This is a genomic window from Lutaonella thermophila, from assembly GCF_055387725.1.
The window spans coordinates 172,861-403,546 of the sequence record NZ_AP043783.1; the positions used below are offsets into that span (position 1 = coordinate 172,861).

199 protein-coding genes and 7 tRNA genes (2 of these 206 running past the window's edge) are annotated in these 230,686 nt (G+C 34.4%); 90 read left to right on the plus strand and 116 right to left on the minus strand.

Features of this window, described 5'->3' with window-relative positions:
• Positions 1-382, plus strand: partial view of a DUF2797 domain-containing protein gene (locus ACZ5CF_RS00880; protein WP_464579745.1) — the 3' end only. It extends 413 nt beyond the left edge of the window; only the last 382 of its 795 coding nucleotides appear in the window; the start codon falls outside the window, past its left edge; the stop codon is at positions 380-382.
• A gap of 6 nt (positions 383-388) precedes the next feature.
• Here the strand turns inward: ACZ5CF_RS00880 and rpsU are convergent, their stop codons facing one another.
• A complete protein-coding gene (gene rpsU / locus ACZ5CF_RS00885; protein ID WP_464579747.1) occupies positions 389-583 on the minus strand; it encodes a 30S ribosomal protein S21 in 195 nt (64 codons plus the stop codon).
• Between the two features lie 72 nt (positions 584-655).
• A complete protein-coding gene (locus tag ACZ5CF_RS00890; protein WP_464579748.1) occupies positions 656-850 on the minus strand; it encodes a cold-shock protein in 195 nt (64 codons plus the stop codon).
• Between the two features lie 302 nt (positions 851-1,152).
• Between ACZ5CF_RS00890 and ACZ5CF_RS00895 the strand changes: the two genes are divergently transcribed.
• Positions 1,153-2,358: a hypothetical protein gene (locus ACZ5CF_RS00895; protein ID WP_464579750.1), complete on the plus strand. Its 1,206-nt coding sequence runs from the start codon at positions 1,153-1,155 to the stop codon at positions 2,356-2,358.
• On the opposite strand, the gene ACZ5CF_RS00900 is transcribed toward ACZ5CF_RS00895, so the two are convergent.
• The 3 genes from ACZ5CF_RS00900 to sppA form a co-directional block, all read right to left on the minus strand.
• Positions 2,351-4,969: a hypothetical protein gene (locus tag ACZ5CF_RS00900; protein ID WP_464579751.1), complete on the minus strand. Its 2,619-nt coding sequence runs from the start codon at positions 4,967-4,969 to the stop codon at positions 2,351-2,353. The two genes, ACZ5CF_RS00895 and ACZ5CF_RS00900, sit on opposite strands and share 8 nt — an antisense overlap.
• An 83-nt stretch (positions 4,970-5,052) precedes the next feature.
• Positions 5,053-5,760 carry a queuosine precursor transporter gene (locus ACZ5CF_RS00905; RefSeq protein WP_464579752.1) on the minus strand — a complete coding sequence of 236 codons (708 nt, stop codon included), beginning with the start codon at positions 5,758-5,760 and terminating at the stop codon, positions 5,053-5,055.
• Between the two features lie 6 nt (positions 5,761-5,766).
• A complete protein-coding gene (gene sppA / locus ACZ5CF_RS00910) occupies positions 5,767-7,530 on the minus strand; it encodes a signal peptide peptidase SppA (RefSeq protein ID WP_464579753.1) in 1,764 nt (587 codons plus the stop codon).
• A 74-nt stretch (positions 7,531-7,604) separates the two neighbouring features.
• Between sppA and folK the strand changes: the two genes are divergently transcribed.
• Positions 7,605-8,750, plus strand: coding sequence for a 2-amino-4-hydroxy-6-hydroxymethyldihydropteridine diphosphokinase (folK, locus tag ACZ5CF_RS00915; RefSeq protein WP_464579754.1), 1,146 nt, complete (start codon positions 7,605-7,607; stop codon positions 8,748-8,750).
• A gap of 143 nt (positions 8,751-8,893) precedes the next feature.
• Here the strand turns inward: folK and ACZ5CF_RS00920 are convergent, their stop codons facing one another.
• Positions 8,894-9,427 (minus strand): RNA methyltransferase, encoded by a 534-nt coding sequence (locus tag ACZ5CF_RS00920; protein ID WP_464579756.1) that lies wholly within the window; start codon positions 9,425-9,427, stop codon positions 8,894-8,896.
• A gap of 180 nt (positions 9,428-9,607) precedes the next feature.
• Between ACZ5CF_RS00920 and mutS the strand changes: the two genes are divergently transcribed.
• From mutS to ACZ5CF_RS00955, 7 genes are all read left to right on the plus strand, one after another.
• The gene (mutS, locus tag ACZ5CF_RS00925; protein WP_464579757.1) at positions 9,608-12,184 is read left to right on the plus strand and encodes a DNA mismatch repair protein MutS; all 2,577 of its coding nucleotides are present in this window, start codon (positions 9,608-9,610) and stop codon (positions 12,182-12,184) included.
• 114 nt (positions 12,185-12,298) lie between these two features.
• Positions 12,299-12,371, plus strand: a tRNA-Gly gene (locus ACZ5CF_RS00930).
• A gap of 12 nt (positions 12,372-12,383) precedes the next feature.
• Positions 12,384-12,469: transfer RNA gene (locus ACZ5CF_RS00935), tRNA-Leu, on the plus strand.
• A 224-nt stretch (positions 12,470-12,693) separates the two neighbouring features.
• The gene (locus ACZ5CF_RS00940; protein ID WP_464579758.1) at positions 12,694-13,992 is read left to right on the plus strand and encodes an MgtC/SapB family protein; all 1,299 of its coding nucleotides are present in this window, start codon (positions 12,694-12,696) and stop codon (positions 13,990-13,992) included.
• A 1-nt stretch (position 13,993) separates the two neighbouring features.
• Complete coding sequence (locus ACZ5CF_RS00945) at positions 13,994-14,758, plus strand: patatin-like phospholipase family protein (protein ID WP_464579759.1); 765 nt, start codon at positions 13,994-13,996, stop codon at positions 14,756-14,758.
• A gap of 133 nt (positions 14,759-14,891) precedes the next feature.
• A complete protein-coding gene (locus tag ACZ5CF_RS00950; RefSeq protein ID WP_464579761.1) occupies positions 14,892-15,065 on the plus strand; it encodes a hypothetical protein in 174 nt (57 codons plus the stop codon).
• A gap of 39 nt (positions 15,066-15,104) precedes the next feature.
• On the plus strand, positions 15,105-15,374 hold the full coding sequence (locus ACZ5CF_RS00955; protein WP_464579762.1) for a heavy-metal-associated domain-containing protein: 270 nt from the start codon (positions 15,105-15,107) through the stop codon (positions 15,372-15,374).
• A gap of 80 nt (positions 15,375-15,454) precedes the next feature.
• Here ACZ5CF_RS00955 and ACZ5CF_RS00960 read toward each other — a convergent pair whose 3' ends face one another.
• Positions 15,455-16,087, minus strand: coding sequence for a hypothetical protein (locus ACZ5CF_RS00960; protein WP_464579764.1), 633 nt, complete (start codon positions 16,085-16,087; stop codon positions 15,455-15,457).
• 508 nt (positions 16,088-16,595) lie between these two features.
• On the opposite strand from ACZ5CF_RS00960, the gene ACZ5CF_RS00965 reads away from it, so the two are divergent.
• The 3 genes from ACZ5CF_RS00965 (at position 16,596) to ACZ5CF_RS00975 (ending at position 22,743) form a co-directional block, all read left to right on the plus strand.
• Positions 16,596-18,125, plus strand: coding sequence for a helix-turn-helix domain-containing protein (locus ACZ5CF_RS00965; protein WP_464579766.1), 1,530 nt, complete (start codon positions 16,596-16,598; stop codon positions 18,123-18,125).
• A 242-nt stretch (positions 18,126-18,367) separates the two neighbouring features.
• The gene (locus ACZ5CF_RS00970; protein WP_464579767.1) at positions 18,368-21,340 is read left to right on the plus strand and encodes a SusC/RagA family TonB-linked outer membrane protein; all 2,973 of its coding nucleotides are present in this window, start codon (positions 18,368-18,370) and stop codon (positions 21,338-21,340) included.
• A gap of 17 nt (positions 21,341-21,357) precedes the next feature.
• On the plus strand, positions 21,358-22,743 hold the full coding sequence (locus ACZ5CF_RS00975) for a RagB/SusD family nutrient uptake outer membrane protein (RefSeq protein WP_464579768.1): 1,386 nt from the start codon (positions 21,358-21,360) through the stop codon (positions 22,741-22,743).
• Between the two features lie 72 nt (positions 22,744-22,815).
• Here ACZ5CF_RS00975 and ACZ5CF_RS00980 read toward each other — a convergent pair whose 3' ends face one another.
• The 4 genes from ACZ5CF_RS00980 to ACZ5CF_RS00995 all read right to left on the minus strand — a co-directional run bounded on the left by ACZ5CF_RS00980 (position 22,816) and on the right by ACZ5CF_RS00995 (position 31,279).
• Positions 22,816-24,078 (minus strand): outer membrane protein assembly factor BamD, encoded by a 1,263-nt coding sequence (locus tag ACZ5CF_RS00980; RefSeq protein ID WP_464579769.1) that lies wholly within the window; start codon positions 24,076-24,078, stop codon positions 22,816-22,818.
• A 9-nt stretch (positions 24,079-24,087) separates the two neighbouring features.
• Positions 24,088-25,065, minus strand: coding sequence for a PorP/SprF family type IX secretion system membrane protein (locus tag ACZ5CF_RS00985; RefSeq protein ID WP_464579771.1), 978 nt, complete (start codon positions 25,063-25,065; stop codon positions 24,088-24,090).
• Between the two features lie 6 nt (positions 25,066-25,071).
• Positions 25,072-25,944 carry a T9SS type B sorting domain-containing protein gene (locus tag ACZ5CF_RS00990; protein WP_464579772.1) on the minus strand — a complete coding sequence of 291 codons (873 nt, stop codon included), beginning with the start codon at positions 25,942-25,944 and terminating at the stop codon, positions 25,072-25,074.
• 121 nt (positions 25,945-26,065) lie between these two features.
• Positions 26,066-31,279, minus strand: a complete 5,214-nt coding sequence (locus ACZ5CF_RS00995; protein WP_464579773.1) for a beta strand repeat-containing protein — start codon at positions 31,277-31,279, stop codon at positions 26,066-26,068.
• 310 nt (positions 31,280-31,589) lie between these two features.
• Between ACZ5CF_RS00995 and ACZ5CF_RS01000 the strand changes: the two genes are divergently transcribed.
• On the plus strand, positions 31,590-31,781 hold the full coding sequence (locus tag ACZ5CF_RS01000; RefSeq protein WP_464579774.1) for a hypothetical protein: 192 nt from the start codon (positions 31,590-31,592) through the stop codon (positions 31,779-31,781).
• 46 nt (positions 31,782-31,827) lie between these two features.
• On the opposite strand, the gene ACZ5CF_RS01005 is transcribed toward ACZ5CF_RS01000, so the two are convergent.
• The 5 genes from ACZ5CF_RS01005 to ACZ5CF_RS01025 form a co-directional block, all read right to left on the minus strand.
• Positions 31,828-32,007, minus strand: coding sequence for a hypothetical protein (locus tag ACZ5CF_RS01005; RefSeq protein WP_464579776.1), 180 nt, complete (start codon positions 32,005-32,007; stop codon positions 31,828-31,830).
• Positions 32,008-32,147: 140 nt separating this feature from the next.
• Positions 32,148-33,029: an ACP S-malonyltransferase gene (gene fabD, locus ACZ5CF_RS01010; RefSeq protein ID WP_464579777.1), complete on the minus strand. Its 882-nt coding sequence runs from the start codon at positions 33,027-33,029 to the stop codon at positions 32,148-32,150.
• A gap of 120 nt (positions 33,030-33,149) precedes the next feature.
• Entirely contained in the window at positions 33,150-33,662 is a 513-nt protein-coding gene (locus tag ACZ5CF_RS01015) for a gamma carbonic anhydrase family protein (RefSeq protein WP_464579778.1), read from the minus strand.
• Positions 33,663-33,733: 71 nt separating this feature from the next.
• Complete coding sequence (locus ACZ5CF_RS01020; RefSeq protein ID WP_464579780.1) at positions 33,734-34,702, minus strand: PorP/SprF family type IX secretion system membrane protein; 969 nt, start codon at positions 34,700-34,702, stop codon at positions 33,734-33,736.
• A 3-nt stretch (positions 34,703-34,705) separates the two neighbouring features.
• The gene (locus ACZ5CF_RS01025) at positions 34,706-37,072 is read right to left on the minus strand and encodes a choice-of-anchor L domain-containing protein (protein WP_464579781.1); all 2,367 of its coding nucleotides are present in this window, start codon (positions 37,070-37,072) and stop codon (positions 34,706-34,708) included.
• Positions 37,073-37,147: 75 nt separating this feature from the next.
• Here ACZ5CF_RS01025 and ACZ5CF_RS01030 point away from each other — a divergent pair, with 75 nt between their 5' ends.
• The 5 genes from ACZ5CF_RS01030 to ACZ5CF_RS01050 all read left to right on the plus strand — a co-directional run bounded on the left by ACZ5CF_RS01030 (position 37,148) and on the right by ACZ5CF_RS01050 (position 41,669).
• Positions 37,148-38,044 (plus strand): NifU family protein, encoded by an 897-nt coding sequence (locus ACZ5CF_RS01030; protein ID WP_464579783.1) that lies wholly within the window; start codon positions 37,148-37,150, stop codon positions 38,042-38,044.
• A gap of 81 nt (positions 38,045-38,125) precedes the next feature.
• Positions 38,126-38,326, plus strand: a complete 201-nt coding sequence (locus ACZ5CF_RS01035; protein WP_464579784.1) for a dodecin family protein — start codon at positions 38,126-38,128, stop codon at positions 38,324-38,326.
• Between the two features lie 122 nt (positions 38,327-38,448).
• Complete coding sequence (locus ACZ5CF_RS01040; RefSeq protein WP_464579785.1) at positions 38,449-40,491, plus strand: thioredoxin domain-containing protein; 2,043 nt, start codon at positions 38,449-38,451, stop codon at positions 40,489-40,491.
• The gene (locus ACZ5CF_RS01045) at positions 40,488-40,853 is read left to right on the plus strand and encodes a DUF1304 domain-containing protein (protein WP_464579787.1); all 366 of its coding nucleotides are present in this window, start codon (positions 40,488-40,490) and stop codon (positions 40,851-40,853) included. Before ACZ5CF_RS01040 ends, ACZ5CF_RS01045 begins: the two co-directional genes overlap by 4 nt.
• A gap of 15 nt (positions 40,854-40,868) precedes the next feature.
• A complete protein-coding gene (locus tag ACZ5CF_RS01050) occupies positions 40,869-41,669 on the plus strand; it encodes a mechanosensitive ion channel family protein (protein ID WP_464579788.1) in 801 nt (266 codons plus the stop codon).
• A gap of 39 nt (positions 41,670-41,708) precedes the next feature.
• Here ACZ5CF_RS01050 and tsaB read toward each other — a convergent pair whose 3' ends face one another.
• The 30 genes from tsaB to ACZ5CF_RS01200 form a co-directional block, all read right to left on the minus strand.
• Positions 41,709-42,383 (minus strand): tRNA (adenosine(37)-N6)-threonylcarbamoyltransferase complex dimerization subunit type 1 TsaB, encoded by a 675-nt coding sequence (gene tsaB / locus ACZ5CF_RS01055; protein ID WP_464579789.1) that lies wholly within the window; start codon positions 42,381-42,383, stop codon positions 41,709-41,711.
• A gap of 9 nt (positions 42,384-42,392) precedes the next feature.
• Positions 42,393-43,712 (minus strand): TolC family protein, encoded by a 1,320-nt coding sequence (locus tag ACZ5CF_RS01060; RefSeq protein WP_464579791.1) that lies wholly within the window; start codon positions 43,710-43,712, stop codon positions 42,393-42,395.
• A 30-nt stretch (positions 43,713-43,742) separates the two neighbouring features.
• Positions 43,743-44,858, minus strand: a complete 1,116-nt coding sequence (locus tag ACZ5CF_RS01065; RefSeq protein ID WP_464579792.1) for an efflux RND transporter periplasmic adaptor subunit — start codon at positions 44,856-44,858, stop codon at positions 43,743-43,745.
• A 47-nt stretch (positions 44,859-44,905) separates the two neighbouring features.
• Entirely contained in the window at positions 44,906-46,171 is a 1,266-nt protein-coding gene (locus ACZ5CF_RS01070) for an ABC transporter permease (protein ID WP_464579793.1), read from the minus strand.
• A gap of 1 nt (position 46,172) precedes the next feature.
• Complete coding sequence (locus tag ACZ5CF_RS01075; protein WP_464579794.1) at positions 46,173-47,405, minus strand: ABC transporter permease; 1,233 nt, start codon at positions 47,403-47,405, stop codon at positions 46,173-46,175.
• Complete coding sequence (locus ACZ5CF_RS01080; RefSeq protein ID WP_464579795.1) at positions 47,398-48,099, minus strand: ABC transporter ATP-binding protein; 702 nt, start codon at positions 48,097-48,099, stop codon at positions 47,398-47,400. The genes ACZ5CF_RS01075 and ACZ5CF_RS01080 overlap by 8 nt, the downstream gene beginning before the upstream one ends.
• A gap of 164 nt (positions 48,100-48,263) precedes the next feature.
• The gene (locus ACZ5CF_RS01085) at positions 48,264-48,473 is read right to left on the minus strand and encodes a hypothetical protein (RefSeq protein WP_464579797.1); all 210 of its coding nucleotides are present in this window, start codon (positions 48,471-48,473) and stop codon (positions 48,264-48,266) included.
• A gap of 2 nt (positions 48,474-48,475) precedes the next feature.
• Entirely contained in the window at positions 48,476-49,015 is a 540-nt protein-coding gene (locus ACZ5CF_RS01090) for a DUF420 domain-containing protein (RefSeq protein ID WP_464579798.1), read from the minus strand.
• Positions 49,008-49,634 carry an SCO family protein gene (locus ACZ5CF_RS01095; RefSeq protein WP_464579799.1) on the minus strand — a complete coding sequence of 209 codons (627 nt, stop codon included), beginning with the start codon at positions 49,632-49,634 and terminating at the stop codon, positions 49,008-49,010. Before ACZ5CF_RS01095 ends, ACZ5CF_RS01090 begins: the two co-directional genes overlap by 8 nt.
• Before the next feature lies 1 nt (position 49,635).
• Complete coding sequence (locus ACZ5CF_RS01100) at positions 49,636-50,280, minus strand: hypothetical protein (protein WP_464579801.1); 645 nt, start codon at positions 50,278-50,280, stop codon at positions 49,636-49,638.
• Between the two features lie 69 nt (positions 50,281-50,349).
• On the minus strand, positions 50,350-50,733 hold the full coding sequence (locus ACZ5CF_RS01105; RefSeq protein WP_464579802.1) for a cytochrome C oxidase subunit IV family protein: 384 nt from the start codon (positions 50,731-50,733) through the stop codon (positions 50,350-50,352).
• A gap of 18 nt (positions 50,734-50,751) precedes the next feature.
• Positions 50,752-51,732, minus strand: coding sequence for a cytochrome c oxidase subunit 3 (locus ACZ5CF_RS01110; RefSeq protein WP_464579804.1), 981 nt, complete (start codon positions 51,730-51,732; stop codon positions 50,752-50,754).
• A 47-nt stretch (positions 51,733-51,779) separates the two neighbouring features.
• Positions 51,780-52,361, minus strand: coding sequence for a cytochrome c oxidase subunit 3 (locus ACZ5CF_RS01115; RefSeq protein ID WP_464579805.1), 582 nt, complete (start codon positions 52,359-52,361; stop codon positions 51,780-51,782).
• A gap of 2 nt (positions 52,362-52,363) precedes the next feature.
• A complete protein-coding gene (cyoE, locus tag ACZ5CF_RS01120; protein WP_464579807.1) occupies positions 52,364-53,263 on the minus strand; it encodes a heme o synthase in 900 nt (299 codons plus the stop codon).
• Positions 53,264-53,448: 185 nt separating this feature from the next.
• Complete coding sequence (locus ACZ5CF_RS01125) at positions 53,449-54,159, minus strand: energy transducer TonB (protein ID WP_464579809.1); 711 nt, start codon at positions 54,157-54,159, stop codon at positions 53,449-53,451.
• A gap of 66 nt (positions 54,160-54,225) precedes the next feature.
• Positions 54,226-54,609, minus strand: a complete 384-nt coding sequence (locus ACZ5CF_RS01130; RefSeq protein ID WP_464579811.1) for a VanZ family protein — start codon at positions 54,607-54,609, stop codon at positions 54,226-54,228.
• Complete coding sequence (gene gcvH, locus ACZ5CF_RS01135) at positions 54,602-54,982, minus strand: glycine cleavage system protein GcvH (RefSeq protein WP_464579813.1); 381 nt, start codon at positions 54,980-54,982, stop codon at positions 54,602-54,604. Before gcvH ends, ACZ5CF_RS01130 begins: the two co-directional genes overlap by 8 nt.
• A 90-nt stretch (positions 54,983-55,072) precedes the next feature.
• On the minus strand, positions 55,073-62,182 hold the full coding sequence (gene sov / locus ACZ5CF_RS01140; RefSeq protein ID WP_464580856.1) for a T9SS outer membrane translocon Sov/SprA: 7,110 nt from the start codon (positions 62,180-62,182) through the stop codon (positions 55,073-55,075).
• A gap of 71 nt (positions 62,183-62,253) precedes the next feature.
• Positions 62,254-62,835 carry a Holliday junction branch migration protein RuvA gene (gene ruvA, locus ACZ5CF_RS01145; protein ID WP_464579814.1) on the minus strand — a complete coding sequence of 194 codons (582 nt, stop codon included), beginning with the start codon at positions 62,833-62,835 and terminating at the stop codon, positions 62,254-62,256.
• A gap of 69 nt (positions 62,836-62,904) precedes the next feature.
• Positions 62,905-65,199 (minus strand): NADP-dependent malic enzyme, encoded by a 2,295-nt coding sequence (locus ACZ5CF_RS01150; RefSeq protein ID WP_464579816.1) that lies wholly within the window; start codon positions 65,197-65,199, stop codon positions 62,905-62,907.
• Positions 65,200-65,260: 61 nt separating this feature from the next.
• A complete protein-coding gene (queG, locus tag ACZ5CF_RS01155; RefSeq protein ID WP_464579817.1) occupies positions 65,261-66,190 on the minus strand; it encodes a tRNA epoxyqueuosine(34) reductase QueG in 930 nt (309 codons plus the stop codon).
• 3 nt (positions 66,191-66,193) lie between these two features.
• Entirely contained in the window at positions 66,194-67,216 is a 1,023-nt protein-coding gene (ruvB, locus tag ACZ5CF_RS01160; RefSeq protein WP_464579819.1) for a Holliday junction branch migration DNA helicase RuvB, read from the minus strand.
• Positions 67,217-67,293: 77 nt separating this feature from the next.
• A complete protein-coding gene (locus ACZ5CF_RS01165) occupies positions 67,294-69,114 on the minus strand; it encodes a cytochrome c oxidase subunit I (RefSeq protein WP_464579821.1) in 1,821 nt (606 codons plus the stop codon).
• 46 nt (positions 69,115-69,160) lie between these two features.
• Complete coding sequence (locus ACZ5CF_RS01170) at positions 69,161-70,228, minus strand: cytochrome c oxidase subunit II (RefSeq protein ID WP_464579823.1); 1,068 nt, start codon at positions 70,226-70,228, stop codon at positions 69,161-69,163.
• A gap of 31 nt (positions 70,229-70,259) precedes the next feature.
• A complete protein-coding gene (locus ACZ5CF_RS01175; protein ID WP_464579825.1) occupies positions 70,260-71,561 on the minus strand; it encodes a quinol:cytochrome C oxidoreductase in 1,302 nt (433 codons plus the stop codon).
• 23 nt (positions 71,562-71,584) lie between these two features.
• Positions 71,585-72,148: a c-type cytochrome gene (locus ACZ5CF_RS01180; RefSeq protein WP_464579826.1), complete on the minus strand. Its 564-nt coding sequence runs from the start codon at positions 72,146-72,148 to the stop codon at positions 71,585-71,587.
• Positions 72,149-72,157: 9 nt separating this feature from the next.
• The gene (locus ACZ5CF_RS01185; protein WP_464579828.1) at positions 72,158-72,682 is read right to left on the minus strand and encodes a DUF3341 domain-containing protein; all 525 of its coding nucleotides are present in this window, start codon (positions 72,680-72,682) and stop codon (positions 72,158-72,160) included.
• A gap of 12 nt (positions 72,683-72,694) precedes the next feature.
• A complete protein-coding gene (gene nrfD / locus ACZ5CF_RS01190) occupies positions 72,695-74,422 on the minus strand; it encodes an NrfD/PsrC family molybdoenzyme membrane anchor subunit (protein WP_464579829.1) in 1,728 nt (575 codons plus the stop codon).
• Between the two features lie 32 nt (positions 74,423-74,454).
• Complete coding sequence (locus tag ACZ5CF_RS01195; RefSeq protein ID WP_464579831.1) at positions 74,455-77,553, minus strand: TAT-variant-translocated molybdopterin oxidoreductase; 3,099 nt, start codon at positions 77,551-77,553, stop codon at positions 74,455-74,457.
• A 32-nt stretch (positions 77,554-77,585) separates the two neighbouring features.
• The gene (locus ACZ5CF_RS01200) at positions 77,586-78,866 is read right to left on the minus strand and encodes a c-type cytochrome (RefSeq protein WP_464579832.1); all 1,281 of its coding nucleotides are present in this window, start codon (positions 78,864-78,866) and stop codon (positions 77,586-77,588) included.
• A gap of 218 nt (positions 78,867-79,084) precedes the next feature.
• Here ACZ5CF_RS01200 and ACZ5CF_RS01205 point away from each other — a divergent pair, with 218 nt between their 5' ends.
• Complete coding sequence (locus ACZ5CF_RS01205) at positions 79,085-79,480, plus strand: SPOR domain-containing protein (protein ID WP_464579834.1); 396 nt, start codon at positions 79,085-79,087, stop codon at positions 79,478-79,480.
• A gap of 36 nt (positions 79,481-79,516) precedes the next feature.
• On the opposite strand, the gene infB is transcribed toward ACZ5CF_RS01205, so the two are convergent.
• From infB to rimP, 3 genes are read right to left on the minus strand one after another with little or no spacing between them, the layout of a single operon-like run.
• Positions 79,517-82,189 (minus strand): translation initiation factor IF-2, encoded by a 2,673-nt coding sequence (infB, locus tag ACZ5CF_RS01210; protein WP_464579835.1) that lies wholly within the window; start codon positions 82,187-82,189, stop codon positions 79,517-79,519.
• 36 nt (positions 82,190-82,225) lie between these two features.
• Complete coding sequence (gene nusA, locus ACZ5CF_RS01215) at positions 82,226-83,458, minus strand: transcription termination factor NusA (protein ID WP_464579836.1); 1,233 nt, start codon at positions 83,456-83,458, stop codon at positions 82,226-82,228.
• Between the two features lie 12 nt (positions 83,459-83,470).
• On the minus strand, positions 83,471-83,935 hold the full coding sequence (gene rimP, locus ACZ5CF_RS01220) for a ribosome assembly cofactor RimP (RefSeq protein WP_464580857.1): 465 nt from the start codon (positions 83,933-83,935) through the stop codon (positions 83,471-83,473).
• A gap of 166 nt (positions 83,936-84,101) precedes the next feature.
• Here rimP and ACZ5CF_RS01225 point away from each other — a divergent pair, with 166 nt between their 5' ends.
• Positions 84,102-84,938 (plus strand): universal stress protein, encoded by an 837-nt coding sequence (locus ACZ5CF_RS01225; RefSeq protein WP_464579838.1) that lies wholly within the window; start codon positions 84,102-84,104, stop codon positions 84,936-84,938.
• 47 nt (positions 84,939-84,985) lie between these two features.
• Here the strand turns inward: ACZ5CF_RS01225 and ACZ5CF_RS01230 are convergent.
• Positions 84,986-85,057, minus strand: a tRNA-Gln gene (locus ACZ5CF_RS01230).
• 171 nt (positions 85,058-85,228) lie between these two features.
• Here ACZ5CF_RS01230 and ACZ5CF_RS01235 point away from each other — a divergent pair.
• Positions 85,229-88,567, plus strand: coding sequence for a glycosyltransferase family 117 protein (locus tag ACZ5CF_RS01235; RefSeq protein WP_464579840.1), 3,339 nt, complete (start codon positions 85,229-85,231; stop codon positions 88,565-88,567).
• A 10-nt stretch (positions 88,568-88,577) separates the two neighbouring features.
• Here ACZ5CF_RS01235 and ACZ5CF_RS01240 read toward each other — a convergent pair whose 3' ends face one another.
• The 4 genes from ACZ5CF_RS01240 to ACZ5CF_RS01255 all read right to left on the minus strand — a co-directional run bounded on the left by ACZ5CF_RS01240 (position 88,578) and on the right by ACZ5CF_RS01255 (position 93,276).
• Positions 88,578-88,874, minus strand: coding sequence for a thioredoxin family protein (locus ACZ5CF_RS01240; protein ID WP_464579842.1), 297 nt, complete (start codon positions 88,872-88,874; stop codon positions 88,578-88,580).
• An 83-nt stretch (positions 88,875-88,957) separates the two neighbouring features.
• Positions 88,958-90,199 carry a metallophosphoesterase gene (locus ACZ5CF_RS01245; protein WP_464579843.1) on the minus strand — a complete coding sequence of 414 codons (1,242 nt, stop codon included), beginning with the start codon at positions 90,197-90,199 and terminating at the stop codon, positions 88,958-88,960.
• 57 nt (positions 90,200-90,256) lie between these two features.
• Positions 90,257-90,982: a copper homeostasis protein CutC gene (locus ACZ5CF_RS01250; RefSeq protein WP_464579844.1), complete on the minus strand. Its 726-nt coding sequence runs from the start codon at positions 90,980-90,982 to the stop codon at positions 90,257-90,259.
• Positions 90,976-93,276 (minus strand): beta-N-acetylhexosaminidase, encoded by a 2,301-nt coding sequence (locus tag ACZ5CF_RS01255; protein WP_464580858.1) that lies wholly within the window; start codon positions 93,274-93,276, stop codon positions 90,976-90,978. The genes ACZ5CF_RS01250 and ACZ5CF_RS01255 overlap by 7 nt, the downstream gene beginning before the upstream one ends.
• A 62-nt stretch (positions 93,277-93,338) precedes the next feature.
• On the opposite strand from ACZ5CF_RS01255, the gene ACZ5CF_RS01260 reads away from it, so the two are divergent.
• The 3 genes from ACZ5CF_RS01260 to ACZ5CF_RS01270 are packed head-to-tail and all read left to right on the plus strand — an operon-like array spanning position 93,339 to position 98,596.
• Positions 93,339-96,275 carry a GH92 family glycosyl hydrolase gene (locus ACZ5CF_RS01260; RefSeq protein WP_464579846.1) on the plus strand — a complete coding sequence of 979 codons (2,937 nt, stop codon included), beginning with the start codon at positions 93,339-93,341 and terminating at the stop codon, positions 96,273-96,275.
• A 16-nt stretch (positions 96,276-96,291) separates the two neighbouring features.
• On the plus strand, positions 96,292-97,605 hold the full coding sequence (locus tag ACZ5CF_RS01265) for a sugar MFS transporter (protein ID WP_464579847.1): 1,314 nt from the start codon (positions 96,292-96,294) through the stop codon (positions 97,603-97,605).
• On the plus strand, positions 97,595-98,596 hold the full coding sequence (locus tag ACZ5CF_RS01270; RefSeq protein ID WP_464579849.1) for an isoaspartyl peptidase/L-asparaginase family protein: 1,002 nt from the start codon (positions 97,595-97,597) through the stop codon (positions 98,594-98,596). Before ACZ5CF_RS01265 ends, ACZ5CF_RS01270 begins: the two co-directional genes overlap by 11 nt.
• Here the strand turns inward: ACZ5CF_RS01270 and ACZ5CF_RS01275 are convergent.
• Positions 98,575-101,076 carry a beta-mannosidase gene (locus ACZ5CF_RS01275; protein ID WP_464579850.1) on the minus strand — a complete coding sequence of 834 codons (2,502 nt, stop codon included), beginning with the start codon at positions 101,074-101,076 and terminating at the stop codon, positions 98,575-98,577. The genes ACZ5CF_RS01270 and ACZ5CF_RS01275 overlap by 22 nt on opposite strands.
• A 99-nt stretch (positions 101,077-101,175) precedes the next feature.
• On the opposite strand from ACZ5CF_RS01275, the gene polA reads away from it, so the two are divergent.
• Positions 101,176-104,010, plus strand: a complete 2,835-nt coding sequence (gene polA, locus ACZ5CF_RS01280; protein WP_464579851.1) for a DNA polymerase I — start codon at positions 101,176-101,178, stop codon at positions 104,008-104,010.
• 2 nt (positions 104,011-104,012) lie between these two features.
• Here the strand turns inward: polA and ACZ5CF_RS01285 are convergent, their stop codons facing one another.
• Positions 104,013-106,655: a DUF5916 domain-containing protein gene (locus ACZ5CF_RS01285; protein WP_464579852.1), complete on the minus strand. Its 2,643-nt coding sequence runs from the start codon at positions 106,653-106,655 to the stop codon at positions 104,013-104,015.
• A gap of 271 nt (positions 106,656-106,926) precedes the next feature.
• On the opposite strand from ACZ5CF_RS01285, the gene rplM reads away from it, so the two are divergent.
• The 9 genes from rplM (at position 106,927) to asnS (ending at position 117,768) form a co-directional block, all read left to right on the plus strand.
• Complete coding sequence (gene rplM / locus ACZ5CF_RS01290; RefSeq protein ID WP_464579854.1) at positions 106,927-107,382, plus strand: 50S ribosomal protein L13; 456 nt, start codon at positions 106,927-106,929, stop codon at positions 107,380-107,382.
• Positions 107,382-107,768: a 30S ribosomal protein S9 gene (gene rpsI, locus ACZ5CF_RS01295; protein ID WP_464579855.1), complete on the plus strand. Its 387-nt coding sequence runs from the start codon at positions 107,382-107,384 to the stop codon at positions 107,766-107,768. The genes rplM and rpsI overlap by 1 nt, the downstream gene beginning before the upstream one ends.
• A 161-nt stretch (positions 107,769-107,929) precedes the next feature.
• Positions 107,930-108,724, plus strand: a complete 795-nt coding sequence (gene rpsB / locus ACZ5CF_RS01300; RefSeq protein WP_464579856.1) for a 30S ribosomal protein S2 — start codon at positions 107,930-107,932, stop codon at positions 108,722-108,724.
• Positions 108,725-108,753: 29 nt separating this feature from the next.
• A complete protein-coding gene (gene tsf, locus ACZ5CF_RS01305) occupies positions 108,754-109,578 on the plus strand; it encodes a translation elongation factor Ts (protein WP_464579857.1) in 825 nt (274 codons plus the stop codon).
• Positions 109,579-109,726: 148 nt separating this feature from the next.
• Entirely contained in the window at positions 109,727-110,434 is a 708-nt protein-coding gene (gene pyrH, locus ACZ5CF_RS01310; RefSeq protein ID WP_464579858.1) for a UMP kinase, read from the plus strand.
• A 41-nt stretch (positions 110,435-110,475) separates the two neighbouring features.
• Positions 110,476-111,030: a ribosome recycling factor gene (frr, locus tag ACZ5CF_RS01315; protein ID WP_464579860.1), complete on the plus strand. Its 555-nt coding sequence runs from the start codon at positions 110,476-110,478 to the stop codon at positions 111,028-111,030.
• 88 nt (positions 111,031-111,118) lie between these two features.
• A complete protein-coding gene (locus tag ACZ5CF_RS01320) occupies positions 111,119-113,632 on the plus strand; it encodes a DUF5686 and carboxypeptidase-like regulatory domain-containing protein (protein ID WP_464579861.1) in 2,514 nt (837 codons plus the stop codon).
• Positions 113,633-113,678: 46 nt separating this feature from the next.
• The gene (locus tag ACZ5CF_RS01325; RefSeq protein WP_464579863.1) at positions 113,679-116,069 is read left to right on the plus strand and encodes an efflux RND transporter permease subunit; all 2,391 of its coding nucleotides are present in this window, start codon (positions 113,679-113,681) and stop codon (positions 116,067-116,069) included.
• A gap of 262 nt (positions 116,070-116,331) precedes the next feature.
• Positions 116,332-117,768: an asparagine--tRNA ligase gene (gene asnS, locus ACZ5CF_RS01330; protein ID WP_464579864.1), complete on the plus strand. Its 1,437-nt coding sequence runs from the start codon at positions 116,332-116,334 to the stop codon at positions 117,766-117,768.
• Between the two features lie 18 nt (positions 117,769-117,786).
• On the opposite strand, the gene ACZ5CF_RS01335 is transcribed toward asnS, so the two are convergent.
• Positions 117,787-119,490, minus strand: coding sequence for a helix-turn-helix domain-containing protein (locus ACZ5CF_RS01335; protein ID WP_464579866.1), 1,704 nt, complete (start codon positions 119,488-119,490; stop codon positions 117,787-117,789).
• Positions 119,491-119,573: 83 nt separating this feature from the next.
• A complete protein-coding gene (locus ACZ5CF_RS01340; RefSeq protein WP_464579867.1) occupies positions 119,574-121,265 on the minus strand; it encodes a helix-turn-helix domain-containing protein in 1,692 nt (563 codons plus the stop codon).
• 152 nt (positions 121,266-121,417) lie between these two features.
• Between ACZ5CF_RS01340 and ACZ5CF_RS01345 the strand changes: the two genes are divergently transcribed.
• The 3 genes from ACZ5CF_RS01345 to ACZ5CF_RS01355 all read left to right on the plus strand — a co-directional run bounded on the left by ACZ5CF_RS01345 (position 121,418) and on the right by ACZ5CF_RS01355 (position 123,896).
• A complete protein-coding gene (locus tag ACZ5CF_RS01345; RefSeq protein WP_464579868.1) occupies positions 121,418-121,744 on the plus strand; it encodes a hypothetical protein in 327 nt (108 codons plus the stop codon).
• A gap of 83 nt (positions 121,745-121,827) precedes the next feature.
• On the plus strand, positions 121,828-123,288 hold the full coding sequence (rpoN, locus tag ACZ5CF_RS01350) for an RNA polymerase factor sigma-54 (protein ID WP_464579869.1): 1,461 nt from the start codon (positions 121,828-121,830) through the stop codon (positions 123,286-123,288).
• A 2-nt stretch (positions 123,289-123,290) separates the two neighbouring features.
• Entirely contained in the window at positions 123,291-123,896 is a 606-nt protein-coding gene (locus ACZ5CF_RS01355) for a hypothetical protein (protein ID WP_464579870.1), read from the plus strand.
• Here the strand turns inward: ACZ5CF_RS01355 and ACZ5CF_RS01360 are convergent.
• From ACZ5CF_RS01360 to ACZ5CF_RS01400, 9 genes are all read right to left on the minus strand, one after another.
• Positions 123,891-124,586 carry a porin family protein gene (locus tag ACZ5CF_RS01360; protein ID WP_464579871.1) on the minus strand — a complete coding sequence of 232 codons (696 nt, stop codon included), beginning with the start codon at positions 124,584-124,586 and terminating at the stop codon, positions 123,891-123,893. The two genes, ACZ5CF_RS01355 and ACZ5CF_RS01360, sit on opposite strands and share 6 nt — an antisense overlap.
• 81 nt (positions 124,587-124,667) lie before the next feature.
• On the minus strand, positions 124,668-125,156 hold the full coding sequence (locus ACZ5CF_RS01365) for an ExbD/TolR family protein (RefSeq protein ID WP_464579872.1): 489 nt from the start codon (positions 125,154-125,156) through the stop codon (positions 124,668-124,670).
• Positions 125,157-125,177: 21 nt separating this feature from the next.
• Entirely contained in the window at positions 125,178-125,789 is a 612-nt protein-coding gene (locus ACZ5CF_RS01370; RefSeq protein WP_464579874.1) for an ExbD/TolR family protein, read from the minus strand.
• Positions 125,790-125,791: 2 nt separating this feature from the next.
• Complete coding sequence (locus tag ACZ5CF_RS01375) at positions 125,792-126,181, minus strand: hypothetical protein (protein WP_464579875.1); 390 nt, start codon at positions 126,179-126,181, stop codon at positions 125,792-125,794.
• A 25-nt stretch (positions 126,182-126,206) separates the two neighbouring features.
• Complete coding sequence (locus ACZ5CF_RS01380; RefSeq protein WP_464579876.1) at positions 126,207-127,001, minus strand: MotA/TolQ/ExbB proton channel family protein; 795 nt, start codon at positions 126,999-127,001, stop codon at positions 126,207-126,209.
• A 78-nt stretch (positions 127,002-127,079) separates the two neighbouring features.
• Positions 127,080-127,167: transfer RNA gene (locus ACZ5CF_RS01385), tRNA-Ser, on the minus strand.
• A gap of 70 nt (positions 127,168-127,237) precedes the next feature.
• On the minus strand, positions 127,238-128,266 hold the full coding sequence (locus ACZ5CF_RS01390) for an asparaginase (RefSeq protein ID WP_464579877.1): 1,029 nt from the start codon (positions 128,264-128,266) through the stop codon (positions 127,238-127,240).
• A complete protein-coding gene (locus ACZ5CF_RS01395; protein WP_464579879.1) occupies positions 128,266-129,393 on the minus strand; it encodes a 1-acyl-sn-glycerol-3-phosphate acyltransferase in 1,128 nt (375 codons plus the stop codon). Before ACZ5CF_RS01395 ends, ACZ5CF_RS01390 begins: the two co-directional genes overlap by 1 nt.
• 57 nt (positions 129,394-129,450) lie before the next feature.
• Complete coding sequence (locus tag ACZ5CF_RS01400; RefSeq protein ID WP_464580859.1) at positions 129,451-130,218, minus strand: TatD family hydrolase; 768 nt, start codon at positions 130,216-130,218, stop codon at positions 129,451-129,453.
• 56 nt (positions 130,219-130,274) lie between these two features.
• On the opposite strand from ACZ5CF_RS01400, the gene ACZ5CF_RS01405 reads away from it, so the two are divergent.
• Entirely contained in the window at positions 130,275-130,742 is a 468-nt protein-coding gene (locus ACZ5CF_RS01405; RefSeq protein ID WP_464579880.1) for a retropepsin-like aspartic protease, read from the plus strand.
• A 33-nt stretch (positions 130,743-130,775) separates the two neighbouring features.
• On the opposite strand, the gene odhB is transcribed toward ACZ5CF_RS01405, so the two are convergent.
• The 3 genes from odhB to ACZ5CF_RS01420 form a co-directional block, all read right to left on the minus strand.
• Positions 130,776-131,996, minus strand: a complete 1,221-nt coding sequence (gene odhB, locus ACZ5CF_RS01410) for a 2-oxoglutarate dehydrogenase complex dihydrolipoyllysine-residue succinyltransferase (protein ID WP_464579881.1) — start codon at positions 131,994-131,996, stop codon at positions 130,776-130,778.
• Between the two features lie 27 nt (positions 131,997-132,023).
• On the minus strand, positions 132,024-134,786 hold the full coding sequence (locus ACZ5CF_RS01415; RefSeq protein ID WP_464579882.1) for a 2-oxoglutarate dehydrogenase E1 component: 2,763 nt from the start codon (positions 134,784-134,786) through the stop codon (positions 132,024-132,026).
• A 165-nt stretch (positions 134,787-134,951) separates the two neighbouring features.
• The gene (locus ACZ5CF_RS01420) at positions 134,952-135,383 is read right to left on the minus strand and encodes an RrF2 family transcriptional regulator (RefSeq protein WP_464579883.1); all 432 of its coding nucleotides are present in this window, start codon (positions 135,381-135,383) and stop codon (positions 134,952-134,954) included.
• A 122-nt stretch (positions 135,384-135,505) separates the two neighbouring features.
• Between ACZ5CF_RS01420 and ACZ5CF_RS01425 the strand changes: the two genes are divergently transcribed.
• The 13 genes from ACZ5CF_RS01425 to ACZ5CF_RS01485 all read left to right on the plus strand — a co-directional run bounded on the left by ACZ5CF_RS01425 (position 135,506) and on the right by ACZ5CF_RS01485 (position 147,640).
• Positions 135,506-136,018 (plus strand): c-type cytochrome, encoded by a 513-nt coding sequence (locus ACZ5CF_RS01425; protein ID WP_464579885.1) that lies wholly within the window; start codon positions 135,506-135,508, stop codon positions 136,016-136,018.
• 6 nt (positions 136,019-136,024) lie between these two features.
• A complete protein-coding gene (locus ACZ5CF_RS01430; RefSeq protein ID WP_464579886.1) occupies positions 136,025-136,603 on the plus strand; it encodes a fasciclin domain-containing protein in 579 nt (192 codons plus the stop codon).
• A 27-nt stretch (positions 136,604-136,630) separates the two neighbouring features.
• Positions 136,631-138,601, plus strand: a complete 1,971-nt coding sequence (nosZ, locus tag ACZ5CF_RS01435) for a Sec-dependent nitrous-oxide reductase (protein WP_464579888.1) — start codon at positions 136,631-136,633, stop codon at positions 138,599-138,601.
• Positions 138,602-138,699: 98 nt separating this feature from the next.
• Positions 138,700-139,287 carry a hypothetical protein gene (locus ACZ5CF_RS01440; protein ID WP_464579889.1) on the plus strand — a complete coding sequence of 196 codons (588 nt, stop codon included), beginning with the start codon at positions 138,700-138,702 and terminating at the stop codon, positions 139,285-139,287.
• A 21-nt stretch (positions 139,288-139,308) separates the two neighbouring features.
• Complete coding sequence (locus ACZ5CF_RS01445; protein WP_464579891.1) at positions 139,309-139,764, plus strand: nitrous oxide reductase accessory protein NosL; 456 nt, start codon at positions 139,309-139,311, stop codon at positions 139,762-139,764.
• Positions 139,751-140,044, plus strand: coding sequence for a cupin domain-containing protein (locus tag ACZ5CF_RS01450; protein WP_464579892.1), 294 nt, complete (start codon positions 139,751-139,753; stop codon positions 140,042-140,044). Before ACZ5CF_RS01445 ends, ACZ5CF_RS01450 begins: the two co-directional genes overlap by 14 nt.
• Before the next feature lie 11 nt (positions 140,045-140,055).
• Positions 140,056-141,447: a nitrous oxide reductase accessory protein NosL gene (locus ACZ5CF_RS01455; protein ID WP_464579893.1), complete on the plus strand. Its 1,392-nt coding sequence runs from the start codon at positions 140,056-140,058 to the stop codon at positions 141,445-141,447.
• A gap of 3 nt (positions 141,448-141,450) precedes the next feature.
• On the plus strand, positions 141,451-142,692 hold the full coding sequence (locus ACZ5CF_RS01460; protein WP_464579894.1) for a nitrous oxide reductase family maturation protein NosD: 1,242 nt from the start codon (positions 141,451-141,453) through the stop codon (positions 142,690-142,692).
• Entirely contained in the window at positions 142,686-143,396 is a 711-nt protein-coding gene (locus ACZ5CF_RS01465) for an ABC transporter ATP-binding protein (RefSeq protein ID WP_464579896.1), read from the plus strand. The genes ACZ5CF_RS01460 and ACZ5CF_RS01465 overlap by 7 nt, the downstream gene beginning before the upstream one ends.
• Positions 143,389-144,171 carry an ABC transporter permease gene (locus tag ACZ5CF_RS01470; protein WP_464579897.1) on the plus strand — a complete coding sequence of 261 codons (783 nt, stop codon included), beginning with the start codon at positions 143,389-143,391 and terminating at the stop codon, positions 144,169-144,171. Before ACZ5CF_RS01465 ends, ACZ5CF_RS01470 begins: the two co-directional genes overlap by 8 nt.
• Before the next feature lie 100 nt (positions 144,172-144,271).
• Positions 144,272-144,622, plus strand: coding sequence for a hypothetical protein (locus tag ACZ5CF_RS01475; RefSeq protein ID WP_464579898.1), 351 nt, complete (start codon positions 144,272-144,274; stop codon positions 144,620-144,622).
• A gap of 96 nt (positions 144,623-144,718) precedes the next feature.
• Entirely contained in the window at positions 144,719-145,567 is an 849-nt protein-coding gene (locus tag ACZ5CF_RS01480; RefSeq protein WP_464579900.1) for a hypothetical protein, read from the plus strand.
• Between the two features lie 69 nt (positions 145,568-145,636).
• Positions 145,637-147,640: a TonB-dependent receptor plug domain-containing protein gene (locus tag ACZ5CF_RS01485; protein ID WP_464579901.1), complete on the plus strand. Its 2,004-nt coding sequence runs from the start codon at positions 145,637-145,639 to the stop codon at positions 147,638-147,640.
• On the opposite strand, the gene ACZ5CF_RS01490 is transcribed toward ACZ5CF_RS01485, so the two are convergent.
• From ACZ5CF_RS01490 to ACZ5CF_RS01510, 5 genes are read right to left on the minus strand one after another with little or no spacing between them, the layout of a single operon-like run.
• Positions 147,633-147,983, minus strand: a complete 351-nt coding sequence (locus tag ACZ5CF_RS01490; protein ID WP_464579903.1) for a hypothetical protein — start codon at positions 147,981-147,983, stop codon at positions 147,633-147,635. The two genes, ACZ5CF_RS01485 and ACZ5CF_RS01490, sit on opposite strands and share 8 nt — an antisense overlap.
• A gap of 6 nt (positions 147,984-147,989) precedes the next feature.
• Positions 147,990-149,117, minus strand: a complete 1,128-nt coding sequence (chrA, locus tag ACZ5CF_RS01495; RefSeq protein WP_464579904.1) for a chromate efflux transporter — start codon at positions 149,115-149,117, stop codon at positions 147,990-147,992.
• Between the two features lie 9 nt (positions 149,118-149,126).
• Complete coding sequence (locus tag ACZ5CF_RS01500; RefSeq protein ID WP_464579906.1) at positions 149,127-150,407, minus strand: metal-dependent hydrolase family protein; 1,281 nt, start codon at positions 150,405-150,407, stop codon at positions 149,127-149,129.
• 15 nt (positions 150,408-150,422) lie between these two features.
• The gene (gene galE / locus ACZ5CF_RS01505; protein WP_464579907.1) at positions 150,423-151,442 is read right to left on the minus strand and encodes a UDP-glucose 4-epimerase GalE; all 1,020 of its coding nucleotides are present in this window, start codon (positions 151,440-151,442) and stop codon (positions 150,423-150,425) included.
• On the minus strand, positions 151,442-152,575 hold the full coding sequence (locus tag ACZ5CF_RS01510) for a DegT/DnrJ/EryC1/StrS family aminotransferase (protein ID WP_464579908.1): 1,134 nt from the start codon (positions 152,573-152,575) through the stop codon (positions 151,442-151,444). Before ACZ5CF_RS01510 ends, galE begins: the two co-directional genes overlap by 1 nt.
• 98 nt (positions 152,576-152,673) lie before the next feature.
• Between ACZ5CF_RS01510 and ACZ5CF_RS01515 the strand changes: the two genes are divergently transcribed.
• Positions 152,674-153,942, plus strand: coding sequence for a 3-deoxy-D-manno-octulosonic acid transferase (locus tag ACZ5CF_RS01515; RefSeq protein ID WP_464579909.1), 1,269 nt, complete (start codon positions 152,674-152,676; stop codon positions 153,940-153,942).
• Between the two features lie 3 nt (positions 153,943-153,945).
• Entirely contained in the window at positions 153,946-154,239 is a 294-nt protein-coding gene (locus ACZ5CF_RS01520) for a hypothetical protein (RefSeq protein ID WP_464579910.1), read from the plus strand.
• Between the two features lie 111 nt (positions 154,240-154,350).
• Here the strand turns inward: ACZ5CF_RS01520 and ACZ5CF_RS01525 are convergent.
• Positions 154,351-154,432 (minus strand) — tRNA-Leu (locus ACZ5CF_RS01525).
• A gap of 102 nt (positions 154,433-154,534) precedes the next feature.
• Here ACZ5CF_RS01525 and ACZ5CF_RS01530 point away from each other — a divergent pair.
• Positions 154,535-155,923, plus strand: coding sequence for a dipeptidase (locus tag ACZ5CF_RS01530; protein WP_464579911.1), 1,389 nt, complete (start codon positions 154,535-154,537; stop codon positions 155,921-155,923).
• A gap of 99 nt (positions 155,924-156,022) precedes the next feature.
• On the plus strand, positions 156,023-157,123 hold the full coding sequence (locus ACZ5CF_RS01535; protein WP_464579913.1) for a DUF4407 domain-containing protein: 1,101 nt from the start codon (positions 156,023-156,025) through the stop codon (positions 157,121-157,123).
• A 47-nt stretch (positions 157,124-157,170) separates the two neighbouring features.
• Here ACZ5CF_RS01535 and ACZ5CF_RS01540 read toward each other — a convergent pair whose 3' ends face one another.
• From ACZ5CF_RS01540 to ACZ5CF_RS01560, 5 genes are all read right to left on the minus strand, one after another.
• The gene (locus ACZ5CF_RS01540; protein ID WP_464579914.1) at positions 157,171-157,992 is read right to left on the minus strand and encodes a hypothetical protein; all 822 of its coding nucleotides are present in this window, start codon (positions 157,990-157,992) and stop codon (positions 157,171-157,173) included.
• A gap of 170 nt (positions 157,993-158,162) precedes the next feature.
• Positions 158,163-159,410 (minus strand): NAD(P)/FAD-dependent oxidoreductase, encoded by a 1,248-nt coding sequence (locus ACZ5CF_RS01545; RefSeq protein ID WP_464579916.1) that lies wholly within the window; start codon positions 159,408-159,410, stop codon positions 158,163-158,165.
• A gap of 25 nt (positions 159,411-159,435) precedes the next feature.
• A complete protein-coding gene (locus tag ACZ5CF_RS01550) occupies positions 159,436-160,446 on the minus strand; it encodes a 4-hydroxyproline epimerase (protein WP_464579917.1) in 1,011 nt (336 codons plus the stop codon).
• Positions 160,447-160,449: 3 nt separating this feature from the next.
• Complete coding sequence (locus ACZ5CF_RS01555; RefSeq protein WP_464579918.1) at positions 160,450-162,033, minus strand: aldehyde dehydrogenase (NADP(+)); 1,584 nt, start codon at positions 162,031-162,033, stop codon at positions 160,450-160,452.
• 11 nt (positions 162,034-162,044) lie between these two features.
• Entirely contained in the window at positions 162,045-162,959 is a 915-nt protein-coding gene (locus ACZ5CF_RS01560; protein WP_464579919.1) for a dihydrodipicolinate synthase family protein, read from the minus strand.
• Between the two features lie 142 nt (positions 162,960-163,101).
• Here ACZ5CF_RS01560 and ACZ5CF_RS01565 point away from each other — a divergent pair, with 142 nt between their 5' ends.
• On the plus strand, positions 163,102-163,956 hold the full coding sequence (locus ACZ5CF_RS01565) for an AraC family transcriptional regulator (RefSeq protein WP_464579920.1): 855 nt from the start codon (positions 163,102-163,104) through the stop codon (positions 163,954-163,956).
• On the opposite strand, the gene ACZ5CF_RS01570 is transcribed toward ACZ5CF_RS01565, so the two are convergent.
• The 7 genes from ACZ5CF_RS01570 to ACZ5CF_RS01600 all read right to left on the minus strand — a co-directional run bounded on the left by ACZ5CF_RS01570 (position 163,942) and on the right by ACZ5CF_RS01600 (position 168,381).
• Complete coding sequence (locus ACZ5CF_RS01570) at positions 163,942-164,310, minus strand: MmcQ/YjbR family DNA-binding protein (RefSeq protein WP_464579921.1); 369 nt, start codon at positions 164,308-164,310, stop codon at positions 163,942-163,944. The genes ACZ5CF_RS01565 and ACZ5CF_RS01570 overlap by 15 nt on opposite strands.
• Positions 164,311-164,361: 51 nt before the next feature.
• On the minus strand, positions 164,362-164,637 hold the full coding sequence (locus tag ACZ5CF_RS01575) for an STAS domain-containing protein (protein ID WP_464579922.1): 276 nt from the start codon (positions 164,635-164,637) through the stop codon (positions 164,362-164,364).
• A 144-nt stretch (positions 164,638-164,781) separates the two neighbouring features.
• Positions 164,782-165,405: a DUF4230 domain-containing protein gene (locus tag ACZ5CF_RS01580; RefSeq protein WP_464579923.1), complete on the minus strand. Its 624-nt coding sequence runs from the start codon at positions 165,403-165,405 to the stop codon at positions 164,782-164,784.
• A 2-nt stretch (positions 165,406-165,407) separates the two neighbouring features.
• Entirely contained in the window at positions 165,408-166,160 is a 753-nt protein-coding gene (locus ACZ5CF_RS01585; protein ID WP_464579924.1) for a cyclase family protein, read from the minus strand.
• A gap of 12 nt (positions 166,161-166,172) precedes the next feature.
• Complete coding sequence (hemW, locus tag ACZ5CF_RS01590) at positions 166,173-167,297, minus strand: radical SAM family heme chaperone HemW (RefSeq protein WP_464579925.1); 1,125 nt, start codon at positions 167,295-167,297, stop codon at positions 166,173-166,175.
• A gap of 9 nt (positions 167,298-167,306) precedes the next feature.
• Positions 167,307-167,858, minus strand: a complete 552-nt coding sequence (gene ruvC, locus ACZ5CF_RS01595) for a crossover junction endodeoxyribonuclease RuvC (RefSeq protein WP_464579926.1) — start codon at positions 167,856-167,858, stop codon at positions 167,307-167,309.
• 34 nt (positions 167,859-167,892) lie between these two features.
• Positions 167,893-168,381, minus strand: coding sequence for a hypothetical protein (locus ACZ5CF_RS01600; RefSeq protein ID WP_464579928.1), 489 nt, complete (start codon positions 168,379-168,381; stop codon positions 167,893-167,895).
• A gap of 211 nt (positions 168,382-168,592) precedes the next feature.
• Here ACZ5CF_RS01600 and ACZ5CF_RS01605 point away from each other — a divergent pair, with 211 nt between their 5' ends.
• Positions 168,593-169,105 carry a DUF456 domain-containing protein gene (locus ACZ5CF_RS01605; RefSeq protein WP_464579929.1) on the plus strand — a complete coding sequence of 171 codons (513 nt, stop codon included), beginning with the start codon at positions 168,593-168,595 and terminating at the stop codon, positions 169,103-169,105.
• A 168-nt stretch (positions 169,106-169,273) separates the two neighbouring features.
• On the opposite strand, the gene ACZ5CF_RS01610 is transcribed toward ACZ5CF_RS01605, so the two are convergent.
• From ACZ5CF_RS01610 to dnaE, 4 genes are all read right to left on the minus strand, one after another.
• Positions 169,274-169,347: transfer RNA gene (locus ACZ5CF_RS01610), tRNA-Asp, on the minus strand.
• Positions 169,348-169,434: 87 nt separating this feature from the next.
• Entirely contained in the window at positions 169,435-170,364 is a 930-nt protein-coding gene (locus tag ACZ5CF_RS01615) for a DUF58 domain-containing protein (protein WP_464579930.1), read from the minus strand.
• Positions 170,365-170,531: 167 nt separating this feature from the next.
• Positions 170,532-170,849, minus strand: a complete 318-nt coding sequence (trxA, locus tag ACZ5CF_RS01620; RefSeq protein WP_464579931.1) for a thioredoxin — start codon at positions 170,847-170,849, stop codon at positions 170,532-170,534.
• Positions 170,850-170,973: 124 nt separating this feature from the next.
• Positions 170,974-175,359 (minus strand): DNA polymerase III subunit alpha, encoded by a 4,386-nt coding sequence (gene dnaE, locus ACZ5CF_RS01625; RefSeq protein ID WP_464579932.1) that lies wholly within the window; start codon positions 175,357-175,359, stop codon positions 170,974-170,976.
• 232 nt (positions 175,360-175,591) lie between these two features.
• Here dnaE and ACZ5CF_RS01630 point away from each other — a divergent pair, with 232 nt between their 5' ends.
• Genes ACZ5CF_RS01630 through ACZ5CF_RS01640 form a run of 3 tightly spaced genes read left to right on the plus strand, consistent with a single transcriptional unit; the run spans position 175,592 to position 177,400 of the window.
• The gene (locus ACZ5CF_RS01630; RefSeq protein ID WP_464579933.1) at positions 175,592-176,137 is read left to right on the plus strand and encodes a 30S ribosomal protein S16; all 546 of its coding nucleotides are present in this window, start codon (positions 175,592-175,594) and stop codon (positions 176,135-176,137) included.
• Between the two features lie 9 nt (positions 176,138-176,146).
• Positions 176,147-176,671, plus strand: coding sequence for a ribosome maturation factor RimM (gene rimM / locus ACZ5CF_RS01635; RefSeq protein WP_464579935.1), 525 nt, complete (start codon positions 176,147-176,149; stop codon positions 176,669-176,671).
• A 15-nt stretch (positions 176,672-176,686) separates the two neighbouring features.
• A complete protein-coding gene (locus ACZ5CF_RS01640; protein ID WP_464579937.1) occupies positions 176,687-177,400 on the plus strand; it encodes a tRNA1(Val) (adenine(37)-N6)-methyltransferase in 714 nt (237 codons plus the stop codon).
• Positions 177,401-177,456: 56 nt separating this feature from the next.
• Here the strand turns inward: ACZ5CF_RS01640 and ACZ5CF_RS01645 are convergent, their stop codons facing one another.
• The gene (locus tag ACZ5CF_RS01645) at positions 177,457-177,909 is read right to left on the minus strand and encodes a ferritin-like domain-containing protein (protein ID WP_464579938.1); all 453 of its coding nucleotides are present in this window, start codon (positions 177,907-177,909) and stop codon (positions 177,457-177,459) included.
• Between the two features lie 258 nt (positions 177,910-178,167).
• On the opposite strand from ACZ5CF_RS01645, the gene ACZ5CF_RS01650 reads away from it, so the two are divergent.
• Positions 178,168-179,346 (plus strand): acyl-CoA dehydrogenase family protein, encoded by a 1,179-nt coding sequence (locus tag ACZ5CF_RS01650; RefSeq protein WP_464579940.1) that lies wholly within the window; start codon positions 178,168-178,170, stop codon positions 179,344-179,346.
• Between the two features lie 8 nt (positions 179,347-179,354).
• On the opposite strand, the gene ACZ5CF_RS01655 is transcribed toward ACZ5CF_RS01650, so the two are convergent.
• Positions 179,355-181,415 carry a response regulator gene (locus ACZ5CF_RS01655; protein WP_464579941.1) on the minus strand — a complete coding sequence of 687 codons (2,061 nt, stop codon included), beginning with the start codon at positions 181,413-181,415 and terminating at the stop codon, positions 179,355-179,357.
• A gap of 142 nt (positions 181,416-181,557) precedes the next feature.
• Between ACZ5CF_RS01655 and ACZ5CF_RS01660 the strand changes: the two genes are divergently transcribed.
• Both ACZ5CF_RS01660 and ACZ5CF_RS01665 read left to right on the plus strand, forming a co-directional pair.
• The gene (locus tag ACZ5CF_RS01660; protein ID WP_464580860.1) at positions 181,558-182,814 is read left to right on the plus strand and encodes a Y-family DNA polymerase; all 1,257 of its coding nucleotides are present in this window, start codon (positions 181,558-181,560) and stop codon (positions 182,812-182,814) included.
• Positions 182,811-183,236: a LexA family protein gene (locus tag ACZ5CF_RS01665; protein ID WP_464579942.1), complete on the plus strand. Its 426-nt coding sequence runs from the start codon at positions 182,811-182,813 to the stop codon at positions 183,234-183,236. The genes ACZ5CF_RS01660 and ACZ5CF_RS01665 overlap by 4 nt, the downstream gene beginning before the upstream one ends.
• Positions 183,237-183,267: 31 nt before the next feature.
• Here the strand turns inward: ACZ5CF_RS01665 and ACZ5CF_RS01670 are convergent.
• Positions 183,268-183,349: transfer RNA gene (locus ACZ5CF_RS01670), tRNA-Leu, on the minus strand.
• A 144-nt stretch (positions 183,350-183,493) separates the two neighbouring features.
• On the opposite strand from ACZ5CF_RS01670, the gene ACZ5CF_RS01675 reads away from it, so the two are divergent.
• The 3 genes from ACZ5CF_RS01675 (at position 183,494) to pth (ending at position 185,795) form a co-directional block, all read left to right on the plus strand.
• The gene (locus tag ACZ5CF_RS01675; protein WP_464579944.1) at positions 183,494-184,435 is read left to right on the plus strand and encodes a ribose-phosphate pyrophosphokinase; all 942 of its coding nucleotides are present in this window, start codon (positions 183,494-183,496) and stop codon (positions 184,433-184,435) included.
• 19 nt (positions 184,436-184,454) lie between these two features.
• Positions 184,455-185,090 carry a 50S ribosomal protein L25/general stress protein Ctc gene (locus tag ACZ5CF_RS01680; RefSeq protein WP_464579945.1) on the plus strand — a complete coding sequence of 212 codons (636 nt, stop codon included), beginning with the start codon at positions 184,455-184,457 and terminating at the stop codon, positions 185,088-185,090.
• A 75-nt stretch (positions 185,091-185,165) separates the two neighbouring features.
• Entirely contained in the window at positions 185,166-185,795 is a 630-nt protein-coding gene (pth, locus tag ACZ5CF_RS01685; RefSeq protein WP_464579946.1) for an aminoacyl-tRNA hydrolase, read from the plus strand.
• A gap of 9 nt (positions 185,796-185,804) precedes the next feature.
• On the opposite strand, the gene ACZ5CF_RS01690 is transcribed toward pth, so the two are convergent.
• Positions 185,805-186,701, minus strand: a complete 897-nt coding sequence (locus tag ACZ5CF_RS01690) for a PorP/SprF family type IX secretion system membrane protein (RefSeq protein ID WP_464579948.1) — start codon at positions 186,699-186,701, stop codon at positions 185,805-185,807.
• Positions 186,702-186,721: 20 nt separating this feature from the next.
• The gene (locus ACZ5CF_RS01695) at positions 186,722-190,198 is read right to left on the minus strand and encodes a reprolysin-like metallopeptidase (protein WP_464579950.1); all 3,477 of its coding nucleotides are present in this window, start codon (positions 190,196-190,198) and stop codon (positions 186,722-186,724) included.
• A 70-nt stretch (positions 190,199-190,268) separates the two neighbouring features.
• Between ACZ5CF_RS01695 and ACZ5CF_RS01700 the strand changes: the two genes are divergently transcribed.
• From ACZ5CF_RS01700 to serS, 3 genes are read left to right on the plus strand one after another with little or no spacing between them, the layout of a single operon-like run.
• On the plus strand, positions 190,269-191,204 hold the full coding sequence (locus ACZ5CF_RS01700) for a bifunctional riboflavin kinase/FAD synthetase (RefSeq protein WP_464579951.1): 936 nt from the start codon (positions 190,269-190,271) through the stop codon (positions 191,202-191,204).
• The gene (locus ACZ5CF_RS01705; RefSeq protein WP_464579952.1) at positions 191,197-192,513 is read left to right on the plus strand and encodes an HTTM domain-containing protein; all 1,317 of its coding nucleotides are present in this window, start codon (positions 191,197-191,199) and stop codon (positions 192,511-192,513) included. The genes ACZ5CF_RS01700 and ACZ5CF_RS01705 overlap by 8 nt, the downstream gene beginning before the upstream one ends.
• A gap of 50 nt (positions 192,514-192,563) precedes the next feature.
• A complete protein-coding gene (gene serS / locus ACZ5CF_RS01710; protein ID WP_464579954.1) occupies positions 192,564-193,835 on the plus strand; it encodes a serine--tRNA ligase in 1,272 nt (423 codons plus the stop codon).
• 18 nt (positions 193,836-193,853) lie between these two features.
• Here the strand turns inward: serS and ACZ5CF_RS01715 are convergent, their stop codons facing one another.
• The 10 genes from ACZ5CF_RS01715 to ACZ5CF_RS01760 all read right to left on the minus strand — a co-directional run bounded on the left by ACZ5CF_RS01715 (position 193,854) and on the right by ACZ5CF_RS01760 (position 204,912).
• The gene (locus tag ACZ5CF_RS01715) at positions 193,854-196,553 is read right to left on the minus strand and encodes a carboxypeptidase-like regulatory domain-containing protein (protein WP_464579955.1); all 2,700 of its coding nucleotides are present in this window, start codon (positions 196,551-196,553) and stop codon (positions 193,854-193,856) included.
• Between the two features lie 10 nt (positions 196,554-196,563).
• Positions 196,564-197,283, minus strand: coding sequence for a GLPGLI family protein (locus ACZ5CF_RS01720; protein WP_464579956.1), 720 nt, complete (start codon positions 197,281-197,283; stop codon positions 196,564-196,566).
• Position 197,284: 1 nt separating this feature from the next.
• Positions 197,285-198,013 carry a GLPGLI family protein gene (locus ACZ5CF_RS01725; RefSeq protein ID WP_464579958.1) on the minus strand — a complete coding sequence of 243 codons (729 nt, stop codon included), beginning with the start codon at positions 198,011-198,013 and terminating at the stop codon, positions 197,285-197,287.
• A gap of 112 nt (positions 198,014-198,125) precedes the next feature.
• Positions 198,126-200,771, minus strand: coding sequence for a carboxypeptidase-like regulatory domain-containing protein (locus ACZ5CF_RS01730; protein ID WP_464579959.1), 2,646 nt, complete (start codon positions 200,769-200,771; stop codon positions 198,126-198,128).
• Positions 200,759-201,496, minus strand: coding sequence for a GLPGLI family protein (locus ACZ5CF_RS01735; protein ID WP_464579960.1), 738 nt, complete (start codon positions 201,494-201,496; stop codon positions 200,759-200,761). Before ACZ5CF_RS01735 ends, ACZ5CF_RS01730 begins: the two co-directional genes overlap by 13 nt.
• An 87-nt stretch (positions 201,497-201,583) precedes the next feature.
• Positions 201,584-202,372 (minus strand): GLPGLI family protein, encoded by a 789-nt coding sequence (locus tag ACZ5CF_RS01740; RefSeq protein ID WP_464579962.1) that lies wholly within the window; start codon positions 202,370-202,372, stop codon positions 201,584-201,586.
• A gap of 174 nt (positions 202,373-202,546) precedes the next feature.
• A complete protein-coding gene (locus ACZ5CF_RS01745) occupies positions 202,547-203,305 on the minus strand; it encodes a GLPGLI family protein (protein ID WP_464579963.1) in 759 nt (252 codons plus the stop codon).
• 56 nt (positions 203,306-203,361) lie between these two features.
• Entirely contained in the window at positions 203,362-203,607 is a 246-nt protein-coding gene (locus ACZ5CF_RS01750; protein WP_464579965.1) for a hypothetical protein, read from the minus strand.
• Entirely contained in the window at positions 203,591-204,367 is a 777-nt protein-coding gene (locus tag ACZ5CF_RS01755; RefSeq protein WP_464579967.1) for a GLPGLI family protein, read from the minus strand. Before ACZ5CF_RS01755 ends, ACZ5CF_RS01750 begins: the two co-directional genes overlap by 17 nt.
• A gap of 281 nt (positions 204,368-204,648) precedes the next feature.
• On the minus strand, positions 204,649-204,912 hold the full coding sequence (locus ACZ5CF_RS01760) for a hypothetical protein (protein ID WP_464579968.1): 264 nt from the start codon (positions 204,910-204,912) through the stop codon (positions 204,649-204,651).
• 254 nt (positions 204,913-205,166) lie between these two features.
• Here ACZ5CF_RS01760 and ACZ5CF_RS01765 point away from each other — a divergent pair, with 254 nt between their 5' ends.
• From ACZ5CF_RS01765 to ACZ5CF_RS01830, 14 genes are all read left to right on the plus strand, one after another.
• The gene (locus ACZ5CF_RS01765; RefSeq protein WP_464579970.1) at positions 205,167-206,954 is read left to right on the plus strand and encodes a tetratricopeptide repeat protein; all 1,788 of its coding nucleotides are present in this window, start codon (positions 205,167-205,169) and stop codon (positions 206,952-206,954) included.
• Between the two features lie 52 nt (positions 206,955-207,006).
• Positions 207,007-207,318: a DUF4286 family protein gene (locus ACZ5CF_RS01770; protein ID WP_464579971.1), complete on the plus strand. Its 312-nt coding sequence runs from the start codon at positions 207,007-207,009 to the stop codon at positions 207,316-207,318.
• Positions 207,318-208,094: a 16S rRNA (adenine(1518)-N(6)/adenine(1519)-N(6))-dimethyltransferase RsmA gene (rsmA, locus tag ACZ5CF_RS01775; protein WP_464579972.1), complete on the plus strand. Its 777-nt coding sequence runs from the start codon at positions 207,318-207,320 to the stop codon at positions 208,092-208,094. The genes ACZ5CF_RS01770 and rsmA overlap by 1 nt, the downstream gene beginning before the upstream one ends.
• Complete coding sequence (gene mgtE / locus ACZ5CF_RS01780) at positions 208,081-209,433, plus strand: magnesium transporter (RefSeq protein ID WP_464579974.1); 1,353 nt, start codon at positions 208,081-208,083, stop codon at positions 209,431-209,433. The genes rsmA and mgtE overlap by 14 nt, the downstream gene beginning before the upstream one ends.
• Before the next feature lie 13 nt (positions 209,434-209,446).
• Positions 209,447-209,812 carry a cupin domain-containing protein gene (locus ACZ5CF_RS01785; RefSeq protein WP_464579975.1) on the plus strand — a complete coding sequence of 122 codons (366 nt, stop codon included), beginning with the start codon at positions 209,447-209,449 and terminating at the stop codon, positions 209,810-209,812.
• Between the two features lie 2 nt (positions 209,813-209,814).
• Positions 209,815-210,753 carry a 2-hydroxyacid dehydrogenase gene (locus ACZ5CF_RS01790; RefSeq protein ID WP_464579976.1) on the plus strand — a complete coding sequence of 313 codons (939 nt, stop codon included), beginning with the start codon at positions 209,815-209,817 and terminating at the stop codon, positions 210,751-210,753.
• 11 nt (positions 210,754-210,764) lie between these two features.
• Complete coding sequence (locus ACZ5CF_RS01795; protein WP_464579977.1) at positions 210,765-211,178, plus strand: response regulator transcription factor; 414 nt, start codon at positions 210,765-210,767, stop codon at positions 211,176-211,178.
• A gap of 100 nt (positions 211,179-211,278) precedes the next feature.
• The gene (locus ACZ5CF_RS01800) at positions 211,279-211,785 is read left to right on the plus strand and encodes a DUF4199 domain-containing protein (RefSeq protein ID WP_464579978.1); all 507 of its coding nucleotides are present in this window, start codon (positions 211,279-211,281) and stop codon (positions 211,783-211,785) included.
• Positions 211,786-211,791: 6 nt separating this feature from the next.
• A complete protein-coding gene (locus tag ACZ5CF_RS01805) occupies positions 211,792-212,253 on the plus strand; it encodes a DUF1801 domain-containing protein (RefSeq protein ID WP_464579980.1) in 462 nt (153 codons plus the stop codon).
• Between the two features lies 1 nt (position 212,254).
• A complete protein-coding gene (locus tag ACZ5CF_RS01810) occupies positions 212,255-212,641 on the plus strand; it encodes a VOC family protein (RefSeq protein ID WP_464579981.1) in 387 nt (128 codons plus the stop codon).
• 55 nt (positions 212,642-212,696) lie between these two features.
• Positions 212,697-213,068, plus strand: a complete 372-nt coding sequence (locus ACZ5CF_RS01815; protein WP_464579982.1) for a TM2 domain-containing protein — start codon at positions 212,697-212,699, stop codon at positions 213,066-213,068.
• Positions 213,069-213,148: 80 nt separating this feature from the next.
• Positions 213,149-213,472 carry an ArsR/SmtB family transcription factor gene (locus ACZ5CF_RS01820; RefSeq protein ID WP_464579983.1) on the plus strand — a complete coding sequence of 108 codons (324 nt, stop codon included), beginning with the start codon at positions 213,149-213,151 and terminating at the stop codon, positions 213,470-213,472.
• Positions 213,473-213,484: 12 nt separating this feature from the next.
• Positions 213,485-213,985 (plus strand): DUF6428 family protein, encoded by a 501-nt coding sequence (locus ACZ5CF_RS01825; protein WP_464579984.1) that lies wholly within the window; start codon positions 213,485-213,487, stop codon positions 213,983-213,985.
• Between the two features lie 46 nt (positions 213,986-214,031).
• Positions 214,032-214,451, plus strand: coding sequence for an arsenate reductase ArsC (locus tag ACZ5CF_RS01830; RefSeq protein ID WP_464579986.1), 420 nt, complete (start codon positions 214,032-214,034; stop codon positions 214,449-214,451).
• Here the strand turns inward: ACZ5CF_RS01830 and ACZ5CF_RS01835 are convergent.
• The 4 genes from ACZ5CF_RS01835 to ACZ5CF_RS01850 all read right to left on the minus strand — a co-directional run bounded on the left by ACZ5CF_RS01835 (position 214,439) and on the right by ACZ5CF_RS01850 (position 218,593).
• A complete protein-coding gene (locus ACZ5CF_RS01835; protein ID WP_464579988.1) occupies positions 214,439-214,897 on the minus strand; it encodes an SRPBCC family protein in 459 nt (152 codons plus the stop codon). The two genes, ACZ5CF_RS01830 and ACZ5CF_RS01835, sit on opposite strands and share 13 nt — an antisense overlap.
• An 88-nt stretch (positions 214,898-214,985) precedes the next feature.
• Positions 214,986-216,797: a GNAT family N-acyltransferase gene (locus ACZ5CF_RS01840; protein WP_464579989.1), complete on the minus strand. Its 1,812-nt coding sequence runs from the start codon at positions 216,795-216,797 to the stop codon at positions 214,986-214,988.
• Between the two features lie 64 nt (positions 216,798-216,861).
• A complete protein-coding gene (locus tag ACZ5CF_RS01845) occupies positions 216,862-218,115 on the minus strand; it encodes an aspartate kinase (protein WP_464579991.1) in 1,254 nt (417 codons plus the stop codon).
• Positions 218,102-218,593, minus strand: a complete 492-nt coding sequence (locus tag ACZ5CF_RS01850) for an N-acetyltransferase family protein (RefSeq protein ID WP_464579992.1) — start codon at positions 218,591-218,593, stop codon at positions 218,102-218,104. The genes ACZ5CF_RS01845 and ACZ5CF_RS01850 overlap by 14 nt, the downstream gene beginning before the upstream one ends.
• Before the next feature lie 111 nt (positions 218,594-218,704).
• On the opposite strand from ACZ5CF_RS01850, the gene fbp reads away from it, so the two are divergent.
• From fbp to ACZ5CF_RS01875, 5 genes are read left to right on the plus strand one after another with little or no spacing between them, the layout of a single operon-like run.
• The gene (fbp, locus tag ACZ5CF_RS01855; RefSeq protein ID WP_464579994.1) at positions 218,705-219,715 is read left to right on the plus strand and encodes a class 1 fructose-bisphosphatase; all 1,011 of its coding nucleotides are present in this window, start codon (positions 218,705-218,707) and stop codon (positions 219,713-219,715) included.
• 44 nt (positions 219,716-219,759) lie between these two features.
• The gene (locus ACZ5CF_RS01860) at positions 219,760-220,122 is read left to right on the plus strand and encodes a fructose 1,6-bisphosphatase (RefSeq protein ID WP_464579996.1); all 363 of its coding nucleotides are present in this window, start codon (positions 219,760-219,762) and stop codon (positions 220,120-220,122) included.
• 20 nt (positions 220,123-220,142) lie between these two features.
• Complete coding sequence (locus ACZ5CF_RS01865) at positions 220,143-220,970, plus strand: cell envelope biogenesis protein OmpA (protein ID WP_464579997.1); 828 nt, start codon at positions 220,143-220,145, stop codon at positions 220,968-220,970.
• Positions 220,957-221,463: a Rab family GTPase gene (locus ACZ5CF_RS01870; protein ID WP_464579998.1), complete on the plus strand. Its 507-nt coding sequence runs from the start codon at positions 220,957-220,959 to the stop codon at positions 221,461-221,463. Before ACZ5CF_RS01865 ends, ACZ5CF_RS01870 begins: the two co-directional genes overlap by 14 nt.
• A complete protein-coding gene (locus ACZ5CF_RS01875; protein WP_464580000.1) occupies positions 221,447-222,991 on the plus strand; it encodes an ATP-binding response regulator in 1,545 nt (514 codons plus the stop codon). Before ACZ5CF_RS01870 ends, ACZ5CF_RS01875 begins: the two co-directional genes overlap by 17 nt.
• Positions 222,992-223,040: 49 nt before the next feature.
• On the opposite strand, the gene ACZ5CF_RS01880 is transcribed toward ACZ5CF_RS01875, so the two are convergent.
• Positions 223,041-223,472: a TerB family tellurite resistance protein gene (locus ACZ5CF_RS01880; protein WP_464580001.1), complete on the minus strand. Its 432-nt coding sequence runs from the start codon at positions 223,470-223,472 to the stop codon at positions 223,041-223,043.
• Positions 223,473-223,607: 135 nt separating this feature from the next.
• Here ACZ5CF_RS01880 and mfd point away from each other — a divergent pair, with 135 nt between their 5' ends.
• Positions 223,608-226,958, plus strand: coding sequence for a transcription-repair coupling factor (mfd, locus tag ACZ5CF_RS01885; protein WP_464580002.1), 3,351 nt, complete (start codon positions 223,608-223,610; stop codon positions 226,956-226,958).
• Positions 226,959-227,003: 45 nt separating this feature from the next.
• Here mfd and ACZ5CF_RS01890 read toward each other — a convergent pair whose 3' ends face one another.
• From ACZ5CF_RS01890 to ACZ5CF_RS01905, 4 genes are all read right to left on the minus strand, one after another.
• On the minus strand, positions 227,004-227,672 hold the full coding sequence (locus ACZ5CF_RS01890; protein WP_464580003.1) for a hypothetical protein: 669 nt from the start codon (positions 227,670-227,672) through the stop codon (positions 227,004-227,006).
• 113 nt (positions 227,673-227,785) lie between these two features.
• Positions 227,786-229,078: an OmpA family protein gene (locus ACZ5CF_RS01895; RefSeq protein ID WP_464580004.1), complete on the minus strand. Its 1,293-nt coding sequence runs from the start codon at positions 229,076-229,078 to the stop codon at positions 227,786-227,788.
• Positions 229,079-229,095: 17 nt separating this feature from the next.
• Complete coding sequence (locus ACZ5CF_RS01900; protein ID WP_464580005.1) at positions 229,096-229,818, minus strand: hypothetical protein; 723 nt, start codon at positions 229,816-229,818, stop codon at positions 229,096-229,098.
• A gap of 328 nt (positions 229,819-230,146) precedes the next feature.
• Positions 230,147-230,686 carry the 3' portion of a response regulator gene (locus tag ACZ5CF_RS01905; protein WP_464580007.1) on the minus strand. 2,400 nt of this gene lie beyond the right edge of the window, so the window shows 540 of its 2,940 coding nt (coding positions 2,401-2,940); its start codon lies beyond the right edge, outside the window — the gene reads right to left on this strand; its stop codon occupies positions 230,147-230,149.

Genomic DNA, 230,686 nt, shown 5'->3' on the forward strand with positions numbered 1-230,686 from the left:
AATTGTTGAAGTTCCTAACAGATATTTAGCCGGAATTACCGAAGTTGCTTTAAAAGATCATATGACCGATAAAACCAATTGGCGAAAAATGCTAACCAACAACATAATTGATGTTGATTTAGTAGCCGAAAAAGACCGATTAGATGATTTTTTACCCGATGAAGTTAAGCCTTACTATTTAGAGAATAACCAAAAAATATATACTATTAACTATCCGGTTAATTTGTATCCTAAAAAAGTAAAAAGCTTAAATTTAGATAAAACTCCCAGCTACTCAGGGGTTTTAAAAGGTATTAAAGGACAGTACTTAATTTTTGAAGATAGTACTGTGTTTAATGTTAGGGGCTCTGAAGGCTATGTTGTAAATATAAATATAGAATAAAGCCTACTATTGCTCTTGCTTTCTTTCAAACTCTTCTTTGTAAGCAGCCTTAGCAATTTCTTCTCTTCTAAGCTGAGATTTCTTGGTAAAAAACTGCTTTTCTCTAAGATTTCTTAACTGCTTAGTTTTTTTTACTTTTTGCTTGTAGCGTTTAAGTGCTCTTTCTATATTTTCTCCTTGCTTTACGTTTATTATTAGCATTTAAAATGTGTTTAAATTAAAAAAATAAACCGTTAGCCTGAATAGACTAACGGTTTTATTAAACTGTATAAATTAGTCTATAATTTCTACGTTAATAGCATTTAAGCCTTTTCTTCCTCTTTCTGTTTCAAAAGACACCTTATCGTTTTCAGTGATATCATCAATTAAACCACTTTCATGAACAAAAATGTCTTCACTTGATCCTTCTACTGTAATAAAACCAAATCCTTTGGTTCTGTTAAAGAACTTAACCGTTCCTTCTTTCATAATATAATAATTTAAAAATGTTACTGATGTTCGAATTACATATACATCTCTTTAATTAGAGAAACATAAAGCAAAAAATAAAACAGGAATAAATTTAACCGGGAAAGATATAAATGTATTGCAAGTGGTTTTTGCTAATTCTTTGCAAAGAAATGTCTTTATTTTCACATTACAACTATAATTTGTCAATTATTTTTTTAAATACAATTAAATTTACATGATACGGCATTGTAAATAATTAATTTTCACCACAGTATAATAACTATAAATGCTTGGTTTATATTTGATGCCAAAAAATTGTAATGGTAACTTTTAAAAAGCATGCTAAAATTGCTCTGGTTTATTTTTTAATAGCTGCATTATTGGGAATATTGCTAAGAGCTTTATTTGTAACCACTATTCCTGTTACCTATAAATTTATACTTCACACCCACTCTCACATTGCATTATCAGGATGGGTTTACTTAGCACTAACAATTTTGCTCTGTTATTGTTTTATACCAATACAACAGCATACAAAAAAATACAATCTTGTTTTTTGGTTTACACAAGTAACATTGGTTGGTATGCTTGTTAGTTTTCCGATACAGGGCTATGCTCTTTATTCTATAATTTTCTCTACATTATTTTTAATTGCTTCCTATTTATTTGCCTGGTTTTTTATAAAAAGTACTCCCAAAACTGTAAAAACCAATCCATCATATAAATGCATAAAAGCTGCTTTGTTTTACATGGTATTTTCTAGCTTAGGACCTTGGGTTTTAGGGTATATAATGAACACCTCCGGGAGTGAATCTATTTGGTATAAGAATGCCATTTATTTTTACTTGCATTTTCAATACAACGGTTGGTTTATGCTTGCTTTAGCTGGAATTTTATTGTCATGGCTAGAAAAAAACAACATCTATATCAAGCAAAAAGCTTTTAAACCATTTTATTACAGTATTAATGCCGGAATTATACTAAGCTTCTTCCTATCGGTTTTATGGGTTAATGTGCCAAACATTTTTAATTTACTAGGTGGCTTGGGCGCTTTTTTACAAATAATAGCTTTTTGGTACTTATTAATGTACTTAATTAACAAAACCACTGCTGTTAGCTTTTTAAAAAGTAATAACCATTATAAAGTATTACAATTAGTACTTGTTTTATTATGCATAAAGCTTTTATTACAACTACTAACTGCTTTTAATTACTTTTCTGAGCTTGCCACCCGAATTGTAGATTTTATAATTGCATATTTACACCTGACTTTTTTAGGAATTGTTAGCTTGCTGTTGTTTTATTTTTTACATCAATTTAAACTCTTAAAACTGTCGCAAAACGCTTTAGCAATCTACATTACAGGTTTTTTACTTTCTGAATTTTTAATTTTTTACAAAGGGCTTGCTGTTTGGTTAAACTTTTATTTGTTTGATAGTTATTTAATGGCATTACTTTTGGTTAGCAACTTATTACCTATTGGTATTTTTATGCTCCTAGTCTTTACTATTAAAGCAGCTAATTAACTGTATCTGTTTTCTTTTTAAATAAGTTTTTAAGCACTTTTTTGGCTGCTTCTTTTACAGGTTTGTTCTGCTTTAAAGAATCTGCTTTTGTGCTATCTGTTTTGGTATTTTTATCTAAAATTGAAGAGAGCACGTCTTTTGCTTTTGTTTTTGTTTTTTCTTTTAGTGCTTCTTTTTTCTGATTAATCACTTTTTGTGTAACCATTGCTATGGCTTGTTTTGCATTGGTTGACACTTTTGGGTTAGTTAATAAACCTGAAACAGATGCCTCTATTGGTACTGTAGCAGTTTCTGCTTCGTCCGGAGTAAGTTGCTCCATTAGTTTAACAGCCTCTTTCCCTAAATATTTTACAGGAACATCAAATACAAGTGTATATTCTAAAGATTTATCTAACCCATGCTCTCCCATTACTTGTATGTTTATGTCTTTATAATTTATAGTAAAAGGAGATACTGAGACTTTGCCATTATTAACATGTAAACTAGCCTGAACATCTTTTAGTGAAAGGTTAGAAAAATCGGCAAACGGCAAAGCTTTATCTAATTGTTGTATTATTTTATGCTCATTATTATTTAATGCTAAAGCAGAAAGTTCTGCTAATAAATTACCGGAAATAGTTTTAAGATTAGGTGTTAAGTTTTGGTTTAACTCTCCCGATATAGCAAAAGCTGTATTTATTTTACCATTAAAGGCCTCTGCAATTGGCGCTACATACTGAAAAAATGATACTTGTTTAACCGATTCGGCTATATTAAAATTATCTGTCTTAACATTTACAGTGAATTCCGGTGCTAATAACGTAGGCTTTAGCATTCCGCTTAAAGTTAATTCTCCATCAAACATTTCGGCAGACAAACTATTTAGTACAGCTTCTTTGTCGTTAATTTTAACCTGTCCGGCAACATTGTTTAAGGTTAAATTATCATAATTAACAGTTTTTGCATACACTTTGAGCGTTGCATTTACATTTTTAGGCAACGTAAACCATTCTTTCTCTGTAGATTTTATTTCGTTACGCTGACTATTATCTTGCTCACTGATTGAATTAGGACTTACAAAATCATATACCGAAAACGTGTCTGCATTTACAGATAAAGTAGCATCTAGATTGTCTTTACCAAACATATAGCCCAACCAATTAGTAAAAGTTCCTGAAGCTGTAAAAGCACTATTTCCGGTTTTAGCTTGTAACTTATTAAGAGATACTAACTTGGGTGTAAAGACAAGCTTTGCGTTTGCTATTTGTAATTTATCGGGAAGTTGCTGTCCTGAATATTCAAAATTAGTTAGCAGTAAACTACCGCTTGTTTTAATGTCTTCATATCTGTTTTGGCTTACCATACTTTTGGTAAAAACAGCATTCAAATCTGCATCTACAATTCCTTTTAAAGTATATGATTCCGGCACCGGATATACTTGTGCTAAATGCTCTAAGTTTAGTGTTCCTTTTAAAGCTGTATTCACCCAAACATCATCTATTAAATTTTTAAAGGTTGCGTAGCCTCCAAAAGAGTTATTATCAATTTTAAAATTAAATTCAGGAATAGCTACGTAAGTATCTTTAGCCAGCCCTGTATTATTAACAAGTTTTGCTGTAAAGTTTATGTTTTTAACCGATTTTGGAAGTGCTGCATATTTAAACGACGCATCTTTAGCAATAAAATTTATATCTAAATTAGGAATAAGCGTATCGGTTACTTTTCCGGTTATTTTCCCGTTAACTTCACCAACCCCTGTAGTTGTAACCTCTTGTAAGTTTTTTGCATACTCTTTAGGTAATAGGGCTAAAAAGTTTTTAAAATCTGATGTTGGAGTTTTAAAATTTATAGCTATTTCTTGATGTTTATCTAACACCGTTACATAACCGTTAAAAACTAAAGGCAATCTATTTATATAACCTTTGTTTCTTAAAAAAGTATAAGTACTGTTTTTAAAATCTAATCCTAAATCGGCTACTAAACTTACTGGGTTTGCATCTATGTAATTTACACTATCTATTTGTAAAGAAAACAACCCTTCTGTGCTGGTGGCAAGTGTAATTAAATCTGAAGAACCTTTTGCGTTTCCGGTATGTTCTATACTATCTACTACAATAGTTATATTACTTTTTAAATCTTTATAAGAAAAAGATGAATTAACAAACTCATATTCATCTATAGAAAACAAAAAGGGATTGTCTTGTTCATTATTTTCTGTAATTGTAGGCTTAACTATCTTATAATTTTCATTGCCTAACTCATCAATTATAATAGCAACGTCAGCGTTACTTACAGTAAAAGCTTCTATTTGTAACGGATCGGTTTTTGCGTTAAACAAATTAGAAAAAGGTACAGCAATACTTACTTCTTTTGCATAAGCTAAAGTGTCTCCGGCAAATGGTTCTGCAGTAATTACGCTTAAATCTTTAACTGTTAAAGATACATTTGGAAAGCTTTTAATAAAGCTCAAGTCAGCATCATTATACAATACTTGTGCCGATAAATTTTGATTTACTTTTTTTGTTACTATCGCTAAAAGTTTATCTTCAAAAATGGCAGGAATTACAAATATTATTGTTGCCAGTAACACTACGGTTATGACTAAAATTTTCTTTAGTTTTTTACGCTTCATAAAGTTATACTTTATATATAGTATACGAATTTACAGACCTTTAAGACTGTTATAATAGTGTTAAAATCTGATGAAAAGAATGGTTAGTAAAGCTTAATTTCTTCGCCTACTTTAAGATTAAACGTTTTTCTGAAGATGTAAACAAACAGGTATAAAAAAGGAGTATCAAAAAGTGCAACCATTACCTTAAAAATAAATCCGCTAATAAGCAGCCCATAAAACATATCCCATGGCAATACTTTAAAAGCACACAATAAAAATACAACCGTAAATGTATCTATAAATTGTGATGTGAATGTAGAGAAGTTGTTTCGTAACCAAAGATATTTGCCTTTTGTGAGTGCTTTCCAGAAATGATAAATTCTAATATCTATATACTGTGCAAACAAATACGCTAACATAGAGGCTAATACAGCTATGGGCGATAAGGCAAAAACCTTAGAAAAAAGTTGATTGTTAACCGGTGAGTTATCGATTGCCGGAACCGCATCTGCCACAAAAATTATGAGCATAGAAAAAAACGAGGCAAAAATACCAGCCGTAACCACCAAATTTGCTTTCTTCTTACCGTAAATCTCAGAAATCAAATCGGTTATTAAAAAAGTAATCGGATAGGGTAAAATCCCAACAGAAATAACAAATAATGGAGCGCCAAATAATGTAATTTCACCAAAAGGATACCAGTAAAAAAACTTCTGAAATATTAGGTTAGATACTACTAACGAGGTTATAAACAACGCTCCTAAAAACAAATATACCTTATAAGCTAATTTGCGCTTTTTGCTATTCATGCTACCCTACTTTATGTTTAATGTATAGGGTAATCTGGCCTGCACCCCTTTTTGTTGTGTCATTAATTTTAATTGTTGTAATAGCATATATGCTTCATGCCCTATTTCATTTATCAACTTATCTTTTTTAGTTGAAATTAACGGAAATCCTGAAAGCCTTTCTAAAAACTCTTCTATACTGGTTTCGTATTCCGGGTAATTTACAATTGTAAAGTTCTCTACATTGGCCATGTTGGCCGCCTCTTGTATTGCATCTTCTAAGCCTCCAAGCTCATCTACCAACCCAATTTTTTTAGCATGTGCTCCGCTCCAAACCCTTCCTTGGGCAATAGTATGTACACTATCTACAGGAATATTTCTGCCAGAAGCTACTCGTTCTAAAAAAGTAGTATAAGTATCTTCGTTGCCTTCTTCAATGTAGTTTCTAAAGTCATCAGACATGGGTTCAAAAAGACTATATCCAACTGCTTGCTTATGCGTTGCCACTTGCTCTGCATTTATACCCAATTTGTTGGCTAACCCTTCTATATTAGGAATGGTGCTAAAAACACCAATAGAACCTGTAACCGTTGTAGGCTCTGCATATATTTTATGTGCTCCGGCAGCAATATAATACCCTCCCGAAGCTGCAACATTCCCCATAGAAACAACTACAGGTTTGCTTTGTTTGGCTATTTCTAATTCTCTCCAAATTATATCTGCAACGATTGCAGCACCACCCGGAGAATCTACGCGTAGAACAATTGCTTTTACATTATTATCGTTTCCGGCATCTCTGATGGCTTTTATCATTAAATCCTGACCAATAATTTGGTCGCCTCCCATGCCATACAAAATCTCTCCTTGGGCATAGAGTACAGCTATTTTATTTTTGCTTCTAAAACGTTTCTTTTTTGCAGCATACTCAGCATACTTTTCTATTCCGATGTAATTAAGATCTTTATTGGTTGATTGATGCAAAGCTTCTTTTAATCTATCCTCATATTCATCTAAGTAAGCAACAGCGTCTATTAATTGATTGTTTTTTGCTAAAACTGGTGTTCTTGCACCTAAGTTATCTGCAATTTCATTTAGTTTTTGAGTTGCTATATTCCTACTTTTAGCAATATCATTTGTTATGGCTTCCCAAATAGACAATAACAGCTCAGAGATTTGCTCTCTATTTTCGTCACTCATGGTGTTTTCTAAATAAGGTTCTACGGCACTTTTATATTTACCGTGCCTAACAACCTCCATTTTAACACCCGATTTCTCTTGAAAATCTTTAAAATAAAGCACCTCAGACGATAATCCTCTAAAATCTAATTGCCCTACCGGATTTAAAAAAACCGAATCTGCAACCGAAGCTAAGTAATAGTCTTTTTGTAATAATAAATCACCATACGCATATACAAATTTTCCGGAAGTTTTAAAGTCTTCTAAAGCCCGTCTAAGCGCCTGAATTTGTGCGTACCCTGCTATTATAAAATTAGTGTTTATGCTTATTCCTTTTATTTTATTGTCTGTTTTAGCATAAGCAATAGCGTCAATAATATTGTTAAGTCCGTTATACTTTTCAAACGAAAAATCTAAATCTCTAAAACTGTACTTTCCACCATAGTCTTTAATTGGTTCATTAAACCGCAATTCTAATACAGCATTATTAGGTACATAAATGCCTTTATCTTCTGTTCCGGCTAATGCAGCAAGCAGTAAAATCATAAAAAAGCAAATACCAAATGCTACTAAAGTACCTAAAATTGAAGCCAGTAGATTTCGTAGAAATTTCATAGCAAAAAACTTATTAACAATGCCAACAAAGATAACCTTTTGTGAATTTCTTTTGTTTACTTTGCCGGAAGATTATGAAGAATTTAAGACGGGTATATTTATCGTTAGGAAGTAATATTGGTGATAGAGTTGCCTACTTGAAAGAAGCTGTAAAAAAGCTAGAAGCTCTTATTGCCCCGATTGTTGTAAGTTCTCCTATTTACAAAACTGAGGCTTGGGGCTTTAATGGCGACTTTTTTTTAAATGTATGCGTTACAATAGATACCCATTTACAACCACAAGAGTTGTTAAAAATTATTTTACAGATTGAGCAAAATCTAGGAAGGGTTAGAGACAAACAGTTTGGATACACTTCTAGAACTATTGATATTGATGTGCTTTTTTATGAAAATGAAGTTATTAATACCCCTGAGCTAAAAATACCTCATCCGGAGATTACCAACAGAATTTTTGTTTTAAAACCATTAGCAGATATTGCTCCAAACACTATACATCCAACAGCTAAAAAAACTATAAAGCAACTATTAGATGCTTGTAATGACAACAGTTTAATAGAAACTACACATTATAATTTAAAAGATACCCAAACAATATCGTTTACCGATATAAATTTTATTGCCATAGAAGGTAATATTGGAGCCGGTAAAACAACATTAGCTACTAAAATTGCCAATGATTTTAACGGAAAACTAATTTTAGAGCAATTTGCAGATAACCCATTTTTACCTAAGTTTTACGAAGATCAACAACGGTATGCTTTTCCGCTAGAAATGTCATTTTTAGCAGAGCGCTATCAACAATTTACAGACGACACTACTCAGCCGGATTTATTTAATAGCTTTCTGGTAAGTGATTACGATATATTTAAATCGTTAATTTTTGCCAAAGTAACCTTGCCAAACGAAGAGTTTAAATTATACCGGAAGCTCTTTAATTTTATGTACAAAGAGGTTATAAAACCAGATGTTTATGTGTATTTATACCAAAGCACAGAGCGGTTATTAGAAAACATAAAAAAACGTGGCAGAAGTTATGAGCAACATATTCCGGCAGATTATTTAAATGCCATCAACAAAAGTTATTTTGAGTACATTAAAAGCTACAAAGAGCTAAATGCTTTGGTAATAGATATTACCGAAATGGATTTTGTAAAAAACGAATCAGACTACCGTTACATTATAAATAAGATTCTGGATTTCCATTCTAAAAAGAAAGAATAACACTACCGATTTAGGATTTTTTTAAGTTTTTTTGGTTTTGTAAAAAACGTTTCTTTAATTAGCACTGCTTAAAAGTTTTAGGCTAGCTAACTCAAACTTTATATTTCAGCCTTAAAGAGCCCGGTAAAACAATATCGGGCTTTTTATTTTTTAGGCAATAAATTAAACATATGCCATAACACTATTCCGGCACTTACAGATATATTTAGTGAATGTTTTGTACCATATTGCGGGATCTCTACAACTACATCAGACTCATTTACAACTTCCTGCAAAACTCCTTTTACTTCGTTACCAAAAACAACTGCATATTTTGTATTGGGTGTAATTGAAAATTCATTTAGCATTGTAGCATTTTCAGCCTGCTCTATTGATACAATTGTGTATCCCTGCTTTTTTAAACTATTAATAACATCAATAGTGTTTTTTGCATACTCCCAATTTACACTTTCTGTAGCTCCTAAAGCTGTTTTATGAATATCTTTATGAGGTGGTTTTGCAGTAATTCCGCATAAATAAATTTTTTCTATCAAAAATGCATCGGCTGTTCTAAAAACAGATCCGATATTATTTAAACTTCTAATATTATCTAATACAACAACTATCGGGCTTTTCTCTGCTTTTTTAAAAGCAGCTACATCTAATCGGTTTAATTCACTATTCTTTAATTTTCGCATTATAACACCTATATTTTGCCAGTAAAACTTATTTAAAATTATTAACAATCAAGCCTCGTTACTGTATTAAAGCGTGTAAAAAATGTAACTTCGCAATACAGCCTTTTCAAGGCAAAAATAACCCAAAAAATAGGTTTATAATTGGCAGCAAAAACAAAAAGCAAAAAAGAAACTCCCTTAATGAAACAGTACAACCAGATTAAGGCTAAGTATCCTGATGCGTTGTTGCTGTTTAGAGTTGGAGATTTTTACGAAACTTTTGGAGAAGATGCCGTAAAGGCAGCTAGAATTTTAGGAATTGTTTTAACGCACAGAAATAATGGTGGAGATCAAACAGAATTAGCCGGATTTCCGCACCATTCGTTACATACTTATTTACCTAAATTAGTTAAAGCAGGAGAGCGCGTTGCTATTTGCGATCAGCTTGAGGACCCAAAACAAACAAAAACTATTGTTAAAAGAGGGGTAACAGAATTGGTTACACCCGGTGTTGCTTTAAACGATGATATTTTATCTGCTAAAGAAAACAACTTTTTAGCAGCCATACATTTTGGTAACAAACATTACGGAATTGCTTTACTAGACATTTCTACCGGAGAGTATTTAACAGCTCAAGGAAATAAAGAATATATAGATAAGCTTTTACAAAACTTTGCCCCAAGTGAGCTACTTATCTCTAAAAAACAAAAAAGTACTTTTAATGCTAGCTTCGGAGGGGAATTTCATACCTTTTATTTAGAAGATTGGGTATATCAAGAAGATTATGCTTTTGAAACGCTAACACAACATTTTAAAACCAACTCTCTTAAAGGTTTTGGTATAGAAAGCCTGAAAGAAGGGATAATTGCTGCCGGTGCTGTTTTACATTACCTTTCAGAAACACAGCACAATAGAATAGACCATATAACTAAAATTAGTCGTATTGCCGAAGATGCTTTTGTTTGGATGGATAAATTTACCATCAGAAACTTAGAACTCTATCAAGCAAATACAACCAATGCGGTTACACTTTTAGATGTTATAGATAAAACAATTTCTCCGATGGGAGGAAGAATGCTTAAGCGATGGTTGGCATTACCCTTAAAAAATCTGGAGCAGATAAAAAAACGACATGAAATAGTAGATTATTTTTACAATGACTCTTCTCTTTTAGACACCCTAAAAACTCAATTAAAACAAGTTTACGATTTAGAAAGAATGGTGTCTAAAATTGCCACCGCAAAAATTACCCCTCGAGAAGTAGTACAATTAAAAAACTCGCTTAAAGCATTAGAGCCTATTACAGAAAACATTAACTCAAGTTCACTACCTGCTCTTAAAGAATTAGGTTCGCAAATTAACACTTGCAAAGCATTGCAAGAACGAGTAACTAAAATGCTTTTTGAAGATGCTCCGGTTAATGTTTTAAAAGGTAACGTTATTGCTTCCGGTTATCATGAAGAATTAGATGAGTTAAGAGCTTTATCTAAATCGGGCAAAACTTATTTAGACAACATGCTTGAGCGCGAAAGTAAACGTACCGGAATACCCTCTTTAAAAATTGCTTCGAATAATGTTTTTGGTTACTACATAGAGGTTAGGAACACTCATAAAGATAAAGTCCCTGAAGATTGGGTTAGAAAGCAAACTCTTGTAAATGCTGAACGTTACATTACTCAAGAGCTAAAAGAATACGAAACAAAAATTTTAACAGCCGAAGAACAAATCACACAACTTGAGCAACAACTCTTCAATCAACTTATTGTGTGGTTACAAGAGTTTATTAACCCAATTCAAAAAACAGCACATTACATTGCACAAATAGACTGTTTATGTGGATTTGCAACGTTAGCCAAAGACAACAACTATAACAAACCAGAAGTTACCGATAGCCTATCTATACAAATAAAAGAAGGAAGGCATCCGGTTATAGAAAAACAATTACCACTTGGTGAAAGCTACATAGCTAATGATGTTTATTTAGACACCAAAGAGCAACAAATTATAATGATTACAGGCCCTAACATGAGTGGTAAATCGGCTATTTTACGTCAAACAGCCCTGATTGTACTGCTTGCTCAAATGGGAAGTTTTGTTCCTGCTAAAGAAGCTACTATAGGGCTGGTCGATAAAATTTTTACCCGTGTTGGTGCTAGCGATAATATCTCTATGGGAGAATCTACCTTTATGGTAGAGATGAATGAAACTGCCTCAATATTAAACAATATTTCAGAAAGAAGCTTGGTGCTTTTAGACGAGATAGGAAGAGGAACAAGTACATATGATGGGATTTCTATAGCCTGGGCAATAACAGAATACCTACATGAGCATCCTTATAAACCAAAAACGTTATTTGCTACGCATTATCATGAATTAAACGAAATGTCTGAAACGTTTAACCGAATTAAAAACTATAACGTTGCTGTAAAAGAATTAAAAGACAATGTACTCTTTTTACGAAAATTAGTTCCGGGAGGTAGCGAACACAGTTTTGGGATTCATGTAGCTAAAATGGCAGGAATGCCACAACAGGTAATACAGCGCGCTAATAAAATTTTAAAAAAATTAGAAAAATCACATTCAAGCGAAGAATTAACAGACAATTTAAAAGCAGCACAAAACGATTTACAATTAAGTTTTATAACGCTCGATGATCCGCTACTGGAAGAAATTAAAGAGGAAATTGTTCATTTAGACATAGATACGCTCACACCGGTAGAAGCTCTAATGAAGTTAAACGAAATTAAAAGAATGTTGGTAAAGAAAAAACAAGCGTAATCAACCTAAAAAACTCAAAAAAATTTTAATCTTTTTTTTTGAAATGCTTTGCTTTTTATAGAATTGTTTTAAATTTGCATCCGCATTCAGAAACAGACGTTCTAAGACATAGTTGCGAAAATAGCTCAGTTGGTAGAGCGCAACCTTGCCAAGGTTGAGGTCGCGGGTTCGAATCCCGTTTTTCGCTCGACGATTATATGCTCGGGTGGTGGAATTGGTAGACACGTTGGACTTAAAATCCAATGGACAGAAATGTCCGTGCGGGTTCAAGTCCCGCCCCGAGTACTTTAAAAACCCTGTAAAGCTAGTCTTTATGGGGTTTTTTGTTTTGTCTTTCTTTTTTAAAGTTTAATCAAAAATACAATCAAATCAACTCATATTTTTTACTTAAAAAGTAAAAACTGGCACTACCATTTAATAATTATTTTTCCTACTCTTAGTTTTAATTATTACTTTTAATACACTATTTCTTAAAAAATTTACACACCTAAACTTAGCGCTATTTAACCATGAAAGATACTTTAATTGTTGCCACAGAAAATTTCTCATTAAGTGAGCTTGAGTTTCTTTCTCGTTTATTAGTAGCTATTGGTATTGGTTTTGTGTTAGGCTTAGAGCGTGAATTTTCAGGGTTTTCTATAAAAGAAGAGCTTTTTGCCGGTGTTCGTACTTTTATCCTTATCAGCTTAGTAGGTTTTATTGCTGCCTTACTAGGCTTTATATTTTCTCCCTATGTTTTTATTGCCTGTTTTGCCGGAGTTTTTGTTATGGTTACCACTTCTTACTGGATTAGTGCCAAAAAAGGAAGTTTAGGTGGTACATCAGAATTTGCAACAATACTTGCTTTCTTATTAGGAGCATTAACATTATTGGGGTATATAGAAATTGTTTTAGCTATTACTGTTGTGGCAACAGTTGTGCTTTCAATGAAATTTCAACTAAAAAACATTGTTGGCCAAATCACTAAAGAAGAGTTTTCTGCTTTTGTTCAATTTGTAGTTATTGCCTTATTAATCTTGCCTTTTTTACCAAATGCCAAAATGGGCCCTTTTGAGGTGTTAAATCCAAGAGAAATTGGTTGGGTTGTGGTACTTACTTCAGGAATTGGTTTTATTGGGTATATTTTAATGAAGTTTTTAGGGACCGATAGAGGAATACTACTTACCGGAATTGTTGGAGGATTGGTATCTAGTACCGTTGTAACCTGGACCTTCACTAAAAAAAGCAAAGAAACTCCTGCACTATCAAGAAATTATACAGTTGCTATTATGGCTGCAGCGGCTATAATGATTATTAGAGTGTTAATATGGGTTTTTATTTTTAATAAAAATTTACTGCCAAAGCTATTATTCCCTATTGGTTTGCTTTTTGTTGCTGCAATAGGAGTTACTTTATACTTTCAGAAATCTGGTAAAACCAGCGAAAAGTTTAAAGAAAAGCTACCTCTAGGCGAGCCGTTAAATATAAAAGACGCCCTGTTTTTTGGTTTTTTATATACCGGTATTTTACTCTTGGTTAGTTATGCCAGTAGTGAGTACGGGCATAAGGGAATTTATATATCTAGTGCAATAAGTGCGCTTACTGATATAGATGCCATAACAATATCTGTATCTAAATTAGCTGGTGATACCATTAATGTTTTATCGGCTCAAAACGCCATACTCTTAGCAACACTATCTAACACAATTGTTAAAATTGGCATTGCAGTTTGGGGCGGAAGCAAACAACTTAGAAAGCATGTTCTGTTTGGTTATGGCTTGGTTTTTATTGCCGGTTTAATAGGATTTTTAATTTTAAACTTAATTTAAAATGAAATTAGGTTTAGTTCTCTCTGGTGGTGGTGTTAAAGGTGCTGCACATATTGGAGTAATAAAAGCATTAGAAGAGTATAATATTTACCCCTCTGTAATTTCCGGTACCAGTGCCGGAGCTATTGTAGGAGCTCTCTATGCCGGTGGCTATAAATGGCAAGAAATTTTACATTTTTTTAAGGCTGTACCTATGTTTCAATTTAGCCGCTATGCACTTGGTAAGCCTGGTATTCTTGACAGTGAAAAGTATTACGTAGATTTTAAAAAATATTTTCCGGAAGATAATTTTGCTGCCTTAAAAAAGCCGTTATATGTAACAGCTACAGATATTATTAACGGCTCATTAACGTATTTTAATAAAGGAAATTTAATTAAACCCATTTTAGCTTCGGCTTCTTTTCCAGGAGTTTTTACACCGGTAGAAATTAATGGCAAGCATTATATTGATGGTGGTGTATTAAATAATTTTCCGGTAGAACCCTTAAAAGATAAATGCCATAAAATAATTGGGGTGTATGTTACGCCATTAAAAAAAGTAGCTATTTCAGATTTAAAACACTCGTACCAAGTGGTTGACAGAGCCTATAAAGTTAAATCTGCTAGTGATTGTATTGCAAAATTTTCTGATTGCGATGTTATTTTTTATCCAGAAGAATTAGCTAACTACAGCACTTTTAGTGTAGGCAACATAGATACCATTTTTAATATTGGGTATCTACATGCAAAACAACAATTAAAAACTAGAAATATAGTAATAGATTAAAAAGAAGAAAATTAAATCTACTAACTATCACCTAACTTCAGAAGGTAAGTTTTTACAAGACCCTAAAGACCGATTTAAAGAACTATGGTTTTCATTTAAAGTGCAGTATCAATTTATACGGGCATTCAGAAAAATGCACTTTATAGGACATTGTATTACAGTTTTTGGTTCTGCTCGTTTTACTAAAACAAACCCCTACTATAAAAAAGCAGAAAAAGTAGGTGCTGCACTTACTAAACTTGGTTTTACAGTCATAACAGGTGGTGGTTTGAGTTTAATGGACCAAAAGCCTGATATTTATCATTGACTACTTGTAATTTCACCTTTAAATTTATCCCTAAAAAAAATGGAAACAACAATTTTAGTTCAAAATTTAAAATGCGGTGGTTGTGCCAATACTATAAGTAAAAAATTGCAGCAGCTTGAAGGCATAAGCAATATAAACATAACACCAGAACAAAATTCTGTTACTTTTAATTATAGCACAACAGAGCAATTACAAGCTGTTAAGAACATGCTGGTTAAGCTTGGTTACCCGCCAGAAGGAGAAGCAAACTCAATTAGTAAAAAGGTAAAATCGTATACCAGTTGTATGGTTGGCAGATTAAATGGTTAATTCTATAAAAATTAAAAGCCGTTACTTTAAGTAGCGGCTTTTTTACTTCTAAAATAAATTTATTCTTTAAAGTGCTTTGTTTACTTTTTTAAAACTAATTCATTTTCTTCTAAATTCTTAACAATTGCTTTTACGTATACCTCAATAGTTTTGTGTATTTGGGTTGGGTCTACAATTTCGTATGACGCTCTCCAGACTAAAGCTCTTTCACTGTCTGGATCTAAATTATAAAGTGAAGCTTCTACATTATACACATTAAATCTATCGTAATAACCTGTATCAAAAAAAGCATCTTGGTTTAAAAAATAGTATCCTCTAAATTTATCAGACTGAGGGTTTATGTCATTAAATTCTCTGTTATAAGAAACCCGCTCATCAACTCCTTTAACTACCGAAATTAAAACTGCATCAAAATCTTGAAAAATTAATTCTTCTTCTAACATTTTAAGTTCTTGTTCGGTTTTTTTTGAGTCAGTAAAATTAGCTTCACAAACAACAAAACTCTCTTCTGCTTTTAAACCTCTTTTTTGTAGTGCTTCGTTTAAATGTACTTCAAATAACTTTCTACTGGTTTGATCTTGTGTCACTCCAACTACAAGAATTTTTTTAGGAACAAACGTTTTATATTGAGTACTCTTCCAACTTTCTGAAAGCTTTACAGACGAACATCCTGCTAAGAAAAAAACAAATAGAGCTAAACAAATATTTTTCATTACAACATTTTTATGAAACTCATTAACAAAATTTAAGGGGTTAATCGAGCACAAGATTTATATGAATAAAGGTAGGTGTAAAATAGAGTGCAAAAAATGATTTAAATCAGGTGTGTGAGTTATTCTATAAAAAATGAATAACTAGCTATTTTTTTAAAAAAGAGTATTTAATTGAACAAAATGACGGCTATTAAAGTGTACGTCTTGTTATAGTTTTTGAAATTAATTTTAAATAAAATCTTGGTTATTTTACAATAGTCGAGGTTTTTTATTTAGAGTATAAGTCTACTTTTCTTCAATGTCTAAACAAAATAACCACAAATTACACCATATATACCATAAGTTACTTGCTTTAAAAAAATAGAATACTATTTTGTAATAAAAAACTTATAAAAACAAGTAAATTATTATCGGGATATACTATTTTATGTAATTTTTAAGAATCGTTGGCGTCTATAAGTGGTAACTTGTATATTATTTCGCTTACGTAACTACTAATTAATTTAAGATGGCAGCCAAAACAATAAAGCACACTTTTGCTTTTGTAGCAATTATACTTGCTTCAGTTTTCTCTGCCTATAGCTATACCTATAAAACCAAGTTTAAAAAAGATAGTGTTCTTTATGCTCAAAATGACAAGCAGAAAAATATACTAACTTCTATAGAGCTTCTTAAAAAAAGGTTAGATGAGAAAGAGATAGACTCTATAGATGCCTATAAAAACTTAGCTTTTTTTTATGCGCATTTAAACGATGCAAATAAAGCCACTTACTATCTAGAAAAACATATAAAAAACACTGCAGAAATAAACATACTGCATGATCAGTTTTTTAAAAAAATAAAAACTACAGAAAATTTCAAAAAACTAGAGCATAAGTACTTATTAAAAGTTTCTTTTTGGTCTTCTTTTTACCTTTTTAGTGGTTGTATTGGAGTTTTTATAGCATTGCTCCTGCTTTTTAAAATAAACAACAATCATTCGTCTAACATTTTTATTGGATTATTTGTTTTATTACATTCTTTATTTATTTTACACATAAGCTTATTCATTTCAAATTACTTATACAAAACCCCTCACTTTTTATACATTACAACTACCTTTTCTTTATTGTATGGGCCGCTATTATATTTTTATTTCAAGAAAAGAGTCACAAATTATAACTTAACAGCAATAGATGCTTTACACTTTTTACCAACTTTAATATTGCTTGGTATTTTGGTTCCGTATTACACACTAGATGCAGAAAGTAAATTACTTTTAATGGTTAATAGAAGTAGCGATTTAAAAGTTACTACTACTTTAATTGTACTTGCAAAAATTATTTCTTTATCGGTATATGCCTATCTAATTCATAAATTATATTTAAAGTATAAGCATCAAAACACAGAAAGCACAGCTGCGAGTATAAAGTGGCAAAGTCAACTTAAAAATATATTTATTGCGTATGTGTTTGTATACTCACTTCATGGTTTAGGTATAATTTTTATTGGAAACAGTGAGGGCGTAGCATCGTTTCAACCACAAGTAATAGCAATGGCTCTCTTAATTTTTTACATAGCATCAACAGCCTATACTGTTCCGGAAGTTTTTGGTAAAAAAACCAACTCTGCAATAAAAACAAAAGTTAATAACAATAATCTTCCAGATAAAAAATACAAAAAATCTGCTTTAACGCCTGCTTACTCTATTGAGCTTAAACAAGAACTTATTAAACTGCTTAACGAGTATAAGGTATACAAAGAAAACAATCTAAATCTTGAAATGCTTGCAGCCAAACTTGGCACTACAAAACACAATACGTCTCAAGTTATTAATGAGCATTTTAATATGAATTTCTTTGAACTAATTAATAAGTACCGTATTCAAGAAGCTACAACTATACTTAAAAACAACTACCACATTACTCTAAACATTATTGATGTTGCTTATGAAGTAGGTTATAATAATAAAGTAACTTTTAATAAAGCTTTTAAAAAAGAAACATCGTTAACACCCACAGAATATCTAGATAAGCTTCACAAATTAAAATACGTTTAACCCTATTCTTAAAAAGGGTAAACTATTATAGGGGTTAACCTTTTCTACTCAAAATATCAGTCAATTTACTTTGCAATTACTGAAGGTTTGTGGTTTATATGAGTACTTCTATAAAAAATCCACTAAACTTTGATTTTATTTTTTGAAGACAAATTATTTGAGTTAGCCATCTTAATAATCTTTAATTCCACATTCCTTCCTTAGTTGCACTAATTCAAAACTAATCTTTAATATTTTAATCTATGAGAGTAAAAAATTACTGGATGCTGTTATTGCTATGTCTATTTAGTATAACAGTCACTCTAGCACAAGAAAAAAATGTCTCAGGTAGTGTTACAGACCAAAATGGTATGCCGTTACCCGGAGTAAACATTTTAGTAAAAGGTACTACAAATGGGACCCAAACTGATTTTGATGGTAACTATTCCATTAGAGTTAATGTAGGTCAGGTTTTGGTATTTACTTACATCGGCCAGAAAACAGTAGAAAGAACAGTTGGTGCTGCAAACACTATTAATGTTCAGATGGAAGAAGATGCTCAAACACTAGAAGAAGTAGTAGTAATTGCTTATGGGCAACAAAACAGACAAAAGCTGGTACAAAGTGTATCAACAGTAGACAATGAAAGTATAAAAGATATTCCAGCATTATCACCTCAAGAATTATTACAAGGGCAAGCATCAGGTGTTCAAGTAGTAAATTCTTCTGGAATTTTAGGAGCTGCACCAGTTATTAAAATTAGAGGTGTAGCATCTATTTCTTCTGGAGGTAGACCATTAATTGTTATAGATGGTGTTCCCCTTAATGACGCTATTGTAACCGGTGGACAAGGAGGACAAGGATTAAACCCTCTTGCAGATATTAATCCAAACGACATCGAATCTTTTTCAGTTTTAAAAGATGCTGCAGCAACTGCTGTATACGGGTCTCGAGGTGCAAACGGGGTAATTTTAATTACAACCAAATCTGGTAGAAAAAATCAAGATACCCGAGTAACATTAGATATGAGTACATCTTGGACAAAAAGTACCGATGTATTTGATATGATGAATGCCGATGAGTTTCGTGAATTTTTGGTAGAAGCTGGTTTTGCTGCTTCAACAGGCGACTTACCGCAAGGGTCATTCGATTGGCCTTCTAATGTAGTAAGAACGGGTATATCTAAAGACTTAAACATGAATATTACCGGAGGAAGCGAAAAAACCACCTTCTTTGTAGGTTTAACCTATAAAGATCAAGAAGGTTTTATAAAAGGCAATAATCTAGATAGATTAAGTGCCCGATTAAACCTTACACACGATGTAAACGACTGGTTAAAAGTTGGTGTTAATTTAAGTGTAACCGAAAATAAAAATGATAGAGTTGGCGCAGAAAACTCAACTTTTGCTCCATTAACTACATCTTTTTTACAGCAGCCTTGGGTTGAGCCAACAGACGAGAATGGTAACTTTGTAAATACCGGTTTCTTGGCAAATGTTATAGCCATTGAAGCATTAGATATTAATGATGCTAACAGCTTTAGAACAGTTGGTAATGTATTTGGAGAATTTAAGCTGTTAGATGGTTTAACTTACAGAAGTGATTTTGGTATAGACAGAGTTGCTCTAGAGCAATTTCAAAGATCGTTTGAAGTTAACTCTCCGGGAGGCTTTGCTTCAGATATTGTAAACTTGTTAAATAAGTTTGTATTTACAAACACATTAAACTACAATACAACTTTTGGAGAATTTCATGATCTATCGGTTGTTGCAGGTATGTCTTATGAAGAGGTAGAAAATAGAGCAACCACTGTTACTGCTACCGGGTTTCTTTCAGACGACCAAATAAACACCGTATCTGCATCAACTCCAGGAACCACTAATAACACTTCAACAGGAAGCAGATTAGTTGGTTATTTTGGTAGAGCAAATTATTCATACGATAACAAATATATTGTTGAAGGATCTATAAGACGTGATGGATCATCTCGTTTTGGTGAAAACAATAAGTATGGTACTTTCTGGGCTGCCGGTGCTGCTTGGTTAATTTCTTCTGAAAGCTTTATGGAAGATGTAGATTGGATAAACACCTTAAAATTAAGAGGAAACTTTGGTACTTCTGGTAACGACAGAATTGGAAACTTTGCCTCTTTAGAAAATTTTGGAGGTGGTATAGTTTCTAACTATAATGGTGCTTCAGGACTCCGTCAATTAGGAGCCGCTAACCCAGATTTACGCTGGGAAAAATCTGAATCTTATGATATTGGCTTTGAAGCTGCTTTCTTTAATAACAGATTTAGGTTAAACGTTGACTATTATAATAAAAAGACAACCGATTTAATTTTAAACGTTCCTATTCCTCAAACCAACGGAGGTATTAACTCTATTATTGATAATGTTGGTGAAATGGAAAATAGAGGTTGGGATATAGATTTGTCTGTTGATATCTTTGACGGCGAAAACTTTAGCTGGACTTCTTCATTAAACTTAGGTATTAATGAAAACGAAGTGCTATCATTACCGGGTGCTAACTTAGATGCACAAGGCAGAAGATTTGTATCGGCTACTACCGTACAAAGAGCTGTAGAAGGACACTCTGTAAACAGTTTTTATTTAATTAGATACAAAGGCGTAAACCCACAAACAGGTGATGCAGAATGGTTAGATATAAACGGTAACCCTACTACAACTCCAACCTCGGCAGATAGAGTTATTGCAGGAGATGCAAACCCTGATTTTGTTGGTGGTTTTAGAAATCAATTACGATATAAAGATTTTGATCTTAATTTCTTCTTCAACTTTAGTGTTGGAAATGATATTTATATTTCAGGACTTAGGTTTACAGATAACCCCGCAAGTACTTTTAACAATAGAAGAAATTTACTAGATGTTTGGAGAAATCCGGGAGACAATGCTTATGTACCTTCATTTAGCAGTCCTACATTTAATACTTTTTCTCAGCGTTCAACGCTACAGTTAAAAGATGGTACTTATGCAAGACTTAAAAACATAACATTAGGGTATACTTTGCCTGCAAAAATTGCCGACAAATTAGGTTTCCTTAAAGGTGTTAGATTGTATGCAACAGCAAACAATGTATTTACTTTAAAAGGAAGTGATTTAGATGGTATTGATCCTGAAGTAACAGATTCAACAGCAAATGGTAGACAAGGGGAAACCTTTTTTACACCACCGCAATCTAAAACTTATTTGATTGGAGCAAGATTAACATTTTAATAAAAACAAAAAGTAAGATGAAAAATAAATTTATATTAATACTATTAGCAACAGCTACATTCTTCTCTTGTGATGAAAAATTAGATTTGGCTCCGGAAGATCAATTAACACAAGATGTAGCGTTTTCTAACAAAGAATTAGCATTAGGCGTTTTAACCGGAGTATATAGTGCTGCTCAACAAGACGATGTGCTTAATGGTACATGGCAGTTAGCCGGTGACTGGCAAGCAGATAATATTGACTTTGTAGGGTCATTTCCAACCTATAACGAAGTTAAAAACTATACTACGCTGGCAACAAACGTCTCTATTGCAGGTATGTGGGATGACTCTTATGAAACCATTGGTACTGCCAATTTAGTAATTAAGAATATTCCTTTGGTTGATGATCCATCGTTTACAGATGCAGAGCGTAATAATGCTATTGCTCAAGCTAAATTTATGAGAGCTTTAGTATACTTTAACCTCTCTAACTGGTATTCACAACCTATTCAAGTATCTGGAGGAACATCTTTAGCTGTACCTTTAGTTCTAGAACCTTTTGAAGGCGAAGTACAGTTTCCTGCAAGAGCAACATTAAATGAAGTTCAAGCTCAAATAGAACAAGATCTATTAGAAGCATTACCTCATTTAACAGACGGAGATAACAGCATAGCTACATTAGGAGCTTGCCAAGCATTTTTAGCCAGATTATATCTGTACCAAGAAAAATGGGCTCAAGCTGCCGATTTTGCTAACCAAGCAATTCAAAATAGTAACTATGCACTTGCAAACAACTACACTTTTTATAATACACAAAGTAGTGAGTTTTACTTTACTTTAGTAAATACAGAAGCAGATGGGCAAGATAGTGGTCAAGGTTTTTCAGGATTATCAAACCCAACTCCAACCGGAAGAGGTGATGCCCCTTACTCAGACAATCTATTGGCTGCTTTTGCTGCAGAACCCGGAGACTTACGCTTTTCTGAATTAACTCAAACCGGAGCAGATGCTTTAGGTACTGTACGAGAATTTAGTAGTAAATTTCCAGAAGCAATTAACAATTCAGATAATGCTCCTGTGTTTAGAGTTACCGAAATGTACTTAACAAGAGCAGAAGCAAATTTAAGAGGAGGCACATCGGTTGGAGATACTCCATTAAATGACATCAATGCTTTACGTTCGCGAGCAGGTTTACCTGATTTACTAGCTGTAACTTTAGATGATATTTTAAATGAAAGAAGAAAAGAACTTTGTTTTGAAGGTCATAGAAGAATGGACCTTCTTAGAAACAACATGAATTTAAGAAGACCCGGCATGGCAAATGAAGCAGAATCTGCTCCTGGTCAGAACAAAGTTATTTTTCCTATTCCAGTAAATGAATTAGACCTTAATGAAAACCTTGAACAAAATCCTGGTTACTAACTAGGTAATGTGTTAATTATAATTGCAAAAAAAGGCTGCCTAAAAGGCAGCCTTTTTTATTATAATGAGTTGTTATTTTATTAAGGTAAACCCATAAATATCATCTTTTCCTAAACCTCCTTTTCTGTTTGAGGACAGAAAGCCAAAATATTTATTATCTGCTTGTTTTTTAATTATAAATCCAAATTCATCAAAAGCAGTGTTAATTGTCGGACCTAAATTTACTGGTGGCCCATACTTTAACTCTTCTAAAATAGGTGCTTTATAAACATCCATCCCTCCTAAACCATAAAAAATATCAGAAGAAAAATATAATTCATTATTAAACACATAAGGCGCAACTTCATTACCGGGAGTGTTTATATTAGGCCCCAAGTTTATGGGTTTAGACATTATTTGGTCTGAGTTTATAAATACATAATAAATATCCGTTCCTCCATACGAGTCAGGTAAGTTTGCGCAAAAATAAAGTATACTGTTTTCTGCATCGTAAAACGGATAATAAAAGGATACTCCTAAATCTTTTAAAAATGTTCTTGGGGCCGAATTGGGTTTGTTTACTTGCACAGCTTTAATGGACATTGCATTAATTCCTTCACTATTAAATTCAAGGTTTTTTCCATTTTTATTAGAAGCCGAATAGAAAACTTGTTGCAAACCAACAGCATAATGCGGTGTTGCTTCGTGAAAAGGAGAGTTGGGTATTAATGCAAACAACTTACTGTTTGATAGTTTTCCGTTTGCAGAAAGTTCTGCCTGATAAATATCTAAAAAAGGTTCATTAGCTGGTTCATACAATGTTTTATAACTTGTATTCTTACTGCTTGTGTAAAGTAAAAAATCATTATAAAAAGCAGGAGCAAAATCTAATCCTCTACTGTTTATCGTTGTTTTAGTTATAGTAAAAACAGGTAAACTATCAGGGTAGTTTTCTAATAAATCAAAATTACTGATTGCATTATTTAGTAGTGTTTCAGAAAAAAAGTCTTTTCGCTCTTGCATTAATTGTTTTACTGCGCTTACACCTTTAGTTTTAAGTAAACATTGTAACAGTTTATTATAATCTGAAGTAGATAAAGCATTATCATCTTGGTAAAGCCTATTATAAATCTCGTATGCTTTTTTGTAATTTTTTATTTTGTAGTAAGAATCGGCTAAATTAACCTGTTGCTCTTTAGTTAAAGGTTGTTTTGTAGCAATCTTGTTGTACTCAATTACAGCTTTTTCAAATTTTAGCTCAAAATAAAATCTATCTCCTTTATTAGAAAAAGAGCGTTGCGCTAGTACAACATTGGCAATTAAAACAAGTGTTATAAAAAGTATCGTTTTTTTCATTATATGGTCTTAAAAAAATCTTGGGGTTTGTATTTGTTTTGGTTTTCCTCTATCTCCTTTAGAAGACGGGGTGTTTGATGTGGCAGCACCAAAACCAATTTTTAAAATAATTTCGTGAGAACCAGAACTAAACTGATTTAATGCAGTGGTTGTATAATCGTAAGCATACCCTATAAATACACCGTCTGATACCTGAAATCCGGCAACTCCGCTAAAAGCGTTTTCTACTCTGTACGACGCCCCTAGCATAAATTTTTCGGCATATAAAAAATTAGCCGATAAATTAAATGAAACCGGAGAAGCTTTTAAAAAGTGTGCCATAACAGCAGGCTTAAATTTTAGTGAAGACGATAAATCGAAAACATATCCTGCAATTGCATTCACTTGAATGTTGTCATCTACAACCGTAGCTACTTCTTCATCAAAAGTTTCTGTGCTAAGAAAGTTAGGAGCCGAAAGCCCTAAATACCAATTATTAGCATACATAAAAATACCTGCTCCTACGGTTGGATAAAATGTATTTTGTGGGACCAAATTAGCGGCATTATCATTATCGTTTTCAAACTCACCTTTAGTTAAATCTATATCTAACATTGATCCTCCGGCATCTATTCCGAATGAAATTCTAACATCGTCTGAGGTTTGAATTATATAAGCATATGACGCGTTAAAAAATGTTTGAGTAGCAGGACCAATTGCGTCGCGCAAAACATGAAGCCCTAAGCCCATTTTTTTATTAGAAAAAGGAAAATTTAATGTAAAATTTTGTGTGTTTGGTGCTCCGTCTATACCTACCCATTGTGTTCTGTACAGCAACGTTGCTTCTGTTTTTGGTACTGTACCAACATATGCAGGATTAAAACTACCAATATTAAACATGTATTGCGTGTATTGAGGCTCGTTTTGTGCAAAACCAATATGCAACACAAAACAAAAAAATGTTGTGCTTACAACTTTTAGTAGCGTAGTTGTAGTTTGTTGTATCATAAACACTTATCTAATTATCTGAATCCATCCGTTTAGTGCCGGTGTGCCGTCTCCTAAATCAAGTACATAAAAATAGGTTCCTATAGGTAATGGATTTCCATTGTTGTTTAAAGAACCGTCCCAGTCGTTTTTATACCCCTGAGCACTATAAACTTTATTTCCGTATCTATTAAAAACCTCGAATGTGCTTTCCGGAAAATCAAGAATACATTCTATTGTAAGAGTATCGTTAGTGCCATCACCATTAGGTGAAAAAATATTATATACCTTACCACAATCTTCTCCTCTTGGAATAAGCGTTACAGTAGCGGTATCATTCTGTGGGTTTTCATCTAATGGTGTTACAGATGTAAGTTGTGCTGTGTTAGTGGAATTACCGGCTTCTAAAACTGTAACAGTTATAGTTAGCGAAGCTGTTTCACCACTTGCAAGGCTTGCAATATTCCACGTACCATCTACAGAATCATATACACCGGAGGTTTCTGTATGCGAAACATAAACAAAACCTGTTTCTATTACTTCGCTAATTACAATGTTATTGGCTATTCGGAGGGCTAAATTTTGGGCAGTAATAGTGAACGTAACCTGCTCATTAAATATTGGTGTTGTTGTACTGGCTTCTTTAGTAATTGCAATATCTACTTCTTGAGCACAATTAGGATGATTTACATCCGGATCGCAAGCATCTAATGGATTTGTATCGTTATTTACTTCATCGCCATCAGTTAAACCATCATCATCTGTATCGGGATCATTAGGGTCTGTTCCCAATGCTTCTTCTTCTTCATCAAACAATCCATCATTATCACTATCAACATCATCATTTATAAAAGTTACAGTTACTGTTTCAGAAATACCATTATAGGTGTCTTCAGACAATGGGTTATCTACCGCAATAATAATAGCTACCGAGTCACCGTCTCTGTCTATATTATCGTTAACACCGGTAACTGTTACTGTTTGAGGTGTATTCCATGTAGCTGCAGTAAACGTTAATACATTAGGGCTTGCTGTACCTTCTGCATTGTTTGTTGATGCAACATAAAACTACATTTTTAGAAATTTGGGTGTTTAAAACTACTGTGAATGTTCCGGTACCGCCATTTTCATTTATAGTTAAAGAAGTTGGAGTAACAGTAATTCCGGCAGAATCGTCATCTATAAATGTAACTTCAACCGTTTCCTGAAGCCCATCGTATGTATTATCTAATGTTTCTGTGTCGTTTACTTGAACAGTTATAACTGCTGTATCACCGTCTCTATCTAAGTTATCGTTTACTCCGGTAACTGTAACTGTTTGTGGTGTATTCCAATTACTTGGAGTAAATGTTAGTGATGAAATATTTACTGTGCCTTCTGATTCATTATTAGAAAAAACATCTACAACTACCAAATTAACCGGCTCAGTATCTAAAACTACATTAAATGTGCCGGTGCCCCCATTTTCATTTACAGATAATAAAGTAGGATCTACCGTAAGGCCCACTCCATCATCATCAGAAAAAGTTACCGTTACCGTTTTAGAAATACCCACAAAAGCACTACCGCTTGGTGCAGATGCTACAGAAACAGTTATAATTGTAGTATCTCCGTCTCTATCTATATTGTCGTTAACTCCTGTAACAGTAATTGTTTGTGGCGTGTTCCAATTACTTGGAGTAAACGTTATGTTTGAAGGTGAGACAGTCCCTTCTGATGGACTTCCTGATGAAACATTAACCACCACATTTCCGGTTGGTTGTGTATCTAAAACCACAGTAAATGTACCAGAACCACCATTTTCATTTAATGTAAAAGCTGTTCTGCTTAGCGTTATATCTGCCTCATCGTCATCTGTAAATGTGGCTGTAACCGATTCAGTAATATTGTCGTAGGCATTGTCTGTTGTTAAGGTGTTATTACTGTTTACTGTAATTATTGCAGTATCTCCTTCTCTATCTATACTGTCGTCTTGCCCTGTAACAGTTATGGTTTGAGGTGTGTTCCAATTAGCATTTGTAAAAGTAACCGACAAAGGTAATACGGTAGCTTCTGCAGTATTGCTAGATGCTATATCAAAAACCACATCGTTTAAAGGTTCCGTATTCAATAATATTGTAAAAGTGTCAGACCCTCCGTTTTCATCTATTGTAAGACTTAACGGATTAATAGTCACTCCGGCAACATCATTATCGTTAAAAGTAACTGTAACTGTTTGGTTAGCAAGCGAATCAAACTCATCATCCGAACTTGCATCTACAACTGCAATTGTAATTATTGTTGTGTCTCCAGCTCTTACAAAATTATCATCTACTCCTGTAACAGTTACAGATTGTGGAGTATCCCAGTTAGATGGAGTGAATGTTAATGTTGATGGTGATACCGTTCCTTCTGCTGTATCACTAGATTGTACTAAGAATACAACATTAGACACGGGTTGAGTATCTAAAACAACCGTGAATGAACCTGTACCATTGTTTTCATTAACAGTAAGACTGGTTGGTACAACTGTAAAACTTGCTTCATCATCATCTGTAAAAGTAACTGTTACATCTTCAGACTCCCCGTCAAAAGCATCATCTGATGTTGCATTCACCACAGAAACAGTTATGATTGCTGTATCATTTTCTCTGTCTATACTGTCATCTACTCCAGATACAATTACTGTTTGAGGGATGTTCCAATTACCCGAATTAAAACTCATAGTACTTACATCTACAGTACCTTCATTAGTGTCAGACGAAGTAATTGTTAGATTAACTGCAGAAAGGGGTTCGCTTGTTAAGGAAACCTGAAATGTATCACTTCCTCCATTTTCATTTATTGTTAATGTTGTTGGAACTAAATTTATTCCGGCATCATCATCATCGGTAAAGACAACGGCTACTGCAACCGATTGCCCATCAAAAGCGTCATCTGATGCAGCATCATCTACTGCTACTGTAATTGTAGCGCTGTCATCTTCACGATCAATATTGTCATTAACACCTGTTACTGTAACATCTTGAGGTGTATTCCAGTTACTCGGAGTAAATGTTATTGTTGATGGTGATACCGTACCTTCTGCCGTATCACTAGATTGTATAGTAAAGACAACATCAGAAATAGGCTGAGTATCTAAAACTACACTAAAAGTATCTGTCCCACCATTTTCTGCAATAGTAAGATTTGTAGGCGTTACTGTAATATCTGCTGCATCATCGTCTGCAAAAGTAACTGATACAACTTGGTTAGCAAGCGCATCAAAAGCATCATCTGAAGCCGCATCATTCACAGAAACAGTGATAGTTGTACTATCTCCGTCCCTATCTATATTATCATCAATCCCGGTAACAGTTACAGGCTGTGGTGCATTCCAATTAGCCGTTGTAAATGTTAATGTATTTGTAGAAATTGAACCTTCTGAGGGATTACTATTTGAAATTGAAAAAACAACATTAGTTTCCGGCTGTGCCGTTAATACTACCGTAAAAGTGCCTTGCCCGCCATTCTCACCAATTGTTAACGATGTTGGATTAACGGTATATCCGGCCGTATCGTTATCATTAAGCGTACCCGTGCCCTGTGGGGTGCTTATAGTTACGCCTACGCTTGCATTGCTTAAGTTGGTTACAAAAGTCTCTACACCTTCTACCAAACTATCATCGGTTGTAGTTATTGTAATGGTTTGCGTTTCTCCGCTGGTACCCGTAAAGGATAACTGTCCGCTATCCGAGGTGTAATCACTCCCTGCCGTGGCTGAACCATCGGCCGTTGCATAGTCTACCGTAAAACCACCCTGTACTGCTCCTGTTAAGGTTACCGTAAACACAACATTGCTGCCTTCGGTTACTGCCACAGGACTGTTTATCGCTATACTTGCCGTATCATTATCATTAAGCGTACCCGTGCCCTGTGGGGTGCTTATAGTTACGCCTACGCTTGCATTGCTTAAGTTGGTTACAAAAGTCTCTACACCTTCTACCAAACTATCATCGGTTGTAGTTATTGTAATGGTTTGCGTTTCTCCGCTGGTACCCGTAAAGGATAACTGTCCGCTATCCGAGGTGTAATCACTCCCTGCCGTGGCTGAACCATCGGCCGTTGCATAGTCTACCGTAAAACCACCCTGTACTGCTCCTGTTAAGGTTACCGTAAACACAACATTGCTGCCTTCGGTTACTGCCACAGGACTGTTTATCGCTATACTTGCCGTATCATTATCATTAAGCGTACCCGTGCCCTGTGGGGTGCTTATAGTTACGCCTACGCTTGCATTGCTTAAGTTGGTTACAAAAGTCTCTACACCTTCTACCAAACTATCATCGGTTGTAGTTATTGTAATGGTTTGCGTTTCTCCGCTGGTACCCGTAAAGGATAACTGTCCGCTATCCGAGGTGTAATCACTCCCTGCCGTGGCTGAACCATCGGCCGTTGCATAGTCTACCGTAAAACCACCCTGTACTGCTCCTGTTAAGGTTACCGTAAACACAACATTGCTGCCTTCGGTTACTGCCACAGGACTGTTTATCGCTATACTTGCCGTATCATTATCATTAAGCGTACCCGTGCCCTGTGGGGTGCTTATAGTTACGCCTACGCTTGCATTGCTTAAGTTGGTTACAAAAGTCTCTACACCTTCTACCAAACTATCATCGGTTGTAGTTATTGTAATGGTTTGCGTTTCTCCGCTGGTACCCGTAAAGGATAACTGTCCGCTATCCGAGGTGTAATCACTCCCTGCCGTGGCTGAACCATCGGCCGTTGCATAGTCTACCGTAAAACCACCCTGTACTGCTCCTGTTAAGGTTACCGTAAACACAACATTGCTGCCTTCGGTTACTGCCACAGGACTGTTTATCGCTATACTTGCCGTATCATTATCATTAAGCGTACCCGTGCCCTGTGGGGTGCTTATAGTTACGCCTACGCTTGCATTGCTTAAGTTGGTTACAAAAGTCTCTACACCTTCTACCAAACTATCATCGGTTGTAGTTATTGTAATGGTTTGCGTTTCTCCGCTGGTACCCGTAAAGGATAACTGTCCGCTATCCGAGGTGTAATCACTCCCTGCCGTGGCTGAACCATCGGCCGTTGCATAGTCTACCGTAAAACCACCCTGTACTGCTCCTGTTAAGGTTACCGTAAACACAACATTGCTGCCTTCGGTTACTGCCACAGGACTGTTTATCGCTATACTTGCCGTATCATTATCATTAAGCGTACCCGTGCCCTGTGGGGTGCTTATAGTTACGCCTACGCTTGCATTGCTTAAGTTGGTTACAAAAGTCTCTACACCTTCTACCAAACTATCATCGGTTGTAGTTATTGTAATGGTTTGCGTTTCTCCGCTGGTACCCGTAAAGGATAACTGTCCGCTATCCGAGGTGTAATCACTCCCTGCCGTGGCTGAACCATCGGCCGTTGCATAGTCTACCGTAAAACCACCCTGTACTGCTCCTGTTAAGGTTACCGTAAACACAACATTGCTGCCTTCGGTTACTGCCACAGGACTGTTTATCGCTATACTTGCCGTATCATTATCATTAAGCGTACCCGTGCCCTGTGGGGTGCTTATAGTTATACCTACGCTTGCATTGCTTAAGTTGGTTACAAAGGTCTCTACACCTTCTACCAAACTATCATCGGTTGTAGTTATTGTAATGGTTTGCGTTTCTCCGCTGGTACCCGTAAAGGATAACTGTCCGCTATCCGAGGTGTAATCACTCCCTGCCGTGGCTGAACCATCGGCCGTTGCATAGTCTACCGTAAAACCACCCTGTACTGCTCCTGCTAAGGTTACCGTAAACACAACATTGCTGCCTTCGGTTACTGCCACAGGACTGTTTATCGCTATACTTGCCGTATCGTCATTTGTTATGGTTCCTGTTCCGGAAGCATCAGATATGGTTACGGTTCCTGTTGGATTAGAAAGTGTAATGAGAAAGGTTTCGTTGGGTTCTAAAATTGTATCAACAGTTATAGGTACGTTAATAGTAAACGACTCATTAGCTATACCTGTGAAAGTTAGGGTTCCTGACACAGACGTATAGTCTGAACCAGCAATGGCTGTACCATCTGAAGAAGCATAATCTACGTCCCCAACAATAGCTAATACAGAACTAACTGTAAAAGTGATAGTTCCTGTGTCTTCGTTAACTTGGGGATCGTCTATAACTACTTGTGCTGAAATTTTAATTACTCCAATAAAAAGAATTAAAATTCCAAAAGTTAATTTCTTAAATATTTTATTCATCTATAAAAAATTATACCCGTAGGTAAAGTAGCTTTTGGGGTAAACAAAACGGCTATTAATTAGGGGGCTTAGAAATAGTTTGTTTTGAGATGGGAACATTTGGGTATTTAAAAATAGCAAAAACTTGATAATCAACTAATTTATTCTATGCGAATTTTATTCTCTTTACCGATTTTATACTTTATTTAAACGAAATGACTCTTGTTTAACCATTAAATAACAATAAGCTCAAAAGTGTTTTAACATTTTTTAACAGGCTATTTTTGGAGAGTTAACTCATTTTTTTATCATGTTATAAAAACAATTAAGTATGAAATTTATAACAGTATCTAGAACATCTAAGTTTGAAAAGTACTATCATAAAAAAATGGGAATGCTAAATGCCAGAGTGGTATATATAAAAAAGAAGTTTTTAAATATTCCTTTTAAAACTATACACAAATACAGAGAAACCTATTATGGCGAAATAAAATCAAGTGAAGAATGTATTTTAAGTAGGTAAGTTTGTTTAATGAAAAAAGGCTCAAGTTTTTGAGCCTTTTTTATTTTTAATTATCTATTGCATCTTCTACCTCTTCTTCTATTTCTTCTGTGCCGTCTTCTAATTCATCACCTACTTCCTCCACGGCCTCTTCTATTTTATCACTAGTATCTTTTTTTTCTCTACAACTAAAAGATACAACAGACAACGTGAAAAGTAATGCTAGTAATACTGGAATTCTTTTCATAATTAACTTTTTTGGTTAGTACTTTATTTTATGTACGATTTAAAATAAAATTCTGATTATGATTTAAAAAAAATTAACTTTTTTTAACAAATAAAGCCCTGAAAAATCAGGGCTTTAAAATATTGTAGCCTATTCTTTATTTAAACTTCGGCTGAACTTACTTGTGCTTCTCTGTGGATTTTTTTAACCAATCCTTGAAGCACTTTTCCAGGGCCTACTTCTATAAAGTTTGTAGCACCATCTGATACCATTTGCTGAACAGATTGAGTCCATTTAACCGGTGCAGTTAATTGCGCAATTAAGTTATTTTTAATTTCATCCGGATTGGTTACTGCCGTAGTAGTAACATTTTGGTATATTGGGCACGTAGGTGTGCTAAATTTAGTTTGCTCTATTGCTTGTGCTAACTCTTCGCGAGCAGGCTCCATAAGTGGAGAGTGGAAAGCTCCACCAACAGGTAAAACCAAAGCTCTTCTGGCACCTTTTTCTTTAAGTACTTCACAGGCTTTATTAATGGCTTCTACCTCTCCCGAAATAACCAGCTGCCCAGGGCAATTATAGTTAGCAGGTACTACTACCCCTTCTATACTGTTACAAACTTGCTCTACAACCTCATCGTCTAATCCTAAAACAGCAGCCATGGTGCTTGGTTTGATTTCGCAAGCTTTTTGCATGGCTAATGCTCTTTTATACACTAATTGTAGTCCGTCTTCAAAATTTAATGTTCCGTTAGCAACCAAGGCAGAGAATTCACCTAATGAATGACCGGCAACCATGTCTGGTTTAAAAGCCTTGCCCATTACTTTGCTTAAAATAACAGAATGTAAAAATATAGCCGGCTGGGTTACCTTTGTTTGCTTAAGATCTTCTGCAGAACCTTCAAACATAATGTCTGTAATGGCAAATCCTAAAATTTGGTTTGCGTTTTCAAACAGCTCTTGAGCTACCGGAAATTTTTCGTAAAGGTCTAAGCCCATTCCTGTATATTGAGCTCCTTGACCGGGAAAAACATATGCGTTCATATATTGCGTTTTGTTTGCGCAAAAATAACAATTATTAATTGCTTTTAGGAAAGTTTTGTGTTAGGGATTGAAGCAAGCTACCGTGTAGCGCGTAAAGCCCGACGGCTTTGCCGGAACACCCTAATCTTTAAACCAGCTTGAATACAACACGTAGTTGTTTGCGATACGGTTTATTTCTCCTTCGGTTAGTTCTTTACTTATATCTTTAAGTTTTTTTGCCGGAACTCCACCAAAAATAGTACCGGAAGGAATATGCGTATTTTGAGGTACAACAGCACCTGCAGCTATGATTGAGTTTGATTCTACTACACAATTATCCATAACGATTGCGCCCATACCTATTAACACATTATCATGAATGGTACACCCGTGCACTATTGCATTATGTCCTATAGAAACGTTGTTGCCTATGGTTGTAGGTGCTTTTTGGTATGTGCCATGTATAACTGCACCATCTTGCACGTTTACTTTGTTTCCCATTTTTATATAGTGTACATCTCCTCTCACTACGGCATTAAACCATATGCTGCACTGATTGCCCATTATAACATCTCCTACAACGGTTGCATTATCTGCAATAAAACAATCTTCACCAAATTGTGGTTCTTTACCATTTACTTTTTTAATAATCATCTGTATAAAGTATTAAAAAAAGTTGATGGTGCAATGTAGCAAAAAATAGGCTATACTTGTGGTAAGATAAATTAGTAATTAACAGCCGGGCATTTACAATCGTAACGTTTTTCCGGTTGAAGAAAATCGTACCCTATTGTTATTTGATGAAAGCCCCCGTCATCAAACCTTATATCTCCTGTTTGATATGAATAGGTGTAGGCAAACATGAAGTTTTTTACGTTTACGCCTAAAATGGGTGTAAATAATTGTAGTTCGTTTAATTCTGGTGGACCATCGAAGCTTCTTCTGTACGATAAACCACCCCAAACTTTACCAAAAGCTACGTCTCTGTAAACTTTAATATTGAAATCTGCTGCTTTTTCTTCGGTAAATTCTGTTAGCTGAAATAAAATTGAAGGCTCTATTTGCCATTCTTGCCTACCAAAAACGTATCCTACAGAAGCTAAATATCTTCTTAAATTATCAAATTCTTGTGCAGTGTATAAATCTCTACCACTACCTAATAGGTTTTTAACTGTAAGATGTGCGTAAAATTCTAAGAAATGGTACGATACTCCTAAATCTACATTGAAATAGCTAACGGTATTATCTGCCCCGGATATTGCTGCATCGGGTATGATAGAAATAAAATCTGATTCGTCTAAACTACTTTGTATCATTCCGGCGCTTAACCCAAAAGATAGTTGGTTTAAGGCACGTTCATCTGAAAACATTAAATGATGTGCATAGGTTAGTTTAAAGCCGGCTTGTGAGTGATACCCATTTCTGTCGTTAAACAGTATAATTCCTGCACCACTTCTATCGTTAATGCGCATGTGCCCGTTTAATGTTTGTAAACTGGGAGCTCTATCTACATCAAACCATTGTTTTCTGGCTGTAAGCCTAATTTTACCCCCTCTGCCGGCACCTGCCATTGCCGGATGTATTAGGTAATAATTATCAGACAGATAATCAAAATACACCGGAAGTCCTTCTTGCGAAAAACTAAAGTTGGAGACAAGTAGGGAGAACAGGGCTGCAATTTTAAACTTGGTCATAAATTATCGTTTAAGGGTAAAATGCCCCTTAATTTCTTTTTTAACATTATCTTCTGTATACACTATACTAAACCAGTAATCACTGGATGGTAAGCTTATACCATTAAACGTTCCATCCCAGCCTTTAGTATGCTTTGTTAGTTGTTTTAATAGTTTTCCAAACTTGTCAAATATATAAACAATAGCGTCGTCCGGAACATCTAACCCTTTAAAAATATCCCAATAATCATTTACACCGTCTCCATTTGGTGTAAAAAACCTCTGAAAATCTATTACCATTACAGTTATAGATTGGCTACTGCACCCTTGAGTATCTGATACAGTAACAACGTGCTCTCCCGGTGGAACATTAGTAAAAATTCCTGACTCTTGAGGAGCGCCTCCGTTTAAAGAAAACACATAAGACCCATTACCTGTAACTGTTGCTTCTATTACTTGACTACCTGAAAATGCTTTTGATGTAACGACTGCATTAAAATCTTGTGCCGGATATGCAGGTATAATTTCTGTAGTGAATGTTTTTTTGCATAAAGAAACATTATCTATTACCCTAACAGTGTAGTGACCGGTTATAGAAGTTTGATAGGTGCTTTCAGTAGCTCCAACAATTAAATTATTAGCATTTACTTGCGTTCCGTTATACCACTCAAAAGTATAATCTGCATTTTGTAAACCGGTATCTAAAACTGTATTCCCGGAAATTGGCATATTATATTCGTCTAAACACACAAAATATTGCTCTTGCAAAGTAGCTTTTGGAGGTAAGTTTACTTGCAATTGTAATGGCAAAATGTAAAAGCAATTTGTTGTCTGTGCTTCTGCTCTAACATAAATTGTTTCTGAAAATGCTGTTGTATTAGTATAACTTACAGAGTTAATTATTTGTTTAGAGCTGTCGTTTTCTGCTGCTCCATCTCTGGTTGTAAAGTATGATAGCGCAACATTGTTTTGTCCATTTATAATTTCATTTTCTTTGCTGGTTAAATCAAACATAGCGATACCATCAAAATCTGAATCACAAACTACAAGTGAACTTGGCGAAAAGTTTATTCTTGGGAATGTAGCCACTCGTAATGTAATATTGGTATAACTTTTACAACCATACTCAGAAGTTGCTTCTACAATTAGGGTTTGAGGGTTTGTTTTGTTCTGATAGTTGGTAGTGTTAGCTATTGGTGTTTGTGCAGTTACATCGGCTGCCGACTCGTAGAAAGCTATAGTAACCGAACTGTCTGAAGTGAGATCTGACGTTACATCAGATAAATCAAACCATTCTTTACCATCAGAATCTGCTTCACATTGCACAATTTCAGGTAATGTAGCAAGTGTGGGTCCTCCGGTATATTCTATAATTATTTCGTCTGATCCTTGACAACCATTACCCAGTGTAAAGTTTACCTGGTATATACCCGGTTGAGTAACTGTTAACGTGCTTGCTGTTTCGCTTGGTAGTACAATACCGTTTCTTTTCCATTCATATGTCCCTGAGCTATCTGTTCCGGTGTCTAAAACCAAGGTTTCACCGTTACACAATGGGTTCCCGTTAGCTATTGTTCTATCTTCTCCTAAGCTGCCTGTGATGTTAAAACTACCTGCAGCAAGAAAAACAGCAGAATCAAAATTCCAATCAATATCATCTGCTATAACTAATTTTATGGTATAAGTTTCTCCCGGGATTACCTCTGCACTTGCAGTTAACGGTACAGTTTGTCCGTTATAATTAGTTGCTGATAAAATAGGGTCGTTATACGTATCAAAATATTCTTCGTTTATAGGCTCTTGGCAATCTCCTTCTGTTAAAGCACCGTGAACTGTAGTTACTTTTATTGGTGTATTTGTTCCCGGAATTACGGCTAAATTTCTAGAAACCCCGTGAGAATCAGTCAATATAAATGCAAATACATCTGAAAATTTACATTGAAAATTGGGCATATACTCTTCTGAAGCAAAAATAAAATCAAAGCTCATTGTATTTGCCAACGGGACAAAGTCAAACTGTATGTACGAAGCATTAAAAGTGCTTGTTGTACCTGTAATAGTTTGCAAATCTGTATCGCCTGCCCAAGCAGCATTTCCTGAGCTTAAATCTGTTTCGTTAGGTCCTATAGCATCTATTGCTTTTCCGGTACTTAAAACAATACCACTCTCAAAGGGAAAATCGGCGCTATTTCTTTCAAAATAACCTATCCCGTTGAACCCTTGCGCTGTACCGGTAAAACTACTGTAATTAGATGTTTGTGCGCATGTAGAATTAACCAAAACCTGCTCTACCAACTGTTGTACAGAATGTGTATTGTCGGTTACAGTTATTTGCGCTTTGAGGTTAAAAAAAGCACATAGCAATATGAAGAGAAAGTAGTTTTTTCTCATGGTTTTGATTAAAGGGCATATCAAATATAGAAATTACATCGGTTTTGTTTCGTATTTTTGCGAAAAATTCGATAAATGGACACCCTTACAATTTCTATAAAAGCTACTCAAAACCCGACAATTATTAAGTTTGAAGCTAATAAATTTCTTACAAAACAAAGCTACGAATATAAAAATATTGACGAAGCTAAAAACTCTCCTTTAGCACAACAATTGTTTTATTTACCCTTTGTTAAAACCGTTTTTATTTCGGGAAATTTTATAGCCATAGAGCGCTATAATATTGTAGAGTGGCCAGATGTGCAAGATGAAGTAGCTCAACAAATACAAGCCTATTTAAATGCCGGAAAACCTATAATTTTAGAAGAAACTGCTAAAAAACAAACTCCTATAACTGTGTATGCAGAGAGTACACCTAACCCAACAGTTATGAAGTTTGTAGTGAACAAAAAGATTGTTCCGCAAGTTTTTGAATTTAAAAATATTGAAGAAGCCAAACATTCTCCTTTGGCGCAATCTCTTTTTCATTTTCCATTTGTAAAAGAGGTTTTTATAGACGAAAACTACTTGTCTATTACTAAATATGATATAGTTGAGTGGACCGATGTTACAATGGAGCTCAGAGAACATATTAGAGCCTTTTTAGCAGATGGAAAAGAAGTTGTAACAGAAGCTATCTACTCTAACCAGACTAAAACAGAGCAACTTAATTCATCTACAGAACCACAAGATGAAACCTCTAAAGAGATTATTGCTATTTTAGATGAGTATGTAAAACCGGCTGTTGCCAGCGATGGTGGTAACATTATGTTTAAATCGTACAATCAAGAAACTAAAACTGTAGAAGTAGTATTACAAGGGGCTTGTAGTGGTTGTCCATCATCTACCATTACATTAAAAAACGGTATAGAAACCATGCTTAAAAACATGATGGGAAATAAGATTTCTGAAGTAGTTGCTATTAACGGTTAAATAGCTATTAAGTTTACCGCGATATATTTTTAAAACTGCAATAAAAAAAGTAAATTTAACTGTAACCAAAAATATATCGTTATGGCCGTTTTAAAAGTAATAGAAATCTTAGCAAATTCTAAGGAAAGTTGGGAAGATGCTACAAAAAAAGCAGTAAAAGAAGCATCAAAGACCATAAAAAATATTCGTTCTGCTTATGTTAACGAACAAAGCGTTACCGTAAGCAATGGAGAAATAGACGAGTATAGAGTTAATGTAAAAATTACATTTGAAGTAGATTAATTTAACCCTTTAAAAATACTTAGCACCCTTTGTGAGGGTGCTTTTTTATTACAAATATGAACATCTTAAAAATTACTGCCTCTATTATCTTATTAATTTTATTTTTTAGTTGTAACACTGAAATGAAGCACAAATACACCAACAAACTGGTAAACGAAACCAGCCCATATTTACTTCAACATGCCCATAACCCTGTTAATTGGCAACCTTGGGGGAAAGATGCTTTAGAACAAGCAAAAAAAGAAAATAAACCCATTATAGTAAGTATTGGTTATGCTGCATGCCATTGGTGTCATGTAATGGAAAAAGAAAGTTTTGAAGATGAAGAAGTAGCTGCTTTTATGAACAAGCATTTTGTTTGCATAAAAGTAGATAGAGAAGAACGCCCGGACATTGACCAAGTTTATATGAATGCTGTACAGCTTATGACAGGTTCTGGAGGGTGGCCATTAAATGTTGTAACATTACCAGACGGAAGACCTTTTTGGGGCGGCACTTACTTTAAAAAAGAAGATTGGTTAAATGTATTAAAAGAGCTCCAAAAAGTTTATACAGAAAACCCCGAAAAAGTATTGGAATATGCAACTAATCTTGAAAAAGGAATTAAGCAGTTAGACATGGTTGCTGTAAACCCCAACAAACCCTCATTTACCAAACAAGAAATAGATAGTGCTCTTACAAAATGGCAATCTCGTTTAGATACCGTGTATGGTGGTACTAAAGGTGCTCCAAAATTTATGATGCCTTCTAACTATAGTTTTCTACTTCGTTATGCATACCAAACTCAAGATAGTGCTTTGTTAAATCATGTAAACCTAACGCTTACCAAAATGGCTAATGGCGGTATTTACGATCAGATAGGTGGTGGTTTTGCCAGATATTCTGTTGATAACCGATGGCACATTCCGCATTTTGAAAAAATGCTTTACGACAATGCATTATTGGTTTCATTGTATGCTAATGCCTACTCGTTAACCAAAAACACACTTTATAAACAAATAGTTACAGAAACACTTTCTTTTGTAGAAACCGAACTTACAAACCCAGACGGAGCATTCTATTCTTCTTTAGATGCCGATAGTGAGATTGCCAGTGGCGAACTTCATGAAGGGGCATATTATGTATGGAATCAAAATGAGCTAAAAACATTATTAAAAGATGATTTTCAGATTTTTATATCTTACTATAACATAAACGATTTCGGTATTTGGGAGCACGGTAATTATGTACTTATTAAAACTAAACCCGATACTGAAATTGCCTCAGAATTTAACATCACAGTAAATCAACTTAACAATAAAGTGGCTTCCTGGAAAAAAACTCTTTTGCAAGCCAGAGAGAAAAGAGCAAAACCCAGGTTAGACGATAAATCACTAACCTCATGGAATGCTCTAATGCTCAAGGCTTATACAGATGCCTACAAAGTATTTGAATCAAAAAAACACCTTGATATTGCATTAAAAAACGCAGAATTTATTGTTAAGCACCAATTAAAATCAGATGGCGGATTGTATCATTCCTATAAAAACGGTAAAAGTACCATTAACGGTTATTTAGAAGATTATGCTGCTGTTATAGATGCTTTTATTAGCTTATATGAAATAACATTAGACCCAAAATGGCTAAACCATGCAAGAGATTTAACAAACTATACTTTTGATCATTTTTTTGATGACAGAACACACCTTTTTTATTTTACTTCTGATGAAGATGATGCTTTAGTAAGCAGAAGCATAGAGAAGTTAGATAATGTTATTCCTTCATCAAACTCTATAATGGCAAACAATCTTTTTAAACTCAGTCATTTTTTTGGAAACGAATCATATTTAAAAACCTCCGAAAAAATGATTAACAATATGAAGAATGATATTTTATCATTCCCTTCAAGTCACAGTAACTGGTTATTTGCCATGAGTAATTTTATAGGTAGTTTCTATGAGATTGCTGTGGTGGGCTCAAATGCAAAAAAGTTAGTTAAAGAACTAAACAAAAAGTACATACCTAACAAACTAATTGTGGGTAGCACCACCCCATCTAAAATGTACTTACTAGACAACAAATACGTAGAAAACCAAACTCTAATTTATGTTTGTGTAAATAATACTTGTAAGCTTCCCGTAAGTACTGTACAAGAAGCTATAAAACAAATAAACACTAAGCTATGAGTACAATTATAACTGTTTTGATTATAATGATTGCTCTTTTGCACTTATATTTTTTAGTGCTCGAAATGTTTTTATGGAACACTCCAAAAGGTATTAAAACATTTAGCTTATCTTCTAAAGAATATGCTGATAGCACTAAGGTTTTAGCTGCAAATCAAGGGCTTTACAATGGTTTTTTAGCTGCTGGATTACTATGGAGTTTGTTTATTAAAAATCATGAGTGGTCTTTAAATATTTCACTTTTTTTCTTGTTATGCGTTAGCGTTGCCGGTATTTATGGAAGCATATCTACTAAAAAAAGTAAAATTTTTTATATTCAAGCGTTACCTGCTATTATAACCATAATACTAACCTTAATTTAAAAACAAAGATTATTTATGGATACTGTAATTGACAACATTACAAATGCTGTTAAACTTTACGGAACAAATGTACTTGCCGCAACCATAATTTTAGTATTAGGATTAATTATTATTGCTAACACTTTAAACGTAACCAAAAAGGTTTTAGAGAAAAAAAATATAGAACCTACCTTAAGTAAGTTTTTAATTAATCTACTTAACTGGTCATTAAAAATTTTACTCTTTATAATGGTTGCAGCCAAGTTAGGAATTGAAACTACTTCATTTGCAGCCATAATTGCTGCTGCCGGATTAGCTATAGGAATGGCCTTGCAAGGTTCTTTGTCTAATTTTGCCGGAGGGGTGCTTATTTTAGTTTTAAAACCCTTTAAGGTTGGCGATTTTATTGAAGCGCAAAGTAGTAGCGGTACCGTTAAAGAAATCGGAATTTTTAATACTGTACTCACAACGGCTTCTAATGAGTTAATTATTATACCAAACGGAAAACTATCTAATGATAGGGTTATAAACTACAGCTCTGAGCCTACCAGAAGAGACAATATTGTTATTGGTATTGGGTATGATTCTGACTTGAAAAAGGCTAAAGATATTTTAATACAACTTGCCACTTCTAACCCTAAAGTTTTAAAAGATCCCGCACCGCAAGTTGTAGTTAGTGAGTTAGCAGATAGTTCGGTTAATTTATCGTTGCGATTTTGGGCTAAAAATGAAGATTTTTGGAGTTGTCATTTTGAGATTTTAGAACAAATAAAAACCGAATTTGATGCAAATAACATAGAAATCCCGTACCCACATCAAGTTGCAATTAAAAAATAAAAAAGGCGAGCAATGCTCGCCTTTTTACTTTTATATCAATTATTTTTTGGATTTATTGGCAACAAAATCTTTTAAATAATACGGTTCAAAATAAGCCACATCTTCAAATTGTTGTGCTAAAAATTTAGCTTGTGCTAATTGCCCCATTTCTTGAGCAGACGGATAGCTATTACTTTCAAAAAAAATCGCGTTTTCATGCTGTATAACTGTTTGTGCTTTATCAATACAATTACCAATAAAATGCACTTTATCTTTGGTTAAATACTCATTGAAAGAGTTTTCGGTTAAGACTTCTGCCCAAGTATCTTTTATCATTTCTTTGTTGCTGCTAAAAACAGCTGTGTAAACTTCTAATCTTCTAGCATCAAGCATTGGTATTATATAACCACTTTCTGCTGTTAGCTTTTGAGCTAACAACGTTAAGGTTGGTATAGCTATTAAAGGTATTTCTAAACCATAACAGAGTCCTTTAGCTGCAGACACTCCTATACGTAAACCTGTGTAAGAGCCGGGGCCTTTACTTATAGCAACAGCATCTAAATCATTTAACGCTAAAGAAGCGCTATTGAGCGCTTCTTGTATAAATATGTGTAAGTTTTCTGAATGCGAATATCCTTTTTCGTTTTGCTCTACTAAAGCAATTATTTCTCCGTTTCTTGCAACACTAACAGAGCAGTTAGTTGTTGCTGTTTCTAGGCAAAGAATATGAGTCATACTGCAATTTTAAAGCTCATCAATCGGAATACCAAAATAAAATTCTAAAACTTTTAATTTAAATATATAATCGTATTTAGCTCTGATTACTTCTGCTTGAGCATTATCTAATCTTGCTTGAGCCTGGCTAAAATCAAAAGAATTCATTAACCCAACATCAAAACGATCTTTGGCATAATCATACGCCACTTTTCTGGCTTCGAGTGTTTTTACAGCAGCTTCGTATGCTTGCATAGCAGCACGAGTATCATTCCATGCTTGATTAATGGTGTTTTCTAAATCTAACTTATCTTGCTGAAATTGCAACTCGGCTCTTTGTAAAGCAACTTGGCTTCTTTTTACAGAGTTTTTAGCTGCAAACCCATTTAAAACCGGTATGTTTAATTGCAACCCGTAACTAATACCATCGTAGGTATAAAGCTGATCTATAAAATCTCTCGGATCGTTATCTACGTAACGCGTATTATAGTTAAAAAATGCCCCAAGTGTAGGCAGTAACCCTCCTTTAGCAATAGCTAAATCTTTTTTAGCCAATGCTACATTGGTTTCAGATAACTGAATATCGTTTCTAAAAGTAAGTGCTTTATTAAAAATGGCTTTCGGACTATTATTTAAAATATCTGATTCTGGCATTAAATAATCATAATCTGCAACATCAAAACTCTCATAATCTTCTAAAAGTAAAAGCTGTGCTAACGATATTTTAGCCAAACGTAAGCCATTTTCGGCATTAATAATTTGCTGCTGTTGCGTAGCGGCTGTAGCTTCAATCTCAAGCAAATCTCCTTTAGGAACAACACCGGCATCAACCAACTCTTTAGTACGCTTTAGGTCTTGTTCTGTTACGGCGTATTGCGCTTTGGCAACTTTTAAATTCTCTCTGTTAAATAATATTTGCAGGTATGAATTAGCAACAAACAACGCAATATCATCTTTCATATCGTCTAATTGATATTGTGCTGCCAATTTGGCCAATTTAGCACGCTGTAATTGCTTAAAGTTTCTAAGTCCGTCAAACAAAGTTAAATTTGCAGATATGCTTCCGGAAACTGATGTTTGAATTTGATTTTCTAACACTCCGGTGGTAGCATTAACGCTTAAACCGGTACTAGTTGTAACTCCTGATCTGGCATTTAGTGATGGAATAAAATTTCCAATTGCATCTAACTTATCTATATTGGCATTTTCTAGATTAAGATAAGACTGTTTTATAGATATGTTATTTTCTAGTGCATAATCTACACACTCTCTTAATGTCCATTTTTTTGTCTGAGAAAAACCAACAAAACAGATTGAAAGTGTAAGTATTGCAAAAATTTTATGTTTCATAATGAATACGCTTTTAGGCATTAGTTAGGTTTATTCGTCGTCTTCCTCACTCTTTTTTACTGGCTCTGTTTTGTTCCAAACTTTCACTTTATCTTCTTCTGTAAGTCCAGAGATAATTTCTACATTAATGCCATCAGATATTCCTATTTCTACATCTCTTCTTTCAAATTTTTGATCTCCAACTTGCACCTCTACATAAGGTTTATCTTCTTTATCGTATTGTAGTAATGCTTCTTTTATAGCCAACACACTATCTTTACGTTCTAAAACTAATGATGCGTTTGCACTATATCCGGCTCTAATAAATGCGTTTTCATCTAATTTTACATCACCTTCTATCTTAAACTGAACAGCACCTTGCTCTTCGTTTCCTTTAGGGGCAATAAATTTTAAGGTAGCTTCAAACTCTTTATCTTCTATAGCTCCTAAGCTAATTTTTAACGGCATTCCTACTTTTAATTTACCTACTTCTGCTTCGTCTACTTTACCTTCAAAAATCATTCTTCCCATGTCGGCAATTGTAGCAATAGTAGTACCATCGTTAAAGTTATTACTTTGTATTACCTGATCTCCTTCTTCTACCGGGATCTCTAAAATAGTACCAGACACTGTTGCACGAATGTTAGTGTTTGCACTTGCAGAACCTCCTGCAGATCCTTTTTTAATTATCTGATAATCTGCTTGTGCATTGGTTAGCTCTTGTTTAGCTTGTTCGTACTGCAATTTTAGATTATTAAAATCCTGGCTGGAAATTACTCCTTTATCAAACAGTTTTTTATTTCTTTCGTACTCAATAGTAATATTATTAAGGTTTATTTGAGCATTTTTAACACGTCCTAAAGCACTATTTAATGCTTGCTCGTTTGGTACAACCTTAATTTTAGCTATTAAGTCTCCTGCTTTAACTTTATCGCCTTCTTTTTGATAAATTTTTTCTATTATCCCAGAAATTTGAGGTTTGATAGCTACTTCTTCTTCAGGAACAACCTTTCCGGTTGCAACTGTTTTTTTCTCAATGCTAGTAATAAAAGGTGTTTCTGTTTCGAATGTTATTGCAGGCTTACTATTAGATTTAATAAAATAAGCTGCAGCCCATAAAGCAGCTAAAACAAAAAGCGCTATTACAATGTATTTTACAATTTTCATCTTTAATGGGTTTGATTATGGTTTTTTAGTTATTTAGTTATTTTTAATTATTCTTCTCTTAAGGCATCTATTGGTTTTATACTCACGGCCCGCTGTGCCGGTATTAACCCTATAAGTGTTCCCAACACAACCATTATTAATAATGAACCTATTACGTAAGGAATTGGAACAGTTGGGTTAGCATATGGAAAATCATCATTCCCTTCTGTGAGTCTATTTATTAACGCTAAAACTGCTGCTCCTAAAATTATTCCTGCTATCCCTGCTACTATAGTTAAAAAAACCGACTCTAATATTATTTGCCCTTTAACTTCTCTTGGTGTAGCACCTAAAGCTCTTCTAATACCTAGTTCTTTGGTGCGTTCTTTAACCGATATAAGTAATACATTACCTATACCAATAACACCGGCAAAAATGGTAGCAATACCTACTACAAGCGATAAGAATGTCATCCCTTTAGCAAAGCCCATAATTCTGTTAAATATTTCACCTAAGTTGAATGAGCCAAAGGCACGTTCATCATCAGGATGAACTCTATGAATACTTTTTAAAACAGCTTTAACATCTTTTTCTGTTTGCACAACATCAACATCATCATAAGCTGCTATAGAAAACCAACCTACATTATCTCCTGTATTATATAGTTTTCTAAAAGTAGAGAACGGAATAAATATATCGCTATCAGTCTCAAAACCTCCTCCCGGCACAAATTTGTGAACTCCTACAACCTGAAAATACACGTTATCTATTCTAATATATTCTCCTATCGGGTCTTCGTCCTTATCAAAAAGTTCTGCTTGTGTTCTTTCACCAATTACACATACTTTTCTGGCATGCTCTATATCTGCATCATTAATAAATCTACCTCCGTCATATATTTTTTTTGTAGATATTTTAGTAAATACTGGAAAGTCTCCATAAACAGAGTAATTACCTGATTTTTGTCCTCTAACTATTAAGCCCGGAGCATCACCAAAAACACCCCTTACATTTCTAGGAGCAATGTATTGAATCTCAGGAACTCTATTTTTTAGTACTTCGGCATCACTGAGTTTTAACTGTAACGATCTTCCTGTTTTAAATCCTTCGTAAGGCATACTTGTAGATTGAGCCCAAACAAACATACTGTTCATAGCTACTGTTTCAAAAGCCTTCTCAAAACCATTGTCTAACCCTTTTGCAGACCCCGCTAAGGCTATGTAAATAAATATTCCCCAGAGTACCCCTATTACAGTTATAATTGTTCTTACTTTATTTTTTCTAATAGATCCGAAGATCTCTTGCCATGTATCTCGATCAAATATAAATCTCATATTACTCGTCTCTTAATGCTACAATGGGTTTAATTCTTGCGGCACGTTTAGCCGGCATATAACCAGCAATAGCACCTGATACAATTAACACAATGGTTGCAAAAATTGCTGTCCCAGTGTTAATATATGGGTCTGTAACAAAGTAATCTTCTAGTGTATCTCCCATACTCCTTAGAAATATAATTCCAAGAAACAATCCTATATAACCAGCAATTGTAGTAATAAAAACTGATTCAAGAAGGGTTAGTGAGATTACTGCTTTAGGTGTTGCTCCTAGAGCTTTACGAATACCAATTTCTTTAGTACGTTCTCTTACAGTAAACACCATTACGTTGCTAATACCTATTATGCCAGCTACAATAGTGCCAAAGGCTACAAATGCTACTATTAGCTGTAGTACTCGCGCAAATTGTTGGTTTTGCTTTAGTTGGTCGGCTACGTTCCTAATAAAAATTCCATTTCTGTCATCGGGATGAATATTGTGTTTATCTTTCATAAAACGCATTAAGCTACGCTCAAAAGCCATTGCTCCTGCATAACCTATTTGTGGTTTAAATGCTACAATTATTTGATCTACTTTATCAGTATTTTTTTCAATTAATTGTCGGGTAGTGTATGGTAAATAAATAAAACGCTCCTCATTATCTCCACCATCATCTTGGAAAACACCTATAACTTTAAACATAATACCTCCAACATCTATATACTCTCCTATAGTCTCATCACTATTTTTAAACAAATCTTTCTCAACTAATCTCCCTATTACAACATGTTTAGCTTTATTTTTTATATCTAATTGGTTTAGATATCTCCCCTTCATCATTATGGTTTTTTCATTAAACTGATGCGCAGGCCCAACTGCTCTAGTTGTATAGTTGTTAGATTCGTTTTTATATTTAACTAATGCCCCTCTAGATATTCTTGGAGTTATGTACTCTAAAAACATAGGGAAGTTTTTTTGAATATCTTCTAAGTCATCATTTTTAAACTCAATGCGCCTATTACTTTTAAAGCCTTTGTAAGGCATCGATGTTCTACCAGGGAACAGAAAAAGTGTATTAGTTGCATCATCGTTAAAGAACTTGTCGAAAGTATTAATAAGTCCATTACCAAATCCAAAAAGAATAACAAACAAAAATATACCTAATGCAACACTAAATCCAGACAGAAAAGTACGAAGCTTATTTTTTCTGATGGTTAAAAAAATCTCATTCCAAGTATCTCTGCTAAACATACTCTGAAGCTCTAACTTGTTCTACTTTTTTATCTTCTACAATTACACCATCCTTAAGATGTACTATACGTTTACACATATTGGCAATATCGGGTTCGTGTGTGACTACTAAAATGGTATTGCCTTGATCGTTTATTTTTTGAATAAGATCCATAACCTCATACGATGTTTTACTATCTAATGCTCCAGTAGGCTCATCGGCTAATAAAACTTTAGGTTCTGCAGCCATAGCTCTTGCTATTGCAACACGTTGTTTTTGCCCACCAGAAAGCTCGCTTGGTAAATGGGTTGCCCATTCTTTTAACCCAACTTGTTCTAAATATTTTAAGGCTTTTTCTTGGCGTTCTTTTCTGCCTACCCCTTGATAATAAAGCGGAAGCGCAACATTTTCTAAAGCTGTTTTATAATTTATAAGGTTGAAAGATTGGAAAACAAATCCTAAAAATTTATTACGGTATTGTGCAGCCTTAGTTTCGTTTAAATCTTTTATTGGAACGTCATCTAAAGTATATTCTCCGGAATCGGCAACATCTAACATTCCAATAATATTTAGTAATGTTGATTTACCCGAACCTGAAGATCCCATTATGGCAACTAGTTCTCCTGCTTTAACCGAAAAATCAATTCCTTTTAAAACGTGCAATGAGTTTTTGCCCATTTTATAGGACTTGTGAAGATTTTTAATTTCTATCATGGTTAGTGTTAGTTTGCTTAAATATACAGAATGCCATTGTACAATATGGTTTAAAATTCTGTATGTAATTTTCTTTTTACACTTATTAGCTTTACATATGACTAAAAAGTGCTAAAAATGTTACAGCAATAATGTGAAAGAAATGTTAAATTAAATCAAAGAAGTTACTTCTTAAGTTTTTTGTATACAAAATATCCTACTAACCCTACCAAAACATAAGGTATTGCCATTAAATAAATAATCCCGTCATTTATACCTTTAGCCACCGAAGCATCATCTTGACTTTCTAATACAGCTCTACACATTGCACATTGTGCATCGGCTAATACCGGTATTAAAAAGAGTAATATACTAACGGTTATTATTTTTTTCATGATTAGTAAGGGTAGTAAGGAGATATCATTAAATAAACTACAACACCAGATACAGCCACATAAAGCCAAATTGGAAATGTGATTTTGGCTAGTTTCTTATGTTTATCAAATTGTTCTGAAAGTGCTCTTACGTATGTAAATAGCACAAGTGGAATAATTACAATAGATAATACTATGTGCGAAACTAAAAATAAAAAGTAAAGATATCTGAGTACACCTTCACCTCCATACGGAGTTGGGTCTGAAGTCATGTGGTAAGCCACATACATTACTAAAAAGGCTGCAGAAAATGCTATGCACAGTTTCATAAGACGCTCATGGAGCACTCTATTTCCTTTTTTTATTGCAATAACTGCTACAACTAACAATACGGCAGTAAGCCCATTAATGGTAGCATATATTGGTGGTAAAAAACTTAAGGGTTCTACATTTGGTATTCTAATTCTAAATAAAGCTGCAACAGCTACCGGAATTAAAATAGATAATGCTATAATAATTTTATTATATTTTTTCTCTGCCAGATTGTTATTGCTATTATTCATGTAACAACTTTTTTATGTCTTCTTTTAACTTTTTAATGGCTAAATCATCAGTGCCATCATAGTAAACAATAGGATTACCAAATTCGTCTTTTCTAGACCTAATGTTTCCTTCTTTATCTATTAAAGCAAACATCCCGGAATGTTCAAACCCACCAACATCTTCTGATGCCTTTCCAACGTATAAATTAAATCCGGTATTTGCCAATTGGTAAATTTTATCTTTATCTCCGGTTAATAAATGCCAATTAGGGTGAGTAATTTTGTAATCTTTTGCATATTCTTGTAAAACCTCTTTAGTGTCGTACTCGGGGTTTATGGTTATTGATGCTATACCAAAGTTTGGATTACCATAAAACTCATCCTGAAGCTTTACCATGTTTCTGTTCATTATAGGACAGATGGTTGGACATGTAGTAAAGAAAAATTCAACTACATACACCTTACCGTTGTAGGTGTTATTATTTACAGTTTGCCCTTTATGATTGGTAAACTCAAAATCTGGCACTTTACCAATAACTACCAAATCGGCAGGTTTAAACTTATCTATGATTTTTGGCACTGCCCAAATTCCGAATAGCAATACTATAAACGATATACCTACGTATGAATATTTTTTCATGTTACTTATTTCTATAAGCGTTGTTTTTTTTAAGTGCTAACCTGTATTCTGCTAAAATAACTTTAACATCATCTACCATTTTATTATTAATTTCTGCAACAGAGTTAGCATTAAATCCATATAACAACCCTGCATCTTCATCGTTTTTCCTGCCTCGTAAACTACCTTCTTTATCTATTATAAAAACATAAGGTGTGCTTAACGATTCATTTAGACTAAGATTGGTGTTTAGGCTATTAAAAACAGATTTTATCTGACTATCACTGGCTATTAAAAAATGCCACTTATTAGTATTTGTAAGTTGTGAAAGCTCTTGTTTTATGGCTAACGCTTCCTGTTTGCTTTTTTCCGGGATTAGCATTACAAACTGAAAATCGTTAAACTCAAAAAAACGTTTATATATTTTTTGGTTTAAGTTAAATGCTGCCGCTTTTTTAGTATTAATATCGTATCCTAAAAAACCTAAAATGGTAATTTTATTTTTAAAAGAAATAGTTTCTCCAGATAAGCCTTTAAATTGATTTACATCTTGAACATTCTCTGTAAGCACAGGTAACTTAATAAAGTTATTTACTCCCGTAGCAAAAAACAAATAAGTAACTATGGGAAGCAAAAATAAGACGACTAATACCAGATACTTTTTCATAACAATATTGTGCTTACAAAAATAAAAAAGACGGTTTTAAAAACCGCCTTTCTCTTATTTATAAATTTCTTAAAAATCCCAACTTACAAGTTTTTCTTTATACACTTCGTACACATAATCTCCTTCGGTTAGTAAAATAAACATCAGGTAGATTATTAAGAACACCGAAGTCCAAACTATAGCTCTTCTTAAAAAGCTTTTTTCATCGCGCAAGTGCATAAAGTCCCAAGCAATGTAATATGCTTTTACTAAAGTTAAAAGTATAAAGATCCAGTTTAGAATTTTCATTCCTATTATTTTGGCATTAAGCGCCTCTGGCTTGTAAATACCTAAAATAACTTCTATTGCTGTTACAATTGAAAGCAAGATTAAAACCGCCCAAATTTTTTGTTCGTTGGTTTTAAATTTTAACAGCCCTCTAAATATTTCTAATTTATGTTGATCGTGTGCCATGTTATCAAGTTTCTGTTGTTATACAAGATAGAAGAATGTAAATACAAATACCCAAACTAAATCTACAAAGTGCCAGTATAAACCAACTTTTTCTACCATTTCGTAGTGCCCTCTGCGCTCATAAGTTCCTAAAAGCACATTAAAGAAAATGATAATGTTTATTACTACACCAGAAAATACGTGGAATCCGTGGAAACCTGTAATAAAGAAAAAGAAATCGGCAAATAATCGGTTTCCGTATTCGTTTCTAACTAGGTTTGCTCCTTCTACAACCCTAACAGCACTCTCTATTTTCTTTAATGATTCTTCTCTTGATAAAACGGTTTTATGCCCCTCTTCGTTAATTACTTCTGTTCTAATAACAATATTAGGATTAGCCTTAAAGCCTTCTACAACTTCGTTTAAGCTAACTGAGGTAAGTGGCGCTTCGTCTTGAAACCAAATACCTTTATTTTTTGTGTTTTGAACACGCTCACCAGGGATTTCAATTGCAAAGTCTTTAAGTGCAGCTCTTTCTCCGGTTTCGGCATTAACAAATTGTAGTATTCTACCTCCGCGTGTTTCTACTGCTCCAAAATCTCCTTTTATAAAAGTAGCCCATTCCCATGCTTGCGAACCAACAAATATTAATCCGCCTAAAATGGTAAGTAACATATACCACGCTACTTTTGTTTTTTGCATTTTGTGGCCTGCATCTACCGCCAATACCATTGTTACAGACGACATGATGAGGATAAATGTCATGAACGCAACATAAATCATAGGTTGCGGACTTCCGTGGTAAAACGGAATGTGAGTAAACACCTCATCGGCAATTGGCCATGTTTCAATAAATTTAAATCTTGAAAAACCATATGCAGCTAAAAATCCTGAAAACGTAAGGGCATCAGAAACAATAAAAAACCACATCATCATTTTGCCATAGCTGGCCTTTAATGGTTGGTTTCCTCCTCCCCAAACTTTTTCTTGTGTATCCTGCGTAGTTACAGTAGCTTCCATAAAAAAGTGTCTTGTTTTTAAAAATCGGTCAAATTTACGTTTTTTTATTATCTAAAGAAATAGAAAAATAAAATCAAATATATCCAAAGTATATCTAAAAAGTGCCAAAACGTTACACTTAGCTCTAATCCAAGCGTTTTGCCCGGTTTATACTTTTCTTTAAAATGATTATAAATTACTGCTAACAACACTATTATACCTGCTAATACGTGTACAACATGCGAAAATACTATTACATATAAAAACGATGTGGTAATGGTACTCTCACTACCGGTAAAATAATACCCGCTTTCTATTATTTGCGAAAACCCTCTAAATTGAAAGTAAATAAAAACTAAACCTAATGCGAACGTTGCCAACAACCACCAGCTACCTGCTTTATGTAATCCGTTTTTTATTTTATTTTTTGCAATATGAATGGTAATACTGCTTACTATTATTACTGCTGTGCTAATAAAAAATGCATTTGGCAACTTAAAATCTGTTAACCAATCCGGTCTAGATTTACTAACAACATATGCGCTGGTTAACCCGGCAAACATCATAGCCATACTAATAATACCAAACCAAAGCATCATTTTTTTGGCTCGTTGTTGTTTTTCTTCTATACTTCTATCGGTAATCTTCATTCTTAAATAAATTTATCAATCACATATACAATTTGCATAAGCGATATGTAACTCACACTGGCAAGCATAAGCTTTCTTGCCGAAATATTATCTCTTTTTTTGTATAGTTGTATTGCATAGTATAGCATTACTATACCTAGCACAAAAATAACAAGTGCTCCTGCTATAGATAATGAAAGTTTACCGGTAAGCCCTGTTACCGGAAAAACCGAAATAATCATCATCCAGATAGTGTACATTATAATTTGTACTGCTGTTGCTTTGTCTTTTTTGCCTGTTGGCAACATTTTAAATCCGGCTTTTTTGTATTCATCATCTAAAAGCCAGCCTATTGCCCAAAAATGAGGAAACTGCCAAAAAAATTGCATCATGAATAATGTTCCGGGTTCTATACCAAAATCATTCGTGGCAGCAACCCAACCCAGCATAAATGGTATGGCTCCAGGAAATGCTCCAATAAAAACAGCTAATGGTGTTTTTGTTTTTAACGGTGTATACATACTGGTATACATAAAAATTGATATAGCACCAAACATTGCTGTTTTAGGGTTAACTATATAAAGTGCTACAACACCAAGAATTGTTAAAATAGTTGCAATTACAAAGGCAACAGTAACCGACATTCTTCCAGCAGGAATTGGACGGTTTTGGGTTCGTTTCATTAATGCATCTAAATCTTTTTCAATAATTTGATTAAATGCATTAGATGCTCCCACCATACAGTAACCGCCAAATATTAAAAGTAAAAGTGTTGGAATATGAACCGTGTCTGCTCCTAAAAAGTATCCTGCAACAGACGAGAACACCACACTAATGGCAAGCTTAGCTTTGGTAAGTATTTTAAAATCGCTGATTGATTGCGCGATTACGCCATTTTTATTGGTGCTCAATGCCGTTTTCATTACCATAGTTAAAATAGGGTGCAAAGATACTATGCAATTGCCTTTTGTGCAATGAATTAAAAGCTATTTAGTAAAATACTTTTGTTAGCAATACTAAAACAACAATATTTACAAGTGCATAATAACACCTATAAAAACAATAACCCCGAGCAAATTGCTCGGGGTTATATATTTTGTTTAATAATTTACTGTAACCTAAAGTTAATTGGAATACTGAATGGTACACGTACCGGCCTTCCTCTTTGTTTACCGGGAGTCATCTTAGGAAGCTTGCTGATAATTCTGGCTGCTTCTTGCTCTAAACTCTTATCCGGACCACGCATTCTTACATTGGTAATACTACCATCTTTATCTATAGTAAACATTACCGAAACTCTTCCTTGGATTCCCATCTCTTGAGCAATCTCAGGATACTGGAAATGCTTACGAATGTGCTTTTGCATCATTTCTTGAAAACAGTCTCTTTGTTGGCTTTTTGGTCTGCCTTCACATCCGGGGAATATTGGCACGTCTTCAATAACGGCAAACGGTACATCAACATCTAATTCTTCTTCTTCAACCTCAACATCTTCTACTTCAACAATCTCTTCTTCTTGATCTGTTTCTGTAGATTCTATTACAGTTTCTTCTACCTCTTCTTCATCTTCTACAACCTCTATAACTTCTGGTGCTGCAGGTGGTGGTGGAGGCGGAGGGGTATTAATTTGCTCTGTAATTGGAATCTCTTCCTCTAACTCTTCATCTACATTGAGTGCATATTCAAAAGCTTCATTTTTTTCGTATGTTTTCCACTCAATTGCTTGCCACGTAATAAATAAAACTAAAGCCAGCCCGATAGCAAAATAAAGACCGCTGTTACGGGTTAAATCGGCTTTTGGATTTTTCTTAGGTTCCATAATTCTTTATTTTGTGATTGCTAATTTAATTATTTAATTTTTAAAAAAACAACTTATTTTTTGCATTTAACGATTTGGCCTGATATAGAATACTTTATTAATTATACAAGCCAGTAAAACCCCACATAAGTTGCTTAACACATCTGAAATTTCTGCAGTCCTGAAAACTGTAATGGTCTCTTGTAACACCTCAATAATTATACCATACCCAAATGCAAGGCTTGCAGAAAGCCATAAATTTTTATTTTTTTCTTTTTTTTGGGTGTTTTGGTTTAAAACCCTGAACAGCAATAGGGTTAATACGGCATAAAATATTAAATGAATTAATTTATCTGCATATGGTATGCCTGTAACCTGCGTGCTTAAATTGTTAAAAGATACAAGGCTAAGTACTGTTATTACAGCTACCCAGCCTATTAATAAAATAACATTTAGGCTTTTATTAAGCACCTATAAGTTCTTTATATTCTTGGTCTGACAGCAGGCTGTCTATTTCTGATGTGTCTGAAATTTTAACTTTAATCATCCATCCTTCACCGTAAGGGTCTGAGTTTACTTTTTCAGGTTCATCTTCTAGTAATTCATTGAACTCAATAATCTCTCCTGAAAGCGGTAAAAATAAATCAGAAACTGTTTTAACGGCTTCTACCGTACCAAAAACCTCATCTTTATCTAAGGTTTCATCTACTGTTTCTACTTCAACGTATACAATATCTCCTAATTCGCTTTGAGCAAAATCAGTAATACCAACGGTTGCAATATCACCGTCTATTTTTACCCACTCGTGGTCTTTGGTATACTTTAAGTCTGCTGGTATATTCATTTTGGTTTGTTTAAAAGGTTGAGCAAATGTAACGTAATAATTAACGTTAATCAACTACATTTTTACAAAACCCCAATTTGTAACATTTTATTAATTACCAAAGTTATATCTTAAAGTAAACCCGCTTCTAATGGTAGTTTGCGGGAAGGCTGTAGATACGGCAAATTTAGAGAACGAATGATCGTAGAAAAACAGCGCATTTAGATTTTTACTCAAGGCATAATCTGCCGTAAACTTAAGTGCCCATAGTTGTTGCCCGGAGGTAACTTGATTGGTGTTTATGTCTAAATTTCTAATGACTGTTACATTATCTCTAAATGATAAATCGGCTTTTAAATTTAAATCTCCTTTAAGTGTTGTTTTTTTACCGCCAATATTAGTTTTAAACCTAACGTCTTTAATTCTGTATCCAAGACCTAAGCTGTATTCATCACCAGACATTTCGGTTAGCAAATTATTGTCGAAACTCATAGAAAGGGCACGGTCTTTTTTAACTTCTGCCAATATGTTTATTGAGTTTTTCATTTCGAAATCTAAACGCAACAACGGATTAAATTGTTCTACAAGCGTAACATTTGTATAAAGCGTTGGACTTTTAAAGTCTCCTCGTTGATTTAATTCTTGCGGATTATCCGGATTGTAATCTAAGTTAGTTCTAAATGAGTTTATACTATAACTTGATCTGTAACCGTGCGACACAGAAAATCTGTTAAACTTTTTTCTGAACCATTTGTTACGCATTAATCCGGTATATTTAACTGTCCAGTTTGGTAAAGGAGTATCTCTAAAAGCTCCTAAAGAAATACTTTTAGCATCTTGCCCTGAATATGCTGCTAAAAATGCTGGAAGCAATACTTGCTGACTTGTTTCGCTATATCCGGCAGGGAATGTAGTTGCGGTTGGGTCTATAGGAAGTCCGGCTAAACGTTGTGCTATAACTATTCTGTTAGATTTGAACTCTTCGAATACTTCAGAGAAATTTTCTCCTGATTTTTTAAAAGCTGTTTTTAATAATACTGTTGATATTGAAAAATCTCCGAATCTGTTTCCGAGTAAATTTTCGTAAGACAACTCGCCGTTTACATTATTTACTTGATAGTTTTCTGTGTATCTGTCTGAATAATTTCTGTTTGCTACCAAGTCTATAGTTAAATCTCTAACCGGCTCTGCATTTACGGTAATATTTAAATTAGTATTGTGTACTTGTTGAAACTGTTGGTTAAACTCCGGGAATTGTGTAAGCCAACCTCTTCTGGCTGCTTCGTATCTAATATCTGACTGGCTTCCAAAAACAAATCCGAAAGATGGTTTAAGTGTTCCTATAAAACCAATAGATTGTGTGTAACCCGGTAAAACTTTACCATTGTTTTCTGTGTAGTTTATATTAACTCGTTTTACCATAGTTAGCACATCTAATAACGATTTACTAAAACCATTTTTCTTAGTGGTAGTAGTTTGGTTTGCTGTTCTAGAAGGCGGTGCTCCTCTTACCGTTGTTGGTCTGCTGCCTTTTGCGCGTCTAGACGAAACTCCTAAATAAGTGTAGAGTTTCTCCATATTCATTCCGGCATTTAACGAGTGTGTGTTTGCGTTTTGTATGGTGTTAATTTCTTCGTTAGCTAACTCAATAAGTACATCAGAGCCTCGTTGCCAATCAAAATCACCTGTATAGGTATAATTTGCGTTAATAAAGCTTAATGGTAGTATTTTATTAAAAGGCAGCTCGTAATTAAGTTGTAATTGTTGTGTATGACGGTTGGGCTCACCAACATTCCAGAAATCATCCCAAATACCTAAATCTCTTCTTATATTATTTTCTTCATCAAAATAATTCTTTACAATATTGTAATTGGCTGCCGTAAAGTTTAATCGCAATGATTTTGTTATGTTATAATTAATAGCATATTGCCAATCAAATAAAAAGTTACGTTGTTGCAACTCGGGTAATCCTAACTGGCTATCAGGATCTACCCCATCTAAAAACACTTCTCTAAAGCGCTGCCTGTTAAATGAGCGTGTTATGTTAGAGTTAACCGATATGCTTGTTGGTAATAAATTAAAATTGAAGTCTTTTAACCACTGCCAGTATTTACCTCTAAATAACGAGTCTGATTTTTTAAATGGCTCTACAACTACAGGCTGAAAATTATGCGCATAAACAACTCCGGTTCTTACATTCTGGTCTTTTAGGTTTTCTATTTCGAAATCTCTATGATTAACCTCATTGTACGAGTAGTTAAATGTAAAGTTTTCTATATCGTAAAATCTAGCTTTTTTTTCCGGACTTCTATTTTTTCTAACTCCTATAAAATTAATACTCTGCCTTTTTGTATAATCTTCTGCTTGCGTTTTAATTTTTTCTTTTTCTGCCGAAGTGGTTGCAGCTGCTAAGCGGTCATCTAATTTTAAATCTTGATAAAGCGGATCAAATTCCGGAGTGATTTTTTGCTCTGAATGCGCATAGTTAAATGGCAGCTGTATTCCCCATTTTTGAGGTAGCAATTGTCCTAAGTTAATATTTGTAACTACGTCATACTGCACTACATCTTCTCTACTACGCTCATTTGGTATTTGGTCTATAGCTCCAAACCCCGAAGTGCTCATTCTACCTGTTGCAGACACATTTGCGAAATCGGCTAAATTGGCATCTATTGCTGTAATGGCTGCCCATCCACCTTGGTTATCTAACTCTGCTAATCTTAACTCGTTAAACCAAACTTCTCCACAAACATTTCTGGCACCACTATTAGTGCTTGCATAAGGGTTTTTAACCCCTACCATTAATGCCCTAACATTCCCTAAAGATGGATTTCCTTTAATTCCGAGGCGTAATTTACCACCCTCTCTGGCATCGAACTCTCCTACCGGATTTATTTCTTCATCGTAATAGGTTAATTGTGTTAATGTTTGATTGGCTATGCTTGCCGATTTAATTTTAGACAGTAAACTTAACGGTAAATCTATCTCATTTATACTTGGCCATATTCCTGCCGGATCTGTAGTGCCCGGAGGTGTAATTTGAAGCGGAATTTCGATTTGATAAAAGTTCTCGTTAAAATCCGTTCCAATTCTAACAAAAGCTACAAGCTCATTATCTGAAACCGGATTGTTATCTAATGCTTCGGCATGTAAAAACATTTTTAGTTTTTTGTACTGCCTAATATCTATATTAACATTTTTAAATACTGCTCTGGCATCTTCAGGTTCTAAATCGCAAACCGCAAAAGACAATGATTGCTCATTTTGTCTAATAATTGTGTTATTATTATTTAATTGCTCTCTCACAACTCCCGGTGGTAACCTGTAAGGTATAGGCTCTCTTTGCTCGTTTTCTTGAATATTTACCGTATTCACATCTACAAAAGTGCCTTGTCCGGGATCACTTAAATCTGTTTTAAGTGTATTGGTGTATTGTCTCCAGTCTCCTCTTACCAAATCTAATGTACCAAAACGCAATACAGTATTTTCAGAGAAGCCTGTTAAATACATTCGCATAAAGCTGATAGAACGTAAATCTGTAATACCTCCTATAGCAGAGAAAATAGCATCGTCTTGCGGATCAGTCACATCATAGCTGTTTGGGTTTACAGGAATTTTAAACTGAATCCATCTAACCTCGTACTGATCATTATTTGGCGTAGTTGGTATGGTAACAGTACGTATATCTGAAACAAACCTATCTGTTATTTGAATATTTGGCCTAATAGGAATTCTATATTCAAAATAACTATTAATAGTGTTCATTGTTAGGTCCCTATTCACATCTTCTACATCTGGCAATGTGGTAGAACCTCGGTTGGTATTGGTTACCGTAGTTGGCGAGTTGCCATCCGGGTTATTATAATCTAAATAGCGTTCTAAAATACTACCTTCTCTATTTAAATAATACACATAGTTATCTAAAGCAGGGTCTGGGCCGGTGTTGTTATTGTAGATTGCTGCTTCTTCTGCATCAGAAACACCATCAAAACCAATATCTTGCAAACTCCTGTTTTGGGGGTCTGCATCAAAAGCGTACACTAAAGATTGGGTTGCAGGGGTTTCTCCCCATGCGGTTGGAGTTACAATATCTGTAGATTGTACTCCGGGTAACCCGTTTTCGTATTGCTTTCTACCGTCTGTTAAAATATCTTCAGACATGTTTCCTAAATTAAATACCAACTCTCCTCCGGCTCCGGGCAAAACACCATCTTTATAGTAAGGATCTAATACCCAAAACTGAATATACTCTACATTTGCTTGCTCAAAATTTGTAGCATTTAAAGAACGCATAATACCTCCCCATTTTTGGTCGGGAGACAAATTGTTAAATCCGCTTTCTGTATTGTTGTTATATGGGCCTTTTAAATTAGGATAATACGCTAAATCTAATGTGTTTTGTACTGTTGTTTGCCCTTGTGCAATATCTACTTGCGGAAATATCTCGTCTATAAAAATTCTACGCGTTTCATTTTGAGAAATATCATCATCTGTAATACTGTTGGGGCGTTGGTTGCTATAAAAAATTGGATCTATGGTGTACCATGCCAGCTTAGATCTTCCGTAACCAAATTGAAGATTTTGCGGATCGTTTGGGTCTTGTACATTTAACCCTTGAGTAAATTCTAATGGCGGACTGGATAATGTCCAGGCCAATGGAGAGCGCACGTCAATTAATGCTTGCGCACCTTCAAAATCATCAAGATATGTAGTGGTTTCTCCTCTAAAATCAGCACTTTTAGGTGAGCCAGGTTTTAAATAAGCAAATTCACCACGAATAGATATGTTTGAGGCTACATCTGTATCTATATTTGGTAATTTATTAACTAAACGAGTTAAAAAAGGTACTTCGGTAGAGTAATTTGCATTTATTCCAAAAATAGAGTTGTTTACAGGTTCAACTCCAAAATTGGCTTTTTGGGTTAATGGGCGCTCATTCATATTTAAATAAGTAGCTCCCATAATAAATTTGTCGCTAAACTTATGTTCTACATTCAAACCTGTAAAACGTCTGGTTTGCTGACCGAATATAGCGTTGTTTTCTACAGAAACCTCAATTGGTATGTTAGAGTTTCTTAGGCTTTCATCTAGAATTTGCACGGTGCCTCCTTGGTAATTTACCGTGTAATCTATTCCTTCTTGTAGCACTCTACCTCCAGCTGTTACAGTTACAGAACCTCTGGGCACATTAAATGCTCCTAACGGAATACCATTACTACCTTCTGATTTATAACGACCTTTTAGTTGAAATTTATTTTTATCTGATTCTTGTAGTGCTGCTGCTTTTGTTTGTTTATAGAGCTTTCTAAAAACGTATTTTAATTGGTTAGGGTTGGCACTTTGTTGATATGAAACATCATTATCGTAAGAGTTACCACCTCCTAAAACGTTGTATAAATATTCTCCAAAAGGCTCTACTTTGGTAAAAATAATTCTTCCGTTACGCTGGTCTACAGTAATTCCGGGGAGGAAATCAAAAAAACCATCTCCGCCATTTTGCGGATCGTTGTAGATGTTTAATCTATCAAAATTAAAAACCTCTAATAAAATTTTATCTTCCAGCCCTGCTGGCCAAGTGCTCTCATCTACCGGTGTTATATAGTTTACCGGAGAAGGATCTGTATAAAGAATATTAAGCTTAAAATCTTCTTGACTTAGTTGAAAGGCTCCGGTAGAGTATATATTCTTCATCATTAAATCCCAAATAGGATCATCTACATTGGTAATGTTACTTTTTAAGAGTTTAACTACCAACGCCTGATTGTTTACGGCTGTAACCTGACCACCCGAACCGGTTTCAAACTCTGTAGCATTAACACCATCATTTGCAAACTCTCCTACCTGATACACTTCTCCATTTACTGTAAACTGAAAAGCTACTGCCAAAACTTCATCGTTGCTTAATCTTTGGTTTAATGAAATATATCCTAATTGGGTATCGAGCTCAAAATCTCTGCCTTGTTCCAGTTTTCTAGCGTTTTCTAAAATAGCATAATCAAACCCTTGATTTACGGTATAACCGGGAATATTAAATCCTGATTGTGCAGTTGCAACATCTCTAACAGCATCTGTAAGCACAGAATTTGGAGTTCCAATTTCTAACGGGTTATAATCATTTGCTTCGTTTCTAGGAGGTGCTGAAACGCCTATATTAAAAAATCCGGGAGGTGCCGATTGGTTAATACGTGTTTTACCGGGCTCGGTCTCTCCTAAGTCTTGAATAGCTACTATGTTTCTTACATTGTTTGTTTGTTGCCCTCTATTGGTTACCCAAACTTCTATACGTGTAATTTGCACCGAGCTTCTAATAAACGGGTAGTTTTCTAAAGCTCTGTCATAATTATCTCTGAAATATTGCGATAAGAAAAAATGTCGGTCTTCATCATAATCTAAAGCCAACAACTCAAAATCGTTTAATCTACCACCTCCTTGGGCTACTACTCTATTATTTTGAGAGCGTTGTTCTGAAAACACTCCGGTTATAGTTGTATTACCAAATTGCAACTGAGTTTTTACACCAAATAAACTTTGTGCTCCTTGAATTAAAGAGCTGTTAAGAGGCATACTTACATTACCAACTTCTATTTTTTGAATAATATCATCTTCTGTTGGTGTATATTCTAGTTTTATTAGATTCTGAAAATCAAAAGTTGCTTCAGTATCGTATTGTGCTCTAACAGAAAGTCGTTCGCCTACTTTACCTAATAGGCTTAAACTAATACGTTGATCAAAATCAAATGTCAGATTGGTTCTGTTACGTGGAGATAAAGCCGGGTTATCATTTTTTTGAAGTCTAATACCTAAATCCATGGCCACAGAACCTTGCGGAATTACTTCTATGGTATTACCTCCAAAAACACTTTCAAAAAAGTTTGAGTTTACATAAAAATTGGGAAGTAAATTTTTTCTGGCTTCTTCGCTTCCTTGTTTTTTACCGGTAAATGCATCTACTTTTTCTTTAAAATACAGCTTCATTTGTTCTTTTCTAATGAGCTCTCTGTATTGTTCCGGAGTTAAAATTATAGGATGCTTAATATTGTAATCTCCAATAGATTCTGTGTAGATGTATCTGTCTAACTCTGGATCATATTTATATTTAGCAACAATGCTATTGGGGTTTTGCAATAAAATTCGTCCTAATGCAAATCCTGTTTTGGTAGTATCCTGTTCTGCCGTATTTGTTTCTTGTGCAAATGAACACACACTAAACAAAAGCAACAAAACGAGTAAGGCACCCCCTTTTTTTTGTAAAGACGATATAACAGTTAGCCAGTTTGCTGTTTTCAAAATAATTACAAATTTTTAAGTGCGTTTTTAATAATTGCCTCTACACTTAAATCAGGTTCCTGCTTAATTATTTTATCAATTATTTTTTCTGATTGTTTACGGGCAAATCCTAAGACTTCTAAAGCTGATAACGCTTCTTCTTTATTTGTATTGTTTGCAACAGCCGAAACTTGTTCTAAATCATATGTCTTTAACACTTTATCTTTTAAATCTAAAATAACCCTTTGTGCTGTTTTTGCACCAATACCCTTAATGGCTTGTATAGCTACAACATCCTCATTTACAATAGCTTCTTGCACTTGTTGTGGTGTTAAAGAAGACAACATTGTTCTGGCGGTACTGGCACCAACACCAGACACAGAAAGTAACATCACAAAAATTTCGCGTTCTAAAATACTTGTAAACCCGTAAAGTGTATGCGAATCTTCTTTAACTATTAAATGGGTATAAACTTTTATGTTTTCTTGATTAGGAAGTTGCGAGTAGGTATGAAGAGAAATATTAATAAAATATCCTATGCCATTACAATCTACAACAATATGGGTTGGGTTTTTCTCAACAAGTTTTCCTTGTATATGGGTAATCATATAGTGTTTGGTTAGTATACCACCAAATGTAATAAAATAATTTTCAATTTTTTAAATGAATAAAGGCCGTTACTTAACGGCCTTTGTTTTTTTTCTTTTTAATTTTTGCTGTGCATCTACAACAGCTACGGCTGCCATGTTTACCATTTCGTTTACACTTGCTCCTAACTGTAATATATGCACAGGCTTATTCATTCCTAAAAGTATAGGACCAATAGAGTCTGCCTTATCTAACTCTTTAAGAAGTTTGTACGTAATATTAGCCGCATCTAAATTTGGGAACACCAGCGTGTTTACTTTCTTACCGGAAAGTTTAGAAAACGGGAATTTATCTTGAAGCATATCTCTGTTAAGTGCAAAATCTGATTGCAGCTCTCCATCTACATCTATCTCCGGATGGTTTTCGTGTAAATAAGCAACTGCTTTTCTGACCTTTGTTGCTTGCTCTTTGTTTGATGAACCAAAGTTACTATACGACAACATTGCAATAACCGGATCTACACCAAACATTTTAGCAGCAGTATGAGTCATTTGCACTATTGTTGCTAACTCTTCGGTATTTGGGTTTATATTTATAGAAGTATCTGCTAAAAATAATGGTCCTCTTTGGGTTAGCATTACATTCATGGCAGCTACGTTGGTAGCTTTTGCATCTTTACCAATTAGCTCTAACATTGGCCTTAATACCGATGGGTAACTTCTGCTGTAACCGGTAATCATACCATCTGCATCTCCTTGGTTAACCATCATAGCACCAAAAAAATTGCGCTCTCTCATTTTGGCTCTTGCTTCGTAGAGCGTTACGCCTTTTCTTCTGCGTTGTTCCCAATAAATTTTAGCATAGAGGTCTTTTTTCTCATTCTGTTCATCGGTTTTAGGATCTAAAATTGGAACATCGGCATCAAACTCTATTTCTTCTTTTAACTCTTTTATAACCTCTTCTCTACCAAGCAAAATAGGATACGCTATACCCTCATCGTACACTATCTGAGCAGCTTTTAAAACATCTAAATGATCTGCCTCTGCAAAAACAATACGTTTTGGATTGCTTTTAGCTCTACGATGTAGTAATCTAACAAGTTTGTTATCATTTCCTAATCGTTGTAAAAGCTCTTCTTCGTATTTTTTCCAATCTGTTATAGGTTCTTGCGCCACACCACTATCCATTGCAGCTTTTGCCACTGCTGGTGGTACTACAGCAATCAATCTTGGATCAAAAGGTTTCGGTATAATGTAATCTCTACCAAAGTTCAATTTGGTCTCGCCATAGGCAATATTTACTTGCTCCGGAACCGGTTCTTTAGCTAAAGATGCAAGTGCTTTAACAGCAGCCATTTTCATCTCTTCGTTAATTTTAGTGGCTCTAACATCTAAAGCTCCTCTAAAAATAAAAGGGAATCCAAGTACATTATTTACTTGATTGGGATGGTCTGAACGACCGGTTGCCATAATAATATCTTTTCTGGTTTTTATAGCAAGATCATAAGCAATTTCAGGATCTGGGTTAGCCATGGCAAAAACTATTGGGTTTTTAGCCATAGACTTGAGCATTTTAGGAGTTACAATATCTGCGATAGATAGCCCTATAAAAACATCGGCATTTTCTAAGGCTTCTTCTAAAGTATTTAAATCACGGTCTGTAGCAAATTCTAATTTTTCTTTAGAGAGGCCTTCTCTGTCTTTTCTAATAACCCCTTTACTATCTAACATTACAATGTTTTCTGCCTTTGCGCCAAAAGCTTTATAAAGCCTGGTACATGAAACGGCTGCTGCTCCGGCTCCGGAGATTACAATTGTAACGTCTTCTATTTTTTTTTGGGCAATTTCTAACGCGTTAAGTAATGCAGCTGCAGATATTATTGCTGTACCATGTTGGTCGTCGTGCATTACCGGAATATCTAGTTCTTCTTTTAGTCTTCTTTCTATTTCGAATGCTTCCGGAGCTTTAATATCTTCTAAATTGATACCGCCAAAAGTAGGTGCGATGGTTTTAACGGTTTCTACAAATTTATCTACATCTTTAGTGTCTAACTCAATATCTATTCCATCTATATCGGCAAAAATTTTAAAGAGTAAGCTTTTACCTTCCATAACAGGTTTAGAGGCTTCCGGGCCAATATCTCCTAAGCCTAAAACTGCTGTACCGTTAGATATTACGGCAACCATATTACCTTTTGCAGTGTATTTATATACGTTAGATTTGTCTTTTTCTATTTCTAAGCATGGCTCTGCCACTCCCGGAGAATAGGCTAAAGCTAAATCTCTTTGGGTAGAATATCTTTTAGTAGGAACTATTTTAATTTTACCCGGTTGTGGTTTTGCATGATAAACTAATGCTTCGCGTCTTCTGCTTTCTTTGCTCATACAATTAATTTATTTTTAATAGAGTACAAAAGTACGTAGAAGTATGGTAAAGAGAAAGAATTTAATCATCCTTCAAAAAAGCAATATTTCTTTTTAGTCCGGAAAATTTGGTTCGTTTAACAGCTGATTTTTTGAATACTTTTTTAAAAGTTTCTTCGGTTAATTCTTCCCAATCTTTTTTGGTCATTTCTAATAAATCGGGATGCGGATTAAATGCCGGTTCATTATGTGGTTTTGAGAATCGGTTCCACGGACAAACATCTTGGCAAACATCGCAACCAAACATCCAATTATCAAATTTACCTTTATACGATACGGGAATATTGTCTTTAAGTTCTATAGTGAAATACGAAATACATTTGCTGCCATCTACAACATAAGGCTCAACAATGGCCTGTGTAGGGCAAGCATCTATACAAGCCGTGCATGTACCGCAATGATCTGTTGTTGGAGCATCGTACTGTAATTCTAAATCAATTATTAGTTCTGCAATAAAATAAAACGATCCAACTTTTTGGGTTATTAAATTGGTATTTTTACCCATCCAGCCCAATCCGCTTTTAGCTGCCCAAGCTTTGTCTAGAACAGGTGCAGAATCTACAAATGCACGTCCGTTAACCTCTCCTATTTCTTCCTGTATAAATTGTAGTAATTGCTTTAGTTTGTCTTTTATTACAAAATGATAGTCTGTACCGTATGCGTATTTTGATATTTTTGGAGCCGAAGTATCTTTTTGATTCTGCTCAGGATAATAGTTTAAAAGTAATGAGACAACACTCTTAGCTCCTTCAACTAATTTGGTAGGGTCTAATCGTTTATCAAAATGGTTTTCCATGTACTTCATTTCTCCATGCATTCCTTGTTTTAGCCATTTTTCTAAACGAGGTGCATGCTCTTCTAAGAACCCGGCTTTACTAATACCACAAGACAAAAAACCGAGGCGTTTAGCTTCGGTTTTAATTAATTGTGTATGTTTTTCTTTTAAAGTCAAGATTTAAAATAATTCTCCTTGCGAACTTCCTTTAATTTTACCAAGGTGTTTATAGGCTAATTCTGTAGCCTCTCTTCCTCTTGGGGTTCTCATAATAAAACCTTGTTGAATTAAAAAAGGTTCGTACACTTCTTCTATGGTTTCTGCACTTTCAGAAACGGCTGTTGCTAAAGTTGTAATACCTACCGGGCCGCCTTTAAATTTATCTATAATTGTAGATAATATTTTGTTATCCATCTCATCCAATCCATGCGCATCTACATTTAACGCTTTGAGACCGAATTTAGAAATCTCTATATCTATTTTACCGTTTCCTTTAATTTGTGCAAAATCCCTAATTCTGCGTAATAAAGCATTTGCAATTCTGGGAGTTCCTCTACTTCTGCCGGCAATTTCTATGGCTGCCTCCATGGTTATGGGCACTTTAAGTATGTTTGCGCTTCGTTGTACAATATGCGATAAAAGCTCTGTAGAGTAATACTGCAATCTGCTTGATATACCAAAACGAGCACGCATTGGAGCTGTTAACAATCCAGAACGTGTTGTAGCGCCAACTAATGTAAAAGGGTTTAAGTTTATTTGAACCGATCTGGCGTTAGGCCCGCTCTCAATCATTATATCTATTTTATAATCTTCCATGGCCGCATACAAGTACTCTTCTACCACAGGGCTTAATCTGTGAATCTCGTCTATAAAAAGTACATCACGCTCTTCTAAATTGGTAAGCAACCCGGCTAAATCTCCCGGTTTATCTAAAACAGGGCCGGAAGTAACCTTAATACCAACACCTAGTTCATTAGCTAGAATATGTGCTAAAGTAGTTTTGCCTAATCCAGGAGGACCATGAAACAATGTGTGGTCTAATGCCTCGCCTCTTTGATTGGCTGCTTCAACAAAAACTTTTAAATTTTCTAACACCTGTTCTTGCCCCGTAAAATCATCGAATGTTAGGGGTCTGAGGGCTCTTTCAATATCGAGCTCTTCTTGCGAATAATGCTGTCCTGTAGGATCTAAATGCTCGTTCATACCTCACAAATATAGCACAAAAAACAAAAGCCTTTTCTGTATTAGAAAAGGCTTTTGAGAAGTATTATTTAAAATTTTTAATGATGTAATTCTTCTTCTCCTTCTTGTAACGGTACTGTTTGAGGAACAAAATCTTGACCAGGAATTACGTACTCTCCATTAGCTTTAGTTTTGCTGTAATCGTATGCCCAACGATGTACTTCAGGAATTGGTCCGTCCCAGTTACCGTGAATATGCTTCATTTCTGCAGTCCATTCTAATGTAGTAGAGTTCCAAGGATTTTTAGGTCCTTTTTTACCGTAGAACATGCTACTAATAAAGTTATATAAGAAAATTAATTGAGCCGCACCTGTAATTAAAGCAAATACTGTAATTATAACGTTAACATCGGCTAAATCATCAAATAAAGGGAATGCCGTGTTTGTATAATAACGTCTAGGTAAACCAGCCATCCCGATAAAGTGCATTGGGAAGAATACACCGTAAGCACCTACAGCTGTAATCCAGAAGTGTAAGTACCCAAGGTTTTTATTCATCATTCTTCCTTCAAACATTTTAGGGAACCAGTGGTAAACACCTGCAAATAATCCGTAAAGTGCAGAGATACCCATTACTAAGTGGAAGTGAGCTACCACAAAGTAAGTATCATGAACATTTATATCTAATGCACTATCTCCTAAAATAATTCCTGTTAAACCTCCGGTAATAAAGGTAGAAACTAACCCTATAGAGAATAACATTGCAGGGTTAAATTGTAAGTTCCCTTTCCAGAGTGTTGTTATATAGTTGAATGCTTTTACAGCAGATGGTATTGCAATTAAAAGTGTTGTAAAGGTAAACACCGATCCTAAGAACGGATTCATACCCGATACGAACATGTGGTGACCCCATACTATAGTTGATAAAAATGCAATAGCTAATATTGATGCAACCATAGCTCTGTAACCAAATATAGGTTTGCGAGCGTTTGTGGCTATAATTTCTGAGGTTATACCTAATGCTGGTAATAATACAATGTATACTTCAGGGTGACCTAAGAACCAAAACAAGTGCTCAAAAAGTACCGGCGAACCTCCTTGATAGTGTAGCACTTCTCCTTGAATAAATATATCTGATAAGAAGAACGAAGTACCAAAACTTCTATCCATTATAAGTAATAATGCAGCCGATAAAAGCACCGGGAATGATACCACACCAATTATAGCAGTAATAAAGAATGCCCAAATTGTTAATGGTAAACGTGTCATAGACATTCCCTTGGTTCTGAGGTTCAATACAGTAACAATATAGTTAAGTGAACCTAAAAGTGATGAAGCAATAAATACTGCCATAGACACTAACCAAAGGGTCATACCTGCTCCAGAACCAGGTTGTGCTTGTGGTAATGCACTTAAAGGCGGATAAATTGTCCAACCAGCACTTGCAGGACCAGCCTCTACAAAGAGCGAAATTACCATAATTACGCTCGATAAGAAAAATAACCAGTACGACACCATGTTTAAGAAACCTGATGCCATATCTCTGGCTCCAATTTGCAACGGAATAAGTAAGTTACTAAAAGTACCACTTAAACCGGCTGTTAGTACAAAGAATATCATTATGGTACCATGAATAGTAACTAACGATAAATAGATGTTAGGATCCATTACACCATCTGGAGCCCACTTTCCTAATAAAGCTTCAAAAATTGGAAAAGACTCACCCGGCCATGCAATTTGCATTCTAAACAACAACGACATGGCAATACCTATGATTCCCATAAACAAACCTGTAATTAGGTATTGTTTAGAAATCATTTTATGGTCTTGACTAAAGATGTACTTTGTTATAAAAGTCTCTTTATGGTGGTGATGTCCATGATCATGTGCGTGGTCGTGTGCTTGTGCGTGTGCTGACATAATCTTATACAGTATTAATTCTTTCTCTAATTATTATTAAAACAGTTTATTGTGCTGCTGCAATAGTTTCTTTAAAGGTTTTTTGTTGAGCTAACCATTCGTTAAACTCTTCTTCTGTTTCTACTACAATTTTCATTTGCATGTTGTAGTGAGATGAACCACAAATTTTATTACACAACAGCAAGTAATCAAACTCATAAGGTTCTACACCTTCTTCTCCGTTTGCCCTTCTTTCTGCTCTAAGCTCGTTAATGCGTTTTACCTTTTTTACAATATCAGGATTCTGACGCATCTCTTCAGTTGTTACAGTTGGCGTAAACGAGAATTGTGTAACCATTCCCGGAACACAGTTCATTTGTGCTCTAAAGTGTGGCATATATGCAGAGTGCAATACATCTTGAGAACGCATTTTAAAGATAACTTTTCTATTAACCGGCAAATGAAGTTCGGTTGTAGTTACAATATCGTCCATCCCATTAGGGTCTGATGCATCTATACCCATAACGTTCATACCGTTAAAGTCTTGTAAGAAACGTACGTTAGCTGCACCTAAAACATTATCTTCTCCTGCATAACGTGCTTTCCAGTTAAATTGCTGAGCATATAACTCTATCACAAGAGGATCATCATTTTCATCTACATTCATTACATTAACCCAAGTGTAAAGACCATATAATATTAATCCTGCTAATGTAATAACCGGAATTATAGTCCAAATAAATTCTAACTTATGGTTATCTGCATAGAAAAGTGCTTTTTTCCCTTTTTCTCCTCTGTATTTAAAAGCAAAGTAATGTAATAAGGCTTGTGTTATGGTTTGTACTATAAAGATTATCACTAACGATATAATCATTAGTCTATCTATATCTTTACCATGTTCTGAAGCCGAATTACTTAACAATGGTAAGTCGCCCCATTTAATAACAGAGTAAATGGTTAATAGGTAAATAAAGCCTAAAAAGGCAAACATTAAGTACCCATTAATCTTGTTGTCTTTATCGTTGGCAATTTCAGAGGTATCTGTTGTTGCTTGAGATAACTCAAATATTTTTGTCATTTGCCAAATTGCTATGGCAACAAGTACCAGAACTATAATAGTTAATAAAGCAGTCATCTTTTATTTACTGTTTTATACTTTTAATTAATTAATAGTGAAAGTGCTTACTTTCTTCTAAGAACGGATTACCTTTTGGTACAAGCGGTGCTTTGGTAAGCGCGCTAAATACCCAGTAAATAAATAATCCGGCAAAGAATAATACGGCACTTATTTCGGTTATACCTATAAACCATCTGTCTCCAACTGTAGCCGGCATTATCATGTTAAACACATCTAAGTAATGCCCAAGTAAAATTACTATTCCCGTCATTACTACAAACCAGTTAATTCGTTTGTAATCGCTATTCATTAAAATTAAAAGCGGGAACACAAAGTTCATTACTAACATCCCGAAGAATGGTAGCTTATAATCTTCTATTCTTGTAACAAAATAGGTAATTTCTTCTGGTATGTTAGAGTACCAAATAAGCATAAATTGTGAGAACCATAAGTAGGTCCAGAAAATGCTTATACCAAACATAAACTTGGCTAAGTCATGAATGTGGCTGTCATTTACATGTTCTAAGTATCCTCTAGATTTTAAATAAATAGTCATTAAGGCTATTACTGTAATACCAGACACAAACATACTTGCAAATACATACCAGCCAAATAGCGTACTGAACCAGTGAGGATCTAAACTCATAATCCAGTCCCAAGACATCATAGATTCTGTTACTAAAAAGAATACTAAAAATCCTGCAGATATTTTAAAATTCTTCTTAAAGTTAGAGATATCGTCTGCAGTATCTTGTGCGATAGAGAATTTTCTAGAGAAGTATTGGTATGCAATCCATCCTCCTAAAAATATAGCTGCTCTAATTAAGAAAAACGGAACATTTAAATATCCTTGTTTTCCTTGAATTAATTCATCGTGAGCTACTACTTCTGGATCCATCCACACAAATAAGTGGTTTATGTGAAGTCCAGATAACACTAACAACACAAACATGATAATTCCGCCCGGAACCATGTAAGCAGATATTGCCTCCATTACTCTAAATAATACAGGAGACCACCCTGCTTGTGCTGCTCTTTGGATTGCGTAGAAAGCTAACACTCCCAATGCAATCATTAAAAAGAATAAAGCAGCTACATATACAGCAGCCCAAGGTTTATTTTTTAACTGATGTAAAACATGCTCATAGTGTGCAGTATCATCACCATGCGAACCTGCCTCGTCATGATGAGTTGCAGCACCATGATCTCCGTGAGCATCTTCGTGGGCCAAGATTTCTTTTACCTCTTGGGTAGTTGAAGGTGCTGATAGAAAACCGTAACCAATACCAAGGGCCCCTACTACCATTAATATGATAGATGCAAGTTTTAGTTTATTTGAGAATGTATACATAACGTACTTAGCTATCGCTTTAATTATTTAGACAAATCTTGTTTTAACTTTTGAACATGCATAACCACCTGCCAACGCTCTGTTTCGTTTAATTGGTTGGCATAGCCTCCCATAGAGTTTAAACCGTAGTAAATGGCATGATATATACGACCATCTGTTAGGTTTCTGGCTGGGTCTGCATAACTTGGAATACCAAGAATTTTTTCTCTTTGAACAAGAATTCCTTGTCCGTCTCCTTTAGCACCATGACATACTGCACAGTAAATGTCGTATAACTCTTTACCCTTTTTTAGGTGCTCATCGGCTTGTAAAGAGTCTAACGGATTTACTAATTCTACTGTAGCAAGCTCTCTTCCTTCGTTTGTGTTTTTGTACGGATAGGGCATCCAACCTCTTTTTATGGTGTTTTCAGGAGGTAATTGTGCTTCTACTCCGTTAGGGAATGCATCAGACTCAACATAGGTTTCATACCCAACAGATTCGTACATGTTTGGCATGAACTGATAGTTAGGCTCTGATTTATTAAAGCACGAAGTTGTTGTAGCAACTACTCCCAGTACCAAACCTAATGTAACAAAACGCTTCATAGTTTTATTTTAATGCTTTTCTGAAACCTTAATTTCTACGGCTCCTGTTTCTTGTAATAATGCTTTAATTTCTTCTTCGTTGTTATGTACAGCCACTTCCATTAAAAAGTGATCGTCTGTTGTTCTAACATCCGGGTTTTCTGCTTTTTTAAAAGGCCATAGTTTACTACGCAAGTAAAACGTTATAACCATTAAGTGAGCTGCAAAGAATACCGTAAGCTCAAACATTACTGGCACAAAAGCCGGCATGTTTTCTATGTAACTAAAACTAGGTTTACCTCCTATGTTTTGTGGCCAATCTTCTATCATAATGTAATTCATCATTACAATAGCCACTGTTAATCCTAAACACCCGTACATAAACGATGTTATTGCTATACGAGTTGGTGCTAATCCCATGGCCTTATCTAAACCATGCACCGGAAAAGGAGTGTAAACTTCCTCTATATGATGGTGTGCTGCACGTACTTTTTTTACGGCTTGCATTAGCACATCATCGTCGTTATATAAAGCTTGTACTACTTTAGATGCCATAGTAACCTTTTATTATTTTAATAAATCTTTTGCTTGACCCGCCCAATCATCACGCTGTGCTCTTCCAGGGAATGAACCGGTGATTTCATCTAACAGGTCGTATTCAGTTTGAGTCATGTTACTTACTTGCTCATAAGTGTAAATACCCAAGCTGTTTAAAGCTTCTTCCATTTTAGGTCCAATTCCACTAATCTTCTTTAAATCGTCTGGAGTTTGGGTATTCGGATCAAATTTTCCTATTCTTTCAAGTAAAGTATTTACTTTTTCTGTATCTACTTCTTTTACAGATACAGCTGGCTCATCTGTTGTATTATAGTTTGATGTTCTTGGATCTGCAGCTGCACCAACTAAACTTTTTCCTTCTTCACGAAGTCTTTTGTAACGCTCACCAGATGATTTTAAAATGGTTTTCACCTCTGCTTGTGCAATTACAGGGAATGTTCTTGCATACAATAAGAATAGTACAAAGAAGAATCCAATTGTTCCAATATAAATTCCTATATCTACAAATGTAGGCGAGAACATAGTCCAAGAAGATGGTAAATAATCTCTGTGAAGTGAGGTAACGATAATTACGAAACGCTCAAACCACATTCCTATGTTTACAACTATTGATATGATGAACGAGAATATAATGCTTGTTCTAAGTTTCTTAAACCACATAAACTGTGGTGAGAACACGTTACATGTCATCATTGCCCAATATGCCCAAGCGTAAGGCCCTGTAGCACGGTTTAAAAATGCATATTGCTCGTATTCTACTCCAGAGTACCAAGCTATAAATAACTCGGTGATGTAAGCACAACCTACAATAGAACCTGTAATCATGATAATAATATTCATAAGTTCTATGTGCTGTACTGTAATGTAATCTTCTAAGTTACAAACCTTACGCATTATAATAAGTAAGGTGTTTACCATTGCGAAACCAGAGAAAATAGCTCCGGCAACGAAGTATGGAGGGAATATTGTGGTGTGCCATCCGGGTATTACCGATGTAGCAAAGTCAAACGATACGATGGTGTGTACAGAAAGTACTAATGGCGTTGCTAAACCTGCTAACACTAAAGATACTTCTTCAAAACGTTGCCAGTCTTTAGCTCTACCACTCCAACCAAAACTTACTAAGCTGTAAATTTTCTTTTGGAAAGGTTTAACAGCGCGATCTCTAATCATTGCAAAGTCTGGTAATAAACCTGTCCACCAGAATACTAATGATACCGATAGGTAAGTAGAAATCGCAAATACATCCCAAAGTAACGGTGAGTTAAAGTTAACCCACAACGAACCAAATTGGTTTGGTATAGGCAACACCCAATATCCTAGCCATGGGCGACCCATGTGAATAATTGGGAACAATCCTGCCTGAACTACCGAGAAAATTGTCATTGCTTCTGCAGAACGGTTAATTGCCATTCTCCATTTTTGACGGAATAAGAGAAGTACTGCAGAAATTAGTGTACCGGCGTGACCAATACCAACCCACCAAACGAAGTTAGTAATATCCCAGGCCCAACCTACAGTTTTGTTTAATCCCCAGGTTCCGATACCGGTTGAAATGGTGTAAATAATACAACCCAATCCCCAAAGAAAGGCAACTAACGAGATAGAAAAAACAATCCACCATTGCTTGTTAGCTCTTCCTTCAACCGGAGCTGCTACATCTACGGTAACATCATGGTATGTTTTCTCTCCGGTTACTAAGGGTTTACGTATAGGTGCTTCGTAATGCGACGCCATAATTATAATCGAGTTATTTCCTTATTTATTAATTAAGCTTCGTCTGTGTTTCTCACTTTTACATGGTAGAATACATTTGGTCTTGTACCAATGTGCTCTAATAAGTGATACGCACGATTGCTTTCTTTAAGTTTAGTTACTTTATCTTCTTTATTGTTAATGTCTCCAAACACCATAGCTCCTGTGCTACAAGCTGCAGAACATGCTGTTTCAAATTCATCAATTCGTACAGGACGACCTTCACGCTTAGCATCTAAGATGGTTTTTTGTGTACGCTGTATACACATAGAGCATTTTTCCATAACTCCACGAGAACGCACAACTACATCTGGGTTAAGAACCATCTTACCTAAATCATCATTCATATGATAATCAAACTCGTCGTTGTTGTTATATAAGAACCAGTTAAAACGTCGAACTTTGTACGGACAGTTGTTTGCACAGTAACGTGTACCTACACAACGGTTATACGCCATATGGTTTTGACCCTGACGACCGTGTGATGTAGCGGCTACCGGACAAACTGTCTCACAAGGAGCGTGATTACAGTGCTGACACATAACTGGCTGGAACGCTACTTGAGGGTTCTCTGCAGCTTGTTCCATCTCGCTAAACTCACTCATTGAGTTTGCAACACCAGATATTCCTTCTTTCTTAATATTATCTTCTTCAAAAGTATCTTCAGAAGAGTAGTATCTATCTATACGCAACCAGTGCATATCACGAGATTTTCTCATCTCGTCTTTACCTACTACAGGAACATTGTTTTCTGCATGACATGCAATTACACAAGCTCCGCAACCGGTACATGCATTTAAATCAATAGATAGATTAAAGTGATGCCCTATTGAACGATCAAACTCATCCCATAAATCTACAGAAGTAGCAGGCACCTCTTGGTGATCTAAAGACACCACAGGAACTTCGTTCCAAACTGACGCATCTTTAGTGTTAAATATCTCAAGAGTAGTTTCCTTAATAATATCGCCTCTACCCATTAAGGTATTGTGCAATTGAACACAAGCAAACTCATGCTCACCAGAAACTTTCTCTATAGTTACATTTTGTACGGTATTAAAATCTTGGTATAACGGATAAGCGTTAACACCTGTTTGCATTTCCGGTTTTAAACCGGCTGTTCTTCCGTAACCAAATGAAAGTCCAACAGAACCTTTTGCTTGTCCTGGTTGTATTAACACAGGAACTTTATCTATTGTTACACCGTTTACAGTAACTTTAGCATAACTTCCGTTTAAACCTCCGTTGGCTACATTCCAGTTTTCTAAACCTAACTCTTTGGCATCTGCCTGAGAAACAGTTAGGTAGTTATCCCAAGTAACACGTGTAATCGGATCTGGGAATTCTTGCAACCAAGGGTTATTAGCCTGGCTACCGTCTCCCATACCAACTTTTGGATAAAGCGTAAGCTCTAAACCATTTGAAGCTGCATTACTTAATGCTCTTACAGCCGAAGCAACAGCCACCGGAGCAGTTTCTTCTGCAACATCAGTCTCTTCAGTTTTTACCTCTTGTGCTACTGTCGTTTGAGCCGTAAATACACCATCGTGTAATGCTTTATTCCACGAAGAACCATTTAGGATGGTTGTCTCCCAAGTTTCTTTTATATAATCGTAGTAAGTTTGGTTGCTACCCATCCATTTTAATAACGCATCTTGAAACTGACGCGTATCAAATAACGGACGAATAGTAGGCTGCATTAATGCAAAGTTTCCTTTTTTAAACTCTACATCACCCCAAGATTCTAAGTAATGAGGTGCTGCAGCAATATATTCTGTTTGTGTAGATGTTTCGTCTTCTTTCATTGAAAACGCAACCGATAAATCTACACTTTGTAATCCTTCTGCAAAATCAGCCGAATTTGGCAAGCTGTACATTGGGTTAACACCCGCCATAATTAGCGCCCCAACTTTACCTGCCTTCATATCTGCAACAAGACCGTTTACAGCTTTAGCGTCACCTTCTCTAATTAATCGCGGTGCAGCAACATCCATTGCAGCACTTTTTAGCATCTCGTTTATTTCGAGAACAACTGCTTGAGCGTTTTCATCTTGAATTCCGGTTACGACAACTCCTTTACTACCTGCTTTCTTTAATTGAGCAGCAGCACTTTTAACAGCTTTTTCTGCAGCTTCAGGAAGGTTTCCTGAAACCGATGTGCCGTTTAAGTAACCATATAATTTAGCTAAAGCTATTTTTTGTTGTGTAGGCGTTAAAGGCACGCGCTTATCGGCATTTGCACCTGTTAACGACATGTTAGCTTCAAACTGAACATGACGCGACATTTTTCCGTTTGCCGGAATACGCCCTTTAGCATAACCAGACTCGTATCCACCTCCTTGCCAATCCGCTAAGAAGTCTGCAGCAAAAGAAACTATTACTTCTGCTTTAGAAAAATCATAATCAGCTAAAGCTCTAACTCCGTAACGTGCTTTAAAAGCGTTGAGCGCTGCATCATCAGAAATGGCATCATAAGCAATATGCTTTACATTATTATATTTTTCTGAGAATTGAGCAATTAAACGCTTTGTAGCAGGACTCGCATAGGTTTGTGTTAGTAATACTATTTGCTTGTTACCAGATGCTATACGGTTTAGCCTGTTAACTACATCTGCATCTAAATCATCCCAGCTTACATTTTCACCGTTACGCTTAGGCCCTTGCACTCGCAAACTATCATAAAGTGATAAAACAGAAGCTTGAACTCTTGCGTTAGCACCTCCATTTATTTTTGCTTCTGTATTATTCTCTACCTTTATTGGCCTACCTTCGCGGGTTTTAATTAATATGCTGGCAAAATCATAACCATCTGCAATTGTAGTTGCATAGTAATCTGCAACTCCAGGAATTATTTGCTCTGGCTGTACAACATAAGGAACCGATTTAATAACCGGACCTTCACAAGCAGCTAAAGAAGCTGCAGCTGTACTAAACCCAACATATTTTAAGAAATCTCTTCGAGAAGTAGACGTATTTTGAAGCGTTTGCTTATCGCCTAAAAACTCATCAACAGGAATTTCCTCTACAAATTCGTTTTGCTTTAGCGTCTCAACAATGGAATTGTTAGGATTTAACTCCTCAACACTTTTCCAATATTTTTTGTTTGATGCCATGTTATATGAGATATATTACTCTTTTACAATTATTAATAGTGACACTTACCACATTCTAAACCACCCATCTGAGCAGCTGTAAGTTTCTCTACACCGTATTTTTTAGAAAGCTCTTCGTGTATTTTCTTGTAATACTCGTTATCTTGAAGCTTTACATTTGTCTCTCTATGACAGTTAACACACCATCCCATAGTTAATGGAGAGTATTGATATAATACTTCCATCTCTTCTACCGGACCGTGACAAGTCTGACACTCAATACCGGCAACTGTTACGTGTTGCGCATGGTTAAAGTACGCAAAGTCAGGAAGGTTGTGAATTCTAATCCATTTCACCGGCTTTGTCTCTCCGGTATACTGCTGGTTTTCTGCATCCCAACCTACAGCATCGTATAATTTTTGAATTTCACCATCATAAAACTCTTTAGTGTACTCTGCAGTAGCTGTACTTGGAGCAACTTCCATAACCGTTTTATGACAGTTCATACAAATATTTAAAGACGGTATACCTGATGTTTTACTCACTCGAGCAGATGAGTGACAATACTTACAATCTATCTGATTATCTCCTGCGTGTATTTTGTGTGAGAAGTGAATAGGCTGAACAGGCTGATATCCTTGATCTACACCAATCTGCATTAAGTAACCATAAACATAATATGCACTCATTAACATTAAGAAAATAACAGTTACTAAAACCAAGAACTGGTTTTTAGCAAATGCTTTCCAGATTGGCAAGCGTTTTTCACTTTCTGCTTTAGCAAACTCTACTCCATTAGCTTCTGCAATACGACGCAATGTTTTGTTTACTAAGTAAAGCATAACAACAAGCATTGCAAACACCAAAGCTAATGCTGCTAATACTATATTATTAGAAATCCCAGAATCTTCCTCAGCAGGAGCTGCAGTTACAGCAGCAACATCTTCTTTAGGTTCTTCTGGTGGAGCAGAAGTGTATGCAAGTATATCATCTATATCCTCATTAGAGAGTAACGGGAAAGCAGTCATAGGAGACTTGTTATATTCTTCCCAGATTTTAACAGCTAATTCATCTCCCGATTGAATTAAAGCCGAGCTGTTTTTAATCCATTTATACAACCACTCTCTATCGTACTTGTCTGCTACCCCGGCTAACGCAGGCCCCGTCATCTTTCTATTTAAAGCATGACAAGCTGCACAATTCGCATTAAACAATTGCTTACCCTTAACAGGGTCTCCTTCTTGACCAGTAAGTGGAGATGAGAATAGTAGCAGGAATGCTAAACTAATACCAAAAATGTTGAAAGCTCGATTGCGGTGTAAACCCTTTTTCATATTCAATATATGTTATCAATCTTAATCTTGGCACGGTTTTTACTTATACCACATAAGTAATAAACCAGCGGATTTTCAAATCCGAGCACAAAAATACAATATAGACTCGATTTGGGAAATGTTAGTGAACTGTTAATTATTAATTTATAACAATTCTAAATAAGTTTTAGCGTTACTATAATCAACTAAACATGTACATTTGCATAAACACAGTAATTATGAGAGCATTATACCTTAAAAACATTCTATTTACAGCAGCTTTTTTTGTTTGTTTTTGTGCTGCTACCAATGCCCAAAATGGCTATGTTGCTATTGAACAAGACCCAAGGATTGAAAAACTAATGAAACTTAAAAGCGAATTAAGCCCTAAAATTGAAAACGACAGTTACTATAAAATTCAAGTTTTTTATGGTGGGTTTAATGAAGCTAAAGAAATAGAACAAAAGGTAAAAAGCGATTTTCCGTACTGGCCCGTTAGAATAGATTTTGACACACCACACTACAAAGTAAGATTAGGAAAGTTTAAAACCCGATTAGAGGCCGACAAACATTTAATTGAAGTCAGAAAAAAATACCCTCAAGCATTTTTGCTGAGTCCAAAAAAAACGACCTAATTTCTTAGGTCGTTTTTTTTTGATTGTTATGTGGCTTTATTTAAGTTTCTTTTTAACGGCTACTTCTTGGAATGCTTCAATTATATCGCCCTCTTTAACATCGTTATAATTTTTAATTTGCATACCACAATCGTATCCTTTAGCTACTTCCTTAACATCGTCTTTAAATCGTTTTAACGATGCTAACTCTCCGGTAAATATAACCACCCCATCTCTAATTAATCTAATACCAGAGTTGCGGTAAATTTTACCGCTAGTAACCATACATCCGGCAACCGTACCTACTTTAGAAATCTTAAACGTCTCTCTAACCTCTGCTGTACCTGTTATCTCTTCTTTAAGCTCAGGAGATAACATTCCTTCCATTGCGTCTTTAAGATCGTTAATTGCATCATAGATAATAGAGTAGGTTCTGATGTCTATTTCTTCTCTATCTGCTAACGAACGAGCATTACCCATAGGCCTTACGTTAAACCCAATTATTACAGCATCTGAAGCCGATGCTAACAACACATCTGATTCTGTAATTGGACCAACAGCTTTATGGATAATGTTTACTTGAATCTCTTCTGTAGATAGTTTTTGGAATGAATCGGTTAAGGCTTCTACAGAACCATCTACATCTCCTTTAAGTATAATGTTTAGCTCTTTAAATTCGCCTAAAGCAATTCTTCTACCAATTTCATCTAATGTAATATGACGTTGTGTTCTAACTGATTGCTCACGTAGTAATTGTGCTCTTTTTGTAGCAATTTGTTTAGCCTCGCGCTCATCTTCAAACACGTGGAATTTATCTCCTGCTTGTGGCGCTCCATCTAAACCGAGAATAGATATTGGAGTTGACGGACCTGCCTCTTTTACAACTTTACCACGTTCATCGTGCATAGCTTTTACTTTACCGCTACAAGTACCTGCAAGCACATAATCACCAATTTTAAGTGTACCAGCTTGTACTAAAACGGTAGCTACGTAGCCTCTACCTTTATCTAAAAAGGCTTCTACAACGGTTCCGTTGGCTAATTTATTAGGATTTGCTTTTAGCTCTAAAAGCTCGGCTTCAAGCAATACTTTTTCTAATAACTCTTTAACGCCCTGACCTGTTTTTGCAGAAATGTCGTGAGACTGTATTTTACCTCCCCAATCTTCTACTAATAGGTTCATATTTGCTAATCCTTCTTTAATTTTATCAGGATTTGCAGTTGGCTTATCAACTTTATTTATTGCAAAAACAATAGGTACTCCGGCTGCTTGAGCGTGAGAGATTGCCTCTTTGGTTTGAGGCATTATATCATCATCTGCAGCAACAACAATTATTGCAAGGTCTGTTACCTGTGCACCACGAGCACGCATTGCCGTAAAGGCTTCGTGACCCGGAGTATCAAGGAATGTAATTTTTTGCCCGTCTTCTAACGTTACACTATACGCCCCAATGTGCTGGGTAATACCACCACTCTCTCCGGCAATAACATTTGTTTTTCTGATGTAATCTAACAACGAGGTTTTACCGTGGTCTACGTGACCCATTACTGTTACAATTGGAGCACGTGGTTTTAAATCTTCCGGTCTGTCTTCTTCTTCCTCTATAGATTCTTCTAAGTCTGCTGTAACAAACTCTACTTTATAACCAAACTCATCTGCAACAATAGTTAACGTTTCTGCATCTAAACGCTGGTTCATGGTAACCATCATTCCTAAAGACATACATGCAGATATAATTTCGGTTACCTGAACATCCATCATGGTAGCAATTTCACTTACGGTAACAAATTCGGTTACCTTAAGCACCTTGCTTTCTTTTTCTAATTGCGCTAGTTCTTCTTCGGTTTTTTGACGACGAATATCACGCTTTTCTCTACGGTATTTTGCTCCTTTAGATTTGTTGGTTTTACCTTGCAACTTCTCTAAAGTTTCTCTAACCTGCTTTTGTACCTCTTCTTCGGTAGGCTCTACTTTAGGTACGTTTCTGGCTTTACCTTTTTTGCGCTTATCTGCAAATTTGTTACCTCCACCACCTTTATTTGGGCGTGCATCTTTGGTAATACGTCTTCTTTTTTTCTTGTTATCTGAAGCCTCTTTCTTGTCTTTGGTTTCCTCTTTCTTTTTCTTAGGTTTTTCAAACTGAGACAAGTCTATTTTCTTTCCGGTAACTTTTGGCCCGGAAAGTTTTTTGTATTGCGTTTCTATTTTTTCGGGTTCTTGTTCAACAACCTCTTCTTCTGAGGTGGTATCAACAACTTTTTCTTCTTTTGGAGGCTCTTTCTTTTGTTCTTTGGCTTTAGGAGCTGGGCTCTCTTTTTGCTTTGGTTTTGGAGCTTCTTCTGCCGGTTTTTCTTCGGCAGCCGGAGCTTTAGGTTTTGGCTCTAACTCTATTTTACCAACCGTTTTCGGTCCGCTTAAGTTAGCTTTAGCCTTTACAACTTCTCTTTGTGCTTGTTGTTTTTGTTTAAGCTCCTGCTCACGCTCTTGCTCTAAACGAATAGCTTCTTTTTCTTTTCGTTTCTCTTCGCTTACTTCTTTAGAAGCTACTTTTTTACTTTTATCTGTTTGGAATTCGTCTAAAAGAACTTGATATACCTCTTCTGTTATCTTAGTTGTAGGTCTGGCATCTACCTGAAACCCCTTAGAGTTTAGGTATTCTACAGCCCTATCCAGAGATATGTTTAATTCTCTTAAAACTTTATTAAGCCTCATTGTTGCTCTTTCAGCCATATATTACTTTTTAAAACTCAAAGATACTATAATCGGTTAGTCTTCGAATTCTTCTTTTAAAATTTTAATTACTTCTAAAATGGTTTCTTCTTCTAAATCTGTACGTTTTACCAAATCGTCAACATCTTGGTCTAACACACTTTTTGCTGTATCTAAGCCAATTTTTTTGAACTCATCTATTATCCAGCTATCTATTTCATCAGAGAATTCGCTTAGCTCAACATCTTCTTCAACTCCTTCTCTAAATACATCTATTTCGTATCCGGTTAATTGTCCGGCTAATCTAATATTATATCCGCCTTTACCAATAGCTCTAGATACTTCTTCGGGCTTTAGGTATACTTCTGCACGCTTATTTTCATCGTCTAAAGTAACCGATGTAATCTTAGCCGGGCTAAGAGCTCTGGTAATAAACAATTGCGGGTTGCTAGTATAGTTAATTACGTCTATATTTTCGTTACCTAATTCTCTAACTATACCATGTATTCTAGACCCTTTCATACCTACACATGCTCCTACAGGGTCTATTCTGTCATCATAAGAATCTACTGCTACTTTTGCTTTTTCACCTGGTATTCTCACTACTTTTTTAATGGTAATTAAGCCGTCAAAAACCTCAGGTATTTCTTGTTCGAATAATTTTTCTAAGAACACCGGAGATGTTCTAGACATAATTATCATTGGCTTATTACCTCTAAGCTCTACGCTTTCTATAATACCTCTTACATTGTCTCCTTTTCTGAAAAAGTCTGATGGAATTTGTTTTTCTTTTGGTAAAATAATCTCATTCCCTTCGTCATCTAACAATATAACAGCTTTGTGACGTATATGGTGTACCTCTGCAGTGTAAATTTCTCCTTCAAGCTCTTTAAATTGCTTGTAAACGGTAGTGTTATCGTGCTCGTGAATTTTAGAGATTAGGTTTTGACGAAGTGCTAATATTGCTCTTCTTCCTAAATCTTTAAGTTTTACTTCTTCAGATACATCCTCTCCAACTTCAAAATCCGGCTCAATTTTACGAGCTTCGCTTAATGAAATTTCTTGGTTTGGGTCTGTTACTTCTCCATCTGCTACAACAACACGGTTTCTCCAAATTTCTAAATCTCCCTTGTCCGGGTTTATAATAATATCAAAATTATCATCAGATCCATACTTCTTCTTCAATGCATTTCTAAACACATCTTCTAAGATAGCCATTAATGTTACACGATCTATGAGTTTATCATCTTTAAACTCTGAGAATGACTCGATCAATGCAAGGTTTTCCATGTCAACTTCTAATTAAAATTTTATGATCACTTTTGCTTCTTTTATATCAGAAAGCGCAATTTCTTGTGTTTTCTGCACTGTAACTTTTCCTTTCCCTACCGGCTTTGGTTCTCTTGCCTTCCAGGTTAAGGTTATATGTTCTGTGGTTGCCTCTTGCAAAGTTCCTTCAAACTTTTCTCCTTGTGTTGTTTTTACTTGCAAGATACGACCTTTATTTTTTTTATACTGTCTTTCGTGTTGCAACGGAGTGGTTGCTCCGGCAGAGGTTACCTCTAAGGCAAAATCTTCTGATTCTCTATCTAAATTATGCTCTACATGCCTGCTTAACGCAACACAATCGTTAAGCGTAACTCCGTTATCTCCGTCTATAACAATTTTTATTTTGTTATCCGGAGTAATGGTAAAATCTATTAAAAAAAACTCCGGATTTTCTTCAAAAAAACTTGCTACTAACTGCTGTACTTTTTCTTGCAACATTTTATTGGTATAAAAAGAGGGGACTTTTCGTCCCCTCATGAATACGTTTTATATCCTTTCAGCGGTGCAAATATACAATTTTTATTTAAACTTTAAAGCCTTTTACTTTTAGGTACTTGTATTATTTATTACCTTTAAGAAACAACAAAAATTTAAATTAAAATTCATGAAAAACATTCTAGTCCCCACTGATTTTTCTAAACATGCCGAGTATGCTTTAGAAGTTGCTGCGCAGCTTGCCAAAAAGTTTAATGCTCAACTTCATTTACTGCATGTTGTAGAGCTCCCTGTACATGCTGCAACCGATGTTATAAATATGGCCCCCACCCCAAGCAGTCTGCCCGAAGCCTTATTTTATATAAAATTAGCACAACAACAGTTTGAAAAATTTAAAGACAAACCTTATTTAAAAGATCTTATAGTTTCTGAAATTGTTGAAACCAACAATGTTTTTAGAGGCATTACTGAAGCTACTAAAAAAACAAATGCCGATTTAATTGTTATGGGTTCTGAAGGAGCCTCCGGGTTTAAAGAAATGTTTGTAGGCTCTAACACAGAAAAAGTAGTTAGGCACTCTAACATTCCTGTTTTAGTTATAAAAAAACAACATAGCAATTTTAAGCTTAATAATATTGTTTTAGCTACTAATTTAGAAGAAACTGCTGTGCCTTGCTTGCAAAAAGCAAAAGACTTAGCAGATAAATTGGGTGCTTATTTACAATTACTTTATGTAAATACAGCAAACAACTTTTTAACTTCTTCTGAAATAGAAACTAAGTACGATAATTTTGTAAAAAAAGCTAAGTCTAGCGATTTGCCTTTTGCCGTTTACAACGATCATAAAGTAGAATGGGGAATTTTGCATTACGCCCAAAAAACAGATGCAGACGCGATAGCAGTTGCTACACATGGCAGAAAAGGAGTTGCCCATTTTTTTAACGGTAGCATAAGTGAAGATTTAGCAAACCACGCTAAGCGCCCGGTTATTACATTTAGCATATAAACACCTTAAAAATAAAAAAACCCGCTTTGTGAAGCGGGTTTTTTAAGTTGGCCTACAAGGACTCGAACCTTGAACGACTGAACCAAAATCAGCTGTGTTACCAATTACACCATAGGCCAGCGCCTTAATTGCGGATGCAAATTTATAACAAACTTTTTTATGCGCAAATATTTTTTTTAAATCCTTTTAATTTTTTTTCGTGCCTTGTTAACGTTTGTAAAAAAAGTAATCGTTCTACACTAATAATTAGTAAATTCGCCCACGTACTTAACTAACAAGTAATAATTACTATGCCTGTAGAAAACTTTAAAAAATGGGATACCCTAACCGGATGGGGGGTGTTTTTAATAGCATTAACCACTTATGGTCTTACGGTAGAACCCACTGTTAGTTTTTGGGATTGTGGTGAGTATATTTCTACTTCGGCAAAATTACAAGTAGGCCACCCTCCTGGAGCTCCTTTTTTCCAGATGCTTGGTGCTTTCTTTGCCATGTTTGCTACAGAAGCAGAACAGGTAGCAAGAATGGTAAATTACTTGTCGGTAGTATCAAGTGCATTTACAATACTTTTTACATTCTGGACCATCACTAACTTAGTTAGAAAACTAATAAACGCTAAAACCACTTTAACAAACTCTCAAGCTATTGCTGTATTAGGTAGTGGTGCAGTAGGTGCACTTGCGCTAACTTTTTCTGATAGCTTTTGGTTTAATGCTGTAGAGACTGAAGTTTATGCAATGGCCAGCCTTATTATGGCTTTACAATTATGGTTAGGCCTAAAATGGGTAGATAATTTAGATTCTCCAAGAGGTAATAAATGGCTTATATTAATTGCGTTTGTTGTTGGTCTTACTTTTGGTATTCAGTTTATGGGATTCTTAGCCATCCCTTCTATAGGGCTACTATACTATTTTAAAAAGTATAAAACTACTACTGTAAAAAACTTTTTAATTGCAAACATTGCCGTAGTTGCCCTGCTAATGTTTGTGTATAAATTTACACTAACATATACCCTAAAACTTTTTGGTTGGAGTGAGGTATTTTTTGTTAACACCATAGGATTGCCTTTTAATTCCGGCACCATTATAATGGGGTTACTTTTTATAGGCGCATTCTATTACGCAATTGCCTATACTAGAAAAAAAGGGATGGTACAAGCAAACACCATTGTGCTTTGTGTATTATTTATGTTTATAGGATTTTCTTCTTGGTTAATGCTTCCTATTAGAGCAAATGCTAACGTGGTTATTAACGAAAACGATCCCGCAGATGCTCGTTCTCTTTTAGCATACTACAATAGAGAGCAATATCCTGGGGCAGAGAGCCCTATTTACGGCACCTATTATTCTGAGATGTTTGCCGGACGAAATGAAAATGATCCTTTTAAAGACGATAAACCCAAATACGAACGTGATGAAAAGGCCGGTAAATATGTAATTGTAAACGATTATAAAGATGCGCTCCCTAACTCACACCCAGATCATGTTGGTATTTTACCAAGAATGTGGAGCAGCGAACATGCTGTTAATTACATAAAATATGTTGGTCCGTTAGATTTTAAACCCAACTCAGAATACATTTCTAGTAACGAGCTCAGAACCGCAATTGCCAACTTTAAACGTGAATATAATGCCGGTAATGTTGATGCAGAGCAGTATGTTGAATTTTTAAAACAGTTTGGTGAATTTATAGAGGTAGAGCCCCCTTCTATTTTAGACAACTTAAAATTTATGTTTGAGTACCAGTTTGGGTACATGTACTGGCGCTATTTTATGTGGAATTTTGTAGGAAGACAAGACGATATTCAGGGTAAATACGACAATCATGGGAACTGGCTTTCCGGGATTAAATTTATTGATGAAGCCAGACTAGGCTCACAAGAAAACCTGCCGTCTGATGTAACTAATAACAAAGCCCGAAATACTTATTATATGCTTCCGTTGTTGTTAGGATTATTAGGGCTTGTTTTTCAATTTAAAAAAGACAAAAAACAATTCTGGGTTTTACTGGTATTCTTCTTATTTACCGGTCTTGCCATTCAGTTTTACACAAATGTTCGTCCGTTTGAGCCTCGTGAGCGTGATTACTCTTTGGTAGGTTCATTCTACGTTTTTACATTATGGATTGGCTTTGGAGTTTACGCTTTATTTGAAGAGATAAAACGCTTTTTAAATCCAAAATTTGCAGCACCAATTGCCGTTGTGGCTTGCTTGCTGGCAGTACCTGCTTTAATGGCTAAAGAAAATTGGGATGATCATGACCGTTCCGGAAAATATACTGCCAGATCTATGGCATTGGCCTACTTAGACTCTGTTCAGGAAGACGTCGGTGCAATTTTATACACCATTGGTGACAACGATACTTTTGCTATTTGGTATGCGCAAGAAATAGAAGGATACAGAACAGATGTTAGGGCTGTTAATACAAGCCTATTCCAGACAGATTGGTATATAGACCAAATGAAAAGTAAGGCTTATGAAAGTGATCCTTTACCGTCTCAACTAACTCATGATAAGTACGCCTATGGTAATAGAGATGTAATTTATTACCAAGAGCTAACCAATGAACGTTGGGATATTAAACGTTTTTTAAATTGGATTGCAAACGACCAAAACAACATAGAAAATTTAATAAAACGTCAGGGAGGCGACATAAGTTTATATCCGTCTAGTTACTTGAAAACTATTTTCTATCCTACCAACAAAATACGTGTCCCGGTTAATAAAGAAAATGTATTAAAAAGTGGATTGGTTAAAGAAAAAGATTCTGCATTAATAGTTGATTATATTGATATAGACTTGCCAAAATCTGCACTTACCAAAAATAGAATATTAATGTTAGATGTGTTGGCTAATAACAACTGGAAAAGACCTATTTACTTTACCGGAGGTAGTTTTGATAGTGCAGAATATTTATGGATGAAAGACTACTTACAGTTAGATGGTTCTGTTTACAAATTAGTACCGATAAAAACTCCGGTAGATCCAAGAGACCCGTTTAGTATGGGTAGAATTGATAGTGATTTAATGTTTGATATTGTATCTAAATGGTACTGGGGTAACTCTGGAGATACTACAATTTACCATGACCCAGAAACCAGAAAGCAAGCTATTGGTTACCGTAATAATTTAGCGCGCTTGTTAGAACAGTTAATCAGAGAAAACAAAACAGAAAAGGCTAAAAAAGTTATAGATATTGCTATGACAAATATGCCTTTTGGCTACTTTGGTTACTATTGGGCACTAGAACCTTTTACTGAAGGGTATTACTTAGTTAACGAGCCTGAGAAAGGTAGGGAGCTCTTTAAAAATATTGCAAAAAAATATCAAGAGTGGCTTGAGTACTATGCTGCATTACCTTTTAATGACCAAGCATACAATCTGTCTGAAATTTATAATAACATTCAGTCATACAGAAGATTATTAGATATTGTGGTAGCCAATGATGAGGAAGAATTTTACAAAGAACAGGTAGATATTTTTAACAGCTACTTAGAGAAGTTTAGTAGATTTTATGAAGATGATACAGAGTTGCCAGACGAATTGTTTGAAGACAATACTGACTCTACTTTAATAGATTCAGTTGTGCCGGCAGATACTACAATACAAACAAATTCTGAAGATGAGTAAGCTGCATAGCTTACATATATTCTTGAAGTAAACCAATTAAGGTATTGGCGTCTTGCTCACCGCTTTGGCGCCATACCATTTCTCCTTTTTTATAAATCATTAGTGTAGGTAGCCCTTTTACTCTGAGCGCTTCGGCAAGTTCCGAATTTTTATCTACATCTATTTTAATTACTTTGGCTTTATCTCCCATTGCAGCAGCAACATCACGTAAAACAGGATGCATAGCTACAGAGGGCTCACTCCATTCTGTATAAAAATCCAACAAAACAGGAATATCTAAATCTATTAACTCGCCAAATTTTGACATATAAAATTGAGTTTTAACATCTTAATTAATCAAATGTAGTAAAAATTGTAATAAAATCTATACCTAAGCACATTTAGCGGGGGTCAGGCATTTTCTGAGGCAGCCTTTTTCTTGAGTTTAATTACTGTTATTTCAGGCCAAATTCCTACCCTTCCAGGATACCCTAAATAACCAAATCCTCTGTTAACATTTATATACTGCTCTTGCTCTTTGTAAACACCAGCCCAATATTTATATCGCCATTTTACAGGACTCCATTTTATTAGTCCAGGAATCTCAATACCAAACTGCATTCCGTGCGTATGCCCGCTTAATGTTAAATGAAAATGATACGGGTGCGATATTACCTGGTGCTCCCAATGTGAGGGATCATGGCTTAGTAAGATTTTAAAATCGTTTTGGTTAATATTTTGCACAGCTTTATTTAAATCACCGGCTTTTTTAAATCCGCCTGCTCCCCAGTTTTCTACTCCAACAATTGCAATTTTCTGGTTATTACGTTTTAAGTATATGCTTTCGTTTAGTAATAGCTTAAACCCTATTTGTTTTTGGATAGCAAATAATTGCTGTAAGTTTTGTGCTTTTTTCTCTTTAGATTCCCAAGAAACATAATCGCCGTAATCATGATTTCCTAAAACCGAATAAATCCCGTCTTTAGCCTTTAGTTTTGCAAACAGGTCTTTCCATGGCTCCATTTCTTGTGCTAAATTGTTTACCATATCACCGGTAAAGAAAATCACATCACTTTCTTGTTGGTTAATTAAATCTATTGCATAGGATATTTTGTCTCTATTATCAAAACTACCGGCATGAATATCACTTATTTGGGTTATTTGGTATCCATCAAAAGCATCAGGTAAGTCTTCAAATTCAAGATTGTACCTTAACACTCTAAAATTGTACTTCCCTCTGTACATTCCGTATAATAAAGACATAAACGGTATGGAAGCTATTCCTAAAGCAATAGCACTTATAAATTTTCTTCTTGATGGAAAATAGCCCTTTTCTCTATTACCCTCAGTAAAATAACTGTAAATTGCTTGGGGCACTCTAACTATATCTTCGGTAAATAAAATGGTTACTAAAATTAACTTCGGAATAAAAACGGTAATTAAAAACCCGAATGCGTAGCTACGAATAGGACTTAAAACTCTTGCATTTCCGGTATAAAATACAATGTGATAAATAAAATTGCCTAAAACAAGTATACTTACAATCCAATATAACCAATGTACCCAGCTAGAGCGAGTTACTGTTTTTAATGACTGAAAAGCATACCAATCTACTGCTGCATAAACCGCCAAAAATAAAATCCAACGTAACATGGTATTAATTTTATGTAAAATTATTGTATTTGCTGATACTTAGACAGTTTTTTAAATTTATTTAACAGCATTTACAATACTTTGTATTTTATCTTTATCTGATACCGAAAGTTTAGTTTCGTTTAATAAATCGAGGCTAATAAAGCTTACGTTAGGCATATTTTGTAAGCTTGCTTTTTGTGTAATTGCAGAAAAATGAATAGCCTTAAAACCATGTTCTTTAAAAAGCTTAGCATTGTTAGCATTAATACCGGAACCCGGCATAATTACACACTTATTACTTGCAATAGTTTTAAATTTTAAAAGCTTTTGTAGTCCTTGCACTGCTGTTTTAGCCTGACCCGAAGTTAAAATGGCATGGCAACCTGCTTCTGTAATTTCATGTATAGCTTCTAGCGGGTTTTTAACCCAATCAATCGCCCGATGGAATGTTATATGCATTCCTGTACTTGCTTTAACCAATACTGAAAGTGTTTTTAAATCTACCTTAAAATCACTGGTTAAAACACCAAAAACCACTCCTGCACAATTTAATGCTTTACAATATGCAATATCATTTAGCATTGTTTTTATTTCTGAAGCTGAATAAGTAAAATCGCCACTTCTCGGCCTAATAAGCACATGCACAGGAATAGGAATATTGTTTACAACTTGCTCAATAAGTCCATGCGAAGGTGTAATACCTCCTACTCCAAGTTCTACACATAACTCTATCCTGGAAGCACCGGCCTGGTAAGCATTTAAGGCAGAATCAAAAGAATTTACACAAACTTCTACTACCATACTTGTATTTCGTCTAAAAATGTCCAAGCTAAATTACCTGCTCCGCTAAAGTTTTCCGGAATTTCACCAAAGTTTTCTACCATAATTTTTATGTACTTTGCTTTTATATTAGGAAATTGAGTGCTTACACTTACTATTTTATTGGCGCTTCTGAGCACATTTATCTTTTTAATTCCGCTATACTTTACTCCATCTTCAGAAAACAGAAAATAATTGTTTTTTGGAGCATGTATCCAACTACCGGGTTCGTTATAAAACTGCATTATTATGTTGTTAATATTTTTGGTTTTATGCATATTTAAAACAACCTCTACATCTTGCCCATTAAAACCAAGCCACTCAGAATCTGCGAATCTTTTTTTACTACCAAATATACCGTTAGTGATTGCTTGAGGTCCGCCATCAGCATATTTATCATGTGGCAATACGCTTAGCAAAACATTAGCTCCTAAAGCTTTGTGTATGACTATTTTTTTTGAGTACAATTGCCCTAAAGGCTTTAGCTTATTAAAAGCTCTTGCTTTAAGTGTAGTTGTATTATTAATTTTAATTGGCTTTGTATATTTTGTAGAGTTTTCTGTTGGCAAAGTGCCGTTTGTAGTGTACGTTATATACCCTTTATTAATTTTTGTGCTTAATGAAACTTTTACGATAGAATCTTGTACCTGTATTGTGTCATTTATATTATACAAATGATTAGCATAATTAACAGAAAGAGCATCTAACCTTTTATTAAAAGCTAAAACGCGCTGTAAAAAATCATTATAATTTTTATTCTTGTTATAAGACCAAACTACCTCACTTAAAGCAAGAATTCTCGGGAAAACCATATACTCTACTTTGTCTGGAGTTTTCATGTATTCTGTCCAAACATTGCCTTGCGCTCCTAACACATATTTTGATTGCTCTGGTGTGAGTTCTTTTGGGATTGGATTAAAATGATATACTTTTTCTAAAGTGGTTAAACCTCCAATTGCAAGGGGCTCGGTTTCATCGTCAGATTGATAGTGATCAAAATAACAATGAGACCCCGGAGTTAAAATAACATCGTGTCCTTGTTTGGCTGCTTCAATAGCACCTGCTGTACCCCTCCAAGACATAACAGTTGCGTTTGGAGCCAATCCTCCTTCTAAAATTTCATCCCAACCTATAATCTTTCTTCCCTTACTGTTTAAATATTTTTCTATTCGGGTTATAAAATAACTTTGCAGCTCATGTTCGTCTTTTAACCCTTCTTGTTTGATTCGCTTTTGACAGTTTTCGCAAGATTCCCATCGAGTTTTTGGAGCTTCGTCTCCACCAATATGAATATAGTTGCTTGGGAATAACTGCAACACCTCATCAAAAACATTTTCTAAAAAAGTGAAGGTTGATTCTTTAGGGCAGTAAATATCTTCAAAAATACCCCACTTTGTAGCTACATCTATTGGTTTTCCGGTACACCCAAGTTCAGGGTATGCACTTATGGCAGCTTGCGAGTGTCCGGGCAATTCTATTTCGGGTATTATAGTTATGCCTCGCGAAGCTGCATATGCTACTACATCTTTTATTTCTTCTTGCGTGTAAAACCCTCCGTACTTTTTACCATCAAATTTATGAGGTTGATTGCTGTAGTGCCCTATTAAAGTTTCTTTTCTGTAAGCAGCATGGGTAGTTAATTTTGGATATTTTTTAATTTCTATACGCCACCCCTGATCTTCTGTTAAATGCCAATGAAAAGTATTCATCTTTAACATGGCAAGCATGTCTATATACTTTTTAATAAAAGCTACCGGAAAAAAATGTCTACCAACATCTAAGTGCATTCCTCTGTATTTAAAATGTGGTGCATCTTCTATGGTAATTGCAGGGATTGCAACTTCTGTATTACACGTAGCATTTTCTATGCACGGTGGTAGCAATTGCCGTAACGTTTGCACCCCATAGAAGGCTCCTTGTAAACTTTTTGCAGTAATGGTAATATTTTGAGGTGTAACTTGTAAAGTATAAGCTTCGGGGTTTACCAGATTAGGATTTAGTTTAAGCTCTATTTTTTTTGTCCCGTTGGCATTTATTTTACCTAAACTTTTTTCTGTTAATAACTTAAGTAAATTAGCTGCAGGAGCTAAGCTATTTTCAAAAGCCATAAAAACATCATCATCCCACTCAAAAACACCATCGCCAAGTTCTTGATGATTAGGAATGGGAATTATTGAAGGTTTTTGAACGATACTTTTTTTAGGAGTACATGCTGTTTGTAGAAAAATAAATGCTGTACAGATTAAAACTAATGTTATTGGTCTAAAAACCTTCATCACAATGAATAAAATTATCTATATCTTGCTAATTTATACAAAATTTTTAGACCACTTTTAAAATGAATAACCGACTAATTTTCAGCCTATTATTTACTTCGTTACTGTTTATTTCTTGCAAAAAAGAAATCGTAGTAGAACCTGCTCAAAAAGATGCATACTTAACCGATTATGTGAATCCTTTTATTGGCACAGGAGGCCACGGACATACGTATCCGGGAGCTACACTGCCTTTTGGTATGATGCAACTTAGCCCAGATACTCGTCTTGAAGGATGGGATGGTTGTTCTGGATATCACTATTCTGATTCATACATTTACGGTTTTTCACACACTCATTTAAGTGGTACCGGAGTTAGCGATTATGGTGATATTTTGCTGATGCCAACTAACACTGTAATTTTTAATAACGGAGCTGATGGTAAAAAAGGTTATAGAGCACATTTTTCTCATGATAATGAAACTGCCTCTCCGGGATTTTATCAAGTTCATTTAGACTCTACTAATATAGATGTTGCCTTAACAGTAGCTAAACGTAGCGGTATTCATAAATACACTTTCCCTAAAAACCAAAAACAGGTTGTTATTTTAGATTTAGAACACAGAGATAAAGTGCTGAGTTCTCAAGTAAATTTAGTTTCAGACACAGAAATTTCTGGTCACCGTCATTCTAAAGCATGGGCAGAAGATCATCGTTTGTTTTATTACATAACCTTTTCTAAACCGTACAAAAAAGTTCATTTTTTAAACAACAAAAAGCAAGGCGAAAAAGTAATTGCTGCTTTTGAGTTTGACAATACCGAAACAAATATTTTAGAAGTTAAGGTGGCAATATCTGCAGTAGATGAAGAAGGTGCTAAAAAAAATCTTGATGAAGAAATACGAGACAAAACTTTTGAAGAAGTAAAAACGCAAGCTCAAGAAATTTGGGAAAAGCAACTTGAAAAAATAGTTATAGAAAGCGATAATAATGATTACAAAACTAACTTCTATACAGCGCTTTATCATACCATGTTAGCACCTAATTTATATCAAGATGTAGATGGTAGATACAGAGGAATGGATTTGAAAGTGCACAAAACAGAAGAGTTTAAATATTATACTGTTTTTTCTTTATGGGATACCTACAGAGCAACGCATCCGCTTTATACAATAATAGAACAAGAAAGAACCAACGATTTTATAAACACTTTTTTAGCAAAATATGATGAAGGAGGTATAATGCCTATATGGGACCTTGCAGCTTGCTATACAGGTTGTATGATTGGGTATCATGCTGTTCCGGTAATTGCAGATGCTTATTTAAAAGGAATTAGAGGTTATGATGCTGAGAAAGCATTTAAAGCAATGACCCATTCTGCTATGCAAGATAAATTAGGTTTAGAATCGTATAAGAAGCTCGGATTTATTCCGGTAGAGCAAGAAAGTGAATCGGTATCTAAAACATTAGAGTATGCCTATGATGATTGGACAATAGCCCAAATGGCTAAAGCCATGGGTAAAGATAGTACTTACCAATACTACATTGAGCGCGCCCAATATTATAAAAACGTTTTTGACCCCTCTACCAAATTTATGCGTGGCCGATTTAAAAACACTTGGTTTTCTCCTTTTGATCCTTACGAAGTTAATTTTAACTACACAGAAGCTAATTCTTGGCAATATAGCTTTTATGTACCTCAAGATATTAGCGGTTTTATAAACCTATTAGGTGGTAAAAAAGCATTAGAAAATCAATTAGATTCATTGTTTAATGCAAAAACAGAGATTTCCGGAAGAAATCAGGCAGATATAACCGGTCTTATAGGTCAATATGCTCATGGTAACGAGCCAAGTCACCATATGGCCTACCTTTATAACTTTGTAAATAAGCCATATAAAACACAAGAAAAAGTAAGACAAATTTTAACCGAGTTATACCAAAATAGCCCTGATGGTATTTCGGGTAATGAAGATTGCGGACAAATGAGTGCTTGGTACGTACTAAGCGCCTTAGGATTTTATTCTGTTACTCCGGCATCTAATCAATACATAATTGGCGCTCCGTTATTTAAAAAAGCAACTATAAACCTTGAAAACGGAAATAAATTTACCATTGTAGCCAATAACATTTCTAAAGAAAACCTATATATACAATCGGTTACACTTAACGGAAAAGAATATCCGTATTCATACATAGAGCACAGTGCTATTACAGCCGGTGGGACTTTAATATTTAATATGGGCAACACTCCTTCTGATTGGGGAACTAAAGATGAGTTTATACCAAAAACTGCTATAGAAGATAACATCATTGTTCCTGCTCCATTTATTGCTTCGGGTGATGTAGCTTTTAAAGATAGTACAGCCATTGTATTACAAAGTGCAAATTCTAATGCAGTTATTTATTATGCTTTAAATAACAACGATTTTAAAGTTTATAAAGGGCCTATTACTGTAAAACAAGCAACTATTTTAAAAACCTATACAACATTAAATCAGAAAAAAAGTGCTGTTTTAGAAACAAAATTCAACAAAATAGACCCTAACCTCACTATTACACTTGGCAGTAAATATGCCAACCAATACAATGGTGGTGGCAATAATGCACTTATAGATGGTGTATTGGGTACTAAAGATTTTAGAACGGGTACTTGGCAAGGTTATCAAGACACAGATGTAGTAGCTACTATTAATTTAGGAAACAAAAAGCCAATTTCTACTGTTTCGGTTAATTTTTTACAAGACCAAAAATCATGGATTTTTTATCCTACTGCTGTATCTTGCTATGTTTCTAAAGATGGTAAACAGTTTAAACTACTCAAAACCGAGACCATAAATGCAACTGTTCCATCAGAAAAAATAGCAATAAAAACTGTATCTTTTTCAGCTAATAATAATAACTTATATAAATACGTGAAAATTGTAGCCAAAAAGCTAGGAACACTTCCAGAGTGGCATTTAGGGTACAAAGACAATGGAAAAAGCTGGATTTTTATTGATGAGATAAGTATATACTAACCAATATAACTGCTATATGAATAAAAAAAGATCTTACAAGTCATCGTTTATTTTATTAACTGTTTTATTTTTTCTCTGGGGATTTATAACTGTTCTGGTAGACTCTTTAATTCCGAGGCTAAGAGAACTTTTTACTCTGAGCTATTTTCAAGCCGGTTTGGTGCAATTTGCCTTTTTTGGAGCTTATTTTTTGCTATCTATTCCTGCTAGTTACATACTATCTAAAATTGGCTACAAAAGAGGTATAATTTTAGGGCTTATAACCATGGCTTTAGGATGTGTTTTGTTTTACCCGGCTGCTTCTTACAGGGTGTTTGGCATATTTATGTTAGCCTATTTTGTACTAGCCGGAGGAATGACCGTACTACAGGTTGCGGCAAATCCTTATGTTGCTGTATTAGGAAGTGAAGAAGGTGCCTCTAGCCGATTAAACCTTTCTCAAGCCTTTAACTCACTCGGCACAGCCATTGCCCCTGCTGTTGGAGCTTTACTTATTTTAAGCGATAAAATTAAAACAACCGATGAAATAGCAATTTTACCCGAAGCAGAAAAAAGTGCCTATTTAGCCTCAGAGGCAGCTGCTGTACAAAAACCTTTTATAGGATTAGCCCTTTTTATTCTGGTAATTGCAGGTATATTTTTCTTTGCAAAGTTACCTCGGTTAATAGACCAAAAAACATCTGCAACCTACAAGCAAGCACTTAAAAACAAAAACTTAATGTTAGGTGTACTCGGTATTTTTTGTTACGTGGGTGCAGAAGTAGCAATTGGCAGCTATTTGGTAAATTATTTTCTAGATATGAACCTAACGGTTTTAATAACCGAAAATAATTTAATGAAGACCATTGCAGAAAGTATTTTAAATAGTAGTGTAACGCAACATGACAGCAAAGCTATTGTAGGGGTGTTTGTTACATTTTATTGGTCTGGCGCAATGATTGGCAGATTTATTGGCTCTTATTTAACCAGAGTTATGCATCCGGCAAAAGTATTAGGAATATTTGCTACAATAGCAATAGCATTAATTATAACCTCTATGGGAACAACCGGATTAGTTGCTATGTGGAGTATTTTAGCTGTAGGATTATTTAATTCTATAATGTTTCCAACCATTTTTACAATTGCTATAGATGGTTTAGGGGCTTTAAAACCTAAAGCATCCGGATTATTGTGTACTGCAATAGTTGGTGGCGCCATCGTACCACCTGTATATGGTTTATTAACAGATAATGTAGGATTTAAAAAGGCTTTTATATTTATTATTTTATGTTATGGCTTTGTGTTGTACTATGGATTAAAAAACTATAAAAAAACACATTATGAAACGTAGAAATTTTATAAAAAATGCCTCACTTACTGGTGTCGGATTAACTGTTGGTGCTACAATTGCAAGTTGTTCTGAAGCTACAAAAGCTGCAAAAACAGAAAGCAACATAACGCCATCATTACCTTTAGTTATTGCTACCTGGAATGTGCCAAATGCAACACAAAAAGCTTGGGAAGTTTTAAATAATGGCGGGCATGCCTTAGATGCGGTAGAAGAAGGGGTGAAAGTTGAAGAAGCAAACATTAAAAATCAGACCGTAGGTAAAGGTGGGCTTCCAGACAGAGATGGCAATGTTACACTAGATGCCTGCATAATGAATGAACATGGTAACTGTGGCGCTGTAGTGTATTTGCAAAATATTACACACGCTGTATCTGTAGCAAGAAAAGTAATGGAGCAAACTCCCCATGTAATGCTTGCCGGAAAAGGAGCTGAGCAATTTGCTTACCAAATGGGTTTTAAAAAAGAAAATTTACTTACCGAAGCATCAAAAAAAGCCTGGGAAGAATGGAAAATAAAATCAGAATACAAACCCATAATTAATATAGAAAACCACGATACAATTGGTATGTTGGCTATAGATAAAAATGGTAATTTAAGTGGTGCCTGTACCACTAGTGGTTTGGCATACAAAATGGCCGGTCGTGTGGGCGACTCTCCTATAATTGGTTCCGGTTTATTTGTAGATAACCAAGTTGGTGCAGCTGTTGCTACCGGGCTGGGTGAAGAGGTGGTTAAAACTGTAGGTAGTTTTTTGGTTGTAGAACTCATGAGGCAAGGCAAATCGCCACAAGAAGCATGTAAAGAAGCTATAAAAAGAATTGTAGCTAAACCTAATAGTAATTACAAAGATTTTCAGGTGGGTTATATTGCTGTTAACAAAAAGGGAGAAACCGGGGCATATGCTATTCATCAATGGTTTAGCATGACCAAATATCAAAATAATAAAAACGAAAACATTCAAGCAGATTACTATTTAAAAGAATCTTCTTGATGCATGATTGCATTTAATGTTTTTATTGAAAATTCGGCTTCTTTTGCTTGAGTTTTAAATATTACTTTTATTGGCTTATTTGGCAGTAAATCAAAAAAATTATTGTTAAAATGCCCCTTTACGTTTGAGTGTAAAAAAACATCTTTTTGTAATGTATTTGCTTGTAATGTAATCTCAAAACCATCATTAACTTTCTTTACCTGTTTTACTATCTGCTGTTCTGGCAATGCTAAATGCTTTGGCTTTGTTAAATAAAATACTCTGTATGTATTATCATAAGCTATAAGTAGTGCTTTTAGATTAGTATTTTTAACAACATTTGATAGCTTCTTTTTAAACACTACTTGAGCGCTATTAGCCGGTAAAGAATCTGTAATAGTAGTTAGCAACGTTTCGTTACCGTAAAAATCTATGAGTTTTATAGTGATAGGGTTGTTTACAGCAAATAAATTATCGTTAATTGCATGAACCTCTAAAGTGTCTTTATTAATGTATGGCGATACCAGAACATTTTTAAAAGCATCTTTTACTTTATAATGTAAGGCTTTCCAATTGCCAAGATAATCTATACTTGACCATGAAACTGCCGGCCAACAATCATTTAATTGCCAATACAAACTTCCCATACACCTTGGTTTTGCTCTACGGTGAGCTTCAATTCCTTTAGTAATTCCGTAAGCCTGCAACAATTGGCTAACATATACATAATCTTCATTGTTGGAAGGAATTGGAAAATCTCTTTCCATATATTCTCTAATAAGGCTAAACCCTCTGCTGTGCTTTTGGTGCGTTTTAAAGTAAGGTCCGTTTAAAACCAAGCTATCTGTTTGTGTTGCATATTGTATGGTTTCTAAACTTGGGAACGCCTGAAACCCAAACTCACTCATAAATAAGGGCACATTTTCTTCAAAATGTTCAAAAGGGTAAGCATCATGCCATACCCACCAATCGTGAGCATCGCCTTCTGTTAAGTAACGTTTATCTCCTCTTCCAAATTTGGGCGAGCTTTCCCAATACGGTATATTCTCTGCATGTGTTTTAACCACTTCGGGTAAAATATTCTTGAAAACTTTTTTGTAATGCCCCCAAATACGCTGTTTTTGCTCATTACTTTTACCCGCTTGCCATCCCCAATTAGCCCATCCTTCTGCATTTTCATTATTTCCGCACCAGAGGGCAATACTGGTATAGTTTCTAAGTCTTTTTACATTATCTATTGCTTCTTGAGTAACATTTTCAAGAAACTTTTCATCTCCGGGATACATGGCACAGGCAAACATAAAATCTTGCCAAACTAAAATTCCTTTTTCATCACATAATTCATAAAACAATTCATCTTCATAAATTCCACCTCCCCAAACTCTAAGCATGTTCATATTAGCTGCAACAACATCATTTAACAGCTTATTGTAATGCTCTGGTGTTACCTTATCTTGAAAACTGTTTTGAGGTATATAATTAGCCCCTTTCATAAAAACCGGAATACCGTTAAGCTTAAAATAAAAAGTCTTTTTCCCTGCTTCTTCTTGGGTTACTAATTCTATGGTTTTAAGGCCTTTTTTAATGGTTTTGTTATAGTAAAGGCTGGCTTTATCAAAAATTTTAATAGTAATATCATATAAATAAGGTTCACCCAGATTATGAGTCCACCACCATTGTGGGTTTTTAATTGTAAATGGTAAATTATATGTTGCTTTGCCTTTAACAACAGACAGGCTATACTCTGATACTTTTTTATTGTTTACCAAAATAGCAACCTGCACTTTTTTTTCTTGTGATGCATTTAGTGTGATTTTAGCATTTAGCAATGCTTGTTCTTGCGTAATTTTTTCTTGCATCAAATAAACATCTTGTACTTTTAAATGATTCCAGGCTTCTAAATAAACCGGTCTCCAAATACCCGAAGTAATGTAAGTAGGTCCCCAATCCCAGCCATAATGAAACTGAGGTTTTCTTGTAAAAACTCTATTGCCTTCCGGTAAAGTGTAATAGAGGTTTTTAGCTGCTTTTTCTTCTATGTCGTGAGGATTGTTAAAAATAATCTCGAGTGTATTAGACGGTTTTAATAAGTTTTTTACGGGTATTCGCCACCTCCTAAAAGCATTGTTGGCTTGCAACACTAAAGTGTCGTTTAAATATACATTTGCATAAGTATCTAACCCATTAAAATTTAATGTTATGTATTGTTTGTTTAAAATGTTATCGGGCACTGTAAATGTAGTTTTGTAATGCCAGTTTTTTTCAGAAATCCATTGTAAATCAAGCTCATTATTACGCACAAAAGGATCAGGTATCACTTTAGCATCAAACAAGTTAGAGTGTACAGTTCCCGGTACATTTGCAGCTAACCAAGGTAACGTATCTGTTGCTGTGAATGTCCAGTTTTTATTAATGTGTGCTGTTACTGTTGTTTCGTTTTTTTTAGAACATGCTAAAACTAAAAAAAGGGTAAGTAGCTGTAAAAGAGATTTTCGCATCATCCATCAAAAATAAAAAATAAAAACACCTTTTTAACCACAATCTTCAATTAGCCATTACAAAAACATTTCTGTACATTTACCACATACAAACAAAAAATTATGGCCGAGCAAAAACGCTTATTTTTATTAGACGCTTATGCATTAATTTTTAGAGGATACTACGCTTTTATAAAAAACCCACGAATAAACTCTAAAGGAATGGACACCTCTGCCATAATGGGGTTTATGAATTCTTTGTTAGATGTTATAAAAAGAGAACGCCCAGACCATTTGGCGGTATGTTTTGATAAAGGAGGTAGCATAGACAGAACCGAAATGTTTGAAGCTTACAAAGCCAACAGAGACGAAACTCCCGAAGCTATACAAATAGCTGTACCCTATATAGAGAAAATTTTACAAGCAATGCACATACCGGTTATTGCTAAAGAAGGATTTGAAGCCGATGATATAATTGGTACGCTTGCTAAAAAAGCCGAAAAGCAAGGCTATAAAGTATATATGGTTACACCAGATAAAGATTTTGCTCAGCTGGTGTCTGACAATATTTTTATGTACAAACCCTCAAGAATGGGCAATGGAATTGAAATTTGGGGAATTCCCGAAGTACAAGAAAAATTTGAAGTAGAGCGGCCAGAGCAGGTAATTGACTTTTTGGGAATGAAAGGCGACTCTATTGATAATATTCCGGGGTTACCCGGAGTTGGCGATAAAACTGCTAAAAAATTTATTAAAGAGTTTGGTAGTATTGAAGGATTGCTTGCAAATACCGATAAGCTAAGCGGTAAAATGCGTGAAAAAGTTGAAGCCCACGCAGAACAAGGCTTACTCTCTAAAAAGCTAGCCAGAATAATGCTTGATGTTCCTGTAGAATTTCATGAAGAAGAATTTGAGCTATCTGAGCCGGACATTAATAAGGTAAAAGAAATATTTGAGGAATTAGAATTTAGACGATTAACAGAAAACTTCTTAAAAACCTTTAATGCTCAGCCTGAGGAGGCTAGTGTATCAGATAAAAAAGAACAAGACGCTCCTAAAATAGAAAAATCTCCGACTAATGTTCAATTTAATTTGTTTGATACTCCAGGTGCCGGAACAGCACAAACAGATAACACAACCGGGTATAATACTATAGAAAACACACCTCATCATTATCAACTAATAAATACACCTCTTGGTAGAAAGTTGTTGCTAGAAAAGCTACTAGAGCAAGAAAGTGTATGTTTTGATACCGAAACAACCAACATTAAAGCCTTAGAGTCTGAACTTGTTGGGATTGCTTTCTCTTGGGAAAAAGGAAAAGGATATTATGTAAGTATTCCCGAAAATAAAGATGAAGCACAAAAAATAGTTGATGAGTTTAGACCCTTTTTTGAAAACCAAACTATAGAGAAAGTTGGTCAGAACTTAAAATACGACATTAAAGTTCTGTCTAATTACAACATTACTATAAAGGGTAAACTTTTTGACACCATGATTGCGCATTATTTAATAAACCCAGATATGCGTCATAATATGGATGTCTTGGCAGAAACCTATTTGCATTATCAGCCGGTATCTATTACCTCTTTAATTGGTAAAAAAGGTAAAAATCAAGGCTCTATGCGAGATGTTCCTGTACAACAACAAACAGAATATGCCGTAGAAGATGCCGATATTACTTTACAGCTTAAGTATTATTTTAAAAAAGAATTAGAAAACGCCAATTTAATACCTTTATTCACCAATGTTGAGGCTCCCCTTATAAGTGTGCTTTCTGCAATGGAAGTTGAAGGAATTAACATAGATTTAGATTTCCTTAAAAAACTTTCAGATGAATTTGCACAAGAAGCTCAAACACTAGAACAACGTATTTTTGAGCAAGCCGGAGAAACCTTTAACCTTGCCTCTCCCAAACAATTAGGACCTATTTTATTTGATAAGTTAAAGCTGGTAAAAAAGCCAAAAAAAACTAAGACCGGACAATACTCTACGGCAGAAGATGTGCTTTCATATTTGGCTAAAGATCACCAAATAGTAGCCGATATTTTAGAGTGGCGCCAAGTGCAAAAACTAAAAAACACTTACGTAGATGCTTTACCAAACGAGGTAAACCCTAACACCGGCAGAGTTCATACAATATATAGCCAAGCAGTTGCTGCAACAGGACGTTTAAGCAGTAACAATCCTAATTTGCAAAACATCCCGATTAGAACAGAAAGAGGTAAGCTTATTAGAAAAGCTTTCATTCCAAGAGATAATAATTACGTGTTGTTAGCTGCCGATTATTCTCAAATAGAACTCAGAATTATTGCTGCACTTAGCCAAGAAGAAAACATGATTAAAGCTTTTGAAAATGGCGAAGACATTCATGCCTCTACTGCTGCAAAAGTGTTTAATGTACCTATAGAGCAAGTTACCAGAGAACAACGTAGCAATGCTAAAACTGTAAACTTTGGAATAATTTACGGTGTATCGGCTTTTGGATTAAGCAACCAAACTACACTTTCCAGAACCGAAGCTAAAGAGCTTATAGACACTTATTACAAAACTTACCCTAAATTAAAACAGTACATTCAAAACCAAATAGATTTTGCTCGCGAAAACGGGTATGTAGAAACTGTGTTAGGAAGGCGCAGATATTTAAAAGATATTAATTCTAGAAATGCTGTTGTACGTGGTGCTGCAGAACGTAATGCTGTTAATGCTCCAATACAAGGTAGTGCAGCAGACATTATAAAATTGGCCATGATTGCAATTCATAAAAAACTGCAAGAAGGTAATTTTAAAACTAAAATGCTACTGCAAGTTCATGACGAATTGGTTTTTGATGCTTACAAAGATGAGTTAGAAGCCATAAAACCTATTATAAAAACCGAAATGGAAAATGCATACAAACTTGCCGTACCGTTAGATGTAGAGCTTGGTATTGGCACCAATTGGCTCGAGGCTCATTAAGCCTACAACATAAACCTATATGTTGCTTTTATTAAAAATATGTTTTCTGGTTGTTGCTTTAAAATTTGGTTTTCTAGTCCGCCAAATAAGGTAGCATCCGGACTTGCTAACCCGTTTAGTCCTTGAGACCATACTAAAAATAACTCACTTCCGGGTATGTATTCCCATCTAACTACCAAGTTAGACCTAAATTGTACAAAAGAAAAATCGGGTTTTGCAAAACTGTAGTCTACATTTCCATCAATATTTTCATCAATCTCATATTGATTGGTATCATTGTTTAATTGAATTTGTTGGTTGGAGTAAAGCGTAAACCTATCGTTTAAATTGTCTGCAATTGGGTTATCAACAAATTTAAATTCAGAATATCTTCCTCTGGAAATAAAGGGTTGGCCATAATATTGTATCGATAAATTAGGATTAATAATATAATTAACCCTTATGGCAGCACTCAACGTTTTATTGTCTATTGTAGCCAAAATGTATCGTGGAGTGTTATTAATAGCACTCTCTGTTACATATTGTGTCTTGTTAGGAGCATTCTCAAACTCCGGATTTATAGATACCTGCAAAGCATTTGTAGGCTGATATGTGAATCCTACCTCTGTTCTAAAAAGTGAAAAATTATTTTGTTTAGCCTGAGAATAAACAACTCCAGATCTAAAACGAAACTTCTTCCTTCTGTCTGATCCAAAAAACAAATACCCAAAATTCTCTTGAGAAAAACGCCATCGTGGTCCGCCTCTTAAAACCGTATTGACAAAAATTCGTGGTTTGTGAGCTCCACCTATATCTACCCACCAATTGTTTTTAAAATTGGCGTTACCATTAACTTCGTATTGAATTCTATTATAATTACCTTCAAAATCATACGAAGTAAATTGATTAAAACGTGCACTAATACGTCTAAAATTTCCAAAAGCTTTAGTGGTTTGGTATCTAATATTTGCAAACTGAATAATTTCGTCTGCTTGGCGTAAAAAACCAACATCGTTAAGCTCTAACTCAGGAGAGCGCCAAATAAGTCCGCCTCCATAACGCCAATTACCACCGCCTTGTTTACCTGCTTCTATTTTCCCTCCGGTGCCGGTAAGTGAGGTTCTGGTAGGATCTACTGTAACATGCCCGGCATCTACTCTCTGAAAAAGGTGTGTTAATGAACGTTGTGTGGCTTCTATGGCTTCTTCACTACCGGTAACATGACTAAAAACCATATTCCCCTCAATGAAGAATGTTCTATTCTTCCATTGGTGTCTAAAATCAAACCCTCCGGTATAGGCTGCAGTCCTTAAAAACTGTAAATGTTCCGGTAAGTTTTTAGGCCTGTTCGTTGCAGTAAATATACCCCCTATAAATGTGTTTCGTTCATTTAAATCTTTTTGTACTCTGGTAACAAAATAATTGGTAAGTGGCTCTACCAAAGCTTCAGACTCGTTGCCATTTTCATTAATCGTTGCAAATTCTTTAGCTGTTATACTTTCTAACACTCCAATAGACCAGCCGTTTTTGGTTTTTCCACTAAATTTTGCAGCCCCTAAAATGGTTGTATTCTGAGGGATATCAACAAATTCACTCCCATTAACATTGGGGTAGCCTTGTGGGTTTCTACCAATTCTTCTGGAGTAAAAAACATTGTCGGGTCCGTTGGCAAATCGATAATCAAAAATGTTTTTGTTTTCTACAAAAAACGGGCGCTGCTCTCTAAAAAAAATCTGAAAGCCATCTAATGCAATCGCTGCCGGATCTGCTTCTACTTGTCCAAAATCAGGGTTAATGGTAAGGTCTAAAGTCAAATCATTTGTAAGACCAATTTTTGCATCTATACCTCCATTCAAACCAAAGTCGTTACCATCTCTAAACGGGTTTCCTATTTCTGCCGGATATGTTTCAAGTTGGGTAACAGAAAAAGGTTGAATTTCTATTTGTTTTTGCGGTTGTAAATTTATCAATCCGTGAAGTTCTCCCATTTCGCTTACCCATCCGGGAGCATCTTGAGGAATGCGTTGCCATAGAGAACGCTCTTCTTCTCTAAAAAAGCGCCGTTGTATTTGTAATCCCCAAACTTGGTTTGCAGCATTACCAAATCGCAATTGTGAGAGTGGTATTTTAATTTCTGCAGTCCAACCTTTATCATCTATATTAGTTTTAGCATACCAAATAGGGTTCCAACTACCATCCCAATTATTTCCGTTTTCAGATATAAACTCATCTCCTTTTACTCCGGCTGCAGAGATGTTAAAAGAAAACCCGGTTCTTAAATCGTGATAACTGTCTATGTTAATTTCTATCCAATCACCATCAAAACCATCTCGTCTGGAGAGTCTTTCTACAATTTTATCGGGTTCATCATCAAATGCTCTAACTGCAATATATAAGTTACGGGTATCGTAAAGTATTTTAAATTGGGTTTGGTAACTTGGCGGAGAGTTCTCATCTGGCCTCCATTCTATAAAATCTGAAGACCATTCAACAATATTCCAAGCATCGTCTGTTATAAGTCCATCTATTTCGGGAGCTTTATTGGGTTCTACTGCTTGAGTTGTGTAAATACGTTTGGTAATTAATGAAGAATCACTTGCTTGAGAAAATCCTTTTATAACTAATAAAAAGACAAGCAAATAACAAAGCCTGTAACAGATGTTCATGAGTTAGCGGTTTCTACAAAAACTCTAATTTGAACATATTGTTACACTTAATAGTTAGGTTTAATAAATAATTAACAGTATTGATTTGATTTTATAGGTTTTTAACACAAAGAGCCTACATTTGTAGCTATTACACCAACACAATAAGACTCCCTTAAAATATTAGTATACTGCTATTTGTATTTACAATTTATAGTTGTACATTTGCACCCCGTTTCCCGATAGATGTCGGGATGGGAATGGAATGTTTAATTATTAAAAAACAGTTAGTGTGGATACATTAAGCTACAAGACAATTTCGGCAAACAAAGCTACTGTAAACAAACAGTGGGTAGTTGTTGATGCTGAAGGACAGACTTTAGGGCGTATGGCGTCTAAAGTAGCTAAGCTGCTTAGAGGTAAATACAAGCCTAATTACACCCCACACGTTGATTGCGGCGATAACGTAATTGTTATTAATGCAGAAAAAATCAACTTAACCGGTAACAAGTGGGACGATAAAAAGTACATTCGTTACACCGGCTATCCAGGGGGTCAGAGAGTTAGAACCGCTAAGGAACTTTATGACTTAGATCCGAAGCGTTTAGTAGAAAAATCAGTTAAAGGAATGCTTCCTAAAAACAAATTAGGAGCTCAGTTATTCCGTAACCTAAAAGTGTACGTAGGTGCAACTCACAACCACGAGGCACAAAAACCTACCACTATTAATTTAAACGATCTTAAGTAATGGAAGTAATTCACAAAATTGGCAGAAGAAAAACTGCAGTTGCTCGTGTTTATGTTTCTAAAGGAAAAGGAAACATCACAATCAACAAAAGAGAATTTGAAAACTACTTCCCTACCGATACGTTACGTTACAAAGTTTTACAGCCATTAAACTTAACTGATAATGCTGAAAACTTTGATATTAAAGTAAACGTGTACGGAGGTGGAATCACTGGTCAGGCAGAAGCTGTTAGATTAGCAATCTCTAGAGCTCTTTGCGAAGTAGACTCAGAGTACAGAGCTACTTTAAAACCAGAAGGGTTATTAACCAGAGATCCAAGAATGGTAGAGCGCAAGAAATACGGACAAAAGAAAGCGCGTAAGAAATTCCAGTTCTCTAAACGTTAATGTTGCGTTACAACATTTGTTCATTATTTTATTAAAAAAACCAGTTGCCGTTGTCCGGTATAAAGCCCGGAAATTAGTTTAGCATCCAAATGGTGAAGGCGATCGATTAACGTGACCACTTCAGCATTGCTAACTTCAACGGAACGTAAACTATTACGAAAATGGCAAGCAAAATTGAAGTAAAAGAATTATTAGAAGCAGGTGTACATTTTGGTCACCTAACAAGAAAATGGAATCCGAACATGGCTCCGTACATCTACATGGAGCGCAACGGAATTCATGTTATAAACCTTTACAAAACAGCTGCTAAAATTGAAGACGCTAACCAAGCTCTTAAAAAAATTGCAGCTTCAGGTAGAAAAATCCTTTTTGTAGCTACCAAAAAACAAGCAAAAGACATTGTTGCAGAAAAAGCAGGAAGCGTAAACATGCCATACATCACAGAGCGTTGGCCCGGAGGTATGCTTACTAACTTTGTTACCATCAGAAAAGCAGTTAAAAAAATGGCTGCTATAGACAAGATGAAAAAAGATGGTACGTTTGATACGCTTTCTAAAAAAGAAAAACTACAAATAGATCGTTTACGAGCTAAGCTTGAAAAAAACTTAGGTTCTATAGCCGATATGACTCGCCTTCCAGGTGCCTTATTTATTGTAGACACCATGCGTGAGCACATAGCTGTTAAAGAAGCTCAAAAATTAAACATTCCAATATTTGCAATGGTAGATACCAACTCTGATCCGAGAGAGGTAGACTACGTTATCCCTGCAAACGATGATGCTTCTAAATCTATAGAAAAAGTATTATCGTACGTTACAGAAGCTATAGCCGAAGGACTTTCTGAAAGAAAAGCAGAAAGAGAAGCAGAAAAAGCTCAAAAAGAAGAGAAAAAAGCTGCTAAAGAAAAAGAAACTAAGGCTAAAAAAGAAGCTGAAGTAACCGAAGAAAAAAAATAATTATTCACTAAAAAAAGGAGAATATAAAGATGGCAACTATTACAGCCTCAGATGTAAATAAATTAAGAAAAGCTACCGGTGCCGGTATGATGGATTGTAAAAAGGCATTGGTTGAAGCAGATGGTGATTTCGATAAAGCTATTGAAATATTACGAAAAAAAGGGCAAAAAGTAGCCGCTAAGAGAGCCGACAGAGACTCAAGCGAAGGTGCTGTAATTGCCAAAGTAAATGCAGATAAAACTGTTGGTGCAATTGTTTCTCTTAACTGCGAAACTGACTTTGTTGCTAAAAACGAAGGCTTTGTTAGTTTAGCTAACGAGCTTGCAGAAATTGCACTAAACCACGACACTAAAGAATCGTTCTTAGCTGCAGACTTTAACGGTATCACCGTAGAAGAAAAGTTATTAGAGCAAACAGGTGTAATTGGCGAGAAAATAGAGATTGGAGCTTTTAAAAAATTACAAGCTCCTTTTGTAGGTTCTTACATTCACGCCGGTAACAAAATTGCTACTTTAGTTGGTTTATCAGCAAATGTAGAAGGTGCTGAGACCGTTGCTAAAGATGTAGCTATGCAAGCTGCTGCAATGAATCCTGTTGCGTTAAATGAAGAAGCTGTAGATCAAGCTACAATAGATAAAGAAATTGAAATTGCTAAAGAGCAACTTCGTGCAGAAGGTAAGCCGGAAGAAATGTTAGATAAAATTGCTCAAGGTAAATTAAAACGTTTCTTCAAGGATAATACCTTAGTTAATCAAGACTTTATTAAAGACTCTAAAGTTAGCGTTGCTGCTTATGTAAAATCTGTAAATCCGGATTTACAAGTTGTAGCGTTTGAGCGTGTTGCGCTTGATTAAGCAAACAATTTTAAAAAAAACCGCTTCGTAAATGAAGCGGTTTTTTTATACCATAATTTCTAACTCGTTCAAACAAAGCTATTTTTCATTATTTTTGCAGCAATAAAATTTAAAAAAATAACATTTTAACTAACCCCAGCAACACAACATGCACTACAAAAGAATACTTTTAAAATTAAGTGGTGAAGCCTTAATGGGTGATAAACAATACGGTATAGATCCCAAGCGTCTTTCTCAATATGCCGAAGAAATTAAACAAGTAGTAGATAAAGGAGTTCAAGTAGCCATTGTAATTGGAGGCGGTAACATTTTTAGAGGAGTAGCCGGAGCAAGCAATGGTATGGACAGAGTACAAGGAGACCACATGGGAATGTTAGCTACCGTAATTAATGGTTTAGCCTTACAAAGTGCATTAGAAGACCAAGGTGTTCAAACTAGATTGCAATCTGCCATCAAAATAAATGAAGTTGCAGAACCTTTTATTAGACGTCGCGCTATTAGGCATTTAGAAAAAGGACGTGTTGTAATTTTTGGCGGTGGTACCGGAAACCCTTATTTTACAACAGATTCTGCAGCCGTTTTAAGAGCTATAGAAATAGGAGCCGATGTAATTTTAAAAGGAACTAGAGTAGATGGTATTTATACAGATGATCCTGAGAAGAATAGAGATGCTGTGAAGTTTGACAGGATTACTTTTGATGATGTATTACGCAAAGGTTTAAAAGTAATGGATACTACTGCTTTTACACTAAGCCAAGAAAACGAGCTCCCAATAGTTGTGTTTGATATGAACACCAAAGGCAATTTATTAAAAGTAGTTTCTGGAGAAAACATTGGAACTACTGTAAATTTATAGTTGTAAAAAAAGTAACAATACAGTACTAAAGCATATAAACTATGAACGAAGAGATTGATTTTATAATGGACACCGCTAAAGAAAGCATGGATCAAGCTATTAAACACTTAGAAAAAGAGCTTGTAAATATTCGTGCCGGAAAAGCATCTCCGTCTATGGTTGGTAGCGTTATGGTAGAATATTATGGTTCTATGACACCGCTTAGCCAAGTTGCCAACATTAACACCCCAGATGGTAGAACCATTTCTATACAACCTTGGGAAAAATCTATGCTTCAAGAAATTGAGCGTGCTATAATGATTGCTAATTTAGGCTTTACACCTATGAATAACGGAGAAATGGTTATTATTAATGTTCCTCCGTTAACAGAAGAACGTAGGTTACAGTTAGTAAAGCAAGCCAAAGGCGAAGCAGAAGAAGCAAAAATTAGTGTTAGAAATGCACGCCAAGATGCTAACAAAGACATTAAAAAATTAGACATCTCTGAAGATTTACAAAAAAATGCAATGGCAGATGTTCAGGAACTAACAGATGCTTACATTAAAAAAATTGATGATATTTTAGTTGTAAAAGAAAAAGAAATCATGACTGTTTAATTTCTGTTAAAAGCATATTAAAAATAAAGCGGCAAATATTTAGCCGCTTTATTTTTTTGTAACATTGTATTATATAGCATTTACATAAATGAGATTTATACTTCTTGTTTTTTTTATACTCTCTGTCTCTACCCTATGGGCACAAAAACAAATTACCGGTGTTATTAAAGATGACGCAACAAACAAACCACTTCCATTTGCAAATATTGTTACCAACACCAACAAAGGCACTATTTCTGATATGGATGGTAATTTTGTGTTGCAAACCGATAATGACTTTGATTGGTTTACAGTATCGTATGTTGGTTACAATCCTGTAACCGTAACAGTAAATCCTAACAAAAATTTTTACACGGTAACTCTCAATGAAAATATAGAAAAACTATCAGGAGTAACACTCTACGGAAACTACAATCCGGCGCTTGAAATTATTAAAAAAGCTATAAATAATAAACCTAAAAACAATCCGGAAAAAGCACTAAACAGTTATAAGCTTACATCTTATTCTAAACTATTGGTTACTGCAAATCCAGACTCTATAAATGCCGGTATCGATTCTATTTTTAAAAAACAAGGTAACAAGAAAACTCTTGTACGGTTAGACTCCAGTAATTATAAGTTAAAAAAGCAATTAGAAAAATCTCATTTATACATAACAGAAAAAATTGCCGAACTTTCTTATTCCAAGCAAAAAGGTCAACAAGAACGTGTTTTAGCCACCAGAATGGCAGGGTTTAAAGAACCTATTTACGAGATTTTATCAATTCAATTACAATCACTTTCATTTTATAATAATACTTATACGCTTTTCGGGACTAAATATATAAACCCAATTGCTAAAAGAGGCCCAAACACTTATCAATATAAAATTTTAGATACAGTAAATTTAACAGACAGACCGGCTTTTATGATATATTTTTATCCTAAAAAAGAGCGCAATATTGCCGGTTTGCAAGGGGTGCTATATATAGACACGCTTTCTTATGCAATCCAAAAAGCTATAGCTCAGCTAAAAGGAGTTATAGATGTAAAAGCAACTCAAGAATTTAGTTATCAACCTTCAGAAAAAATTTGGTTTCCAACCTATAAAGAGGTCTCCATTAGAAAGGGAGAAAGCAACAATCCGGTTTCGCTTTTTGGAGGAGCTGTAAAATTTAGTGGTTCTTCAGATTCTACAGCAACAACAAATAACGATAAAGATGCTTCAGATTTAATTCATCTCATTTCAAGAGAATACAATTACAACATTTTGTTTAACATTCCGGTAAACATTAAACATAATGGGCTGGCTATTACAATTGATGATTATGCGCATAATAAAGACCAAGATTTTTGGAACAATTACCGTAAAGACAGCTTAAGCAAAAGAGGTCAAAAAACCTACACTATTCTAGACAGTATTGCTGAGAAAGAAAAAATAGAAAGCAAAATAAATTTAGCTAAAAAATTACTTAGGGGATACATCCCTACAAAATATGTAGATATAGATGCCCGAAATTTTATAAAATATAACAATTACGAAGGCTTCAGATTAGGTTTGGGTGTTATTACCAATGCTAACTTCTCTCCTATTTACAAACTTAACGGTTATGGTGTTTATGGCACAAAAGACGGGAAATTTAAGTTTGGTGTTGGTGCTGCTGCTAGATTAAATAAAGAAACTACCACTTGGATGGGTATACACTATCATGATGATTTAATTGAAGCCTCTAGCACACCTGTAATTACAGATTCTAGAAAATTTTCATTGTTTGAGCCAAGACTATTTAACATCTCACAGTTTTACAAATCTAGAGCTGTAAGTGCATTTATTGAGCACGATTTAACAGCCAAAGCTCATGCAAAATTACAATTAGAAAGAAGCGAAGTAATTCCGGCATTTAACTATGCTTATTTACACAACGGAAACTCATTTATAAGCTATAACTTAACATCGGCAACAATTGGTATAGCGTTTACACCCAACAACTCATACTTGCTTAACAGGCACGGAAAACAACTAATCGCTAACGGATACCCGCAAATTAGCTTGCAGGCTTCACAATATTTTGAATCGGTTTTTAATTCTGATTTTTCTTTTACCAAACTTTTTGCTCGAGTACAGCATGAAATTAAACCTATTGGTAAAAAACATGTTACCAGCTTTTTAGCTACCGGCGGATTGGTGTTAGGAAATGCGCCATTAACACACTTGCTACATGCTTCACCAAACCAGCCCAATAAAGATGCCTTATTACAACGGTTTTCTATTGCCGGAAGAAGTAGTTTTGAAACCATGTATTTTAATGAGTTCTATGCTGACAGGCTTTTAACACTTCAAATAAAACACACTTTAAAACCTTTTAAAATTTCCCAAAAAATTAGTCCGCAACTATCTCTTATTTCTAGATATGCATTAGGAGATATAAAAAACATCAATAAGCACATTGGCTTAACATTTAACTCACTTAATAAAGGTTATATGGAAAGTGGTTTAGAGCTTAATAAAATTTTTAAAGGCTTTGGTTTAAGTGCAATGTATAGGCACGGAGCTTACCATTTACCAAAATTTGACGATAATATATCGTTTAAGTTTACCTTCTATTTTACCTTAGGATTTTAGTGTAACTCTAAGCTAATTGTTACCTTTGCGGCACTAAAAATTAGGCATGGCAACTTGGTTTAGTACAGGATTTTGGGCAACTGTAGCACGATTAATTTTAAGAAACAGAATTTTAATACTTGTTATTATAGCCGGTATAACTGTGTTTTTTGGCACACAATGGAAAAACATGCGTTTTACCTACACCGAAGCCAATTTGTTGCCAGACGATCATCCGGTTAATCAAGAATACAACAAGTTTTTAGATATTTTTGGCGAAGAAGGCAACCTAATTATTCTTGCGGTAAAAGACACCGCTATTTTTAGTGCACAAAACTTTAATGCCTGGAACAAATTAAGTAAACAGTTTAATGCCTTTCCGGAGGTTACCATTGTTGTATCTACAGATAATTTACAAGAATTAGTAAAAGATACCTCCAAACAAGAATTTGTACTTAAACCCTTTATAAAAACCGCTCCCCAAACTAATACTGATGTAGCTAAGTTAAAAGAGAAGCTTTTTAACCAACTTCCTTTTTACGAAAGCTTGCTATATAATAAAGAAACCCAAACACTCAGAACGGCTGTATATTTAGACAAAGAAATTGTAAATACTGCTGTTAGAAAAGACTTTGTTTTTAACGATTTAGTGCCCCTAATTGAACGCTTTGAAGCTGAAACCGGTATAGATGTTCATGTATCTGGAATGCCCTATGTTAGAACACTTAATGCACAAACAATTATAGATGAAATTGGCTTATTTGTTCTTGTTGCATTGCTGGTAACCTCATGTATTTTCTTCTTCTTTTTTAGGTCGTTTAGAGCCACTCTAATCTCTATGATGGTTGTGATTATAGGAGTAATGTGGGCGCTTGGTGTTTTAGGGTTATTAAAATACGAAATTACCGTTTTAACAGCCTTAATCCCTCCGTTAATTATTGTAATTGGCATACCTAACTGTATCTTTTTAATTAATAAATATCAACAAGAAGTAAAGAAGCACGGTAATCAAGCAAAATCATTACAGCGAGTAATTTCTAAAATTGGCAATGCTACTTTAATGACCAATGTTACCACTGCTGCCGGTTTTGCAACTTTTATTATTACAGAGAGTAAACTACTTAAAGAGTTTGGTATTGTTGCATCGCTCAACATTATCATGATTTTTATACTCTCTCTACTAATAATTCCAATAGTTTACAGCTTCATGGCTTTACCAAAATACAAACACCTAAAACACTTAAATAAAAAGTGGATTAGCAAGTTTGTTAAATGGATGGAAAATAGTGTTAGGCATCACAGAATAGCTGTTTATATTGTTTCTTTAATTGCTTTAATTGCTAGTATTATTGGTATTTACCAGATTAAAATCTCTGGAAGCCTAATAGAAGATATGCCAAAAAAAGCTGCATTTTTTAATGATATTAGGTTTTTTGAAGAAGAATTTAACGGCATTATGCCTTTAGAAATAATGGTAGATACCAAACGTAAGAACGGTGTAATGAAGCTTCCTACTTTAAGAAGGATGAATGAGCTTGAAATACTTATTGCCGAAATACCTGAGCTGGCAAAACCGCTATCTGTTGTAAGTTTGGTTAAATACTCTAAGCAAGCCTATTACAATGGCAATCCTAAATACTATCAACTTCCCACATCGCAAGAAAACAGCTTTATTTTATCGTATGCTAAAAAATCTTCAAATAATGTAAACTTGCTTCAAAGCTTTGTAGATTCTACAGGGCAAATTGCACGAATTACAACATTTATGAAAGATGTTGGTACTGATAGAATGGAGGCTATAGAAGACGATTTATATACTACTATTAAAAAAGTTTTCCCGGAAGATAGGTATGATGTTTCTATGACCGGTAAAGCACTTGTTTTTTTAAAAGGCACTAAATATTTAGTAAAAAACCTTGTGCTATCATTAACATTAGCAATTGGACTTATCTCTATTTTTATGGCCTATATGTTTAGGTCGTTCAGAATGATTGTTATATCGTTAATTCCCAACCTATTACCGCTCTTGGTAACAGCTGGTTTAATGGGCTTTGTTGGAGTTCCTATAAAACCATCTACTATTCTTGTTTTTAGTATTGCCTTTGGTATATCGGTAGATGACACCATTCACTTTTTGGCAAAATATCGTCAAGAGTTACAAGCAAATAACTGGAAAATAAGACGCTCTGTTTATGCTGCTTTAAAAGAAACAGGGGTTAGTATGTTTTACACCTCTATTGTGCTATTTTTTGGCTTTTCGGTATTTATTATATCAAGCTTTGGGGGTACCGTTGCACTTGGAGCATTAGTTTCTGCAACACTATTATTTGCAATGTTGGCTAACTTGTTACTTTTACCTGCATTACTACTTTCTTTAGAACGAAGCATTGCTAATAAAAAGGTGCTTAAAAAGCCGCATTTTAATATTTTAACAGAAGATAGTAGCGCTAAAAAATAATCTTGGGTAAAAGGGAAAAAGAAAAAAGTCTGCCGGAACATTACATTCCAAACAGACTTCGGTTCCCCCAAACCTACTTTTCTAAGTTTTCTATTTTATAAGAACACTTAAATTGATTAATAGCTGTACCAAATGTACAAAACATAAAAAAGCTAAAACAGGGGTTTTTTCCCCTTTCAATTTTTAAATCATTACACGCTGTAAAACACCCTATTTTATAGCAAAAAAACTATCTTTGCCACGCTATAATCAATGCAAAAAAATGAACACACATTCAGTTAAAAGTATATTAACAGATCAGGCTTTATTATTACAAGAAGTAGCTGTAAAAGGTTGGGTAAAAACATTTAGAAGCAACCGATTTATAGCTTTAAACGATGGATCTACAATACACAACATTCAATGTGTAGTAGATTTTGAGCAATTTGATGAAGCTTTTTTAAAAAAAATAAATACAGGAGCTGCCTTACATGTACAAGGAACATTGGTTGAAAGTCAAGGAAAAGGCCAGAAAGTAGAGATTCAAGTAAAAGAAATAGAAATTTTAGGTGAAGCAGACCCGGAGGTATATCCTATTCAGCCCAAAAAACATTCATTAGAGTTTTTAAGAGAGAAAGCGCATTTACGTGTTCGTACTAATACGTTTAGTGCAGTTATGCGTGTTCGTTCTGCACTGGCTTTTGCAGTTCATCAATATTTTCAGCAAAATGGTTTCTATTATGTAAACACTCCTATTATAACCGGTAGTGATGCTGAAGGAGCAGGAGAAATGTTTAGAGTTACAACTTTAGATGCCAAAAACCCTCCGCTAAATGATGACGGCTCTGTTAATTTTAAAGAAGATTTTTTTGGTAAAGAAACCAATCTAACTGTTTCCGGACAATTAGAAGCAGAAGCTTATGCTATGGGGCTTGGCAAAGTATATACATTCGGCCCAACCTTTAGAGCAGAAAATTCTAATACCTCAAGACATCTTGCAGAATTCTGGATGATAGAACCGGAGGTGGCCTTTTTAGATTTAGCCGGAAATATGGATTTGGCCGAAGATTTTATAAAATACGTTCTGCAATATATTTTAGATAATTGTAAAGATGATTTAACGTTTTTAGATAAACGTTTTGCAGACGAAGAGAAAACAAAACCTCAACAGCAACGAAGCGAAATGGGCTTGATTGAAAAAATACGCTTTGTTGTAGACAATAATTTTAAGCGTGTAAGCTATACAGAAGCTATAGAAATTTTAAAAAACAGTAAGCCAAACAAAAAGAAAAAGTTTCAGTATTTAATTAATGAATGGGGAGCCGATTTACAAAGTGAACACGAGCGTTATCTTGTTGAGAAGCACTTTAAATGTCCTGTAATTTTATTTGATTATCCAGCCAAAATTAAAGCGTTTTACATGCGCTTAAACGAAGACGGTAAAACGGTACGTGCAATGGATGTGTTATTCCCGGGGATTGGAGAGATTGTTGGGGGCTCTCAACGTGAAGAACGCCTAGATGTACTACAACAAAAAATCACAGACCTGGGTATTGATGAAAAAGAGCTTTGGTGGTATTTAGAGCTTAGAAAGTTTGGTACTGCTGTACATAGTGGCTTCGGATTAGGTTTTGAGCGTTTAGTACAATTTGCAACCGGAATGGGAAATATTAGAGATGTAATACCGTTCCCGAGAACACCACAAAATGCAGAATTTTAAAAAGTATAAGGCCTCTATTTAAGAGGCTTTTTTATTTTTTAGCTGCTTTATAAAGTATGATGGGTAAATTCCTGTTTTAGCATTAAATGCTTTAGAAAAAGATTCTGCACTACTAAACCCAATTTCTTGAGCTATAGCCTTTATAGAATACATTCTAAAAATCTCATCTTCTTTTAAACGTTCTACAGCATACTCTACTCGCAAATCATTTAAATACTGATTAAACTTTTTTTGCTTATAGGTATTAATTATTTTAGACAGATAAGAGGTATTAGTATCTAAATATTGTGCAACATCAGCTAAAGTCAAAGGCTCTAAAAACTTTTTGTCTTTTTCAAATTTATCCAGCTTACTAAGCACCTCTTTAACAACTTTATCCGGAATGGTGCTAATAGTTCTGGTAACTGTTGGTTGCTGTTTTGTGACTTTTGCTTCTTCCATTAAAACTTTAAAACGCTTTTTATATGTTTGTTGTTTCCATAAATTTATTACAAACAAAACAACAGCAATACCTAGTAAAGCAAGTAAAAAAAACTTTAGTTGTATGGCTTGCTCCCTATTGGTTTTAAGTCTTCCTATAATTTCTTCTTTTTCTTTTAAAAGCTTAGGTATTACATAGTTCTTGTTTATTTTATCTGATAGGTAATTGCTGTTGTTTTCTAAAATACTATCTAAGTGAATGTATTTATTAATGTACTTTAATTGGTTTTCTACATCGTTTTTTTGTTTGTAATGTTTAATTAAATATTGGTATCCGTCTAAAAGTTCATCAAAAGGATCTTTAGTGTTTTCAAAAATAGAATCTGCTTTTTGTATATATATAACTGCACTATCTATGGCTCCTAAAGCATCATGTGTTTTAGCTTTGTAGTAATAACTAACACCCAGGTTTCTACCTGTAAAAAAGGGTAGTGCCTTATTTAAGCTGTCTAATGCTTTGTTATATTGCTTTTCTAAATAAAAAGTTTTTCCCCAATGTTTTAAAAAGTCATGATAATACTCTTCGTTGTTATAATTAATGCTTGATGAATAGCCCTCTTTTAAATAGATTTTGGCAGAATCTACCTTGCCAATAGCTAAGTATAAAGCGGTTAAGTTTGATAGATTTAACAATTTGTCTGTGATTGCTTCTTCAGATTTAGTGTTTTCTAGTTTTAATGAAGCTAAGTTTGCCTTATAGGCTTTTATAGCTTCATTATAATTTCCTGTTTCATTATATAATGCTAATAACAAATCATTACACCAATCTATAATCTCTTTGTTGTTAATTTCTTTAGCTAAACTATCCGTAATTTTCAACAAATCAAAAGTCTTTTGATAGTCAGCTAATTGGTAATAAGTATATGCTTTTAAAGAATATCCTAACACCCATAGAGAATTTGGCTTTAAAGATTTAGAAAAAGCAATTAAACTGTCTGAATATTGTAAAGCTCTGTTATATCCTTCACGAGTTTGATTAGATATTAGCGTATGATTAACAATAGCTTTAAAAGCTTTAGAAATGCGTAAACTATCTTTTTCACTTTTAGCTTTTGCTAAATAAACCTTTAAATATATAATACCATCAACCCCACTATATAGTGCTTTTTTATAATCATCATGCAGCTCGCTATATGATTTAAAGATAAGTGAATCTGAATTTAAGTGTTTAATATTTTGGCCACTGGTTTTAGTATAAATAAGTAATAATAAAATACATAAAACCTTTACTATTTTAGCCATTTTACGCTCGTTATATTAGTTTATAAACCTACAACAAAATAGCTAAAAAAGACGTAAAAAATCAACTTTGTAACTTGTATAATTTAAAGCTGTTCGTTTATTTTTTTAATGAAATATGAAGGATAAACTCCAGTTTTTTTAAAGAAAGCTTTAGAAAAAGATTCTACATTGTTATAACCGGCTTCTTCTGCTATTGCTTTAACAGAATACAATCTAAATGTAGCGTCATTTTGCAATCTGTTTATTACGTAGGTTACTCTTAAATCATTAATATACTGAGAAAATGATTTCTCTTTATATGTGTTAATTATTTTAGAGAGGTACGAAGAATTTGTATTTAACATTTTAGCAAGAGTAGCTAAGGAGATTTTATTTAAATATTCTTTGTTCTGCTCAAATTTTTCTAAATCATTTAATATTGCATTAATTTTTTCTTCAGGAATATCCGGCAAAGCATTTTTGGTTATTTTATTTCTTTCTGTAATTTCCTTTTTACTCTGTTTAGCTAAAAATTCATTAAACCTTTTTTTATATAGTGTTTTCTTGTAATAGGTATATAAAGCTGCAATACTAAATAATAACAAAACAACAATTAAAATGTATTTTAATAGTACTGATTGTTGTTGTACTTTTAAAGATGCTATAATTTGCTCCTTTTCTTTTAGCATTTTAGGAATCTCGTAATCTTCTCGTATTTTTTTATCTAAAAACTGTTTGTTGCTATCTAATAAACTATCTAAATAAATATACTTATTAATGTATTTTAACTGTTCTTGCTTGTTGTTTTTGTTTTTGTAGTACGTTATTAGTTCTTTATATCCATCCAGTAATTCATTAAAAGGATCGTTTGATGCTTCAATTACAGAATCAGATTTTTTTAAATAATAAACCATGCTATCTGGCTGCTTAAGCTCTTTAAATATTTTGGCTTTATAGTAGTATAAAATACCTAAGGGTCTCCCTTCTAGTTTTGAAATAACTGAATTTATAATCTCTTCTGAAGCTCTAAAATTATTTTTTTTATATTCAGCCTGACCAACAATTGACATTAAATGGTAACAGGGGAAATGATTATTTAATTTAAAACAATCTTTAAGACCTTTTTTAGCATAATGCAGAGCAGAATCTGGTTGATTTAATGCAAGAAATGCATTTGAAACACTATGCAAACTATTATAGTATATATCTAAGCTTAGCCTAAGACTTTTTCCTTTTCTTAAATAAAAATCGAGGTTGCTCTTTGCTAGTTCTAAATATTTATCGTAAGCTTCTTGCTCTATGTAAAAACCTTCTAGCAATTCTAATAAATAATAATTAAGTTCTTCATTATAATATTGCTGTGTATATTTATATGCTTTCAAAGTATAGTCTAAAGATTTTTTATGATCCCTCAAATCATAATATATAATTCCTTTTTGTAAATAGGGTAAAGCCGGGTATATACTATCTTCAATCCCTTTAACATAATCTAAAATACTATCCGTATATTTTAATGCTAAATGATTATCTTTTTCCAGATAAACCAACTGTGAGTACGCATTTGCAACCCTGTAATTATTGTTTTCCCTTTTTCCTTTTACTAAATACGCCCTTGCATACAACGCTGCTTTTTCTATGTCTCCCTTACTTTCGTAAGAGTTAAACAAAGCATATATTTCTTCGTAAGATTTATTAATAATAGAATCGTGTGGGACAATCTTGGTAGAATTCTGAGAAAAAGTAAAATGTGTAAATATAATTAGCAGTACACTTACTACTGGTAGATGTTTTTTCATTTGTAAGTTAAGTCTTAATACAAACTTAGTGTTTTTTTTAAGCTATTGTCTAAATTCTTAAAAATACACCCCAAATTTATAAATATCGAGTGGTATACATTGCACAGTAAAACCCGTTCAGATACTTTAGCTGTTAACAAAATGTTAACCCCATGACTGTAATTCCGCTTACCATTGAATACGAATCGTATGAAAAATACCCAATTTGCATCTTAACTACACCTACTAAAAAGAGTCCGTTATTTTTCTTTATAGATCCTAAAACAGACGATTTATATTTTCAGTTAAATAATACCATTTTACCATTTGGTGTTCTTCCATGGGAATATATGGCGCCATTTTACAATTTATTACAACAAGATAATGAAGCCTATAATGCCTTAAAAAACCTGCCTAAAGAAGTTGCTGTAGAATATTATATAAAAGTTGCATATGGTAGATTACATTTAAAAAATAAAAACATTTTAAAACTACTCTAACACTCACTCCCTACTTATTTTTTAATATAGTTTTAGCTACTATTTATTTATTTTTGCTATATACTTGTAATAAAAGATAGTTGATGCTAAAACAGCAATTACAATTTAAGTTATCGCAGAAGCTTTCTCCTCAGCAAATTCAGTTAATGAAGCTCATACAGCTTCCAACACAAGCTTTTGAGCAACGCCTCAAGCAAGAGTTAGAAGAAAATCCGGCTTTAGAAAGTGGTAAAGAGGAAAAAGAAAACCTAGATGATGACCTATCTTCAGATTTTGATGAGTTTAACGATAACGAATCTATTGAAGCCGAAGATATTAATGTAGATGAATATTTAAGCGATGATGAGATTCCTGAATACAGAACACAAAGCAATAATTACAGTTCTGATGATGATGAAAAAACTATACCCTATGCAGCAGGTGTAACTTTTCATCAGCACTTACTTAATCAATTAAACACATTCAGACTCTCTGACACAGAAAGAGATATAGCCGAGTTTTTAGTTGGCAGTATAGATGAAAGCGGTTACATACGCAGAAGCATCCCTGATATTGTAGACGATTTGGCTTTTACGCAAAATGTATATGCTGACGAAGAACAGGTAAGAGACGTACTTTTAAATGTTATTCATGAGTTAGAACCGGCAGGCGTTGGTGCTAGAAATTTGCAAGAATGTTTACTTATTCAATTAGAGCGTAAAGAACAAACAGAAAACACCAAGTTGGCTATCGAAATTTTAGAACGATCGTTCGAGCAGTTTTCAAAAAAACATTACAAAAAACTGTTACAACGGCATAATATTACTGAAGAAGAATTAAGAGCTGCCGTTAACGAAATTGAACGTTTAAACCCTAAACCCGGAGGTTCTTATTCCGGTAGTAATAAAATTGTAGAGCATATTGTGCCTGACTTTACCATTAGGATAGTTGATGGTGAATTAGAGCTTTCTTTAAACGGGCGTAACGCTCCCGAGTTACACGTTTCTAAAGAATATAACAACATGCTTGAAGGCTATAAAGCTTCTAAAGAAAAAACTAAATCTCAAAAAGATGCCGTTTTATTTATAAAACAAAAATTAGATGCAGCCAAATGGTTTATAGAAGCCATTAAGCAACGTCAAGAAACTCTTTTGGTAACCATGAATGCTATAATGCAATATCAAAAAGACTATTTTTTAACAGGAGATGAGCGTAACCTTAAGCCCATGATTTTAAAAGATATTGCAGACAAAATTGGAATGGATGTGTCTACGGTTTCCAGAGTAGCCAACAGTAAATATGTAGACACTCCCTATGGTACTAAATTAATAAAAGACTTTTTCTCTGAAGCAATTAAAAATGAGCAAGGAGAAGATGTTTCTACAAAAGAAATCAAAAAAATACTTGAAACAGTTATTCAAGAAGAAGATAAAAAGAAGCCATTAACAGACGATAAACTTGCTCAAATTTTAAAAGAAAAAGGTTATCCTATTGCTCGTAGAACCGTTGCTAAATACAGAGAACAATTAGAGATTCCTGTAGCCAGATTACGAAAAGAAATTTAAACGTGAAACAACTCTCAAAACTTACATCATACCTGTTTCATCCTATTTTTATACCGCTAATAGGTACGCTTATTTATTTTTTTGTAAGCCCAAAATATTTGCCTGATGAAATTAGAGCCGGAATGTTATTTTCTATCCTTATACTCACAGTAGCTATTCCTATAATAACTTATTTGCTTTTAAAAAGTATGGGGTTGGTTTCAGATATTTTTATTAGTAATGTTAATCAAAGAAAAGTCCCTATTGGCGTTAATTTAATACTTATTTACATAGTGTTAAATCAAATAATTCCGGTTTCTTATACATTAGAGTTATATTACTTTTTTGTTGGGTTATTAGGAGCTTATTTGGCTAGCTTAATTTTAGCTTTCTTTAAAACTAAAATAAGTCTGCATATTTTAGGCCTCAGTAATATTTTAATGTTTTTAATAGGATTAAGCATTCATTTTGAGGTAAACATGACACTAATAATAGGAACTTTTGTGCTAATTTTAGGAAGTGTAGCATCAGCAAGATTATACTTAAAAGCACATAATACTACCGAGCTTTTGATTGCTTTTTTTATAGGAGCCACTTTGCAACTTGTAACCTTTACTTATTGGCTATAGTATGTAAAACTGTAGGCCCACTTTTATTGGATAAAAATTGATTGGCTCGTTCAAATTAGTTGCTGTATTATCTTTTACTAAAGAATTTAATCCAAAATAGGTGTAAAAATTCCAGGTACTATAGCCCACTGCTAATGTAATACCATACCTTAGGCGTTCTATATCATCATTAGTAAACGAAAAATCTTCACCATCGCCGGAATATTTAGATTGGTAAGCAAATAAATATCCTACTTTAAACCCTGTGTAAACACGCCAAAACTTAAAGGTTTGCGCTGTAGAAGTTCTCCATCTAATTTCTAGCGGAAATTCAACACCATGAGTTTCTATTTTATTTACACTAAAAGATGTCGTTCCATCTATTACACTATACTCTACACCGTTATTAATTGGCGTTGTTTTTAAATTATTATAGTATGAAGCTGTCACATATCCTACACCGAGACCCAAAGCCCAATTTCTTCTTTCATTAACAGGGATATCTTTTAAAAAACCAAGCTGTACTCCATATGATAGGCTATTTTGCGAGACATTACTCGGTCTGTTGGCTAAAATGTTATATGTAACACCTACATAAAACTGATCTTCTACATATTGTGTATCTGGTGTATATTGCATAACCAGTGAGTCTTGAGCTAGGCAAAAGCTTGATGTGGCAAAGAGTAATATTACAATACAAAGGCTTCTCATAACAGCAAATATAATTTAAAAAAATAAGCCCTTTGGAATAATCCAAAGGGCTTATTTTGTTTTAAAGAAATGCAATAAAAGTTAGCGCTGTTGTAAGTTTCTACTAGCATCACCCTCTCTGGTGGTGTAGTTAATTTTGAGCGCATTTACTTTTCTAAGTTCTTGTTTTATATCAGATATCAATCCCATGTTGGTATCATCATCAACTTTGAGAGCTGTTGTCAATACATTTTGTAATTCTTGACGCTTGCTTGCTCTTTCTGCTAAAACGTAAGCTGCAACATCAGAAACATCTGCAAACTTATCGTTAAGCTGAATTTTAGCTGCCGTACCATAGGTATCTTGATATCGCTCTGATGGTTTTCCTGCATAAATATAGATTACTCTATCCTTCTTATCTAATTTTTGTGTTTGGTCGGCAAAAGGAAGATCGTTCTCTACCATAAGAGAGCTATCTTTCATTACCGTTACCGTCATAAAGAAGAACAGGAGCATAAACACAATATCCGGTAATGATGCTGTGTTTACTGCAGGTATATCGCCATCTTTCTTTTTTGCGAATTTAGACATACTTATAATGTTGTTTATTGGTTAATTGCTTTTTGGTTCAGCTTCAGATAATTTTTGAGGGTACATTTTCTTAATACGCTCAATTTTCTCTTTCAGCTCGTCTTTTACCTCAGATGGAGTTTTAGGGTCATTGTATTCAGCCTCCATATCGGTAAAGTCTCTTCCAAAAAGACGTCTTGCTTCTCTATTACGCAAATGGTTATAGGCAGCAACCAACTCATTTTGTACAGCTATATAAGCGCTGTATTTGGTTTCACGGTCATTTTGCAGTGAGATGATAGCTTTGTCTGGGTTGTCTGAAGATGATGGATCTTTTTTACCCTTACAATAGCTACAAGCATCTTCACCGGTACCGCCACCATTATCTAGAAAATCTATTGCAATTTGTTTAAGCTCTTTCAGCTGCACCAACTGATCGTCGGCTAAAATCTGATTGTTCTTATTAATCATTACTTGCAATATATTTTTCTTTTTTATAATTACATCTGTATCTGGCGGTTCAAGAGGAGGTAGCTTACGGTCTAACCCAGAATCTGTTTCTATAGTAGTTGTTACTAAGAAAAAGATTAAGAGTAAGAACGCAATGTCTGCCATTGAACCGGCATTTACTTCCGGTGCTGATCTTCTCGCCATAATTATTTATTTGTTAGTTTTTTAACTCCAGACCATGCCATTGCTATAAGCGCTAGCACAACCAAGAAATAAAATGTATATAATCCGGTACCTACCCACTTAGAAGCAGACTCAGACGCTTGGTCTGTAGCAGTACCATCGGCTACAGCGTATGCTATACCAACAACTGCTAAAAATGCTACAATGGTTATGATTGCTTTTTTTAGCTTGTCTGGATGAGCTACTAAGTTTTTAATGGTAAAGAAAAGCGTTAAGATTGCAGCAATCCACACTAGCCCTTTACCCAAGTGCAACATATAATCTGTATAGGGTTCTTCAGAGCCTAGCAGTAAAATCCAGAGAACAATCCCTATGATTCCAACTGCAATTGCTAATATTCTAAATATATTCATGATCTTTTAAAGTCTTTGTGTTGGTTTATTTTTTACGATCTACTAATAAATCGATAAGTGAGATTGATGCATCTTCCATATCGTTTACTATACTATCTATTTTAGAGATAATGTAGTTGTAGAAAATTTGAAGAATAATCGCAACAATCAAACCAAACACTGTTGTTAATAACGCTACCTTAATATCTCCTGCAATAAGTGAAGCGTCTAATCCACCGGCTGCACTAATTTTATCGAATGCTTGAATCATACCAATTACCGTTCCCATGAATCCAAGCATCGGAGCGATAGCGATAAATAATGTAAGCCAAGAAACGTTTTTCTCTAATTGTCCCATTTGCACACCACCATATCCAACAACAGCTTTTTCTGCGTGGTCAACACCTTCGCTAGCTCTGTCTAAACCTTGGTAGAAAATAGAAGCTACAGGACCTCTTGTGTTACGGCAAACTTCTTTAGCTGCTTCTACTCCTCCAGAGTTAAGAGCCTCTTCTACGTTAGCCACTAATTTTTTTGTGTTTGTGGTAGCCATGTTTAAGAAAATAATTCTTTCTATAGCTACTGCTAAACCTAAAATTAAACATAATAACACGATACCCATAAATCCGGCACCACCTTCAATAAAACGATCTTTAAGTACTTGGTGGAAAGCTTTGCTTTCCTCGGCTGCTTCTTCTTGTAATGCTACAGCAGCATCTACAGAAGCAACAAACTCTGATACGTTTTCAGAAACAACAGGCATAGTGTCTTTTGCATTAACTGTTGCTACACTCAAAACAAACAATCCGGCAACGGCCAGGATAGAGAATAATCTTTTCATTTCTTTTAAACTTAAATTAGTTAGTTAATAGGGTTAAATATATAAAAATTTTACAACAAAAACGTTAAAACATCTTAGCAGAGAGGAAGGGATTCGAACCCTCGATACGGTTTTGCCGTATACACACTTTCCAGGCGTGCGCCTTAGACCACTCGGCCACCTCTCTGTTTGTCGAGTTTTAGGGTGGGGCAATTAACAAAATTTTTTTTATTACATCAAATTTTGCATGCTAATATTTACAGCATTTCGCCTCTTAACGAGGTTTCAAACATAGTTTTAAAGGTTTCTGTAGGAGTTTTTCTTCCTAAAAGGTACATTAACTTGGCAACTGCTGCTTCTGTGGTAATATCTTTTCCGCTAATTAAATTAAGCTCTTTTAAATGTGTGCTGGTTTCATACTGACCCATAATAACGCTTCCTCCGGAGCATTGCGTAACATTAATTATATGCAACCCTCTTTTAATAGCGTTATTTATTTCATTATAAAACCATGAATTTGTTGGAGCGTTACCAGACCCATAAGTTTCTAAAATTACTGCTTTGAGGTTTGGTGTTGTAAGTATTTGGTTTAAAACGGTTTGGTTTAACCCCGGAAACAGTTTAACAATTACAATATTACTATCTAACCCTTTATGTACTGCAAACGGTTTTTTGGGTTCGTTTTTCCAGAGGTGCTCGTAGTTTATTTTTAAGTGAACTCCCGATTCTGCCAATGGCGGATAATTTAGTGATGCAAATGCCTCAAAATGTTCTGCATTAATTTTAGTAGTCCTGTTTGCTCTATAAAGTTTATACTCAAAATACAAACATACTTCTTTTATAACCGGTTTTCCGTGCTCTTGTAAAGCTGCAATTTGTATGGCTGTAATTAAATTTTCTTTTGCATCGGTTCTTAAATCTCCAATAGGCAATTGAGAGCCTGTAAAAATTACCGGCTTGCTTAGGTTTTCTAACATAAAGCTCAAAGCAGAAGCCGTATAACTCATGGTATCGCTACCATGTAAAACCACAAAACCATCAAACAAATTATAGTGCTCTTCAATAACCGAAGCTATTTGAATCCAATAGTCAGGATTCATATTTGAAGAATCTATTGGCTCATTAAAAGACAACGTTTCTATTTTACAATCTAAATGTGAAAGCTCCGGAATACGTTTTAGCAACTTATTAAAGTTAAATGCTTTTAATGCACCAGAATTATAATCTTTTATCATCCCGATGGTTCCTCCGGTATATAATAAAAGTATTTTAGGTTTGTTGCTCATTATAATTTATGTTGATTTTTTACCGGATTGGCATACATTTTTAAAAAGTTTTCTAATGCTACGGTGTTGTTATCTTCTACTCTTTTTGCTATACGTCTTTTAAATTGCCTTAACTGCTTGAGCGTATATTTATCTTTAAAAGTGTTTGTTTTTGTGAGCATGTCGTACGCTATATAGTTAGTGGGCCATAATTTATACAACGAATGTATATGCTTATCTATAACATTTGCAACTAATTGCAACTGTTTATTTACTGTTTCGTTTTGTTCTTTTAAGGCTAAAATCTCATTGTTAAGTAGCGGCCCTACCGCAATATGCATTCGTTTTTTTTGCCCCATTACTCCTTTTAATATGGTATTAAAGTCTTCATTGTTACTTTTTTTATATTCAATATCGTAATGTTTTGCCATTAGTTCAGGCATTTTCAGCATATCGGTTGGGTCAAATTCATACGATATAGCTACAGGTACTATATTGAGTTCTGCCAAATATGTTAACACATCTTGCTTTCCAGATGCAAGACCAATCATTTTTAAAACTCCCTGCTGTGTTTTATCGTTACCATCTTTGGTTCTTCCTTCTCTTTGAGCAATCCAAACAGAACGGTTTTCTTCTTTTAAAAGATGCTTAATGTAGTTAGAAACTGTGATAGAGTTTTGCAGCATTTCTCTAGGGGCCACCCCTCTTTTTATTAAAAAATTTCTATTGAGTTTAGAGAGTGCCAATAAGAAAGGTTTTTTTACTAAGTTATCGCCAATAGCAGAGGCTGTCATTACCAAACCGTTCTCAAATAAAGCTACATTAAGCAAAGAGGTGTCTAAAATTATATCTCTGTGATTAGAAATAAACAAATAGGGTTTATTAGGCTCAAGATTATTAAATCCAGATGTAGTAAACCCATCAGAGCTTTTTTCGATTACATTTTTTACGGAATGATATATAATTTTTGTCTGAAAGTCTTTAATAGAATGGCACTCGTTTAAAATCTTTTTAATTTCAGAAAAGTTTTTTTCCGGAAACGTAAAATGCAACAATGCCTTTATCATTGGATGAGAACCATATGTTTTTAAAGCCTCAGAAACTTCGGCATCATGGTATGGTCTAATATCATCAAATAATTTTGGCATGGCTTTACTATGTTTCAAATGAACAAAATTTAATTTTAACTACCTGAGTATTCTACTTTAAATCCCAAAAACAGCTTTAGCGTTTTCGGTAGTTATGTTAGCAACCTCATCTAAAGATATGTTATAAATCTGGGCTACTTTTTGTGCTACCAATTTTAAATAAACAGGTTCGTTACGTTTTCCTCTGTATGGTGTAGGCGCTAAATAAGGGGCGTCTGTTTCTAAAACAATATGTTCTATTGGTATTTGATTTAAAAACGTATCAATTTTACCATTTTTAAAAGTTACAACCCCTCCAATTCCTAATTTCATATTAAATGATAAGGCTCTTTCTGCTTGCTCTAAATTACCGGTAAAACAATGAAAAATACCAAACAGCTCATCGTCTTTTTCGCCTTCAAGCACCTCAAAAATCTCATCAAATGCATCTCTACAATGTATAACAACAGGCAGCTTATGTTTTTTGGCTAATTGTATTTGGTAAACAAAAGCTTCTTGCTGCCAGGCAAGTGTGCTTTTATCCCAATATAAATCTATTCCGGTTTCTCCTATTGCATAATATTTATGCTTTTTTAGCTGCTCTTCTACATGCAATAGCTCTGTTTTAAAATTTTCTTTAACATGCGTTGGATGCAGTCCTGCCATTAAATATACGTTGTCCGGATAGCGCTCTTGCAGCTGTAGCATGCTGTTAGTATAAGAGGCGTCTATAGCCGGAATAAAAAAACGAGTAATATTTTCTTTGATAGCCTCTTTTATAACCTTGTCTCTATCGTCATTAAAGGCTTCTGTATATAAGTGCGTGTGTGTATCGGTTAAAATCATGTTGCAAAAATAGGCAATGGTTATATTTGCTAAAAATAGCTTTTGCACTATTGTATATGAAAACATTAAAAACTTTTTTAAAAGAGAAAGGATATGTTAGAATTCCGTTGCGTTACACAACAACAAATCATTTTGAAATTAAGGCTTCTTTAAATGGTGTTGCCGGGCGTTTTATTGTAGATACAGGTGCTTCTAGCACTTGTGTAGATTTTAATTCGGCAACTTTATTTAACCTTATTACAGAAGAATCAGATATAAAGGCTGCCGGTGCCGGCGCTACAGATATGACTACTTTGTTAGCAAAAAAGAATACTTTATCTATTGGTAAATGGGAAAAGAAAAAGCTTAAAATTGTTTTATTTGATTTAACTCATGTAAACACTGCACTAACACAGCATGATGCAGAACCGGTTGACGGTATTATTGGTGCCGATGTTTTAAAAAAAGGGAAAGCAATTATAGATTATGCTAACAAAAGTTTATACTTAAAAACAAAAGGTAAAAAACAAAAAAGCGAGGATTAATCCTCGCTCTTTGCTTAAAAAATACAATGTTTATTAAAGCTCTAAAGCTTTCTCAATATTATTGTCCATTAACAATTCAACCGGATTTTCTATTGCTTCTTTTATAGCAACTAAAAAACCTACGCTCTCACGACCATCAATTATTCTATGATCATAAGATAACGCCACATACATTATTGGTCTGATTTCTACTTTCCCGTTTACAGCAACCGGGCGCTCAACAATATTATGCATTCCTAAAATACCGCTCTGAGGAGGGTTAATAATTGGTGTAGATAGCATACTACCAAACACCCCTCCGTTAGAAATGGTAAAAGTACCCCCGGTCATCTCATCAACGGTAATTTGCCCATCTCTTGCTCTGGTAGCCAACCGTTTTACCTCTGCTTCTACTCCTCTAAATGTTAAGTTTTCAGCATTTCTAATTACAGGCACCATAAGTCCTTTCGGACCAGAAACGGCAATACTAATATCGTAAAAATCATAAGTTACCATTTCTTTACCATCTATCATAGAGTTTACAGCAGGGAAAAGCTTTAATGCTCTTACAGTTGCAAGCGTAAAGAAACTCATAAACCCAAGGCTTACTCCATGCTTAGCTTTAAAGGCTTCTTTGTATTTGCTTCTGATTTCAAAAACAGCCGACATGTCTACTTCATTAAATGTAGTAAGCATAGCTGTCTCATTTTTAGCCGCAACTAAACGCTCTGCTACTTTTCTTCTAAGCATAGAAAGCTTAGTACGCGTTTGAGATCTGCTGCCTCCGGTAGGAGTCCCCATGCTTGGTACAGCCTTAAGAGCATCTTCTTTAGTAACCCTACCATCTTTACCGGTACCTTTAACTTCTGAAGCTGAAATTCCTTTTTCTGCTAATATTTTTTTAGCAGCCGGAGAAGCTGTTCCTGTTGCATAAGTAGTTTTAGTTTCTTCTTTTGCAGGCTCAGCTTTAGGCGTTTCTTTTTTCTCTTCTTTCGGCGTATCATCTTTCTTTTCAGATGATTCTCCTTCTGGTTTTGCAGCACTAGTATCTATTAAGCATACCACATCACCAACAGCAACCGCATCGCCTTCTTCTGCTTTTAGTGTAATGATTCCGCTCGCTTCTGCAGGAAGTTCTAAGGTAGCTTTATCTGAATCTACCTCGGCAATTGCCTGGTCTTTTTCTACATAATCACCATCTTCTACCAACCACTGGGCTATTTCTACTTCGGTTATAGATTCTCCCGGTGAGGGAACTTTCATTTCTAAAATCATTATTCTATAATTTTATTTTGTTCTTGGTTATTTTCTTCTTTGATTATTTTTTGTTTTATCAAACACATAATCTATTACTTCCTGATGTCTACGTTTAGATCGTGTAGCACTTCCGGCAGCCGGTGCTGCATACGGTCTTCTGGTAGCCGCTCTAAACGAACGTGCTTCTTCTAAATGCATTAACATATGGCTATACGCCCCCATGTTTCTGGGCTCTTCTTGCGCCCAAACTACATCATCTACATGGGCATACTTTTTAAGTATTTCTCTGATTTGATTTACAGGAAGTGGGAACAATTGCTCTATTCTTACTAAAGCTACATCTTCTCTATTTAATTTTTCTCTTTCTTCTAGCAAATCATAATAAAACTTACCGGTTACAAACACTAGGGTTTTTACTTTTTTAGGGGTTACGGTAGCATCGTCTATAACCATTTGAAAACTTCCGTTTGCAAACTCATCTACCGTAGATACTACTCTTGGATGACGCAGTAAACTTTTTGGCGTGAACACTATAAGAGGTTTTCTAAATTTAGCTTTCATTTGCCTGCGTAACAAATGAAACATGTTTGCCGGAGTGGTACAATCTGCCACATACATATTGTCTTTAGCGCAAAGCTGTAAGTAACGTTCCATTCTTGCCGATGAGTGCTCTGCTCCTTGCCCCTCGTAACCATGTGGCAGTAACATTACTAACCCGTTTTGTACTTTCCATTTATCTTCGGCAGACGATATGTACTGATCTATCATGATTTGAGCACCGTTACTGAAATCTCCAAACTGTGCCTCCCAAATGGTAAGTGTTTTTGGGCTTGCCATGGCATAACCATAATCAAAACCTACCACTCCGTATTCTGATAATAATGAGTTGTATATATAAAACTTACCTTGGTTTTCACTTATGTTGTTGTGCAAGATAATTTCTTCTTCGCTGTCTTCTACTTTTATTACAGCATGACGATGAGAGAAGGTGCCTCTTTCTACATCTTGCCCAGATATTCTAACATCAAAGCCTTCTTCTAGCAAAGTACCATATGCTAAGTGCTCTGCCATAGACCAATCGAGCTTATTGTCATCAAACATTTTTTGCCTAGACTCAATTAATCGCTCTATTTTTCTGATAAATTTTTTGTCCTCAGGCAACGTAGATAGCACTTTGGTAATTTTAGCAAGTGTTTCTTTTGAGCATGTGGTATCTATTGGCTCCATCATTTTTTCTTCGGTAACATACTCAAAATCTTCCCACTCGTCTTGCATAAACGGAGTGATTACCGTTTTTGAAGTTTTTCTGGAATCTTCAAATTCTTCTTCTAAAGTTGCTCTGTAGTTTGCTTCGAGCTCTTTTAAGTATTCTTTATTAATTACGCTTTCTTGTAGTAACTTTTCTGCGTAAATATCTCTTGGGTTTTTATGTTTTGCAATTGCTTTGTACAGTTTAGGTTGTGTAAAGCGAGGCTCATCTCCTTCATTATGACCGTACTTTCTGTAACCAAGTAAATCTATAAACACATCGCGTTTAAACTGCATTCTAAAATCTAAAGCAAATAATACTGCATGTACAACCGCTTCTACATCATCTGCATTAACATGTAAAACGGGAGATAATGTTACTTTAGCTACATCGGTACAATAGGTGCTGGAACGGCCATCCAGATAATTGGTTGTAAAACCAACTTGGTTATTTACTACTATATGAATAGTACCATTGGTTTTATAACCATCTAAACCAGCCATTTGAACCACTTCGTAAACTATACCTTGCCCGGCTATCGCAGCATCGCCATGTACAATAATTGGTAATACTTGCGATGCGTTGTCAGGATATTTATCGTCTTGTTTTGCACGTGCAATACCTTCTACAACTGCTCCAACTGTTTCTAAGTGTGAAGGATTTGGCGCAATATTTAAATTTATAAGTTTCCCGGAGTCTGTTTTTCGGTTGCTGGTCCAACCTAAATGGTATTTAACATCACCATCAAAAACTTCTTGTTCGTAGTCTTTCCCTTCAAATTCACTAAATATATCTTTAGCCGATTTACCAAATATATTGGTTAATGTATTTAGCCTTCCACGGTGTGCCATTCCCATTACAAACTCTTTAACACCATAATCTGCTGCTTTTTCTATTACAGCATCTAATGCCGGAATAAGTGACTCTCCTCCTTCTAAAGAAAATCTTTTCTGACCAACATATTTGGTGTGTAAAAAGTTTTCAAAAACCACCGCTTCATTTAGCTTCTTTAAAATATGTAGTTTTTGCGCTTTGGTAAAGTTCGGGTGGTTATCGTTTATGTTTAATTTTTTCTGAATCCAATCTATTTCTTCAGGCTGCCTTATGTACATGTATTCTATACCAATGGCATCACAATAAATTGCTTCAAGATGTCTAATAATTTCTCTTAGCGTTTGCGCGCCAATGCCTAAAGTTTCGCCTGCATTAAAAACAGTGTCTAAATCTTCTTCGGTTAATCCGAAGTTTTTAATGTCTAACGTTGGGGTATATTTTCTACGCTCTCTAACCGGATTTGTTTTTGTAAACAAATGTCCGCGAGTTCTGTAACTATTTATAAGTTGTACAACCTGAAATTCTTTTTGTACATGCTCCGGAATTTGCGTAGAAACTCCTTCAACAATTTCTCCATCTAACCCGTAGTTTTCCGACCCAAAATCGTACCCCTGAAAAAAAGCACGCCAGCTGGGTTCTACACTATCCGGATTTTGCAAATATTGTTCGTATAGTTCAGCAAAATATGCTGTATGAGCAGCATTTAAAAAGGAATATTTATCCATGGTTTATGTCTGTCTCTTTCGTTTTGACAAAATTTGTTCAAAAATACAACATTTCGTATTTATGACTCACAAATTCTACAAGGAATTAAAATGTTTTTAACAATTAAAAAAAGTTGAAGTAGAAGTTAATAAACAGTTAGCTGCTATATGCTTAAAAAAATCGAGTTAGTCGGGTAGGTATGCCTCTCCATTTTTTACCTTTTCTGCTAAATCTAAAATGGTTTTTGTTTTTAAATTTTCCAGTAGCTTTTCTTTAGATTCTACAATTAAATTATGTATCGGACAAGGTTTGTTTTTGTTACATTCTTCTAAACTTAGTGCACATTCATAAACTTTCTGATGGCCTTCTATAGCACTTATAATTTGCATTAAGGGTTGATTTTTGTTCTCATCGCTTAAATAAAATCCTCCTTTAGGACCTCTTACCGACGAGATTATGTTTTGCCGTGAAAGCTCTTGTAAAATTTTAGCCATATACGGCTGGGGAACATTTATATATTTTGCTATTTCTTTTACGGCTACTTTCCTTTTTTCTGTAGTGTGTAAAGCCAAAAAAAGAACTGCTTTTATAGCGTATTTAGAAGTTTTAGAAAACATTAATCTGCTGCAGTTTTTGAGTTAACAAATATAAAAAAGACTTTTTTGTCTTAAATATGATATTTGTCATATTTTAAACGAGTTACAGGTAATAGTTTTGTTTCTGAATAAAATCAAATACTATGAAACCAACTGTAACATTTATCACCGCATTATGTTTAGCCTTTTTAATGATAGGTTGCGGAGGAAAAGAAGAAAAAGCAGAGAAAAAAGGATTCACCTACGAACGTAAAGCCACTACTACAAAAAAAGTAGAGAAAAAAGTTGAAGACAAAATTCCGGCCTCTAAAAGAGTTGATTTGTCTACTAAAGGCGTTGGACCCATTAAAAACCTAACGCTCCCAGAAACTATTGATAATAATTTAGCGGCAAAAGGAGAAGAAGTGTTTAAAAAACTTTGTGCAGCATGCCACAGACCAGACAAAAAGTTTATTGGTCCGGCTCCTAAAGGAATACTAGAAAGAAGATCTCCGGAATGGGTTATGAATATGATTTTAAATCCGGAAGAGATGGTTCAAAAAGATCCTTTAGCAAAAGAGCTTTTAATAGAATTTAATGGTTCTCCCATGGCTAACCAAAATCTTACCGAAGACGAGGCCAGAGCAGTATTAGAATACTTTAGAACCTTAAAATAAAACCGTATGAAAACCCGTATTAACATTCTCATTGCCTTTCTAATGGTTTTGGTTTTTATCTCGTGTAAAAATCAAACCAAAGAGAACGACCAGCCAAACACTACCAGTGTAGAAAATACCGACAACGGTAAAAAACAAGGCCAGGCCTTTATAACAGATGATGAGGCAAAACCAAATGTACTACAAATTGCTATCGGGTCTGAAGACCATAGCACTTTAGTAGCTGCAGTACAAGCTGCAGAATTAGAAAATGCCTTAGTTAATGCCGGCCCACTTACTGTTTTTGCACCAACAAACGAAGCTTTTAATGCTTTACCGGAAGGTACTGTAGAAAATCTGTTAAAGCCGGAAAACAAAAACCAGCTGGCAGATATTTTAAAATTTCATGTAACACCCGGTAACCTAAGCAAAGATTTTTTAACAAAGTTTAAGCAATTAGGGCAAGCAAACAACCAATATGTACCTGTAGAGGTTAAAGATGGCGAACCAATTATTGGAGGTGCCAGAATTATTGCGAGTGTGCCTGCCGGAAACGGTATTGTACATGTAATAGATAAAGTGTTACTACCCCCTTCTAACGAATAACATCACTTAATGTAAATTTTATAAACTATGAAAAACATTTTAAAAATTAGCGTAGCAATTGTAAGCCTCTCTTTGGTTTTTACAAGTTGTAACAACGCTTCTAAATCCGATAAAAACTCTGGGGCCTTAGCCAGTAGTGCTGCAGAAAAAGTATATGTAGCCCCGGGAGAACACGATGAGTTTTATGCATTTGTTTCTGGAGGATTTAGCGGACAGTTATCTGTTTACGGCTTACCTTCGGGAAGATTATTTAAAGTAATTCCTGTATTCTCTCAAGATGCAGAAAAAGCTTGGGGTTATAACGAAGAAACTAAACCCATGTTAAACACTTCGCATGGTTTTGTACCTTGGGATGATGCACACCATCCGGATATCTCTCAAACTAACGGAGAAATAGATGGTAGATGGGTGTTTATTAATGGTAACAATACCCCGCGTATTGCTAAAATAGACCTCTCTACCTTTGAAACCACAGAAATTATAGAGATTCCTAATAGTGCAGGTAACCATAGTTCGTCTTTTGTAACAGAAAACACAGAGTATGTTGTTGCCGGAACACGTTTTTCTGTTCCTGTTCCGCAACGCGATATGCCTATTAAAGAATACAAAGGAAACTTTAAAGGCACATTATCTTTTATTTCTGTTGCTCCGGAAGATGGACGAATGAATTTAGAGTTTCAAATTCTAATGCCCGGATTTGATTACGATTTAGCACACCCAGGTAGAGGTAAATCGCACGGTTGGTTCTTCTTCTCTACATATAACTCAGAAGAAGCCAGCACGTTAATGGAAGTTAATGCATCGCAAAATGATAAAGACTTTATTGCTGCCGTTAACTGGAAAAAAGCCGAAGAATACATAAAACAAGGTAAGTTTAAAACTATGCCGGCTAACTACGCTCACAATGTGTACGATGAGAAAAAGCACATGGCTACTTCTACCATGAAAAAAGAAGTTAGAATATTAGATGCCAGTGAGCTCCCCGGATTAGTATACTTACTGCCTACTCCTAAATCTCCTCACGGTTGTGATGTTGATCCTACCGGAGAATATATTGTGGGTAACGGTAAACTTTCTGCTAACTTAACCGTACACTCGTTTACAAAAATGCTCGATGCTATTGAAAACGAAAAGTTTGCCGGAGAAGCATATGGTATTCCAATTTTAAACTTCGAAGATGTGCTTGCCGGTGTGGTAGAACAGCCAGGCTTAGGGCCATTACATACAGAGTTTGATGACAAAGGATATGCCTATACTACCTTTTTTATCTCATCTGAAGTTGTAAAATGGAAGGTTGGTACTTGGGAAGTGGTAGATAGACAGCCTTGCTACTACTCTGTTGGGCACTTAATGATTCCGGGAGGTAACTCTAGAAAGCCATTTGGTAAGTATGTTTTAGCAATGAATAAAATTACTAAAGACCGTTATTTACCAACCGGTCCGGAAGTTACTCAATCTGCCCAGCTTTATGATATTTCTGGTGATAAAATGGAGCTGCTATTAGATTTCCCTACTGTTGGTGAACCTCACTATGCAGCTGGTTGCCCGGCCGATTTAATTAAGCCTCGTTCTAAAAAAATATTTAAACTAGACGAAAACGAGCACCCATATGCTGTAAAAAGCGAAGCAGAAACTCGTGTAGAACGTGATGGTAATATAGTGCATGTTTACATGACCACTATTAGAAGCCACTTTGCACCAGATAATATAGAAGGTATTAAAGTGGGCGACAAGGTTTACTTTCACGTAACCAACTTAGAGCAAGATTATGATGTGCCTCACGGAATTAGTATGATTGGCGCAAACACCTCAGAACTTTTAATTATGCCCGGGCAAACAGAAACTTTTGTGTGGGAACCTAAACAAGTGGGTGTATGGCCGTTTTATTGTACCGATTTCTGTTCTGCACTTCACCAAGAAATGCAAGGTTACGTAAGAGTATCTCCTAAAGACTCTAATGTAAAATTAGCTTGGTCTGTTGGAGAAGATATAGAATAGCATAATTTACTGTAACTAGTTAGAAAGCGGGTTCAGTTTACTAACCCAAACCAAAGAACCCGCTTTCTTTATAACAATCTCTTTAAAATATTACCACTATGAAAACATCTCGATTATTGATGATGTTAGGAGCCCTTTTACCCTTAGCATTGTTTGTTTTACCGCTATGGAATATTACACTCGAGGCTCCGCAATACCCAACACCACTGGGAATGTACATTTACATTAATGATTTTGCTGATGCGCATCCGCACGATATACAAAACATTAACTTAATGAACCACTATGTTGGCATGAAGTATATTCCAGAAAGTATTCCGGAGTTTAAAATATTTCCTGCTGTAATTATTACCATGTCTGTTTTAGGATTATTAGCAGCACTAAAAGCAAATTACAAGTGGTATTTAATTTGGGGGATTATAATGGTTTTATTAGCTGCTGCCGGTATTTATGATTTTTATTTATGGGAATATGATTACGGTCATGATTTAGACCCGAAAGCCATCATGAAATTTACCAACCCAGATGGCTCCATAATGGGCTTCCAACCTCCTTTATTTGGCTCTAAAGACATTTTAAATTTTACAGCACATTCGTACCCGCAATCTGGTGCTTACCTGTTAGGGTTAGGTATGGCCTTGTCTTTTGTAGCCTACTGGAAAGGCAAAAAAGAAGCTACAAAATAGCACAACTAAAAGCTAATTAAAATGAAAACATATAAAATAATCTGGTTTGTTATTTTTTCTGTACTTGCAACAGGATGCTCTATTAAACCTGAGCCTATAAACTACGGACAAGATGGTTGTTATTACTGTAAAATGACCATTGTAGATAAAATACACGGGGCAGAAGTAGTAACCAATAAAGGAAAGGTATACAAATTTGATGCTGCAGAATGCATGATAAATTATTTAGCCGATACTAATTCTGCAGAAATAAAACTGTTTTTAACCAATCATCATGAAAGTCCGGAAAGTTTAATTGATGCCACCTCAGCAACATATTTAATTAGCGAAAATTTACCCAGTCCAATGGGGGCTTTCTTAACTGCATTTAAAAATAAAGAACAAGCAACCAAGCTTCAGCAAGAACTTGGAGGAAAGCTTTATAACTGGGAAAGTGTAACACAGTACATACAATCTAAAAGCTATGCACCAAATTAACACTACTATAAAACAAACACCTGTAAAAGGGTTAAATATTAATAAACTGGCATCGGTAGATGCTTCAGAAATTCTGTTAATAACATTAGAAAAAGAATCGGTTTTCCCAACACATACATCTAAAACAGATGCTACTTTAATTGTTTTAGAAGGAGCTATTATGTTTCATATAAACAACATAGCTTACGAGCTTTCTAAGCATGATATTTTAAGCTTTAAAAAAGACGAAGCGCATTGGGTGAAAGCTAATACCAATAGTAAATTTTTAATAATAAGATAATTAATCTTAAAATGAAAAAAACAATCCTCATTTTACTGGTTTTCTGCTCATTCAATGTTGCGCTTGCTCAAAAAAACAAAACGTGTGTAAACTGTAATATGTATATAAAAAGTAATACGCACAATGCAAAAGCAGTTACAGAAAAAAACACACTAGAGTTTGATGCTATAGAATGTTTGGTAGATTATATACAAGAACATAATAACAAAACATTTACATCTTTTTGGGTTAGCAACTATACAACCGGTAATTTTATTAAAGCAGAAAATGCTACTTATATTATTAGCAAAGCTATGCCAAGCCCAATGGGAGCAAACCTATCAGCTTTTAAAAGTGCCGAAGACGCACAAAAAATTAAAGAAAAAAAAGGGGGAAACTTATACTCTTGGGAAGAGCTTCAAACTTTTTTATTAAAAAAAAACAACGCTTTAATCCATAACCAACACAATCATCATAGTGCATTAAACTACGCTCCGGTAGGTGTGATGGGCGATCACCTTCACCAAAAAGGGGGGCTTATGGTTTCTGTAAGGTACATGAATATGGCTATGAGTGGCAATAAGTCTGGTACCTCAACAATAGATAATGCCTCAATTTATAATAATTACATGGTGACCCCGCAAAAAATGAATATGCAAATGGGTATGTTCGGTATTATGTATGCACCAAGTAATACTGTAACTTTTATGGCTATGCAAAATTATGTAGCAAACAACATGGATTTGCAAGCTCAAATGATGATGAATGGGATGACAATGAATAGGGATTTTAGCACCTCTTCTAATGGTTTAGCCGACTTAAAATTAAGTGGTTTAATTGGTGTTGTAAACAACAGTAATCGAACTTTTCATGTAAATACAACACTCTCTATCCCTGTTGGTAGTATCACAAAAAGAGATAACACTCCAATGATGCAAAATGCAAAACTACCCTACGCTATGCAACTTGGCAGTGGTACTTTAGATTTTACGTTTGGGGCAACTTATAAAGAAAACTATACTTTGTTTGCATGGGGTTCTCAATTACTCAGCACTATTAGAACCGGAGAAAATAAAGAAGGTTACAGATTGGGTAACTTACACCAACTAAATATTTGGGGAGTCTATGAACTTGCTTCTGGTATAGCCTTTAATTTACGAGTTTTGGGAGTATTAGAAGATGATATTTCTGGGGCTGATAACGATTTAAATCCAATTATGGTTACAACTGCCGATACCAATAATTATGGTGGCGAAAAAATTAAATCTTTTATTGGGTTTACTTTTTTATTCCCACAACAATCTGCCTTTAAAGATTTTAGACTAAGTATAGAAGCTGGCGCTCCTGTTTACGAAAACTACAATGGAGTGCAAATGAACGAAAACCTGAATGTTAACTTTGGTTTATTTTATACTATATTGTAATACATGTTTACACACAAAACATACATTTACATTGTTTTTTGTTTTATAAGCTATATTAGTTTTTCGCAAACTATTACTGTTTGCGCCAACTGCAACGTAAAAACTATTAGTGAGGCACTTAAAATAGCTTCGGCTTTTGATACCATTGTTGTTAAACCAGGAACTTATAAAGAGTACAACCTTAAAGTAACAAAACCTATTACTATAATTGGTAAAGACTATCCTGTAATAGATGGTAATAATAAAGGAGAAATTTTCACTATTGTATCAGATAGTGTTACAATAGATGGATTATTTGTTAAAAATGTTGGCACCAGCTACACCACAGATTTTGCTGCTGTTAGAGTTAAAAACAGCAAACATTTTAACCTGCTAAATTTAGTATTAGAAAACTTATTTTTTGGCATTTACATAGAAAAATCTCATTACGGCACTATACACAACAATAAAATAATTGGCGATGCGGTAGAAGAATATAATTCCGGAAACGGAATTCAATTATGGTATAGCAACAATGTAACGGTAACCAATAATATTATAAGACAAGTTAGAGATGGTATTTATTTAGAATTTGCCAATAATTGTGTAATAGAAAACAATATTAGCTCTAATAATATTAGGTACGGATTACATTTTATGTTCTCTAATGATGATGTGTATAGCAACAATATTTTTGAAAAAAATGGCGCCGGTGTAGCTGTTATGTTTTCTAAAAAAATACAGATGCATAACAATACTTTTAGGGAAAACTGGGGTACCGCATCATACGGAATGCTTTTAAAAGAAATTAACGATGCCGTTATTACCCATAATACCTTTGAGAAAAACACGGTTGCTATAAATATAGAAGGCTCTAACAGAATTCGATACGAAGGCAACAATTTTATAAAAAACGGCTGGGCAATTAAAGTAAGGGGCGCCTGTTATACCAACACTTTTACCAAAAACAACTTTTTACATAATTCTTTTGACATATCTTATAACAGTAAGGTAAACGATAATATTTTCGATAAAAATTATTGGAGCGAATATACCGGCTACGATTTAAATAAAGATGGTATTGGCGATGTACCTTACCGTCCGGTAAAACTTTTCTCGTACATTGTTAACAAAACACCCGAAACCATAATTTTATTACGAAGCTTGTTTATAGATATTATAGATTTTTCTGAAAAAGTATCTCCGGTATTCACTCCAGATAATCTGGTAGACAGCAATCCACTAATTAAAAAAGCAACATGGTAACCTTAGAAAACGTACATAAAAAATTTCAAAAAAACCACGTTTTAAGCGGAGTTGATTTAAATATAAAAGAAGGTGGAATTTTTGCCATTTTAGGTCCAAACGGCTCCGGTAAAACCACTCTTATCAAATCTGTTTTAGGAATGGTTATACCCGATTCCGGAACAATTACAGTTTGCAATGAAAATATTAGAAAAAGTGCATCGTACCGACATCAAATAGATTACCTTCCTCAAATAGCAAATTTCCCCGGAAATCTAAAAGTTAAAGAACTTATTAAAATGATAAAAGATTTACGTGGGAACACTGATAAAGACCAAGAGCTTATAAAACTATTTCAACTAACTCCATTTTTAAATAAAAAACTAAGCAACCTATCTGGTGGCACAAAACAAAAAGTAAACATTGTACTAACATTTATGTTTGAAAGCCCCATAATAATTTTAGATGAACCAACAACAGGATTAGATCCAATTTCACTAATACGATTAAAGAAACTTATACAAACCGAAAAAGAAAAAGGAAAAACTATAATAATCACATCGCATATAATGAGTTTTGTTGAAGAAGTAGCCGATGAGATAGTATTCCTGCTAGAAGGTAAAATTTACTTTAAAGGAAGTTTAAACCAGCTTAAAACAAAAACTAAACAACACGATTTAGAGCACGCAATAGCATCTATTTTAACACAAAACAACCATGCTTAAAATACTTAAATACAGTTTTTACGATTTAATGCGAAGCCGATGGAGCTATGTTTACTTTGGCTTTTATTTGTTATTGGGTTCTGTGTTATTGTTTTTAAACACAGATCTCTCTAAAGCAGTTATTACACTTATGAATGTAATTATTGTTTTAGTACCATTAATCGGGACTATTTTTGGAGTAATGTATTATTATAACTCTAAAGAATTTACAGAACTTTTACTGGCACAACCATTAAACCGAACCTCAATTTTTTTAGGTCAGTATTTTGGTGTAGCGGTATCTTTATGTATGAGCTTGGTGTTAGGGTTAGGAATTCCTTTTGTATTGTATGGCTTATTTAAATCGGGGGTAATATGGGATTTTGTGTTATTACTTATTACCGGCGCTTTTTTAACTTTTATTTTTACTGCATTAGCTTTTAACATTGCCATAAGCAATGAAAATAAAATTAAAGGTTTTGGCTATGCTATTTTACTATGGCTTTTTTTAGCAGTTATTTACGATAGTATTTTTTTAATGTCGTTGCTTTATTTTGAAGATTACCCATTAGATAAGTTTTCACTTGTTGGTACTATGTTAAATCCTATAGACTTATCAAGAACTCTCATCTTACTAAAGTTAGATATCTCTGCATTGTTGGGTTATACCGGAGCAATTTTTAAAAAATTTTTTGGAACAAATTATGGTTTAATTCTCTCTATGATTGTGCTTTGCTTATGGGTAATATTGCCTATTGTAAGAATGGTATTTAAAGCAAAAAAGAAAGATTTTTAATAAAAATCTGATTATTATCAGCTAAAAAACAAACCATCAGCCGTAATTTTGTAAGGTGCTAAAAAAGGTTTTAAATAAAGTTCAAGCTATTATTCTGGTGATGGCCATTACAGCCCCCGGAATTAATAATGCATACATTATTGGTAGCTTTATAATAAACCAAGATTTTATTGCCAAAACACTCTGTATACAAAAAGAAGAACAAAAAGGATGTTATGGTAAATGCCAATTAGAAAAATCTATTTCTAACGTTAACAGTAGCGAGAACAATAATACCCCTTTTCAAAACAAAAACCGACTTATTTTAGAGTTATTAGTAAATCTTCCTCAAGACATTCAAAAAATTAATAATCCACAGTTTATTAGCAACCCTAATTCTTATTTTCATTATACTAAAAAGTTTAAGTTTTTATACTTAGAAGTAGACACTCCTCCACCAAACTACAGTTAGTTTTATATTTAATTTTCGGGCCATATGCCCACGCTTTTTTTGCTTACATACAAGCAGAAGCAACCTTCTATTGTAATAACTTAAAAAAATTAAAAAATGAAAATCAAATATTTGTTACTCATAGCTGTAACTGCCTTGGCTATATCTTGTTCTAATGATAATGAAGATGATGGTTTAGAACTAATAAATGAAGTAGCCCAATTAAAAAAAGTACAAGATTTTACTACCGAAAATCATACCATAGAAATTTACACTCAATCTGGAGAATTCAGTACAGGTTATAACGAAGTGTTTATTAGAATTAAAGACAACACAACCAACACCTTTATTGAAGATGCTAGTTTAAGCTGGATGCCCATTATGCAAATGCCTTCTATGGAGCACTCATGCCCAAAGTCTGCAATAAGCAAGGTAATTAACACAAATACTTTATTTAAAGGGTTTGTAATTTTTCAAATGACAGGTCAAGACCGTACCGGATGGCGCATAAAATTTACGTACACCTTTAACGGTATTACTTTTGAAACCGAGAAAGAAATTTTAGTAACCCAGAGTAAAAGGCAACGTGTTACATCTATAATGGGAAGTGATGAAAATAGGTATGTTTTGGCTTTAATTGAGCCTCAAAACCCTAAAGTAGCCATTAATAAAATAAAGGTTGGTCTTTATAAAATGGAAAACATGATGTCTTTTCCCGTGGTTGAAAATTACACCATTGGTTTAGATCCAAGAATGCCAGGTATGGGCAACCACTCTTCACCCAACAATAAAGACCTTACATATAATGTAGCTGAGCAATTGTATGAAGGAGACCTATCGTTAACCATGACCGGGTATTGGGTACTTAATTTAAAACTTTTTAATTCAGAAAACACCTTGTTAAAAGGTGAAGATGTTACAGAAAGTAACCCACAAAGCAGCTTATACCTTGAGGTAGAGTTTTAATACAGCAGCTGCCCTGAGATTACTTCAGGGCAGCTGTTAAAACAATGCATTTATATTTTTAACAAACAGATGAAAAAATATTTTATAGCCTTACTACTCTTTGTAGTAACAATATTTTCTTTTGCGCAAAACAAAAAAGAAAATCAAAAAGTAATACTTACAACCTATCTAGATGAAATAGTATTAACTGCCAGAAAAAAGTTAAATCCATATAATCAGCAAAAAATACTATCTAGCATAGACGATTATTTAGAAAGCTCTAGCAGAGTAAACATGATTAAACGGGGCAACTATGCTTGGGAGCCTACTTTAAATAACATGAGCTCTGAACGTTTAAATATTACTATAGATGGGATGCAAATTTTTGGAGCTTGTACAGATAAGATGGACCCTATTACATCATATATAGATGTTTCTAACCTAGAAAAAGTAGAAATTAAATCTGGTCAAGAAGGTACAGAGCATTCACACAACGTAGGAGGTAGTATTAACTTAAAACTCCCTAAAAGCGATTTTAAAAATAATGGCATTAAAGCAACAATAGATGCTGGTTATGAATTTAACGGAAATTATAAAACCACAGGAGGAAGTTTAGATATAAACCAAAAAAACACTTCTCTAAAAGTTAATGCATTATATAGAAAAGCAGATAGTTATAAAGCCGGAAACAACAAAGAAGTTAAATACTCACAATTTGAAAAATACAATTTAGCTATAGATGCCGGTTTTAAACTATCTGAAACCAATTTGCTTCGAGGAACCTTAATTTATGACAAAGCTACAGATATTGGCTATCCTGCACTACCAATGGATGTTTCATTAGCTAAAGCAACAATAGCCTCGCTGTCTCATATTTATAACACACCAGAAAGCATCTTAAAAAGTGTAGAAAGTAAAATTTACTTTAATACAATTACCCATGTAATGGATGACTCTAAACGCCCCGATGTACCTGTTAGAATGGATATGCCTGGTTGGAGCGATACGTTTGGGATGTACAGTAAAGGTGTTTTTAATTTTAAAAACCACATAATTACTGCCAACATTAATTCATATTATAATAAATCGTTGGCAGAAATGACCATGTATCCCAATAATCCGGACGAAAACACTATGTTTATGTACACCTGGCCCGATATTAGAACATGGTATAGTGGGCTTTTTATAAAAGATGAATTTGAAGTTAATCCCAAAAATCATATTCTAATTAGTGGTAGAATTGGTTTTCATTACAATGAGATTGCAAAAAAAGAAGGAATAGAAAGTTTACAAATATTTTATCCCAGACTATCAAAAACTAAAAACCGAATTTTAACAAGCCTAACAGCAAACTATACTTTACAAAGAGAAAGCCAAACACTTCGTTTTGGAATAGGATATGGCCAAAGAGCTCCGTCTGTAAGCGAAGGATACGGTTTCTTTATTTTTAACAGCTTTGACAATTACGACTATATAGGTAACCCAGACTTAAAAGAAGAACAATCTTTAGAAACTTCTTTAGCTTTCAACAAAGCTTTAAAAAAATTGACTATTGGAGTAGAAGGAGCCTTTTTTCATGTTAAAAATTATATTATTGGAAATATTGATTCTAGTATTAGTCCCATGACAATTGGCGCTAACGGAGTTAGACTCTATCAAAACATACCACATGCCAATTTAGTTACCGTTTCTGCTACTTCGCGGTATTCTATTTCTTCAAAAATTAATATCGAAAATAACGTATCGTACGGTTATGGCAGGGACCATAAAAATAATCCATTACCTCTTATAAGTCCATTTCAATATGCCGTTGCATTAAATTATGCTTCAACAAAGTTTAATGCTACTGTTAACTTAACAGGAAATACATTGCAAAACAACTATGCAGCTGCTTACGGGGAAGATAAAACAGCTTCGTTTGCTATAGTTAATATAAGTTTTGGTAATAAAATAAAACTATATAATAATTTAATGATTGTAAAATATGGCGTTGAAAATGTTTTAGACAGCTATTATTCTACTTATTCTGACTGGAATAACATCCCCAGAAAAGGAAGAAATGTATATATAAACGTATCGTATAAAATTAACTAAACTTGTTTTTAAGCCATACTTTTTGCCATATTCGGCTTACTATTAAAAAGGTTATGTTTTTGCTAATTTCTGAACTTTTTTGCGCTTTTATTTGTTTTACCTTGTGCTCAGGCACATCTATTATATACAGTAAATTTAAGTAATCATCAAACCTATTAACAATAAGCTCATGAACAAAAGTATTTAATGAGTTTACCAAGTCTGTGGGCTTTGTAGATGCCAAAAATTGCAGCTCTACATTAGCTCGCAATAAATCTTTATTAAGTTGCTCTATAAGCTTACTGTAGAGATTACTTTTTTGAGCCTCTAAAACTATACTGTTTATTGCAGAAAGTTGTTTCATTTGTAATTAAAAGGTAACCAAACTAAGTAAGTAGCCTAATAGCGCTCCTCCTAAAACTAACCATACCGCATTAATTTTTTTATAAAACACAGTAGCTAAGATACTTAAAGTCAGTATTAAAACTCCATTAAAACTAGTTAGTGTTTCTTGAGCCATTTTAAATAAAACTGCAAGCATAACCGCTACTGCAGCAATATTTACAGAGTCTAAGAAATATCGTAAAAAAACAGATTTCCTCATTTTAGGAATTAAAGGATTAATAAGCCATACAAACAAAAATGATGGCAAAAACACGCCCAGGGTTGCCATAATACCACCCCAAAAACCAGTTAATTGATATCCAATAAATGTAGCAGTAGAAAGCACCGGCCCGGGTGTAAATTGCCCAACTGCTACAGCATCTATTAGCTCTTGTCTGGTAAGCCATCCTTTAGTTACCAATTCGGCATCTAAATAAGCAAAAAGCACATAACCGCTTCCGTATAAAATAGCACCAACTTTTAAAAAAGTTAAAAAAACGTTTAGCGTAGTTAACTTTGTTGTTGCACCAACAGCCGAAACTAAAAAAACAGGCAGCACTGAGGCAGCTTTCCCGGAAAGTTTTTCTTTAGAGAAAAAGTAAAGTGCGCCTAAAACTCCTCCACATAATAGTGCAATTATTTCGTTTACACCTAACAATGATGCAATTAAAACCAATCCCCCCAGCACTCCTAACATTGTATTTTTAAGTGCCTTTTTACCTAATTTAATTATAGCAAGGGTAATAATTACTAAAACTGCCGGTTTAATACCATAAATAAACGGGGCTACTTCGGGTAAGCTCCCATAAGTCTTATACAACCAGGCAAAAGCACCGGTTAATAATACTGCCGGAAAAATAAAACATACACCTGCAACAAATAACCCTACAACTCCGGCCCTATGATAACCGCAATGCATAACCATTTCTGTAGAGTTAGGCCCCGGAATTAAATTTGTAGCTCCCATTAAATCAAGAAAATGTTGTCTAGACATCCATTTTCTTTTTTCTACCACCTCATCTTCCATCATTGCTATATGGGCTGCCGGACCTCCAAAAGCAATACATCCTAGTTTAAAAAAAAGCTTAGCAACCTCTATAAGCTTTCCACTCATTTTTAAGTACTATTCTTTTTTATAAATTTTACCGTCTTTCATTATAAAAACCACCTTTTCTAAGGTTTTTATATTCATTGTAGGATCATCATCTGTAGCAATAATATCGGCTAAAAAGCCTTCTTTTATTTGTCCTAATTGATTTTGCATTCCCAAAATTTTGGCATTGGTAATTGTAGCAGATTGTATAGCTTCTATTTCTGGCATTCCGGCCTCTACCATATAACCAAATTCTTTAGCATTCTCGCCATGGTTAAATACACCAGCATCTGTACCAAAAGCAATCCCAACACCTTTTTTATAGGCCTTAGCAAATGTAGCTTGTATTTTAGGTCCGATTTCTGATGCTTTTTTTGCTATTACTGCTGGGAAATAACCCGGTTTTTTGGCATTTTCAGTTACTGCTTTACCGGCAGTAATTGTTGGCACTAAATAAGCATCGTACTTTTTCATTAGCTCCATGGTTTCTTCGCTCATTAAAGTTCCGTGTTCTATGGTTTTTACTCCTGCTTTAACAGCCCGTTGCATCCCTTCGTCACCATGAGCATGAGCTGCCACATGATACCCATAATCTTTTGCTGTTGCTACAATGGCTTTTAGCTCTTCTTCTGTGAACTGAGGATTCTGACCACTTTTTGCCTGACTTAGCACACCTCCAGTTGCAGTAATTTTAATTAAATCTGCTCCGTTTTTATAGCGTTGTCTTACGGCCTTTCTTGCATCTTCTACACCATTAACAACACCTTCTTTTGGACCTGGATCTCCCATTAGGTCTTTACGTCGACCGTTAGTTGGGTCTGCATGGCCTCCTGTAGTACCAATTGCTTTTTCGGCTGTAAATATGCGAGGGCCAACAACTTTTCCTGCATTAATTGCATTTCTTAACGATACATTTACCCCAGAACCTCCAAGGTCTCTAACCGTTGTAAAACCTGCCATTAACGTTTTTTTGGCATATACTGCTGCATTATATGCTATATCTGCATCGTTATTTGTATAACGTTGTAAATAAGTAGCCGGATTACTCTCTCCTTCTATGTGAACATGAAAGTCTATCAGGCCCGGTAAAACTGTTTTATCTTTTAGGTTTATAATAATATCTTCCGGGTTTCTAGATGTTATAAATCCTTCTTGAACAGCCTTTATGGTGTTGCCTGAAACTATAACGGTTTGTTTAGAAAGTACCTTGCCGTTTTGGGTATCTAAAAGCTTTCCGCAATGTAAATAATAGTCTTGCGCTGCAATACTAAATGAGCATAGAATTGCAACAAAAGAAAGTAACGTTTTCATAGTATATGGTTTTGGTTATTTGCTTCTAATTTTTTGCTCCCACTTCCAGGCAGAAAGTAAAGCTTCATCTAAGGTATGTTCTGCTTTCCATCCTAACTCTGAGTTAGCTTTAGTTGTATCTGCATAAGCTGCTACAACATCACCCGGTCTTCTCTCTGCTATTTTATAATTTAAGGTTTTTCCGGTTACTCTTTCAAATGCTTTAACCACTTCTAAAACGGTGCTCCCGGTTCCGGTTCCCACATTAAAAACCTCATAATTTTTCTTGTTTGCATTATTTATTAATCGTTGTAACGCTACCACATGGGCTCTTGCTAAATCTACAACATGAATATAATCTCTAATACATGTACCATCTCTTGTTGGATAATCGTTACCAAAAACAGAAAGCTGCTCTCTTATTCCGGCTGCAGTTTGTGTAATAAATGGCACTAAGTTTTGTGGCACTCCAATTGGCAGTTCGCCTATCTCTGCGCTTTCGTGCGCACCAATTGGGTTAAAGTAACGTAGAGCAATAGCATTAAAGTTATTGTAAACGCTACAAGTATCTTTAATTATTTCTTCGCCTATTTGTTTTGTATTTCCATAAGGAGATTCGGCTTTTTTAACCGGTGCTTCTTCTGTTATTGGCAACGTATCTGCTTCGCCATAAACTGTACATGAAGAACTAAAAATAAAATGCGACTCAGGTTTTTTTACTAATTCTTGCAACACATAAACTAATGAGCTTATGTTGTTTTCGTAATACAGAAGCGGTCTCTGAACGCTCTCTCCTACTGCTTTAGAAGCAGCAAAATGTATTACTCCAGAAACATCGTTGTATTGTTTAAAAAACTCTTGAACAGCTGGTTTGTCTCGCAAATCAATCTTTTCAAATTCTGGTGCTCTCCCGGTTATTTTAGTAATTCCTTCTAAAACATCTAAAGACGAATTAGAAAGGTTGTCTATTATAACAACTTCAAAATCCGCTTTTTGGAGTTCAACAACCGTATGCGAACCTATAAAACCTAAACCTCCTGTTACAAGTATTTTCATTATTTATTTACAAATTCTATTACTTTACTGGTTATATAATTTATTTGCTCATCGGTTAACTCTGTGTGCATAGGTAATGAAATTACTTCTTGTACCAATGTATTGGTTACCGTAAAATCTTCTTCTTTATACCTGGAGTCTTTGTATGCTTTCTGACTGTGAAGCGGAACCGGATAGTATATTCCGAAAGGAATATTATGAGCCAACAAATATTCGGCTAGAGCATCTCTATCTGCATTTTTTATTTTAATAGTGTATTGATGAAACACGTGATTATAATTATCTCCGCTTCTAAAAGGCACTACAATATTAGATTGATTTTTGAATGCCTCATCATATTTTGATGCCGCCTCTTTGCGTTTTTGATTATAATAATCCAGCTTAGGGAGCTTTGCACGTAAAACGGCTGCCTGAATAGAATCTAATCTAGAGTTTACACCTACTACATCATGATAATAGCGCTTGTACATTCCATGGTTTACAATTCCTCTAATGGTATGCGCAAGTTCATCATCATTTGTAAAAATGGCTCCTCCGTCTCCGTAACAGCCTAAATTTTTAGAAGGAAAAAATGATGTAGATGCCACATGACCTATGGTGCTGGCTTTCTTTTTAGTACCATTTTTAAATGTGTAGGTTGCTCCGATTGCCTGAGCATTATCTTCTATAACATACAAATTGTGTTCTTTGGCAATTTCCATAATGGCATCCATATTAGCACATTGCCCAAACAAATGTACCGGAACAATAGCCTTAGTTTTAGGCGTAATTGCCTTTTTTATAGCTTTAGGATCTATATTAAAAGTATCTGGCTCTACATCTACTAAAACCGGAGTAAGTTTTAAAAGTGCAATAACCTCTACAGTGGCTGCAAAAGTAAAATCGGCAGTAATTACTTCGTCTCCCGGTTGTAAACCAAGCCCCATCATTGCAATCTGTAAAGCATCTGTACCGTTAGCACAAGGTATTACGTGTTTAACTCCTAAATAATCTTCTAATTCTTTTTGAAACTCTTTAACCTGAGGCCCATTTATAAATGCTGTGCTATCTAAAACCTCTTGTATAGACTCATTAACTTGATGCTTTATGCCTTCGTACTGACCTTTAAGGTCTACCATCTGAATTTTCTTCATAACCACTAATTATATTGCCAACAATATTACAAAATAAAGGAGGCTTAGCCAACGTATTCTTAGAAAGAAATGTATTTTAGCGTCAAACTTTTTAAGCCGTGTTTACTTTATATAATGTACTGGTTTTAATAGTTAGCTTTTGCCTAAAAATTGTAGCCTTATTTAATAACAAAATAAAGCTATTTATAACAGGCAGAAAACACGTTTATAGTACGTTGCAAAAAAACATAACTCCTTCAGATAATGTAATATGGTTTCATACAGCATCGTTGGGTGAGTTTGAGCAAGGGTTGCCTGTTATTAAAAAAGTTAAACAAGAGTTTAGTAACTATAAAATTGTAGTTACCTTTTTTTCTCCGTCCGGTTACGAGATTAAAAAAAACAGTCCGGTTGCCGATATTATAACTTATTTGCCGCTAGACACTAAAAGTAATGTGCGTAACTTTTTAAATAAAGTTAATCCTAAACTTGCTGTATTTGTTAAGTACGAGTTTTGGCCAAATTATTTAAAAGAGTTGCAAAAACGTGCTATTCCTACGGTACTTATTTCTGGGATTTTTAGACCGTCTCAACCCTTCTTTAAATGGTATGGCGGTTTTATGAAGCAATCTTTAAAAGCCTTCTCGCATTTTTTTGTACAAGACAATCAATCTAAATCATTATTAAACTCATTAGGATTTAATAATGTTACAGTAAGTGGCGATACCCGATTTGATAGGGTTCTTGAAATTTACAGTAAGGCAGAACCATTAGATTTTGTTGAAACTTTTAAAAATAATCAGCTCTGTGTTGTTGCAGGAAGTACTTGGCCTGAAGATGAAAAACTTTTGGTTGATTTTATTAATAATTCTACTAACAATAAAATAAAATACATTTTTGCTCCTCATAATATAAAACCAGAGTTAATTGCCAAACTAAAAAAGAGTTTTAGCAATAAAAAAGTAGTTTTATATACTGAAAAAGACCAAAAAAATTTAGCCGATTTTACAATTCTTATTGTAGATACAATTGGTCTACTAACAAAAATTTATAAATACGCAGATATTGCCTTTGTTGGTGGCGGTGTTGGAAACACGGGCTTACACAACACTTTAGAGCCTGCTGTTTATGGTGTTCCGATTGTAATTGGCAACAAGTACAAAAATTTTAAAGAAGCTAGAGATTTAGTTGCTAAAGGAGGTATAGTACCTATTAAAAATCAAGAAGAGTTAAATACCATTTTTACCAAACTTATAAATAACCCTGACTACCGAACAAAATTAGGCAACTTAAACAGAGTGTATGTTGAACAAAATGGTGGGAGCAACATCCAAATAGTACATTTTATTCGTAAACTATTATATAACACAAAAACCAAAAAAATTTAGTTTATGAAAAGAGTACTTATAGCTTTATTTTGCGCAAGTTTAATAGGAGCTTTTTTAGTTTCTTGTAGAGATCCAAAAAACAACAATAATGTGGAAGCTGTTGAAGAAGCAGCCGACGAAATGAAAAAAACTGCCCAAGAAATAGAAAAAGAAACTAAAGGAGCTTTCGAGAAAATGGGCAGTTCTATAGATAATGCAATTAATGAAACCAAAGAAGTTGGCAAACAAGCAAAAGAAGCTGGCAAGGCTATAGAAAAAGAGGCAGAAGAGGTAGAGAAAACTACCGATTCTATGTAGTAAACACACACCAAAGTACAAAAATCGCTTCTCTTTCAGGAAGCGATTTTTATTTATAATATCTTACTGTTATTAAAACAAAAAAGCTCTCAAAAATTTGAGAGCTTTTAGTGCGGGTGAAGGGAGTCGAACCCCCACGCCTTGCGGCACTAGATCCTAAGTCTAGCGTGTCTACCAATTCCACCACACCCGCAGTAAAATTGTGCGTGCAAATATAAATCAATTTTTCTAATTGCAAATAAGCATTTCTTAAAAAGTTCTTTTTTGTATTTTTGAAAAAACAAACTACTGCTTAATGGAAAACGTTGCTTCCTATATAGAGGAACATAGATCCCGATTTATAAACGAACTTATTGAACTTTTAAAAATCCCTTCGGTTAGTGCAGATCCTGCTTTTTCTCAAGATGTTTTAAATACGGCAGAAGCTGTTAAAACAGCACTACAAGAAGCCGGATGCGATTTTGTAGAAATTTGTGAAACTCCCGGCTATCCTATAGTTTATGGCGAAAAAATAATAGATGCCAATTTGCCTACCGTATTAGTTTACGGTCATTATGATGTACAACCACCAGATCCGGTTGAATTATGGGAAAACGATCCTTTTGAACCCGTAATTAAAGAAACTTCTATACATCCGGAAGGTGCAATTTTTGCCCGTGGTGCTTGTGATGATAAAGGACAGTTTTACATGCACGTAAAAGCTCTTGAGTTTATGACCAAAACCAATCAGCTGCCGTGCAATGTGAAATTTATGATTGAAGGCGAAGAAGAGGTTGGCTCTAAAAGTTTAAGTTGGTTTGTAGAGAGAAATCAACAAAAACTTGCAAACGATGTTATTTTAATTTCAGACACCGGAATGATTGCTAAAGATGTACCTTCTATTACTACCGGTTTAAGAGGATTAAGCTACGTAGAGGTAGAAGTTACAGGTCCTAACAGAGATTTACACTCCGGCCTATATGGTGGTGCCGTTGCCAATCCTATTAACATTTTAGCAAAAATGATTGCATCTTTACACGATGAGAATAACAAAATAACAATTCCGGGGTTTTATGATAAAGTTGTAGAGCTATCTGAAGAAGAGCGTGAGCAAATGGCTAAAGCGCCTTTCTCTTTAGACGAATATAAAAAAGCTTTAGATATAAATGATGTTCACGGAGAAAAAGGATATACTACAAATGAACGCAATTCTATAAGGCCAACTCTAGATGTTAATGGTATTTGGGGTGGTTACACCGGCGAAGGAGCAAAAACGGTTATCCCCAGTAAAGCATATGCTAAAATTTCGATGCGTTTAGTACCAAATCAAGATTGGCAAGAAATAACACAATTATTTGCCGAGCATTTTACAAAAATTGCTCCGCCATCGGTTAAAGTAAAAGTAATTCCGCATCACGGAGGGCAAGGCTATGTAACTCCTATAGATAGTACCGGATATAAAGCGGCTGCAAAAGCCTACGAAACTACTTTTGGTAAAACTCCAATACCTCAGCGAAGTGGTGGTAGCATTCCAATTGTATCGCTTTTTGAAAAAGAGTTAAAAAGCAAGACCATTCTAATGGGATTTGGGTTAGATAGTGATGCAATACATTCGCCTAATGAACATTTTGGAATCTGGAACTACCTAAAAGGCATAGAAACCATTCCTTGGTTTTACAAATATTTCACTGAGTTACACAAGTAATATATTAAAGCCTCGTTAAAACGAGGCTTTTTTGTAACATTTTACAATAAATAGCGTTCTATAACTAATTATTCATCAATCAGATAACAACAGAACGCTATGATTAAACGCTTTTTCTGGATGTGCTCCGGGGCAGACCAAGACATCCTCTCTGAATGTTCAAAATCAGAACAAATTAAACAAGCCGGTATAGGAGGCACTGTATTTTTTACTGCTGTAATGGCTTTTTTAGCTTCATCTTATGCCCTTTACACCGTTTTTGACAATCTTTACATTGCTCTTGCTTTTGGCTTAATTTGGGGGCTCTTAATTTTTAATTTAGATAGGTTTATTGTATCTACTATAAAAAAAAGAAATTCTTTTAAAAATGAGCTGCTGCAAGCTACTCCCAGAATTTTATTAGCTGTTATTATAGCTATAGTAATTGCTAAACCTTTAGAGCTTAAATTATTTGAAAAAGAAATAGACAGGGTTTTATTAGAAGAAAAAAATCAGCTAACTGTACTCAATCAAAATCAAATAGCAGAACAGTTTTCGCCTAAAATTACAACCTTACAAAATGAGATTAATGAATTAAAAGCCGAGATAGATCAAAAAGAAACCGAGGTTAATTCTCTTTATAGTACATATATCTCTGAAGCCGAAGGTACAGCCGGAACCATGAAAATAGGTAAAGGACCTGTTTATAAAGAAAAAAGAGAAAAACATGATATGGCTTTAGCCGAATTGCAAGAACTACGAAAAACTAATAATGCTAAAATTAATAACAAAGAAGCAGAAATTGCTTCATTAACTTCAGCGTATACTACTAAAGTAAATCAAACACAACCAACTATTGATGGGTTTGATGGGTTAATGGCAAGAATTAATGCACTTAATAAATTACCTTGGTTACCATCATTTTTTATTTTCTTATTGTTTTTAGCCATAGAAACTGCTCCGATACTTTCTAAACTATTAGCGCCAAAAGGAGAATACGATTTAAAACTTGAAGACATAGAAAATACTGCAAAAACATGGGTGGCTCAAAAACAAAATCAGCGAAAACATATGTTAGCAACAGATGCTGCTATTAATGATACTGTTTATAATGATATAACTAAAGAAGAAGAGTTATATAATTATAAAAAACAACGCGCCAGAGAGCTCATGCAACTACAAGCAGACGCTTTTTATGAGCATCAAAAAAAGAGTTTATAAAAAGTTGTTTGGGAAGCAAGTTTCCCAAACAACTTAGTTACTATAGTTTACATTTTTTTACTGAGCTCAGGAACTAAACTGTAAACATAATCGCCATGAACACCGGTAAAGTACTTGCCCATTTTTTCATTAAAAGCTTTACGTTTTTCATCGGTATCCCAATGCGCTCTAAAAAGCTCTCCATTTTTATCTAACATAGCATCTAAATCTTTCATATCATTAACAAAAAATGCTTCAATAAACTCTCTATTGTCTGATCCCCAAGCGTGTGCATTCGGATAGTAACCTGCAAGTAAATTGTTTTTAGCTAATACATTGTTTACGTATTGTTTGTGCATAGACAAAAATTCTTCTTGAGAACCATTTTCAGGAAAGGCAAGTTGGCTTTTTCTTAAGTATGTAATTAATGCTTTGTTGTTATCTGCAGCAATTGGTAATACATTTGGCAAGGTACTATAAATCTCATCAGAATGATAGTTTGCATAATAAGCATTACGTTTTTCAAAAAAAGCATCACGTTCTGCTTGGTCAGGCCAAGCTTCTTTTGCTAATTCTTGGTTTCTTGCTGCAAACTTACCCATATCTTCCCAAGACTTAAATGCTTGTACAAAAACAAGTTCTCTATTATCTGGCGTGTAATGATGCAAGTAAACAGAAGACGCTAAAATAAATTCGTTTTTACCAACAATTTTGTCTAAAAACTCTTTTTCTACGGCTTTCCAGCTGTCCATATTAAAGTTTTCGTAATCCATGTTCCAATGCATGGTAGTAACTGCAATAAAAGCCGGACTTTCTTGTGAATGCAGTTTAACTGTCCACAATAGTAATAGCACCATTACCATTGTAATTAATCCTTTTGTCTTTTTCATAATAAAAAATTTAAATTAGTATATAGTTGGTTGTTAATACCAATTAGAATTTGAGGCATTACACCAAACGATTTGAAAAAGACGTGGGAAAAATCGAGATGGATTTTTAATGGTTAGGAGGAAGTGCTATCTGTAAAGATACAAAAAAATACCATATTGCTGATTATCAATTATTTAAACTTTCTGTCTGGACTAAAAGCGTCTATATTAATAGATAACGGTTTATTACTAATTAGCTCTGATATGAGTTTGCCCGTAGCAGGCCCCAGACTCCATCCCATCATGGCATGCCCGGTAGCAAAAGTTAAGTTATTACACTTATTACTTTTACCTATGTAAGGCAGCCCATCCGGAGAAACCGGTCTCAAGCCACATTGAGCATCATTAATCTCTGTTTTAGTAATTGTTATGTTTTTATAGTATTGCTGAGCAGCATTTGCAATAGCTTCTACCCTTTTTTTGTTAATGGTATTATTTATGCCTGAGAGCTCCATAGTACCCGCAAAACGAGTAAAGCCCCGCATAGGTGTAACAGCAACTTTAGCTTCTAACAAAACTGCAGGGTATTGAATGTTTGTTTTTTTAAAAACATTAATTCTGTATCCTTTACCGGCCTCTAATAGTAAGTTAATATTTAACTTTTTTGCCAATTGTTTGCTCCACGCTCCGGTTGCCAAAACAAACTCGTCTGCTTTGTACTCCTTTTTATTCGTTTTAATTGAAGTTATTTTACTGTTGTAAATGCTAAAGTCTGTAACTTTTTCTTGAACAAACTCAACACCATTATAAGCTAAATAAAACTTTAGCTTTTGCATAAGTTCATTAGGGGTTGTGTGGGCATCGCACTCATAATGAATACCACCTTTTACTTGGCTATTAATGTTGGGCTCTAAGGCTTCAAGCTCCGGTTGCGTTAGTGGTTTTACAGTTAATCCTTCTTGTTTAGCAAGCTCTGCCACTTTAAGTTCCTCTTCTCCGGCTTTATCTGTTTTATAAAGCATCAGTAGCCCTTTACGCTCCCACTGAAAATCTCCTAAATCTCCTGAGTTGTATATCTCTTGGTAAAGATCTCTGCTAAACAGATTAATTTCTTTTATTATAGGAATTGCTTTTATTACCTTACTATTTGTAGCTGATTTATTAAAGCTCCAAGCCCACTTTAAAAAATCTGCATTAAGTCTGGGTTTCATGTAAAACGGGCTCGAAGAATTAAACATCCACTTAATACCTTTAGCCATCATTCCCGGAGAAGCTAACGAAATTATATGGCTTGGTGTAATATAGCCGGCATTAACAAAAGAGGCTCCTTCATTAATAGGAGTCATGTCTATAACCGTTACTTTGTGCCCTTCTTTAAGCAAATAATAAGCTGTACTTAGCCCTATTATTCCGCCCCCTATTACAACGCAATTTTTCAAATCAGCAGATTATATGTTACCTATTTTAAATTACCTGAAAACCATGAGCATATGGATCATCTTCATCATCAATAATAATTGTGTTGTATCCATAAACCTTTGCCCATCCTTTTATACTTGGTATTATGGCTTGTTGCCCTGCTAATGTGGTTTCTTCTTCAATACAACCAATAAATTTACTTCCTATAAAACTTTCGTGCACAAAAAGTTCTCCTTTTTTTAACTTCCCTTTAGCGTGCAATTGTGCCATCCTGGCCGAAGTTCCTGTACCACACGGGCTCCTATCTATTGCTTTATCTCCGTAAAAAACTGCATTACGCCCATTAGATGTGGCATCTATTGGCTCTCCTGTCCATAGTATATGCGATACATCGCGTATAGTGCTATTCTCCGGATGAATAAACAAATCTGGATATTTTTGATTTATTTTTTGACGAATTGCTTGTGAATACTGAATTAATTTACTTGCCGTGAAATCTTGAACTCCACTAAAATTCTTTTGCGGATCTATAATTGCATAATAGTTTCCTCCGTACGCAACATCAAAAACGAGCTCTCCCAGCTCGGGGCAATTTATTGTTAGCTCTGATGCTGCCAAAAAGCTTTTAACATTTGTAAGCTTAACCCAATTTACTCGATTGTTTTCTTGCTCATACTCTATTGTAACAACTCCTGCAGGAGCTTCCATTTTAATTCTTCCAGGGTTTTTGGGTTGTATTAATTTTTCTTGAATTGCTACTGTAACAGTACCAATTGTGCCATGACCACACATGGGTAAGCACCCTGAAGTTTCTATAAACAAAATAGCAAAATCGTTTTCCGGATTATGTGGCTCGTACAGCATACTCCCACTCATCATGTCATGTCCTCTGGGCTCGAACATTAACCCTGTTCTAATCCAATCAAATTCTTTTATAAAATGTTGTCTTTTCTCACTCATAGTATCTCCTGTAAGATTAGGTTTCCCCGCTACAACCACTCTAACCGGATTACCACAAGTATGCGCGTCTATACACTTAAATATGTGCTTAGCCATTACCTAAATATTATCTTTGGTTAAAACCCCATTTACTAAACGAGAAATCCCCAAAGAGTTTTTATTTTTAAGTTCTTCAGGTAGTAAATTATCAGGCCAATTTTGATAGCATATTGGTCTTGCCCAACGTTTTATAGCATGAATACCAACTGCTGTAAACCTGCTGTCTGTAGAAGCCGGATAGGGCCCCCCATGATGCATGGCAGGACAAACCTCGACCCCTGTTGGAACTCCATTAAAAATTATTCTGCCAACTCTATTTTGTAACGCCTGCACAATAGTATGGTGCGTTGCAATTTCTTCTTCATCACCAATTATTGTTCCTGTAAGCTGCCCTTCTAAATTGTGTAAAATAGCCTCTAATTGGTTTATATCTTCACATTGAACCACAATAGAAAACGGACCGAAAACTTCTTGATGTAAAGTTTTATTGTTTAAAAAAGTTGCTCCTTCTACTGTTAAAACAGCTTGTTTAGCATAATTCTCTTTGGTTTGTGTGGCATACTCTGCTACTACTGTTGTTGCCTGTTGAGATTTTACTTTAGCTTTATTGTTTTCATACGCTCCAACTATATTAGGATGTAGCATACAAGAAGGCTCTATTTTAATTATTTCTTGAGCCAGCGTACTAATAAAATTATTTAAACTATCACTTTTTAACCCTAAAATTAATCCGGGGTTTGTACAAAATTGTCCTGTTCCTAAGGTTATAGACTTCGCATAAATTTCTGCCCAGTTTTCAGCACTATTTTTTAGAGCATTGGGCAATAAGACTACCGGATTAATACTTCCCATTTCTGCAAAAACCGGGATAGGTTCGGGTCTGTTAGCAGCCATATTAAACAATGCTCTCCCACCGGCAATGCTTCCGGTAAACCCCACAGCTTTTACTTTGGGGTGTTGCACAAGTTGTTTGCCAACTTCAAAGCCACTACTATTTAAATTAGAGAAAACTCCATCGGGCATGCCCGTTTGTTTAGCTGCTTTAATTACAGCTCCGGCAACCAGCTCTCCTGTTCCTGCATGCATTGGGTGCGATTTAACAATAACAGGGCATCCAGCTGCTAAAGCAGATGCGGTATCGCCACCTGCTGTTGAGTATGCCAACGGGAAATTGCTGGCACCAAACACCACAACAGGCCCTAGCGGAGTTAACATTTTTCGTAAGTCGGGTTTAGCTATTGGCTTTCTATCCGGCTGGGCGGTGTCTATAGTGGCTTCTACCCAAGCTCCTTCTTTAACCAGCTCTGCAAAGCTTTTAAGCTGACCTACTGTTCTGTTTCTTTCTCCAATAGCTCTGGCTTCTGGCAAACCACTCTCAGCGCAATAAACTTTAACAAGTTCATCACCCAATGCCAAAATTTCGTTTGCAATCGCGTTTAAGAAAGCTGCTTTTATATCTTTTGAAATTAATTTATATGCTTTAAAAGCCTCAGAAGCTAGTGTTACTGCTTTATCTACCTCTTCTTGTGAAGCTTCTATAAATTGATACGGATTTTCTTGATTTAATTGCGGATTAAAAGTTTTATATACTCTGTTGCCTTTAGCAGATCTTGTAAATCCTATGTAATTCTCTCCGGTAATCATACGTCTTATTTTTATAGTTGCTTGTAATCTGGTAATGTTGGCCTATTTTGTAGTGCCTTTTTTATAACATTTAAAACATGTTCTCTTTCTGCTCCAGTAAGGGGTAATCTTGGGGCTCTAACATGTTCTGAGCCTAATCCTGTTGCCACTTCTGCCAGTTTAATATTCTGTACTAATTTAGAGTTTATATCTAACTCTAACAATGGTAAAAACCATCTGTAAATGGCAATAGCCTCTTTTATTTTTCCGGTCTTTTGCAGTTTGTAAATAGCAACTGTTTCTTTTGGGAAAGCACATACCAATCCGGCAATCCAGCCGTGCGCTCCCATAAGTAAACTCTCTAGTGCTAAGGTGTCTACCCCGCACATAATTTTAAGTCGGTTACCAAACCTATTAATTATTCTGGTTACATTACTTATATCTCTGGTAGATTCTTTTACGGCTTGAATATTATCATGTTCCAGTAGCTCATCAAACATATCTAACGTAACTTCTATATTATAATCTACCGGATTATTGTACACCATAATTGGTAATGACGTGCTTTTGGCTACTTCTTTAAAATAGGTTACTGTTTCTTTAGCATCAGATTTATATCGCATTGGTGGTAACATCATTAATGCGTTGGCACCATCTTTCTCTGCATCTTCTGCTGCTTTAATTGCTGCTTTGGTACTTTGTTCTGCTATATTTACTAAAACCGGAACACGATTATTAACTAATTGTACTGTTGTAGAAGTTAATTCTCTCTTTTCTTGGGTGGTTAATGTACTTGCCTCACCAAGGGTACCTCCTAAAACAATACCATTTACGCCGGCATCTAATTGAGCCTCTATATTTTTTTTGAAAAGAGGTAAATCTAATTTATCATCTTCAGTAAATTTTGTTGTTACAGCCGGCATTACACCGCTCCAATCTATTTTCATAATAGTAAGGTTTTTAATGTATTGTAAATGTAGTTTTACTAATTGCTTTTGTGTAATGCTTTATTATCTAATTTTTATACTATATTATCCAATAATATTATTTCTAAATCATTAATGATTATTTTTATATAAATTATTTTGAATGAAAATATTACCTTTTCAAATACCTAAACCTGAAGAATCGGCTTTTATAGTACAAGACGATAAGGTTGTGTTGTTTTATGATAAGTATCATCAACACAAAGAAATTCAAATAAGCTACATTGCTTCAGGAAGTGGTACACTGCTTATTGGAGATACCATTACAAGCTACACTAAAGGAGATATAATAGTAATTGGAAGCCAATTACCGCATGTTTTTTTAAGTAATAAAGAGAGTAAAAAACTGTCTTACATGATTTCTTTTTTCTTTACTAAAAACTCTTTCGGGAAAGCTTTTTTTAATCTAAAAGAATTAAAAAGCCTTTCTCCTTTTTTTGCATTATCAGAAAGTGGTTTCGTAACAAAGGCTAAAGACCATACTTTACATAATAGTTTTAAAACACTTCCAAAACAAAATTCTTTCAACCAATTTTTAACCCTTCTAAAAACTATAAACAACCTATCTAAAGCCCCAAAAAAATTATTCAATACTTACATTGCATCAAAGCAGCTGTCTGATAACGAAGGAAAACGCATACAAGAAGTAATGCAGTATACCATGCGTAATTTTACAAAACCAATAACGCTATCTCAAATTGCCGAAGTGGCAAATATGAGCAAAAATGCGTTTTGCAAATATTTTAAAAAAAGAACCAATAAAACCTACTTTATATTTTTAAATGAAGTAAGAATTGCCCATGCTTGCGAGCTATTGCGTGCCAAAAAAGAGTACAGCATAGCAGAAATTGCAGAGCTTTCCGGTTATAATAATATTGCAAATTTTAATAGGCAATTTAAACGGTTAAAACAATGTACTCCTTTGCAGTACAAATTAGGGAAATTATGGCAACAGTAACTCTTGTTGTATTTTTTTAGGAAGTGTTTTTATTACCATGTTATAAGAATGGTCTATTAATTGGCGAATAAATGTTCCCGATAATTCTCCTTGGTGTAAATAAATAGTATTCCAATGCGTTTTATTCATGTGAAATCCCGGCTCAATACTGTTGTAGTTAGCACGAAGCTCAAGAGCCCACTCAGGATCACATTTTAGATTAATGCTGGCATTACCTTGCTCCCATTTTTTTAAACTGGTTAATGCAAACATCTTTCCTTTTACCTTAAACACTAGCGTATCTTGATCAAAAGGGAAAGCCTCTGTTACAGCTTTTTTACACAAACAGTAGTCTCTTACCTCTTCTATATTCATTTAATAAATTATTTACACAATAAATATAAAGTAAAGTATTGTGTAAAAAAATTATACTACAGAAACAGAGTTAAGATGATCGTGCATATCTCTGCACCCGTAACCAATAATTTGCAGTGTTTTTTGTTGCTTGTATAACTGCTTATATAATTCTTCGAAAGCAGCAACGCCAACCGTATCTACACTTTGTAACTGATCTATATTTATTACAACCTCTTGTTGTTGCATAAATTCTGAAAAGTGCGATTGAAATTGTTTTACGTTAGCGTAATTAAGAGTGCCTTTAATAAGGTAAGTGTTGTTTTTACAATTGATTTCTAGAGCCATAATAAACCACAAATAAAATTAAAAAAAATTACAGCGCTATTAATCAATGCTTAAATATGATACTTTATTGTGAAACTCCTTAAAATAATCGGTGTAATGTAGCAAACATTGATAAAAAGCCTTTTAACCACACATTACAATTACTTAATTTTCAATATGTTGCGCGTTGTTCTCAGAGCTTTCTATCATTTTAGATTCTAATGTCCAACCGATAGTTTGTGTAACTTGTTGCAGTAGTTTTATTACTTCTAAAGCTTCATTTTTAGCAATTTCGGTTAAACTACTATTCGGAACTTTTTCTCTAATTAAGGAAACAGCTTGTTTATTTAACTGATTAATATCGTTGCTTTCAAACTTATTAAACAATCCGTTTGTAATATCATAAAATTCTACATCGGGTTCTACAGATAAAATTTCAGGCTCGGGAAGTTTAGATACTACAACCTGTTTTTTATCCGGATTAGCCTCTATGTGTATTTTAGCAAGATTAAAGCCAACCATTACTTTAGCTTTTACCACTATTAATGCTTTCTTTTTACTGGAGATAAGTCCTAGAAATTGTTTTTTTATATCTTCTTGTTGAACGACTTCAACAAAAGTTCCTTCTACGGTTATTAATTTACAAACCGTTTTAATTTTTTCTAACAAAATAACTGCTTGCTGTTGGGCTTTGTGTTTAGACCGTTTGCTCTTAAAAAAGCTGTATATGTAATACATAAGCAAAGCTCCGGCAATTATTCCTAAAAGTAAAATCAACAAAGGCTCCATAGCTACTGGGTTACAATTTTATACAGAATTGGTTTGCTTGGCGATGCATTATTTTCAAAAGGTGCTATCTGCAGATTTACTAAATATAAACCATCTTCTATATGATTTGGCACATAAATAAACTCTGTTATGGTAGCATTTAAACGCAATTGTCCATAGACATCCCAGAATGCTTTATGTGCAAATAAGTTACCATCGTCTTTTTCTTTATCTACAGACGGTAAATCTACCAACAAGTGCAACACACCAATTTCTCTTAAATATGTTGCAGCTTCTTCTGTAAAATAAGGTGGGTTGGTATGCCCATACTGTCGGGTTAGTTTACTGGTGTCATTAGGTAAGGTTCTAACCACCAAAGCTTCTGGAGTTGCATTTTGCAATGCGTTTTGAAGTTGTTTTTTAGTAATAACATAATCGTTATTAACTTTTCCGGGAGCCACCGTAATTAATTTGGCAACAAACATAAATTGTGTTAAGTGCCGGTTTACAAAATAATGCTCTTCGGTAATATGTCCCACGCACTCTGTGTGCGTACCATGTGCATGCGGACTAAACCAAATTGTATTAAAATTAACATCGGCTCCTTCTGCAACACTTCCTACCCAACCATCTGCACTTACCGGTGCTATTTTTGGTGGAGGTAAATACCATGCGTTAACATTATCTGGTGTTCCTTTTAAAGGAATTGAAATATCTATTGGTTTAGAAAAATCTACTTTAAACGATGTGTTTTTGTATTGAATAGTGGCAACCATACGCTAACTAAATTAAATCCTAAATAATGCTGCTGCTATACCATCTGCCTTAAACATTCCTTTTGGGGTGGTCTTTAAAATATCATTATCAATATACAACAATTCGTTTACAATAAAACGGTTACTTTCTTTCAGCAAATAATCGGTATAATCGTTTCCAAAACGTGAAGTTACATCTTGTAAATTAACCCCCCAGATGGTACGTAATCGGGTTAAAACATACTCGTTAAATGCGTCAGTAACAGATAGTTTTTCTTTTGTAGATGGCAGCTTGTTTTCTGTTAAAGCAGTAATATATTTTGTGTTGTTAGCAACGTTCCAACTTCTGTGAGTTATGTTATAAGAATGCGCAGAAGGACCAATACCTATATACGGTTTTCCCTGCCAATAAGAAGTGTTGTGTTTAGAAAAATAGTTGGGCTTACCAAAATTAGATATCTCATAATGCACCATTCCGGCTTTGTTAGCTTTCGTTACCAAAATGGTAAAATGCTCATACGTTAAATCATCGTTTACAGAAGGATATTTTCCGTTTTTAATAAAATAATCCAAAGCGGTTTTAGGCTCTACCGTTAATGCGTAACTTGATAAATGCTGTATGTTATAACTAAAAGCTATTTCTAAGTTTTCTGCCCATACCTCTGCACTCATGTTTGGGATACCGTAAATTAAATCTATAGTAATATTATTGAATAATTGGGTTGCTAACTCTAAGCTGTTTTTTGCCTGATTAGCATTATGAGCGCGATTCATTTCTTGTAAATGCTCATTAAAAAACGATTGAATACCAATGCTAAGCCTGTTTATTTGTGTTTTAGATAGTTGCTCTAATTTATTAGGAGTTAAATCGTCCGGGTTAGCCTCTAAAGTAATTTCCGGGTTTTCTGTAACATTGTAGTTATTGTATATTGTATTTAAAAGCTGTTGCAGCTCTACAACACTTAAAACGCTTGGTGTACCACCTCCAAAATAAATAGTTTCTACAACAGTATTTTTAAACTCGTCTTTTCTTAATATGAGTTCTTTAGTTAACGCATCAAGTAAGACTTCCTTTTTTTTAAAAGAAGTAGAAAAATGAAAATCGCAATAATGACATGCTTGTTTGCAAAAAGGTATATGTATGTAAATACCGCTCATATTTCGGTATTATTTTAAACGATTCTGATTTTGCTTAACAAAGGCTGTCCAACCTGTATATGATTTTCCGGTGCTTGGCTTGCCTAAATTGTAAAAATGGCAAACGGCTGCTGCCAGCCCATCTGTAGCATCAAGATTTTTAGGTAGCTTTTTTAAATTAAGTAAGCTCATTAACATTTTAGCCACTTGCTCTTTGCTGGCATTACCATTACCGGTAATAGCCATTTTTATTTTTTTAGGAGAATATTCTGTTATGGGGATTTCTCTGCTTAATCCGGCTGCCATAGCTACGCCTTGAGCTCTACCAAGTTTTAGCATAGATTGTACATTTTTACCATAAAAAGGAGCTTCTATGGCTATTTCATCAGGATGATATTGGTCTATAATCTGAATGGTACGCTCAAATATTTTTTGCAGTTTAAGGTAATGATCGTCATATTTTTTAAGCAAAAGCTCATCTAACTGTAAGAGGGTCATTGCTTTGCCCTCACATTTTATGAGTCCGAATCCCATGATGGTTGTTCCGGGATCAATACCAAGTATAATTTTTTCGTCTTTCACTCTCTTAAATTGAGTATACAAAGCTAATTAAAAACTAATTCTCTGATTGCTGCGCAGAAACTACAATGGGCAATTTTACTTTTGTAGACACTTGAATTCCTCTTTTTAATGCCGGATAAATTTTTGGTAAACGTTGCAAAGCTCTTGTTATTACACTATCTATTTCTGGAAGTTGCTCAGAAACTAAACTTGTTTTGGTTATACTTTCTAATTGTATAGAACCATCATTTCTAATAATCATTAAAACTAAAATTGTATCGTTTACCGATTGTGTAACATTAAAATTATGAGTAGCTAACGCATTAAACAAATGGTCTGATAACGTGGTTTGAAAGCATACTTTTTGAGCTTCTTTACTTGCCGTTTCATCACAAGCCTCAAAAAGAGGGTATTGGTCTACTTCGTTCCAGTTAATGCTCTTAATTTCTTCTTGTACTAATTGTTTTTTTAATTGCTCTTTGCTGGTAAATAAATTACATGAGCAACACAATACAAGTAACCAAAAAAGCCCAAAACGTTTCATTGCAATGGTTTTAGGAGTTGAAAATACGACTTTTCAATAAACTTAATTACCCGAAAAGTGTATTTAAGCCTTTAAGAGTATTATTTTTAATGAGAAAACCCCACTCTGTTAAGTAAATTAGTGTATAAGTTTTATAAAAGCTTACTATTTTTAAAATGTATAATCTGTAACAAACATTACTTACTTTCGTCTTACAATCTAAATTTAACGTATGGATTTATTACTGCTTTTTTTAGGGCTATTTTTTATGTTGTTAGGCATAATAGGTAGTTTTTTACCGGTATTACCCGGGCCTCCGTTAAGCTGGGTTGGTTTATTATTACTTTACCTTACTAAAAGCGTTCCTGATAATTGGGTTTTGCTTACCATTACTTTATTAATTGCAATAGCTGTAACGGTTATAGATTATATTATTCCGGTTGCAGGAACCAAACGTTTTGGTGGTAGTAAAGCGGGTATGTTAGGTACAACTATTGGTTTGTTAGTAGCGCTTTTCTTTCCGGTTTTAGGACCAATCGGTATTATTGTTTGGCCTTTTGTTGGGGCAATTGTTGGTGAGCTAATAAATAAAGCCGATTCCGGTAAAGCTTTTAAAGCTGCCGTAGGTTCTTTCTTAGGGTTTTTAACCGGAACGTTTTTAAAGTTTTTAGTTGCAATAATCTACCTCGGAATGTTTTTAATGACTGCGTGGGAGTACAGTGATGCGTTTTTTACTTTTAATTAAAAACGGCTATAAATAAAAAAAGCCCTCCTTTACATTAAAAGGAAAGCCTTTCATTGGTTTAACTACTAAACCACAGTAAGCAAAACAGCTTACTATAAACAACACAACTAAACTTTTTTGCGAAAAAAAGCTTCTCAATATTACCTGAGAAGCTCTTTGTTATTGTTGCGGTCTGGACGGGACTCGAACCCGCGACCCCATGCGTGACAGGCATGTATTCTAACCAGCTGAACTACCAGACCAGCGCTTAATTGCGGATGCAAATATACAGTGCTATTTTAATTTGACAAATATTTTTTTAAAAAAATTACACCCTTTTTGGGCAAAAATCACACAAACATTTTACGCTCAACCAGATACGTAGTTAAAATTTTTGCAAACATCGCATTAATATCGACAGGCACATATTTTATTTTGTATTGAGCACAACGCAATGAAACAGTATTAAAATAGTTTGTTACTGCTTTTTGGTATTGCTCCTTAAAATTATCTGCGTACATATTAATATATTCTCCGGTTTCTACATCTACAAAACGTTTGGGTGTATTACTAAAATTAAAGTTTTGCTCTTTTTCTTTATCAAACAAATGAAATAAAATAACCTCGTGTTTATTATACTTTAAATGCCTTAGTGCTTCAAAAAGTTTGTCATCATCTGTTTGGGTCTGAAACATGTCGGTAAACAAAAAAATCATGCTTCTTCTGTGTATTTTCTCGGCAATTAAATGCAAATAGGTATAAGTTTTGGTTTGTTTTTGTACCGGTTTACTTTGCACCATTTGCTCTAAGGCCGTTAGTAGCATTTGATGATGCCTCTCATTACTTTTTTCGGGGGCATAATAATCATAAGAATCTGAGTAAATGCTTAACCCAACAGCATCGCGTTGTTTTTTAAAGAGGTTCATTAACGATGCGCTTGCCAATGCTGCAAAACCAATTTTATTTAAGTTTTCTAACGTGATTGTTTTTTGCACCGGATAATGCATAGACGATGAGTTGTCTATAATTATATGGCAACGTAAATTGGTTTCTTCTTCGTAGCGTTTTGTGTAAAGTTTATCGGTTTTTGCAAACAATTTCCAGTCTATATGCCGTGTGCTTTCTCCGGTATTGTAAATTTTATGCTCTGAAAATTCTGCTGAAAAACCATGAAACGGACTCTTATGCATGCCACTCATAAACCCTTCTACAACTTGTTTTGCCAAGAGTTCTAAATTACCGGAAAGGGCTGCCTTATTGAGTTCTTTTTGAAGTTTCATTACGTTTTGTTTTGCGCAAGGGATTGAGGCTTTGTTGAAGCTCTTTGCAATGTATTGCAAAAGCGACTGCCGAAAGCCCGACGGTAATTTGTTACCGATGCGCCCTGATAAAAATAAAAAAGGTTTGACCTATTGCCAAACCTTTAACTTTTAATTACACCTGTTTTTTATAAAAGTGAATCTAATGCTTGCGTGTAGGTTTCTTTTGGTGCCACACCTACCTGACGGCCAACTACCTCGCCATCTTTAAATACTAAAACAGTAGGAATGTTGCGCACTCCGTACTTGGCAGCATATTCTTGGTTAGCATCTACATCTACTTTTCCAACAACTGCTTTACCCTCGTACTCTTGGCTGATTTCGTCAATAACCGGTGCAACCATTCTACAAGGACCACACCATGCAGCCCAGAAATCTACTAAAACAGGTTTATCGCTTTTTAAAACTACTTCTTCGAAAGTAGCATCTGTAATTTCTAATGCCATATTATTTGTGTTTTTAGTTCTTTAATTATCAATTAATTTTCGGTACAAAAGTAGTCAAATATTTTGCCAAACTTTACACGGCATGTATTGGTTTTACTTATACAATAATTGCCTTTAATAATACTTAATTTACTTTAAAATATACATCGTGTGTTTTAAGCTCTTCTAACAGCTCTTTGCAAATATTAACTTTTACTTTTCTGCTCGGCATTTTTAGTTTTATATCTTCATCATTATCATGCACAACCATTGTTAATTTACGATCTCCCTTGTGTGCTTTTACAACTTGTTTTAACGCATTAATACGTTGCTCTGCCAGTTCTTGTAGTTTTACATGCAAAGTAATTTTTTTGGCATGGGTTTGCATTACGTCTTGTAGCAGCATTATGGTGTTGTATTGCAAACGAGGTTCTCCTTGTTTACCGGTTTCTCTATTAATCCAGCCTTCTTTAACCAATACTTTTACATATATAAATGAGTTTACAACTAAAAAATGCCTGTACTTTAGATACTCTTCTCCAAAAATTTTAAACTCGTGGCTATCTGTGTAATCTTCTAAAGTAAATGCAGCCCAGCCTTTACCGTTTTTAGACACTCTGTGTTGTACATCTGTTATGACTCCGGCAAACCAGAGCTCTTTTTTAACGTGCTCATTTAGTTTTTTAAAGTATCCTACACCTGCATTGCAAAACAAATCCATCTCGTATTTATAATCATCTAACGGATGCCCTGAAATATAAATACCAACTACTTCTTTCTCTCTACGAAGTTTCTCTAACGTACCCCAGCTCTCACATGGTGGCACTTGTGGTTCTGGTATTTGTACCTCACTAGCCTCACCAAATAAACTTACCTGTGCCGAATTTTTATTTTCCTTATATTTTGCCCCGTATTTGAGTACTTTTTCTAAAAACATCATGCCGTCACCATCATCATGAAAATACTGTGCTCTATGGGTATTAGTAAAGCAATCAAAACCACCTGCTAAGGCAAGGTTCTCGAATGCTTTTTTATTGGCAGCGCGTAAATCTATACGTTTTACCAAATCAAAAATAGATTTATACGGGCCGTCTTTTTTTCTGTTTTCTACAATAGTTTTTACAGCACCATGGCCAACGCCTTTTATGGCCCCCATACCAAACCTAATTGCGTTGTCTTTATTTACAGAGAATTTATAGTACGATTCGTTTACATCTGGCCCTAGTACGTTAAGTTTCATTCGCTTGCACTCTTCCATAAAGAACGTTACCTGTTTAATATCGTTCATGTTATTAGAGAGTACAGCCGCCATATACTCTGCCGGATAGTGTGCTTTTAAATACGCTGTTTGATAGGCAATCCAGGCATAGCAGGTTGAGTGCGATTTATTGAATGCATAGCTTGCAAAAGCCTCCCAATCTTTCCAGATTTTTTCTAAAACGTCTCTTGGATGACCATTGGCAACACCACCATCTAAAAACTTAGGTTTTAGTTTTTGTAGTAAGGCAAAAATCTTTTTACCCATTGCTTTCCTTAGCATATCGGCTTCACCTTTGGTAAAACCTGCTAATTTTTGAGACAGAAGCATTACCTGCTCTTGATAAACGGTAATACCATAGGTTTCTTTAAGGTATTCTTCCATCTCCGGAAGGTCGTACACAATCTCTTCTTCACCGTGCTTTCTTCTAATAAAACTCGGAATATAATCCATCGGACCCGGTCTGTATAGTGCGTTCATCGCAATCAGGTCATCAAACACTGTTGGCTTTAGCTCTTTCATATACTTTTGCATTCCAGGCGATTCGTATTGAAAAATCCCAACGGTTTCACCTCGTTGAAAGAGCTCATATGTTTTTTTATCGTCTAACGGAAAGTTCTCCGGGTCTAATTCTATTCCGTGTTTTGCTTTTACAATTTTTACAGTGTCTTTTATAAGTGTCAGGGTTTTAAGCCCTAAGAAGTCCATTTTTAAAAGTCCTGCGCTTTCTACAACACTGTTATCAAATTGAGTTACCCATAAATCTGAATCTTTAGCGGTTGCAACCGGAACAAAATTGGTAATATCGTCCGGAGTAATAATTACACCACAAGCATGAATACCTGTATTACGCAATGAGCCTTCTAAAACTCTAGCCTGATTAATAGTTTGAGCTTCTAAGCCATCTCCTTCAGAAAGTTCTAAGAGTTCTTTTATTTTTTGAACTTCGTCTGAACGAAACTGTTCTTTTAATTCTTGCTCTGTTTTACCAAATATTTTTTTAAGCTTGGTGTTGGGTATAAGTTTAGCTATCCTATCGGCTTCATGTAATGGTAAATCAAGTACTCTGGCCGTATCTCTGATAGATGATTTTGCAGCCATTGTACCATACGTAATAATTTGCGCTACTTGATTACTACCATATTTATTAATTACATACTCCATTACTTTGGTTCTACCTTCGTCATCAAAATCTATATCTATATCGGGCATACTAACCCTATCCGGATTTAAAAATCGCTCAAAAAGCAAATCGTATTTAATAGGGTCTAAATTGGTAATTTTTAAACAGTAGGCTACGGCGCTCCCTGCTGCAGATCCTCTTCCGGGCCCAACAGAAACTCCCATTTCTCTGGCTGCCCTAATAAAATCTTCTACTATTAAAAAGTATCCGGGATATCCAGTTTTTTCTATTACATCTAACTCAAAGTTTAAACGCTCTTCAATTTCGGGAGTAATTTCTCCGTAGCGTTCTTTTGCTCCCTCAAATGTTAAGTGACGTAAGTATGCGTTTTCACCTCGCTTACCACCGTCTATTTTATCTTGTTTGTGCTGAAACTCTTCGGGTATATTAAATTTAGGAAGTAATACATCTCTTGCCAGCTCAAAAGGTGTTACTTTATCTATAATTTCTTGAATGTTGCTTATGGCTTCCGGCAAATCTTTAAAACGCTCTTTCATTTCGTCACTACTCTTAAAGTAGTATTCTTGATTTGGAAGCCCGTATCTGTAACCTCTGCCTCTTCCTATTGGGGTTGCTTGTTTCTCTCCGTCTTTTACACACAGTAAAATATCGTGTGCATTAGCATCTTCTTTATCAATGTAAAAGGTATTGTTGGTGGCAACTAATTTTATGTTATGCTTTTTTGAAAACTCAACCAAAACCTCATTAACTCTGTCTTCGTCTTCTTGACCATGACGCATGATTTCTATATATAAATCGTCACCAAACTGCTCTTTCCACCATAATAGTGCTTCTTCTGCCTGGGCTTCACCAACGTTTAAAATTTTACTCGGAACCTCACCGTAAAGTCCCCCGGTAAGTACAATTACATCTTCTTTATATTGTTTAATTACTTCTTTATCTATTCTGGGCACATAGTAAAACCCATCTGTGTAGGCTATAGAAGACATTTTAGCCAGGTTATGATACCCGTTTTTGTTTTTGGCTAACATTACAATCATGTAGCCATTGTCTTTGCGGGTTTTATCAGTATGGTTTTCACACACATAAAATTCGCATCCTACAATAGGTTTAATTTCTACCTCTGTTGGCGTTTCGCCTTTTTCTAAAGCTTCTTTATTTTTTTCTTTAGCTTTTTTATTATGGTTGCTAACGGCTTGCACAAAATGAAAAGCCCCCATCATGTTAGCTATGTCGGTGAGTGCTACGGCCGGCATTTTTGCTTTAGCTGTTGCTGCTACCAAATCAGGAATGCTGGACGTTGCTTGTAAAACCGAAAATTGTGAATGGTTGTGTAAGTGTGCAAAGCTTACGGTGGCAAGTTCTTTTTCGTTTTGTTTTATTTCTTCTTTAGAAACTTCTTGTGAAGGTTCTTGTTTGGCTAATGCTTCACGAATTTGCTGTGAAGCTTCTTTTAAATTAATATGCTTAAGCCCTACAAGTTGTATTGGTTGAGGATTTGATTCTGAAAAACGATTAAAATAATCTGGTGTTACATCTAATTCTTCGGCTGTAAATACTTGTCTTCTAATAAGCTCAAAAAAGCATCGCGCAGTTGCCTCTACATCGGCAGTTGCATTATGTGCCTCTTCAAAACCATCCTGAAACAAAAATTGATGAAGTTCTGTAAGTGTTGGTAGTTTAAATTTTCCGCCTCTACCTCCGGGAATTTTGCACAACTCTGCTGTTGTTTCTGTACAAGTATCTAAAACCGGCAGTTGTTCTAACGGAGTTTGCACATTTGCCCTGTGAAACTCTGCCCCCATTACATTAACATCAAAACCAACATTTTGCCCTACAACAAATTTTGTTTTGGCTAATGCTGCATTAAATTCATGTAATACCTGATGTATTGAAACTCCCTTAGCCTCTGCCAACTCTGTAGATATACCATGAATTCGTTCTGCATCAAACGGTACATTAAAGCCTTCCGGTTTAATTAAAAAGTCTTTTTGCTCTACTAAATTTCCCAGCTCATCGTGCAATTGCCAAGCAATTTGTACCGCTCTTGGCCAATTATCTACATCGGTTGTTGGGGCATCCCATCGTTTTGGTAATCCGGTGGTTTCTGTGTCAAAAATCAGGTACATAAATGCAAAAAAACTTAGGTGAATTTCAAGGCTAAAACTACTTATATTTTAAAGTAATGAAAAAAGATTTTATTAGAAGTTACTAACCACTCACAACTCTCTTAAAATCAAACAAAAATAAACTATGACGAGTATTGATTTTAACAAAAAACATGTATATTTGCACCCACTTTCGAGTAAAGTGTTTAATAAATTAATAACCGAGGTCGAGTACCTCACTAATTAATTAACTATGCCTGTTAAAATTAGATTACAACGTCACGGTAAAAAAGGAAAGCCTTTTTACTGGATTGTAGCTGCCGATTCGCGCGCTAAAAGAGATGGTAAATTTTTAGAAAAACTAGGAATTTACAACCCAAACACAAACCCTGCTCAAATTGAAGTTAATGTAGACAGCTCTGTAAAGTGGTTACAGAATGGTGCACAACCAACTGAAACTGCAAGACGCATTTTGTCTTACAAAGGAGTTATGCTTAAGCATCATTTATTAGGAGGGGTTGCTAAGGGTGCTTTTTCTGAAGAAGAAGCTGAGAAAAAATTTCAAGCTTGGTTAGAAGAAAAAGCTAAAAAGGTAGAAGCTAAAAAAGACAGCTTAACCAAAGCTAAAGAAGAAGCTAAGGCTAAGCAACTTGAAGCAGAAAAAGAAATTAGCGAAAAGCGTAAAGCTGCTGCACAACCTGCAGAAGAAACTGCAGAGGCTGTAGAGGAAACAGCAGAAGCTACCGAAGAAACTGTAGCTGAAGCTCCTGCAGAAGAAAACAAAGAAGCAGACGCTTAATACTTTTTCATGAGAAAAGAAGATTGCTTCTATCTCGGGAAAATTGTAAAAAAGTTTAGCTTTAAAGGGGAAGTATTGGTAAAATTAGATACCGACGAACCCGAAATCTACGAAAATATGGAATCAGTGCTGGTTGCCTTTGGCAACAGCCTGATTCCTTTTTTTATTGCTAAATCCGGACTACATAAATCAAACTTATTACGCATTCAGTTTGAAGATGTCTCTACCGAAGAAGAGGCCAATAAGCTTTTGGGCACTGAGCTTTATCTTCCTTTGTCTATGCTTCCTAAGCTTTCGGGGAATAAATTTTACTACCATGAGGTAATTGGTTTTACCATTTTAGATAGCAATCATGGCAATATTGGCTCTATTAAAGCAGTAAACGATACTACTGCACAAGCTCTTTTTGAAGTAGATTTTAATGGTAAAGAGCTGCTTATTCCTATTAATGATGATATCATTAAAAAAGTAGACAGAGCTGCAAAAACCATACATGTTGAAACCCCGGAAGGATTAATAGAACTTTACTTATAAACATTAAAAACTTACATGGCTAAACCTTTTGTTTTTAAACAATTTTCTGTTAGGCAAGATAAAAGCGCCATGAAAGTTGGTACAGATGGTGTTTTATTAGGAGCTTGGGCGCCCATACAACACAACCCATGCGCCATTTTAGACATTGGAGCCGGAACCGGTTTACTTGCGTTGATGTTAGCACAGAGAACAAGTGCTGAAATTATAGATGCCGTAGAAATTGATGCCGATGCTTTTGAAGAGTGTGTAGAGAATTTTGAAGCTTCACCGTTTAACGACAGACTGTTTTGTTATCATGCTTCTGTTGAAGATTTTGCCGACGAAATAGACGAGCCTTACGATTTAATTGTAGCAAATCCTCCCTTTTTTACAGAGCAAGTACCAGCCAAAAATGCCCAACGTGATGTTGCCAGAAACACCAATTATTTATCTTTTAACACTCTTATTAAGTGCGCATCTAAACTTTTAGCCGAAAACGGTATTTTCTGTGTTGTGATTCCGTTTAAAAATGAACATTCTTTTTTAGAAATTGCCAATCAATACAACTTACATCCTATTAAAATTACGCGAGTTAAAGGCACTCCAAACTCCCCAATTAAGCGTAGTTTAATTGCATTTTCCAATCAAACAAAACATTTAACAGAAACCGAGCTAACCATAGAAGTTGAACGCCATAATTACACACAAGAGTATATAAACCTTACCCAAGATTTTTACCTAAAAATGTAAAAAAGCCAAGGTAAAAACCTTGGCTCTTAATTAACTAACTAACTTAAACCATATACTTAGGATACAGCTTCTTCTAGTACTTTAACATTATTAATAGCTTGTTGTATGTAATCTCTATGTCTAGTAAGCATTGCAACCGTGGTTGGTGGCAATACATCGCTATCTTTTAAAATATCATTATACTCTTCTATTGCAGCTTTCTCACCTCTAATACATTCTTTTAAAATGGCCTGCTCATCGTTACTACTAAATAACGATCGCAAATCCATCCAGGCTCTGTGTGCTGCTCCGGCTACACTACCGCTATCTTCCGGCAGTTCTCCATAACTTAAAATTTCTTGTCTTAAATCCGTAGCAAAACGCTCACGTTGGCCAGACATATTCTTTAAAAACATTTTAATGTCTGTATCGTTAACATTTTCTACAGCTTTTTTATATCCTTTAGCTGCATCGTAACTTTTAGATAATAATTGATTTAATTTGTTTGAAATTTTCTCTGTATACTTCATAATATCCTCTTCATTTTTTAATTAAACATCTAAGGCTACCGATTTTCGGTAACGCATTATTAAAATAATACGCAAACCCTTTAAAGTCAAGTATTTTAACAACTTTAAAATGAGTTTAACAACAATTCTTAACAAGTGTTAAACCCTTTTAATTGCACGTATTTAGTCCATAAAACAAAAGCTTTAAAAAAACAAGTTTGAATGCTTTTTTGTTACGTTTTACGAATTAATTACCTTTGAAAACTTTAATTAATTATCATGAAACCAGACCTTTTTGAAGCACCAGATTATTATAATTTAGATGACCTTTTAACCGATGAGCATAAACTGGTTAGAGATGCAGCCAGGCAGTGGGTTAAAAGAGAAGTATCTCCGATTATAGAAGAGTATGCACAACGTGCAGAATTCCCTAAACAATTAATTAACGGATTAGCAGAAATTGGCGCCTTTGGCCCGTATATTCCCGTTGAGTATGGCGGAGCCGGTTTAGACCAAATTAGCTATGGTTTAATTATGCAAGAAATAGAACGAGGCGATAGCGGTGTTCGTTCTACCGCATCGGTTCAATCGTCTTTGGTTATGTACCCTATTTGGAAGTACGGTACAGAAGAACAGCGCAAAAAATACTTACCGAAGTTAGCCTCTGGTGAGTGGATGGGGTGCTTTGGATTAACAGAGCCAAACCATGGTTCTAATCCGGGAGGAATGGAAACTAAGTTTAAAGATATGGGAGACCATTATCTTTTAAACGGAGCTAAAATGTGGATTTCTAATGCTCCTTTTGCTCAAATAGCAGTTGTTTGGGCTAAAAACGAAGAAGGTAGAATTCATGGTCTTATAGTAGAGCGTGGTATGGAAGGTTTCACTACTCCTGAAACTCATAACAAATGGTCTCTTAGAGCTTCTGCCACCGGCGAACTTATTTTTGATAATGTTAAAGTTCCTAAAGAAAATTTACTTCCTGGGAAAAATGGATTGGGAGCTCCGTTAAGCTGCTTAGATTCTGCCCGATTTGGTATTGCTTGGGGTGCTATTGGTGCCGCTATGGATTGTTATGATACTGCTTTACGCTATGCCAAAGAGCGCGAACAATTTGGTAAACCAATTGCTGCTTACCAATTACAGCAAAAGAAGCTTGCCGAAATGATTACCGAAATAACTAAAGCTCAATTGTTAGCATGGCGTTTAGGTGTGCTTCGTGAAGAAGGGCGTGCTACATCGGCACAAATTTCTATGGCTAAGCGTAATAATGTAGAAATGGCTATAAAAATTGCGCGCGAAGCAAGACAAATTTTAGGCGGTATGGGAATTACAGGAGAGTATAGCATTATGCGCCATATGATGAATTTAGAAAGTGTAATTACTTACGAGGGTACACACGATATACATTTACTTATTACCGGAGCAGATATTACAGGTTATCCAGCTTTTAAGTAATGACCATTTTAAGTGGCCATAGTGTGATATGAAGAGAGTTTTTTAGACAGCCCTTCTTGTGTAATGGGCTTGGTTAAATAATCGTTCATACCAACACTCTTAGATTGCTCTATGGCCTCTTTTGTTACATTGGCAGACAATCCAACTATTAACACATTTTTTTGTGTTTCTCTAATTTTTTGGGTTGCCTCAAAACCATCCATTTTAGGCATGTGTAAATCCATGAAAATTAAATGGTAATTATTGGTTGTGGCTTTCTCTATAGCTTCTTCACCATTATGAGCAACATCCGGATTTATTCCTAAACGCTCTAACGATTTTTGCATTACCAACACATTAAGCTTGTTATCATCTACCACTAACACCTTAAAATTGTTAAAATTTGGCACCTCGTTATTTTCTGTAGCAGACAAATCTACTTCACATGAATCTGAAAGCGGAAACTTTAATTCTAAATCAAACGTTGTTCCTTTGCCTTGCTTACTACTAACAGCAATAGAGCCTCCTAAAAGTTTAACCAAGTGGTTGGTTATATAAAGCCCTAAACCGCTACCTTCGTGTTCTTTTGTAGTACTTGAATCTACTTGAATAAACCTATCAAAAATAGCACTTTGCTTGTGTTCTGGCATTCCTATTCCTGTATCTGAAACAGACATAAACAATACCAAGGTATTCCCTGAAACTTGCTCTTTATAATCAACCTCTATTTTTCCTTCTTTGGTAAACTTAACAGCATTACGTAATAAATTGGTAATTATTTGGCTGTATTTACCTAAATCTCCACGAACAAAATTATAGCTTTCCGATGGGGTATTTATTTGTAATGTTAACCCTTTCTCTTCTATTCCGGGGGCATACATTTTAGCTATTTCTTTTAACTCTACAAGCGGATTAAAAGTTTCTTCTTTAAAAGTTATTTTACCAGATTCAATTTTATCTATCTCCAGAATATTATCTATTAAACCCAATAGTTTTTTAGACGACCCTTCCATGAGTGTTAAATACTCTTTGGCCGTCTGTTTTAAATCTATGTCTTTAAGTAACTCTATAAATCCAATTATTGCATTTAACGGAGTTCTAATTTCATGACTCATGTTAGATAAGAATTCTGTTTTTGCTTGAGAGGCTTCGTCTGCCTTTATACGCTCTTGCTCTAAAAGTGTATTGGCTTGCTTGAGCTTAAAATTTGCTTTTTGCACATTTCGAGTTTCACGTTTAGATGTTTGAAAGAAAAACACCAACAAACTCATTAATACCGTTAATAAAATACCAAACAACAGGCTAAAAAACATGTTTCTCTTACGGTCTGAGAGCAAGCTTAAATCGGTTGGTTGTATGCTAAATATCCATTTCTGCCCATCGGCTAAATCAATATCAAACGTATCAGAAAATATAAAATCTCCATCTTTTTCAGCTAAAACTTTATAGTTGTTAAAATTATAAAATGTGGTTTGCTTGTCGTCCAGAATTTCAATAGCATATTTTCCTTCAAGACCTTCGGAGAGTTCATTAAAATGACTGGTAAAATCCATTCCGGCTGTTATGGTTCCTTGAAATTTTCCTTTAAAATACACCGGCACATCAACCAAAAAAGCATTTCCGCCTTGCGTAAGAGCAATCCAAGAGGTTATGTTTGTAGTAGAATCTGATGCATGGCGCAACCACTCGTCTCTTCTGTAATCCAGCTTAGAGATATCTAACCCTAAAGCAGCTTCGTTACCTTTAAATGGCGTTACTTTTTTAATAACCATAGAGCTATCTATCCATTCTATAAATTTAAACGACGGGTTTTGCTCTATAATAAGCTTGGCATCTTCTTCCCAGTAATCAAAATAAGCACCATCGGTCATCTCAATTCTGTGTTTGAGATTTTTTAAAAGCTGAATGTCATTTTTTATAATAGACAGGAAGTCTTGCGAAGTAAGTAATCCTGAAGTTCTAAGCTCATTCTGGGCAAGTTTGTTTTGCGAATTTAACGATACGTTCCATAAAATTAAGACCGTAAAAAGCAGCCCAACAAACGTCAGAATAGCATAAATGTATCGTTTCTGCAAAAACTGTTTCGGCATACTTCATTCACTAATCAATAAAACTACAAAAAACAAGCCTAAAAACAGGCTCTTTTTTTACCGTACATCGAATTTAACCTAAAAACAACATCGCTTTGTTAAAACAATGTGTACAAAAGCAAGTTTACGTACCTTTACAAGTATGTTTGCACTGGTAGATTGTAATAATTTTTACGCGTCTTGCGAACGCGTTTTTAAACCGCAATTAAACGGTAAACCGATAGCCATTTTGTCTAACAACGACGGTTGTGTAATCTCTAGAAGCGACGAGGCTAAAAATCTGGGGTTACCCATGGGAGCACCTGCTTTTAAGTATCAAGATTTTTTTAAGCAACACAATGTACATGTATTCTCTTCTAACTACCCCTTGTACGGAGACATGAGTAATAGGGTTATGACCCTTTTAACTCACTTTACACCAGACATAGAAGTGTACAGTATAGACGAAGCTTTTTTAAAGTTTACAGGATTTACCAATATAGATTATGTAGCATATGGTACAGAAATTAAAAATCGGGTATATAAATGCACCGGTATTCCTATAAGTATTGGTATAGCCCCAACTAAAGCACTAGCAAAAGTGGCAAATAAAATTGCTAAAAAATATAACAATATTACCAATGGTGTTTATGTTATAGACTCTGAAGAAAAACGTATTAAAGCATTAAAATGGATTACCATACAAGATATTTGGGGTATTGGTTATGGCCATAGTAAACGCTTAGAAAAACAACATGTTAAAACCGGGTTAGATTTTGTTAACCTCCCAGACCAGTGGGTAAAAAGCAATATGGCTATTACAGGGCTTCGTTTAAAAAAAGAGCTGCAAGGAATTAATACGTTAGATTTAGAATTCCCGAAAACCAAAAAAGCAATAGCTACTACCCGAAGTTTTGAGTACACCTATTCTGATTTAGATAATATAAAAGAGCGCATTGCAACTTTTGCTGCCAGTTGTGCCGAAAAACTAAGAAAACAACACAGTTGTTGTAACATGATTATTGTTTTTTTACGAAGCGATAAGCATAAAAAAAATGCGCCTCAACACAACAAAAGCTTGGCAATTACCTTACCACATCCTACAAATTCTAGCATTATGCTTGTAAAATATGCTGTGCAAGCAGTAACACAAATCTACAAACCCGCAATAGCCTATAAAAAAGCCGGTGTAATTGTATGTGGGCTTACTCCCGCTAACAACAGGCAACTATCTTTATTTGCATTAGAAGATGGTAAACATAGTAACTTAATGAAAGTCATAGACTTTATTAACCGTAAAACCGGCGAGCATAAAGTTAAAATTGCTAGCCAAGATCTAACAAGAACATGGAAAATGCGGCAAGAGCATTTATCGCCAAGATACACTACAAATATTAACGATATTATAGTTGTAAAATGAAAAAGGCATTAACCATATACCCTATTAAACCCTCTACTACCACTATTGCTTATGTAGATGAAGGCATATCGGCTGGATTTCCTTCTCCGGCAGAAGACTTTAAAGAATCTAGAATTAGCTTAGATAAAGAACTTATAAAACACCCCGAAGCAACGTTTTATGCCCGAGTAAGCGGAGACTCGATGGTGAATGCCGGGTTAGATGATGGCGATTTATTAATAATAGACAGAAGTTTAGAACCACAAAACAACAAAATTGCAGTATGTTTTATAGATGGCGAGTTTACCGTTAAACGCTTAAAAATACAAGGAAAAAAAGTTACGTTAATGCCGGAAAACCCAAAGTATAAACCAATAAAAGTAACTCCCGAGAGCGACCTAATTATTTGGGGAATTGTTACTTATGTTATAAAAGCAGTTTAACATAAAAAAAGCCTCACAAAGTGAAGCTTCGTACCTCGGGTGGGAATCGAACCCACACTCCCGAAGGAACTGGATTTTGAATCCAGCGCGTCTACCAGTTCCGCCACCGAGGCAAGCGGATTGCAAAACTATAAAATATTTTTTTTGAAATTACCAAAATAAGCTACATTTATGCTTTTGGTGTTCAAATAAATTTCTAAATTTGCACCTCGTTAAAAACAACACAACAGTAACTAACTACTAAACAACAAATTAAAATGTCTTATACGGTTCCCGAACCAAAGATTTTTGCATGCACCCAAAGTAAAGATTTGGGCGAAAAAATTGCAAAAGCATTTGGTGCAGAGCTTGGCAAGGTAACGTTCTCTAGATATAGTGATGGCGAGTTTCAGCCCTCTTTTGAAGAGTCTATTAGAGGAGCACGTATTTTTATAATAGGATCTACCCATCCCGGGTCTGATCATTTAATGGAAATGCTCCTTATGTTAGATGCTGCAAAAAGAGCGTCTGCCAGACACATTACAGCTGTAATGCCATATTTTGGATGGGCCAGACAAGACCGCAAAGACAAGCCTCGTGTTCCTATAGGCGCAAAGCTGGTAGCAAAGTTATTAGAAGCAGCCGGAGCAACACGAATTATAACAATGGATCTGCATGCAGATCAGATACAAGGGTTCTTTGAAAAACCGGTAGACCATTTATTTGCTTCTACCATTTTTTTACCACATGTAAAATCGCTCGGGTTAGAAAATTTAACCATAGCATCTCCAGATATGGGAGGTTCTAAAAGAGCGTATGCTTACTCTAAATACCTAGAAAGTGATGTGGTTATTTGTTACAAACAACGTAAAAAAGCAAACGTTGTAGACCACATGGAGGTAATAGGCAATGTAGAAAACAGACATGTGATTTTGGTAGACGATATGGTAGATACTGCCGGAACTTTAGCCAAGGCAGCCGATTTAATGATGGAGCGTGGTGCACTCAGTGTTAGAGCCATTGCAACACACGCCATTTTATCAGGTAATGCCTACGAAAGAATAGAAAACTCTAAGTTGCAAGAGCTTATTGTTACAGATTCTATTCCGTTAAAAAAAGAAAGCAAAAAAATAAAAGTGCTTAGTTGTGCCGAGCTTTTTGCAGATGTAATGCACAGAGTTCATCACAACACATCTATAAGCTCTAAATTTTTAATGTAATATATTTAATTTAAGTATAATGAAGTCAATTACAATTAAAGGATCTCAAAGAGAAAGCGTGGGCAAAGCAGCAAGCAAAGCCTTACGTAATGCTGGAAAGGTTCCTTGCGTATTATACGGAGGAGATAAACCCTTACACTTTTCAGCAGATGAATTAGCATTTTCTAAATTGGTTTATACTCCCGATGTACATACGGTAGTAATTGATTTAGACAATGGCGAGAAGATTAATGCTGTTTTACAAGACATTCAGTTTCATCCGGTAACCGACAAAATCTTACATGTAGATTTCTATCAATTATTTGAAGATAAAGAGGTTACTATGGAAATTCCGGTTAAAACAGTTGGAGTTTCTAAAGGGGTATTAAACGGAGGTAAATTACGTATTCCTTTACGTAAGTTACGTATTAAAGCTCTTCCTGCTAACTTACCGGATTTCGTAGAAGTAGATATTACAAAGCTTCGTATTGGTCAAAAAATTACTGTTGGCGATATAAGAAACGACGATTACTCTATCTTACATCCAGACAATATTGTTGTGGTACAAGTTAAGAGAAGTCGTGTATCTGTTGCTGATGATATTGATGACGAAGACGAAGATGAAACAACAGAAGCAGCAGCAGATGCTCCTGCAGCTGAAGCAACTCAAGAATAAAACAAACAGTACTTATACCCTAAAAGCATCTGCAATTGCAGATGCTTTTTTATTTTTGCCAAAACTTATTTAAACATGCTGTCTTGCTTACAACGCTGGTTTAGCAAAAACAAAAACACAAGTAGCGATTTCTCTGAAATGAAAAAATACTTAATTGTTGGCCTCGGAAATATTGGAGCAGAATACCAAAACACACGTCATAATATTGGTTTTAAAATAGTTGATGCTTTTGCCCAAAAAGAAGATTTTTCTTTTGAGACTGTAAAATTAGGCGATGTGGCACAATACAAATTAAAAGGAAGAACTTTTATTTTTTTAAAGCCTTCTACCTACATGAACAGAAGCGGGAAGGCAGTTAAATACTGGTTAGAAAAAGAAAAAATCCCAATAGAAAACCTCTTGGTTATTACAGACGATATTAACTTGCCCTTTGGCACAATTAGGTTAAAAGCTAAAGGTAGTGATGGTGGGCATAATGGTTTAAAAGACATTCAGCAACAATTAGGTACAATTAACTACAACCGTTTTAGGTTTGGTATAGGAGCCGATTTTCCTAAAGGAAGGCAAGTAGATTATGTTTTAGGTGAGTGGAGCGAAGAAGAAAACGCAAAACTCCCGGAGCGTTTAAACCGTTCTATAGAAGCTATAAAATCTTTTGTAATGGCCGGGTTGCCCATTACCATGAATCAATTCAATAACACTTAATAACGTAACTTACAGATTGTTTAATTTGAATTTTAATACTACCTCGTGAGTACTACTCCCGGCTTCTCTGAGCTCAGAACGAAAAGAACTGTCGTAAGCATAACCAACATCTAACCAATTGGCTACCGTAACCAAAGCAAATGCAGCAAAACCATTGTCGGTTTTATAGGTTAAGCCTAATTCTATTTGTTGTTTGTATTGCACTGCACCGGTTAAATCTAAAGAGATAGGGATACCACTTACATGACGCATAAGGAAAGCTGGTTTAAAAGCCCAATAATCACTAAAGTTATGGTTGTATCCTACTGTAAAATAAACATGAGGCTTATCGGTAGCGTTAGTAACTACTCCTTCTTCATCTTTAAATCGTTTTGTGTTTAATAATCCCGGAGTAGATAATCCTAAATAATACTTTTCTCCTTTAAGCAAAATACCAACTCCAACATTAGGGTTAAAAACACTCTCGTCTCGTAACAAAGGGTCTGGGGTATAATTATAAGTTTCTAATCCTTGTGCATTAACAGTTAAAAAGTTTCCGCCGGCACTTAACCCAAGATACAAGTTGTCTTCTGCAGATATTGGCACTCTATATGAAAAGGCAGCAAATACTTTAGTTTGGTTTTCTATAAATGTTTTATCGTTTATAATATTTAATCCTAAGCCTACTCTATCACTCACCTGCATACTACCAATGGCAAATTGAGATTGTGGAGCTTCTGGCACACCTTGCCATTGGCTTCTTATTAAAACTACAACAGAAGGTAATGCATTAGCGCCCGAAAATGCCGGATTATACGATTCTTGTATATGCTGGTAAAATGCCGGATTTGGTTCTTGTTGCGCATTGGCCACACCCAAACCCACTAAAAACAATAAACTAAGTACAACTACTTGTAATCTGCCCATGAAAACTTGTTGTTCTTTTTTTAATATGTTATGTAAAGCCACCCTTTAAAATCTATTTTTCCATCTCCTTCTAAATCTACTTGATAGTAGTAAGACCCCGGCGGAACTTTTTTGCTTTTGCCTTTTGGCACACCATTCCAGTTATTAGCATACCCATAGGCTTTAAATATTTGTCTGCCCCAACGGTTAAACACAGTAACTACTGCATTTGGATATAGGTTAATGTTAACCAACCTCCAGGTGTCGTTAATACCATCTCCGTTTGGAGTAAACGCCTGCGAAACAAGCACATCTTCATCACATACATCTCCTTCTCCGTCTTGATCTATGTCTAATTGATCCGGGTTAAATGCCGTTGGGCAATTATCTGAATCATTTAAAACTCCATCGCCATCAATATCATCATCACACACATCACCAATATCATCATTATCTAAATCGGCTTGATCCGGGTTAGGCACTAAATCGCAATTATCTGCACTATCAAAAATTCCGTCGTTATCAGAATCTGTATCGCCTGCTAAACAAAGCTCTAACTCAAAGTTATTAAGGCTTCCCCCGTCTTGATCAAAATTATCGGCTACTTCGAGAATCCATGTTCCTTGACTAGATTCTCCAAAAAATGCGCTAAGTGGTTGTAGCGGAATTACCACTCCAGAAATTGCCGGATTATCACCACATACAATAGCAGAGCCTTCGTCATCAAAAACAGCAACAATATCGTTATTACTATTACATACTTCAGACAATAATGTTACGGTAGTGCCACTCGGGCTGGTTAGTTTAATGGTTAAGTCTGAAATATACTCATGACTAATGTCTAATGTTACGTTAACATCAGAAACAAGGGCATTCTCTCCAACAAAAATTGGAGCTTGTATTACACTTGGTCCTTGATCGCTAATAGGCATTGGTGTATTTGGAGCAATTTCTGTTTTGCAATTAACCATTAAGGTAGTAAAACTAAAAGGCGTTCCAAAAGAACCCTCGCCACATTGGTTAATTGGTTTTACACGCCAATAGTAAGTTGTTTCAGGTTGTAATGCAGTAGGCTTGTAGCTGTTAATTTCTACCGTTTCTGATGCTATTATATTGGTAAAATTACTATCGGTAGCCAATTCTATTTCATACGTTTCTGCATTTGGGTGTATTTGCCAATTTAGTACTTGATTAAAAAATACTGCATTGTCTCCGTTTACAGGAGTTAGTAATACCACATCTGTAAAATTATCATTTAAAACAGTTGCCGTAAGCACAATATCTTTTGTCTCTGAGGCCGATGTTCCTGTAATTGTAATAGGATACGATCCCGGACTTACGCTACTGGTGCCCGATATAGTTATTTGCACATTCGTATTATTTACACTTGCCGAAGTAGGATTAAACGTTACACTTAACCCCGGAGGTACATTTGAAGCTGAAAATGTTACCTCTTCAGAAAATCCTTGAAACGTGTTATACGTAAAGTTTGTAATTAAATTATTGGGCTGGCAAGCGCTTATTTGTAATTCTGAAAGCTGCATCACAAATGGCGCATTTGTAATGGTAAAGTTTGCGCTGTTTACTGCATAAAAAACATTATCTGCTGCTTCTACCATTATCCTGGCGTTGGTAGTAGAAATTCCTCCGGGAATAATTACTTGATGACTACCATCGTTTACTACGTTTTGGTCTAACACAATAGGAAAGGTCTGTCCGCCATCAACAGATAATAATATGTTTACTTGCGAAGCATCTACCGGAGCAATATTTGTAAATGCAACATCCCATGTTATGGTTTGCACACTACCACCTTGATAGGTAACATTACTATCTTGAGAGGTTACCCTAAACGGTCCGGCTTGCGATACAGCCTGAAGTGTTACCACATCTGATGCGTTTTGCCCGCCTCCAACTACATTATCTCTAACTGTAACCGCAAAATTTAATGGTCTTGAAACATTTGGTAAAACTTCCCAGGTATTGCCTAAATCTCCGGAAAGTACATCGTCTATCACCGGAAAATAACGTGTAGGGTTTGTGCTAGGTGGAAGCGATCTAAACAAAGGCCCGGAAGTGTTTGAAGATTGCGGAGGTTGATTTCCCGAAAATCCGGTATCTATTTGCTCCCAAGTATAAGTTAGCACATCTCCATCTACATCTGTTGCTTGCGCTGTTAACTTAAAAGGTGTTCCAATAGGAATGGTATAATCTGGCCCGGCTGAAACGGTTGGCGGATTATTGCTCAACATAATTTCTTGTGCACATGTGCTACCGTTGCCTTGCTGTATGTATTGGGTTATGTTTTGAATGTTGGCATAATCAAAATAGGCATCAGAATTGCCTTGTACATCGGGCGGGCAAATACCGGCATACCCCATAATAGTACTCCCGCTACCTACTTCTATATTTGTAGCACCACTGGTGTCTCTGGCACAACTGTTTGTTTGTGTATGGCGTCCTCCAAATTGATGGCCAATCTCGTGTGCTACTAAATCTATATCAAAAATATCACCTTCGGGCACTAAGGCTTCAGAGAATGCTCTTCCTTTTTGGCCATCTACACAAACACAGCCAATACAGCCTGCATTACCATTATTAGAAGCTCTGTTAAACAAATGCCCCACATCATAATTAGCTTCACCAATAACGGTAGTTAGTGTGTTTTGCAGCTCGCTACTATTATTGCCATTGTAGGGATCTGTTGATGCGTCTGTATATATTATTTGATCATTGTTTGCAACTAATTCTAATGTAATTCCTAAATCTCTTTCGTAAATAGCATTAATTCTGGTAAGTGTGTTAGCTATTGCTGCTAATGCATCTGCAATAGAGTCTGATTGGTAATGGTATGCTGTGTACTCTCCGGTTGTTGATATTGCTATTCTGTATTTTCTTAAAAGTTGATCGTTGTTATCTTTAGATGTGCTACCATTTTTTTGGGATTGCTGTATAGTATTTTCTCCTTTTGTGCTTTCTGTTGTACACTCAAACCTAAATTTATCACCTTCTCTTGCATCTCGTTTAAACACTACATAAATACTACTGCTGTCTTTATAGGCTTTTTCTATAACTGCAGGCACTTTTCCATCAGAAAATAAAATAAGAGCTTGCAGTCCTTTTTGCGATGTGCTAAACCTAACTACATGATTATTACCGTCTGTAGAAACTCCTTTAAACGACCTAATAGCCGGGTATTTTTCTTGTAATGCAGTAGGCAACACCGGAGTTTCTTGCAGCCTAAAAGCCAGCATATTACCATCGTAATCCGGAAAATAAACTACCGGTAAAGGTGTTGTATTTAACTGCTCTCTGTGAGGTACGTTTTTTAACTCTTGAAGTAGCGAGCTATACAATAAAGTATAACTTAAAAACGTATCTTTATGTAAAGATTCAAGTGCAGCATTAGTAGGTGCTTTTGTTGTATTTACAGGCTGCCAATAGTTGTTTTGGGCTCCTGCGCAAAACGAAAAAAAAAGTATGGTTATTGAAAAAACATACCGTAAGTTTGTTATCATGATTAACAGGACACGTTTAACTTTGTACACAAACTTAAGTTTTTAAAGTTAGATACCCTAAAATTTGCTTGTGATTACCTATAACTCTATACAAAACTTTAACCAAAATAACCCCACTGCCGTAACCATTGGAACTTTTGATGGGGTACATATTGGACATAAAAAAATTATAGACAGAATTGTAGCAACTGCCAAAGGAAACGGGTTAGAATCTGTGTTGCTTACTTTTTACCCACATCCTAGAATGGTGTTGCAACAAGACGACTCTTTAAAACTACTAAATACTATTGAAGAAAAAAAAGAGATTTTAGCCCAAACCGGTTTAGATCATTTAATTATTCATCCGTTTACCAAAGAGTTTTCAAGATTAACAGCCTTAGATTTTATTAGAGATATACTAGTAACACAACTCAACACAAAAAAAATTATAATTGGTTACGATCACCGTTTTGGACGTAACCGAACCGCTACAGTTAAAGATTTAATAGAGTACGGAGCAGTTTATAATTTTGAAGTAGAGCAAATTTCTGCTCAAGAAATTAACGATGTTTCTGTAAGCTCTACTAAAATTAGAAACGCACTTATTGAAGGCGATATTCGTACTGCAAATTTATACTTAGGCTACCCATATATGCTTACCGGAACGGTTACTAAAGGCAAAGGATTAGGTAGGCAAATACAGTTTCCTACTGCCAATTTAACCATAGACAGCAAGTACAAACTTATTCCTAAAAAAGGAGCTTACGTGGTTAAAAGCACTTTAAATAATAAAACCATTTACGGCATGATGAATATTGGTGTTAACCCTACGGTAAGTGGAAAACACCAAACTATAGAAATTAATTTTTTTGATTTTAAACAAGACCTTTACAACAAACCGCTACGTGTTTATATGTTAGACAGGTTACGTGATGAACAAAAATTTGAATCTATAGATGCTTTAAAAAAACAATTAGAAGCCGATAGACAACAGGCTTTAGAAATTGTAGCTCGCCAAAATGCTTAACAAGTTTTTATTTAGACCCATAGATAATACCGCACTAATTGTATTTAGAATATTTTTTGGTTTTTTACTTTTTGCAGAGTGTATTGGTGCCATTTTTACGGGTTGGGTAAAACATACCTTTATTGAGCCTCAATTTACTTTTACTTTTATTGGTTTTGAGTGGCTTCAACCCCTTCCCGGATTTGGCATGTATTGGTATTATGCCATTATGGGTGTTTTAGGGCTTTTTGTTATGGTAGGTTATCGGTACAAAATTAGCCTTCTGTTGTTTACCCTAATGTGGAGTGCTACGTATTTAATGCAAAAATCATCATACAACAACCATTATTACCTGTTAATTTTAATTGCCGGCATTATGTTGTTTTTACCGGCACATAGGTACGCTTCGGTTGATGTAAAACAACTTCGAGTTAAAAAAGCAACCTGTATGCCTTCTTGGTGTAAACATATTATTGTTGCTCAGTTATTTATTGTTTATACATATGCTGCTATAGCTAAGCTATACCCCGATTGGCTTAATGGTACTGTAGTAAAAATTTTAATGAAAGGGAAAGAGCATTATTTTTTAATTGGCTCTTTGCTGCAACAACCCGAAGTGCAATTTTTTATTACTTACGGAGGAATAATTTTTGATGCCCTAATTATACCGGCACTCTTGTTTAAGCCAACCAGAAAATGGGCATTTTTTACGGCAATCTTTTTTCATTTATTTAATTCTGTTGTTTTTCAGATTGGAATTTTTCCGTATTTGGCATTAGCCTTTACCGTTTTCTTTTTTGAGCCAGAAACTATAAGAACACTTTTTTTAAAAAATAAAGCACATTGCAATCAGCAAAAAATAGCAATTCCATCATCAAAAAATATAATTATAGGTATTGGTGCTTTGTATTTAGCCATTCAAGTTTTGCTTCCGCTTAGACATTGGTTTATTAAAGGCGATGTTCTCTGGACCGAAGAAGGACACAGAATGAGTTGGCGAATGATGCTTAGAGCTAAATCGGGATACATTTCGTTTAAAGTGGTAGATAAAAACACAAAACAAGAAACCATTATTAATCCTGGCACCTATCTTACTAAAAAACAACAATACACACTTGCCGGAAAACCCGATGTTATATGGCAATTTGCGCAGTTTTTAAAGAAAGAATACGCAAAAAAAAATCAGGATGTTGCAGTGTTTGCTTTAGGTAAAGTAAGTGTAAATGGCAGTGCATTTAAACCACTTATAAATCCGGAAGTAGATTTAGCCTCTAAACCCTTTAACCACTTTGCACATAACAATTGGATACTTACCTATAAAAATCCTTAACAATTACAGCTATTTACATTAAATTTGTGCCTCCCAAAAAAACAAGTATTATGTTAGCCATACAGCGTATTAGAGAAGAAAAAGATGCCATTATAAAGGCTTTAGCAAAACGTAATATAGATGCTACAGGCTTAATTGAAACTGCTATTAGTTTAGATGAGCAACGCAGAGCAACCCAAACAGAATTAGACAATGTTTTGGCAGAGTCTAACAAACTATCTAAGCAAATAGGGATGCTTTTTAAGCAAGGTAATGCTGCAGAAGCTAATAAACTAAAAGAGCAAACGGTATCTTTAAAAGAATCTTCTAAAACGCTTGGACAAAAGCTACAAGAAATTACAGAGCAACTAAACCAAACGCTCTATCAGATACCTAATGTACCGCACGAGTCTGTTCCTAAAGGAGCATCAGACGAAGATAACGAAGAGGTTTTTAGAGAAGGGGCTGTTCCGGAGTTAGGGGCAAATGCACTTCCGCATTGGGAATTAGCTAAAAAATACGATTTAATTGATTTTGAATTAGGTGTAAAAATTACCGGCGCCGGTTTCCCGGTTTATAAGGGCAAAGGTGCTAAACTGCAACGTGCTTTAATTACCTATTTTTTAGATAAAAATACAGCAGCCGGTTATACAGAGTACCAACCACCGCATGTTATAAATGAAGCCTCTGGCTATGGTACCGGACAGCTACCCGATAAAGAAGGGCAGATGTACTACATTGCGCAAGACGATTTGTATTTAATACCAACTGCCGAAGTACCGGTTACTAACTTCTTTAGAGACACTTTATTAAACGAAGCCGATTTTCCTATTTGCTGTACAGCTTATACCCCTTGTTTTAGACGAGAAGCCGGAAGCTATGGTGCACACGTAAGAGGTTTAAACAGATTGCACCAATTTGATAAAGTAGAAATTGTTAGAATTGAGCACCCTGACAACTCATACAAGGCCCTTGATGGTATGGTAGAGCACGTTAAAAATATTTTACGTGAATTAAAATTACCGTATAGAATATTACGTTTGTGTGGGGGCGATTTAGGTTTTACCTCTGCCTTAACTTATGATTTTGAAGTGTACTCTACGGCTCAAAACCGTTGGTTAGAAATTAGTTCTGTTTCTAATTTTGAAACTTTTCAGGCAAACCGCCTAAAACTACGCTACAAAGATGCAAACGGTAAAAGCCAATTAGCACACACCCTAAATGGTAGTGCTTTAGCCTTGCCAAGAGTTTTAGCCGGTATTTTAGAAAACTACCAAACCGAAAACGGCATTAAAGTACCCGAAGTGTTAGTACCGTATACCGGTTTTGATATGATTGATTAATTACAATTAGCTACATTCTTATAGTTTGTAGCTAATTGTAAATAAAACAATTCTGGGCATTATAAACGTTCTCTGATCGGAAATTAAAAAGTTGTTAAAGGCGTTTTCTTGCTTAAATTGGGTATTAAACAAGTTTGTGGCTTTAAGCTCAAAACCCCAAGCACTATCTTCTTTTTTATAGAAAAGAGAAACGTTAGCATTATCAAATGTGTTTTCTACACCGCTTGTTTTGTTTATATAATTATTGTAGTTGTATTCTGCTTTAAAAGTAAAGTCTTCTAAAAAAGTATAATCTAAATATGCAAACAACGTATTGTTTTCAAATTTAGATGTTGTATTTAATGATTCGTAATTACTAAAATCTTTTGTGTATCCTACTTCTAAATTAGGCCACTTTTTAAACCGTGTTTCTATACTTGGCGTTACGGCAAATCTTTGTGATTTGTTTTTTATTGTAGCATTATTAATAAGCTGAAAAAAGTTACTGTAATTATATCTACCGCTTAACCTGAATCTTATTTTACGTATTTTTTTTGAAAAGCTACCATGTATATACAAGGCATCTTCCGGCATATTAAAAAGAATAGGCGTGCTGTAATAATCTATACCTTGCAATTGGGTAACATTTTTATAATGTTTTAATCGTTTGGTATAGCTAATGTTAGCATTGTAATAAAGACCTTTTAGTAAGCTAAACTTTGAATAATTAATGCTTGCAGAATGGTATAGCTCGTTTTCTAAGGTTTCATTCCCCTTAAATACACTATTAAAGTTTGATAGTATAAAGTTGTTTGCTAATCTGTTAACAGCAGGAAAACGTGCATTTAATTTGTACTTAACATTAATTTTTTCGCTGTTGTTAAACTCTATTGTTGTGGTAGCCTCAGGCAGTAATACCGCTTTATTATTAAACAATTTTTGGTTGGTTTGCTGGGTAGACCACGTGTAAAAATGGTAATATAATGCAGGTTTAAAAGTAAAAATACCCGTTTTAAATTTATATTCTAATCCTACATAGGTGTTTATAAAATTATACCTGAAATCATTATTAAAGCCTGCTTCAGAAAAATTATTGGTATTTCCGTTAGATAGTACTTGTTCATCAAAACTATTAAAGGTGTTAAAGGCACTGTTTATACCAATACTCGTATAAATATGATTAAAATTATTTAACACCCAATAATCTTTTACAATAGCATTAAAAGAGTGATTACTGATGCTTTTTGTTTGTAGAATGGTATATACGCTGTCTTGAACCAGTGGTAATAACCCCTGAAGAATTTCTTGATTGGTTATCCAATTAGTATTAGGCTTATCTGTTTGAAAATTATAGGTAGCCTCTAAAGTGCCAGTATGATAGTCTGATAATTTACGGCTATAATTTACATTTTGTTTAAACGTTAACGCTTTTACATTGGTTAGTGTGTTTATAACGTTATTTACTGTTGGAGTTGTTGTGGTTATAATACCATTATTGTTATTGCTTGTAATTTTAAAAAAACTATTTAAAGAGAGGTCTTCTTGGTAAGTAGGCTCATAATCTATTGTAATTTTACCAAGCGTAAAAAAATTGTTTGTTGTAGCTGTATTATTACGGTTTTCTACAAACGTATTTTCTTCATTTAAATATAAATTTTCTACTTGAGTTTCTGTTTGTGTTTTGTTTTTAGAGGCAATTACATAACCACTAATATCTGTACTGCTGTTAACAGCCTGCCGTATGTTTACTGCCCCAAATTTATGTATACTATTTTTAAAGTCTTGATTGTTTAAAAACTGTGCAAAATCACTACTGTAAATACTAAAATAGCTTCCGGAATTTTCTAGTAGTTTACCAAAACCACCTTCAAACTCAATGTAATCACTAAATGTAAAAGCCTTTACACCTGTATTGTTAACATCTGCAATAAAATTTATATTAGTTTTGGGACTATAGTAAAACAAATTAGGGTGTATGGTATATTTTTCATTATAACCTAAACCGGTTTCTATATCGCCAAAGGCAAATTTCTTTCTGTCTTTTTTTAGTTTTATGTTTAATGCTGTATCGTCTGTGTCTTGTAAGCCTTTTAGCATGGCTACTTCATTGTAGTTTTCTAACACCTCTACTTGATCTACAACATCTGCCGGAATGTTATTAACCGCCATTTTGGTATTGCCGGTAAAAAAAGGTTTATTATCTACCAGTAGCTTTTTAATTTTTTTACCGTTTGCTTTTACATTCCCTTCTCTATCTACCTCTATACCTGGTAGTTTTTTTAGTACTTCTCTAAGTTTACGCTCTTTACCACTTACAAATGCATCTGTATTGTAAACAATAGTATCTTCTTTAACAACCACCGGTATTTTGTAAGTAACCTCTACTTCATCTAATTCATTTACAGCTGGTTGCAACACAAAGTTTTTGGTAGTGTTTTGAGTAAGTGTAATGGTAGCGGTTAGTTTTTTATACCCCAAATAACTAATTTCTATATTATAAGGTACTTGTTTTTGTAAGCTTAGTTTATATATACCTTCCTCATCAGTTATGGCAAATTGGGTTTCTTTTCCTTCTTCTGCCGGAAAAGCAAGTATGTTAGTATATGGCAAAGGATTTTGCAGGCTGTCTGTAATTTTACCTTGTACCACAACAGATTGTGCATTCCCAAAATATATAACTGCTATAAAAAAAAGAAGTAGCATGCTACTTCTAATTGCGTTGTATTGTTTGTTGCTCATTAATTTATAATTAATTACGCGCTTGTTCTCGAGCTCTATTGGTTAACTCATGGTATTCTTGGGCTGTAATTTTTCTGCCTTTTGTTGGTTTCTGTATTTCTATCTCTTTATCCTTAAATGTTATGCTTTCCAGCCTAATAATATTTGATTTTCTTTTAACTTCTATTACAAGTCCGGGGAGACCTCCATAAGCAAGTGGCCCAAAAGGCACATTAATACTTGGTGCAAACCAAACTTCTTCGTATGTATTACACGTTTCACAATCTTTAATTGCTTTAATAACTTTATACTTGCCTATGTTCTTGGTGTCTTGAGTAATTTTCCAACCTACACCTAACGTATCTTTTATTAAAAACTGTGAACCCATAACCTCTAATTCTCGTAAAACAAGTTTATCTAATTTGTTCTGATAAAAAACACCTTTACCTACAATAGCTTTCGCAAGTCTATGTATATATGCGCTCTCACCATTGCCAATGGTAAGACTTTCCTCTAAATATGAAATAGCTTCTTTAGAGTTAAACTGTAAAACATAATTAAACCCCTTGGCGTAGTTGAGTGCTTTTAAAATTGTTTGTTTGGCTTTTTTATCTACTTCTTTATCTTCTAAGTTTATACTTAATACACTTTCTATAGGATAAACCTTATATACACAAACCCCACTTTTTTGGGCCGTTATAAGTAAACACATAAAAGAAAATAAAGCGGTTATGTAAATGTTGTTTTTCATGCTAATTTTTAATAGCCTTTAGCACCACTTCGCCTTGTTGTCGGTATTTTTCTTTACTTATGGTATGTATATTGGTTGGCCACGTTATTTGGGGTTGGTTTTTGGGGTTTAGTGTAACCGATTTTGCATAATAACTGGCCATAGGCAGGTGTAACTCTAATATAAGTCCGGGTAGTAAATTACCCCCATGATCTAAAGGCCCAAAAGGCAACGGTATTTGTGGTGTGTACCATGCCACTACTGTATAGTTTCTTTTAGGTAATTTTTTAATGTAAGTAGCTTTATAGCAGGTAAAATTGCCTATTTTTTTTGTGGTTTTAGTTAGCTCCCATGGGTGTTTTTCTATACTGCCTAAAATATTATAATCTTGCCCATAATTGTTTTTTACAGTTAGTTGTTGCCCGGTTTGTAAATTGGTGTAGTATTTGCCTCTACCTGCTAACCCAACAGCAATTTTTAACACATCATTCTTATCGCCTATTGCCATCCCTTCAATAAGCTTAAACAACGCAATGTTTTTATTAGCAAACAGCTTATACTCTATATTATGAGCAGCTTTTACTACAGGCAAAAAGTATTTTGCTGAATTGTTTTTACTCGATACAAGATGTTTATAGAATACCTCTAAACTAGCAGTATAAATAACTTCTGCCGAAACAGTTTGGGCACTACTTGCATAACCAAAAAAGCAAAATACTAATGCTAAAATTATTTTTTTTGTATGATACATTAATTACAAGTTTTGTATAAAATATTCTTTTTCACGCTCAAAAAACATATTAATCTTAGTTTTTAAGATGATAGTTATTATCATGGTAATCGTTTATACTCTGTTTACATTATTAAAATCTGTATTCTATTTTAAAAAGTACAAACCTTGGTAACAGTCTATATTCGGTTGTTGATGTTCCAATGTCGCTAACCGAAAAGTTCCTGAAACTTTTGGTATTAAACAGGTTTTTCCCGGTAAGCCCTAACGTTAATTTGTTTTCAATGAGTTGGTATCGTGCATTAAAATCTAAAAAATAGTACGTGTTATTATTTTGCAGATTCCCAAAATAGTAGCGCTCTGAATTTATGGTAACATTAAACTTGTCATTAAACACAAAAAACAAATCCAAAAAACTAACATTATCTGTAAATGAATTTGTACTTGTTGTTTTTATTTTTTTAGTTGTCCACTTTGTGCCTATATGGTAATTAAAAATTCCTTTAAAGCCTGAACGTAACTCAAAACCATAGTTGTAATTATTTGATGTTATTTGCCTTAAAGTAGAATTATTTACGATGTTTTTAAAATCACTTTTAAAATATCCTATATCTAATTTTAAATTTGTTGAGAGTCTCTTTAAGTAAAAATCTAATTTTGAATTAATACTTATAAGCTCTCGGTCTTTAATAAGTATCTTTTCTGATTGGGTATAATTTTGTGCTATTAAAGCATTAGTAGAAAAAAAATCGTGATTTTTTCTGTAAAGTATATATGTATTGGCAAAAAACTTATCACTCCAGTTACCTAATTGATAATTTATATTCAGGCTTGAGGCTTCAAGTTGGTTAAACCCTCCGGAGCCTTTAGAAAATGTTCTATAACCTGTTAGAACAAAATCACTATAAACGTCTAATATTTTTGCATTTGTAGTATTGTAGGAATACGAAGACGTAATTGTGTTTTTGTCATTTATGTACCAATCAAACTCTATACTTGGGTTTATAAAAAAAGGATTTTGACAGGTTGATACACCCTTATTTTCCAGCCTGTTAAAAAGCTGATGAACGTTGAGCGCTGCTCCAATTTTAAAATCGTTTATTTTTAGCAGGTATTTACTCTTAACGTATAAATCATTTACCTGATAGTTGGTTTGGTTTTGATAACCGTTAGGTTGTTCTAAAACCGTTTCATCTTCTAAAAGTGAAAATGTAGTTGATAGTACATCTTTTCTATATTCATTCCCTAATTGCAGTTCTAATAGATCTCCGCCTTTTTTACGATCCAGCAAATGAGCATTTAAGCCTGCAAACTGCATTTGGCTGTTGCTTAATTGAGAAACATTGTTGGCATTTGTATTTTCCGGAAACAATTCTTCATAAAAAAATTGATTAAGCCTGTAGTTTTGTGGTGTTTTTTCATCAATAAAACGTCCTGTAATTAAAAAAGCTTTTTTGTTTTTAAACTTATTGGTGTAGTTTATTTTTTGGTCAAAAAGCGTGTTTTGGTGTTTTAAATTTTCTATGGTAGTGTTACCATTAAAAAGCAGATTAGAATTATCACTAAAATCACCATTATTGTATTTTGTGGTGGCTTCTAACATTTTGGTTTTAGAGATGTTGTATATAACATCTAATTTGCCAAAAGCTATTTGTTTTTTGTTTAGTAACGTATAATCTTCGGTATTGGTAAAGTTTGTACCATTTACAGCTACTACATCAACCCTGTTTCTAAAAAAATCGTTTTCATCCCAATTAAAAAAACCTAATGCTTTTATTTTTAATTTATCGGTAGGATTAAAAATAGCATTAAGCGAAACCAGTTCTGCATTGTTAAAATTGGTTCTGCTTTGTTTAAAGCTAAATAGGGTTGATGATAAATTTAAAAGCGGGGTAACACTTTGGTCATCACCAATACTGGCAGGTTCATTAAACCTGAAAGGTTTTATTAAATTTTGTATATCGCCGGTGGCATCATAACCAATATTATTAAAATTGGTTAAAAAATAGTATTTGTTTTTCTTGCCAAAGTTCATCAAGTTGGCTTTTACTTGGTAAAAACTATCGTTCCCAATACTAGTTTTAATATTACCAAACCAAATACGTTTAGATTTTTCGTTTAATTTTAGATTTAGTGCTACTTTATTACTTTCTTCTACCCCTTTTAAAAGTCGGTTATTTGAATAGTTTTTTAAAATTTCGACTTCTTCAATGGGGTATGCAGGCATGTTTTTAGACAAGATTTTGTAGCCTCTCTCAAAAAAGTCATCACCATCTACCATTAGTTTAGATATTTCTTGATTGCCTACTTTAATGGCCCCTTCGCTATCTACTTGTAATCCCGGTATTTTTTTAAGTAAATCTTCAACAGTTTGCTCTGTTCCGTTTGTGAAGAATTTAGTTTTAAAATTAATAGTGTCTTTATTTACAGAAATTGGCATTTCGGCTTTAATGATAACTTCTTTTAACTCAAAGGGTTTGGGTTGTAAAACAAAATTAATCTCGCGTTTATTATTGCCTTGTTGCGTATATAAAATCTCTTTAGTGTGAAACCCTAAAGCAAGACATTTTATTAAAACAGAATCGTTTTTAACTTTTAAATTATAAATTCCATCATCATTGGTGTAGGAGTATGAATCTATTACTCCGGTTAATGTACTGGCTACTACAGAGGCTCCTTGAATTGCCTCTCCTTTATTGTTAACCACCGTACCGCTTATATTTACTTGTGCATTGGTGTAAATACAAGCTAAAAAGAACCCTAAAATTAAAAATCGCATTTATAATCTATTATTTCAAGGTTACTATCACTCCCTACACTTCTAATTCTAACATTAGAACTACTACCTCTTGGTAGTTTAGAAGCAACAATTTTTTCGAATTCTTTTGCATCTTCGCACTTTTTAATTTTAAATTCTTGATCAAGGTTAATGTCTTGTTTGTTTAATTTAATACTAATTGCTTTAGCTATGTACTTTTTATCAACATCATAAACTTCTAAAATAAGCCCCGGTAATCCAAAATATTTTCCCGACCCATAAGGCACCGGAATATCTTCTGCGTACCATGCAACATATTGCCTTCCTCTAAAATTCATTTGTGCTTTTCTACATGTAAAGCCTCCAATTAATTTTGTTTCTTGTAAAATATCCCAATCATGATTAATTGTATCATAAATAGTGTATTGTTTTATTGATGTAATTTCAGTATAATAAATTTTATTACCTACATTATAGAAGAAATCGCCTTCCATTTCAATTTTTGAAAGATCATATAAAAAATGTGATTCATCAACATTAGTAGTGTTTTCGCTTTCAATCTCTATATCTTTACTTAAAGATTTTTCTGAATCAAAAATTAAATTATAACCATATTTATGGATTCCAAAATCAGAATTATAAATATTTGAATATAGCACTTGACCGTGAAAGGTGTTTTTTTGAGCCATTACAAAGTGGCTTATAAATGTAAATGCAATAAGTACTCTTAAAGTTAATATGCTCATAGTTTTAGTTTTCTGTAAATAGCTACAAACAACATATAGGTTTTTTTTGCTTCTGTTTGTAAATACAAGCTAAAAAGAACACTAAAATTAAAAATCGCATTTATAATCTATTATTTCAAGACTACTATCACCACCTCCAACATTATAAACTTTAAAATTAGAATACCCTCTTGGTAATTTAGAAGCAACAATTTTTTCGAATTCTTTTGCATCTTCGCACATTTTAATTTTAAATTCCTGAAAAGATATTGCGTTTTTTATACTTTTTTTAAGTTTATTTAATTCTTGATCAAGGTTAATGTTTTGATTGTTTAATTTAATACTAATTGCTTTAGCTATATACTTTTTATCAACATCATAAACTTCTAAAATAAGCCCCGGTAATCCAAAATATTTTCTTGGCCCATAAGGCACCGGAATATCTTCTGTGTACCACGCAACATATTGCCTTCCTCTAAAATTCATTTGTGCTTTTCTACATGTAAAGCCTCCAATTAATTTTGTTTCTTGTAAAATATCCCAATCATGATTAATTGTATCATAAATAGTGTATTGTTTTATTGATGTAATTTCATTATAATAAATTTTATTATCTACATAATAGAAGAAAGAAACTTGTTTATAAATATTCTTTACAAAATCATTTAAAAAATGTGTTTCATCAATAGCATTAGGATTTTTAAGTTTACTTTTTATTTCTGTAGATAAAGACTTTTCCGAATCAAAAATTAAATTATACTTTTTATTAATGACACCAATTTCAGAATTATGAACTTCAGAATATGTTATAAAACCATGTAAGGTGTTTTTTTGAGACACTACAAAGTGGCTTATAAATGTAAATACAATAAGTACTCTTAAAGTTAATATGCTCATAGTTTTAGTTTTCTGTAAATAACTACAAACAACATATAGGTGTTTTTTGCTTCTGTTTGTAAATTATTTCTCTAAAATAAGCAAAAAAAACTTGATGTATAAAAATATTCTCACAAGATTATTTATAGCATTTAGTGATTATAAGAACTATTTTACTTTCAAAATGTTTGAAGCTTAATTATTAAATGTTTTTTCAAGAAATTCTGATGTAGTTACATTAGTTATCTTAACATTTCTTGGAAGTTTAGCTTTCAATTTTCTTATCAGCTCTGTGGTATATTCAGATTGCTCTTTAGCATATTCCTTCAAGTTAACGCAATCTCCTTTTTTAAAAATTTTATTATAGTCTACACTTTGTTTTGGTTGATTTGAAATTGATTTTATGTAAAACTGCACCAATTTATCTGTATCATAAGCTTCTAAAATTGCTCCTGGTAAGCCTTGTAATTTCCAAGGTCCAATAGGTGCCGGAATTTGCGAAGTAAACCAAACCACATAGGTTCTTCCTCTAAAGTTTCCTATGGCTTTATTACATTTAAAATTATCTATATTCTTAGTATCGGCTGTAATTTTCCAATTAATTATTGGTCGCTTCTCTTTTAATATTTTTGGTGTTCCCAAATGTAAAAATCTTGACATAATAGTATCTGTAATAAAGTTTACCTGATTAATGGTGCCAATACTATCTTCAATAATAATTTCAAACTCATAATTTCCTTCATCGGTAACCTCAATATTAGTCTCCTCTGCTTTTTTAGTATGATCATTCCAATAAAAAGTAGCCTTATTATCACTATAATTTAAAACAGCATTATATTTTTTGGGTTTATTTAAACTAAGTATCATATCATACTTCAAAACCAATTCATTAGCATCTTGAGAATAAATTACTCCGGTTATCAATAACATTAATACTAATAAATACTTTTTCATATTAAATAAAGTTAATGGTTGTAAGGCATCCGGTTAACCCAGATGCCTTTGACACTTTATTGTATAGCTGCTTTGGCTTCTTTATAGAGCCTTTTAATAGTTGCTCCAACTTCTGAGCAAGGTATATTCTCTGCCGTTAGTGTAACAGAGACAACCCCTACGCTAATAGTAACAGAAACCGAAACAGTACAGAAATCTTCTGATTGATATAACTGATTTAATTGATTTAAATTACAATTTTCAAAATCTTGAAAAGAACTAAATTTTGAGATAAACAATCCTCTTTTAAAATTCCTTTTCAATATCGTTATTTCCCTCTCGTGTCAATTCAATTCTAGCACCTCTTGGTAATCTTGCTAAAACTTTCTTTTTAAAGAATTCTCTTGATTTTATTTTTGCTCTTTTTCTTATTTTGATAAATTCTTGAATAGAGATAATATTTTCAGTATCTATTTTTTCCATGCTGATGTTTGCATGGTTATATGGTGTTTCAATTTTTTCCAAAAGAAATGATACTTGATTAGTATTATCAGTCATATTAACTATTAAACCAGGTAGACCATGAAATTTCCATGGTCCTATTGAAATAGGAATTTCCTCGGTATACCAAGCAACATAGTTTCTACCCCTAAATTTGGTTGTTGCTTTTTTGCATAAAAATTTATCTATTTTTTTTGTTTCTTTCTCAAGTTTCCACTTAACTGTTATTGGTTCAACAATACTGTATCTAATATAGGTTTCACCATCGTCTTCTGTAATAAAATCATTGGAATATATTTTTCCTGTCTTAAAATTTGTTATGATAAGTGGTTGAATGCTATCAGGTGTTTCAGGATTTAATACTACTTCATCGGTATATTCGTTACTTACAACTTTTTCAGGAGCAATCCTTTCTAATAATTTGAATTCAGATTCTCTGCCCTTAGAAACAAGGCTATAGTAAATTGGAGCATAACCATTCTTTTCCAACAAAATCTTATATACTGCTTTGAAATTATTTTGTGAAAAAAGACTTGCTGATATTAACAAAAATATAATATTGATATATAATTTGTTTTTCATATGAATAAGTTATTTTTATCTTTAAAAACCTCCAAAAACTTATTTATTAGTTTTTGGAGGAATAATTAACTAATTGAACCAACTGGCTATCTTAAATTTGACACAAGTCCACCAAGAAACATCGTGTAATGTAATTGTATATGAATCACCATTGATTTTGAATTCACCAGAGCAAGTTGCACAAATTTCATCAGTAGTTTCGATGTTTTCTATAGTAGTAGCTTGAGTTGAAATAAAACTAAGTACAAATATTGATAGCAAAACAACTTTATTTTTCATAATTATTTCATTATTTCTTTAATTAATTCTTCACAACTCTTACCATGTATTGTAATAGTATAACTATCTCCTGTTTTGTTATTCTTGATTGTAATTGTACAATCAAAAAACAACATACCTAAATCATAATTATTAAGATTAATAGATTGTTTATTAATCTTAATTTCTACATTATCCAACTTATTTTGATTTGAATTAGTATTATCATTTGCAAAAGCAAACGTTCCTACTAACATAAAAGTTAAAGCAAAGAATAAATTTCTCATAATTTTAAGTTTTTTGGTTAATTAAATTTAGTTTCTCCATTACATTTTAATTGCGCAATTTTGTAAAGGATTGCACTAATGTATCAAAAAAAAAAAAAAAAAAATCAAAATATTCTTACTTATATCTTTTATATAACTTACATTTTTTAGAGGTTTTAAGCTCATATCAAAAAAAATAAGATTGTAGCCTGTTAAAATCTTTAACGCTTTTTTTCGTTTTCTATAAGTATCTTTGGCTAAACCCCTTTTGTATTATGCGTTGGCTATTACTTTTTGTTTTGTTTTGTAGTCTTACATCAGCTTGGTCTCAAACCGATGCTATTGCCAGACGGTACTTAAAAGATGGTGATTTTGAGAAAGCTGCTGTTTATTACGAACAATTAGTGAAAACTCACCCTGCCAGACCCGACTATTTACAACAACTGGTAACTTGCTACCAACAACTAGAGCAATACAGTAAAATAGAGCAACTGCTTGTTCCTAAAATAAATTCCGGTAGTATTTACCCTCCTTTAATAATAGACATGGGGTACACCTACAAACTTCAAAACCAAAACACCAAAGCTACCCAATACTTTAATAAAGCTTTAAATGCTGTTAAACAACAACCGCTGTATGCTGATGCCGTTGGACTACAATTTCAAAAATATGCCTTGTTAGATTACGCCATACAAGCCTATACCATTGGTGCAGAACGTAATCCAAAGGCAAATTACAACTTTCAACTCGCCAGAATTTATGGCGAAAAGGGCGATATTGAGAAAATGTACGATAACTATTTGCAAGTAATTACGTTTAACACAGCTTCTAAAAGCAATGTGCTGTATTATATTAGTCAGTTTATCACCGAAAACCCCGAACATAAAAACAATATATTGTTAAAAAGGGCATTGCTTAAAAAAGCACAAAAAGAGCCTAATATATTATGGAACGAGCTACTAAGTTGGCTATTTGTACAGCAACACCAATACATGAGTGCTTTTATTCAAGAAAAAGCTATATACAATAGAGCTACAGAAGGTACATCATTACAACGTATAGAGCGGTTAGCCAATTTAGCACAAAAACATAATGACACAGAAGCTGCTAAAGCAATTAACAATTATATAGTAGAAAATGCAGTTGCTATTAAAACTAAAATTAATGCACATTTGCAACTTATTAACCTAAAGCTAAAACAGCCCAACAAAAAAACTATTCAAGAAGTAGAGAGCACGTACCAAAACCTTTTAAACCAGTATGGCAAAACCCCTGAAACACTTAATTTACAAAATGCTTATGCCTCTTTTTTAGCTTTTAAAAAAGAGCAACCTAATTTGGGTATTAGCTTTTTAAAAGAAAGCATGGGTTTGCCGTTAACGCGTTTTGAACAAGCAGAGCTTAAAATGACATTAGCCGATATTTTAGTTTATGCAGAACGCTTTAACGAAGCTCTTATATATTACTCTCAAATTCAAAAGAGTTTAAAAAACCATGTTATTGGTCAGAATGCCCGATTTAAAGTGGCGCAAACCAGTTTTTATAAAGGCGATTTTGATTGGGCCAATACACAATTAAAAGTATTAAGAGCATCGGCATCACAACTTATTGCTAACGATGCCATGCAGCTTAGCTTACTTATAACAGATAACATATTAGAAGACTCTACCCAAACCGCATTAAAAAAATATGCCAAAGCACACTTATATGCCTATCAAAATAAAAAACAAGAAGCTATTGCTTTTTTAGACGATATTTTAAAAAATCATAAAGGAGAAAGCATAGAAGACGAAGCGCTTTTTAAACAAGCCCAATTATTAACAACATTAGGGTTATACGATAAAGCGCTGGTAAATTATTTAAAAATAATAGAATTTCACGGATACGGCATTCTTGCAGACGATGCTTTGTATGAACTTGCAAAACTTTACCTCAATGCCTTTAACGAGCCTGAAAAGGCCATGCCATACTTAGAGAAAATAATATTTAACCACCCCGATAGTATTCATTTTGTTGAGGCCAGAAAAAAATACCGTGCTTTACGAGGCGATGCTATAAACTAACTTTTCAGAATAAAAATGCTTACTTACCTTTGCCCGTAAAACAACAAAATATATGTATTTATACAATGTAACTATTAATATAGATGAGAGCGTGCACGATGAGTGGCTAAATTGGATGCGTAATGAGCACATTCCGGATATGTTGGCTACCGGAAAATTTACTTCGGCACGCATGCTAAAAGTTTTGGTAGAAGAAGAAATGGGCGGGATTACTTATTCTGTACAATACATTGCACCAAATAAAGAAGCATTAGAAAGCTACTATAAAGAAGATGCAGACAGACTAAGGGGTGAAGGAATGAAAAAATTTGCCGATAAATTTGTAGCTTTCAGAACAGAGCTAGAAATTATAAGTGAGCATTAATGAGTGTTAGGGCCAAAAAACATTTAGGACAGCATTTTTTAACCGATGAAAACATCGCCAAAAAAATTGCTGATACCCTAACATTAAACAGCTACAACACCATTTTAGAAATTGGTCCCGGAATGGGTGTGCTCACTAAATACTTATTACAAAAACCGGTTACTACTTACGTTATTGAGATAGACACAGAGTCTGTTGCCTATTTAAATGAAAATTACCCAACATTGAGTAACAACATAATTGAGGCCGATTTTTTAAAGCACGATATTGTTACTACACTAAAGCAAAAGCCTTTTGCTATTACAGGTAATTTTCCGTACAACATTTCATCTCAGATACTTTTTAAACTACTGCAAATAAAAGAGTATGTTCCGGAGTTTACAGGAATGTTTCAAAAAGAAGTAGCAGAGCGTGTATGCCAAAAAGAAGGAAGCAAAACCTACGGTATTTTATCGGTTTTAATACAAGCCTTTTATAAGGCAGAATATTTATTCACCGTATCTGAACATGTGTTTAATCCGCCTCCAAAAGTAAAGTCGGGGGTTTTACGCTTACAACGCAAAGAAAATTTCTCCTTACCCTGTAACGAAAAACTATTTTTTACAGTTGTAAAAACAGCTTTTAACCAACGCCGAAAAACATTGCGTAACAGCTTAAAAAGCTTAGACCTTTCTGATAATTTAAAAGAAGATACTATCTTTGGGCAACGTCCGGAGCAATTAAGTGTTCAAGACTTCATTTTGTTAACCCAGAAGATAGAACATGACACCGTTTAAACTCAGCGAAGAATTAATAGAGCAAATTCAAGAGTTAATAGAGAATAAAAAAGATAAAACTCTATTAGAACTCCTTGAAAACGTTCACTATGCAGATATTGCTGAGATTATTAACGAACTTAATTTAGACGAGGCAACGTACATAATAAAACTTCTGGATAGTGAAAAAACAGCCGATGTTTTAACAGAAGTAGATGAAGATATTAGAGAGCGTATTTTAGCCGGACTTTCTGCAAAAGAAATTGCCGAAGAGCTAGATGAGCTTGATACAGATGATGCAGCCGATATTATTGCCGAACTTCCCGAAGAGCGTATTCAAGAAGTTATTTCTGAATTAGAAGATAAAGAGCACGCTAAAGATATTGTAGAGCTTTTACGCTATGATGAAGATACTGCCGGGGGGCTCATGGCTAAAGAGCTTGTTAAGGTTAACGAAAACTGGAATGTACTTACTTGTGTTAAAGAAATGCGCGCCCAAGCCGAAAATGTTACACGTGTACATTCTATCTATGTAGTAGATAATGATGATAAGCTAAAAGGAAGGCTATCGTTAAAAGATCTCCTAACTACATCAACCAAAACACAAATAAGTGAAGTTTATATTCCTCATGTAGATTCTGTTTCTGTACACGATAAAGCAGAAGATGTTGCAAAAGTAATGCAAAAGTACGATCTGGAAGCAATCCCCGTAGTAGATGAAATGGGAAGATTAGTGGGGCGTATTACTATTGATGATATTGTTGATGTAATTAAAGAAGAAGCCGATAAAGATTATCAGCTTGCTGCAGGTATTACACAAGAGGTTGAAGCAGATGATACCATTTTAGAACTTACTAAAGCACGTTTACCCTGGCTTATTTTAGGCTTGTTTGGCGGTTTAGGAAGTGTATTTATTATGGAAGGCTACGAAGATGCCCTATCTAAATACAAAGAGCTGTTTTTCTTTACTCCATTAATTGCCGCTATGGCCGGAAACGTTGGAGTACAATCTAGCGCAATTATTGTACAAGGTTTGGCTAATAAAACCGTAAAAGGAAGCCTCTGGAAACGTTTAGTTAAAGAAGTTGGCTTAAGCCTTATAAACGGTGCTGCATTGGCTTTAATTATCATTGCATTCGGACTTATAATGGATTACGAAATTTCATTTAGTCTTACCATTGCTGCAGCACTACTATCGGTTATAATTGTTGCTGCATTAATCGGCACGTTTGTTCCAATAATTTTAGATAAAAAAGGTATTGATCCTGCCATCGCTACCGGTCCGTTTATTACAACCAGCAACGATATTTTTGGAATATTTCTCTTCTTTTACATTGCCAAAATAGTACTTGGCTTCTAACACACAAACAATCATGAAACCCATTAACATAACAGAAAAGTTTAACGCTTTTTCTAACCATTGGCATCCGCACCAAATTGCTGTAGTAGATACTATGCAAGTGCTATTAGCAAAGCTAAAAGGAGAATTTGTTTGGCATACCCACGAAAACGAAGATGAACTATTTCAGGTAATTAAAGGTACACTTTACATGCAATTTAGAGACAGAACAGAAATAGTTAAAGAAGGAGAAATTATTGTGGTACCAAAAGGGGTAGAGCACAACCCAAAAACTAAAAATAACGAAGAGGTTCATGTGCTTTTATTCGAAAAATTATCTACAGCTCATACCGGAAATGTTGTTCACGAAAAAACAAAAACTCATTATCCCAAAATATAATTATGAAAATTCTTCATTTAGATGCTAATCATCCAATGTTATTACAAGAACTCAACAATCTTGGGTTTATAAACGATGAAGATTACACCAGCACTAAAGAAGCTATTTTAAACATCATTCAGGAGTATGATGGTATTGTGATTAGAAGCCGATTTACAATAGATAGGCATTTTATAGATAAAGCTACCAACCTAAAATTTATTGCCAGAGTTGGTGCAGGATTAGAAAATATTGATGTTGCTTACGCATCGCAAAAAAACATACAACTTATAGCAGCTCCGGAGGGTAACAAAAATGCTGTTGCAGAACACGCCTTGGGCATGTTACTTTCTTTGTTTAATAATTTAAACAGAGCAGACAACCAGGTTAGAAACGGTAAGTGGTTAAGAGAAGCAAACAGAGGAATAGAGTTAGATGGTAAAACGGTTGGTATAATAGGCTATGGTAATATGGGCAAAGCTTTTGCCAGAAAGCTACAAGGCTTTAACGTAAACGTTATTTGTTACGATATTTTACCTGATGTAGGTGATGCTTTTGCAAAACAAGTAACACTACAACAGCTGCAAGAGCAAACCGATGTTTTGAGTTTTCACGTTCCGCTTACACCAGAAACTAATCAAATGTTTAACCGTCAATTTATCAAACAATTTGCAAAACCCTTTTGGTTGTTAAATACGGCTCGTGGGAAAATTGTAAACACCAACGATTTAGTTGAAGCGCTAAAAAACAAAACCGTTTTAGGAGCCGGATTAGACGTTTTAGAATACGAAAAAACATCTTTCGAAAATTTATTTTTATCCGATAATTTACCGGAAGCATTCGTCTATTTAACCCAAGCAGATAATGTAATTTTAACACCACATATTGCCGGTTGGACTCATGAAAGTTACCTGAAATTAGCCCAAACCATTGTTAACAAAATAAAAGCTCTTTTTTGTTAACTTTAAGCCTAATGAAAAAAACTATTCTTGTTTTCGCTGCTGTAATTGTAGCTGTATTAAGCTTACTACAACTAAGCAAATACAATGTTTTAGTTGGTAATCTTTCTTTAGAAATTTTTATTGCCATAGTTGCAGCTGTTTTTTTTGTGAGTGGTTTACTTTTAACTCAAAAAACTACCTCTGCTAACAACACTACTTCAGAAATAAATACTAAGCAATTGGCCTCTATTGGTTTAACCCAGCGCGAATATCAAGTGCTTTGTGAAATAGCCAATGGTTTATCTAATCAAGAAATTGCTCAAAAACTTCACCTGTCAGAAAGTACAATTAAAACACATGTTTCTAACATTTACAGTAAGTTACATGTTAAACGAAGAACTCAAGCAATACAAAAGGCTAAAGCCTTAAAAATTATTGCTTCTTAACCTTTTAACTCTTAAGTACCATAATTTTGGTACTTTAGTATGAGCTCTCTGTTATACTTATACTTTACTTTTGGTTATAAACCTTTAAACATTATTTAGTATGAAAACCGTTGTAAAAAAATATGGTATTAAAAGTGCCATTACTATTGTTGTGCTGTTTTTATTAGGATGGACACTTGGTAAAAACCTAAGTTTTTCTACACAAGAAGTTATTGGTTATGCCAGCATGACCGTTTCTTTGCTTTTTGTGTATTACGGTATTAGACACTACAGAGACTCGGTTAATAATGGCGTTGTAACATTTAAAAAAGCTCTTGCCATTGGGTTGCTTATTAGCTTGTTTGCTGCTACTGCTTTTGCAATTTTAGACGCCATTTATGTAACGTACATAAACCCAGATTTTGCAGAGCAGTATATGCAATACACGCTTAGCGAAATGAAAAATACTATGCCGGCCCAAGAGTTTGAACAACAAAAAGAAAAACTAATGCAACAAATGGAGTATTTTGATAACCCTTTACTAACCAGCTTGTTAATGTTTGCTACGGTTATGATTATTGGTTTAATCATATCAGCTTTATCTGCATTGCTTTTACAACGTAAATAAAATATTATGACATCAGACGCTAAAACACCGGATGAGTATGTAGCTTCACTCCCCGAAGACAGAAAAGAGGCTATTTCAAAGCTAAGAGCTGTAATAAAAAATAATTTACCCGAAGGGTTTGAGGAAACCATGAGTTATGGAATGATTGGATATGTTGTCCCACATAGTTTGTACCCAGATGGCTATCATTGTACTCCGGAGCTTCCTTTACCCTTTTTAAATATTGCTTCGCAAAAAAATTATATAGCAATTTACCATGCAGGTATTTATGCCGATAAAAAACTACATGATTGGTTTGTGAGTGAATATCCAAAATATGTATCCACAAAACTAGATATGGGAAAAAGCTGTATTAGATTTAAAAAAGTAAGTAATATTCCGTACAAGCTTATTGGAGAGTTAGCCCAAAAAATGACACCTCAGCAATGGATTTCTATTTACGAACAAAATGTAAAAACCAAAAAATAATATGAAAAAAAGAGTAACCGGCATTGGTGGCTTTTTCTTTAAGTGTAAAAACCCAGATGCCGTAAAAAACTGGTATAAAAAACACTTGGGGTTACCAACAGATCAATATGGTTGTACTTTTTTGTGGAAAGATGAAAAAGGAAATGATTGTATTACACAATGGAGCCCTTTTAAAGAAGACACAAAGTACTTTGAGCCCAGTAATAAACAATTTATGATGAACTTTAGAGTAGAAAATCTTGAAGAATTATTAAAAACTCTTAAAAAAGAAGGTGTTACCGTTGTTGGTGATATAGAAGAATACGATTATGGTAAATTTGGGTGGATTTTAGACCCCGAAGGAAACAAAATAGAACTCTGGGAACCAATAGATAAAGCGCTCTTGTAAAAACACGTATTTTTTAGTAGCTTAGAGGATAAAACCAACTAAAAAACAACACATTATGAGCGACGAAAACAAAGATTTTAGCGAAAAAGCAAAAGAAGCTGCTAAAGAGTTTGCAGAAGAGGCAAAAGAAACTGCTAAAGAGTTTAAAGCCGGAGCAGAAGAGGCCTTAGCAAAAGACAATAAAAAAATCTTGGCAGGTGTACTAGCCATTTTACTTGGAGGATTCGGAGTTCATAAGTTTATTCTGGGCTATAACAAAGAAGGCTTTATTTTGTTAGGCTGTACCATTATTTTAGGAATTATTACATGCGGTCTTATTAACGGTTTAATTTGGGTAATTACCCTTGTAGAAGGCATTATTTATTTAACCAAATCTGACGAAGAGTTTTATACTACCTATCAACTAAACAAAAGACCTTGGTTTTAAATTTAATAGCCAATATTTTATAGTATTGGCTTTTTTTAAACAATTTATTATCGTAATATTGCAATATTAAAATATATTAAATGGGCATAACCAAAACACAAATTTTTAATAACAAACAAAACCAACTGGCTAAAATATTTAAAGTACTGGGCCATCCGGCTCGTATTGCTATTTTAGAATACATAAGCAAACAAGATGCTTGTATTTGTAATGATATTGTAAACGAAATAGGTTTAGCGCAACCCACAATCTCACAACACTTAAAAGAGCTAAAAAACGCAGAGCTTATTAAAGGAGAAATAGAAGGTAAAAAAATATGCTATTGCTTAAACGTTGCAACCTGGAATACCATACAACAAGAACTCAATCAATTTTTTAATTCAACTAAAGCAAATTGCTGCTAAATAATTATACTTATGACTACGAACGGATTTTTATCGGTTTTACAACAACATAAAGACAAATCTTTACTATTTGAATATGCCCCTAACCAAAATGTTAGACCCAATTATCACATCACCGAAGTAAAAAACATTACTGTAGATGCTGTAGATTGTGGTGCCGGAACCGACTTCTGGAAAGAAACCGTTATTCAACTATGGGAAAGCCCATCAGAAATAAACAAAACAAACTACATGTCGGTTTATAAAGCTTTAAGTATTTTAAAAAAAGTAAACCGAATTAAACCCTTAGTACCAGATGCAGAAATTAAATTTGAATACGGTAATGAGTCTTTTCATACGGCACACTTTTTTGTACAAGATGTTGTAATAACCCAAAAACAACTTATTATAAAACTTTCTGTAACTAAAACAGATTGTAAAGCTAAAAGTACATGTGGCATTCCAGAACAAGACGCTTCTAAAGCAAATAGCCCTGAAGAATCTTGCTGCGCTCCAACCCAAAATTGTTGCTAGTTTTTTAATCTTTAATAATAGTTTATAAACAAAACCAACACAACACATGAAAAATATTTTAGTGCTTTGCACCGGAAATTCTTGCAGAAGTCAAATGGCTCATGGCTACTTACAACATTTTGCTAATGGCAAAGCAACCGTTTATAGTGCCGGAATAGAAACTCATGGCGTAAACCCAAAGGCAGTTGCTGTTTTAAAAGAAGACGGGATAGATATTAGCAAGCACACGTCAAACCATGTAGATGAATATTTAACTGTTGATTTTGATTTTATTATAACGGTTTGTGATCATGCAAATGAAAACTGTCCTTACATACCGGCTAAGAATGCGGTTAAGTTGCATAAAAACTTTTCAGACCCATCTAAAGTAACTGGCACTCCCGAAGAAATACACAATGCTTTTATAAAAACCCGAAACGAAATTAAAGACTACTGCAAAAAGTTTGTAGAAACTTATTTGTCTTGATGGGATTGCTCTGCAAAATCTCTAAACTGATTGAGCCATTTTTGAGTTTGCATTTTAAACATTCCAGGAAAAAGCACCGAAATTGTTTTTGGAAAAAAGCCTTTAATTTTAGTGTAATGCAAATTGGCAACCCATTGTGTAGTATTGGCATCTACCTCAACAAAGAGGTTTTGCATAATGTTTGTCATATGTGTATGCTCATAAATAGCAGTATACTCTTCGGGAAGTTTGTTATGCAGTATTGTTTCTAACAACTGCATTGTTTTTTGTTTCTCAGGGATATCGTATAGTATTTTAGACAATGTTCCCTCTTGTGTATGCTTACCTGTTAAAACCGTATAACTCTTAAAGTTGTCTTGCCACTCTTTTAAGTTATTAGGCTCTAAAAACAAAGAGATTACTGTTTTTCTGGGAGCTTTAATTACTACATTACAACTAAACTTCATCGCACAACCCTTTATTCATAATGTTACAAGGGTTTGGGAGCGATGGTATGTAACTTTATGAGTTTACAACAAAAGTAGTAATAACTGTTTATTTATCTGAATTTCCTTCTGCTAATTTACGTTCTAACTCTGCTTGAAACTCTTCCATAACCGGTTTAACAGTACTTTCCGGCAGGTCGGCAATTCTAATATACATTAAACCATCTACAGAATTGTTAAAAAGCGGATCTACATTAAAGGCAACAACTTTAGCGTTCTGCTTTATGTATTTTTTTATAAGCACCGGTAAGCGTAAACTTCCGGGTTCTACTTCATCAATTAGTTTATCGAATTTATTTAAATCGGCTTCAGTTTCATCAAAAATAAAATCTTTATCGGCATCCTTCAGCTTAACTTTAAACTCTTTTTTGGGTCTAACATATTGTGCTACATACGGATCCCAATAGTGAGATTTCATAAACTCTATCATTAATGATTTAGAGAAATTAGAAAACTGGTTGCTTATACTTACACCTCCTATTAAATATTTATGTTCAGGGTAACGAAGCGTTGTGTGCACTATACCTTTCCAGAGCAAAAATAGCGGCATTGGTTTTTGTTGGTACTCTTTAATAATAAAAGCCCTACCCATTTCTATGCTTTCGCTCATCATTTTATAAAGCTCGGGTTCAAACCTAAACAAATCTTGCAGGTAAAACCCATCTATACCATGTGCTGCATAAATTTTAGAGCCTAACCCCATACGGTATGCTCCAACTATTTGTTGAGCCTGGGCATCCCACAAAAACATATGGTGATAGTACGAATCAAACTTATCTAAATCTATAGATTGGTTTGTGCCCTCGCCTACTTCTCTAAAGGTAATTTCTCTAAGCCTACCTATTTCTCTTAAAATATTGGGTATTTGTTTGGCTTCTGCTAAATAAACCTCATAGTTTTTACTTTGTAACAACCTACAGTCTGCTTCTTTTAACTGTGCAACTTCTTTAGCCATTAGCTCGCCACTAACCGGTGTTACAATTTTTTGAGGTGTTTTAGGAATTTTAAGACTTGCAGGCACTTTATTTAACAAACTTTCTTTCTCAAAAGGGTTTGCTAACATGTATGTTTTTTTTCGTAAAAACTCTGTAAACTCTTCTAAAGATTCGTGTTCGTTTTGGGCATCTACCGGTATTGGTTTCCCTATTCTTACCTTAATTACTCTGTTTTTTTGAGTTAGCAATTCTGAAGGTAATTTGGCGGTTCTAAGCGTATCGCTAATTTTAGAAAGCCTGTAAAATAACCGACTGTTTTTTGCGTGAAAATAAATGGGCACAACCGGTACTTTGGCTTTTTTTACCAATTTCATGGCAGCTTCTTCCCAAGGTTTATCTACAATTAGCTTTCCGTCTCTGTAGGTAGAAACTTCTCCTGCCGGAAATATTCCTAACGGATGCCCATTGTGCACATGATTTAGCGCTTGTTTAAAACCGGTAATACTGCTTTTGGCATCTTTATGATCTTCAAAAGGGTTTACAGGCATTATATAAGGCACTAAAGGCTCTATTCTGTGCAGTAAAAAATTAGCAATTATTTTATAGTCTGAGCGCTGTTCTAACAATAATTTTAAAAGTAAAACACCATCTATGCCACCTAATGGATGATTAGAAATTGTTATATAAGCACCGTCTTTGGGTAATCTTTTTAAATCTTCTTCAGGAATTTCAAATCTTATCTGAAACTCATCTAAAATTGCATTTAAAAAGTCTAAGTCTTTTTTATCTTTATGTTTATTATAAATTTTATTTAGTGTAGATATGTTTAGCACTTTCATGAGTAACCAACCCATAAATGTTCCTAACGGACCGTATTTGTCTACTTTTATTACACGTGCAACCTCTTTGGCAGTAACCAATCCCATAGAATAATTTTGTTAGGCTAACTACAAACCTACACAATTTTTTTTATTTAAAATTTGTCTTTTATTAGGCTTTCACAACCATTTGAACCGTATCTTGAAGCCGTTGCTTTAACAACACCTCTTTGTCTTTTTCTATAGATGAAATGGCTTGTTGTGTAGCATGTCTTATGGTATATAACGATACATTTGGGTAACAGGTTACTTTAAATTTTGCTTTTAAAATTTGAAGTAATTTCTCTAGATTATTAAACTTGTTATCTACACAAACCGAAAAACTAATTGCAGAGTTTTGGATAACATCTACTTTCATTCTGTATTCGTGTAAAAGTTTAAAAATTTCACTGATGTTTTCTTCTACAATAAAAGAGAAATCTAACGAAGAGAGTGATATTAATACCTGCTCTTTTTTAACAATAAAACATGGTATTTCCGGCTCTAAATATTTTCCTTTACTAACAGCTGTTCCGGGTGCTGTTGGGTTTAAAAATGATTTTACAAAAAGCGGGATTTCTTTTCTTTGTAAGGGTTGTAATGTTTTTGGATGAATTACCGATGCTCCGTAAAAAGCCAGCTCTATAGCCTCTGTATATGAGATTTGATTAAGCAATTGTGCATTTTCAAAATACCGAGGGTCTGCATTTAAAACCCCTGGTACATCTTTCCAGATAGTTACACACTCTGCATTTAAACAATAGGCAAAAATTGCAGCTGTGTAGTCTGAGCCTTCTCTACCTAAGGTTACTGTAAAATTATTGGGATCGCTACCTAAAAAACCTTGCGTAATGTTTAAAACAGATTTATTTATGTTTTGGGTAATGTTTTGTTGTGTAAGCTCCCATTGCACATTTCCGTCACGATAATTAGTATCTGTTTTTATAAGCTTTCTTACATCTAACCAGTTATTAGTTATACCGGATTCGTTTAAATAAGCACTTACAATAGTGGTCGAGAGCAGCTCTCCAAAACCTACAATTTGATCGTATACAAAATTATACTCTGTAGATTTGTTATTAACCAAAAAGGTATTCAGGTCTGAAAATATGTTTTCTACCTGCTTATAAACAGGATGATTATGGTTTTCAAACAAATCTAAAACAATGGCATTATGAAATTTTTTAACTTCTTGTATTGCACTTTGTAACTTGTTAGAGTTGTTTAAATAGGCCTTAACCACAACCTCCATTGCATTGGTGGTTTTACCCATTGCAGAAACCACTAAAAGTGTATTTTGGTAGCCTACTTGTTGTAACACATTTACAACATTGCGCACCCCATTAGCATCTTTTACAGATGCGCCTCCAAACTTAAATATTCTCATTATTAGTATTTACAAAGTTTTTTATTGCTTGTTCGTTCATTTGTACTATGTCCCAATCGCTAAGCACTACTGCTCCTTTACTTTCGTAAAACTTAATGGCAGGTGTATTCCAATCTAAAACTGCCCACTCTATACGTTTTACACCTTGTTGGTAGCCATAATGTATTACTTTAGAAAGTAATGCATTACCTATACCTTTCCCTCTATATAATTTATTTACTATTAAATCTTCTAGATGAATGGTTTTACCTTTCCAGGTAGAATATCTTGGGTATACTAAAGCCATTCCTGCAATAGTATTATTGTAATGTGCTACAAAACACGTAAAAGCCGGATTTGCTCCAAAACCATCTCTAATTAAATCATCTACAGTAATTTCTACGGCATTTGGTTCTCGTTCAAACGCTGCCAATTCTTGTATAAGCTCTAATACTTTAGGCATATCGGCAGGAGTGGCTTTTTTTATAGTTATTTTCATCTGTTAGGTTTAAAACACAAAGTTATATATGTAAAATATATTGTAGTTACTAAAACGTTATAGTTTCACATTTTTAACGATATTTGTGAGCGAAATCACAACTCACAAAGCATGCCCAAAAAAATTCAAACCCTCGGAGAATTTATCATCGAGAATCAATCTGAATTTAAATACTCTTCCGGAGAACTTTCTAAATTAATAAATGCCATTCGGTTGGCTGCTAAAGTAGTAAATCACGAAGTAAATAAAGCCGGATTGGTTGATATTTTAGGCGAAGTAGGAGATACTAACATTCAAGGGGAGAGTCAGCAAAAATTAGATGTTTTAGCTAACGAAAAATTTATTCAAGCTTTAAAAAATCGTGAAATTGTTTGTGGCATTGCTTCAGAAGAAGAAGATGATTTTATTAGTATTAACAGTTACGACGATAAGCATCAAAACAAATATGTAGTACTTATAGACCCGCTAGACGGGTCTAGTAATATAGACGTAAACGTATCTGTAGGAACTATTTTTTCTATTTACCGAAGAGTTACTCCTGTTGGAACTCCCGTAACACTTGAAGATTTTTTACAACCGGGCAGAAATCAAGTAGCTGCAGGGTATGTAATTTATGGTACATCTACCATGTTGGTTTATACTACCGGACACGGAGTTAATGGCTTTACACTTAACCCAGCTATCGGAACTTTTTATCTTTCGCACCCTAACATGACTTATCCTGAAACCGGAAAAATCTATTCTATTAACGAAGGTAATTATGTACACTTTCCGCAAGGAGTTAAAGATTACATAAAATATTGCCAAAAAGAAGAAGGAGACCGCCCTTATACCTCTAGATACATTGGTTCGTTGGTGTCTGACTTCCACCGTAATATGATTAAAGGAGGTATTTATATGTACCCAAAAAGCAGTAAAGCATCTAATGGTAAACTCAGATTATTGTATGAGTGTAATCCAATGGCTTTTATTGCAGAGCAAGCTAATGGTAAAGCCAGCGACGGTTTTAATAGAATTTTAGACATTGAGCCTACAGAACTACACCAACGCGTTCCGTTTTTTTGCGGTAGTAAAAAGATGGTAGAAAAAGCCGAAGAATTTATGCGTAAAAGCCAACAATAATAATATTTTTAGTATTTTGTTATGGCATTATTTACACAATCGTCATGACAAAAAAATCAGCAGAAAATAAAGCTGCATCTAACGGAAGCCCTCTAGACGCTACCTCTAAATTAGAGGTTATTAAAGACCTTATTTTTGGTGAAAATATGGCTGCTTACAACGCCGAGTTCGAGCAGCTTAAAGAAGAAATTTTAGCCAAGAAAAAAGAATTAGAATCGCTCTTAGATAGCGTAAGAGAAGAGCTTACCCAAAATATAGACAACTTAAGTACCGACCTTAATATTAGAATTACCGAATTAGAAGATTCGTTAAATCATAAAATAGAGAATACAGAAAACGCTTCGGTTAACCGTGACGAACTTAGCAATTTGCTTATAAAACTTGGCGAAAGTATTCGTCAAAAATAAATTAGACTTAACTTACTGTTGTGACCGAGCAAGACAAGCTTAAAATAATAAAAGACATCTTGTTAAAAGATAATATAGAGCTAACTCAAAACTATATTGAAAAAGTTACAGCGTTAGATGAGCAGTTAAATAACCAATCACAACTCTCCCAAAAAGTTACCCCTATAATTAACAAAGAGTTAAATGAGTTTGTAGCTAAAATGCCCGAAACTCTTGGCCCTACCATTACCAAAACACTCCAACAAGAAATAGCAAACTCAAAAGATCAAGTTGTAGAGGCCCTTTACCCAATTATGGGGAAAATGATTAAAAAGTATGTGCAACAAGAAATTAAACTTTTAGGCGAACGCATAAACAAGCAACTAGAAAATAGTTTTTCTGCAAAAAGCTGGAAAAGACGTTTTAAATCTTGGTTTGGTGGTGTAAAACAAGAGCATATATTAATAGCAGAAGCCCAAAAGCCTAACATAGAGCAAGTAATGGTTATTGATAAAAAGTCTGGGCTACTATTAGGTAATTATGCTAAAAGTAATACTATAGACGAGCAAATGGTATCGGGCATGCTAACTGCTATTAAACACTTTGTAGAAGATGCCTTTTTACAAAAAAATCAAGACCTGGAACTTATTGAGTACGAGCTGTACAAACTACACATTCAAAATTTTAATTCTTTTTATGTTACCGTTGTCATATCGGGTAATTACTCATCGAGTTTTAAAGACAAGTTACAGGATAAAATATTTGACTTCTCAGAAAAATTTTTATCATTGCCAAAACATAAAACAAAGCAAAACAGCCAAGTAGTAACCCAATTGCTTGCTGAACATTTTAAAAATGATACCCTCTAAAAAAATTGTGTTGTTGGGCCACTTTGGTGTTGGAAAATCATCTTTAATCAGACGATTTGTAGAGAATGTTTTTTCTGATAACTACAAAGTTACCATTGGGGTACATGTTTTAAAAAAAGAAGTTAAGATTGCTCCCAACGAAAAAGTATCATTAATTATTTGGGATTTAGAAGGTTCTGAAGACATAAAAAATGTTAGGCAATCGTACTTATTAGGCAGTCATGCTTTTATTTATGTTTTTGATGTTACCAGACCATCTACCTACGAAAATCATCAAGAAGAAATTGACTTTTTAAATCATAACTTTTCTGATGTTCCTGTGTATTTGGTCGGTAATAAAATCGATTTAGTCGATTTGTCTGCAACAAAGCAATTTTTAAAACAGAAAAAAATTACACCTCAATATCTTACAAGCGCAAAAACCGGAAGTAATGTAGGAAAGCTATTTGACTTTCTGGCTAAAGAACTTGTGAAAGATGTTGAAAAATTATAAAAGTTTATTTGCACCCGTAAAATCGCAATACGCTTTAGTTAATTTGAATGGTTTAGTTCTTGAAAGCGATAATGTGCTTTTTACGCTAAAAAAAGAAGAAAGTATTTTTACGTTTCATCCTTTTTTTGAAACATTTAAATCTTTATTAAAACCCGAAAACAATTCACATCAGTTTCCTTGCGTGCACTTATCTTTACTAGAGCAAGAGTTGGTTTGTGATATTACCTTACACACCTTTGCCGACAAAAATCATGCATTGGTTATTATAACCGATAACACTAAGCAATCGCAAGAGTTTCAAGAACTCATGCAGGTTAGAAACCAGGCAATTATAGATGCCGAGCTTTTGGCTTTAAAAAACCACCTGCTTAAAGAGCAAGAAAATTTTAAAAATAAGTTTATTGCCAACTTTAGCCACGAGCTTCGCACACCATTAACATCTATAATTGTTTTTGCAAACTTGCTTAGTAAAACCAAATTAAACAATGAGCAAGCTCAACACATAAAACTAATTAGGGAGTCTGCAGCCAATTTAAAAATGATGTTAGATGATACACTTAACATCAGCCAAATTGCTTCCGGAAAATTAAGGCTGCAAAACAAGCAATTTAACTTACATGGTTTAATTCAGTACATAGAAAGTGTTTACACTGCAAAAGCTCAAACCAAAGGGTTAAGTTTTAGTGTAATGTACGATGATAAAATACCTGAGTTTATTGAAGGTGATTACCTTAGGGTAAATCAGGTGCTTACTAATTTATTAGAAAACGCCTTAAAATTTACCGATAAAGGTAAAATAAGCTTGAAAGTTTCGCTTAACCAAAAAAGAGCAAACAAAGCAAGTATTAGATTTGAAGTGTCTGACACCGGAATGGGCATTTCTGAAAACGATTTGCAGCAAATTTTCGAAACGTTTACTCAACTTGACAATGCCAATCAGTTTTTTGGCGCAGGCCTGGGGCTATCTATCGTAAAAGGTTTATTAGAGCTTATGGGTAGCAGCATTCAAGTAAAAAGTAAGCCTAAAAAAGGCACCACCTTTTTCTTTGATATTAATTTTAAGTTTCCGGTTGTAACTACAACAAACGCTAACAAGCAAAACACACACTACAAAAGTCCTAAAGATTTAATAAAAGACCTGAAGGCTAAAACAAAGTCAAGAAAACTTAAAGTTTTGCTGGTAGAAGATGATAAGCTAACTCAAATGGTAGTTTTTAAAATCTTGGCAGATACCCAAAGCTTTTATATAGATTTGCTTAATGACGGAGGAACAGTTTTAGACGAAATTAAGCAAAATGAATACGATTTAATTTTAATGGATATAAACTTACCCGATACGCAAGGGCATAAAATTGCTAAAAAAATAAAATCGCAAAAACACTATAAAAAAGTGCCTATAATTGGTGTAACCGGTATTGCAGATAGTAAAAGTATAAAAGCATTTAAAAAGAACGGAATAAACGACATAGTTACTAAACCGTTTGATGAAGAAACTCTTTTAACAACCATCCTAACCAACTTAAAATAAAAAAGGCTCGGCTTATAGCCGAGCCTTTTTTTACAGCAACAGTAGTTTATTACCTGTTCATGTGTTTAATTTCGTCTTTAAAAATCTCTAAACTAACACCTTCTTGCACTAAACGCAACGCTTTATCTACTACATATTTAGCATTGGCAGGTGTAAAACCCAATCCAATGGCAAGTTTCTCTAAAATCACAGGTTGTTTGTTTCCAATATGCTTATCGGCATAAACCATTCTGGCCAAATCATACAAACGTTCAAGACGTCTTTCGTAAGTACTCGGAGGGTTTATTGGATGGCTGGCATAATCTTCTAAAATCTCTTCGTAGTCAGCTTCAGAGATATCTAAATTTTGTGCCAGTCGGTCTAAAAAAGCTTTTTCTTCGTTACTAATAACTCCATCGCTCATGGCCACACGAACAATAGATGCAAAATGATCTTGATTGCGTTTACGAAAACCACTATCAAATAAATCTGAAATAGACATATTTATCTTATTTTTTTGTTGGGTAAAGATAGTTATAAAAACAGCGTTACAAAATGAATTTTATCATACTTTTTAACCAAAAAAACACCTTACCTTTGCACATAGCTTTTTTTACATTTGCAACAAAACTAACGAGTGAGTAAAACTGCTATTCTTGAAGCCTACGCACAGTCTTTGCAACAGCAAAAACTGCAACAATCTATTGCCAAAAATCAAGAAAAAGTACATGCTAAAGGATTAGTTGGCTCGGCACTTTCTTTTGTAATTGCCAATGCTTTTAAAAGTGCCGAAAATCCGTTTCTGTTAATTTTAAACGATAAAGAAGAGGCCGCATACCACCTAAACGACCTGGAGCAATTACTTGGCAGTAAACATGTTTTATTTTATCCCGGCAGCTACAGGAGGCCTTACGAAATAGAAGAAACCAATAATGCTAATGTACTATTAAGAGCCGAAGTATTAAACCGGCTTAACTCCAGAAAAAAACCTGCGCTAATAGTTACGTACCCGGATGCTTTGTTTGAAAAAGTAGTAACTAGAAAAGAGCTGGAAAAAAATACACTAACCCTAAAAGTAAACGATTCTATTTCGTTAGATTTTTTAAACGAAGTTTTATTTGAATACCAATTTAAACGGGTAGATTTTGTTACAGAACCCGGCGAGTTTTCTGTTAGAGGTGGTATTGTAGATGTGTTTTCTTTTTCTAATGATGAGCCTTACAGAATAGAATTTTTTGGAGACGAAATAGACAGTATTAGAACATTTGATGTTGAGTCTCAACTCTCCATTAAATCACTTAAAAAAATTCAGATTATACCTAATGTAGCTAATAAATTTATACAAGAAACGCGCGAAAGCTTTTTAAAATACATTCCGGGAAAAACCATTGTATTTGCAAAAAACCTCGATTTACTTTTTGGTAAAGTAGATACCCTTTTTGAAAAAGCAGAAATTGCTTTTAAAAATCTATCCGAAGAAATTAAACACAGCTCTCCGGAGCAACTTTTTTGTAATGCAGCTTTATTAAAAAAGCAGTTATTAGAATACACCGTTGTTGAGCTTGGCAACCATAACGTACTTACTACAAATACCACAATACAATTTAACACAAAACCTCAGCCTGCCTTTAACAAACAGTTTAATTTACTTATAGAAAACCTTCAAAAAAACCATGAATTAAATTATACCAACTACTTGTTTTGTGCTACAGAACAACAAGCAAAACGCTTTCATGATATTTTTGAGGAGTTAGACCAAGAAGTTCATTACAAAACTGTTGTATTGCCAATTCACCAAGGGTTTATTGATGACGATTTAAAAATTGCTTGCTATACAGATCATCAAATATTTGAGCGCTATCATAAATTCCACTTAAAAAACGGGTATGCAAAAAAACAAGCTATTACGCTTAAAGAGCTAAATAAGCTTGAAGTTGGAGATTATGTAACACATATAGACCATGGTATTGGAAAGTTTGGCGGTTTACAAAAAATTGATGTAGAAGGTAAAAAGCAAGAAGCTATAAAACTCATTTACGGTGACAGAGATATTTTGTATGTAAGCATTCACTCTTTACACAAAATAACCAAATATAACGGTAAAGATGGTAAAGCTCCCAAAATATATAAATTAGGAAGCAACGCCTGGAAAAATCTGAAGCAAAAAACTAAGAAAAGAGTTAAAGAAATTGCCTTTAACTTGATTCAGCTTTACGCAAAGAGAAAGTTAAAAAAAGGCTTTCAGTACGGGCCGGATAGTTATTTACAAAACGAGTTAGAAGCTTCTTTTTTATACGAAGACACGCCAGACCAAAGTAAAGCAACAGCTGAGATTAAGGCAGACATGGAAAGCGAACGCCCTATGGATAGGCTTGTTTGCGGTGATGTAGGTTTTGGTAAAACAGAAGTAGCCATTAGGGCTGCCTTTAAAGCAGTAGATAATGGCAAACAGGTAGTAGTTTTGGTGCCAACAACCATATTGGCTTTTCAGCATTATCAAACCTTTACAGAGCGACTTAAAAACTTTCCGGTAATAGTAGATTATTTAAACAGGTTTAGAACAGCAAAAGAAAAACGAATTATTTTAGAAGAACTGGCTCAAGGCAAAATTGATATTATAATTGGCACCCATCAGCTGGTTAATAAAAATGTTGTTTTTAAAGATTTAGGACTTTTAATTGTAGACGAAGAACAAAAATTTGGTGTTGCTGTAAAAGACAAACTCAAAACGTTAAAAGAAAATATAGATGTTTTAACCCTAACGGCAACTCCAATCCCGAGAACATTGCAGTTTAGCTTAATGGCAGCCCGAGATTTATCGGTAATAAACACTCCTCCACCAAACAGGTATCCTATAGAAAGTAATGTAATACGCTTTAGCGAAGAAATTATTAGAGATGCCATTGTTTATGAGATTCAACGAGGCGGACAAGTGTTCTTTATTCATAACAGGATAGAAAACATAAAAGAAGTTGCCGGCATGATACAACGTTTAGTACCGGATGCTAAAATAGCTATTGGGCATGGACAAATGGAAGGGAAAAAGCTCGAAAAAATTATGCTTGCCTTTATGAATGGTGAGTTTGATGTGTTGGTTTCTACCACAATTGTTGAAAGCGGATTAGATGTGCCTAACGCAAATACTATTTTTATAAATAATGCCAATAATTTTGGTTTAAGTGACTTGCACCAAATGCGTGGTCGTGTTGGCCGAAGCAACAAAAAAGCATTCTGCTATTTTATTACACCGCCTTATTCTGCCATGACAGATGATGCCCGTAAACGCATACAGGCCTTAGAGCAGTTTACAGAATTAGGCAGTGGCTTTAATATTGCCATGAAAGATCTAGAAATTAGAGGTGCCGGAGATTTGTTAGGTGGAGAGCAAAGTGGCTTTATAAACGAAATTGGTTTTGATACATATCAGAAAATTTTAAACGAAGCCATAGAAGAACTTAAAGAAAAAGAGTTTGCCGAGCTCTACGAGCAAAAGCCGGATAAAGATTATGTAAAAGATGTTCAGATTGATTCTGATTTTGAGTTGCTTTTTCCGGATAATTATATAAACAACATTTCTGAGCGTTTAAATTTATACAACGAGTTAAGCAACATCACAAACGAAGAAGAGCTTTTAAAATACCAACAACAATTAGAAGACCGTTTTGGTAAGCTTCCTGAACAAGCAGTAGATTTATTAAACAGTGTAAGAATTAAATGGTTGGCTACCCATATTGGTTTAGAAAAAGTTGTTCTGAAAAAGAACAAGCTTATTGGGTATTTTATTGCAGACCAAGAAAGCGCATTTTACAAAAGTGAACGCTTTACCCAAGTGCTAAATTATGTGCAGCAAAACCCTAACCTTTGTACATTAAAAGAAAAAGAAACTCGTAACGGGCTTAGGTTAATTATAAGATTTGATAGTATTACCACTATTAAAAAAGCGTTGAATGCTTTACAACCTTTAGCCCGATTAGAAGTTTCTGTTTAACTTTTTAATTATTTTTAAAACTTAAGTGTTTTTTTAAGTGCATTCTTATTCTTCAACTTTATCAATAGTAATTTTTTCTATCTCTAAAGTTTCATAAAGCACATAATACCTTTCTGTTCCTGCAATTATGTTTGATATTTTTATGGTTTGAGATTCTGCAATAAAATCAAACATAACCTCATCATATTGATCATTTACATACCATAAATCTGTATATCTTGCTCCTGCTGTTTGAGTTGCAATCTTTTTATTTCTATAATTTCCGGGCTTTAGTTTAATTAGCATACGATATCTTTTACCGGTTTCTGGATAGAACTTTAATGTTAAATACCTAATCTCCGGTAAAAAGCCAGGCTGTCCTCTATCTAAACGTGGGTAATATTTGTTTTCGGGGTAAATAGATATGTATCTGGGCCTTGCTTCAAATTTTCCAAAATACGATTCAACATACATGTCTTTATATTTTAATTTAGCAGGTGTAATTTCCCAGTGTTTGCTAAACCTTAGTTTTGTTAATGCCTCTCTGTTTACAGTGGCTGCCTTAAGGCTAGCTACTTCTTTTGGTTGCAATTTATTTAAGTCTGTAACTTGTATTCTTTGAGGTTTAACCAGTACCTTAGAAAAGCTCTTTGAAGGTAATTTTTTATTGTTTATACTTTTAGGCTTATCTATTTGAGCGTGGGTTATGGTTATGCTCAAAAAAATAAATATCATTAAAGCGAATACTTTTTTAATCTTTAATCTTTTAATTCGTGACATCTTAATTATTTTTTAATTAGTATAGTAACTGTTTTATTCTTTTAATAAAGTGTTATATGTAAAGACATTTACATTTTAATAAACTCAACCCGTCTGTTTAGTGCCCTTCCATCCGGAGTATTGTTATCTGCAACAGGCTCTGTTTCTCCTTTTCCTTCGGTAAACAATCTGTTACTGTCTATATCATAAATGCTTATTAATACTTTTTTTACCGCTTCTGCTCTTTGTTTTGAAAGCTCTAAGTTAATGTCGTCTGCACCGTCAGAATCTGTATGCCCAACTATTTTTAAGTGCATATTTGCATCTTGCTGTAATGCCTGAGAAATTTGCCTGAGTATTCCGTAAGATTGTTGTTGTATAACTGCAGATCCGGAATTAAATAAAATTCCATTAGTAGAGAATTTACCTTTTTCTAACAGTTCTCTTCTTAAATCTAAACCTCCTTCTGCTATTTTAACATTACTTAAATAAATACTTTCTTTATTGGTTGTACCTCTTAAATTAAATTTTATAGCTTTCATTTTAACGCTTTCGGGTAATAGCCTCGGAACATCAACATATTTAGTTTGATTAATCCACATTCTTAATCGTTGTTTATTTATGGCTATAGAAACATGGTGTTGCTTTGTAACCGTTTCTCTAACATCTGCACTTATAACATTTCTAATGGTATTTTTACCATTTATTTTGTTGCTAACCGTTATGCCTACATCTATAAACTGGCAAAACGAATATTCAATCATACCATAGTTTTGTGGTGTTGCAAATGAATTATCATCTGAAATGATAACTGATAAAAAAGCTTGAGATGACGTTGCCTTATCTATACCGTCTGCTATAACATCAAACTCTAAAGTAAACTCTTCTGGCAAGTTGGTTACATCTGGTACATAAACCGATTTAAATCCCGGAGCTATTTTTAACCATTTATTCTCTGAGTTATTTATGGTTACTAACTCTCCTGAAGCATTGGTATTCCATCGAGAAGGGAAATCGCCTATATAATCCTGTGAGAAATCATCATAAAAAAGTAATTTATCTCCAGGAACAAAATCAAATTTCGACAAAATTTCTATATCTGTAACTTCTGCTTCTTCCTCTAAAAACTGATCGTCTTCTTCAGGAAACTCGTTTTCTAAAGCTGGTTTCTTTTTCTTTCTCTTTTTAATTTTCTTGTCGGCATCTAAAATAGAGTCCATAGTTTTTTCTGTTTTCTCAACAGTTTTCTCCTCTACTTTTCTGATTATGGTTTCTTTAGCAGCTTCTTCTGCTCTTTTTTTAAGTTTTTTAAAAAATTGAGCGTGTGCAGAAAAGTGCGAGCTTAATAATATTGCTGTTATTAATAGGATTGTTTTTTTCATTGCGTTAAATATTAAGTTTATTCACAAAAGAATAATTTGTTGCCGGCCGTGTATACACTAGACACCCTACTTAACCTGTTTAGTTTAACAAAACCTTCAAACCCTTTAGCAAAGGCGGCTTTGTTTTCAGGGCTGTTAAGTATTTTTTTTGTTTGTTTTTCTATTTCTCTTTTTAGTTTTATTTCTAAAGCATTTAAAACCGGGATTAGAATATCCATTTTACCTCCCATTTCAAACTTACCTAATAGGTCTACTTTTTCAACATCAAAAGCTACAGAGCCATTGTAGGCTATAGGTTTTAGTCTAATTTTTGCTATTCGGGGGGATTTCCAATTAAAATCCGGAGCTCTACTGTCTCTAAAGCGTTTAAGACATCCGGGGCATTTGCCTTTAATTTCACTACCATTACCTTCAAACTCAATAGATAGATAAAATTTGCCCTGTTCGTATGTAAGTTTATTTTTGCCTCTAATAGATTGTACATCGTTAACATAATACACCCATTTACGTGCGGGCCCTCTCACTTCTCTCTCTCCCATATCAAACCTTATAGTTTGATTTTTTAATTTTATGTAAGATCCTGTTTTGTTTAAAACAATTTCCATAGGAGCAAGCTGTTTTCTTAAAATTGGCAAAGCCAATCTTTTAGCATCAATTGCTTTACAGTTTTGTGCGTAAGGAATGCTAACAAAAAGTAAGGTAATTGCAAGCAAAACTAGTTTTTGGTTAAAGTGTTTCATTTTATTGTGTTTTAAATTTATTTCTTTGTGAAATGAGTGGTTTTTATAACCTTATTTTTATAAATGATAATTAGCCTATATTCTCCTTTATGTAAGTAGTTTATGTTTAGGTAAATTTTGTGAGTTGTAATGTTATTTAGTGCTCCCTCGTACTTTAGTTGTTTCATACATAATGAAAAATTAATTTGCTTTAATCCTTATAAATGTTAAGGAAGCTTTGTTTTGCTTTTAACAAACTTACTTCTTGTTAAAAAAGGTATCTATAACATATGTACCAAAGGCTGTAACATATGTAACATTACATGTAAAGGCTTATAAAAATTGAGATTTAGTACGGTTTTTTTAAGTAGTCAGACGGAGAGCATCCGTAAACCGTTTTAAAAGATTTACTAAAATATGCCGGATCATTAAACCCAACAGCATAGGCAATTTCAGATATATTGCTATGATTTTCTTGAAGTAGTTTAACTGCTAATTTTAACCGTTGTGATCTTATAAATTCTGAAGCCGATAACCCGGTTAATGCTTTTAGTTTTCTGTGCAATTGCATTCTGCTCATGCCTACTTCTGCACTAAATTCTTTTATTGTAAAAGACGAATCTGTTAATTTATTATCTATTATTTTTTGAACCTTTTCTAAAAACAATTCATCTAAATTAGTTATTGCTATATCTTTTGGTTTTAAAATAACTTCTTGGCTATATCTTAACTGTAATTGTTTTCTGGTCTCTATAAGATTTGTGACTTTTGTAGAAAGTAATTCTATATTAAAAGGCTTAACAACGTAATCATCTGCTCCGGTTTCTAATCCTTCAAGTTCATTTTCGTCTCCGGCTTTTGCAGTTAATAAAACAATAGGAATATGACA

What these genes read in the sequence shown, in the direction of transcription:
- rimP (WP_464580857.1), bottom strand. Translation starts at nt 83,935, where the DNA reads ATGTTGCAAGAAAAAGTACAGCAGTTAGTAGCAAGTTTTTTTGAAGAA.
- ACZ5CF_RS01895 (WP_464580004.1), bottom strand. Translation starts at nt 229,078, where the DNA reads ATGAAAAAAACAATCCTATTAATAACAGCAATATTATTAAGCTCGCAC.
- ACZ5CF_RS01070 (WP_464579793.1), bottom strand. Translation starts at nt 46,171, where the DNA reads ATGAGATTTATATTTGATCGAGATACATGGCAAGAGATCTTCGGATCT.
- sppA (WP_464579753.1), bottom strand. Translation starts at nt 7,530, where the DNA reads ATGAAATTTCTACGAAATCTACTGGCTTCAATTTTAGGTACTTTAGTA.
- ACZ5CF_RS01170 (WP_464579823.1), bottom strand. Translation starts at nt 70,228, where the DNA reads ATGACTGCTTTATTAACTATTATAGTTCTGGTACTTGTTGCCATAGCA.
- ACZ5CF_RS01810 (WP_464579981.1), top strand. Translation starts at nt 212,255, where the DNA reads ATGAAAAAAAGAGTAACCGGCATTGGTGGCTTTTTCTTTAAGTGTAAA.
- ACZ5CF_RS01690 (WP_464579948.1), bottom strand. Translation starts at nt 186,701, where the DNA reads ATGGGCAGATTACAAGTAGTTGTACTTAGTTTATTGTTTTTAGTGGGT.
- ACZ5CF_RS01205 (WP_464579834.1), top strand. Translation starts at nt 79,085, where the DNA reads ATGAGAGCATTATACCTTAAAAACATTCTATTTACAGCAGCTTTTTTT.
- ACZ5CF_RS00905 (WP_464579752.1), bottom strand. Translation starts at nt 5,760, where the DNA reads ATGAATAGCAAAAAGCGCAAATTAGCTTATAAGGTATATTTGTTTTTA.
- ACZ5CF_RS01845 (WP_464579991.1), bottom strand. Translation starts at nt 218,115, where the DNA reads ATGAGAATATTTAAGTTTGGAGGCGCATCTGTAAAAGATGCTAATGGG.
- nusA (WP_464579836.1), bottom strand. Translation starts at nt 83,458, where the DNA reads ATGGAAAACCTTGCATTGATCGAGTCATTCTCAGAGTTTAAAGATGAT.
- ACZ5CF_RS01455 (WP_464579893.1), top strand. Translation starts at nt 140,056, where the DNA reads ATGAAAAAAACAATCCTCATTTTACTGGTTTTCTGCTCATTCAATGTT.
- ACZ5CF_RS01805 (WP_464579980.1), top strand. Translation starts at nt 211,792, where the DNA reads ATGACATCAGACGCTAAAACACCGGATGAGTATGTAGCTTCACTCCCC.
- ACZ5CF_RS01630 (WP_464579933.1), top strand. Translation starts at nt 175,592, where the DNA reads ATGCCTGTTAAAATTAGATTACAACGTCACGGTAAAAAAGGAAAGCCT.
- ACZ5CF_RS01840 (WP_464579989.1), bottom strand. Translation starts at nt 216,797, where the DNA reads ATGGGATTGGTTACTGCCAAAGAGGTTGCACGTGTAATAAAAGTAGAC.
- ACZ5CF_RS01060 (WP_464579791.1), bottom strand. Translation starts at nt 43,712, where the DNA reads ATGAAACATAAAATTTTTGCAATACTTACACTTTCAATCTGTTTTGTT.
- ACZ5CF_RS01890 (WP_464580003.1), bottom strand. Translation starts at nt 227,672, where the DNA reads ATGATATTTATTTTTTTGAGCATAACCATAACCCACGCTCAAATAGAT.
- ACZ5CF_RS01270 (WP_464579849.1), top strand. Translation starts at nt 97,595, where the DNA reads ATGAAACGTAGAAATTTTATAAAAAATGCCTCACTTACTGGTGTCGGA.
- ACZ5CF_RS00980 (WP_464579769.1), bottom strand. Translation starts at nt 24,078, where the DNA reads ATGAAAAAAACGATACTTTTTATAACACTTGTTTTAATTGCCAATGTT.
- ACZ5CF_RS01565 (WP_464579920.1), top strand. Translation starts at nt 163,102, where the DNA reads ATGAAAATATTACCTTTTCAAATACCTAAACCTGAAGAATCGGCTTTT.
- ACZ5CF_RS01370 (WP_464579874.1), bottom strand. Translation starts at nt 125,789, where the DNA reads ATGGCGAGAAGATCAGCACCGGAAGTAAATGCCGGTTCAATGGCAGAC.
- tsaB (WP_464579789.1), bottom strand. Translation starts at nt 42,383, where the DNA reads ATGACTCATATTCTTTGCCTAGAAACAGCAACAACTAACTGCTCTGTT.
- ACZ5CF_RS01245 (WP_464579843.1), bottom strand. Translation starts at nt 90,199, where the DNA reads ATGTTACGTTGGATTTTATTTTTGGCGGTTTATGCAGCAGTAGATTGG.
- ACZ5CF_RS01560 (WP_464579919.1), bottom strand. Translation starts at nt 162,959, where the DNA reads ATGAAAATAGATTGGAGCGGTGTAATGCCGGCTGTAACAACAAAATTT.
- ACZ5CF_RS01415 (WP_464579882.1), bottom strand. Translation starts at nt 134,786, where the DNA reads ATGGATAAATATTCCTTTTTAAATGCTGCTCATACAGCATATTTTGCT.
- ACZ5CF_RS01250 (WP_464579844.1), bottom strand. Translation starts at nt 90,982, where the DNA reads ATGGTAGTAGAAGTTTGTGTAAATTCTTTTGATTCTGCCTTAAATGCT.
- ACZ5CF_RS01080 (WP_464579795.1), bottom strand. Translation starts at nt 48,099, where the DNA reads ATGATAGAAATTAAAAATCTTCACAAGTCCTATAAAATGGGCAAAAAC.
- rimM (WP_464579935.1), top strand. Translation starts at nt 176,147, where the DNA reads ATGAGAAAAGAAGATTGCTTCTATCTCGGGAAAATTGTAAAAAAGTTT.
- ACZ5CF_RS01605 (WP_464579929.1), top strand. Translation starts at nt 168,593, where the DNA reads ATGGATTTATTACTGCTTTTTTTAGGGCTATTTTTTATGTTGTTAGGC.
- ACZ5CF_RS01445 (WP_464579891.1), top strand. Translation starts at nt 139,309, where the DNA reads ATGAAAACATATAAAATAATCTGGTTTGTTATTTTTTCTGTACTTGCA.
- cyoE (WP_464579807.1), bottom strand. Translation starts at nt 53,263, where the DNA reads ATGAAAACGGCATTGAGCACCAATAAAAATGGCGTAATCGCGCAATCA.
- ACZ5CF_RS01570 (WP_464579921.1), bottom strand. Translation starts at nt 164,310, where the DNA reads ATGAATATAGAAGAGGTAAGAGACTACTGTTTGTGTAAAAAAGCTGTA.
- mgtE (WP_464579974.1), top strand. Translation starts at nt 208,081, where the DNA reads ATGACACCGTTTAAACTCAGCGAAGAATTAATAGAGCAAATTCAAGAG.
- ACZ5CF_RS01480 (WP_464579900.1), top strand. Translation starts at nt 144,719, where the DNA reads ATGAAAATCAAATATTTGTTACTCATAGCTGTAACTGCCTTGGCTATA.
- ACZ5CF_RS01860 (WP_464579996.1), top strand. Translation starts at nt 219,760, where the DNA reads ATGACAAAAAAATCAGCAGAAAATAAAGCTGCATCTAACGGAAGCCCT.
- ACZ5CF_RS01000 (WP_464579774.1), top strand. Translation starts at nt 31,590, where the DNA reads ATGAAATTTATAACAGTATCTAGAACATCTAAGTTTGAAAAGTACTAT.
- ACZ5CF_RS01035 (WP_464579784.1), top strand. Translation starts at nt 38,126, where the DNA reads ATGGCCGTTTTAAAAGTAATAGAAATCTTAGCAAATTCTAAGGAAAGT.
- pth (WP_464579946.1), top strand. Translation starts at nt 185,166, where the DNA reads ATGCTGTCTTGCTTACAACGCTGGTTTAGCAAAAACAAAAACACAAGT.
- ACZ5CF_RS01475 (WP_464579898.1), top strand. Translation starts at nt 144,272, where the DNA reads ATGGCCATTACAGCCCCCGGAATTAATAATGCATACATTATTGGTAGC.
- ACZ5CF_RS01340 (WP_464579867.1), bottom strand. Translation starts at nt 121,265, where the DNA reads ATGAAAAAACATCTACCAGTAGTAAGTGTACTGCTAATTATATTTACA.
- ACZ5CF_RS01680 (WP_464579945.1), top strand. Translation starts at nt 184,455, where the DNA reads ATGAAGTCAATTACAATTAAAGGATCTCAAAGAGAAAGCGTGGGCAAA.
- ACZ5CF_RS01675 (WP_464579944.1), top strand. Translation starts at nt 183,494, where the DNA reads ATGTCTTATACGGTTCCCGAACCAAAGATTTTTGCATGCACCCAAAGT.
- ACZ5CF_RS01345 (WP_464579868.1), top strand. Translation starts at nt 121,418, where the DNA reads ATGACTGTAATTCCGCTTACCATTGAATACGAATCGTATGAAAAATAC.
- ruvB (WP_464579819.1), bottom strand. Translation starts at nt 67,216, where the DNA reads ATGAACGAGCATTTAGATCCTACAGGACAGCATTATTCGCAAGAAGAG.
- ACZ5CF_RS01430 (WP_464579886.1), top strand. Translation starts at nt 136,025, where the DNA reads ATGAAAACCCGTATTAACATTCTCATTGCCTTTCTAATGGTTTTGGTT.
- ACZ5CF_RS01235 (WP_464579840.1), top strand. Translation starts at nt 85,229, where the DNA reads ATGCCTGTAGAAAACTTTAAAAAATGGGATACCCTAACCGGATGGGGG.
- mutS (WP_464579757.1), top strand. Translation starts at nt 9,608, where the DNA reads ATGAAACAGTACAACCAGATTAAGGCTAAGTATCCTGATGCGTTGTTG.
- ACZ5CF_RS01600 (WP_464579928.1), bottom strand. Translation starts at nt 168,381, where the DNA reads ATGAAACGTTTTGGGCTTTTTTGGTTACTTGTATTGTGTTGCTCATGT.
- ACZ5CF_RS01265 (WP_464579847.1), top strand. Translation starts at nt 96,292, where the DNA reads ATGAATAAAAAAAGATCTTACAAGTCATCGTTTATTTTATTAACTGTT.
- ACZ5CF_RS00970 (WP_464579767.1), top strand. Translation starts at nt 18,368, where the DNA reads ATGAGAGTAAAAAATTACTGGATGCTGTTATTGCTATGTCTATTTAGT.
- ACZ5CF_RS00975 (WP_464579768.1), top strand. Translation starts at nt 21,358, where the DNA reads ATGAAAAATAAATTTATATTAATACTATTAGCAACAGCTACATTCTTC.
- ACZ5CF_RS00985 (WP_464579771.1), bottom strand. Translation starts at nt 25,065, where the DNA reads ATGATACAACAAACTACAACTACGCTACTAAAAGTTGTAAGCACAACA.
- ACZ5CF_RS01650 (WP_464579940.1), top strand. Translation starts at nt 178,168, where the DNA reads ATGAAACCAGACCTTTTTGAAGCACCAGATTATTATAATTTAGATGAC.
- ACZ5CF_RS01760 (WP_464579968.1), bottom strand. Translation starts at nt 204,912, where the DNA reads ATGAGAAATTTATTCTTTGCTTTAACTTTTATGTTAGTAGGAACGTTT.
- ACZ5CF_RS01100 (WP_464579801.1), bottom strand. Translation starts at nt 50,280, where the DNA reads ATGAAAAAGTATCTGGTATTAGTCGTCTTATTTTTGCTTCCCATAGTT.
- ACZ5CF_RS01090 (WP_464579798.1), bottom strand. Translation starts at nt 49,015, where the DNA reads ATGAATAATAGCAATAACAATCTGGCAGAGAAAAAATATAATAAAATT.
- ACZ5CF_RS00965 (WP_464579766.1), top strand. Translation starts at nt 16,596, where the DNA reads ATGGCAGCCAAAACAATAAAGCACACTTTTGCTTTTGTAGCAATTATA.
- ACZ5CF_RS01040 (WP_464579785.1), top strand. Translation starts at nt 38,449, where the DNA reads ATGAAGCACAAATACACCAACAAACTGGTAAACGAAACCAGCCCATAT.
- ACZ5CF_RS01125 (WP_464579809.1), bottom strand. Translation starts at nt 54,159, where the DNA reads ATGGAACCTAAGAAAAATCCAAAAGCCGATTTAACCCGTAACAGCGGT.
- ACZ5CF_RS01460 (WP_464579894.1), top strand. Translation starts at nt 141,451, where the DNA reads ATGTTTACACACAAAACATACATTTACATTGTTTTTTGTTTTATAAGC.
- ACZ5CF_RS01105 (WP_464579802.1), bottom strand. Translation starts at nt 50,733, where the DNA reads ATGGCACACGATCAACATAAATTAGAAATATTTAGAGGGCTGTTAAAA.
- ACZ5CF_RS01540 (WP_464579914.1), bottom strand. Translation starts at nt 157,992, where the DNA reads ATGAAAAAGACAAAAGGATTAATTACAATGGTAATGGTGCTATTACTA.
- ACZ5CF_RS01470 (WP_464579897.1), top strand. Translation starts at nt 143,389, where the DNA reads ATGCTTAAAATACTTAAATACAGTTTTTACGATTTAATGCGAAGCCGA.
- ACZ5CF_RS01175 (WP_464579825.1), bottom strand. Translation starts at nt 71,561, where the DNA reads ATGTATACATTCTCAAATAAACTAAAACTTGCATCTATCATATTAATG.
- ACZ5CF_RS01490 (WP_464579903.1), bottom strand. Translation starts at nt 147,983, where the DNA reads ATGAAACAACTTTCTGCAATAAACAGTATAGTTTTAGAGGCTCAAAAA.
- ACZ5CF_RS01110 (WP_464579804.1), bottom strand. Translation starts at nt 51,732, where the DNA reads ATGGAAGCTACTGTAACTACGCAGGATACACAAGAAAAAGTTTGGGGA.
- ACZ5CF_RS01005 (WP_464579776.1), bottom strand. Translation starts at nt 32,007, where the DNA reads ATGAAAAGAATTCCAGTATTACTAGCATTACTTTTCACGTTGTCTGTT.
- ACZ5CF_RS00890 (WP_464579748.1), bottom strand. Translation starts at nt 850, where the DNA reads ATGAAAGAAGGAACGGTTAAGTTCTTTAACAGAACCAAAGGATTTGGT.
- rpsU (WP_464579747.1), bottom strand. Translation starts at nt 583, where the DNA reads ATGCTAATAATAAACGTAAAGCAAGGAGAAAATATAGAAAGAGCACTT.
- ACZ5CF_RS01255 (WP_464580858.1), bottom strand. Translation starts at nt 93,276, where the DNA reads ATGAAGGTTTTTAGACCAATAACATTAGTTTTAATCTGTACAGCATTT.
- asnS (WP_464579864.1), top strand. Translation starts at nt 116,332, where the DNA reads ATGAACACACATTCAGTTAAAAGTATATTAACAGATCAGGCTTTATTA.
- ACZ5CF_RS00895 (WP_464579750.1), top strand. Translation starts at nt 1,153, where the DNA reads ATGGTAACTTTTAAAAAGCATGCTAAAATTGCTCTGGTTTATTTTTTA.
- tsf (WP_464579857.1), top strand. Translation starts at nt 108,754, where the DNA reads ATGGCAACTATTACAGCCTCAGATGTAAATAAATTAAGAAAAGCTACC.
- ACZ5CF_RS01530 (WP_464579911.1), top strand. Translation starts at nt 154,535, where the DNA reads ATGGAAAACGTTGCTTCCTATATAGAGGAACATAGATCCCGATTTATA.
- rpsB (WP_464579856.1), top strand. Translation starts at nt 107,930, where the DNA reads ATGGCAAGCAAAATTGAAGTAAAAGAATTATTAGAAGCAGGTGTACAT.
- ACZ5CF_RS01440 (WP_464579889.1), top strand. Translation starts at nt 138,700, where the DNA reads ATGAAAACATCTCGATTATTGATGATGTTAGGAGCCCTTTTACCCTTA.
- ACZ5CF_RS01365 (WP_464579872.1), bottom strand. Translation starts at nt 125,156, where the DNA reads ATGTCTAAATTCGCAAAAAAGAAAGATGGCGATATACCTGCAGTAAAC.
- ACZ5CF_RS01325 (WP_464579863.1), top strand. Translation starts at nt 113,679, where the DNA reads ATGGCAACTTGGTTTAGTACAGGATTTTGGGCAACTGTAGCACGATTA.
- fabD (WP_464579777.1), bottom strand. Translation starts at nt 33,029, where the DNA reads ATGAACGCATATGTTTTTCCCGGTCAAGGAGCTCAATATACAGGAATG.
- ACZ5CF_RS01510 (WP_464579908.1), bottom strand. Translation starts at nt 152,575, where the DNA reads ATGAAGAAAATTCAGATGGTAGACCTTAAAGGTCAGTACGAAGGCATA.
- ACZ5CF_RS00945 (WP_464579759.1), top strand. Translation starts at nt 13,994, where the DNA reads ATGAAATTAGGTTTAGTTCTCTCTGGTGGTGGTGTTAAAGGTGCTGCA.
- rpsI (WP_464579855.1), top strand. Translation starts at nt 107,382, where the DNA reads ATGGAAGTAATTCACAAAATTGGCAGAAGAAAAACTGCAGTTGCTCGT.
- ACZ5CF_RS01200 (WP_464579832.1), bottom strand. Translation starts at nt 78,866, where the DNA reads ATGAAAAAGGGTTTACACCGCAATCGAGCTTTCAACATTTTTGGTATT.
- ACZ5CF_RS01535 (WP_464579913.1), top strand. Translation starts at nt 156,023, where the DNA reads ATGATTAAACGCTTTTTCTGGATGTGCTCCGGGGCAGACCAAGACATC.
- folK (WP_464579754.1), top strand. Translation starts at nt 7,605, where the DNA reads ATGAAGAATTTAAGACGGGTATATTTATCGTTAGGAAGTAATATTGGT.
- ACZ5CF_RS01835 (WP_464579988.1), bottom strand. Translation starts at nt 214,897, where the DNA reads ATGAAGTTTAGTTGTAATGTAGTAATTAAAGCTCCCAGAAAAACAGTA.
- ACZ5CF_RS01195 (WP_464579831.1), bottom strand. Translation starts at nt 77,553, where the DNA reads ATGGCATCAAACAAAAAATATTGGAAAAGTGTTGAGGAGTTAAATCCT.
- ACZ5CF_RS01740 (WP_464579962.1), bottom strand. Translation starts at nt 202,372, where the DNA reads ATGAGCATATTAACTTTAAGAGTACTTATTGTATTTACATTTATAAGC.
- ACZ5CF_RS01520 (WP_464579910.1), top strand. Translation starts at nt 153,946, where the DNA reads ATGAAAAGAGTACTTATAGCTTTATTTTGCGCAAGTTTAATAGGAGCT.
- ACZ5CF_RS01165 (WP_464579821.1), bottom strand. Translation starts at nt 69,114, where the DNA reads ATGTCAGCACACGCACAAGCACACGACCACGCACATGATCATGGACAT.
- nosZ (WP_464579888.1), top strand. Translation starts at nt 136,631, where the DNA reads ATGAAAAACATTTTAAAAATTAGCGTAGCAATTGTAAGCCTCTCTTTG.
- ACZ5CF_RS01240 (WP_464579842.1), bottom strand. Translation starts at nt 88,874, where the DNA reads ATGTCAAAATTTGGCGAGTTAATAGATTTAGATATTCCTGTTTTGTTG.
- ACZ5CF_RS01085 (WP_464579797.1), bottom strand. Translation starts at nt 48,473, where the DNA reads ATGAAAAAAATAATAACCGTTAGTATATTACTCTTTTTAATACCGGTA.
- ACZ5CF_RS01580 (WP_464579923.1), bottom strand. Translation starts at nt 165,405, where the DNA reads ATGGAGCCTTTGTTGATTTTACTTTTAGGAATAATTGCCGGAGCTTTG.
- ACZ5CF_RS01795 (WP_464579977.1), top strand. Translation starts at nt 210,765, where the DNA reads ATGAAAAAAACTATTCTTGTTTTCGCTGCTGTAATTGTAGCTGTATTA.
- ACZ5CF_RS00900 (WP_464579751.1), bottom strand. Translation starts at nt 4,969, where the DNA reads ATGAAGCGTAAAAAACTAAAGAAAATTTTAGTCATAACCGTAGTGTTA.
- ACZ5CF_RS01575 (WP_464579922.1), bottom strand. Translation starts at nt 164,637, where the DNA reads ATGGCTCTAGAAATCAATTGTAAAAACAACACTTACCTTATTAAAGGC.
- ACZ5CF_RS01015 (WP_464579778.1), bottom strand. Translation starts at nt 33,662, where the DNA reads ATGATTATTAAAAAAGTAAATGGTAAAGAACCACAATTTGGTGAAGAT.
- ACZ5CF_RS01425 (WP_464579885.1), top strand. Translation starts at nt 135,506, where the DNA reads ATGAAACCAACTGTAACATTTATCACCGCATTATGTTTAGCCTTTTTA.
- ruvA (WP_464579814.1), bottom strand. Translation starts at nt 62,835, where the DNA reads ATGATTACCCATATACAAGGAAAACTTGTTGAGAAAAACCCAACCCAT.
- galE (WP_464579907.1), bottom strand. Translation starts at nt 151,442, where the DNA reads ATGAAAATACTTGTAACAGGAGGTTTAGGTTTTATAGGTTCGCATACG.
- ACZ5CF_RS01900 (WP_464580005.1), bottom strand. Translation starts at nt 229,818, where the DNA reads ATGAAACACTTTAACCAAAAACTAGTTTTGCTTGCAATTACCTTACTT.
- ACZ5CF_RS00995 (WP_464579773.1), bottom strand. Translation starts at nt 31,279, where the DNA reads ATGAATAAAATATTTAAGAAATTAACTTTTGGAATTTTAATTCTTTTT.
- ACZ5CF_RS01790 (WP_464579976.1), top strand. Translation starts at nt 209,815, where the DNA reads ATGAAAATTCTTCATTTAGATGCTAATCATCCAATGTTATTACAAGAA.
- ACZ5CF_RS01025 (WP_464579781.1), bottom strand. Translation starts at nt 37,072, where the DNA reads ATGAGAAAAAACTACTTTCTCTTCATATTGCTATGTGCTTTTTTTAAC.
- ACZ5CF_RS01665 (WP_464579942.1), top strand. Translation starts at nt 182,811, where the DNA reads ATGAAAAAGGCATTAACCATATACCCTATTAAACCCTCTACTACCACT.
- ACZ5CF_RS01615 (WP_464579930.1), bottom strand. Translation starts at nt 170,364, where the DNA reads ATGAAACTTCAAAAAGAACTCAATAAGGCAGCCCTTTCCGGTAATTTA.
- ACZ5CF_RS01420 (WP_464579883.1), bottom strand. Translation starts at nt 135,383, where the DNA reads ATGTTTTCTAAAACTTCTAAATACGCTATAAAAGCAGTTCTTTTTTTG.
- ACZ5CF_RS01225 (WP_464579838.1), top strand. Translation starts at nt 84,102, where the DNA reads ATGAAAAACATTCTAGTCCCCACTGATTTTTCTAAACATGCCGAGTAT.
- chrA (WP_464579904.1), bottom strand. Translation starts at nt 149,117, where the DNA reads ATGAGTGGAAAGCTTATAGAGGTTGCTAAGCTTTTTTTTAAACTAGGA.
- ACZ5CF_RS01150 (WP_464579816.1), bottom strand. Translation starts at nt 65,199, where the DNA reads ATGAGCAAAGAAAGCAGAAGACGCGAAGCATTAGTTTATCATGCAAAA.
- ACZ5CF_RS01745 (WP_464579963.1), bottom strand. Translation starts at nt 203,305, where the DNA reads ATGAAAAAGTATTTATTAGTATTAATGTTATTGATAACCGGAGTAATT.
- ACZ5CF_RS01770 (WP_464579971.1), top strand. Translation starts at nt 207,007, where the DNA reads ATGTATTTATACAATGTAACTATTAATATAGATGAGAGCGTGCACGAT.
- dnaE (WP_464579932.1), bottom strand. Translation starts at nt 175,359, where the DNA reads ATGTACCTGATTTTTGACACAGAAACCACCGGATTACCAAAACGATGG.
- ACZ5CF_RS01450 (WP_464579892.1), top strand. Translation starts at nt 139,751, where the DNA reads ATGCACCAAATTAACACTACTATAAAACAAACACCTGTAAAAGGGTTA.
- ACZ5CF_RS00960 (WP_464579764.1), bottom strand. Translation starts at nt 16,087, where the DNA reads ATGAAAAATATTTGTTTAGCTCTATTTGTTTTTTTCTTAGCAGGATGT.
- trxA (WP_464579931.1), bottom strand. Translation starts at nt 170,849, where the DNA reads ATGGCATTAGAAATTACAGATGCTACTTTCGAAGAAGTAGTTTTAAAA.
- ACZ5CF_RS00950 (WP_464579761.1), top strand. Translation starts at nt 14,892, where the DNA reads ATGCACTTTATAGGACATTGTATTACAGTTTTTGGTTCTGCTCGTTTT.
- ACZ5CF_RS01825 (WP_464579984.1), top strand. Translation starts at nt 213,485, where the DNA reads ATGACTACGAACGGATTTTTATCGGTTTTACAACAACATAAAGACAAA.
- ACZ5CF_RS01485 (WP_464579901.1), top strand. Translation starts at nt 145,637, where the DNA reads ATGAAAAAATATTTTATAGCCTTACTACTCTTTGTAGTAACAATATTT.
- polA (WP_464579851.1), top strand. Translation starts at nt 101,176, where the DNA reads ATGGCCGAGCAAAAACGCTTATTTTTATTAGACGCTTATGCATTAATT.
- ACZ5CF_RS01765 (WP_464579970.1), top strand. Translation starts at nt 205,167, where the DNA reads ATGCGTTGGCTATTACTTTTTGTTTTGTTTTGTAGTCTTACATCAGCT.
- ACZ5CF_RS00940 (WP_464579758.1), top strand. Translation starts at nt 12,694, where the DNA reads ATGAAAGATACTTTAATTGTTGCCACAGAAAATTTCTCATTAAGTGAG.
- ACZ5CF_RS01850 (WP_464579992.1), bottom strand. Translation starts at nt 218,593, where the DNA reads ATGAAAATAACTATAAAAAAAGCCACTCCTGCCGATATGCCTAAAGTA.
- ACZ5CF_RS01655 (WP_464579941.1), bottom strand. Translation starts at nt 181,415, where the DNA reads ATGCCGAAACAGTTTTTGCAGAAACGATACATTTATGCTATTCTGACG.
- ACZ5CF_RS01705 (WP_464579952.1), top strand. Translation starts at nt 191,197, where the DNA reads ATGCTTAACAAGTTTTTATTTAGACCCATAGATAATACCGCACTAATT.
- ACZ5CF_RS01320 (WP_464579861.1), top strand. Translation starts at nt 111,119, where the DNA reads ATGAGATTTATACTTCTTGTTTTTTTTATACTCTCTGTCTCTACCCTA.
- odhB (WP_464579881.1), bottom strand. Translation starts at nt 131,996, where the DNA reads ATGATTTTAGAAATGAAAGTTCCCTCACCGGGAGAATCTATAACCGAA.
- ACZ5CF_RS01660 (WP_464580860.1), top strand. Translation starts at nt 181,558, where the DNA reads ATGTTTGCACTGGTAGATTGTAATAATTTTTACGCGTCTTGCGAACGC.
- ACZ5CF_RS01285 (WP_464579852.1), bottom strand. Translation starts at nt 106,655, where the DNA reads ATGAACATCTGTTACAGGCTTTGTTATTTGCTTGTCTTTTTATTAGTT.
- ACZ5CF_RS01695 (WP_464579950.1), bottom strand. Translation starts at nt 190,198, where the DNA reads ATGATAACAAACTTACGGTATGTTTTTTCAATAACCATACTTTTTTTT.
- frr (WP_464579860.1), top strand. Translation starts at nt 110,476, where the DNA reads ATGAACGAAGAGATTGATTTTATAATGGACACCGCTAAAGAAAGCATG.
- ACZ5CF_RS01820 (WP_464579983.1), top strand. Translation starts at nt 213,149, where the DNA reads ATGGGCATAACCAAAACACAAATTTTTAATAACAAACAAAACCAACTG.
- ACZ5CF_RS01735 (WP_464579960.1), bottom strand. Translation starts at nt 201,496, where the DNA reads ATGAGCATATTAACTTTAAGAGTACTTATTGCATTTACATTTATAAGC.
- serS (WP_464579954.1), top strand. Translation starts at nt 192,564, where the DNA reads ATGTTAGCCATACAGCGTATTAGAGAAGAAAAAGATGCCATTATAAAG.
- ACZ5CF_RS00955 (WP_464579762.1), top strand. Translation starts at nt 15,105, where the DNA reads ATGGAAACAACAATTTTAGTTCAAAATTTAAAATGCGGTGGTTGTGCC.
- ACZ5CF_RS01405 (WP_464579880.1), top strand. Translation starts at nt 130,275, where the DNA reads ATGAAAACATTAAAAACTTTTTTAAAAGAGAAAGGATATGTTAGAATT.
- pyrH (WP_464579858.1), top strand. Translation starts at nt 109,727, where the DNA reads ATGCACTACAAAAGAATACTTTTAAAATTAAGTGGTGAAGCCTTAATG.
- ACZ5CF_RS01335 (WP_464579866.1), bottom strand. Translation starts at nt 119,490, where the DNA reads ATGGCTAAAATAGTAAAGGTTTTATGTATTTTATTATTACTTATTTAT.
- infB (WP_464579835.1), bottom strand. Translation starts at nt 82,189, where the DNA reads ATGGCTGAAAGAGCAACAATGAGGCTTAATAAAGTTTTAAGAGAATTA.
- ACZ5CF_RS01640 (WP_464579937.1), top strand. Translation starts at nt 176,687, where the DNA reads ATGGCTAAACCTTTTGTTTTTAAACAATTTTCTGTTAGGCAAGATAAA.
- ACZ5CF_RS01875 (WP_464580000.1), top strand. Translation starts at nt 221,447, where the DNA reads ATGTTGAAAAATTATAAAAGTTTATTTGCACCCGTAAAATCGCAATAC.
- ACZ5CF_RS01880 (WP_464580001.1), bottom strand. Translation starts at nt 223,472, where the DNA reads ATGTCTATTTCAGATTTATTTGATAGTGGTTTTCGTAAACGCAATCAA.
- ACZ5CF_RS01390 (WP_464579877.1), bottom strand. Translation starts at nt 128,266, where the DNA reads ATGAGCAACAAACCTAAAATACTTTTATTATATACCGGAGGAACCATC.
- hemW (WP_464579925.1), bottom strand. Translation starts at nt 167,297, where the DNA reads ATGAGCGGTATTTACATACATATACCTTTTTGCAAACAAGCATGTCAT.
- ACZ5CF_RS01730 (WP_464579959.1), bottom strand. Translation starts at nt 200,771, where the DNA reads ATGCGATTTTTAATTTTAGGGTTCTTTTTAGCTTGTATTTACACCAAT.
- ACZ5CF_RS01500 (WP_464579906.1), bottom strand. Translation starts at nt 150,407, where the DNA reads ATGAAAACGTTACTTTCTTTTGTTGCAATTCTATGCTCATTTAGTATT.
- ACZ5CF_RS01095 (WP_464579799.1), bottom strand. Translation starts at nt 49,634, where the DNA reads ATGAAAAAATATTCATACGTAGGTATATCGTTTATAGTATTGCTATTC.
- ACZ5CF_RS01180 (WP_464579826.1), bottom strand. Translation starts at nt 72,148, where the DNA reads ATGAAGCGTTTTGTTACATTAGGTTTGGTACTGGGAGTAGTTGCTACA.
- ACZ5CF_RS01185 (WP_464579828.1), bottom strand. Translation starts at nt 72,682, where the DNA reads ATGGCATCTAAAGTAGTACAAGCTTTATATAACGACGATGATGTGCTA.
- ACZ5CF_RS01030 (WP_464579783.1), top strand. Translation starts at nt 37,148, where the DNA reads ATGGACACCCTTACAATTTCTATAAAAGCTACTCAAAACCCGACAATT.
- ACZ5CF_RS01275 (WP_464579850.1), bottom strand. Translation starts at nt 101,076, where the DNA reads ATGATGCGAAAATCTCTTTTACAGCTACTTACCCTTTTTTTAGTTTTA.
- ACZ5CF_RS01020 (WP_464579780.1), bottom strand. Translation starts at nt 34,702, where the DNA reads ATGACCAAGTTTAAAATTGCAGCCCTGTTCTCCCTACTTGTCTCCAAC.
- gcvH (WP_464579813.1), bottom strand. Translation starts at nt 54,982, where the DNA reads ATGAATATACCAGCAGACTTAAAGTATACCAAAGACCACGAGTGGGTA.
- ACZ5CF_RS01755 (WP_464579967.1), bottom strand. Translation starts at nt 204,367, where the DNA reads ATGAAAAACAAATTATATATCAATATTATATTTTTGTTAATATCAGCA.
- ACZ5CF_RS01720 (WP_464579956.1), bottom strand. Translation starts at nt 197,283, where the DNA reads ATGAAAAACAACATTTACATAACCGCTTTATTTTCTTTTATGTGTTTA.
- ACZ5CF_RS01400 (WP_464580859.1), bottom strand. Translation starts at nt 130,218, where the DNA reads ATGATTTTAACCGATACACACACGCACTTATATACAGAAGCCTTTAAT.
- ACZ5CF_RS01260 (WP_464579846.1), top strand. Translation starts at nt 93,339, where the DNA reads ATGAATAACCGACTAATTTTCAGCCTATTATTTACTTCGTTACTGTTT.
- ACZ5CF_RS01870 (WP_464579998.1), top strand. Translation starts at nt 220,957, where the DNA reads ATGATACCCTCTAAAAAAATTGTGTTGTTGGGCCACTTTGGTGTTGGA.
- ACZ5CF_RS01375 (WP_464579875.1), bottom strand. Translation starts at nt 126,181, where the DNA reads ATGAATATATTTAGAATATTAGCAATTGCAGTTGGAATCATAGGGATT.
- ACZ5CF_RS00920 (WP_464579756.1), bottom strand. Translation starts at nt 9,427, where the DNA reads ATGCGAAAATTAAAGAATAGTGAATTAAACCGATTAGATGTAGCTGCT.
- rsmA (WP_464579972.1), top strand. Translation starts at nt 207,318, where the DNA reads ATGAGTGTTAGGGCCAAAAAACATTTAGGACAGCATTTTTTAACCGAT.
- ACZ5CF_RS01645 (WP_464579938.1), bottom strand. Translation starts at nt 177,909, where the DNA reads ATGAAGTATACAGAGAAAATTTCAAACAAATTAAATCAATTATTATCT.
- rpoN (WP_464579869.1), top strand. Translation starts at nt 121,828, where the DNA reads ATGCTAAAACAGCAATTACAATTTAAGTTATCGCAGAAGCTTTCTCCT.
- ACZ5CF_RS01555 (WP_464579918.1), bottom strand. Translation starts at nt 162,033, where the DNA reads ATGATTACCGGAGAGAATTACATAGGATTTACAAGATCTGCTAAAGGC.
- ACZ5CF_RS01550 (WP_464579917.1), bottom strand. Translation starts at nt 160,446, where the DNA reads ATGGCTAAGCACATATTTAAGTGTATAGACGCGCATACTTGTGGTAAT.
- ACZ5CF_RS01395 (WP_464579879.1), bottom strand. Translation starts at nt 129,393, where the DNA reads ATGCCAAAATTATTTGATGATATTAGACCATACCATGATGCCGAAGTT.
- ACZ5CF_RS01045 (WP_464579787.1), top strand. Translation starts at nt 40,488, where the DNA reads ATGAGTACAATTATAACTGTTTTGATTATAATGATTGCTCTTTTGCAC.
- ACZ5CF_RS01715 (WP_464579955.1), bottom strand. Translation starts at nt 196,553, where the DNA reads ATGAGCAACAAACAATACAACGCAATTAGAAGTAGCATGCTACTTCTT.
- ACZ5CF_RS01725 (WP_464579958.1), bottom strand. Translation starts at nt 198,013, where the DNA reads ATGTATCATACAAAAAAAATAATTTTAGCATTAGTATTTTGCTTTTTT.
- ACZ5CF_RS01075 (WP_464579794.1), bottom strand. Translation starts at nt 47,405, where the DNA reads ATGTTTAGCAGAGATACTTGGAATGAGATTTTTTTAACCATCAGAAAA.
- ACZ5CF_RS01380 (WP_464579876.1), bottom strand. Translation starts at nt 127,001, where the DNA reads ATGAAAAGATTATTCTCTATCCTGGCCGTTGCCGGATTGTTTGTTTTG.
- ACZ5CF_RS01785 (WP_464579975.1), top strand. Translation starts at nt 209,447, where the DNA reads ATGAAACCCATTAACATAACAGAAAAGTTTAACGCTTTTTCTAACCAT.
- ACZ5CF_RS01360 (WP_464579871.1), bottom strand. Translation starts at nt 124,586, where the DNA reads ATGAGAAGCCTTTGTATTGTAATATTACTCTTTGCCACATCAAGCTTT.
- ACZ5CF_RS01115 (WP_464579805.1), bottom strand. Translation starts at nt 52,361, where the DNA reads ATGAAGATTACCGATAGAAGTATAGAAGAAAAACAACAACGAGCCAAA.
- fbp (WP_464579994.1), top strand. Translation starts at nt 218,705, where the DNA reads ATGCCCAAAAAAATTCAAACCCTCGGAGAATTTATCATCGAGAATCAA.
- ACZ5CF_RS01800 (WP_464579978.1), top strand. Translation starts at nt 211,279, where the DNA reads ATGAAAACCGTTGTAAAAAAATATGGTATTAAAAGTGCCATTACTATT.
- ACZ5CF_RS01465 (WP_464579896.1), top strand. Translation starts at nt 142,686, where the DNA reads ATGGTAACCTTAGAAAACGTACATAAAAAATTTCAAAAAAACCACGTT.
- ACZ5CF_RS01065 (WP_464579792.1), bottom strand. Translation starts at nt 44,858, where the DNA reads ATGAAAATTGTAAAATACATTGTAATAGCGCTTTTTGTTTTAGCTGCT.
- ACZ5CF_RS01585 (WP_464579924.1), bottom strand. Translation starts at nt 166,160, where the DNA reads ATGGTTGCCACTATTCAATACAAAAACACATCGTTTAAAGTAGATTTT.
- nrfD (WP_464579829.1), bottom strand. Translation starts at nt 74,422, where the DNA reads ATGGCGTCGCATTACGAAGCACCTATACGTAAACCCTTAGTAACCGGA.
- ACZ5CF_RS01050 (WP_464579788.1), top strand. Translation starts at nt 40,869, where the DNA reads ATGGATACTGTAATTGACAACATTACAAATGCTGTTAAACTTTACGGA.
- ACZ5CF_RS01830 (WP_464579986.1), top strand. Translation starts at nt 214,032, where the DNA reads ATGAAAAATATTTTAGTGCTTTGCACCGGAAATTCTTGCAGAAGTCAA.
- ACZ5CF_RS01815 (WP_464579982.1), top strand. Translation starts at nt 212,697, where the DNA reads ATGAGCGACGAAAACAAAGATTTTAGCGAAAAAGCAAAAGAAGCTGCT.